Source organism: Actinomadura sp. 3N407, from assembly GCF_052245875.1.
GTDB lineage: Bacteria > Actinomycetota > Actinomycetes > Streptosporangiales > Streptosporangiaceae > Spirillospora.
The window spans coordinates 114,156-340,277 of record NZ_JBQQBP010000004.1 but is presented as its reverse complement, the minus strand read 5'-3'; the positions used below and the strand labels follow the sequence as shown (position 1 = coordinate 340,277).

212 protein-coding genes, 1 pseudogene and 1 riboswitch (2 of these 214 running past the window's edge) are annotated in these 226,122 nt (G+C 71.8%); of the genes and pseudogenes, 92 read left to right on the top strand and 121 right to left on the bottom strand.

What is annotated here, in order from left to right:
* The 5 genes from ACTWPP_RS12245 to ACTWPP_RS12225 all read left to right on the top strand — a co-directional run.
* A protein-coding gene (locus ACTWPP_RS12245; RefSeq protein WP_443104318.1) for a hypothetical protein crosses the window boundary here: on the top strand, positions 1–79 show its end. It extends 869 nt beyond the left edge of the window; the window shows 79 of its 948 coding nt (coding positions 870–948); the start codon falls outside the window, past its left edge; its stop codon occupies positions 77–79.
* Entirely contained in the window at positions 72–1,373 is a 1,302-nt protein-coding gene (locus ACTWPP_RS12240; protein WP_443104317.1) for a M20 family metallopeptidase, read from the top strand. The genes ACTWPP_RS12245 and ACTWPP_RS12240 overlap by 8 nt, the downstream gene beginning before the upstream one ends.
* The gene (locus tag ACTWPP_RS12235; RefSeq protein ID WP_443104316.1) at positions 1,370–2,239 is read left to right on the top strand and encodes an alpha/beta fold hydrolase; all 870 of its coding nucleotides are present in this window, start codon (positions 1,370–1,372) and stop codon (positions 2,237–2,239) included. The genes ACTWPP_RS12240 and ACTWPP_RS12235 overlap by 4 nt, the downstream gene beginning before the upstream one ends.
* A 138-nt stretch (positions 2,240–2,377) precedes the next feature.
* A complete protein-coding gene (locus tag ACTWPP_RS12230) occupies positions 2,378–3,229 on the top strand; it encodes an alpha/beta fold hydrolase (RefSeq protein ID WP_443104315.1) in 852 nt (283 codons plus the stop codon).
* A gap of 100 nt (positions 3,230–3,329) precedes the next feature.
* Positions 3,330–4,202 carry an IclR family transcriptional regulator gene (locus ACTWPP_RS12225; RefSeq protein WP_443104314.1) on the top strand — a complete coding sequence of 291 codons (873 nt, stop codon included), beginning with the start codon at positions 3,330–3,332 and terminating at the stop codon, positions 4,200–4,202.
* 169 nt (positions 4,203–4,371) lie between these two features.
* Here ACTWPP_RS12225 and ACTWPP_RS12220 read toward each other — a convergent pair whose 3' ends face one another.
* The 6 genes from ACTWPP_RS12220 to ACTWPP_RS12195 form a co-directional block, all read right to left on the bottom strand.
* Positions 4,372–4,869, bottom strand: coding sequence for a flavin reductase family protein (locus tag ACTWPP_RS12220; protein WP_443104313.1), 498 nt, complete (start codon positions 4,867–4,869; stop codon positions 4,372–4,374).
* Positions 4,870–4,876: 7 nt separating this feature from the next.
* Positions 4,877–6,085, bottom strand: coding sequence for an acyl-CoA dehydrogenase family protein (locus tag ACTWPP_RS12215; protein ID WP_443104312.1), 1,209 nt, complete (start codon positions 6,083–6,085; stop codon positions 4,877–4,879).
* Between the two features lie 26 nt (positions 6,086–6,111).
* Positions 6,112–7,608, bottom strand: coding sequence for an aldehyde dehydrogenase family protein (locus ACTWPP_RS12210; RefSeq protein WP_443104311.1), 1,497 nt, complete (start codon positions 7,606–7,608; stop codon positions 6,112–6,114).
* Complete coding sequence (locus ACTWPP_RS12205; RefSeq protein ID WP_443104310.1) at positions 7,605–8,003, bottom strand: YybH family protein; 399 nt, start codon at positions 8,001–8,003, stop codon at positions 7,605–7,607. The genes ACTWPP_RS12210 and ACTWPP_RS12205 overlap by 4 nt, the downstream gene beginning before the upstream one ends.
* 77 nt (positions 8,004–8,080) lie before the next feature.
* Positions 8,081–9,127: a LuxR C-terminal-related transcriptional regulator gene (locus ACTWPP_RS12200; protein ID WP_443104309.1), complete on the bottom strand. Its 1,047-nt coding sequence runs from the start codon at positions 9,125–9,127 to the stop codon at positions 8,081–8,083.
* A gap of 262 nt (positions 9,128–9,389) precedes the next feature.
* Positions 9,390–10,412: a DNA polymerase IV gene (locus tag ACTWPP_RS12195; RefSeq protein WP_443104308.1), complete on the bottom strand. Its 1,023-nt coding sequence runs from the start codon at positions 10,410–10,412 to the stop codon at positions 9,390–9,392.
* A gap of 249 nt (positions 10,413–10,661) precedes the next feature.
* Between ACTWPP_RS12195 and ACTWPP_RS12190 the strand changes: the two genes are divergently transcribed.
* Genes ACTWPP_RS12190 through ACTWPP_RS12180 form a run of 3 tightly spaced genes read left to right on the top strand, consistent with a single transcriptional unit; the run spans position 10,662 to position 12,046 of the window.
* Positions 10,662–11,057 carry an ArsR/SmtB family transcription factor gene (locus ACTWPP_RS12190; protein ID WP_443104307.1) on the top strand — a complete coding sequence of 132 codons (396 nt, stop codon included), beginning with the start codon at positions 10,662–10,664 and terminating at the stop codon, positions 11,055–11,057.
* Complete coding sequence (locus tag ACTWPP_RS12185) at positions 10,990–11,472, top strand: SRPBCC family protein (protein ID WP_443104306.1); 483 nt, start codon at positions 10,990–10,992, stop codon at positions 11,470–11,472. The genes ACTWPP_RS12190 and ACTWPP_RS12185 overlap by 68 nt, the downstream gene beginning before the upstream one ends.
* A complete protein-coding gene (locus ACTWPP_RS12180) occupies positions 11,459–12,046 on the top strand; it encodes a TIGR03086 family metal-binding protein (protein WP_443104305.1) in 588 nt (195 codons plus the stop codon). The genes ACTWPP_RS12185 and ACTWPP_RS12180 overlap by 14 nt, the downstream gene beginning before the upstream one ends.
* Here the strand turns inward: ACTWPP_RS12180 and ACTWPP_RS12175 are convergent.
* The 4 genes from ACTWPP_RS12175 to ACTWPP_RS12160 form a co-directional block, all read right to left on the bottom strand.
* Entirely contained in the window at positions 12,040–12,663 is a 624-nt protein-coding gene (locus ACTWPP_RS12175; protein WP_443104304.1) for a TetR/AcrR family transcriptional regulator, read from the bottom strand. The genes ACTWPP_RS12180 and ACTWPP_RS12175 overlap by 7 nt on opposite strands.
* A gap of 4 nt (positions 12,664–12,667) precedes the next feature.
* Positions 12,668–13,798, bottom strand: a complete 1,131-nt coding sequence (locus tag ACTWPP_RS12170) for a hypothetical protein (RefSeq protein WP_443104303.1) — start codon at positions 13,796–13,798, stop codon at positions 12,668–12,670.
* Between the two features lie 15 nt (positions 13,799–13,813).
* On the bottom strand, positions 13,814–15,337 hold the full coding sequence (locus tag ACTWPP_RS12165) for an NAD(P)/FAD-dependent oxidoreductase (protein WP_443104302.1): 1,524 nt from the start codon (positions 15,335–15,337) through the stop codon (positions 13,814–13,816).
* A 162-nt stretch (positions 15,338–15,499) separates the two neighbouring features.
* Positions 15,500–16,009: a pyridoxamine 5'-phosphate oxidase family protein gene (locus ACTWPP_RS12160; protein ID WP_443104301.1), complete on the bottom strand. Its 510-nt coding sequence runs from the start codon at positions 16,007–16,009 to the stop codon at positions 15,500–15,502.
* A 135-nt stretch (positions 16,010–16,144) separates the two neighbouring features.
* On the opposite strand from ACTWPP_RS12160, the gene ACTWPP_RS12155 reads away from it, so the two are divergent.
* A complete protein-coding gene (locus tag ACTWPP_RS12155) occupies positions 16,145–18,940 on the top strand; it encodes an ATP-binding protein (protein WP_443104300.1) in 2,796 nt (931 codons plus the stop codon).
* A gap of 123 nt (positions 18,941–19,063) precedes the next feature.
* Here the strand turns inward: ACTWPP_RS12155 and ACTWPP_RS12150 are convergent, their stop codons facing one another.
* The 4 genes from ACTWPP_RS12150 to ACTWPP_RS12135 all read right to left on the bottom strand — a co-directional run bounded on the left by ACTWPP_RS12150 (position 19,064) and on the right by ACTWPP_RS12135 (position 26,150).
* A complete protein-coding gene (locus ACTWPP_RS12150) occupies positions 19,064–22,594 on the bottom strand; it encodes a bifunctional glycosyltransferase/CDP-glycerol:glycerophosphate glycerophosphotransferase (protein WP_443104299.1) in 3,531 nt (1,176 codons plus the stop codon).
* 238 nt (positions 22,595–22,832) lie between these two features.
* Positions 22,833–23,255, bottom strand: a complete 423-nt coding sequence (locus ACTWPP_RS12145) for a GNAT family N-acetyltransferase (RefSeq protein ID WP_443104298.1) — start codon at positions 23,253–23,255, stop codon at positions 22,833–22,835.
* A gap of 109 nt (positions 23,256–23,364) precedes the next feature.
* Positions 23,365–25,749, bottom strand: coding sequence for a tetratricopeptide repeat protein (locus tag ACTWPP_RS12140; protein WP_443104297.1), 2,385 nt, complete (start codon positions 25,747–25,749; stop codon positions 23,365–23,367).
* Positions 25,746–26,150 (bottom strand): hypothetical protein, encoded by a 405-nt coding sequence (locus ACTWPP_RS12135; protein WP_443104296.1) that lies wholly within the window; start codon positions 26,148–26,150, stop codon positions 25,746–25,748. The genes ACTWPP_RS12140 and ACTWPP_RS12135 overlap by 4 nt, the downstream gene beginning before the upstream one ends.
* Before the next feature lie 139 nt (positions 26,151–26,289).
* Here ACTWPP_RS12135 and ACTWPP_RS12130 point away from each other — a divergent pair, with 139 nt between their 5' ends.
* Both ACTWPP_RS12130 and ACTWPP_RS12125 read left to right on the top strand, forming a co-directional pair.
* Positions 26,290–26,865 carry a GNAT family N-acetyltransferase gene (locus ACTWPP_RS12130; protein WP_443104295.1) on the top strand — a complete coding sequence of 192 codons (576 nt, stop codon included), beginning with the start codon at positions 26,290–26,292 and terminating at the stop codon, positions 26,863–26,865.
* A 96-nt stretch (positions 26,866–26,961) separates the two neighbouring features.
* Complete coding sequence (locus tag ACTWPP_RS12125) at positions 26,962–28,185, top strand: FxsB family cyclophane-forming radical SAM/SPASM peptide maturase (RefSeq protein ID WP_443104294.1); 1,224 nt, start codon at positions 26,962–26,964, stop codon at positions 28,183–28,185.
* Between the two features lie 21 nt (positions 28,186–28,206).
* Here ACTWPP_RS12125 and fxsT (ACTWPP_RS12120) read toward each other — a convergent pair whose 3' ends face one another.
* Positions 28,207–30,723 (bottom strand): FxSxx-COOH system tetratricopeptide repeat protein, encoded by a 2,517-nt coding sequence (fxsT, locus tag ACTWPP_RS12120; RefSeq protein ID WP_443104293.1) that lies wholly within the window; start codon positions 30,721–30,723, stop codon positions 28,207–28,209.
* Between the two features lie 363 nt (positions 30,724–31,086).
* On the opposite strand from fxsT (ACTWPP_RS12120), the gene ACTWPP_RS12115 reads away from it, so the two are divergent.
* The 11 genes from ACTWPP_RS12115 to fmdA all read left to right on the top strand — a co-directional run bounded on the left by ACTWPP_RS12115 (position 31,087) and on the right by fmdA (position 45,960).
* Positions 31,087–31,284, top strand: a complete 198-nt coding sequence (locus ACTWPP_RS12115) for a hypothetical protein (RefSeq protein WP_443104292.1) — start codon at positions 31,087–31,089, stop codon at positions 31,282–31,284.
* A 267-nt stretch (positions 31,285–31,551) separates the two neighbouring features.
* Positions 31,552–33,690, top strand: a complete 2,139-nt coding sequence (locus ACTWPP_RS12110) for an nSTAND1 domain-containing NTPase (protein WP_443104291.1) — start codon at positions 31,552–31,554, stop codon at positions 33,688–33,690.
* Positions 33,691–33,828: 138 nt separating this feature from the next.
* Positions 33,829–35,313, top strand: coding sequence for an MFS transporter (locus ACTWPP_RS12105; RefSeq protein ID WP_443104290.1), 1,485 nt, complete (start codon positions 33,829–33,831; stop codon positions 35,311–35,313).
* A 103-nt stretch (positions 35,314–35,416) separates the two neighbouring features.
* Complete coding sequence (locus ACTWPP_RS12100) at positions 35,417–36,916, top strand: VMAP-C domain-containing protein (RefSeq protein ID WP_443104289.1); 1,500 nt, start codon at positions 35,417–35,419, stop codon at positions 36,914–36,916.
* Between the two features lie 25 nt (positions 36,917–36,941).
* Positions 36,942–38,042 carry an AAA family ATPase gene (locus ACTWPP_RS12095; protein ID WP_443104288.1) on the top strand — a complete coding sequence of 367 codons (1,101 nt, stop codon included), beginning with the start codon at positions 36,942–36,944 and terminating at the stop codon, positions 38,040–38,042.
* Positions 38,039–42,139: an FxSxx-COOH system tetratricopeptide repeat protein gene (gene fxsT, locus ACTWPP_RS12090; RefSeq protein ID WP_443104287.1), complete on the top strand. Its 4,101-nt coding sequence runs from the start codon at positions 38,039–38,041 to the stop codon at positions 42,137–42,139. Before ACTWPP_RS12095 ends, fxsT (ACTWPP_RS12090) begins: the two co-directional genes overlap by 4 nt.
* 40 nt (positions 42,140–42,179) lie before the next feature.
* Positions 42,180–43,121, top strand: a complete 942-nt coding sequence (locus ACTWPP_RS12085) for an effector-associated domain 2-containing protein (RefSeq protein WP_443104286.1) — start codon at positions 42,180–42,182, stop codon at positions 43,119–43,121.
* A gap of 48 nt (positions 43,122–43,169) precedes the next feature.
* Complete coding sequence (locus ACTWPP_RS12080; protein ID WP_443104285.1) at positions 43,170–43,958, top strand: arsenate reductase/protein-tyrosine-phosphatase family protein; 789 nt, start codon at positions 43,170–43,172, stop codon at positions 43,956–43,958.
* Complete coding sequence (locus ACTWPP_RS12075) at positions 43,942–44,325, top strand: VOC family protein (RefSeq protein ID WP_443104284.1); 384 nt, start codon at positions 43,942–43,944, stop codon at positions 44,323–44,325. Before ACTWPP_RS12080 ends, ACTWPP_RS12075 begins: the two co-directional genes overlap by 17 nt.
* A 75-nt stretch (positions 44,326–44,400) precedes the next feature.
* Positions 44,401–44,685 carry an FmdB family zinc ribbon protein gene (locus tag ACTWPP_RS12070; protein WP_443104283.1) on the top strand — a complete coding sequence of 95 codons (285 nt, stop codon included), beginning with the start codon at positions 44,401–44,403 and terminating at the stop codon, positions 44,683–44,685.
* 27 nt (positions 44,686–44,712) lie between these two features.
* Positions 44,713–45,960 (top strand): formamidase, encoded by a 1,248-nt coding sequence (fmdA, locus tag ACTWPP_RS12065; RefSeq protein ID WP_443104282.1) that lies wholly within the window; start codon positions 44,713–44,715, stop codon positions 45,958–45,960.
* Between the two features lie 75 nt (positions 45,961–46,035).
* On the opposite strand, the gene ACTWPP_RS12060 is transcribed toward fmdA, so the two are convergent.
* A complete protein-coding gene (locus tag ACTWPP_RS12060) occupies positions 46,036–48,054 on the bottom strand; it encodes a CocE/NonD family hydrolase (protein WP_443104281.1) in 2,019 nt (672 codons plus the stop codon).
* A gap of 40 nt (positions 48,055–48,094) precedes the next feature.
* Positions 48,095–49,366, bottom strand: a complete 1,272-nt coding sequence (locus tag ACTWPP_RS12055) for an ATP-grasp domain-containing protein (protein ID WP_443104280.1) — start codon at positions 49,364–49,366, stop codon at positions 48,095–48,097.
* A 270-nt stretch (positions 49,367–49,636) separates the two neighbouring features.
* Here ACTWPP_RS12055 and ACTWPP_RS12050 point away from each other — a divergent pair, with 270 nt between their 5' ends.
* From ACTWPP_RS12050 to ACTWPP_RS12020, 7 genes are all read left to right on the top strand, one after another.
* The gene (locus ACTWPP_RS12050; RefSeq protein WP_443104279.1) at positions 49,637–51,193 is read left to right on the top strand and encodes a cellulose binding domain-containing protein; all 1,557 of its coding nucleotides are present in this window, start codon (positions 49,637–49,639) and stop codon (positions 51,191–51,193) included.
* Positions 51,194–51,327: 134 nt separating this feature from the next.
* On the top strand, positions 51,328–52,830 hold the full coding sequence (locus ACTWPP_RS12045; protein ID WP_443104278.1) for a hypothetical protein: 1,503 nt from the start codon (positions 51,328–51,330) through the stop codon (positions 52,828–52,830).
* Positions 52,831–53,350: 520 nt separating this feature from the next.
* A complete protein-coding gene (locus tag ACTWPP_RS12040) occupies positions 53,351–54,919 on the top strand; it encodes a chitinase (RefSeq protein WP_443104277.1) in 1,569 nt (522 codons plus the stop codon).
* A 10-nt stretch (positions 54,920–54,929) separates the two neighbouring features.
* Positions 54,930–56,693, top strand: a complete 1,764-nt coding sequence (locus ACTWPP_RS12035) for a chitinase (RefSeq protein WP_443104276.1) — start codon at positions 54,930–54,932, stop codon at positions 56,691–56,693.
* A gap of 41 nt (positions 56,694–56,734) precedes the next feature.
* Complete coding sequence (locus ACTWPP_RS12030; protein WP_443104275.1) at positions 56,735–57,598, top strand: lytic polysaccharide monooxygenase auxiliary activity family 9 protein; 864 nt, start codon at positions 56,735–56,737, stop codon at positions 57,596–57,598.
* A gap of 21 nt (positions 57,599–57,619) precedes the next feature.
* Entirely contained in the window at positions 57,620–58,267 is a 648-nt protein-coding gene (locus ACTWPP_RS12025) for a DUF305 domain-containing protein (RefSeq protein WP_443104274.1), read from the top strand.
* A gap of 9 nt (positions 58,268–58,276) precedes the next feature.
* Positions 58,277–60,838, top strand: a complete 2,562-nt coding sequence (locus tag ACTWPP_RS12020) for a glycosyl hydrolase family 18 protein (protein ID WP_443104273.1) — start codon at positions 58,277–58,279, stop codon at positions 60,836–60,838.
* 145 nt (positions 60,839–60,983) lie between these two features.
* Here ACTWPP_RS12020 and ACTWPP_RS12015 read toward each other — a convergent pair whose 3' ends face one another.
* Complete coding sequence (locus tag ACTWPP_RS12015) at positions 60,984–61,634, bottom strand: nitroreductase family protein (protein WP_443104272.1); 651 nt, start codon at positions 61,632–61,634, stop codon at positions 60,984–60,986.
* A gap of 141 nt (positions 61,635–61,775) precedes the next feature.
* On the opposite strand from ACTWPP_RS12015, the gene ACTWPP_RS12010 reads away from it, so the two are divergent.
* Positions 61,776–62,321, top strand: a complete 546-nt coding sequence (locus ACTWPP_RS12010) for a NuoB/complex I 20 kDa subunit family protein (protein WP_443104271.1) — start codon at positions 61,776–61,778, stop codon at positions 62,319–62,321.
* A 61-nt stretch (positions 62,322–62,382) separates the two neighbouring features.
* Here ACTWPP_RS12010 and ACTWPP_RS12005 read toward each other — a convergent pair whose 3' ends face one another.
* Entirely contained in the window at positions 62,383–63,000 is a 618-nt protein-coding gene (locus ACTWPP_RS12005) for a TetR/AcrR family transcriptional regulator (protein WP_443104270.1), read from the bottom strand.
* Positions 63,001–63,103: 103 nt separating this feature from the next.
* On the opposite strand from ACTWPP_RS12005, the gene ACTWPP_RS12000 reads away from it, so the two are divergent.
* Positions 63,104–64,375, top strand: coding sequence for an acyltransferase family protein (locus ACTWPP_RS12000; protein ID WP_443104269.1), 1,272 nt, complete (start codon positions 63,104–63,106; stop codon positions 64,373–64,375).
* A 54-nt stretch (positions 64,376–64,429) separates the two neighbouring features.
* Complete coding sequence (locus ACTWPP_RS11995; RefSeq protein WP_443104268.1) at positions 64,430–66,586, top strand: hypothetical protein; 2,157 nt, start codon at positions 64,430–64,432, stop codon at positions 66,584–66,586.
* A 124-nt stretch (positions 66,587–66,710) separates the two neighbouring features.
* Here ACTWPP_RS11995 and ACTWPP_RS11990 read toward each other — a convergent pair whose 3' ends face one another.
* From ACTWPP_RS11990 to ACTWPP_RS11915, 16 genes are all read right to left on the bottom strand, one after another.
* The gene (locus ACTWPP_RS11990) at positions 66,711–67,403 is read right to left on the bottom strand and encodes a vWA domain-containing protein (protein WP_443104267.1); all 693 of its coding nucleotides are present in this window, start codon (positions 67,401–67,403) and stop codon (positions 66,711–66,713) included.
* A gap of 38 nt (positions 67,404–67,441) precedes the next feature.
* Positions 67,442–68,617: a hypothetical protein gene (locus tag ACTWPP_RS11985; RefSeq protein WP_443104266.1), complete on the bottom strand. Its 1,176-nt coding sequence runs from the start codon at positions 68,615–68,617 to the stop codon at positions 67,442–67,444.
* A complete protein-coding gene (locus ACTWPP_RS11980) occupies positions 68,614–69,501 on the bottom strand; it encodes a protein phosphatase 2C domain-containing protein (protein ID WP_443104265.1) in 888 nt (295 codons plus the stop codon). Before ACTWPP_RS11980 ends, ACTWPP_RS11985 begins: the two co-directional genes overlap by 4 nt.
* Complete coding sequence (locus ACTWPP_RS11975) at positions 69,489–70,727, bottom strand: hypothetical protein (protein ID WP_443104264.1); 1,239 nt, start codon at positions 70,725–70,727, stop codon at positions 69,489–69,491. Before ACTWPP_RS11975 ends, ACTWPP_RS11980 begins: the two co-directional genes overlap by 13 nt.
* A gap of 5 nt (positions 70,728–70,732) precedes the next feature.
* Positions 70,733–72,967, bottom strand: coding sequence for a hypothetical protein (locus ACTWPP_RS11970; RefSeq protein ID WP_443104263.1), 2,235 nt, complete (start codon positions 72,965–72,967; stop codon positions 70,733–70,735).
* A complete protein-coding gene (locus ACTWPP_RS11965) occupies positions 72,964–73,710 on the bottom strand; it encodes a hypothetical protein (protein WP_443104262.1) in 747 nt (248 codons plus the stop codon). The genes ACTWPP_RS11970 and ACTWPP_RS11965 overlap by 4 nt, the downstream gene beginning before the upstream one ends.
* 33 nt (positions 73,711–73,743) lie before the next feature.
* Entirely contained in the window at positions 73,744–75,459 is a 1,716-nt protein-coding gene (locus tag ACTWPP_RS11960) for a hypothetical protein (protein WP_443104261.1), read from the bottom strand.
* Position 75,460: 1 nt separating this feature from the next.
* Positions 75,461–77,449: a hypothetical protein gene (locus ACTWPP_RS11955; RefSeq protein ID WP_443104260.1), complete on the bottom strand. Its 1,989-nt coding sequence runs from the start codon at positions 77,447–77,449 to the stop codon at positions 75,461–75,463.
* 3 nt (positions 77,450–77,452) lie between these two features.
* On the bottom strand, positions 77,453–78,490 hold the full coding sequence (locus ACTWPP_RS11950) for a protein kinase domain-containing protein (protein WP_443104259.1): 1,038 nt from the start codon (positions 78,488–78,490) through the stop codon (positions 77,453–77,455).
* Complete coding sequence (locus ACTWPP_RS11945) at positions 78,487–80,655, bottom strand: hypothetical protein (RefSeq protein WP_443104258.1); 2,169 nt, start codon at positions 80,653–80,655, stop codon at positions 78,487–78,489. Before ACTWPP_RS11945 ends, ACTWPP_RS11950 begins: the two co-directional genes overlap by 4 nt.
* Positions 80,652–83,798 (bottom strand): tubulin-like doman-containing protein, encoded by a 3,147-nt coding sequence (locus tag ACTWPP_RS11940; RefSeq protein ID WP_443104257.1) that lies wholly within the window; start codon positions 83,796–83,798, stop codon positions 80,652–80,654. Before ACTWPP_RS11940 ends, ACTWPP_RS11945 begins: the two co-directional genes overlap by 4 nt.
* A gap of 24 nt (positions 83,799–83,822) precedes the next feature.
* On the bottom strand, positions 83,823–85,169 hold the full coding sequence (locus tag ACTWPP_RS11935) for a choice-of-anchor X domain-containing protein (RefSeq protein WP_443104256.1): 1,347 nt from the start codon (positions 85,167–85,169) through the stop codon (positions 83,823–83,825).
* Positions 85,157–85,576: a hypothetical protein gene (locus tag ACTWPP_RS11930; RefSeq protein WP_443104255.1), complete on the bottom strand. Its 420-nt coding sequence runs from the start codon at positions 85,574–85,576 to the stop codon at positions 85,157–85,159. The genes ACTWPP_RS11935 and ACTWPP_RS11930 overlap by 13 nt, the downstream gene beginning before the upstream one ends.
* Positions 85,577–85,902: 326 nt before the next feature.
* Positions 85,903–87,132 (bottom strand): tetratricopeptide repeat protein, encoded by a 1,230-nt coding sequence (locus tag ACTWPP_RS11925; RefSeq protein ID WP_443104254.1) that lies wholly within the window; start codon positions 87,130–87,132, stop codon positions 85,903–85,905.
* A gap of 117 nt (positions 87,133–87,249) precedes the next feature.
* Positions 87,250–87,948 (bottom strand): Crp/Fnr family transcriptional regulator, encoded by a 699-nt coding sequence (locus tag ACTWPP_RS11920; RefSeq protein ID WP_443104253.1) that lies wholly within the window; start codon positions 87,946–87,948, stop codon positions 87,250–87,252.
* Positions 87,949–88,069: 121 nt separating this feature from the next.
* Positions 88,070–89,197: a tetratricopeptide repeat protein gene (locus ACTWPP_RS11915; protein WP_443104252.1), complete on the bottom strand. Its 1,128-nt coding sequence runs from the start codon at positions 89,195–89,197 to the stop codon at positions 88,070–88,072.
* Between the two features lie 316 nt (positions 89,198–89,513).
* On the opposite strand from ACTWPP_RS11915, the gene ACTWPP_RS11910 reads away from it, so the two are divergent.
* Entirely contained in the window at positions 89,514–90,254 is a 741-nt protein-coding gene (locus ACTWPP_RS11910; RefSeq protein WP_443104251.1) for a S1 family peptidase, read from the top strand.
* A 30-nt stretch (positions 90,255–90,284) separates the two neighbouring features.
* Positions 90,285–90,851, top strand: a complete 567-nt coding sequence (locus ACTWPP_RS11905; RefSeq protein ID WP_443104250.1) for a snapalysin family zinc-dependent metalloprotease — start codon at positions 90,285–90,287, stop codon at positions 90,849–90,851.
* A 51-nt stretch (positions 90,852–90,902) separates the two neighbouring features.
* Here ACTWPP_RS11905 and ACTWPP_RS11900 read toward each other — a convergent pair whose 3' ends face one another.
* The 8 genes from ACTWPP_RS11900 to ACTWPP_RS11865 all read right to left on the bottom strand — a co-directional run bounded on the left by ACTWPP_RS11900 (position 90,903) and on the right by ACTWPP_RS11865 (position 98,471).
* Positions 90,903–92,300, bottom strand: coding sequence for a DHA2 family efflux MFS transporter permease subunit (locus ACTWPP_RS11900; RefSeq protein WP_443104249.1), 1,398 nt, complete (start codon positions 92,298–92,300; stop codon positions 90,903–90,905).
* Positions 92,301–92,744: 444 nt separating this feature from the next.
* The gene (locus ACTWPP_RS11895; protein WP_443104248.1) at positions 92,745–93,557 is read right to left on the bottom strand and encodes an SDR family NAD(P)-dependent oxidoreductase; all 813 of its coding nucleotides are present in this window, start codon (positions 93,555–93,557) and stop codon (positions 92,745–92,747) included.
* A 174-nt stretch (positions 93,558–93,731) separates the two neighbouring features.
* Entirely contained in the window at positions 93,732–94,112 is a 381-nt protein-coding gene (locus tag ACTWPP_RS11890) for an MFS transporter (RefSeq protein ID WP_443104569.1), read from the bottom strand.
* 75 nt (positions 94,113–94,187) lie between these two features.
* Complete coding sequence (locus tag ACTWPP_RS11885) at positions 94,188–95,000, bottom strand: SRPBCC domain-containing protein (RefSeq protein WP_443104247.1); 813 nt, start codon at positions 94,998–95,000, stop codon at positions 94,188–94,190.
* Between the two features lie 258 nt (positions 95,001–95,258).
* Positions 95,259–95,705: a hypothetical protein gene (locus tag ACTWPP_RS11880; protein WP_443104246.1), complete on the bottom strand. Its 447-nt coding sequence runs from the start codon at positions 95,703–95,705 to the stop codon at positions 95,259–95,261.
* A 270-nt stretch (positions 95,706–95,975) separates the two neighbouring features.
* Positions 95,976–96,323: a VOC family protein gene (locus ACTWPP_RS11875; protein WP_443104245.1), complete on the bottom strand. Its 348-nt coding sequence runs from the start codon at positions 96,321–96,323 to the stop codon at positions 95,976–95,978.
* 246 nt (positions 96,324–96,569) lie between these two features.
* Positions 96,570–97,526 carry an ethyl tert-butyl ether degradation protein EthD gene (locus ACTWPP_RS11870; protein WP_443104244.1) on the bottom strand — a complete coding sequence of 319 codons (957 nt, stop codon included), beginning with the start codon at positions 97,524–97,526 and terminating at the stop codon, positions 96,570–96,572.
* Positions 97,527–97,667: 141 nt separating this feature from the next.
* The gene (locus tag ACTWPP_RS11865; protein WP_443104243.1) at positions 97,668–98,471 is read right to left on the bottom strand and encodes a carbohydrate-binding protein; all 804 of its coding nucleotides are present in this window, start codon (positions 98,469–98,471) and stop codon (positions 97,668–97,670) included.
* A 673-nt stretch (positions 98,472–99,144) separates the two neighbouring features.
* Between ACTWPP_RS11865 and ACTWPP_RS11860 the strand changes: the two genes are divergently transcribed.
* The 3 genes from ACTWPP_RS11860 to ACTWPP_RS11850 are packed head-to-tail and all read left to right on the top strand — an operon-like array spanning position 99,145 to position 103,272.
* The gene (locus tag ACTWPP_RS11860) at positions 99,145–101,535 is read left to right on the top strand and encodes a nitrate- and nitrite sensing domain-containing protein (RefSeq protein ID WP_443104242.1); all 2,391 of its coding nucleotides are present in this window, start codon (positions 99,145–99,147) and stop codon (positions 101,533–101,535) included.
* Positions 101,535–101,957 (top strand): DUF742 domain-containing protein, encoded by a 423-nt coding sequence (locus tag ACTWPP_RS11855; protein ID WP_443104241.1) that lies wholly within the window; start codon positions 101,535–101,537, stop codon positions 101,955–101,957. Before ACTWPP_RS11860 ends, ACTWPP_RS11855 begins: the two co-directional genes overlap by 1 nt.
* Positions 101,938–103,272 carry an ABC transporter substrate-binding protein gene (locus tag ACTWPP_RS11850; protein WP_443104240.1) on the top strand — a complete coding sequence of 445 codons (1,335 nt, stop codon included), beginning with the start codon at positions 101,938–101,940 and terminating at the stop codon, positions 103,270–103,272. Before ACTWPP_RS11855 ends, ACTWPP_RS11850 begins: the two co-directional genes overlap by 20 nt.
* Positions 103,273–103,296: 24 nt before the next feature.
* On the opposite strand, the gene ACTWPP_RS11845 is transcribed toward ACTWPP_RS11850, so the two are convergent.
* Positions 103,297–104,607 (bottom strand): HEAT repeat domain-containing protein, encoded by a 1,311-nt coding sequence (locus tag ACTWPP_RS11845; protein ID WP_443104239.1) that lies wholly within the window; start codon positions 104,605–104,607, stop codon positions 103,297–103,299.
* A 129-nt stretch (positions 104,608–104,736) separates the two neighbouring features.
* On the opposite strand from ACTWPP_RS11845, the gene ACTWPP_RS11840 reads away from it, so the two are divergent.
* On the top strand, positions 104,737–105,126 hold the full coding sequence (locus tag ACTWPP_RS11840) for an STAS domain-containing protein (protein WP_443104238.1): 390 nt from the start codon (positions 104,737–104,739) through the stop codon (positions 105,124–105,126).
* A 130-nt stretch (positions 105,127–105,256) separates the two neighbouring features.
* Here the strand turns inward: ACTWPP_RS11840 and metH are convergent, their stop codons facing one another.
* The 10 genes from metH to ACTWPP_RS11790 form a co-directional block, all read right to left on the bottom strand.
* Positions 105,257–108,859: a methionine synthase gene (metH, locus tag ACTWPP_RS11835; protein WP_443104237.1), complete on the bottom strand. Its 3,603-nt coding sequence runs from the start codon at positions 108,857–108,859 to the stop codon at positions 105,257–105,259.
* Positions 108,860–108,868: 9 nt separating this feature from the next.
* A riboswitch (S-adenosyl-L-homocysteine riboswitch) is annotated at positions 108,869–108,946 on the bottom strand.
* 36 nt (positions 108,947–108,982) lie between these two features.
* On the bottom strand, positions 108,983–109,360 hold the full coding sequence (locus ACTWPP_RS11830) for a DUF6221 family protein (RefSeq protein WP_443104236.1): 378 nt from the start codon (positions 109,358–109,360) through the stop codon (positions 108,983–108,985).
* 59 nt (positions 109,361–109,419) lie between these two features.
* Positions 109,420–110,673: a lipase family protein gene (locus ACTWPP_RS11825; RefSeq protein ID WP_443104235.1), complete on the bottom strand. Its 1,254-nt coding sequence runs from the start codon at positions 110,671–110,673 to the stop codon at positions 109,420–109,422.
* A gap of 204 nt (positions 110,674–110,877) precedes the next feature.
* Positions 110,878–112,044 (bottom strand): glycosyltransferase, encoded by a 1,167-nt coding sequence (locus ACTWPP_RS11820; protein WP_443104234.1) that lies wholly within the window; start codon positions 112,042–112,044, stop codon positions 110,878–110,880.
* 120 nt (positions 112,045–112,164) lie between these two features.
* Positions 112,165–112,467: a hypothetical protein gene (locus ACTWPP_RS11815; RefSeq protein ID WP_358457153.1), complete on the bottom strand. Its 303-nt coding sequence runs from the start codon at positions 112,465–112,467 to the stop codon at positions 112,165–112,167.
* A 54-nt stretch (positions 112,468–112,521) separates the two neighbouring features.
* Positions 112,522–113,301, bottom strand: coding sequence for a class I SAM-dependent methyltransferase (locus tag ACTWPP_RS11810; protein ID WP_443104233.1), 780 nt, complete (start codon positions 113,299–113,301; stop codon positions 112,522–112,524).
* 94 nt (positions 113,302–113,395) lie between these two features.
* On the bottom strand, positions 113,396–116,761 hold the full coding sequence (locus tag ACTWPP_RS11805; protein WP_443104232.1) for an ATP-dependent helicase: 3,366 nt from the start codon (positions 116,759–116,761) through the stop codon (positions 113,396–113,398).
* Between the two features lie 15 nt (positions 116,762–116,776).
* Positions 116,777–120,001 (bottom strand): ATP-dependent helicase, encoded by a 3,225-nt coding sequence (locus ACTWPP_RS11800; RefSeq protein ID WP_443104231.1) that lies wholly within the window; start codon positions 119,999–120,001, stop codon positions 116,777–116,779.
* Between the two features lie 101 nt (positions 120,002–120,102).
* Positions 120,103–120,438, bottom strand: a complete 336-nt coding sequence (locus tag ACTWPP_RS11795; protein WP_443104230.1) for a heme-binding protein — start codon at positions 120,436–120,438, stop codon at positions 120,103–120,105.
* Entirely contained in the window at positions 120,399–120,761 is a 363-nt protein-coding gene (locus ACTWPP_RS11790; protein WP_443104229.1) for an aldehyde dehydrogenase family protein, read from the bottom strand. Before ACTWPP_RS11790 ends, ACTWPP_RS11795 begins: the two co-directional genes overlap by 40 nt.
* A gap of 196 nt (positions 120,762–120,957) precedes the next feature.
* Between ACTWPP_RS11790 and ACTWPP_RS11785 the strand changes: the two genes are divergently transcribed.
* The gene (locus ACTWPP_RS11785) at positions 120,958–121,491 is read left to right on the top strand and encodes a hypothetical protein (protein WP_443104228.1); all 534 of its coding nucleotides are present in this window, start codon (positions 120,958–120,960) and stop codon (positions 121,489–121,491) included.
* A gap of 8 nt (positions 121,492–121,499) precedes the next feature.
* Complete coding sequence (locus tag ACTWPP_RS11780) at positions 121,500–121,664, top strand: hypothetical protein (RefSeq protein ID WP_443104227.1); 165 nt, start codon at positions 121,500–121,502, stop codon at positions 121,662–121,664.
* A gap of 12 nt (positions 121,665–121,676) precedes the next feature.
* Here the strand turns inward: ACTWPP_RS11780 and ACTWPP_RS11775 are convergent, their stop codons facing one another.
* The 3 genes from ACTWPP_RS11775 to ACTWPP_RS11765 are packed head-to-tail and all read right to left on the bottom strand — an operon-like array spanning position 121,677 to position 124,190.
* Positions 121,677–121,985, bottom strand: coding sequence for an MGMT family protein (locus ACTWPP_RS11775; RefSeq protein ID WP_443104226.1), 309 nt, complete (start codon positions 121,983–121,985; stop codon positions 121,677–121,679).
* A gap of 47 nt (positions 121,986–122,032) precedes the next feature.
* Positions 122,033–123,433, bottom strand: a complete 1,401-nt coding sequence (locus tag ACTWPP_RS11770) for a S8 family serine peptidase (protein WP_443104225.1) — start codon at positions 123,431–123,433, stop codon at positions 122,033–122,035.
* Positions 123,434–123,443: 10 nt separating this feature from the next.
* Positions 123,444–124,190: a hypothetical protein gene (locus ACTWPP_RS11765; protein ID WP_443104224.1), complete on the bottom strand. Its 747-nt coding sequence runs from the start codon at positions 124,188–124,190 to the stop codon at positions 123,444–123,446.
* 317 nt (positions 124,191–124,507) lie between these two features.
* On the opposite strand from ACTWPP_RS11765, the gene moeZ reads away from it, so the two are divergent.
* On the top strand, positions 124,508–125,689 hold the full coding sequence (gene moeZ / locus ACTWPP_RS11760; RefSeq protein WP_443104223.1) for an adenylyltransferase/sulfurtransferase MoeZ: 1,182 nt from the start codon (positions 124,508–124,510) through the stop codon (positions 125,687–125,689).
* 157 nt (positions 125,690–125,846) lie between these two features.
* On the opposite strand, the gene ACTWPP_RS11755 is transcribed toward moeZ, so the two are convergent.
* The gene (locus ACTWPP_RS11755) at positions 125,847–126,566 is read right to left on the bottom strand and encodes a TetR/AcrR family transcriptional regulator (protein ID WP_443104222.1); all 720 of its coding nucleotides are present in this window, start codon (positions 126,564–126,566) and stop codon (positions 125,847–125,849) included.
* Between the two features lie 175 nt (positions 126,567–126,741).
* On the opposite strand from ACTWPP_RS11755, the gene ACTWPP_RS11750 reads away from it, so the two are divergent.
* The 3 genes from ACTWPP_RS11750 to ACTWPP_RS11740 all read left to right on the top strand — a co-directional run bounded on the left by ACTWPP_RS11750 (position 126,742) and on the right by ACTWPP_RS11740 (position 130,270).
* The gene (locus tag ACTWPP_RS11750) at positions 126,742–128,922 is read left to right on the top strand and encodes an MMPL family transporter (RefSeq protein WP_443104221.1); all 2,181 of its coding nucleotides are present in this window, start codon (positions 126,742–126,744) and stop codon (positions 128,920–128,922) included.
* A gap of 214 nt (positions 128,923–129,136) precedes the next feature.
* On the top strand, positions 129,137–129,439 hold the full coding sequence (locus tag ACTWPP_RS11745) for a hypothetical protein (protein WP_443104220.1): 303 nt from the start codon (positions 129,137–129,139) through the stop codon (positions 129,437–129,439).
* A 312-nt stretch (positions 129,440–129,751) separates the two neighbouring features.
* Positions 129,752–130,270: a superoxide dismutase family protein gene (locus ACTWPP_RS11740; protein WP_443104219.1), complete on the top strand. Its 519-nt coding sequence runs from the start codon at positions 129,752–129,754 to the stop codon at positions 130,268–130,270.
* Between the two features lie 64 nt (positions 130,271–130,334).
* Here ACTWPP_RS11740 and ku read toward each other — a convergent pair whose 3' ends face one another.
* Positions 130,335–131,237, bottom strand: a complete 903-nt coding sequence (gene ku, locus ACTWPP_RS11735; protein WP_443104218.1) for a non-homologous end joining protein Ku — start codon at positions 131,235–131,237, stop codon at positions 130,335–130,337.
* 164 nt (positions 131,238–131,401) lie between these two features.
* On the opposite strand from ku, the gene ligD (ACTWPP_RS11730) reads away from it, so the two are divergent.
* From ligD (ACTWPP_RS11730) to ACTWPP_RS11695, 8 genes are all read left to right on the top strand, one after another.
* A complete protein-coding gene (gene ligD / locus ACTWPP_RS11730; RefSeq protein WP_443104217.1) occupies positions 131,402–132,376 on the top strand; it encodes a non-homologous end-joining DNA ligase in 975 nt (324 codons plus the stop codon).
* A 14-nt stretch (positions 132,377–132,390) separates the two neighbouring features.
* Positions 132,391–133,299, top strand: a complete 909-nt coding sequence (ligD, locus tag ACTWPP_RS11725; RefSeq protein WP_443104216.1) for a non-homologous end-joining DNA ligase — start codon at positions 132,391–132,393, stop codon at positions 133,297–133,299.
* Positions 133,300–133,497: 198 nt separating this feature from the next.
* Complete coding sequence (locus ACTWPP_RS11720) at positions 133,498–134,823, top strand: dihydrolipoyl dehydrogenase family protein (protein WP_443104215.1); 1,326 nt, start codon at positions 133,498–133,500, stop codon at positions 134,821–134,823.
* A 40-nt stretch (positions 134,824–134,863) separates the two neighbouring features.
* Positions 134,864–135,076, top strand: a complete 213-nt coding sequence (locus ACTWPP_RS11715) for a hypothetical protein (protein ID WP_443104214.1) — start codon at positions 134,864–134,866, stop codon at positions 135,074–135,076.
* A gap of 236 nt (positions 135,077–135,312) precedes the next feature.
* Positions 135,313–135,942: a TetR/AcrR family transcriptional regulator gene (locus ACTWPP_RS11710; RefSeq protein ID WP_443104213.1), complete on the top strand. Its 630-nt coding sequence runs from the start codon at positions 135,313–135,315 to the stop codon at positions 135,940–135,942.
* Positions 135,943–136,091: 149 nt separating this feature from the next.
* On the top strand, positions 136,092–136,325 hold the full coding sequence (locus ACTWPP_RS11705; protein WP_443104212.1) for a DUF3107 domain-containing protein: 234 nt from the start codon (positions 136,092–136,094) through the stop codon (positions 136,323–136,325).
* Positions 136,326–136,437: 112 nt separating this feature from the next.
* The gene (locus tag ACTWPP_RS11700) at positions 136,438–136,743 is read left to right on the top strand and encodes a GlsB/YeaQ/YmgE family stress response membrane protein (protein WP_443104211.1); all 306 of its coding nucleotides are present in this window, start codon (positions 136,438–136,440) and stop codon (positions 136,741–136,743) included.
* 552 nt (positions 136,744–137,295) lie between these two features.
* Positions 137,296–138,777 (top strand): DEAD/DEAH box helicase, encoded by a 1,482-nt coding sequence (locus tag ACTWPP_RS11695; protein ID WP_443104568.1) that lies wholly within the window; start codon positions 137,296–137,298, stop codon positions 138,775–138,777.
* Between the two features lie 57 nt (positions 138,778–138,834).
* Here ACTWPP_RS11695 and ACTWPP_RS11690 read toward each other — a convergent pair whose 3' ends face one another.
* Positions 138,835–139,521 carry a glycerophosphodiester phosphodiesterase gene (locus tag ACTWPP_RS11690; RefSeq protein ID WP_443104210.1) on the bottom strand — a complete coding sequence of 229 codons (687 nt, stop codon included), beginning with the start codon at positions 139,519–139,521 and terminating at the stop codon, positions 138,835–138,837.
* Positions 139,522–139,590: 69 nt separating this feature from the next.
* Between ACTWPP_RS11690 and ACTWPP_RS11685 the strand changes: the two genes are divergently transcribed.
* The gene (locus ACTWPP_RS11685) at positions 139,591–140,469 is read left to right on the top strand and encodes an alpha/beta fold hydrolase (RefSeq protein ID WP_443104209.1); all 879 of its coding nucleotides are present in this window, start codon (positions 139,591–139,593) and stop codon (positions 140,467–140,469) included.
* Positions 140,470–140,551: 82 nt separating this feature from the next.
* Here the strand turns inward: ACTWPP_RS11685 and ACTWPP_RS11680 are convergent, their stop codons facing one another.
* Positions 140,552–140,836, bottom strand: coding sequence for a winged helix-turn-helix transcriptional regulator (locus ACTWPP_RS11680; RefSeq protein ID WP_443104208.1), 285 nt, complete (start codon positions 140,834–140,836; stop codon positions 140,552–140,554).
* A gap of 155 nt (positions 140,837–140,991) precedes the next feature.
* On the opposite strand from ACTWPP_RS11680, the gene ACTWPP_RS11675 reads away from it, so the two are divergent.
* Positions 140,992–141,570: a carboxymuconolactone decarboxylase family protein gene (locus tag ACTWPP_RS11675; RefSeq protein WP_443104207.1), complete on the top strand. Its 579-nt coding sequence runs from the start codon at positions 140,992–140,994 to the stop codon at positions 141,568–141,570.
* A gap of 23 nt (positions 141,571–141,593) precedes the next feature.
* On the opposite strand, the gene ACTWPP_RS11670 is transcribed toward ACTWPP_RS11675, so the two are convergent.
* Positions 141,594–142,502 carry an AraC family transcriptional regulator gene (locus ACTWPP_RS11670; protein WP_443104206.1) on the bottom strand — a complete coding sequence of 303 codons (909 nt, stop codon included), beginning with the start codon at positions 142,500–142,502 and terminating at the stop codon, positions 141,594–141,596.
* A gap of 53 nt (positions 142,503–142,555) precedes the next feature.
* On the opposite strand from ACTWPP_RS11670, the gene ACTWPP_RS11665 reads away from it, so the two are divergent.
* Positions 142,556–143,338, top strand: coding sequence for an SDR family oxidoreductase (locus tag ACTWPP_RS11665; RefSeq protein ID WP_443104205.1), 783 nt, complete (start codon positions 142,556–142,558; stop codon positions 143,336–143,338).
* The gene (locus ACTWPP_RS11660) at positions 143,335–143,703 is read left to right on the top strand and encodes a DUF4440 domain-containing protein (RefSeq protein WP_443104204.1); all 369 of its coding nucleotides are present in this window, start codon (positions 143,335–143,337) and stop codon (positions 143,701–143,703) included. Before ACTWPP_RS11665 ends, ACTWPP_RS11660 begins: the two co-directional genes overlap by 4 nt.
* 100 nt (positions 143,704–143,803) lie before the next feature.
* Here ACTWPP_RS11660 and ACTWPP_RS11655 read toward each other — a convergent pair whose 3' ends face one another.
* Positions 143,804–144,550: an SDR family NAD(P)-dependent oxidoreductase gene (locus tag ACTWPP_RS11655; RefSeq protein ID WP_443104203.1), complete on the bottom strand. Its 747-nt coding sequence runs from the start codon at positions 144,548–144,550 to the stop codon at positions 143,804–143,806.
* A gap of 53 nt (positions 144,551–144,603) precedes the next feature.
* On the opposite strand from ACTWPP_RS11655, the gene ACTWPP_RS11650 reads away from it, so the two are divergent.
* The 6 genes from ACTWPP_RS11650 (at position 144,604) to ACTWPP_RS11625 (ending at position 147,505) form a co-directional block, all read left to right on the top strand.
* A complete protein-coding gene (locus ACTWPP_RS11650; RefSeq protein WP_443104202.1) occupies positions 144,604–144,957 on the top strand; it encodes an ArsR/SmtB family transcription factor in 354 nt (117 codons plus the stop codon).
* A gap of 211 nt (positions 144,958–145,168) precedes the next feature.
* Positions 145,169–145,360, top strand: coding sequence for a DUF1059 domain-containing protein (locus ACTWPP_RS11645; RefSeq protein WP_443104201.1), 192 nt, complete (start codon positions 145,169–145,171; stop codon positions 145,358–145,360).
* A 9-nt stretch (positions 145,361–145,369) separates the two neighbouring features.
* Positions 145,370–145,666: a hypothetical protein gene (locus ACTWPP_RS11640; RefSeq protein ID WP_443104200.1), complete on the top strand. Its 297-nt coding sequence runs from the start codon at positions 145,370–145,372 to the stop codon at positions 145,664–145,666.
* Between the two features lie 73 nt (positions 145,667–145,739).
* Entirely contained in the window at positions 145,740–146,108 is a 369-nt protein-coding gene (locus ACTWPP_RS11635) for an ArsR/SmtB family transcription factor (protein WP_443104199.1), read from the top strand.
* Positions 146,105–146,602, top strand: coding sequence for an SRPBCC family protein (locus tag ACTWPP_RS11630; RefSeq protein WP_443104198.1), 498 nt, complete (start codon positions 146,105–146,107; stop codon positions 146,600–146,602). The genes ACTWPP_RS11635 and ACTWPP_RS11630 overlap by 4 nt, the downstream gene beginning before the upstream one ends.
* 75 nt (positions 146,603–146,677) lie before the next feature.
* Complete coding sequence (locus tag ACTWPP_RS11625) at positions 146,678–147,505, top strand: alpha/beta fold hydrolase (RefSeq protein WP_443104197.1); 828 nt, start codon at positions 146,678–146,680, stop codon at positions 147,503–147,505.
* Between the two features lie 84 nt (positions 147,506–147,589).
* Here ACTWPP_RS11625 and ACTWPP_RS11620 read toward each other — a convergent pair whose 3' ends face one another.
* Together ACTWPP_RS11620 and ACTWPP_RS11615 are read right to left on the bottom strand one after the other, a co-directional pair.
* Positions 147,590–148,087 carry a hypothetical protein gene (locus tag ACTWPP_RS11620; protein ID WP_443104196.1) on the bottom strand — a complete coding sequence of 166 codons (498 nt, stop codon included), beginning with the start codon at positions 148,085–148,087 and terminating at the stop codon, positions 147,590–147,592.
* Positions 148,088–148,140: 53 nt separating this feature from the next.
* Positions 148,141–148,350 (bottom strand): PLDc N-terminal domain-containing protein, encoded by a 210-nt coding sequence (locus ACTWPP_RS11615; protein WP_443104195.1) that lies wholly within the window; start codon positions 148,348–148,350, stop codon positions 148,141–148,143.
* Between the two features lie 135 nt (positions 148,351–148,485).
* Between ACTWPP_RS11615 and ACTWPP_RS11610 the strand changes: the two genes are divergently transcribed.
* Entirely contained in the window at positions 148,486–149,394 is a 909-nt protein-coding gene (locus ACTWPP_RS11610) for an oxygenase MpaB family protein (protein WP_443104194.1), read from the top strand.
* A gap of 7 nt (positions 149,395–149,401) precedes the next feature.
* Here the strand turns inward: ACTWPP_RS11610 and ACTWPP_RS11605 are convergent, their stop codons facing one another.
* From ACTWPP_RS11605 to ACTWPP_RS11590, 4 genes are read right to left on the bottom strand one after another with little or no spacing between them, the layout of a single operon-like run.
* On the bottom strand, positions 149,402–150,310 hold the full coding sequence (locus tag ACTWPP_RS11605; RefSeq protein WP_443104193.1) for a RecB family exonuclease: 909 nt from the start codon (positions 150,308–150,310) through the stop codon (positions 149,402–149,404).
* 7 nt (positions 150,311–150,317) lie between these two features.
* Positions 150,318–151,022: an MBL fold metallo-hydrolase gene (locus ACTWPP_RS11600; protein ID WP_443104192.1), complete on the bottom strand. Its 705-nt coding sequence runs from the start codon at positions 151,020–151,022 to the stop codon at positions 150,318–150,320.
* A gap of 10 nt (positions 151,023–151,032) precedes the next feature.
* Positions 151,033–151,899: a PHP domain-containing protein gene (locus ACTWPP_RS11595; RefSeq protein ID WP_443104191.1), complete on the bottom strand. Its 867-nt coding sequence runs from the start codon at positions 151,897–151,899 to the stop codon at positions 151,033–151,035.
* A gap of 22 nt (positions 151,900–151,921) precedes the next feature.
* A complete protein-coding gene (locus tag ACTWPP_RS11590; protein WP_443104190.1) occupies positions 151,922–152,569 on the bottom strand; it encodes a DUF6758 family protein in 648 nt (215 codons plus the stop codon).
* 83 nt (positions 152,570–152,652) lie between these two features.
* Here ACTWPP_RS11590 and ACTWPP_RS11585 point away from each other — a divergent pair, with 83 nt between their 5' ends.
* Positions 152,653–153,042, top strand: a complete 390-nt coding sequence (locus ACTWPP_RS11585; RefSeq protein ID WP_443104189.1) for an NUDIX hydrolase — start codon at positions 152,653–152,655, stop codon at positions 153,040–153,042.
* Positions 153,043–153,071: 29 nt separating this feature from the next.
* On the opposite strand, the gene ACTWPP_RS11580 is transcribed toward ACTWPP_RS11585, so the two are convergent.
* Both ACTWPP_RS11580 and ACTWPP_RS11575 read right to left on the bottom strand, forming a co-directional pair.
* On the bottom strand, positions 153,072–154,403 hold the full coding sequence (locus ACTWPP_RS11580) for a CPBP family glutamic-type intramembrane protease (RefSeq protein WP_443104188.1): 1,332 nt from the start codon (positions 154,401–154,403) through the stop codon (positions 153,072–153,074).
* Positions 154,404–154,455: 52 nt separating this feature from the next.
* Complete coding sequence (locus ACTWPP_RS11575) at positions 154,456–155,397, bottom strand: HpcH/HpaI aldolase/citrate lyase family protein (RefSeq protein ID WP_443104187.1); 942 nt, start codon at positions 155,395–155,397, stop codon at positions 154,456–154,458.
* Between the two features lie 38 nt (positions 155,398–155,435).
* Between ACTWPP_RS11575 and ACTWPP_RS11570 the strand changes: the two genes are divergently transcribed.
* Positions 155,436–155,948 (top strand): hypothetical protein, encoded by a 513-nt coding sequence (locus tag ACTWPP_RS11570; RefSeq protein WP_443104186.1) that lies wholly within the window; start codon positions 155,436–155,438, stop codon positions 155,946–155,948.
* Between the two features lie 4 nt (positions 155,949–155,952).
* Here the strand turns inward: ACTWPP_RS11570 and ACTWPP_RS11565 are convergent, their stop codons facing one another.
* Complete coding sequence (locus ACTWPP_RS11565; RefSeq protein WP_443104185.1) at positions 155,953–156,852, bottom strand: RNA polymerase sigma-70 factor; 900 nt, start codon at positions 156,850–156,852, stop codon at positions 155,953–155,955.
* A 148-nt stretch (positions 156,853–157,000) separates the two neighbouring features.
* Between ACTWPP_RS11565 and ACTWPP_RS11560 the strand changes: the two genes are divergently transcribed.
* Positions 157,001–158,299, top strand: a complete 1,299-nt coding sequence (locus tag ACTWPP_RS11560; RefSeq protein WP_443104184.1) for a magnesium transporter MgtE N-terminal domain-containing protein — start codon at positions 157,001–157,003, stop codon at positions 158,297–158,299.
* Entirely contained in the window at positions 158,299–158,793 is a 495-nt protein-coding gene (locus ACTWPP_RS11555; protein ID WP_443104183.1) for a DUF1003 domain-containing protein, read from the top strand. The genes ACTWPP_RS11560 and ACTWPP_RS11555 overlap by 1 nt, the downstream gene beginning before the upstream one ends.
* 4 nt (positions 158,794–158,797) lie before the next feature.
* On the opposite strand, the gene ACTWPP_RS11550 is transcribed toward ACTWPP_RS11555, so the two are convergent.
* On the bottom strand, positions 158,798–159,259 hold the full coding sequence (locus ACTWPP_RS11550) for a MarR family winged helix-turn-helix transcriptional regulator (protein ID WP_443104182.1): 462 nt from the start codon (positions 159,257–159,259) through the stop codon (positions 158,798–158,800).
* A 109-nt stretch (positions 159,260–159,368) separates the two neighbouring features.
* On the opposite strand from ACTWPP_RS11550, the gene ACTWPP_RS11545 reads away from it, so the two are divergent.
* Positions 159,369–160,508 carry an Mrp/NBP35 family ATP-binding protein gene (locus tag ACTWPP_RS11545; RefSeq protein ID WP_443104181.1) on the top strand — a complete coding sequence of 380 codons (1,140 nt, stop codon included), beginning with the start codon at positions 159,369–159,371 and terminating at the stop codon, positions 160,506–160,508.
* 41 nt (positions 160,509–160,549) lie between these two features.
* Here the strand turns inward: ACTWPP_RS11545 and ACTWPP_RS11540 are convergent, their stop codons facing one another.
* From ACTWPP_RS11540 to sigE, 5 genes are all read right to left on the bottom strand, one after another.
* Positions 160,550–160,903, bottom strand: coding sequence for a sec-independent translocase (locus ACTWPP_RS11540; protein ID WP_443104180.1), 354 nt, complete (start codon positions 160,901–160,903; stop codon positions 160,550–160,552).
* Positions 160,904–161,041: 138 nt separating this feature from the next.
* Positions 161,042–162,829, bottom strand: coding sequence for a S1C family serine protease (locus ACTWPP_RS11535; protein ID WP_443104179.1), 1,788 nt, complete (start codon positions 162,827–162,829; stop codon positions 161,042–161,044).
* A gap of 186 nt (positions 162,830–163,015) precedes the next feature.
* Positions 163,016–164,134: a sigma-E factor regulatory protein RseB domain-containing protein gene (locus ACTWPP_RS11530; RefSeq protein WP_443104178.1), complete on the bottom strand. Its 1,119-nt coding sequence runs from the start codon at positions 164,132–164,134 to the stop codon at positions 163,016–163,018.
* Positions 164,131–164,745: an anti-sigma factor family protein gene (locus tag ACTWPP_RS11525; RefSeq protein ID WP_443104177.1), complete on the bottom strand. Its 615-nt coding sequence runs from the start codon at positions 164,743–164,745 to the stop codon at positions 164,131–164,133. The genes ACTWPP_RS11530 and ACTWPP_RS11525 overlap by 4 nt, the downstream gene beginning before the upstream one ends.
* A gap of 89 nt (positions 164,746–164,834) precedes the next feature.
* On the bottom strand, positions 164,835–165,566 hold the full coding sequence (gene sigE / locus ACTWPP_RS11520; RefSeq protein ID WP_443104176.1) for an RNA polymerase sigma factor SigE: 732 nt from the start codon (positions 165,564–165,566) through the stop codon (positions 164,835–164,837).
* Positions 165,567–165,818: 252 nt separating this feature from the next.
* Between sigE and ACTWPP_RS11515 the strand changes: the two genes are divergently transcribed.
* A complete protein-coding gene (locus ACTWPP_RS11515) occupies positions 165,819–166,421 on the top strand; it encodes an O-methyltransferase (protein ID WP_443104175.1) in 603 nt (200 codons plus the stop codon).
* 3 nt (positions 166,422–166,424) lie between these two features.
* Positions 166,425–167,126 carry a hypothetical protein gene (locus tag ACTWPP_RS11510; protein WP_443104174.1) on the top strand — a complete coding sequence of 234 codons (702 nt, stop codon included), beginning with the start codon at positions 166,425–166,427 and terminating at the stop codon, positions 167,124–167,126.
* Positions 167,127–167,140: 14 nt separating this feature from the next.
* Here ACTWPP_RS11510 and ACTWPP_RS11505 read toward each other — a convergent pair whose 3' ends face one another.
* Together ACTWPP_RS11505 and ACTWPP_RS11500 are read right to left on the bottom strand one after the other, a co-directional pair.
* Entirely contained in the window at positions 167,141–168,625 is a 1,485-nt protein-coding gene (locus ACTWPP_RS11505; protein WP_443104173.1) for a leucyl aminopeptidase family protein, read from the bottom strand.
* A gap of 166 nt (positions 168,626–168,791) precedes the next feature.
* A complete protein-coding gene (locus ACTWPP_RS11500; RefSeq protein ID WP_075022250.1) occupies positions 168,792–168,959 on the bottom strand; it encodes a DUF3117 domain-containing protein in 168 nt (55 codons plus the stop codon).
* 265 nt (positions 168,960–169,224) lie between these two features.
* Here ACTWPP_RS11500 and ACTWPP_RS11495 point away from each other — a divergent pair, with 265 nt between their 5' ends.
* Together ACTWPP_RS11495 and ACTWPP_RS11490 are read left to right on the top strand one after the other, a co-directional pair.
* Positions 169,225–170,010, top strand: a complete 786-nt coding sequence (locus tag ACTWPP_RS11495) for an enoyl-CoA hydratase-related protein (protein ID WP_443104172.1) — start codon at positions 169,225–169,227, stop codon at positions 170,008–170,010.
* Between the two features lie 88 nt (positions 170,011–170,098).
* Entirely contained in the window at positions 170,099–170,863 is a 765-nt protein-coding gene (locus ACTWPP_RS11490; protein WP_443104171.1) for an ABC transporter ATP-binding protein, read from the top strand.
* A gap of 266 nt (positions 170,864–171,129) precedes the next feature.
* Here the strand turns inward: ACTWPP_RS11490 and ACTWPP_RS11485 are convergent, their stop codons facing one another.
* Genes ACTWPP_RS11485 through ACTWPP_RS11475 form a run of 3 tightly spaced genes read right to left on the bottom strand, consistent with a single transcriptional unit; the run spans position 171,130 to position 172,585 of the window.
* Complete coding sequence (locus tag ACTWPP_RS11485) at positions 171,130–171,705, bottom strand: DNA-3-methyladenine glycosylase I (RefSeq protein ID WP_443104170.1); 576 nt, start codon at positions 171,703–171,705, stop codon at positions 171,130–171,132.
* A gap of 14 nt (positions 171,706–171,719) precedes the next feature.
* Positions 171,720–172,148 carry an SRPBCC family protein gene (locus tag ACTWPP_RS11480; RefSeq protein ID WP_443104169.1) on the bottom strand — a complete coding sequence of 143 codons (429 nt, stop codon included), beginning with the start codon at positions 172,146–172,148 and terminating at the stop codon, positions 171,720–171,722.
* Positions 172,145–172,585 carry a hypothetical protein gene (locus ACTWPP_RS11475; RefSeq protein WP_443104168.1) on the bottom strand — a complete coding sequence of 147 codons (441 nt, stop codon included), beginning with the start codon at positions 172,583–172,585 and terminating at the stop codon, positions 172,145–172,147. The genes ACTWPP_RS11480 and ACTWPP_RS11475 overlap by 4 nt, the downstream gene beginning before the upstream one ends.
* 73 nt (positions 172,586–172,658) lie before the next feature.
* Between ACTWPP_RS11475 and ACTWPP_RS11470 the strand changes: the two genes are divergently transcribed.
* Complete coding sequence (locus ACTWPP_RS11470; protein ID WP_443104167.1) at positions 172,659–172,976, top strand: hypothetical protein; 318 nt, start codon at positions 172,659–172,661, stop codon at positions 172,974–172,976.
* Here the strand turns inward: ACTWPP_RS11470 and ACTWPP_RS11465 are convergent.
* Complete coding sequence (locus ACTWPP_RS11465) at positions 172,973–174,340, bottom strand: alkaline phosphatase PhoX (RefSeq protein WP_443104166.1); 1,368 nt, start codon at positions 174,338–174,340, stop codon at positions 172,973–172,975. The genes ACTWPP_RS11470 and ACTWPP_RS11465 overlap by 4 nt on opposite strands.
* A 273-nt stretch (positions 174,341–174,613) precedes the next feature.
* Here ACTWPP_RS11465 and ACTWPP_RS11460 point away from each other — a divergent pair, with 273 nt between their 5' ends.
* On the top strand, positions 174,614–175,360 hold the full coding sequence (locus ACTWPP_RS11460; RefSeq protein ID WP_443104165.1) for a LacI family DNA-binding transcriptional regulator: 747 nt from the start codon (positions 174,614–174,616) through the stop codon (positions 175,358–175,360).
* 322 nt (positions 175,361–175,682) lie between these two features.
* Here the strand turns inward: ACTWPP_RS11460 and ACTWPP_RS11455 are convergent, their stop codons facing one another.
* The 3 genes from ACTWPP_RS11455 to ACTWPP_RS11445 are packed head-to-tail and all read right to left on the bottom strand — an operon-like array spanning position 175,683 to position 178,113.
* Complete coding sequence (locus ACTWPP_RS11455; protein ID WP_443104164.1) at positions 175,683–176,501, bottom strand: Cof-type HAD-IIB family hydrolase; 819 nt, start codon at positions 176,499–176,501, stop codon at positions 175,683–175,685.
* Positions 176,498–177,331 (bottom strand): inositol monophosphatase family protein, encoded by an 834-nt coding sequence (locus ACTWPP_RS11450; protein ID WP_443104567.1) that lies wholly within the window; start codon positions 177,329–177,331, stop codon positions 176,498–176,500. The genes ACTWPP_RS11455 and ACTWPP_RS11450 overlap by 4 nt, the downstream gene beginning before the upstream one ends.
* The gene (locus ACTWPP_RS11445; protein WP_443104163.1) at positions 177,331–178,113 is read right to left on the bottom strand and encodes an HAD family hydrolase; all 783 of its coding nucleotides are present in this window, start codon (positions 178,111–178,113) and stop codon (positions 177,331–177,333) included. The genes ACTWPP_RS11450 and ACTWPP_RS11445 overlap by 1 nt, the downstream gene beginning before the upstream one ends.
* A 155-nt stretch (positions 178,114–178,268) precedes the next feature.
* Here ACTWPP_RS11445 and ACTWPP_RS11440 point away from each other — a divergent pair, with 155 nt between their 5' ends.
* Positions 178,269–178,631 (top strand): hypothetical protein, encoded by a 363-nt coding sequence (locus tag ACTWPP_RS11440; protein WP_443104162.1) that lies wholly within the window; start codon positions 178,269–178,271, stop codon positions 178,629–178,631.
* A gap of 155 nt (positions 178,632–178,786) precedes the next feature.
* Here the strand turns inward: ACTWPP_RS11440 and ACTWPP_RS11435 are convergent.
* From ACTWPP_RS11435 to ACTWPP_RS11425, 3 genes and pseudogenes are all read right to left on the bottom strand, one after another.
* Positions 178,787–179,086: pseudogene (locus tag ACTWPP_RS11435) on the bottom strand (ATP-binding cassette domain-containing protein); the annotation flags it as partial.
* Entirely contained in the window at positions 179,052–179,411 is a 360-nt protein-coding gene (locus ACTWPP_RS11430; RefSeq protein WP_443104161.1) for a hypothetical protein, read from the bottom strand. The pseudogene ACTWPP_RS11435 and the gene ACTWPP_RS11430, both read right to left, overlap by 35 nt.
* A 16-nt stretch (positions 179,412–179,427) precedes the next feature.
* A complete protein-coding gene (locus ACTWPP_RS11425; protein ID WP_443104160.1) occupies positions 179,428–180,420 on the bottom strand; it encodes a Gfo/Idh/MocA family protein in 993 nt (330 codons plus the stop codon).
* Positions 180,421–180,514: 94 nt separating this feature from the next.
* On the opposite strand from ACTWPP_RS11425, the gene ACTWPP_RS11420 reads away from it, so the two are divergent.
* A complete protein-coding gene (locus ACTWPP_RS11420) occupies positions 180,515–181,528 on the top strand; it encodes an SDR family oxidoreductase (RefSeq protein ID WP_443104159.1) in 1,014 nt (337 codons plus the stop codon).
* 50 nt (positions 181,529–181,578) lie between these two features.
* Complete coding sequence (locus ACTWPP_RS11415; RefSeq protein ID WP_443104158.1) at positions 181,579–183,384, top strand: thiamine pyrophosphate-requiring protein; 1,806 nt, start codon at positions 181,579–181,581, stop codon at positions 183,382–183,384.
* 75 nt (positions 183,385–183,459) lie between these two features.
* Here ACTWPP_RS11415 and ACTWPP_RS11410 read toward each other — a convergent pair whose 3' ends face one another.
* The 7 genes from ACTWPP_RS11410 to ACTWPP_RS11380 form a co-directional block, all read right to left on the bottom strand.
* Entirely contained in the window at positions 183,460–184,062 is a 603-nt protein-coding gene (locus ACTWPP_RS11410) for a TIGR00730 family Rossman fold protein (RefSeq protein ID WP_443104157.1), read from the bottom strand.
* Between the two features lie 17 nt (positions 184,063–184,079).
* Positions 184,080–185,684 carry an ABC transporter permease gene (locus ACTWPP_RS11405; protein ID WP_443104156.1) on the bottom strand — a complete coding sequence of 535 codons (1,605 nt, stop codon included), beginning with the start codon at positions 185,682–185,684 and terminating at the stop codon, positions 184,080–184,082.
* Between the two features lie 50 nt (positions 185,685–185,734).
* Complete coding sequence (locus ACTWPP_RS11400; protein WP_443104155.1) at positions 185,735–186,646, bottom strand: ABC transporter ATP-binding protein; 912 nt, start codon at positions 186,644–186,646, stop codon at positions 185,735–185,737.
* Entirely contained in the window at positions 186,643–187,311 is a 669-nt protein-coding gene (locus tag ACTWPP_RS11395; RefSeq protein WP_443104154.1) for a TetR/AcrR family transcriptional regulator, read from the bottom strand. Before ACTWPP_RS11395 ends, ACTWPP_RS11400 begins: the two co-directional genes overlap by 4 nt.
* Positions 187,312–187,392: 81 nt before the next feature.
* Entirely contained in the window at positions 187,393–188,460 is a 1,068-nt protein-coding gene (locus ACTWPP_RS11390; RefSeq protein WP_443104153.1) for a S1C family serine protease, read from the bottom strand.
* Between the two features lie 194 nt (positions 188,461–188,654).
* On the bottom strand, positions 188,655–189,458 hold the full coding sequence (locus ACTWPP_RS11385; RefSeq protein ID WP_443104152.1) for an ABC transporter permease subunit: 804 nt from the start codon (positions 189,456–189,458) through the stop codon (positions 188,655–188,657).
* A complete protein-coding gene (locus ACTWPP_RS11380; protein WP_443104151.1) occupies positions 189,451–190,371 on the bottom strand; it encodes an ABC transporter ATP-binding protein in 921 nt (306 codons plus the stop codon). The genes ACTWPP_RS11385 and ACTWPP_RS11380 overlap by 8 nt, the downstream gene beginning before the upstream one ends.
* A 63-nt stretch (positions 190,372–190,434) precedes the next feature.
* Here ACTWPP_RS11380 and ACTWPP_RS11375 point away from each other — a divergent pair, with 63 nt between their 5' ends.
* Both ACTWPP_RS11375 and ACTWPP_RS11370 read left to right on the top strand, forming a co-directional pair.
* Entirely contained in the window at positions 190,435–190,920 is a 486-nt protein-coding gene (locus ACTWPP_RS11375; RefSeq protein ID WP_443104150.1) for a GbsR/MarR family transcriptional regulator, read from the top strand.
* Between the two features lie 130 nt (positions 190,921–191,050).
* Positions 191,051–191,593, top strand: coding sequence for a hypothetical protein (locus ACTWPP_RS11370; protein ID WP_443104149.1), 543 nt, complete (start codon positions 191,051–191,053; stop codon positions 191,591–191,593).
* A gap of 137 nt (positions 191,594–191,730) precedes the next feature.
* Here ACTWPP_RS11370 and ACTWPP_RS11365 read toward each other — a convergent pair whose 3' ends face one another.
* Both ACTWPP_RS11365 and dapE read right to left on the bottom strand, forming a co-directional pair.
* Positions 191,731–192,531, bottom strand: coding sequence for a TIGR00730 family Rossman fold protein (locus ACTWPP_RS11365; RefSeq protein ID WP_443104148.1), 801 nt, complete (start codon positions 192,529–192,531; stop codon positions 191,731–191,733).
* A complete protein-coding gene (gene dapE, locus ACTWPP_RS11360) occupies positions 192,528–193,604 on the bottom strand; it encodes a succinyl-diaminopimelate desuccinylase (RefSeq protein ID WP_443104147.1) in 1,077 nt (358 codons plus the stop codon). Before dapE ends, ACTWPP_RS11365 begins: the two co-directional genes overlap by 4 nt.
* Positions 193,605–193,632: 28 nt before the next feature.
* On the opposite strand from dapE, the gene ACTWPP_RS11355 reads away from it, so the two are divergent.
* Positions 193,633–194,310, top strand: coding sequence for a 4'-phosphopantetheinyl transferase family protein (locus tag ACTWPP_RS11355; RefSeq protein ID WP_443104566.1), 678 nt, complete (start codon positions 193,633–193,635; stop codon positions 194,308–194,310).
* Here ACTWPP_RS11355 and ACTWPP_RS11350 read toward each other — a convergent pair.
* Complete coding sequence (locus tag ACTWPP_RS11350) at positions 194,300–195,136, bottom strand: 2,3,4,5-tetrahydropyridine-2,6-dicarboxylate N-succinyltransferase (RefSeq protein ID WP_443104146.1); 837 nt, start codon at positions 195,134–195,136, stop codon at positions 194,300–194,302. The two genes, ACTWPP_RS11355 and ACTWPP_RS11350, sit on opposite strands and share 11 nt — an antisense overlap.
* A 44-nt stretch (positions 195,137–195,180) precedes the next feature.
* Here ACTWPP_RS11350 and ACTWPP_RS11345 point away from each other — a divergent pair, with 44 nt between their 5' ends.
* Positions 195,181–196,110: a hypothetical protein gene (locus tag ACTWPP_RS11345; protein WP_443104145.1), complete on the top strand. Its 930-nt coding sequence runs from the start codon at positions 195,181–195,183 to the stop codon at positions 196,108–196,110.
* A gap of 319 nt (positions 196,111–196,429) precedes the next feature.
* Here ACTWPP_RS11345 and ACTWPP_RS11340 read toward each other — a convergent pair whose 3' ends face one another.
* Positions 196,430–197,896 carry an MFS transporter gene (locus ACTWPP_RS11340; RefSeq protein ID WP_443104144.1) on the bottom strand — a complete coding sequence of 489 codons (1,467 nt, stop codon included), beginning with the start codon at positions 197,894–197,896 and terminating at the stop codon, positions 196,430–196,432.
* A 162-nt stretch (positions 197,897–198,058) separates the two neighbouring features.
* Between ACTWPP_RS11340 and sigJ the strand changes: the two genes are divergently transcribed.
* Complete coding sequence (gene sigJ, locus ACTWPP_RS11335; protein WP_443104143.1) at positions 198,059–198,961, top strand: RNA polymerase sigma factor SigJ; 903 nt, start codon at positions 198,059–198,061, stop codon at positions 198,959–198,961.
* 1 nt (position 198,962) lies between these two features.
* On the opposite strand, the gene ACTWPP_RS11330 is transcribed toward sigJ, so the two are convergent.
* Positions 198,963–199,442, bottom strand: coding sequence for a carboxymuconolactone decarboxylase family protein (locus tag ACTWPP_RS11330; protein WP_443104142.1), 480 nt, complete (start codon positions 199,440–199,442; stop codon positions 198,963–198,965).
* A complete protein-coding gene (locus tag ACTWPP_RS11325; RefSeq protein WP_443104141.1) occupies positions 199,439–200,530 on the bottom strand; it encodes an NAD(P)H-dependent amine dehydrogenase family protein in 1,092 nt (363 codons plus the stop codon). The genes ACTWPP_RS11330 and ACTWPP_RS11325 overlap by 4 nt, the downstream gene beginning before the upstream one ends.
* Positions 200,531–200,703: 173 nt before the next feature.
* On the opposite strand from ACTWPP_RS11325, the gene ACTWPP_RS11320 reads away from it, so the two are divergent.
* The 3 genes from ACTWPP_RS11320 (at position 200,704) to ACTWPP_RS11310 (ending at position 204,933) form a co-directional block, all read left to right on the top strand.
* Entirely contained in the window at positions 200,704–202,341 is a 1,638-nt protein-coding gene (locus ACTWPP_RS11320) for a GMC oxidoreductase (protein ID WP_443104140.1), read from the top strand.
* 97 nt (positions 202,342–202,438) lie between these two features.
* A complete protein-coding gene (locus ACTWPP_RS11315; protein ID WP_443104139.1) occupies positions 202,439–203,659 on the top strand; it encodes a glycosyltransferase family 4 protein in 1,221 nt (406 codons plus the stop codon).
* Positions 203,638–204,933 (top strand): MFS transporter, encoded by a 1,296-nt coding sequence (locus ACTWPP_RS11310; RefSeq protein WP_443104138.1) that lies wholly within the window; start codon positions 203,638–203,640, stop codon positions 204,931–204,933. Before ACTWPP_RS11315 ends, ACTWPP_RS11310 begins: the two co-directional genes overlap by 22 nt.
* 6 nt (positions 204,934–204,939) lie before the next feature.
* Here the strand turns inward: ACTWPP_RS11310 and ACTWPP_RS11305 are convergent, their stop codons facing one another.
* Entirely contained in the window at positions 204,940–206,292 is a 1,353-nt protein-coding gene (locus ACTWPP_RS11305; protein ID WP_443104137.1) for a hypothetical protein, read from the bottom strand.
* A 141-nt stretch (positions 206,293–206,433) separates the two neighbouring features.
* On the opposite strand from ACTWPP_RS11305, the gene ACTWPP_RS11300 reads away from it, so the two are divergent.
* A complete protein-coding gene (locus ACTWPP_RS11300) occupies positions 206,434–206,838 on the top strand; it encodes a glyoxalase superfamily protein (protein ID WP_443104136.1) in 405 nt (134 codons plus the stop codon).
* Positions 206,839–206,845: 7 nt separating this feature from the next.
* Here ACTWPP_RS11300 and ACTWPP_RS11295 read toward each other — a convergent pair whose 3' ends face one another.
* Both ACTWPP_RS11295 and ACTWPP_RS11290 read right to left on the bottom strand, forming a co-directional pair.
* Positions 206,846–208,033 carry a mandelate racemase/muconate lactonizing enzyme family protein gene (locus ACTWPP_RS11295; protein ID WP_443104135.1) on the bottom strand — a complete coding sequence of 396 codons (1,188 nt, stop codon included), beginning with the start codon at positions 208,031–208,033 and terminating at the stop codon, positions 206,846–206,848.
* Between the two features lie 12 nt (positions 208,034–208,045).
* Positions 208,046–209,227, bottom strand: coding sequence for a M24 family metallopeptidase (locus ACTWPP_RS11290; RefSeq protein WP_443104134.1), 1,182 nt, complete (start codon positions 209,225–209,227; stop codon positions 208,046–208,048).
* A gap of 72 nt (positions 209,228–209,299) precedes the next feature.
* Between ACTWPP_RS11290 and ACTWPP_RS11285 the strand changes: the two genes are divergently transcribed.
* Complete coding sequence (locus tag ACTWPP_RS11285) at positions 209,300–210,211, top strand: LysR family transcriptional regulator (protein ID WP_443104133.1); 912 nt, start codon at positions 209,300–209,302, stop codon at positions 210,209–210,211.
* Here ACTWPP_RS11285 and ACTWPP_RS11280 read toward each other — a convergent pair whose 3' ends face one another.
* The 3 genes from ACTWPP_RS11280 to ACTWPP_RS11270 form a co-directional block, all read right to left on the bottom strand.
* Positions 210,212–211,051, bottom strand: coding sequence for a hypothetical protein (locus ACTWPP_RS11280; protein WP_443104132.1), 840 nt, complete (start codon positions 211,049–211,051; stop codon positions 210,212–210,214).
* A gap of 76 nt (positions 211,052–211,127) precedes the next feature.
* Positions 211,128–212,540, bottom strand: coding sequence for a hypothetical protein (locus tag ACTWPP_RS11275; RefSeq protein WP_443104131.1), 1,413 nt, complete (start codon positions 212,538–212,540; stop codon positions 211,128–211,130).
* Between the two features lie 383 nt (positions 212,541–212,923).
* On the bottom strand, positions 212,924–213,550 hold the full coding sequence (locus ACTWPP_RS11270) for a dihydrofolate reductase family protein (RefSeq protein WP_443104130.1): 627 nt from the start codon (positions 213,548–213,550) through the stop codon (positions 212,924–212,926).
* Positions 213,551–213,916: 366 nt separating this feature from the next.
* Here ACTWPP_RS11270 and ACTWPP_RS11265 point away from each other — a divergent pair, with 366 nt between their 5' ends.
* Positions 213,917–214,291 (top strand): hypothetical protein, encoded by a 375-nt coding sequence (locus ACTWPP_RS11265; protein WP_443104129.1) that lies wholly within the window; start codon positions 213,917–213,919, stop codon positions 214,289–214,291.
* A 188-nt stretch (positions 214,292–214,479) separates the two neighbouring features.
* On the opposite strand, the gene ACTWPP_RS11260 is transcribed toward ACTWPP_RS11265, so the two are convergent.
* The 3 genes from ACTWPP_RS11260 to ACTWPP_RS11250 are packed head-to-tail and all read right to left on the bottom strand — an operon-like array spanning position 214,480 to position 215,744.
* A complete protein-coding gene (locus ACTWPP_RS11260; RefSeq protein ID WP_443104128.1) occupies positions 214,480–214,797 on the bottom strand; it encodes a hypothetical protein in 318 nt (105 codons plus the stop codon).
* Positions 214,794–215,234, bottom strand: coding sequence for a hypothetical protein (locus ACTWPP_RS11255; protein WP_443104127.1), 441 nt, complete (start codon positions 215,232–215,234; stop codon positions 214,794–214,796). The genes ACTWPP_RS11260 and ACTWPP_RS11255 overlap by 4 nt, the downstream gene beginning before the upstream one ends.
* Before the next feature lie 54 nt (positions 215,235–215,288).
* Complete coding sequence (locus tag ACTWPP_RS11250; protein WP_443104126.1) at positions 215,289–215,744, bottom strand: GNAT family N-acetyltransferase; 456 nt, start codon at positions 215,742–215,744, stop codon at positions 215,289–215,291.
* 143 nt (positions 215,745–215,887) lie between these two features.
* Between ACTWPP_RS11250 and ACTWPP_RS11245 the strand changes: the two genes are divergently transcribed.
* The 3 genes from ACTWPP_RS11245 (at position 215,888) to ACTWPP_RS11235 (ending at position 218,433) form a co-directional block, all read left to right on the top strand.
* Positions 215,888–216,262, top strand: a complete 375-nt coding sequence (locus ACTWPP_RS11245) for a VOC family protein (RefSeq protein WP_443104125.1) — start codon at positions 215,888–215,890, stop codon at positions 216,260–216,262.
* Positions 216,263–216,395: 133 nt separating this feature from the next.
* Positions 216,396–217,784: a TrkH family potassium uptake protein gene (locus tag ACTWPP_RS11240; protein ID WP_443104124.1), complete on the top strand. Its 1,389-nt coding sequence runs from the start codon at positions 216,396–216,398 to the stop codon at positions 217,782–217,784.
* On the top strand, positions 217,777–218,433 hold the full coding sequence (locus tag ACTWPP_RS11235; protein ID WP_443104123.1) for a potassium channel family protein: 657 nt from the start codon (positions 217,777–217,779) through the stop codon (positions 218,431–218,433). The genes ACTWPP_RS11240 and ACTWPP_RS11235 overlap by 8 nt, the downstream gene beginning before the upstream one ends.
* A 311-nt stretch (positions 218,434–218,744) precedes the next feature.
* Here the strand turns inward: ACTWPP_RS11235 and ACTWPP_RS11230 are convergent, their stop codons facing one another.
* Positions 218,745–219,887, bottom strand: a complete 1,143-nt coding sequence (locus tag ACTWPP_RS11230) for an acyl-CoA dehydrogenase family protein (RefSeq protein WP_443104122.1) — start codon at positions 219,885–219,887, stop codon at positions 218,745–218,747.
* Positions 219,888–219,964: 77 nt separating this feature from the next.
* Here ACTWPP_RS11230 and ACTWPP_RS11225 point away from each other — a divergent pair, with 77 nt between their 5' ends.
* Entirely contained in the window at positions 219,965–220,666 is a 702-nt protein-coding gene (locus ACTWPP_RS11225; RefSeq protein WP_443104121.1) for a MerR family transcriptional regulator, read from the top strand.
* Positions 220,667–220,670: 4 nt separating this feature from the next.
* On the opposite strand, the gene ACTWPP_RS11220 is transcribed toward ACTWPP_RS11225, so the two are convergent.
* From ACTWPP_RS11220 to dapC, 8 genes are all read right to left on the bottom strand, one after another.
* The gene (locus ACTWPP_RS11220) at positions 220,671–222,278 is read right to left on the bottom strand and encodes a polyamine aminopropyltransferase (RefSeq protein WP_443104120.1); all 1,608 of its coding nucleotides are present in this window, start codon (positions 222,276–222,278) and stop codon (positions 220,671–220,673) included.
* Positions 222,275–223,210: a hypothetical protein gene (locus ACTWPP_RS11215; protein WP_443104119.1), complete on the bottom strand. Its 936-nt coding sequence runs from the start codon at positions 223,208–223,210 to the stop codon at positions 222,275–222,277. The genes ACTWPP_RS11220 and ACTWPP_RS11215 overlap by 4 nt, the downstream gene beginning before the upstream one ends.
* Positions 223,207–223,614: a DUF4247 domain-containing protein gene (locus tag ACTWPP_RS11210; protein WP_443104118.1), complete on the bottom strand. Its 408-nt coding sequence runs from the start codon at positions 223,612–223,614 to the stop codon at positions 223,207–223,209. Before ACTWPP_RS11210 ends, ACTWPP_RS11215 begins: the two co-directional genes overlap by 4 nt.
* A gap of 137 nt (positions 223,615–223,751) precedes the next feature.
* The gene (locus ACTWPP_RS11205) at positions 223,752–224,192 is read right to left on the bottom strand and encodes a DUF350 domain-containing protein (RefSeq protein WP_443104117.1); all 441 of its coding nucleotides are present in this window, start codon (positions 224,190–224,192) and stop codon (positions 223,752–223,754) included.
* A 10-nt stretch (positions 224,193–224,202) separates the two neighbouring features.
* Entirely contained in the window at positions 224,203–224,637 is a 435-nt protein-coding gene (locus ACTWPP_RS11200; protein ID WP_443104116.1) for a DUF4247 domain-containing protein, read from the bottom strand.
* Positions 224,634–225,140 carry a DUF2617 family protein gene (locus tag ACTWPP_RS11195; RefSeq protein ID WP_443104115.1) on the bottom strand — a complete coding sequence of 169 codons (507 nt, stop codon included), beginning with the start codon at positions 225,138–225,140 and terminating at the stop codon, positions 224,634–224,636. Before ACTWPP_RS11195 ends, ACTWPP_RS11200 begins: the two co-directional genes overlap by 4 nt.
* A gap of 2 nt (positions 225,141–225,142) precedes the next feature.
* Entirely contained in the window at positions 225,143–225,757 is a 615-nt protein-coding gene (locus ACTWPP_RS11190) for a DUF4178 domain-containing protein (RefSeq protein WP_443104114.1), read from the bottom strand.
* Positions 225,758–225,932: 175 nt separating this feature from the next.
* Positions 225,933–226,122, bottom strand: the 3' end of a protein-coding gene (gene dapC / locus ACTWPP_RS11185; protein ID WP_443104113.1) for a succinyldiaminopimelate transaminase. It continues 896 nt past the right edge of the window; 190 of the gene's 1,086 nt are visible here — the last part of the coding sequence; its start codon lies off the right edge, out of view — the gene reads right to left on this strand; the stop codon is at positions 225,933–225,935.

Sequence of the window (226,122 nt, the reverse complement as noted above, 5' to 3'; positions counted from 1 at the left end):
GCTGGCGTACTCCGAGATGCCCGAATGGCTGACCGGGATGGGCGTGGCCGTGATCCCGCCGGAGGCCACCCGTGACTGAGCTACTCACCGCCGTGCTGCGGCGAATCACCCCGGAGCGGCTGCGGGCGGCGGCGCTCGGGGCCACCTCGATCCCGAGCCCCACCGGCCGTGAGGGCGCGCTGGCCGGGTGGCTGGCGGAGGAGCTGCGGGGGTCCGGGATCGACGGCCGGGTGCAGTCCATCGACGCCGAGCAGGCCAACGCGGTCGGCCGGGTCCGCGGTTCCCGCACGGGCACCGACCTGATGCTCTACGCCCCGATCGACTCCCTGACGACCGGCGACCCGGCCGAGGACGTCCCATGGATCGGTCCGCACCTGCGCCCGGACATGCTGCCGGACGGGGTCGCCGACGGCGACCTCGTGCAGGGCTTGGGCGCGGGCAACCCCAAGGGCCACGCGGCGTGCGTCCTGGTGGTAGGGCAGGCCTACGCGGAGGCGGTCGCCGAGCTCGGGATCGTGCCCGCCGGAGACCTGGTGCTGGCCTTCGGCGCCGGCGGCATGCCGACGAACGCGATCGGCGCCGGCCGGGCGAACACCGGGCACGGGGCCGGCGCGTCGTTCCTGCTCGAACGCGGCTGGTACACCGACCACGCGATCATCGCCAAGCCCGGCGACTTCGTCGCCCATGACGAGGTCGGCCTGTGCTGGTTCGAGATCGTCGTCCACGGCGTCCACACCTACGTCGGCAGCCGGCACCGGTTGCCGTACTCCAACCCGATCGTCTCCGCGGCCGAAGTGGTCACCCGGCTCGAACGGTGGCTCGCCGGGTTCCCGGCACGGCACCGGACGGCGACGGCCGCGCCGCAGGGCGTCATCGGGTCGATCGCCGGTGGATGGGAGCGCATGCCCGCCGTCACCCCGGCGGCCTGCCGGCTGCGGCTGGACATCAGGCTCGCGCCGGGGCAGCGCCCCCTCGACGTCCGCCGGGAGCTTTCGGCCTTCCTGGCCGAGGTCGGCGCCGAGACGGGCATCAGGCTCGCCTGCGAACTGGTCAACCACGTCCCCGCGTCCTTCACCGACCCCGGATCGTGGGTGATCGAGGAGGCGATCCGGGCCTGGGAGGCGGCCTCCGGCCGCCCGCACCGGGCGGTTCCGGACAACAGCGGCGCCACCGACGCCAACATCCTGCGGGCGCGCGGCATACCCACGGCCCGGGTCGGGATGCCGAAGGTCGTGCCCGAGCACGGCGCGGCCGACTTCGCCCTGGGGATGAACACGGTGGCCGTGACGGCGATGCGCCGCCTGTGCGAGGTGCTCGCCAGGGTCGCGGTGGCCAACGCGCTGCGTAGCGAGGGAGACGAGGAGACCCGATGACCCGAATGCCGGAGGGGACGTTCATCAAGGCCGGCGGCGTCCGGTATCACTGCCTGGAGATGGGATCCGGCCTGGACACCGTCCTGCTGCACGGGGGCGGTCCCGGCTGTACCGGATGGAGCGACTTCGGGCAGGTCGCGCCGCTGTTCGCCGCCGACCGCCGGGTCGTGATCCCCGACATCCTGCAGTACGGCAAATCGGAGAAGTGCCGGATCACCGGTCCGATGTGGGACTTCCACGCGGCCAAGACCGTCGCGCTTCTCGACGCGCTGGGCATCGGCCGCGCCGACTTCGTGTGCAACTCATGGGGCGGGACCATCGCGTTGAACCTCGCCGCCAGGTACCCCGAGCGGACCCGGTCGCTCGTGATCACCGGCAGCATGCCGGTCTTCTATGGCCCGCTCGCCCCGCTTCCCGAAGACGGCCGCCGCGGACGCAACGCCCGGGACCGCTATTACGGCGGTGAGGGGCCCACCAGGGAGAAGATGCGTGACCTGATCACCCGCCTGGAGTGGTACGACGGGTCGCGGCTGCCCGAGGAGACCCTGGACCTGCGCTACGAGCAGAGCCTCGACCCGCGGGAACGGGAACTCGCGGCGATGTCGGACTCCCCCCGCGGCGACTGGCAGGACCTCACGGCCGAACTCGGCCGGATCCGGGCGCCGACGCTGTTCATGTGGGGCCGGGAGGACGCCTTCCTCACCCCCGACTATCCGATGATGCTGGCCCGGATGGTGCCCCGGGGGAACCTGCACGTGATGGACCACGTGTCCCATCACCTGCAGGAGGAGCAGCCCGAGCGCTACCACGCCGTCGTCGCCGCCTTCCTCGCGGACGTGGCCCGTCAGAACGCCGAGCAGGAGTGAACGTGAAGAAGATGTCGATCGCGGTGGCCGCCGCCGGCCTGATCGCGGTTCTGGCGCGGCGGGCGGCCCGCCGAAGCAACACCCAGGTGCACCGCATCAACCAGCCCTGAACCGTCCCCGCTGAAGATTGGTCATGCCATGTCCATCTGGACAGAACTGTCGCCGATTCCGTTCGCCGTCTCCTACGTCGACGCCGCCGGCGTCCGCACCCGGGCCCTGCAGGCCGGTTCCGGGGCACCCGTGGTGTTCCTGCACGGCACCAGCGGACACCTGGAGGCGTTCGGCCGCAACATCGCCTCCCACGCCGAGCGGTACCGGGTGCACGCCATCGACATGCTCGGGCACGGCTACACCGGCAAGCCCGCCCACCCCTATGAGATCCCGCACTACGTCGAGCACCTGATCGGGTACCTCGACGCCGTCGGCGTCGAACGCGCGCACATCGTCGGAGAGTCGCTCGGCGGCTGGGTCGGTGCCCGGACGGCCGTCGACCACCCGGACCGCGTTGCCAGCCTCCAGCTCCTCTGCGCCGGCGGCACCGTCGCCAACCCCGAGGTGATGAAACGGATCGACGGCAGTACCCGGCAGGCCGTGGCCACGGACGACGTCGAACTGACCCGCGAGCGGCTGCGGCTGCTCATGGCCTCCGCCGCCGACGCCACCGAGGAACTCGTCGACGTCCGGCACCGGATCTACCATCGGCCCGACTTCGCCGCCAACATCGACAACCTGCTGTCCTTGCAGAAGATGGAGATCAGGCTGCGCAACCTGCTCACCCCCGGGCAGATGGCGCGGATCACGGCACCGACACTGATCGTGTGGGGCCGGAAGAACCCCTTCGGCGACGTCCCGGAAGCGCAGGCCATGCACGAGGCGATCCCCGGCTCGCAGCTGGAGTTGTTCGACGACACCGGCCACTGGCCCCAGCACGAGCAGGCCGCCCGCTACAACCCGCTCAGTCTGGAGTTCCTCGCCAAGGCCTCGGGCTGACGCGCGCCCCGCGGTTCGACGCCGGCCGGGCGCACCCCGCTGGTCCGCTAAATGGAACCCGTCCGTTGACATGGCTATTTTGCCAGGTCAACATCGGTCCATGGACGCCGCGAGAGATTTGATCATTCAGTCCGAGCTGCTCGGACGACACCCGGCAGGTGGCGTCCCCGAACCCGACGGCCCCGGCGGAGGTCGACCGGATTCCATGCACGGCGCACAGGAGCTGGCCGCCGAAGGCAGCAGCGTGCTGGGCAAGGTCCAGCTCATCCTCGAAGCCTTCGGCCTCGACGACGAAGCGCTCGGCCTGTCGGAGCTGACGCGCCGGACCGGCCTGGCGAAGGCGTCGGTGCACCGGCTCAGCCAGGAGCTGGTGCACTGGGGGTTCCTGGAGCGGCGCCACGGCAAGTACAGCCTGGGCATGCGGTTGTTCGAGATCGGCCAGCGGGTCCCGCGGCAGCGCATCCTGCGGGACCTCGCCCGGCCGTTCATGGAGGATCTGCTGCAGGCCACCGGCCAGACCGTCCATCTCGCCGTCGTCGATGGGCTGGAGGTCCTCTACCTGGAGAAGGTCTCCGGGCACGCGCAGGTCGGCCGGCCGTCCCGGGTCGCCGGGCGGATGCCGCTCCACTGCACCGCGACCGGCAAAGCCCTGCTGGCCTTCGGGCCGCGCCGCCTCTTCGACGAGGTCGTGGCCGCACCGCTCGCCCGGACGACCCCTCGCACGACGGTCGCTCCCGGCCTCCTGGACCAGGAGCTTCAGCGCGCCCGCGAACTCGGGTACGCGGTGGAGTACGAACAGGCCCGCATCGGATACATGAGCGTCGCCATCCCGCTGGCCGGCGCGACCGGCGCCACGGTCGCGGCCCTGTCGGTCACCGGCCCGGTCGCCCCCGCCAAGGCCGAGCGCTATGCGAGCTTGCTGAACATGGCGGGCCGCAGGGTGACCAGGCTGCTCAGCGCCCAGGACGTGTGAGCCCGGACTGCTGACATGGGAGTCCGGCCCTGGGTCGCGCGGTGTGGTGGCCAGTGAAACGAGAGCGGCACGGGCACCGGTGGAGATTCCGGTGCCCGTGCCATGCGCGTCGATGGTCGACAGGACGCGGTTCTCGGCGCGTCGCCGTCACCTCACCGCGTCTTCCTCCTCAAACCGGCGCCAGCCTGCGGAACCGGCTGGTGTGGAACACCAGCGGAGGGGTTTCCGGCCTGGCGAGCAGGCCGCGGACCTCCAGGAGAACGATCACGTGATCGCCGGCCGGGATCTCGTCATGGAGGCGGCAGTCCAGCCATGCGGTCGCGTCGAGGACGAACACTCCCCCGCCCGGACGGTGCTCCCAGTCGACCCCGTCGAAGCGGTCGCCCTCCTTGCGGGACAGGCGCATGCAGGCCTCGTTGTGGCTCTCGGCGAGCACGCTCAGCCCGAGCCGCGGCGCGTGCCGCAGCTTCGGCCACGTCGCCGAGGTGTCCTGGACGCATATCGACACCAGGGGCGGCGCCAGCGACACCGCGGTGAACGAACTCGCCGCCATGCCGGTCGGCGTTCCGTCGACCAGGGCGCACACCGCCGTCACCCCCGACGGGAAGCACCCGAAGGTCCGCCGGAGCGCGACGACGTCCTCGGTGACCTCCTGCAACTCGACCACCCGCTCGTCAGGCCGTGGCCAGTGAGGGGGCCTGCGCCGGGTCCAGCCCCATCGTGATCAGGCCGGCCATCTCGGCGCTGGCGTAGGCGTTCGGCGGCATGATCGCCGCGGTGGTCACGTCGCGCAGCATGCGCTCGTACCCTCGGGGCCGCATCAGGGCGTTCAGCCCGCCCGCGGTCGTGCCGAGCTCGATGACCCGTCCGATCGCGTCCGCGAGCATCAGCTTCGCCTGCAGATAGGCGTGGCAGGTGCCGAGACCCGGGCCGGCCGTGTCCGCCTTCCACGCGGCGCGGTACATCATCAACCGTGCGGCTTCGACGTGCGTCGACAGGCGCCCGATCGCCGAGCTGATCGTCGGGTGGTACCCCATCGGCTGGGCGTATCCCTTCGCCTTCCGCGTGCCCAGGTTCTCGACCAGCCAGGTCACCATCGCCTCGACGAGCCCGAGGTAGCAGCCCGTGTAGCCGCCCCAGCTGACGGCCGCCTGAGCGACGATCCAGTTGTTGACGAAGTCGTCGATCGGCCCCAGTACGAGCTCCGCGGGGACGTGCGCGTTGTCGATGCTCACCTGGTTGCTGCGCGTCGCCCGCATCCCGAGCGTGTCCCAGACGTCGGTGACCTCGATGTGCCCCGGCTGCGCCACCGGGAGCAGGAACGCGATGACCAGTGCCGGATCATCGATCCAGTCCGGGCGGGCGAACATGAAGGCGTAGTCGCTCGCCTCCCAGATCGAGGCGTACATCTTGGTCCCGCTGACCCGCAGGCCGCCGTCGGCGGTGCGGGTGGCCGTCATCGTCGGCAGGAACGAGCCCGGCAGGAGGCTGGACGAGGACGGCTCGGACAGCGGCGCCGAGATCAGCGCACCATCGTCGATCACCAGCGAGGCCACATGCTTCCTCGCCGCGGCGTCGAACGACGGCAGCTCCCCCACAAGGCGCGTGGCCACGTAGTGCATGTTGAACCCCAGGGCCGTCGAGGCATCGCCCTGCGCGAGCTGCTCGACCGTCGCCAGCCACGCCGCCGACCGCACGCCGAGCCCGCCCAGGTCGGCGGGAAGTCCCGCTCCGTACAGCCCCGCCGACCGCAGTGCTGCGAAGTTCTCCTCCGGGATCCGGCGCTGTTCGTCGGCGCCGGCCGCGCTCCGCGCCAGCACGCCCGCGAGCTCTTTCCCGATCTCCGCCATCCGCCGGCTTTGTTCGTCTAGCTGGAAGTCCATGGTTCCTCCACGTTCGGTGTGGCGCGTCAGTCCCACATCGGGGGACGCGCGGTGTCGAGACTGACGTTGACGACCTTCGTGGCCTGGTACTCGGAGATCGTCTCCGCGGCGCCCTCGCGGCCGAAGCCGCTGGCCTTGACACCGCCCTGCGGCTGACCGAGGGGAGTGGCGAACCAGGTGTTGACCCAGACCATCCCCGCCTGGAGGCGTCCGGCGATGCGGTGGGCCCGTGCCAGGTCGGTCGTCCACACGCCGCAGGCGAGCCCGTAGGCCACCGAGTTCGCGCGAGCGACGGCCTCGTCCTCGTCCGACCAGCGCTCGACGGTGAGGACCGGCCCGAAGAACTCCTCGCATGAGGCGCTCGTCCCGCCGTCCGGGTCGGTCAGGACCGTCGGCCGGTAGAAGGCGCCGTCGCCGAACTCACCGCCCAGATCGGGGACACGGTGCCCCGCGCGCACGGTGGCGCCCTCGGCGACGGCCTTGTCGACCGCCCGCACGACACGATCACGGTGAGCGGTGCTGATGAGCGGGCCGACCTGTGTCGACGCGTCGAGCGGGTCGCCGACACGGACGCGGTCGGCGCGTGCCGCGATGCGGTCCACCAGTTCGTCGTGCACGTCGGCGTGGGCGAGGAGGCGGGACGCGGCGAAGCACACCTCGCCGTTGGCGGCGAAGATCCCGGTCAGCACGTCGTCGGTCAGCGTGTCGAGATCGGCGTCCGGGCCCACGATGAGCGAGCCCTTGCCTCCCAGCTCCATGAGGGCGGGGGTCAGCCGGGCACCCGCCCGGCTCAGGACCGTCCGCGCGCTCGCCGTGCCGCCGGTAAAGCTGATCTTGGCGATGCGCGGGTCGGTGACCAGCGCGTCGCCCGTGGTGGCGCCCAGGCCCGTGACCACGTTGACGACCCCCGGCGGCAGCAGGTCCGCGATCGCCTCGACGAAGCGGACGGTGCTCACCGACGCCAGTTCCGACGGTTTGACCACGATCGTGTTGCCCGCCGCGAGGGCCGGCGCCAGTTTGTGGGCGATCGAGATGAGCGGCGAGTTCCACGGAACGATCGCGGCGATGACACCGAGCGGCTCCCGCCTGGTGTAGACGTGCGAGGTTTCCGGCGCCCCCTGGACCGTCTCCCCGTGGACGCCCCTCGCCATCCCCGCGAAGTACCGGAAGATCTCCGCCGCGGTCGGCACGTCGATCAGCTCCGCCTCACGGATCGCCCGCCCGTTCTCGGTGGCGAGCAGCGCCGGCCAGTCCCCCGCCGTCGCCGCCAGCCGATCGGCTATCGCCCACAGCACGGCCTGCCGGTGCGCCAGGGAGGTCGCCCGCCACGTCTCGAACGCCGCCGCCGCGGCCGTGACCGCCTCGGCCACGACCGCCGCGTCGCAGTCGGCGACGTGCGCCCACGTCCGCCCCGTCGCCGGTTCGACCGCCGGGAGGACCTCCGGCACCGGTCGCGCCTCGCCGCCGACGATCGCCGGCAGGGGCCGGTCGATGGTCAGCCGGCCCGTCCCGACCGTGGTCACGAGTCGAGTCCTATGTGGACGGAGTGGAACGGGTTGTCGATCACGATGCGCCACGTGCCGTCCGCCCGACGCCGGAAGACGTTCGAGTCGATCGCGCTCATCTCGACCGGCTCACCATCGGGTCCGGTCCCGGACAGCTCCCACCGGAGCGCGACCAGGACGATGTCGTCGGCCTCGACCCGGTGCAGCTCCTCGATCTTCAGGTGCGGCTTGAGTTCGAGGAACTCCCCCAGGGCCGCGCGAAGCTGGACCATGCCGCGAGCCGGCTCGGTACCCGGCCCGGTCTGGAAGACCGTGTTCTCGTCCCAGACCGACAGCGCGGTGTCCAGGTCTCCGGCGTTCATCGCCTCGATGAACAGATCGTTGAGCTCAGTGACACTGTTGTGTGATCCCATGCCGTGAACGATATGAATCGTTCATCCCGTGCACATCGCCCGTTTACGGGAACGCGCGGGGTCACCCGAAAGTGGGATCACCGAAGCAGCAAACCCGCCAGCTCCACCCGGGAATGCACGCCGAGCTTCAGATAGATCGATTTCAGATGGTGTTTGACGGTGTTCGGACTGATATGCAGCTGTCCGGCTATCTCGTGGTCGCGCCGCCCGACGGCGACGAGCTCCGCGATGGCGGCCTCACGGTCGGTGAGGAGACGGCGCAGCGCGGGCGCGGGCGCCGGTGCGGGAGATTCCGCCGACAGGATCGACACGATCACCGAGGGACGCTCGGGCAGGGGCGCCGACGTCACGGTGATGTCGGTCGCCGCGTCCTTCCCGGCGGGGTGCGCCGTCAGCCGCCTTGTCGCTTCGCCGCCGTCGATCGCCGCGTCGAGGAAGGGCCACGCGTCCTCGGCGGCGTCGAGCAGCGCACGCGCGGGCCGGTTCGCGTAACGCTCGGCCCGCTCCAGGTCGGTGACGACGATCGCCTGCCCGCTCGCCTCGAGCGCGCCCCACCACGCCGCCCGCTCGGCGTCGATCGCCATCACCAGATCCGTCGCGGCGACCGCGGCCTGGAACATCATCGCCGCCACGGTCGCCCTGCGCCGATCGCCGTCATCGAAGGAGGGCTCGCCGCCGTTGCGGGCGAAATTGATGGTGCCGACGACCTCCCCGCCACTGATCAAGGGCGCGCACATCACGTGCGCCATGTCGTAGTGCCGGAACAGATCCTGGACTATCGGCGCCCGCCGCCACTGGTCGGCGGGCTTCACGAGAGAATCGTCCCAAGCACGCCGCGCCGCCATCGCCCCGCGCAGCACCGGGTCGACGGCCCGGCCGAACTGCTCGTAACGATGCGCGTAGAACCGGCTGAGCCCGCGTACCGCCGACGCCCGGGGCCTGCCCGTCCGCGGATCGAACAGGTAGAGGCCGTAGGCGAACGACGGGACATGACCGGCGACCCAGTCGAAGTAGCGATCCTGCAACTCGTCCAGGCCCCTGGCGGTGACGAGCCCCGCCAGCCCGGAACTCAATCGCTCTTCGTCGGCGGCCATCGCGTCGCCGACATGGATGTCGTCGCCCATCCAGCGAGTATGCGCCGCCGATATGCCGCCGCGCTAGGCGGCACTGCCGGTGATTTGTCGGTACACCTTCTGCGTCGCCTCCACAATGGGCGGCTCGGTCCACTCAGCGGACCGAATGTGAGTGTCCGCAAATTGTCCATCGTGGACCTGATGTGCGGCTGGACGCAGCAGCACCCCGGCCGCATCGAGGCCTGGCGCCGCCGGTTCGACGGCTGAAGCACCGCCGCCGGCTCGGGACGCGGCGAGTCCGGCCGCCGTCTGGTCAGCGTGTGAACAGGGCGCGGACGCCCAGCAACCGTACCGGCCGCCGATCGGTGAATCCGTCCAGCGCGGCGAGGGCGGCCTCCTCGATCCGGGCCGCATCGGTCGCCGGCGCCTCCAGCGCCCGGCCGTGGGTGCGGGTGAAGAAGGGCGCGTAGCGGACTTTGACGATGACGCGGGTCACGTGCCTCCCGTCGGCGGTCACGTCGCCGGCGACGCGTCGTGCCAGGCGGGCGACCTCCCGGCGCACGTCCTGCCACTCGCGCAGGTCCCGCTGGAACGTGGTCTCCCGGCCGAGCGAGCGCGGGACGTACGGCGCGTCGCTCACCGGCGAGTGGTCCTCGCCCCGGGCCAGCCGCACCAGCCACGGGCCGATCGTGGGGCCGACGTCCTCGGCCAGGGCGCCCGGATCGGCCGCCGCGAGGTCGCCGACGGTGACGATGCCCAGCCCCCTCAGCCGCTTCGCGGTCTTGGCCCCGATGCCCCACAGCGCATCGGTCGGCCGGTCGCCGAGCACCTCCGGCCAGGTCTGCCGGGTGAGCCGGAAGACCCCGGCCGGCTTACCGAAACCGGTCGCCAGTTTGGCCTGCAGCTTGTTCTGCCCGATGCCCACCGTGCATTCGAGTCCGGTCGCCTCGTACACCCGGTCACGGATCTCGTGGGCCACCGCCTCGGGGTCGTCGCCGTCGACGGCCAGGAACGCCTCGTCCCAGCCGAGCACCTCGACCACGGCGTCGAAGCCGCGCAACGTCGCCATGACCTGGGTCGAGGCGGCCTCGTAGGCTTCCCGGTCCACGGGCAGGAACACCGCGTCCGGGCATCGTCGCACCGCCGTGCGCAGCGGCAGCCCGGAGTGCACGCCGTAGGCGCGGGCCTCGTACGACGCCGTGCTGACCACGCCGCGCTTGGCCGGATCACCGTCACCGCCGACGACGACCGGCCGGCCGCGGAGTTCGGGGTGGCGCAGCACCTCGACGGCGGCGATGAACTGGTCCAGATCGACATGCAGGACCCAGAGAGCCACACCTCATTCTTGCTCTACCAGCGCGAACGCGGCCAACCCGATCATCGTGACCGCACGGCGGCCCCTCGATGGGCCCGCGGGCAGCACGGGCCGGGCGCGGATGTGGCTCTGGTGGGCCTCGTGGTCACCTCCGGACGAGCTCGACCAGACGCACCGGCATGTAAGCAGCACTTTCAACCGATCGGTTGACAGGGGTGCGACCCGCGGACTACGCTTTTTTCAACCATTGAGTTGAAAACTGGAGGGGCGATGACCACGGACACGCTGTCCCGAGTCTTCGCCGCCCTCGCGGACCCGACCCGGCGCGACATGGTGGCCCGGCTCTCGGAGGGCGAGGCGACCGTGAGCCAGCTCGCCGGGCCGTACCGGATGACGCTGCAGGCCGTCTACAAGCACCTGCGGGTGCTCGAGGACGCCGGGCTCGTCAGCCGGCCACCAGGGCCGCAGCCCCGGCCGGTGCGCCTGGAGGTCCAGGCCTTCGACCTGATGGACACCTGGATCGAGCGCCACCGGGGCCGCGTCGAGCAGCGCTACCGCCGCCTTGACGCCGTCCTGGCGGAGATGAAGGGAGACGAACATGAACAAGATCACGGAGACGGTCATCGAAGCCGACCCGGGGCTGCCGGTCATCCGGACGACCCGTGACTTCACGGCGACGCCCGAGCGGCTGCTCCGCGCCCACACCGATCCCGCGTTGTTCGCCCGGTGGGCGGGTCCGGACGCCACCGCCACCCGGATCGAGCACTGGGACGCGCGCACCGGCGGCAGCTGGCGGTACGTCTCGGTGCACGAGGGCACGGAGTACTGGTTCCACGGCTGCTTCCACGAGGTACGGCCGGACCGCATCGTGCAGACCTTCACGTTCGAGGGCGATCCCGACGGAGTCGCGCTGGAGACGCTGTGGTTCGAGGACCTGGGCGAGGGCCGTACGCGGCTGCGGACGCAGTCGCTGGTCGATAGCTTCGAAGGCCGCGACGCGTGGCTGCGCAGCGGTATGGAGGTCGGTGTCGACGAGGGTTACGCCAAGCTCGAGAGGATGCTCGCCGATGGGACTGTCTGACCGCCCGGCCGAGCGGCACCGGCAGGTCGCCGGGCTGTTCACGGACCGCGTGCGCGGTACCCGGTCCTGGGACGCGCCGTCCCCGGTCGCCGACTGGACCGCGCGCGACGTCGTGCGTCACCTGACCGATTGGTTCCCCGGCTTCCTGGCCTCCGGCGCCGGCGTCGAACTCCCCCGCGGACCGTCGGTGGACGAGGACCCCGTCGCCGCGTGGCGGGTCCACTGCGACGGTGTGCAGGCGCTGCTGGACGATCCGGAGACCGCGCACCGGAAACTCACCAACCCGCACATCGGCAGCCTGCCCCTGGACACCGCGATCGACCAGTTCTACACCGCCGACGTGTTCATGCACACCTGGGATCTCTCCAGGGCCACCGGCCAGGACGACCGGCTGGACCCCGACTTCTGTGCGCAACTCCTCGGGGGAATGGAGCAGATGGAGGAGATCCTCCGCTCCTCCGGCCAGTACGGCGCCCGGGTCGAGGTACCCGGCGATGCGGACATCCAGACCAAAATGCTGGGTTTCATCGGCCGGGACCCGTTCTGGCCGGACCGCACCCCGCACGCTCAGTGATGAGCGTGCAGGGATGCCGGTGATCGGGACAGCGCGGGGGCCAGCCATCGGTTGAGGAGGGCACGGAGCTGCGCGTCTTCCTGGGGCGGGTCGCTCGGATGCTGCAGCAACGACGCCAGGAGCCGCATGATGATCTCGGCGAGGCCGTTGAGGTCGTCCTCGCCGACGCCGGCGGCTTCCCAGTCGACGGGATAGCGCCGCAGCATCTGGGCGCCGTATGCGATGGTGTCCCCGGTGGTGGCCCCGCGTCCGAACGCGCCGGAGTCCCCGACCTGCAGCAGCAGGCTCAGCCGCGGCTCGGCCGGGATGGTCCGCACGCAGAAGACCATGCCCTCGACCACCGCCTCGGCCGGATCGGTGATCCCCTGGAGGTGGGCGACCAGCTGATCGACGAACGACTCCGCGCCCTGGGCCGCCACCTCGCCGATGATGTCGCTGATCCGGTCGAAGTGGCGGTAGACGGTCTGGCGGGTGACGCCGAGCTCGTTCGCGACGTCGGACAGGGTCGTCTTCGCGACGCCGTGCCTGTCGAGGCAACGGGCGGTTGCGTCGATGATGCGCTGCCGGGCCTCGGCATTTGACGCGGGAGGTCGACCTCCCCAGCCGTGGTGCGACATGATCCTAGGATCGCACAGGCCGGGCGGCCGGCCGCGACCTCGTCGCGCGGAGTGCGACCAGGATGGATCCGGTCGCCGCGACGGCGCAGAGCGCGGCGTACCACAGGCTCCCGATCGGTGTTCCCTGCTCGGTGATGCCGCCGGTCGACGCGAGGTACGCCGGCAGCGCGATCAGCCACAGGACGACGTGGACGCCGAGGTACACCGCCGGATAGGTCCGCGCGAACAGCGGCGACGACGCCGGGGCCACCGCGTCGGCGCGCACCGCGCGCCAGGCGTCCACGAGCAGGTAGAGGCCGACGGCCCAGACCGCGACCAGCTCGGCGCCGAGGACGGCCCGCTGGATCCCGAGCTGGTCATCGCCGCGGAAGGCGCCGCTGGGTGCGCTCACGATGATCATCGCCAGCGGCGTCACCGCGCCGGCGACGACGGTGCGCCAGGCGATGTGCCGGCCGGGGAGCGTGCCGCGGCCGTCCTTCCGCCCGACCAGGCGGACCACGAGGTAGGTCATCGCGCCGAAGGAGACCGAGGCGAACAGGAGCATGCTGTTCATCGGCACCGACGCGAGCGCCGGCTGGTTGATCATCTCGTTGCCGGGGTTCCACGCCCACCACTTCAGTTGGGGACCGAGGTGGTCGAAGATCTCGTAGAAGACCTGGCAGGCGAACGCGACCGCGACCGAGCCGATCAGCGGCCCGCGCCGCGCGAAGACGCCCAGGGCCCGGACCAGCTCGTAGGCGAGCTGCGACAGCGCGGGATAGAAGGCCGCGATGTAGAGCGGCAGCCGGTCGTACATGAACTGCACGGTGAACACGTTGTGGGAGAAGATGAACCCGACGTGCTCCTCCAGGCCGAACCAGCCCGGGAAGTAGAGCGGCGGCTCGATCACGGCCAGGTAGACGACCGAGGCGAACCACAGCGAGATGTTGACCGGGTCGCCGTCGCGCCTCCACCGCCGCCACGCGTGGACGAGGGCGAACACCGCGCCGCCGATGATGAGCAGCTCCAGGACGAGCATGGTGCCGTTCTCGAGGCCGAACGGGTTGCGGACGCTCACGATCGGGTTGGCGTCGTGGCAGGAGAAGCCGAGTCCTTCGGCGACGCGCTCGGCTGCCGAGTCGCAGGTGTAGTCCATCGCTCGCTCCCCCTGTCAGGCGCCGACGCGGTCGTCGCTGCGGCCGCTTCCGGCGGACGACGCGCTCGCGGGGCCGGTGTAGCCGGTGAAGTCGGTGCCGGGCGGGTCCCGCTGGTCGTCGAATCCGCCGGGCACGACCGTGCGACCGAGCCGCTGACGGATCTTGTAGCGCGCGATGCCGAACCAGAACCGTGGATCGGCGGCCATCTGCCTGAGCGACCTGTCGAGGTTGAACACCTGCGCGAACGTCTGCTCGACGTAGGCGTCCTCGCGGCTCGCGGCGTTGATGGCGTTGAAGATCGGCCAGCTCAGGCGCGCCGCCAGCCTGCGGCGCCAGGGAGCGACGACCTCGCTCCCGGTCGCGAAGTCGTAGGCCTGGTCACGGGCCATCGCGAGCATCCAGGGCACGTCGAGGGACTTCTTCTGCCGGTCGAGGAACTCGCGGGAGAAGGCGAGGTCGACGGCGTCGCGGGTGCGCAGCATCTCGCCGAGGATGAGCGCGGACCGAGCGGCCGAGCTCATTCCCTGGGCGTAGAACGGGTTGAAGGCGCAGATCGAGTCTCCGACGCTGACCAGCCCGATCGGGGGCACGTCGACCAGGTCGAAGCGGCGCCACTTGTTGCCGGTCGCACGGGTCAGGTGCACGTCGGAGGTCGGAGTGCAGGCACGGGTCGCGCGGCCGAAGGTCCTGGCCCGCACGCGGTCGGCTCCGGCCTCGAACGCGTCGGCCTTGCGCGGCATCTCGATGCCCCACGACCCCATGCACACGATGGCGCGGTCGCCCTCGATCGGGAAGAAGTTGCTGAGGAAGTCGTGCTCTTCGGGGTGGTCGCCGGTGTCCTGGGTCGGAGTGACGACCAGATGCTTCCACCACCACGATGCCGGGCGCCGGTCGGCGGGAGGCAGGTCGTACCACCGCGAGCTGTAGGTGACCTTGGCATCGAGGGTCTTCTCCGGTGGCGCGGACCAGCCGGCCGCGCCGAGCCAGTCGACGACCGAGGAGCCACGGCCCAACGCGTCCACGACCAGGCCGGCGGCCAGGTGGTGCTCTTCGCCGTCGGCGGTGCGGTACTCGACGCCCTCGACGCGCCCGCGCGTGGTGCCGGCCTCGGTGGAGCGGAGCCCGGTGACGGCGGCGCCCTCGCGGATCTCGATGGCCGGCAGCTCGCGGATCTTGTCACGCAGGACCCGCTCGATCAGCACACGGGAGCTGTAGACCATCGTCATCGATCCGGACCTGCGCGGGGCCCAGCCGTCGTTCTCGCAATAGGCCGCGTCCATCGACGGCATCAGGTGCAGCCCGCCCGCGGCGATCAGCGCCTCCTCGAACCCGGGGAAGATCTCGTCGATCGCGCGGCGGCCGGAGTTGAGGAGGAAGTGCGGGTGCTTGCTCTGCGGCACGCCCCGGCGGTGCTCCGCGCCCGGCGGCAGCCGGTCGCGCTCCAGGACGATCACCTCGTCGAAGTGCTTCGCGAGCGCTCCCGCGGCGCACAGCCCCGCCACGCTGCCGCCGAGCACCACGGCCGTTCCTCGCCCCATCTCGTCACCTTCATTCATACAGATTGTGGATGAATGTATGACGAAGATCGCGGTGGGTCAACCGGCTCCCTCCCGGTGGCCCGTCAGGGGACGCGGCCGGGACGCCGGTCAGGGCCGGCCGGCGTCCCGTCCGGGCGGCGACCTCGGCGGCGAAATGCGTCGTCAGACCAGCCAGCGGCCGTCGCGCATCAACTCGCGGCCGGGCATCTCGTTCACCTCCCGCCAAGCCTGGACGCGGCGCGGGGTGACACGGAACCAGCGGTACGGCGTGGACGACGCACGCGGGTCGAAACCGGTGCGCGCCGCGAACCGGTCCGCCCGCCGCGCCACCGCGTCCGCCCCGAGGACCTCGACCTCGCCGTCGATCATGGACACGTCGCGGGTGAGGCCGAGCCCCAGCCGGACGACCCGGGTGGTGGCCAGGTTCCTGCCGGTCGGGCTGTCCGCCGGGGTGGCCACCAGGAGCGCCTCGCCGTCCCAGTCGAAGGACAGCGGCACCAGGTACGGCGCGCCGTCCACCGAGGCACTGGCCACCCACACGTCGACGTCGCGGGCGAGCCGGTGCTCGGTGTCGCGACGGCGCTGAGCGCGGGGGCGGGGGACCGCGTCCATCGCCGGGTCGGACTCGGGAGGCGGAACCGTCTTGATTCCCCGGGCGGGCGAACCGGTCATGGTCACTCCTGTGGTCGTGGGGCACGATCGGCCCGGTGCGTCCCGCCGGGCTTGATCGCCGTGGTCACAGCCTCCCCGGCCGGGGGCCGGTCCACCTCCGTGCCGACCACGGAGACCACCACGGATAATGAGTCGGTGTCCGATCCAGTGATCTCGCCACGGGAAGCCGACGTGCTCGCGCTGCTCGGCGAGCACCTCAGCAACGCGGAGATCGCCGCGCGGCTGTTCATCTCCGTGCGCACCGTCGAGTCGCACGTCTCCTCGCTGCTGCGCAAGCTGGAGGTGCCGGATCGGCGGGCGCTCTCCCGGCGCGCGGCCGAACTCGCCGGCGCCGAGCGGCCGCGCTCGGCCCCCGCCCTCCCGGCACCGCTGACGGCGTTCGTCGGCCGGGTGCGGGAGCGCGGGGAACTGGCCGGGGCGGTGAAGGCGCACCGGCAGGTGACCGCGGTCGGTCCGGGCGGGGTGGGCAAGACGCGGCTCGCGCTGGCGGTGGCGGCGGAGGCGGCCGGCGACTTCGCCGACGGGGTGTGGTTCGTCGACCTGGTCCCGGTCACCGACCCGGGCCGGGTGGGCGCGGCGGTCGCGGCGGCCGCGGGTGTGGGCGAGCAGCCCGGACGTGGCATCGACGAGGCGGTGCTGACCGCGCTGGCGGACCGGCAGGCGCTGCTGGTCCTGGACAACTGCGAGCAGGTGCGCGACGGGGTGGCGCCGTTCGTGGAACGGCTGCTGGCGGCGTGTCCGCGGGTGCGGGTGCTCGTGACGAGCCGGGCCCGGCTGATGGTGCCGTTCGAGCGGGTCTTCCCCGTCCCGCCGCTGTCGCGGGCCGGCGGCGGCGATTCGGATGCCGTGGCCCTGTTCATGGACCGGGTGGCGGCGGTCGGCCTGCCGCCGGATCCGGCGGTACGCGACCGGGTCGCGGCCCTCTGCGAACGGCTCGACGGCATGGCGCTGGCGATCGAACTGGCGGCGGCGCGGTTGCCCACCCTCGGGCTGGACGGCCTCGCGGCCGGCCTCTCCGATCAGCTGCGGACCCTCGCCGGCGGATCCCGCGCCGACGACCGGCACCGGTCGGTGCGGACGGTGCTGGACTGGAGCCACGACCTGCTGGAGCCGCATGATCGGGCGCTGCTGCGGCGGGTGTCGGTGTTCGTCGCGCCGTTCACCGCCGGGGCGGCCGCCGAGGTCACCGGGTTCGCCCCGTTGGACCGGGCCGCGGTCGCCGATGGGCTCGGCAGGCTCGCCGAACAGAGCCTCCTCGCCGTGACGGCCTCCGCGGCCGGGACGCGGTACCAGGCGTTGGAGACCATCCGCCAGTACGGGACGGAGCGGCTCGCCGACGCCGCTGAACTGACGGACGTCCGAGCTCGCCATGCGGGCTGGTGCTTGGCCGGTGCGACCGCCCTCCTGAAAGCCACGGGCAGGGACTGGCGTGCCCGATTCGACGCGATGGCAGAGGATCTGCGGGTCGCCCTCTCCTGGACCGCCGACCAGCCGGAGCAGCGCGCGGACGCCTACCGTCTCGCCCTGTCCATGGCCGAGCTCGCCTTCACCCGCAACCTGCTCGGCGAGGCCCAGCAGCGTTACGAGCAGGCCGCCGTGCTCGCCGCCGACGACGACGCCGGTGCCTCGGCGCTGCGGCACGCCGCCGCGGTGGCGGGGTGCCGCGCTCTCGGCGACGACATGCTCCGCCTGCACCGTGCCGCCGGGGAGGCCGCCCGCCGGGCCGGGGACACCGCCGGCGCCGGCCGCGACCTGGCGGCCGCCGCCACCATCGCGTACCGCTTCTCCAGCGCGTTCACGCTGATTCCTCCCAGGGAGGAGGTGACCGCCCTGCTCGCGGCGGCGCAGGAGCTGTCCGGCGATGCCCCGGCCGCCCGCGCGGCGGTCGCGCTGGCCGAGGCGGCGGTGGTCGCGGACGCGTTCGGCGCGGTCCAGGGAGACACGGACAACACCGCCGAGGAGACGGTCGTGCGCGCCGAACACGCCGTCGAACTCGCCCGGTGCGCAGGCGACCCGGTGGCGGAGTCGGCCGCCCTCGACGCGCTCTCCGGCGCACAGAGCTGGGCAGGCGAGCCCTTCGCCGCCGCAGCCGCCGCCCGGCGCCGGATCGACATCCTCACTTCGGCACCGAGCACCCCTGCCAGTACGCACGAGCTGGTGGACGCACTCGCCATGGCCGCCGGAACCGCCCTCGGGGCGGGGGAGCTGCCGCAAGCCCGCCGGTGGGGCGGGCAGCTCGCCGACCATCCGCTGCTGGCCGAGGTGGGCCACCACGCCACGTCCTGGCTTCTGGTCGCGGACGCGTTCGCCGGCAATGTCGACGAGGTCCTCACGGGCAGCGTGCGATTCCTCGACGCGTGGGAGCAGAGCGGCCGGCAACGGTCGTTCTCCCTCGGCCCCGCCGCCGCGTCGGTCGCGATGATCCACGGCCTGCGCGGCGACCACGAGACCCGGACGAGCTGGCTCGCGATCGTCGACCAGGCGGGCACCGCACCGGAGCACCAACGCGGCTACGGCGCGGTCTTCGACGCCATGGTCCTGCTCCATCACGGGGACGCGAACGCGGCGCTGGAGCGGGTCGCGCCAGGCCCGGACCAGGTGTGGAAGTGGGTTTCCTGGATCTGGCTGCACTGGTACGCGGCGCTCAGGGCGGAGGCGGCGGTGCTCGCCGGTCACCCGGACGCCCGGGATCGAGTCGACGCCGTCCGGGCCATGGTCGCCGGCAACGCGGTCGCCACCGCCCAGACGGACCGGGCGATGGCGCTTCTCGACGGCGACCCGCCGCGGCTGCTCGCCGCCGCCGCGGCGTTCGACGCGGCCGGCTGCCCCTACCAGTCGGCGCGCACACTCCTGCTGGCCGGAGGCGAGCACGCCGCCACCGGCGCCGCCTCACTCGCCGGCCTCGGCCTCGCACCCATGGCCGTCCCGTAGCCGGCACCGGCTCATGGTCCGTGGTGGTTTCCGTGGTCGGCACTGAGGCGGCCGTGCCTCGGCCGGGAGAGGCTGTGACCACGGCGATCGGGTCCGGTGAGAAGCACCGGCCGATCGTGGACCTCAGTCCCCCAGCATCCGGTCCGCGACGCGGCTGGCGGCCTTGCCGTCGTCGAGCTCACAGAAGCGCTCGGTGAACCGTGCGTACGGCTCGGCGTAGGCGTCGGCGACCTCGTCGATGGAGCGGAGCGCCTCGATCACCTCGTCCGAGGTTCTCAGCAGCGGCCCCGGCGCCTCGTGCTCGAAGTCGAAGTAGAAGCCTCGCAGCTCGTCCCGGTAGTGCTCCAGGTCGTAGGTGAAGAACAGCATGGGACGGCCCGTGTTGGCGTAGTCGAACATCAGCGACGAATAGTCGGTCATCAGGACGTCCGCGGCCAGGAACAGGTCCGCGATGTCGGGATAGCCGGAGACGTCGCGGACGAACCCGCCCGCGACCTCCGGGACGGTGTCGACCACGTTGGGGTGCCGGCGGATCAGCAGTACATAGTCCTCACCGAGCACCTCCGCCGCCCGTTCCAGATCCAGCCGCAGGTCGAGCCGGTACTTACCGGGGCCGTAGTAGTTGTCGTCCCGCCAGGTGGGGGCGTACAGCACCGCGCGCTTGCCCGGGGGCAGGCCCAGCCGCTCGCGCACCCGCTCGGCCAGCATGTCGCGGTCGGGTGAGGCGAGCACGTCGTTACGGGGATACCCGGTCTCGATGATCTCCCCCTCGTAGCGGAACGCCCGGCGCAGGATCGGCGTGCTGAAGGCGTTCGGGGAGATCAGGTAGCTCCAGTTGGGGACCTCCTTGGCCACCTTCTCCAGGTACCGCATGTTGGCGAACTGCACGTCCTCGATGTCGAAGCCGATGCGCTTGAGCGGGGTACCGTGCCAGGTCTGCACCACGACCTGGCCGTCCCGGCGGGCGAACCACTCGGGCAGGTGCGCGTTCGTGATGATGTAGCGGCTGCGGGCCATGGCCTCGTACCACTCGGCCCCCCACATCCGCACCGGCCGTGCCGTTTCGGGCGGCTCGACCTGCCCGTCCCGCACCACCCAGAGATGCTCGACGTCGGCGCCGCGCCGCACGAGTTCCTCGTGGAGGGCGCGCGGGCTGTCGGAGTACTGCTTGCCGGTGTAGCTGTCGTAGAGGACCGCGGGACGCAGCGGCCTCAGCCGCCGGGGCACCCGGTAGTGGCGGACGCGTGTCCGCAGCTGGCGGTACGGGCCGCGCTCGCCGGGCCGCAGGTTGGAATGGACCTCGACCACCGGCAGGTCGTAGCCCTGTTCCCGGAACACGTAGCGCCGGCCGTCCACCGCCGTCTCGACCGGCAGTCGCTCCAGCGCCGCGTGATCCAGGGTCATGGCCAGGTTCGCGGTGCCCCCGGACGGCCGGACCCGCAGGTCCCATTTCCCCGCCGCCAGCGGCAGCACGCCGCCGAGCGTGACCAGCCGGCTCAACGGGAGCTCGGCGCGGAACCGCCCATCCCGGGTGGACATCGTGAAAGCGCGCTGCTCGCTCTGGTCACGGCTGCGCAGCACCACTTCGGCCGGGCCGCCCGGGTAGTCGCCGGCCAGCACCAGCGTCCCTTCCTGTTCCCAGCTCGCCTCGGTGACCACCGGCCGCGGCGTGCGGGCCTTCAGCCACGCGTAGCCGTCCTGGGAGCGGTGGACGGCGATCTCCTTGTCCTCGAAGGGGTACAGCCCTTCGGCGACGTCCTCGTCGAGCACGAGCTGAACCGGCTCGTCATCCGCGTCGGGATCGCCCGGCAGGCTCATGTCGAGACGCCAGCCGATCCCGTCATCGGGTTCCGTGCCCTGCCCGGGTTTGGCCGGCGAGTCCGGCTCCTGGCCCGGGACGGGCATGTCGGCGACCAGATCGCGCAGCGGGACCCGGACCCGGAACCCGCCGGGGGCCGCGTCGTCGGGTGTCACCGGATGCCGGTCCAGCACCGTCCCCGCCCGCCGGCGCACCACCAGGGCGGCACCATCGGGCACGCCGCCGGGGACGGCGCCGCGGATCTCCAGGGAGCCGTCGACCGTCCGGTGGCCGGTGAGGCGCGCCCGCACCGTCTCCACCCGGATCCGCAGCGTGCCGCCGCGGGTCAGCAGCGGAACGACGCGCACGTCGTCGGCGACATAACGCCAGGGCGGGTGCGCGCCGCTGCCCGACGCGGCGGCCGCCAGCGCGCCGCGCCGCAGCACCCCGCGGCCGTACACCCCGGCCGCGATCAGCCAGGTCCCATCGACGTACCGGCCGTCGCGGCGCAGCTTCTTCGGGTCGATCGTGCACGAGAACCCCGACCACACGTGGCTCCGGCGCGGATCGCCCGACACCGCGCCGGCCTGCCGGAAGAGCCGGGTCCGCGCCGGGACCAGCCGGGTGCGGCCGCCGCCCGTCTCCCGCAGGCCGATGACCTTGAGGGACGACCACGGGAACCGCGTCCCCACGTGGGCGATGTAGGCGTGTCCGGTGATGTGCAGCTTGCCGCGCCGCCACGTCACCTCGTGCAGCCGGGAGCGGGTCGCGAGTTCTTCACCGAGCCGGAACACGCGGCGGGGGATCCGCAGGCGGCGGTCACCCCAGAACGGGTACTTCGCGTAGTGGCGCCAAAGCCGGCGGGTCACCGGGATCCGCTGCTTGAGGCGCTCGTACTCCAGCACCTGCAGCAGCTCCGGCATCAGCCCGCGGCCCACCAGGTGCCATTTCAGGCGCATCATCGCCGGCAGCGACTCCAGCGCCGTACGGTCGGCCTGCTCGAGAAACGTCCGCGCCAGCTCCGCGAACCGGGTCCGGAACTCCTCGTCGGCCTCGTTCAGCACGTTCAAGAAGATCCGCAGGTCGCTGCGCAGCGCCACCTCGTCGTACTCCTGCTTGCACGCGAGCACCCGCGGTTCCGTCCGCGCCCCCAGGAACCGGCTGACCGATTCCACCGCGGCGAACCGGTCGGTGACCGCCTTGATCTCGGTGCGCCGCTGGGTGATCGACAGTGACTCTCCGGTGCGCTGCCGCCAGTAGTAGACGGGTTCGCTGAGCACGTCGACCGTCGAAGCCAGAAAGTGCGCCGGCAGGGTCACCGGGATGTCCTCGTACAACACCCCCTCGGGAAATCGGAACGCGTGTTCGTCCCAGAACCGGCGGCGAAAAACTTTGTTCGGCACCAGCCGGTCGTACATCAGCAACCGATCACGTGTGATGTGCGTGCGCAGCCGTGTCGTGCTCATCGGACGGCGATGCATCGGGGACTGCACGAGTCCGCGCTCGTTCAGCAGTTGCACATTGCCCGAGGCGAGGTCCGAACCGGTTCGCTCCAGCGTTCCCACCAGCAATTCCAGCGCGTGGTCGGGTAGCACGTCGTCGCTGTCGACGAATGCCAAATATTCCCCGCGGGCCTCCGCCGCGCCCACGTTGCGCGCTTGGCCGAGCCCGCCGTTGGGTTGGCTGATCAGCCGGAACCGGGGATCGCCTTCGGCGAACGTCCGAGCTATCTCCGCGCTGGCATCGGTCGATCCGTCGTCCACCAGCACCACGTCGAGCTCCCGGAGCGACTGCCGGGCGATCGACGCCAGACACTCCTCCAGATACGGCTCGACGTTGTGAATGGGTACCACCACACCAACGCGCGGCTCCGGTTCGGACGCCATACGCCATGCCTCTCTACTAGCTTCGCGGCACCGTTTCCGACCGTGACCGCAGCGGACTCGCTCTTCAGTTAATATGAATCGCCCCTGGTCAACAATCCTTTAGCCAGGGGCCGAAGGGGGTCAGAGGGCCCGCGGAGTCGGACGTGGTCTCCGCAAGCGTCTCGTTCACCGGCGGTCCCTCTGAGCTTTTCCACCCTCGACCGGACGCTCATGATGGACCTCCGGTGGGCCGCACCCTGGCGCACACTCTAATCGTCAATACGGACCTTCGTGCGTCAGAACGGCCCCCGCATATTACCGGCTCGCCGCAGGTGAAATTCATTGACGGGTCGGGGGGCCAGGGCGTCCACGGCCGTCGGTCGGGCCCGACCGCCCGGACCTCCGGATCAGGCGCCCGCCCCGGGCCGCCTGTCGATCCGGTAGACGACGTGGGGACCAATCCGAACGGCCGGCCGTCCAGAAGGGCCAGCCAGTCCTCGGAGGGCTCCTCTCCCCTGGCCGCGGGCCCGAAGCCGCGCGCGACCCCCTCGACGGAGGTGTCGTGGTTCCACCACCGGGCGACGTGCGGGCGCCGCAACCAGCGCCTCAGCAACGCGAAGTCGTCCTCGGTGACCCTGCGCCATGTGATCACCGGATTCGGTGGAAGGCGGGGCACCGCTCGCGGAGCTCGTCCAGCATGGCCTGGGTGGTGCCGGCCGGGCGGGGTTCGCCGAACGGGTCGAAGTCGATCCGCGGGTGGCTCATCGGTGATCTCCGCTTTCCTCCTGCAGCGACGCCAGAGTGGCACGCGCCTTGTCCAGGCCGCGCGCATCGCCCGTCTCCTCGAACAAGGAGATCGCTTCCCGGCAGGCGGTCAGCGCGCTCTCCGCGGAATCCGCTTTCGCCAGCATCACCGCCAGAGTGCGGAACGTCATGGCCATGTTGCGCCGATCGCCTACGGCGCTGTAGATGGCGATCGCGTCTCGCTGTGCCGTGATGGCCTCTTTCAGGTGTCCCATGGCCGCCAGTGTGGAACCCAGGTTGTGGTGCGCGTCCCCTTCGCCGCGGCGGTCGCCGGTCTCGTTGAAGGCGGCGATCGCGTCCTGGTGTGCCGCGACGGCTTCTTCGAAGCGTCCAATGCGTGTCAGCGCGGTGCCCAGGTTGCCGCGTGCCCCGGCTTCACTGTGGCGGTCGCCGCTCTCCCTGCAGATGGCGATGGCGTGCTGCAGTGTGGTGATGGCTTCGCCGGAGCGCTGCCCATCTCGCAGTACGGCCCCCAGGTTGGTGAGCGCCTGGCCTTCGGCATGGCGGTTGCCGGTCTTACGGAAGACGTCCGCCGCCTTCCTCAGGGCGGTGATGGACTTCTCCAGTTCGTTCATGTCCCAGAGCGTGAGACCCAGGTTGGTGAGTGCGGGGCCTTCTCCGTGGTGATCGCCGAATTCGTCGAAGATGTCGGCTGCGTTCTGCAGTGCGGTGATGGACTCCTCAAGCCGCTGCGCCCCCCGCAGCGCGGGGCCCAGACTGTTGAGCGCGCCGGCTTCTCTGCGGCGATCGCCGATCTCCCGGTAGATGGTCGCCGAGTCCTGCAGGGCGGTGACGGCCTCGTCGAATCGATGCACCTCGTACAGCGCGATGCCCAGGCCGCGTAGTGCGTCTGCCTGCCCGGCGCGGTCGCCCAGGCTACGGGCGGCCGACAGTGCGGTGCGAGCCATGCCGATCCAGTCGTTGAAGTGACGCCGGAACAGCAGGAATTCCGTCATCACGCCCGGCAGAAGAGCGATCGGCATCAGGACCGGGTCGGTGCTCGCCAGACGGGTGACCGCGATCAGATTGGCGAAATGGGCGTCCAACCAGGCCAGCGCGTCCGCCCGGTCGGTGAACGCACCCGCGTCCCGGTCCGCCGCGTTCGGGCGGAGGTGCGAGCCGGCGGCCAAGGTGGTGCGTACGTAGTAGTCCAGAAGCCTGACCAGCGCCGGTTTGCGTTCGTCACCGGCCGCATGAGCGATGCCGAGGTCGGTGGCGTACTGGCGCACGAGGTCGTGCATCCGCCACCAGCCGGGAGCCGTGCCACGTTCGACCAGGTGTGCACGGGCCAGTTCCCTCAGGACCGTCCGTACGTTCCCGGGACTCACACCGGCCAGCGCCGCGGCGGCCTCCGTGCTGACCCCGGGGCCGGGGTTGACCGTCAGCAGCCGGAACAGTCGCTTCTGGACGTCGGTCAGGGCGCGATACGACAGGTCGAACGCACGCCGCACCCCGTCGCGTTCGAAGGCCAGCCCTTCCAGCGGTTGCTCTTCACGAAGCTCCCGCGCCAGCGCGGCCGGAGTCTGGCCGGGGTCCGAGGCCAGGAGCGCCGCCGCGATGCGCAGCGCCAGCGGCAGCCGCCCGCAGACCTCGGCGAGCTGGGCGGCCCCGGCCGGGTCGGCCCGCACGCTGCGGTCCCGGCGCCGCAGCATGCGGACCGTCCCGTCCAGCATCGCGACCGCACCGCCGGGGTCCAGCACGTCCAGATCCAGCAGCCGCGCGTTCAGCATGGCCAGGGTGTGGCGCGAGGTCACGATCGCCGCCGACACCCCGTCGGTCGGCAGCAGCAGCCGGGCCTCGTCGCCGCCGGCGACGTTGTCCACCACCACCAGCACCGGCCGTCCCTGCGCGGCGAACTCCGCGAGGACCGAGGTGAACATCCGCGACCGGTCCTCGCAGTGGGCGGGAATGTGCTCGCCTGGCACGCCGAGCGCTGACAGCATCCCTTCGAGGACGTCACCGGCGTCGCGGCGGCGGTCGTCGTCGTAGCCGAACAGGTCGGCGAACAGCACCCCGCCGGGGAACCATCCCCGGGCGCGTGCGGTGTGGGCGGCCTGCACCGCCAACTCGGTCTTGCCCACCCCGGCCAGCCCGCCCACCGCGGTCACCACCACGGCCGGTCCGTTCCCGTCGTCCGCCGCGTTGCCCGGTTCCAGCGCTTCCAGCAGTTCGTCCAGTGCGTCCTGCCGCCCGACGAAGGCCGGTGACGCCTCGGGAAGGCTCCACAGCGCGGGCTTCACCTGCGGGGGCAACACGAGGGTGATGTCACGCCCCAGTATCGTCTGGCCGATCACCACACCGGCGTTCAGCTCGTTGCTGATGCCGTCGCCGTCCTCGCTCAACCGCCCGGCTCCTCGTCAGGGTCGTCCTCGCCGGACGGTGGCGGGGTGGGTGACCTCGGGCCGAAGGTGATCGGGCCGCTGATGTCGCGGCCCATCACCACGGGTCCGTGGACCTCTCCGGCGGTCAACCTGTTGGACACCGACTCCGTCGATGTTCCGCTCGATGCGACCGCGCCGGAACCGGTCTCCTCCTCCGCCGATTCGGGGGGCGGCGGATGCGGCTGGGAGCGGGTGCGGTCGAGCAGTGTGATCGCCAATGCGGCCAGTGCGGCGAAAGAGCTCAGGACACCGGCCAGCCAGCCCGCCGGCTCCAGTCCCTCCACCAGCCAGAAGACCACCAGAACCACGGCGGTCACCACGGCTGCCCCGATTCCGGCCCACACCCCCACACGATTCCTCATACGTGCATTGTCGACTGAGTCGTGCCGCCGGTCAGGTGATCGGTACATCGGCGCACATGCCCGTGCCGCACGGAGGCGAGTGGCGAGCGTCACCGGCCGGGCTCGGAGCGCCGGGAGGATTTCGGTAGATTCCTTGCCGATGGGTGGCGTACTCGCGGTCGGCTCGCAGGTGATGGTGCGGCCGCTCTCACATGCGGATCGGGCGGAGTTCGTCGAACGGGCGGCCGCCAGTGCCGGGATGCACCGTCCCTGGTTGTGGCTGCCCGTCACCGCCGAGCAGTTCGGGCCCTATCTGGAGCGCTTCGACGAGGTGTCGGCGGTCGCGTACGCGGTGTGCCTCCTCGATGGCGGGGACGGCGGCGGAGAGATGGTCGGGCACGTCACCATCAACCACATCCTGCGCGCCGGGTACCAGCGCGGCGTGCTCGGGTACGGCGCGTTCGTCCCCCATCAGGGCCGGGGCCACATGTCCGAAGGGCTCGGCCTCGTGCTGGGCGACGCGTTCGGCCGGCTCGGCCTGCACCGGCTGGAGGCCGAGATCCAGCCCGCGAACGAGCCGTCGATCAACCTGGTCAGGCGGCTGGGGTTCCGCAAGGAGGGACTGGCGCTCGGCCTGATCCGCATCGAGGACGTCTGGCGGGACCATGAGCGGTGGGCCATCACGGCGGAGACGCACGGCGCCGCGGGGCGACCGCACGGCGCCGCACAGGTTTAATGATCTTCTTAACCCGACATATGTGACGAAAGGGAGGTGCGCGGAGCCGCGCCCAGATCCCAGCGCCCGGATCCCACCGTCAGAGGGTAGGTCAGTGTGGCCGTCGAGGCCGAGGCAGCGGGGACCTCCGGCACCGCCCCGGAGTGGCCGGAGACCCTGGACGTCCGCGCACTGCTCGAACAGGGCTGGCGCCCGACCCCGTTCCACGAGTTCGTGATCAAGGTGCACAGCCGCTGCAACCTGTCCTGCGACTACTGCTACATGTACGAGATGGCCGACCAGGGCTGGCGGTCGCAGCCCCGGCGGATGGCCCGGCCGGTCGTGGACCACGTGGCCCGCCGGATCGCCGAGCACGCGCGCCAGAACCTGCTCCCGGACGTCGACGTCATCCTCCACGGCGGCGAACCGCTCCTCGCCGGGCTCGACCACCTCCGCTACACGCTGGACGCCATCCGGACGGCGGCCGAACCGGACGTCACGGTCAGGTTCCACATGCAGACCAACGCCGTGCTGCTCGACTCGCGTTTCCTGGACCTGTTCGACGAGTTCGGCGTGATCCTGGGAATCAGCCTCGACGGCGACGAGCAAGCCCACGACCGGCACCGCCGGCACGGCGACGGACGCGGCAGCCACCATGAGGTGCTCGCCGGCCTCGACGCCGTCACGGCACCCGAATACCGGCACCTGTTCGGCGGCCTGCTCAGCACCATCGACCTCCGGAACGATCCGGCGACCACCTACGAGGCCCTGCTGCAATCGGATCCGCCGGGCATCGACTTCCTGCTGCCGGTCGGGAACTGGGACACGCCGCCGCCGGGACGGCTCCCCGACGAGTCGACGCCGTACGGGGACTGGCTGATCGAGGTCTTCGAACTCTGGTACCGAGCCCCGGAGCAGCGGACCCGCGTCCGGCTGTTCCACGAGATCATCCGGCTTCTGTGCGGCCAGCGCTCGCACAGCGAGGCCATCGGCCTCTCCCCCGTCGCCGTCGTCGTGGTCGAGACCAACGGGCGGATCGAGCAGGTGGACACGCTCAAGTCGTCCTACGACGGCGCGCCCGGCACCGCGCTGCACGTGTCACGCGACCCGTTCAACGTCGCGCTGATGCTGCCCGAGATCGCCGCCCGGCAGATCCGCCACCGCGCCCTCGCGCCGCAATGCGGGGCCTGCCACGTCCGGCAGGTCTGCGGCGGCGGGCTGTACCCGCACCGGTACCGCTCGGGGACGGGGTTCCTCAACCCGTCGGTCTACTGCATGGACCTGCTCAGGCTGATCGCCCACATCCGCTCGGCCGTCCTGAACGATCTCGCGACGCTGTGAACCCGCCCCGCGGGCCGGGGCTCACACCGGCGCCGGGTCGAAGTCGGTGTCGATGCGCCTGCGTTCGAGGAAGATCCTGGCGTCGGGATGCTCCGGCCCCAGCGTGGTGCGGTAGATCTCCTCGGTCCGCTCGTGGAGCGCGGCGGCGTCCTCGGCCCGTCCGAGCGTCTCGAGGTCGAGTGCGAGGTTGCCGGCGCAGGCCGAGGACAGCGGATGCTCTTCGCCCAGCGACGTGCGCAGCCGCCGGAGCGTCTCCTCGCCGAGGCGGGCGGCGTCCTCCGCCTTCCCGAGGGCGGCCAGATCGCTGACCAGGTTGAGGGCCACCGTCAGCGTGTAGTGGTGGTCGCGGCCGAGTTTGGACTCCAGGCCGTTGATGGCCGCCTCGTTGAGCTGCCGCGCGTTCACCGGGTCGCCCATGAGCCGGCGCAGGACCGCCAGGTTGCCGACGCAGCCGTGATGGTACGGGTGGTCCTTGCCGTAGACGGACGGGTACCGCCGCACCGTGTCCGCGGCGAGTTCGTGCGCCTCCTCAAGGTGCCCCATGCTGCGGTGGATGTTCGACAGGGCCATCGCGGAGGCCAGGGTGTCGGGGTTGTCGAGCCCGAACAGCCGCAGGCACCGTGCGTGGACGTCCGAGGCCAGCTCCAGCGCCCGGTCGAACTCCGCGGACCGCCGCGACGCGATCGAGAGGTCGCGCTGGGTGCGGAGGGTCCAGATGTGCTCGGCGCCGAGCTGCTCGACGCCGAAGGCGTAGGCGTCCTCACCGAAGTCGCACGCCTCCAGGTAGTCGCCGCAGAGCCGCACCGCGCGGGCCAGGCCGCTCCAGGCGATCAGCAGCCGGTTCGGGTTGCTCGCCTCCGGGTCCAGGACGAGCTGCGCCTGGTAGGCCTCCTCGTGGAGGCGCCGGGAGCTCACGTAGTCGCCGCTGAGCGCGTAGTCCAGCGCGAGGTTGTTGAGGGCGAGCAGCGTCCGGGAGTCGGTGTCCCCGAACTTGCCGCGGTGGAGGCGCAGGGCCTCCTCGTCGCTGGCCTTGGCGGCCTGGAAGTCGCCGCCGGCCCGCATGTCCGCGCCGTCGCCGCGCAGGAAGCGGAGCGTCAGCTCGTCGTCGGGTCCCAGCGTCCGCCGGGCGATCGTCTTGGTCCTGCGGCTCAGCTCCGCGGAGGCGCCGAACTCGCCCAGCTCACGCAGGACGATGGCGAGCTCCAGGTGGACGTTGAGGACGTCGTAGTGGTCTTCGCCGGAGTCCTTGGCCCAGCGTTCGACGAAGTCCTCGGCGAGCGCGCGGGCGGAGACGTAGTCACCGGACACGACCAGGTAGCGCACCATGTTGAGGGCGAGTGTCCGCACCTCGGGCGCCTGGCAGCCGGCCAGCTCCGTCGGCCCGATGTGCCCGAGCAGGTTGAAGTACCGGGGCCAGCCGAGGCGGTTCTCGGAGTTGGCCGGCGCGTACCCGGCCATGAGCCTGTGCACCTCGTGGCGGATCCGCTCCTTCACGTCCTGCGGCAGCTCGTCGCGCAGCAGCGCCTGGATCAGCCGGTGCACCTGGAGGGTCCGGCTCTGGTTGTCGAGCCGGGCGAGCGCGTAGCGGCCGAGTTCCGCGATCACGCGGCTCAGCTGGATCGGGTCGGCGACCAGGCTGGTGAGCCGGGGGCCGAGGCTGGCCTTCGGCTGGCTGAACAGGTCCCTGGGGATCGGCTCGGGGCCGAAGAAGGCGCAGCAGCGCAGCAGGTCGATCGCCTCGGGCAGCGTCCGGTCCAGGGCCGACACCGACAGTCCCCAGGCCGCCGTCATCGACGCGGGGTACTCGGTCGGCTTGCCCTCGGCGAGCAGCTGGCTGGTCCGCTCCCTCAGCAGCCGCAGGTACTCCTCCACCGACATCCCGGTCTCGGCCTGCAGGGCCCCGGCCTGCTCGAGCGCCAGCGGCAGGTCGCCGAGCGCGTCGGCGAGCCGTTCGGCCTCGGCCTTGTCCACCCCGCGGGGAACCCGCTTGCGGAGGAACTCCGCGCTTTCCGCGCGCGTGAACACGTCCACGGCGACCGTGTCCACGACACCGTCCCAGCGGTGGTTCCGGGAGGTGATCAGCACGTGTCCCGGGCCGTGGGGAAGGCTGTCGATCAGCTCCTCGGGCTGGTCGGCGTTGTCGAAGATCAGCAGCCAGTTGCTGTACGGGTCGCCGCGGCGCAGCGCGTCCAGGACGGCGTTCGCGGCGTCCTCGATGCCGCTCGCCGCCGCGGACGGAAGCCCGAGGTGGGCGGCCAGGCCCGCGAGCGAGGAGCGCACCAGCACCGGCTGGTCGGCCGGGATCCACCACACCAGGTCGTACTCCGGGCGGTAGCGGTAGGCGTACTCGACGGCCATCTGCGTCTTGCCGACGCCGCCGAGACCGTGCAGCGCGTGCGGCACCACGGCGGTGACGTTGCCGGTGATGCCGGCGCGCAGCCGGTTGAGCAGTTCGTCGCGGCCGGTGAAGTTCTTGTTCCGAGGAGGAATCTTTCCCCAGACGTCGGGAACCCGCCCCGGTGCGGCATCGGCTCCCATGCGTGGACTCGTCACGCCTTCCGCCTCCCACTCGGTCGCCGCGGCGCCCGCCGCACCGCGGGGTGTGCCGGCCATCGGGGCCGGACACGGGGCCGGACTCGGGCCGAACTCTCCCGAGTGAACATCGTTCCCCGTTCCGGCTCTGCAACAGGTGACACAACATCCCCGGATGCCCGAGATTCGGTCAGCGTCCATAGCAATATATGAACGACCCAATCAGAGCGATGTCCGGCTGAAATCGAGAAGACATTCTAGGTAACGGTTCCGGTTCACGCCATCTGGCCCGGCCCGTGATTTTCTGTCAGACTCGGAAATGTCGTGCGTCATGCCGCCCGCCCGCACCGAGCGGAGAAAGAGGCCGAGATGAGAAACAGTGACACCAAGATCAGCCCCATCGATCTCAGCCAGGTCTCGACATCGCAGCTGCACCGCCTGCCCAGCTCCGCACTGCGGACCGCACTCGCCGAAATGCTCGACCCGGCACGGCCGGGAGGCCACCGTCCGGCCGGATTCGGCCAGCTCTACCCGTCGTCACCGGATTCGTCGCCCGCCCGTCCGTGACCTGACCCGTTAGCCACACTTGGCCATTTCCCGGTTCGACCGGAACCGTTTCGGCCAAGGCGGGCCGACGCTGTACTACGGTTGTCAGACCGACCTCTTCGCTGGAGGCCCGTCGGCTGTCAGGTCATGACCAGCAGGCGGGTCGTGGCTTGGCGGAACCGCGAATCCAGCGTGTCGAACTGGATGGCCGCAGTGTCAAAGCAAAAGGTCCACGATCGCGGTGACCTCCCCAGGCTGCGCACGAGCACGCGGCCTGGGGAGGTCACGATGACCGCCCACGATCCGTCCGCCGCCGGCATCGCCCCGTACGTGGGAGCGCGACCTTTCCGGGTCGGCGAGCAGGGTCACTTTCACGGACGCGCAACCGAGATCCGCGACGTGGCCGACCGCTGGCAGCGGCACAGGGTCACGCTCCTGCACGGGCCCGCCGGCGTGGGCAAGACGTCCCTGCTGCACGCCGGGGTGGTCCCCCACCTGCGGGCGAGCGGGCTGCACACGGCGCCCGTCGGCCATCCCGTGCACCGGCCGGCGTGCCCCATCGGCGCCCTGCCCGACCAGAACCCGTACGTCTTCGCGCTGCTGTCCTCCTGGTACCCCGACGAGTCACCGAGCCGCGTCTGGGGGCTCTCGCTGCTCGACTACCTGCGCGGGCGCGCACAGACCGACCGCTTCGGCCTGCTGCCCCGGCAGCTGTTCGCGATCGACCAGGCCGAGCTGCTGCTGCGCGCGGCCGGGCCGTGGCTCCGGCACCGCGAGCTGCTGTTCGACGAGCTGGGGAACATGCTGGAGTGCTTTCCCGCCCACCTGCTGATCGTGGTGCGGGACGACCGGCTGGAGGAGATCCGGCCGCTCGTCGACCGGCTCGCCGCGCGCCTCCGCGACGGCACCGCCGACCCGGACGGCTACGCGCTGGCCCCCTTCGACCGGGCGGCCGCCGTCGAGGCGGTGGACGGGCCGCTGCAGCGCTCCGGGCATTCCGTCCCGGCCGGATCGGCGGCCCGGCTGGTGGACGAGCTCCGGACCGTCCGGGAGCCCTGGGCGCAGCGGTCCCGGACGACCTCCGCCGTCGACCCGGCACTGCTCCAGGTGGCCTGTGCCCGCCTGTGGGGCGAGACGCTCACCGACGCAGCCGCCCGCGCCGACGCCGGTCCCGCGTCCGGCCCCGGCTCCCCGTCCGGCCCCGGCGCCCCGCCGGGCCCCTCCGCGGGCGAGATCACCGACACCGAACGGCTCACCGACGACGTCGACCGGGGGCTGGCCGAGTTCTGCGCCCAGGCGCTGGCCACCGTGGCGGCCGACCACCGGCGGCCCGTGCGGGAGATCCTCGTCTGGTTCCGCGCCGCGTTCGCGCCCGAGCAGGGCGGCACCGGCGTCTCAGAGGACTCGGGTGCGGCGCAGGCGGTGCCCGCCGCCGTCCTGTGGGCGCTGGAGGACCGCCATGTCCTGAGGGCCCGGCTCGACTCCGGTGAGCGCCGGTACCACCTGCATCCCCGGCTGATCCAGGCCGTCCACCGGATCGGCGACAGGCCGGCCCCGGCCCAGCGGCCCGCACCGCCGGCCCGGCTGCGGTTCGCCGAGCTCGCCATCGCCGAGGGCGACTTCGACCTGGCCTCCTATCACGTGTCCGCCGCCGTGAGGGGCTGCGGCAAGGAGGACCTGAGGCTCCTGGCGGAGGCCGAGTGCCTGCGCGGCGACATCGCCTGCGTGCGGGGCGCGCCCGACGGGGCGGAGCACTACCGTGAGTCCGCCCGCCTCTACGAGGCCCTCGGGGACACGCCCGCGGTCGGCCGGCTGCTGGTCACGCTGGGCCGGCTGAAGCTCGCGGCCGACGCCACCGAGGCCGTCCGGGACCTGCGCGCCGCCGCCGGCAGGCTGCCCAACGACGCCGCCGTCCAGACCGGCCTGGGCCTGGCCCTCTGGGCGGACGGGCAGATCCGCGCCTCGCTCGCCGTCCTGGACGCGGTGCTGAGCCGCCACGGCGACACCACCGAGGCACTGCGCACCCGCGGCGAGATTCTCGCCGATCTGGGTCACGCCGAGCCGTCGCTGCGCGATCTGCGCCGCATCGACCACAACGCCCGCTTCTCCACGCGCGCCGCTTGGGCGCTGGCCCACGCCATGTGCGTCGACGCGTCCGGCGGGCCCTGGGGCGCGACCGAAGCGCATCCGGACGGCGAGCCCGCCGGGGCGCGGCTGGGGCCTCCGGACCCGGCCGACGCCGACAACGGCCCCGTGCTGCTGCGGCTGGCCCGCGTCGAGCGGCTGGACGGCGACGAGAGCGCCGCCGCCGCACTGGCCGCGCGGGCGGTGGCCGCGGAACATCCCCCGCTGCCGCCCCAACTTCGGGACCAGGCAAAGCGTCTCATTAGGCGTGAGGCACTTCATATTCCCGCCAAGCAACGATAAAAGCCCGCCCGGCCGGTCGGCAAACCGGTAGCATGCCGCTGTTTCGCGGGTATTCCACGATCGACAGTCTGACGTCATGCCGCACTACTTATCAGGACGCACCTGACATTCCTGGTTCGCCTCGAGACCTGCGGGCATGTGTTACTGCTCAAGGGAGAGTTCGGACCAGTGACCGTGACCGCGCCGGCAGCGAAGCCGAAGGCGGCCCGGCGGACGCGCCCCGTCCCCGCGGCGGACGAGAGCCCCGGGCCCGGGCGCCTCGAACGGCGGCGGCATCGCCGCAAGCCGTGGCGCCGGAGACCGCGACCGCAACGGCCACGTGACTTCACCCTGCTGTGGACGGGTTCGGCGGTTTCGCAGATCGGTGCCCTGAACATGTCCACCGCGGCTCCGCTGCTGGCGCTGACCCTCACCCGGTCGCCCGTCTTCGCGGGCTGGGTGCTGGCCGTCGGCACGATCCCGGGCCTGTTGCTGCACGTCCCGGCCGGGCTGGTCGCCGACCGCGTCGACCGCCGCAAGATCATGTCCGTCTGCCAGGCGGTCCGCATCGTGGTGGCGTCCGTGCTCGCGGCCGGGCTGCTGCTCCTCGACGACGGGAAGGAGATCCTGCTCATCACCGCGATCGCCGCCGACGGCTGCGCCGTGGCGTTCTACCACGTCGCCGAGACGGTCGCCCTCCGGCACGTGGTGCCGCGGGACACGCTGCACCCGGCGGTCGGCAAGAACGAGGCCAGACAGCACATGGCGGTGCTGCTCGGCCGGCCGCTCGGCGGCACCCTGTACGCCTTCGGCCACATGTTCCCATTCGTCTTCGGCGTACTGACCGCCTTGGTCTCGTGCCTTTCACTGCGCTGGATGCGCACCCGCGACTTCCGGGCCATTAAAAACCCGGCATCCGGTGCCATGGCGGATGACGCGCACGAGAAGCATGACAAGGCGACACCGAAGCATCCGCAGACACCACAGGACGATCCGCAACAATCGTCTGGAATACTCGCAGGGCTCAAGTTCTTGGCTAAAGACCGATTTCTGCGCGGCACTCTCGGTGCCTGCGCCCTGGCGAACTTCCTCTTCCAGACGGTGATGCTCCTGCTCGTCGTCCGTGCGCAGCAGCAGAGTCTGCCGGGCTCCGCGATCGGGCTGCTGCTGGCGACGAGCGGCCTCGGCGGCGTCCTGGGTTCCATGCTGGCCGGACGGAGGCCGCCCCGCGCGAGCCCGCGGAAGATCGTCATCATCTGCGGGGTGCTGTGGCTGGTGCTCATCCTGGTCGTCGCCGTCAGCCAGTCCGCCGTCTTCGGCCTGATGGCCTGGGGCGCGTGCGGCTTCTTGGGCGCACAGATCAACGTGACCCTGAGCTTCTACGAGCTGACCGAGGTCCCGCCGCACACGCAGGGCATCATGGCGGGCTTCAACCGGTTCCTGACGACCGGCGCGACCTCGGTGGGCGCGCTGTGCGCCGGGTACATCGTCGCGGCGATGGACGCCGACGGGGCGGCGATCCTGGCCGCCGGAGGGTTCACGGTCGTCGCCCTCGCCATCCCGCTCCTCCTGGCCTTCGATCATCTCCCGCGAATCCGGCCCTCCGCCCGCACCCTGGCGAAGGACCCTGGCACGGCGGGCTGACCGGCATCGGTCACCGTGGCAGAAAACGCGGAAAATGTGGCAGACGCCCCAATTCTTCCCACCCGGGTGATCGTATATTTGTCCGACCGTACGTACGCGCGCGATGACGCGGAGGCACCGCACTGTGAACGGGTCGCTCGATCTGGCCGATCAGGAGCGGCTCGTCAGGGCCTTCATGCGGATCGACGGCATGCGCCGGCGGCGTACCCGCGACCTCTACGTCACGCTCCTGGAGGACGAGCTGGGCCGGCACCTCCCGTTCGACCGGCACGAGGAGGAGCTGCACGACGTGTGGTCGCTGGTCCGGGCCTGCCTCACCACCACCGGGGCGGTCCACGCGCTGGCCGGGGTCCTGGAGCGGATCCACCGCGGCAGCACCCCGATGGCCGGGCTGAACGCGGTCGTCGCCGAGCTGGTCCCCGAGCCCCTGCTCACCCCGGCCGAAAGCCGCGACCTGCACCGTCTCGTCGGCGCGCTGGAGCGCGACGGCACCGCCTCCCCGTACGCCTCGGTACTGCCCTCGCTCTACCGGCGGGCCGTCGGCCCGGTGGGCCCGGTCCCCGACCACGACGTCAGGAGCCTCCGGGAGGCCGTCGCCCATCTGGAGCAGGTCCTCCAGGGCGCGGACGGTGTGCCGCCGCTGCTGGTGCTCGTCCACGGGCTCGCCGAGCACGCCGAGGGGGACACCGCCGCCGCCATCCGGGACTGGGCCCGCCGTTTCGCGGCGCGCTCGGGCGTCGACCCCACCCGGCTGGCCGGTCCGGGCCGGCCCGCCCTTCCCGGGGGCCCCGCACCGGACGGACGCGCGCGGGCCGGCACCTACCTCACCGTCGAGTGCCGCCATGACGGCGCGGGAACCGACAGGCTGATGGTCACGGCATGGCTCCAGAAGGGCACCGACCCCGGGATCACGCTGCGCAGCGACGACGAGCCGCTGCCGCGCGCGCTGCTCCCCGTCCTGCTCGGGGAACTGCTGGCCGACGACCCGGAGGTGGTGAACCGGGACGACCCCGACCTGGTCATCGAGTTCGTGCTGCCCCGGGGGCTGTTCGGGTTCGCCTTCGACCGGCTCGCCATCACCGTCGACGGCCTGGAGCGGCGGCTCGGGGTCGACTACCCGGTGGTCCTGCGCAGCCTCGACCGGCTCCGGCGCGGTGCCCTGCACCACCACTGGCGCCGCAAGTGGAGCCGGCTCCGGGAGGCGTCGCAGGACGGCGAGGTCTGCTGGGTCGGCACGCCCCGTGAGTTCGACAACCAGTGGCTCTACGCCAGGCTGCTGCAGCCGTCCGCGGCGGTCCTGGCGCTGGCCTTCCCCCCGTGGGGGGACACGCCCGAGCCGGTGGACGAGCTGTGGGTCGGCCTGCAGGCGGGAACCCCCGTCATCGCATGGTGCCGCCGGGAGGAACCGTCCGACCACCTCGTCAAGCAGGTGACGGCGCTGCTGGCCACCGACCCGATGACGCTGCCGTACAGGCTGCTCGACCTGCGGCGCCAGGCCGCGCTGAACGGCTCCGGCGAGCACCCCGGTCTGGATCTGGCCCTGCTGTTCGATGACGCCGACCGCATCCCCGAGCCGTACCAGCGGCTCAGACCCCCCACCTGAACGACCGGCCACGAGAGAGGTCCCCATGTCTGATGCAGTGTCCGGGTCGGACGGATCGCCCCCGCCGGACGGGTCCCCTTCACCGGGCGACTGGCACATCTTCACGGGCGGCAACCGGCCGCACGACCGCATCAGGAGCCTGCCGCCGCCTCCCCCCTGGCGGGACTTCAGCGCGGCCGGGACCACCGGGGACCGGCGGCCCGGCGACGTCCGGCGCGCGAGGTCGTACCGGACGGACGAGAGCGTGGTCGACAAGGTCAACGCGGCGCTGCAGCTGCGCCGGCCCCTGCTGGTCACCGGCAAGCCCGGCTCCGGGAAGTCCACGCTGGCCTACAGCATCGCGTACGAGCTGGGCCTCGGGCCGGTGCTGAACTGGCCGATCACGAGCCGGTCCACGTTGCAGCAGGGCCTCTACCACTACGACGCGATCGGCCGGGTCCACGAGGCGAGCCTGCGCGGGTCCGGGTCGGCGTGGGCGGGCCCGGCCGCCGCGCAGGCCGATGGCGATGGAGCCGGCGCCGCACCCGACGCCCGGCCGGGCGCCCCGGGCATCGGCCGGTACATCCGGCTGGGGCCGCTGGGCACCGCGCTGCTTCCGGGGGACCTGCCGCGCGTCCTGCTCATCGACGAGCTCGACAAGAGCGACATCGACCTGCCGAACGACCTGCTCAACATCTTCGAGGAGGGCTGGTTCCTGATCCCCGAGCTGGAGCGGCTCCCCGACGACCAGCCGGTCGTGGAGGTCATGACGGCCGCCGGCGCCCGCGCGTCCATCGAGCGCGGCAGGGTCGCCTGCGCGGACTTCCCCATCGTCGTCATCACCAGCAACGGGGAGCGCGAGTTCCCGCCCGCGTTCCTGCGCCGGTGCGTCCGGGTGGCGATCGAGCCGCCGAACGGCGAGCAACTCGCCGAGATCGTCGAGGCGCACCTGGGCGAGCCGGCCAGGCGGGACGCCGAGGAGCTCATCCGCGACTTCCTGGCCCGCCGCGCCCACGGCGACCTCGCCACCGACCAGCTGCTCAACGCGATCTTCCTGGCGACCTCGGGAGCCCGCCCGCCCGAGAGCGGGCTCGCCGACCTGGTCGACACCATCCTGCGTCCGCTGGGCATCCCGGGCTCGAAATGATCAGCCGGTTGGTCGAGGCGCTGTGGGCGCTCGATCCGCCGCCCACCGCGCAGGAGCTGGCGGACGCGCTGTGGCTCGCGGGGCGGATGCGGGCGGCCGAGGGGGATGCCGCCCCGCCCGCCCCGGAGGCGCCCCGGCCGCGCGTTCCCGACGCCGCTCCGGGGCCGCGGCCGGCGGGCGGCGCCGGGCATCCGCAAGGCCACCGGGCGGCCGCCGCGGGCACGGACCCGGCCCCGCAGGCCGGGCTGTACGTCACGGGCCGCGAGCCGGCCCGGTCGTTCCCGGTCCGCAGCCCGGGGGTGGCCGCGATCTCGCACAGCCTGCCGCTGGTCCGCGCGATGCGTCCGCTGCGGGTGTCCGCGCCGTCCCCCGCCCGGACGTATCTGGACGAGGCGCGCACGGCGCAGAGCGTGGCCGACACCGGTGTCTGGCTTCCGGTCATGCGTCCGTCGCCGGAACGCTGGCTGGAGATGTCGCTGGTGGTGGACACCGGCCGCTCCATGGTCATCTGGCACCGCATGATCGAGGAGCTGCGGGTGCTGCTCCAGCAGCTCGGGGCCTTCCGCGACGTCCGGGTGTGGCGGCTCGACACCGACGCCGAGCGGCTGCGGCTCCGCACCGACATCACTCCCGGGGGCGGGAGCGAGGGCCAGGGCCGCAGCCCCGACGAGCTGATCGATCCGACGCACCGCCGGGTCGTCCTGGTCGTGAGCGACTGCCTCGGCGGGGCCTGGCGGGACGGCCGGGCCGCCGGCCTGCTGGAACGGTGGGGGCGCGCGGGACCGGTCGCGATCGTCCAGCCGCTGCCGCAGCGGCTCTGGTCGCGGTGCGCGGCGGCGCTGGAACCGGTGCGGTTCAGCGCCGCGATCCGCGCGGCTCCCAACGACCGGCTCACGGTGGTGCCGACCACGGCGCCCCTCCTCGGCGAGAACGGCGTCCCGTCCGCGGCCGCCGATCCGGGCATCGCCGTACCGGTCATGGAGCTGGAACCGCGGTGGGTGCGCACCTGGGCCGGGTTCGTCGCCGCCGGCGGCCGGGACATGCGGGGCGTCGCGCTGTTCACCGGGCATGCCGTGGCGCCGCTCGCCGAGGACCCCGGCGGCGCCGACCCGTCCCCGGTGGAGCGGGTGATGCGCTTCCGTGCGGCGTCCTCCCCCGAGGCGTTCCAGCTGGCGCGGCATCTGGCGGCGGCACCGCTCAACCTGGAGGTCATGCGGCTGGTGCAGCGGGCGATGCTGCCCCGGTCCACCCCGGCGCACCTCGCCGAGGTCTACCTGGGCGACCTGATGCGGACGGCCGGGTCGCAGGGCGGGACCGTCTCCTACGACTTCCGGGAGGGGGTCCGCGACGTCCTGCTCAGCGGGCTGCTGCGCGGCGAAGCGCTGCGCGTGCTCACGGAGGTCTGGCACGTGGTCAGGCACCAGCTCGGCTCCGCCCACGACTTCCCCGCCCTGCTCGGCGCGATCCGGCGGGGCGAGGAGGCGCTCCCGCCCGACCAGCCGTTCGCCCAGGTGGCCGTCCGGGTGCTGGCCCGGCTCGGCGGCCGCTACAGGGAGGCCGCGGAACGGCTCGGCGGCACGTCCACCGAAACCGGGGCGGACGGCGGAACCCGTCCGCGGACGGGGCCGGGGCAGGGCGCCGGCCCCGCCGCGGGGTCCCCTATCTGGGGCGGGGTACCGCCGCGCGGCACCGGCTTCGTCGGACGGGACGCGCTGCTGGCCGCCACCCGGGACGCGCTGGACGACGGCCCGGTGGCGCTCGTCCCCGAGTCCGGTCACCGGCTCGGCGGCGAGGGCACGTCCCGGCTCGCCGCCGAGTACGCGCACCGGTACGCGGACGAGTACGACCTGATCTGGTGGATTCCCGCCGCCCAGGCCACGGTCGCGTGGGCCTCCCTGGCGGCGCTGGCGGGACGGCTCGCCGGGGGCGGCGCCCGGCACGGCACCGCCGCCCAGGCGCTCCGGGCGCTCGGCGCCGGCGCGGCGGCCGGGCGCCCGCTCCTCATCTATGACGACGCGGCGGATCCGCGCGAAATCGAACCGCTGATGCCGCACGCCGCGTCCGGCGCGTTCACCGGACATGTGCTGGTCACCGGCGGCGACGCCGCCGCCTGGGCCGCCGGGCACACCGTCATCCGGGTGGGCCGCCTCGACCGGGCGGACAGCGTCGCGCTGCTGCGCACGCGCGCGCCGGGGCTCACCTCCGAGCAGGCCGGCCTGCTCGCCCGCGACCTGGACGACCATCCGTCGGCGCTGACGCTCGCGGCGGCGTGGCTGGAGGCGGCACGGCGGTCGTCCGGCGAAGACGTCCAGGACTACCTGCGCCTCCTCGACCGGCGGACACGGACGCTCGGCGAGGAGGAACCGCGGATGGCGCCCAAGGTAGCCGCCGCCGCCGACCTCGCCCTCACACGGCTCGGCGCGGAACGGCCCGTCGCCGGGCGGCTCCTGGAGCTGTGGGCGTACCTCGGCTCCCATCCGGTCTCCACCCGCCTGCTGTCGTCCGGTCCGCTCGCGGACCTCGCGCCGGGGCTCGCACACGACGGTGCGCTGCGGGACGCGATGCGCGACATCGACCGCTACGCGCTCGGGCGTTTCGATCCGGACGCGGGAGTCCTCCGCGTGCATCCACAGGTGCGGGCCATGCTGCGGCTGAGAGCTGCCCCACCGGCGGACCACTCCCCCGTCCGCGCCTGTGCGGACGCGATCCTCAGCGCCGCGACCCCGGCCGAGGAGCCCGAGAACAGCGACACCTGGGAGGCACGCGCCGAGATCACCCCGCATGTCGTGCCCGCCGAGACCGCCCTCGGCAGCGCGCGGCACGTGGTGCTCGACCAGGTGCGGTACCTGCTCGCACGCGGCGACGTGGACGGCGGCAGGCGGCTCGCCGAGTCGGCGGCCGGTGCGTGGGCGGACCTGCACGGCCCCGACGACGAGCTGCTCCTGGAGGTCGGCCGGCGGCTGGCCGAGGCGCTGCGGCTGCTCGGCGACCACCGGGCCGCCGCCGGCCTCGGCGCGGACCTGCTCCCGCGGATGCGGAGCCGGTTCGGCCCCGACCACCCCGGCACCCTGTCCGCCGCGCGCGGGGCCGGGATCGGCCTGCGGTTCCACGGCAGGTTCCAGGAGGCGCACGAACTCGACGACGACACCTGGCGGCGGGCGCTCCGGCGCTTCGGCGCCGACGACGCGCACGCGCTGCTGGCCGCGGCCGACGTCGGCACGGACCTGCGGCTGCTCGGCGACGTCCACCACGCGCACGCGCTGGACTCCGACGCCCACGCCAGGCTGCGCCGCCGGCTCGGCCCGCGGCACCGCGACGTGGTCCGCGTCGCCGACTGCCTCGGCCGTGACCTGCACGAGCTCGGCCGGTACGACGAGGCCCTCGCGGTGCAGCGCGAATGCCTTCCCGGCACCCGTTCCGCACCGCCCCCGCAGCACGTCCTTCCGCTCCTCGTCGGCCACGCCGGGACGCTCCGCGCGTCCGGCGAACCGGCGGAGGCGCACGGCGTCGCGCGGGAGACGCTGGAGCACGTCCGGGAGCTGTTCGGCGCCGCCCACCCGCACACCCTCGCCGCCGAAGTGTGCCTCGCCCTCGCGGAGATCTCCGTGGGCGTCCTGCGCCAGGCGTGCGACAGGCTCCGCGAGGCCCACGCCGCCTACCGCCGCGTGATGGGCGCCGGCCACCCGTTCACGCACGTCTGCGCGGCCGGGTACGGCGCGGCGCTGCGGGCCGCCGGCGACGCCCAGACCGCTCTGGAGATCGACGAGGCGGCCCGCGACGGCCTCGGCGGTCATCCGAATCACCACCATGCCCTCTGCTGCGCGGCGGGGGTGGCCGCCGACCTCTACCTGCTAGGTGAGCTGGAGTCCGCCGCGGAGATCTCCGCCGGCACCGCGGCGGGCCTCCGGAAGCGGCTGGGCCCGGCGCACCCGCACAGCGTGGCCTCCGCCCACAACCACCTGGTGATCACGCAAAGCCCCGGGCCGCGGCCGGCCGGCGAACTGCGGGCGGCCCTGGGCGACCGGCACCCCGACGTCACCGCGGCGGAAGCGGGGGAACTCCTGGAACTCCACATCGAACCCCTGCTGCTGGAGTAGCCCCATGGCGAACCCGCTGACCCGCACTCATAATCGACCCGTGGACACGGCACGCGGCGACTGGCATCCGGCGGGCCTGTGCTCCCTGTACCTGTGCGACATCGCCTCGTTCGGCGACCCGTCCCGCACCGACCGCGTGCGCGTCCACGTGCGCGGCGTGCTCTACGAGAGCCTCGGGACGGCCTTCCGGGAGAACGGCATCGCGTTCGACGCCTGCTACTGGGAGGACCGGGGCGACGGCGTGATGATCGCCGTGCCTCCGGAGTACGACCTCACGACGCTCCTCACCACGGTGACCGACCGGCTCCGCGCCGAGATCCGCCACCACAACGCCGTCTCCGGCGATCCCGCGAAGATGCAGCTGCGGGTGGCCGTCCACATGGGGATGGCGCGCTCGGACGGCCGCGGCCTGGTGGGGACCGCGGTGAACGACGCGTTCCGCATCCTCGACGCCCCCGCGTTGAAGGAGGCCCTGCGCGTCTCGGGGACGGCCGTGGGGGTGATCGTGTCCGACCGCGTCTACGACGACGTCGTCCGGCACGGCTGGGACCTGCTCGACCCCGGTGACTACCGGCGCGTCGAAGTCCGGGTCAAAGAGCTGACGACGATCTCCTGGATGAACGTCCCGGGGCTGCCGTCGCCGGTCCCCGCGCAGTCGCCGGCGCCCGCCCCGGCCGGGACGGTCCGTCCCGCCGGTGACCCGCCGCCGCTGTTCGAACTGGTCGACCATCTCCTCGACATCCCTCTGCTGGCCCACGAGCGGGGACGCGACCAGCTCGTCGACGCCCTGCCGTTCGAGATCGGCGTGGTCATCCCGCGCAGGCCCGACGCCCGCTCCGACACCTACGCCATCGTCCGGACCTGCCTCGACTACCCCGGCGGCCTGCACCGGCTGCACCAGGCGGTCAAGGCGTTCACCGGCCCGTCGATGGCCATGGCACGTGTGGAGCGGACCCTCAACCGCTTCCTCCTGGGCCCCTGAGTCCCGCCGAACCCAATCCATCAAAGTGGCTTGATGTATAGTCGGGGCATGGAGCCCACGGTTCAAGCCGTCCCGGCGTTCGTGCGGTTGGCCGCCCACCCGCTGCGGTGGCGGCTGCTGACCGAGCTGGCCATGAGCGACCTCCGCGTCCGTGAGCTCGTCGGGCTGCTCGGCCAGCCGCAGAACCTGGTGTCCTACCATCTGCGGCTGCTACGCGAAGGCGGGCTGGTCACCGCCCACCGGAGCAGCTTCGACTCCCGCGACAGCTACTACCACCTGGATCTGGAGCGCTGCGCGGACGGACTGGCCGCCGCCGGCACCGGCCTGCACCCGGCGCTGCGCCTCGATCCCGCCCCGCCGGCTCCCGCGGCCACCGGACGCCCGGCCCGCCCCCGCGTGCTGTTCACGTGCACCGGTAACAGCGCCCGCTCACCGATCGCCGAGGCGCTGCTGCGCCACCGCACCGACGGCGACGCGGAGGTGACCAGCGCCGGGAGCCACCCCGGACCGCGTCTTCATCCCGACGCCGTGCGGATCCTGCGTGAGGACTACGGCATCGACGTCGGCGGCCGGCGGCCGCGGCATCTGGACACCGTCGCGCGCCTCGGGTTCGACTACGTGATCAGCCTGTGCGACAAGGTCCGCGAGGTCTGCCCCGAGTTCACCGACCGGCCGCGGCAGATCCACTGGAGCATTCCCGACCCGGCCGCCGGCGGCTCCGGTCGGCCGGGCCACGCCGCCTTCAGGCGCACGGCGGCGCAGATCGACACCCGTATCCGCTACCTGCTGCCCGTCCTCGCCATGAACCCGGAGGTCAACCATGACGACACCGGATGAGTTCGCCAACGTCCGCTACCTCGTCGACGACGTCGCCGCCGCCGTCCACTTCTACACGACCCACCTCGGCTTCACCCTGCGCTCCAACCCCGCGCCCGCGTTCGCCGACGTGGTCCGCGGCCCGCTGCGGCTGCTGCTGTCGGGCCCGGCGAGCTCCGGCGCCCGCGCCACACCGGATGAGTCCGCCGTGCCGGGCCGCAACCGCATCCACCTGATCGTCGGCGACCTCGACGCCGAGATCGACCGGCTGCGCGCCTCGGGACTGACCGTCCCCGGCGACGTCGTCGCCGGCCCCGGCGGACGCCAGATCCTGCTCACCGACCCGGCCGGCAACCTCGTCGAACTGTTCGAACCCGCCGCCCACTGAACGGCTGACCTGGGCGATCCGTTTACCGGTGCTTCTCGGCGGAATAGTCCGCCACGAAGCATTGGGGGGCTGCCCGTGGCCGTTTACCAGTACCGCTGCGCCGAATGCGGACCGTTCGACGTCTCCCGTCCCATCGGGACGGCCGGATCCGCGGAGACCTGCGCGGCCTGCGGCGGTGAGGCGTCCCGCGTCTTCACCGCGCCGCACCTCGCCCGCACACCCCGCCCGATCGACCGGGCGCTCCAGGCCCAGGAGGCCGGCGCCCACGAGCCGCGCGTGGTCAAGCGGGTCCCCGAGGCACCGCGCAGGCCGGCGGCAACGCCCGCGGACCCGAGGCACGCGCTGCTGCCTCGCCCGTAAGCCAGATGAGACGTACCGGAGGAAGACATGCCCGACGTCGTGTTCAGCGTCGACCAGGCGAAGTCGATGCGCGACCAGCAGGTTCCCGGCCACAACCGGTGGCATCCCGACATCCCGCCCGCGGTCACCGTGCGTCCCGGGTCGGAGATCCGCGTCGAGTCGCGGGAGTGGATGGACGGCCAGGTCGGCAACAATGACTCGGCCAACGACATCCGCGACCTCAACCTCAACGTCAACCACATGCTGAGCGGCCCGATCGCGGTGGAGGGCGCCGAGCCCGGCGACCTGCTCATCGTCGACATCCTCGACATCGGGCCCGTCCCGCAGGAGACCGGCGACGTCGCCGGCCAGGGCTGGGGCTACACCGGCATCTTCGCCAAGGGCAACGGCGGCGGGTTCCTCACCGACTGGTTCCCCGACGCGTGCAAGGCCATCTGGGACTTCCACGGCCAGATGGCCACGTCACGCCATATCCCCGGCGTCCGCTTCACCGGCATCACGCACCCCGGCCTGTTCGGCACCGCACCGTCCGCGGACATGCTGTCCCGCTGGAACGCGCGCGAGCAGACCCTCATCGACACCGACCCGGACCGGGTGCCGCCGCTCGCCCTGCCGCCGGAGCGGCAGGACGTCCTCGCGGGCTCCCTCACCGGCGCCGACCTGGAGCGGATCGGACGGGAGGGCGCCCGGACCGTCCCGCCCCGGGAGAACGGCGGCAACCAGGACATCAAGAACTTCAGCCGCGGATCCCGCGTGTTCTTCCCGGTCTACGTCCCCGGCGCCCTGCTGTCGGGCGGCGACCTGCACTTCAGCCAGGGCGACGGCGAGATCTCGTTCTGCGGCGCGATCGAGATGGGCGGGTTCATCGACCTGCACATCGACCTGATCAAGGGCGGGATGGAGAAGTACGGGGTGACGACGAACCCCCTGTTCATGCCGGGGAACGTCGAGCCCCGCCACGACGAGTTCATCTCATTCATCGGCATCTCGGTCGACCACGAAAGCGACACCAACCATTTCACCGATGCCACGCTGGCCTACCGGAACGCCTGCCTGAACGCCATCGAGTACCTGAAGAAGTTCGGCTACACGGGCGAGCAGGCGTACCTGCTGCTCGGAGCCGCGCCGATCGAGGGACGGCTCAGCGGCGTCGTCGACATTCCCAACGCCTGCTGCTCCCTGTACCTGCCCACGGCCGTCTTCGACTTCGACGTCCGTCCCACCGCCGACGGGCCTCACCGCGTCGACCGCGGCCAATGCGCCGTCGCGTCCTGACCGCGCGCTCCCTCTCCCGGACCGGCCGGCCCCCACGGGGACGGCCGGTCCCATGTCCGGCCACGTCCCGCCCGGTCAGAGCTGTTCTCGGGGGATGGTGACCGCCCAGTTGCGGGAGTCGACCCGGCGGTCGGCCTCGTAGGCGTCGAGTTCCGCCTGGAGGTGGAAGTCCGTCGCGGTGGACGTCAGCTTCGTGCGGGTGACGGTGCTGACGTCCCAGTCGCCCCGGACGAACCCCATGCGCCACTCGACATCGCCGAACACGGAGGTGAAGTCGTCGCCGGTCCAGCCGTAGGTCTCCTTGGCCAGGCGGGATATCTCCAGGCCGATGTCGTCGATGCGGACGACACCGATATCCTTGACCACCTTGAGCGCGGACGCGTACTCCACGAGATCGCGGGACACCGTCCACCCTTCCTCACCGGCCTTGAGCTGCGTGGCGGAGATGGGTGGCGCCCCCTCCGGCTCCCCGAAGGCCGTGACGTCCGGTTCGCCCGGCGCGCCGACGGGCCGGACCGGCAGGTCCACGGCACCGGTGAAGATCGACAGCCGGACCGAGCGCGGCGGCGGCCAGGCCAGCGGCCAGTACGACGTGGAGATCGACACGCGGATGCGGTGCCCGGCCGGGAAGGCGTGCGCCATCGCGTTCAGGGTGACGCCGATCCGGTACCGCTTCCCGGGTTGCAGTGCGTGCGGGGTGGCGTGCCCGTCCCGGTGCGTGAGGTTGAGGAGGCCGTAGGTGACGCGGGTGGCCCGGCCGTCCGGCGCCACGTCCGACAGCCGGACGGCCACCATCGCCTGCGGCCGGTTCGCCGCCAGCTCCAGGCGGACGATGGGCGAGCCGAGGACCTCGCACCGCTCGTCGAGGACGTCGCTGTCGAAGACGAGCGACCCGCCGTCCTCCTCTCGCTGGTCGTAGGGAAGGTCCGGGGGCGCGTTGTAGGAGCACCATTTCCCGGCGAACTGCCCGACGGAGAGCGGCGACTCCACGGTCAGTTCCTCCCGTCCGACCTTCTCGCCCTCGTGGGCGATGCGGTTGCGTTCCAGCGGGCGGCTGCAAACGTCGATGCGGGGCGACGGCCAGGAGGTCTCACCGACCCAGCGGCCCGGGCGTTCCTCGTACGCGGTGGAGGGCGGCACGCTCTCCTGCATCCAGATGCGCAGTTTCGGCTCGTCCATCACGCCGTTGTCGGCGCCCTTGAGCCAGTGGTCCCACCACCGCACCAGCTCCTGCAGGAAACCGATCGCCGGGCCGGGCACGCCGAGGTGCGGGTACTTGTGCGACCAGGGGCCGATGAGTCCCTGCGTGGGCACGTCCAGATGGGCCAGGACGCGGAACACGGCGTTGGAGTATCCGTCGGCCCAGCCGCTCACCGCGAGGACCGGGCACTGGACGTCGGAGTAGTCCTCGCAGACCGAGCCGTGCCGCCAGTAGTCGCCACGGTGCTGGTGGCGGAGCCACTCCTCCAGCCACAGCCCGCTGTGCTCCAGGCGTTCCCGCCACATGTCGCGCCATCGTTCGCCGACGACCGCCGGGTCGGGCGGGCACGAGGTGTAGGCGAACATCGTGGACGCCCAGGACAGGTTGTCGCTCAGCAGGCAGCCGCCCATGTAGTGGACGTCGTCGGCGTACCGGTCGTCGCTGAAGCACAACGGCACGATCGCGGCGAGGCTCGGCGGGCGGCGAGCCGCGACCTGCAGCGCGTTGAACCCGCCCCAGGAGATGCCCATCATCCCAGCACGCCCGCTGGACCACGACTGGTCGGCGAGCCAGGCGAGGATCTCTTCGGCGTCGAGCAGTTCGCGTTCCAGATACTCGTCGGTGAGGACGCCCTCCGAGTCGCCCGTGCCGCGCAGGTCGACCCGTACGCCCGCATAGCCGTGACCGGCCAGGTACGGGTGATGGATCGAATCGCGCCGTGCCGTCAGGTCCCGTTTCCGGTAAGGGATGAACTCCAGGATGACCGGAACGGGCTCTCCGTCGGAGGCCACCGGCCGCCAGATGCGCGCGGAGAGGCGTACACCGTCCGACATGGGGATCCAGACGTGCTCGTCCTCCCGCACCGCATAGGGCAGCGCCGTCACCGTACGCATCTCGCTCCTCCCCCGTGTGGCTCGGCAACGCCGGATCGCCCTACTCGTCGAACTCGAACTTCAGGGCCGCCAGGCACTGCTCGTACCGGGCCTCCAGCTCCGCCTGGTCCGCGGCGCCCATGAAGACGCGGGCCAGCTCGTAGCTGTAGCTGTCCTGCATGGGCAGTTCGGACAACCGGTCACCCACGTTCGCGGCGATCTTCACGATCGTGCCCGGCATATCCCGCTCGATCGCCGCGATCTCGTCGGCGGAGGGGACGCGCCGGACGACACCGTCGGTGAACCGCCGGACGAACCATTTGGCGGCCACGTCGTACTCGCCTCCGCCGGAGTCCCTGAGTTCCGGGTCGAGTCCCAGCGCGAGCCGCACCATGTACTGGTGGTTGGGGACGCCGTCCACGTACTCGAACAGCGGGGCGTGCGACTGGGAGTGCCGGGGGTTGATCTCCAGGAGGTTGATCGCGTCGTTGTCGCGGTCCCAGAAGAACTCGACGTTGAACGTCGTGGAGTCGAGCCCGATGCGTTCGATCACGCGCCTGGTGATGCCCGTCATGCGTTCGAGGACCTCGCCGGGCAGGGATGACGGGTACTGGTAGCGCAGGAAGCTCGGCCGGTCGGGGTAGTCGATGGAGTCGACGACGCCGTAGACGTGCGCCTCGCCGCCGAAGCTGCAGCCCTCGACCGTCACCTGGGCACCGGTGATCGACTCTTCGGCCATGCAGGCCGCGCCGCCGACCTCGCCGATCTCCGGCGGCAGGTCGAGGCGGGCCATGACGACCTCGAACGGCTTGCCGATGTGGTCGATGCCCTCGCGGATCTCGGCGACGGCCCGGCTGAACTCGTCGGGGTCCCTGACCAGGAACGCCAGCGCCGCCGACGTCGACTTCACCGGTTTCAGCCACATCGGGTACCGCACCCCCGGCGGCGGCCGCGGGTCGTCGTAGAGATCGACCAGCCCGAACGGGGGATGCTCGTCGATCACCGCGCGCTGCTCGATGCGGCTCCAGTACTTGTGCTCGCACTTCACGATGGATTCGAGGCTGGGGCTGCGCAGCCCGTACCGCTCGCACAGGACGGGGACCATCGTCGTGACCGGGAAGTCCCAGAACCCGATGATCGCGTCGATCCGCCCGTCGAAGGCGTCCAGCTTCGACTCCGCCTTCGCCACCAGCCGGTCGAAGTCGATCTCGCCGTGCTGCAGTTCCTCCAGCGTCATCAGCGGGTGGAAACGGTACTCCGCGAGGTGGGGAAGCTCTCGAAGCATCCGGAGGTTCAGGTCGTCCAGGCCCAGCACGAACACGTTCTGAGGCATGCCTCCTCCACTCCGGCCGCTCCCTGGTGGCGTACCCCCTGTGACACCCCTAAACGGGGTGTTCCCATGCGGCCGCCGCGTTCGGTGAGGGGGTTGCCGGGCGGCGCCGGGAATGGTTACAGTTCATCCAATTAATAGGAAGGTTTCCTATAAGATAGAGGTCGATCGCGTGGCCCGCTCACCGCCCGCACCGAAGATCCGCATCGCTCGACGACACCACTCGGGGCTCGGGGGATTCCCGCCGTCCACATCTCCGTCCCGGGAGCGACCTTGAGAAGACATCTTCCCGCCCTCCTGCTCACCGCCCTCTGTTCCCTCGTCCTCGCCCTGATCTCCCCGATCCCGGCGAACGCCGCGTCGGTGACGGCCACGTTCGCCAAGTCCGCCGACTGGGGATCGGGCTACGAGGCCAAGTACACGATCAAGAACGACACCGGCTCCCCCATCTCGTCGTGGACGGTGGAGTTCGACCTCCCGTCCGGCTCCTCGGTCGGGACCTACTGGGACGCCCTCCTCACCGAGTCAGGGCAGCACGCCACCTTCACCAACCGCTCGTACAACGCGACCGTCGCTTCAGGCGCGACGGTCTCGTTCGGGTTCATCGTCAACGGCTCCGGGTCACCCCAGAACTGCACCATCAACGGCGCGTCCTGCACCGGCGGCGGCGACGGCGAACCCGGGGCGCCCTCCGCACCGGGCGCACCCGCCGTGACCGCCCGGACGGACAACTCCCTGACGCTCTCGTGGTCCGCGTCGTCCGGTGCGGTCAACGGCTACCGCGTCTACGAAGGGTCCGCCGTCCGCGCCACCGTGTCCGGGACGAGCACCACCATCTCCGGGCTGGCCGCCTGCTCGGACCACACCTACACGGTCAAGGCGTACAACTCCGCCGGTGAGTCCGCCGCGAGCGGCCCGGTCACCGCCACCACGACCGGCTGCACCGCACCGGACGTCACCAAGCACGCCGCGCCCTACCTCTACATGGGATGGGGCAGCCCGCCGAGCCCGTCCACGGTCATGAACGCGACCGGGATCAAATGGTTCACGATGGCGTTCATCCTGTCCGGCGGCGGCTGCAGCCCGGCGTGGGACAGCAGCCGTCCCCTCCAGGGCGGCGTCGACGCGCAGGCCATCGCGCAGATCCGCGCGGCCGGCGGCGACGTCCTGCCGTCCATCGGCGGCTGGTCGGGCAACAAACTGGGCCCGAACTGCGCCACCCCCGAGGCCCTCGCCGGCGCGTACCAGCAGGTCATCGACGCCTACGATCTCAAGGCCATCGACATCGACATCGAGAACAGCGACGAGTTCGAGAACGCCGCCGTCCAGGACCGCATCCTGAACGCGCTCAAGATCGTCAAGCGGAACAACCCCGGCATCCAGACGATCCTGACGTTCGGGACCGGCACCGCCGGGCCGAACTACTGGGGCACCCGCCTCATCGACCGCGCCGCCGAACTGCAGGCCGACGTGGACATCTTCACGATCATGCCGTTCAACTTCGGCGGCGGTTCCGACATGTACGGCAGCACCGTCAGCGCGTCCGAGGGCCTGAAGAACGCGCTGAAGTCGGCGTTCGGATGGTCGGACGCGACCGCCTACTCGCACATGGGGATCTCCGGCATGAACGGCCTGTCGGACCAGCGGGAGGTCACGTCCCCGGCCACCTGGACACGGATCCGCGACTGGGCCGCCTCGCACGGCCTCTCCCGGCTGGCGTACTGGTCGGTCAACCGTGACCGCCCCTGCCCCGGCGGCGGCGTCACTTCCAACTGCAGCGGAATCGACCAGCAGCAGTGGGAGTTCACCAGAATCACCGCGGGTTTCTGACCCTCCCCCAGCGGCCCGCGTCCCACCCTCCGCCGGGGCGCGGGCCGCCCCTTCTTCGACACTTCTCCGGCCTGGGTGAACTCAGTGAAAGTGACGGGGTCAACGATGGCCCATCGACATGCGGCTGCGGGAACATGATCGGTATGTCGCGTTTTCGTCACCGTGCCAAGCTTGCCGCGCTGCCCCGCCCGTTGGTGGACGAGGTCGCCGGCGCCCTGTTGACCGCTCTGGAGGAGGTGCCCGTCACCGGCGGCCCCCTCGAAACCGGAGCGGATATCGTCGGCGACGTGCGGCTGGTCGAGGGTGAGCACCTCAGCGCCGGTGCCCTCTATCGGCTCGTGCCTCCGGATATGGAGGACGAATATCCCGACATCGAGGCGCGGGTGGTGTCCTGGGACCGGGCCGGTGAATGCCGCGTCGACGTCAGAAGCGATATCGAGGGGCATGTCGTCAACGCGCGGGTGGAACTGCGCATGGCCGGCGATCGGCTGCATACCGTTCGCATCGAAGGCGACTATCAAGGGCCGGGGCGGTGGTTTCTTCGTGTGCTTCAGCGCGCGGAGTGGAAAGGTGAGGCGCTGTTCGAGGAATGGTGGTCGGTGTTGGGCCGCCGCACATCTCCTATTTCACTGAGTGTCAGGCACCCGCTTGCCTTCGGGTCCATCGTGATCGACAGGGGTAAGGACAAGCGCACGCGTTGGACCGGCGAGAGCACCCTGCGGTTCGGTGGACGCGGGATTGCGCGCCCGCTGGCTGCGGTCGGTCTTCTCATCATGCGCGGCCGCGTCCGCCGCATGCTGCGCGATGCTTTCGGCAGAGCCGAGGCCGCGTGGAATGCCGAAGTGCCCGGAATGGTTGAGCGCGGGCTGCGGGAGCGCGTCACCCTGCGGCATCAGGTGGAGGTCGAGGCCGTCACCCGCGAATGGGCCGAGAAGTATGTGGCGTCCCTTCATCAGGGAGTTGAGGGGCTGCGCTTCAAAAAGCGCCGGCTTTCCGGTGAGGCCGTCGACATCCGCCTTCTCGAGGGCAAGCACATTGAGGTCGGCGCACGCTACCGCGTCGCCTATGCGGAGGACGAGGTCGAGCCGCTGGACGTGAACGTCGCCGCCTGGGATGTCGCCGGCCTCAGCCGTATCGAGTTCGCCAGCCCGGACGAGGTTCAGGCGGGATGGGCCGAACTCGACAGCGCGCAGAAACCCATCGTCGTCCGTGGTGCCGTTGCCGGTGAGTTCGACCATTACGAGCAGCTCAGTTGTGCGGGCGAGGGGAATCTCGAGCGCTGGTGGGCGAGCACCGGCGGCTCCGGCGGGGAGGATCCGGCCTTCACCGCGATCGCCGAGCATCCGCTGGGCGAGGGAACCCTCGCGATCTCGGTGTCCCCGGCGAAGGGCGGCCGGTGGACGGTGGACTTGACCGCGACCGTCGAGGGTCGCGCGTGGGCGCGTCCACTGGTGGCCGTCGCCGGTCTGATCAGCGCCGCCGTGCTGAACGACCCGTTCCAGTGGACGGCCGACCATGCGGCCGAGGACTGGAACCGCGTGATCCCCGCGGCCACCGCGTCCGATCCCCAGGACGCCGCCGAGGCGACTCTCCGCAGGCTCCTCGACGGGCCCGCGGACGACGCCGGAACCGACTAGGACGATCACGTCCGGCACACGAAACCCGGCGGCGCCGGCGAAACCGATGTGAAGGTGGACCGTGGACGTCGCCGCGGCCGTTGAGGGCCGCGCGTGGGCGCGTCCGCTGGTCGCCGTCGCCGGCGGGTCCACTGGGATCGGTCCGCGGGGCGCTGCCGCCGCCACCTCCGGAGAGTCCTCAACGAACCCGCGAACGATTTCTGACCGGCTCGGGTGGTGGCCGTCCATTGGGTTGGGCGGGTGCTGAGCGCAGTGTGCGCTGCTGAACGCCAATTGTCGGATACTGCCGTTCCAAGGCGGTTTCTTCGGCTATGAGTGCCGATATTCTCGGCCGTTCCCGCTGGTTCGGCGTTCAAGCTGGGGTGGTTGCCCGGCGCCACCGTCCCCGTACGGGACGAAGGGTTGCCCAGGTCACGGCCGCTGGTTACGGTGCAGTCAAACTTATAGGAAACCTTCCTAACGATTAGATCGACTCGGGGATTCGGGGGAATCTGCCGGCTTCCTATCGATGGAGTGAGACTTGCGCCCCCGCTCTCTTCTCAGCGTCCTCGCCGTCCTCCTGATCGCGCTGGTCGCGCCGCCGGGCGCCCGCGCCAACGCCGACGTCCCGTCCGCGACGTTCAGCAAGACCTCCGACTGGGGGTCCGGCTGGGAGGGACGGTTCACGCTCACCAACGGGTCCGGCTCGGCGGTCAACGGCTGGCGGGTCGAGTTCGACCTGCCGGCCGGGACGTCGATCGGCTCCTTCTGGGACGCCCTGCTGACCAAGGACGGCCAGCACCAGACCTTCGAGAACCGCGGTTACAACGGCACCATCCCGGCGGGCGGGTCGGTCACGTTCGGTTTCCTCGGGAACGGTCCCGGGAGCCCGGAGAACTGCACCTTCAACGGGGAGCCCTGCGCGGGCGGCCCGGATGAACCCGGCGGGCTGGGCAAACCCGGCACACCGGACGTCACCGCGCGGACCGACTCCTCGCTGACCCTGTCGTGGGAGGCGAGCACCGGCGCACCCACCGGATACCGCGTCTACGAAGGCGGCGACCTGCGGGCGACCGTCGGCGGCACCACCGCCACGATCTCCGGCCTCGCCGCGTGCTCGACGCACACCTACACGGTCAAGGCGTACGACGACGGCGGCGAGTCGCCCGCCAGCGCGGCCGTGACCGGAACGACCGGCGGATGCGCGACAGGGCCGCTTCCCAGGCACTTCCTGACCGGTTACTGGCACGACTTCGTGAACCCGGCGGAGGAGCTGAAGCTCTCGCAGGTACCGGACGAGTACGACCTCATCGCCGTGGCGTTCGGTGAGGCGACGGCCCGTCCGGGCGAGGTCACGTTCCGGGTCGACCCCGGACTGTCGGACGCGCTGGGCGGCTACACCGACGCGCAGTTCAAGGCGGATGTGGCCGCGCTCCAGGCCGAGGGCAAGAAGGTCATCATCTCCGTCGGGGGCGAGAAGGGCGCCATCCGGGTCTCGGACGCGAGCTCCGCTCGGCTCTTCGCCGACTCCGTGTACGGGCTGATGACCGAGTACGGGTTCGACGGGGTCGACATCGACCTGGAGAACGGCCTCAACCCGACCTACATGGAGCAGGCGCTCCGGGCCCTGCGCGCCGAGACGGGCGCGGGGCTGATCATCACGATGGCCCCGCAGACGCTGGACATGCAGTCCACCGGCGGCTCGTACTTCCAGCTCGCGCTCGGCATCAAGGACATCCTCACCGTCGTCCACATGCAGTACTACAACTCGGGCACCATGCTCGGCTGCGACCAGCAGGTGTACGGCCAGGGGACGGTCGACTTCATGACCGCGCTGGCCTGCATCCAGCTCGAGAACGGCCTGCGTCCCGACCAGGTCGCGCTGGGGCTACCGGCGGGTCCGGGCGCGGCGGGCGGCGGCGTGGTCGCGCCGTCGATGGTCAACGACGCCCTGGACTGCCTGGCCAGGGGCACCGGATGCGGGTCGTTCACCCCGGCCCGGACCTATCCCGACATCCGCGGCGCGATGACGTGGTCGATCAACTGGGACGTCACGAACGGCGGCGGCTTCGCCGGGACCGTCGGCCCGCACCTGGACACGCTTCCGTAGAGGGGACGTCATGAAGAGGATCTGGGTCCTGGCGGTCGTCGTCGCCGGGCTGCTGGTCGGGGTCACGGGCCCGGCGCACGCGGAGAACGTGCTGGCCAACCCGGGTTTCGAGAGCGGGTCGCTTTCGGGCTGGTCATGCTCGGGCGGGTCCGTGGTGACCGGCCCGGTGCGGACGGGGTCGTACGCGCTCGCAGGCGGTGCGACGGCGGGCGACACGGGACGGTGCACGCAGACCGTGAACGTCCAGCCCGGCACCGCGTACGAACTGTCCGCGTGGGTGCGCGGCAGCTACGTTTACCTGGGGGTGACCGGCGGGACGTCCACCTGGGCGCCGTCGGCCCCGGACTTCACCGAGTTGTCGGTCTCGTTCACCACCGGCGCGAACCAGACGTCCGCGCAGATCTACCTGCACGGCTGGTACGGCACCGGAACGTACTACGCGGACGACGTCGTCCTGGACGGCCCCGGCGGCGAGCCCCAGCCGGGAGTGCCCGGAGCACCGGGAACGCCCAAGGCGGGGACCGTCACCGACAGCTCCGTCACCCTGTCGTGGACCCCGGCCACCGGAACCGTCACCGGTTACCGCGTCTACGAAGGCTCCGCCGTACGAGCCACCGTGACCGGGACGAGCACCACGATCTCGAACCTGGCGGCGTGCAGTTCACACAGCTACACCGTCGCCGCCTACAACGACGTCGGCGAGTCGTCCAGGTCGGAGCCGGTCAACGCCCGGACGACCGGCTGCACCGACACCGGGCTCCCCAAGCACGCCCTCATCGGCTACCTGCACGCGAGCTTCGCCAACGGCTCCGGCTACGTGCGGATGGCCGACGTCCCGGACGCGTGGGACATCATCGATCTCGCGTTCGGCGAACCGACGTCGCCCACGTCCGGCGACATCCGGTTCACCCGCTGCCCGGTGAGCGAATGCCCGAACGTGGAGAGCGACGCCGAGTTCAGCGCGGCCATCCGCGCCAAGCAGGCGCAGGGCAAGAAGGTGCTGATCTCGATCGGCGGCGCGAACGGCCAGGTCCAGCTCACGTCGGCGGCCGCACGGGACGCGTTCGTCCGGTCGGTGTCGGACATCATCGACCGCTACGGCCTCGACGGCCTCGACATCGACTTCGAAGGCCACTCGCTCTACCTCAACGCCGGTGACACCGACTTCCGCGACCCCACCACCCCGGTGATCGTGAACCTGATCTCCGCGCTGAAGACGCTCAAGGCCGAGTACGGGGACGACTTCGTCCTGACGATGGCGCCCGAGACGTTCTTCGTGCAGGTCGGCCACCAGTTCTACGGCGGTTCGAGCGCCGGCGACAACCGGACGGGCGCCTACCTTCCCGTGATCCACGCGATGCGGGACGACCTGACCGTCCTGCACGTCCAGGACTACAACTCCGGGCCCGTGATGGGACTGGACGGCCAGTACCACACCATGGGCGGCGCCGATTTCCACATCGCGATGACCGACATGGTCAAGGCCGGTTTCCCGGTCGCCGACACCGGTCACACGTTCCCCGGCCTGCGTCCCGACCAGATCGGCGTCGGCCTTCCCGCCGCCGTCAGCGCGGGCAACGGGCACACGCCGCCGGCCCAGGTGCATCAGGCCCTGAACTGCCTGGTCAAAGGCCAGGGATGCGGTTCGTACACGCTCCGCGGCGGCACGTCGCCGGCCCTGCGCGGGCTGATGACCTGGTCGATCAACTGGGACCGCTACTACGGCTGGGAGTTCATGAACAGCCACGAGCCCTTCCTCAACGCCCTGCCCTGAGAGCTTCCCGAGGCGAACCCACCCCCACCGGAAGGAAGTCCATGAGATCCGCCCGCTCGAAGGCCGCCGCCGTGGCGGTCACCGTGCCGGCCGCGTCCGCGCTGGTCGTGCTCGGCACCGCGACCGCCGCCAGTGCGCACGGCACCATGTCCGACCCGCCGAGCCGCGTCTACGTCTGCAAGGACGAGGGGCCGGAGAGCCCCGAATCCGACGCGTGCAAGGCCGCCGTCGCCGCCGGCGGCACCCAGGCGTTCTACGACTGGAACGAGGTGTCGCTGCTGAACGCCGGCGGCCGCCACCGGGAGATCATCCCGGACGGGCAGTTGTGCAGCGCCGGACGGGCGAAGTACCGCGGCCTGGACCTGCGGCGCACCGACTGGCCCGCCGCGCCGATGTCGTCCGGCCCGCAGACGATCACGTACCACGCGACGGCGCCGCACGGAAACAGCAACTTCGAGTTCTACATCACCCGTGACGGCTGGGACCCGTCGCAGCCGTTGCGCTGGTCGGACCTGGTGCACATCCGGACGTTCACCCACCAGAACCCCACCACGTTCACCAGGTGGACGATCAACATCCCGCCGCGGACGGGCAGGCACGTCCTGTACTCGATCTGGCAGCGGGTCGTGGGCAGCGAGGAGGCGTTCTACACCTGCTCGGACGTCGACTTCGGAGGATCGACTCCACCCACCGACCCGCCCACCGACCCGCCCACGGACCCGCCGACCGACCCGCCCACCGACCCGCCGACCGACCCGCCGAGCGGCACCTGGGCCGCGGGGACGGCGTACACCGCGGGCGACCGGGTGACCTACAACGGCGAGACCTACGAGTGCCTGCAGTCGCACACCGCGCTCGCCGGCTGGGAACCCCCGGCCACCGCCGCCCTCTGGCGACACCTCTGATCCCGGGCGGGGCGTGAGGTGATGGAACGCGGCGGGGCGAAGCGCGTGGCGGTGAAGTGCGCGGTACCGGCCATCCTCGCCGCGTGCGTCCTGCTCGTGTTCGTGCAGTGCGGAGCCGCCGGCGGTTCGCCGGACGGCGGCTCCGCCGCGGCGCGGGGCGGGCGCGGGTTCAACGCCACCGACGTGATGTTCCTGCAGATGATGCTCCCGCACCAGGAGCAGGGCGTGAAGCTGGCCCGGCTGGCCGGCCGGCGTCCCGTCCGTCCCGAGGTCGGGACGCTGGCCGCGGCGATCGAGACCACGCAGGTCGCCGAGGCGAAGCGGATGCAGGAGCGGCTGCGCGCATGGCGGCGGCCGCTGCGGGCGCGGGCGCACGAGCACGCGGCGCACGGCGGCATGCCGGAGACCACCGACGCCGAGCTGGCGGCGCTGGAGCGGATGCCGCCGGACCGGTTCGAGCGCGAGTTCCTCAACCTGCTGATCGCCCACCAGGACGACGCCGTCCAGATGGCCCGCCTGGAGACCGGCAAGGGCGAGGACGCGTGGACGCGGCGGCTCGCGGAGCGCGTCGGCCGGTCCAGGTCGGCGCAGATCGAACAGATGCTGGCGATTCTCGGGCCCGATCCCCGGAAGGGCCCCAAACCCCCGGAAGACTCCCCCCGGAAGTAGGTGTTCGGCATGCGCCGACTGATCGGAATCCTGCTCACGTTCACCGTCGTCGCCGCGCTCGCCGTCGCTCCCGCGCGGGCGGCGGAGCGGCTGACGGCGACCTTCAGCCTGTCCGGGACGACCGGAAAGTACGTGGTCAGCAATCCCGGGACGTCCGCCGTCAGCGGTTGGACGCTGGCGTTCGACCTCCCCGAGGGCGTGACCGCGAGCAACCCGCAGAACGCGACGCTCTCCCAGAACGGCACGCGGGTGACGCTGACGCCCGCGTACTACATCGACACCGTTCCCGCCGGCGGGAACACCGAGCCCTACAGCCCGGCGTTCACGCTCAGCTCCGCCGCCCAGCCGGCGAACTGCACGCTGAACGGCGCGAACTGCGACGGCACGGGCGATCCGCCGCCCACAGCGGCGTCCGTCACCGCGACGTACTCCGTCAGCGGGACGCGGGCCAAGTTCGTCGTCGCCAACAACGCCTCCACGACGCTCGACGGCTGGACGATCGTGTTCGACCTGCCGGACGGCGTCACCGCGAGCAACGCCGAGAACGGCTCCGTCAGCCAGGACGGGAACACGGTCACCCTCACCCCCGCCCACTACAACGACACCGTCGCGCCCGGCCGGACCACCGAGCCCTACAGCCCGGCGTTCACGGTCGGCAGGTCGGGCGCGGAGCCGACGAGCTGCCGGATCAACGACGCCAACTGCGACGGTTCCGCCGACGTCCCGCCGGGCGCTCCCGGTGGACTGCGGTCGACGGTGAAGACGACCAGGACCGTGTCCCTCGCCTGGGACGCGGCCGAGCCGGGCAGCCTGCCGATCACCGCGTACGAGGTCTACAACGGCGGTGACCTCGCGACCACGGTGCCGGAGACGAGCGCAACGGTCACGGGTCTCACGCCCAACACCGAGTACACGTTCACGGTGAAGGCCCGCGACCGCAAGGGCAACCTCTCCCCCGCCGGCTCGCCCATCACCGTCACGACCAACGACCCGGCCGACGACACGCAGGCGCCGTCCGTTCCCGGCGGCCTGCGCAGCACGGACCAGGCGTCCGCCAGCATCGACCTCGCGTGGAACGCCTCGTCCGACAACACCGGCGTCGCCAACTACGACGTGCTGGTCGACGGGAAGGTCGCCACGACGGTGACGGGGACGACCGCGACCGTCGCGGGCCTGTCGCCGTCCACCGAGTACACCTTCACCGTCAGGGCCCGCGACCTTTACGACAACATGTCGGCGGCGAGCGCGGCCGTCAAGGTCACCACCGACGACGTGGTCGAGGACGGTTACGCCCGTGTCGGCTACTTCGTCCAGTGGGGCATCTATGGCCGCCAGTACTTCGTGAAGAACCTGGACACGACCGGTAACGCCGCGCGCCTGACCCACATCAACTACGCGTTCGGGAACATCGACCCCGTCAATCTGACATGCCTGCAAGGCGTGACGAAGGGCACCTCGTCCGACCCGCAGGACCCGAACCAGGGTGACGGCGCGGGCGACGCCGAGGCCGACTACGGACGGCCGTTCAGCGCCGCCCAGTCGGTGGACGGGGTCGCCGACACCGGCTGGGAGAAACTGCGCGGCAACTTCAACCAGCTCAAGAAGCTCAAGGCCAAGCACCCGCACCTGAAGGTGCTGATCTCGCTCGGCGGCTGGACGTACTCCAAGTACTTCTCCGACGTCGCCGAGACGGACGCGTCCAGGAAGAAGTTCGTCAAGTCCTGCATCGACATCTACATCAAAGGCAACCTGCCCGAGTACAACGGCGCCGGCGGCCCCGGCGTGGCGGCCGGGATCTTCGACGGCATCGATCTCGACTGGGAGTGGCCCGGCGCCGAGGGACACCCGGGCAACCACGTCAGCCCGGACGACAAGCGCAACAACACGCTGCTCGTCGCCGAGTTCCGCCGGCAGCTGGACGCGCTGACGGGGGAGACCGGCGAGCGCTACCAGCTCACCGCGTTCACCCCCGCCGACCCGGCGAAGATCGAGGCCGGCTGGGAGCTGGGGGAGGTCGCCAAGTACCTGGACATCTTCAACGTCCAGGGCTACGACTTCCACGGCGCGGGCAGCGACGACTCATGGGAGCCCAACCGGACCGGACACCAGGGCAACCTGTACACCGACGTCGACGACCCGTACCCGTTCCACTTCAGCGTCGAGAACGCGGTTCAGACGTATCTCGACGCCGGCGTCGACCCGCGCAAGCTCACGATCGGCCTGGCCTACTACGGCCGGGGCTGGAAGAACGTGACGGACGGCGGCAAGGGCGGCGAATGGCAGGCGGCGCAGGGCGCCGCACCGGGACAGTTCCAGGAGGAGGCCGGGACGCGCGGCTACAGCAACCTGATCTCCAGCCTGCCCGGTTGCCGGATCGCCCACGACGAACAGGCGGTCGCCACGTCCTGCTACACCGGCGACAACGGCCAGTGGTGGACGTTCGACGATCCCTGGTCGATCCGCAAGAAGGCCGAGTGGCTCCGAAGCAAGGACCTGCTGGGCGCGATGATCTGGGAGATGTCCGGTGACCCCGGCGTGCTGACCAGGACGCTGGACGAGGAACTGAGCTGACCCCCGTGCGCGGGGCCGGTGCCGCCACTCGCCCGGTACGGCACCGGCCCTGCCCCACGTCCGTGGCGCCGGGCAGGGGCGGACGGGTGCGCCATCCCGGGCTTCAATCAAGCCATTGAATGCTGGCACAATAGTCCGGCGCCGATCACCAGCGATCGAGATGCAGCACCTCGTCCAGCGGGACGCGCGAGGCGGGACGGAAGGTGTCGCCCGTGTAGTAGGCGGTCGGGATGAGCGCGCCCTGCCGCACGTTCTCGGGCAGGCCGAGCAGTTCCGCCACTTCGCTCTCGTACGTGAGGTGCAGCGACGTCCACGCGGTGCCGAGTCCGCGTGCCCGCGCAGCGAGGGCGTAGTTCCACGCGGCGGGCAGCAGCGAGCCCCACAGGCCGGCCTGGTTGCCGGCGGGGAGGTGCCCGCCGTGCAGCCACAGGCACGGGATCACCAGGACGGGCACGTCCCCCATGCGCTCGGCCAGGTAGGCGGCGCTGTCGCCGACACGGCGCTGCACTTCGGCGCGTTCGGGGTCGTTCTGGTAGAGCGTGGCGGCGGTGCCACCGGACTGGGCGTAGGAGGCGAACGCGCGCCCGTAGTACTCGCCGATCGCCGCGCGGATCTCCGGGTCGGTGACGACGATCCACTGCCAGCCCTGCCGGTTGCTCCCGCTCGGTGCCTGCAGCGCGATCTCCAGGCATTCGCGGACGAGTTCCAAGGGCACGGGCCGCTCCAGGTCGAGGCGTTTGCGCACCGTGCGGGTCGTGGTCAGCAGTTCGTCGGGGCCGAGCGGCAGTGTCGTCATGATTTCCATGGTGCCCCAGCCGCCTTCCCGTCCGCCCGGCCACCCCCCGGCGGCACCGCCGGCACAGTTTGGACCATGTGGTCCATTTCACAGGCATAAGTATTTGGACCAGGTGGTCCACTCATCGGTATCGTCGCCCTCATGGGACTTGAGGAACAGCTTCCCAGCGGCTTTCTGCTGACCACCGTGGAGAAGTTCGCGGGCTGGGCGCGCTCCAGTTCGCTGTGGCCGATGACCTTCGGCCTGGCCTGCTGCTCGATCGAGTTGATGGACGTCGGCATGCCGCGCCACGACTTCTCCCGCTGGGGCATGGAACGCGCGTCGGCCACTCCCCGGCAGGCCGACCTGATGATCGTCGCGGGCCGGGTGAGCCAGAAGATGGCGCCCGTGCTGCGGCGCCTCCACGACCAGATGACCGAACCGAAATGGGTCATCGCGATGGGCGTGTGCGCCTCGTCCGGCGGCATGTTCAACAACTACGCGGTGGTGCAGGGCGTCGACCACGTCGTGCCGGTGGACTTCTACGTCCCCGGCTGCCCGCCCCGGCCCGAAATGCTTCTGGACGCGGTCCTCAAGCTGCACGACCAGATCCAGAACGGCACTCTCGGCGCCGACCGGAAGGCCGAGATCGCCGAACTGGAGGAACGGGCCGTTTCGCACCGGCGACCGTCGAGGATCGACGCGTAGCGGCGGCCGTCGAACGCCAGCGCGTACTGGCGGCCGTCGAGGGGGCGGCGTGCGGCGGCCCTCAGGGAGCGGTGAGGAGTCCGCGGAGCAGGTCGATCTGCAGGTGCGCGAGCCGCCGCCCCTCCGCCATGTCGGTCTCCTTGAGATGCCGGAGCGCCCACGCGTTGATCGTCCACAGCGTCGCGAGGGTCAGTTCGCCCTGCAGGGACGGGGGCATGTCGTCGCGGACGGCGCCCGCCAGGCGCCCGGCGGCGAGCGCCCGGCCGAGCCACTCGTCGATCCCGCGCTTGACCCTGGCGAGGGAGCCGTCGTCGCCGGCCGGCGCGTCCGGGACGTAGAACAGCCGCCAGAAGTCGATGAGCCGGCAGTCCACCGCGGCGGCGCCCATCAGGTCGTCCGACATCCGGGCGACCTCGTCCCAGAAGCCGGGGACGGCGAGCGAGTCCGGATCGGGCACCTTCACGGCCTCGCGCAGTTCCTCCACGAGCCCGGTCACGACCGCGTCGAACAGCGCCTCTTTCGATTCGAAGTAGTGGTAGAAGGAGCTCTTGCTCATTCCGCAGGATCGAATGATGCGGTTCAGCGACGCGTGGCCGAACCCGTGGCGCACGAACTCCCGCATTGCGAGATCGAGCAGTTCGCGGCGCCGTCCGGGCGGCAGCACGGCTTTGGATCCCACCCGAAAAGCATAGCCGGGGCGCCCGGACGTCACACGGCGCCGGGGTGTGGGTGATCTTGTTGGTTCGGCCGCGCCATCGTTCTGATCCACCTAGTCTGTCGGAATGGTTGCGGCTTCGGGTGTTTCCCCCTCTGCGTCCCGTCTTGGGTGGCTTGACGCGCTTCGCGGAGGGGCGGCCCTGGCGGTCGCACTGCATCACGCGAGCTATGTGTACCTGCCCTCACTACGGACGCGATTGGCCGACTGGTTCGACCCCGGCATGTACGGGGTGTTCGTGTTCTTCCTGGTCAGCGGATACATCGTGCCGGCGTCACTGGAGCGGCGCGGAAGCGTGCGGGGCTTCTGGATCGGGCGGTTCTTCCGCATCTATCCGCTGTTGGCCGTCGCGTGCATGCTGGCCGTGCTCCCGTTCCTGCTGGGCGTGCTCGGGCTGCGCGCGGGCCTGGAGCGCTACTCCCCCGCGACCGCCGTCCTGGCGCACCTCACCATGCTGCAGGACCTCCTGGACGTCCCCAACGTGATGAACGTGCTGTGGACGCTGTCGTACGAGATGGCGTTCTACCTGCTGATCGTCGCGCTGTTCGTGGTGGGCGGGCACCGCCGGTCGGCGCCGGTCGCCGCCGTCCTCACCGTGGTCGCGCTGGTCGCCGTCGCGCTGACGGCGAGCGGGCTGCTGACGGGCGCGTACGCGCCGTCCGCCCTGCTGTCGCGGACGGCGGGGACCGGCCCGGTGGTCGCGGTGACCACGGCCGCCCTGATCGTCGCGGTCGCGGCGGCGATGTCGAAGCGTCCCGCGCCGCGCGTGGCGGGCGGGCTGCTCGGCGGGCTGCTCGCCCTCGTGCTGGTGACGCTGAACGGCCGCGTCGGCGCGTGGGAGGGCGTGCTCATGCTGGCGATCATGTTCATGGGGACGGCCGTCCACCGCGCCGAGCACGGCCAGATCACCCGGCGCGCGGCCGCCGTGACCGCGGTCGTCGTCCTGGCGGGGGCGGTCGCCGCCGGGACATGGCATGCCGCGCCCTACGGGCGGCCCGCGCAGCTCGTCTGGTGCGGGGCGCTCGTGCTGGCGGCGGTCACGTTCGCGGCGGCGTGGCGGCTCCGGGAACGGCGGTTCCCCCGCTGGGCGACCGGCCTCGGAACGATCAGCTTCTCGGTGTACCTGCTGCATCCGCTGCTGCTGATGGTGGCGGCGCAGTTCCTCGGCATCTCCGGGCGGGAGGACGTGGTGGGCCTCGCGTTCTTCCTCCTGGTGCTGCTGGCGGTGAGCTGGGCGTCGCATCGCTGGATCGAGGCGCCCGCCCAACGTCTGGGACGCCGTTTCGCGCGCCCCGCCCCGACGGGCACGAGGACGCAGCCGCAGGTGCTCACCCCGTGATCGCGCTGAATTAACCGTGTGCGCGGGTCCGGGGCGTCCTGCGACCATGGCGCGGTGAAAATCTGGCTTGCGGAACTGATCGTCCGGCACACGCACCGCATCCCCGCGCCCGAGGGGACCCCGGGGGACGGGGCGGCGGCGGCGCGGCAGTTCGACTCGGCGCTGATGTCGGCCGGGTTCAAGCTGTCACGGGACGTCATGGCGGCGCTGTCGGGCCTGTCGGAGGAGACCGTCCTCGGGGTCGCGCGGCGCACGCTCCCGGTCGTCCGGGAGATCGCGGGCGACCACGTCCGGCACAACGTGTACTTCCGGGACTTCCCCCGCAACGTGCCCGACACCATGGACTTCTGGGCGGGCCTCCTCCGCGAGACGCTCCTCGACCCGGTGGCCGCGCCCGCCGCGATCGGGCCGCTGCGGGGCGGCGTCCTGAACCTGCTCGCGCTCGTCGGCTACGGCACCTACCGGCACGGCTACGAGGAGATGCTCGAAGCGCACGACGAGCTGATCGCCGGGGCCGGCGACCGGGTGACGGTGCTGCACCTGGGCCGCGGGCTCGCGGAGGAGAGCGAGCGGCTCTACCTGCGGCTCGCCGGCAGCGCCACGCCGCTCAACGAGGACGGCCTCGGGGCGCTGGGCATGCTGGCCGAGCACTACGCGTCCGGCCCGCATCCTGAGCGCATCCCCGTCCGGGAGAACCGCGCCGTCATCAACGAGGTGCGCCTGGCGATCGGCGAGGATCTGCTCGTCGACACCATCACCGACGTGCTGCGCCTGGCGTGCGCGCTGTCGGGCGGTGACGTGACCCTTCAGGAGCCGACCCGGTTCGTGTCGATGCCGCGTCCGATGCGGCGGTCGCTGCTCGCCGCCCTCGACGGCGTGGTGAGCGCCGACCCGGGCAAGCTCGGGGACGTTGCCGCCCGGCAGGAGCCGTGGAAGCGGCTCGGCGAGCGGCTCCACCCGCACGAGTACCCGGAGTGGGCGCGGGCGGCGGACGTGTTCGCGGTCGCGCGCGGCGAGAAGAAGGCGCCGTCGTTCGCGGCACGGATCGAGGCGCGGCTCGCGTCCGGGGACGTGGCCGGCGCCGCGCACGTGGCGAAGGGCGCGCCCGGGATGCTGTTCCGGTCGCTGGACCGCCTGCTGCGCACCGCGCCGGACGCGCAGGACGCCGTCCTGGAAGCGGCGGAGTCGGTGGCTGGCCGGGTGTCCGGCCGGGTTCTGCTGTCGGTGCGGGAGCATCTGCTCAACCGCGCCGGAGCGGCCGGGCGGACGCGGCTGTTCGCCAACCGTCTCGGCCGCGGCGCGACGGCGCCCGACACGCGGGCGCCCCTCGACCCCGAGGTCGTGGCGCGGCTCTCGGCGTTCCTGGACGGGGAGATCCGCGGGCGGCTCCCGTCCGCCGGGCATCTGGTCGTCGACCCCGACGCGCTCGACATCGCGCTGCCGCTCAGCGGGAAGGCGACCGGAGACGGTCTCGGTGTCCTTCCCCGTGGATCGGTGTCGCCCATCAGCGGTGAACTGCTGCGGTTCTTCGTCCATTGGCGGCAGCGTGAGCGCAGGACCGACTTCGACCTTTCGGCGCTCATGCTCGACGAGAACTACCGCGATCCGAAATGGCTGGCGTTCACGAATCTCACCACCACCGGGGGAGAGCATTCCGGTGACATCACCGACGCCCCCGCGGGCGCCTCGGAGTTCATCAACCTGTCCCTGCGGCACGTCACCTCACGCTTCGTCATCCCGCAGGTGAACATCTATTCCGGTGAGGGATTCGAGGAGGTCGAGGAGTCGTTCTTCGGGTTCATGCTGCGCGACGGCGAGCAGAAGGGCCGTCCGTTCGAGGCGCGCACCGTCCGGATGAAGTCCGACCTGCGCGGTCCCGGGCGGGTCGCGCTGCCGATGGTGTTCATGCGCGGAGACGACGGCCGGTGGCGCGCCAAGTGGCTGCACCTGCACCTCAAGGGCGGGCTGGAGTTCAACCAGGTGGAGGGCAACCGGGTGACGACCTCGAACCTGGTGCGCGGCATCGTGGAACGCCGCTTCCTCACGGTCGGTTTCCTGACGGACCTCATCGACGCCGAGAAGACGAGCCGCTGGGACGGAAACGTCCCTGACGGCCCCGTCACCTACATCGGCCTTGAGCGTCCCGAGGGCCTCCACGAGGATTCGCGGGTCTTCACCCCGGAAAATCTCGGTGACCTGATCCCGGCCTAGCTGCTACCGTTGTTTCCGCGAGGCCATGAGGGGGCTTCCTTCTCATCCTTCATAGATACCCAGCCCTTTCGCTCTCCTCGCACTTCGCATGACGGGCGCGCCCATCCGGGTGGCGCCCGTCCTGCTATTGCTCGACATATTCCTCGGAAAGCACCCGGTATCCCGCGACCTCGTTCGGGAGCCGCAGTTCGCGGGCCTGGACCGAGGCGACCATGCTGCCCAGCATCCCGTTCATCGCTTCGGGGAGGGCGCTCGTGCCGTCGCCGAGCGCCGGGTCCGCCATGTAGGTCTGGACGGTCGACATGCGGCGCAGGATCTCCTCGACCGCCGCACCGAAGCCGAAGGAGATGATCCGCGGATGCCGCCGCCAGTCCGGGTCGACCAGCGCGCGATGCGGCTTCTGCCACGCGGTTGCCGGGCGGTCGGTCGGCGCTCCGTCGGTCAGCAGGAACACCACCGGGCGCAGGACGCTGTAGCCCTTGTCCTGCAGAAGCGGGACGTCGATGTCGATCCGGTCGCGGAGCAGCTCGAACAGCGGCCCGAAGTTCGTGCCGCCGTGGCAGCGCAGCACCGGCATCCGCCGCATCCGCGTCAGCTCCGTCATCTTGACGACGACGGTCGGCGCGGACGAGAACGTGACGATCGAAAGGTGCACGAACTCGGAGACGCGGGGATTCAGGTACAGTTCTTTCACGATCTTCGCGAGGGTCTCGTTCAGCAGGTCCTCGTGCTTCTGCATCGACTTGGAGACGTCCAGCGCGATATAGGCCGGCATGCCCTTGCCGAGGCCGGGCGCCGGTTCGCCGGGGGTGGTCATGTGTCGTGTCCTCGTTTCGTCGGAGCGGCCGTTTCTCGTCAGGGCAGCAGCGCCGACACGACGCCGCTCAGCAGGAGCAGGACCAGGACGGCCAGGCAGGCGACGATCAGCGGGACGACGAACCGTTCCGCTCCCGCCGGAACCGAGGCGGACAGGTCCCGCTCGAAGGGGTCGTCCTCGATGGACGGCGCGGCCGCGGGCCGCGTCGACCGCACCGGAGCGGCGGGCTGGGGCGGCTGCACCGGGGCGGCGGGCTGGGCGCGCTGTACCGGCCGCACCGGGGCGGCGGGCTGCGCGGGCTCCACTGGCCGCGCCGGGGCGGCGGGCCGTACTGGCCGGGCGTCCAGTTCGCTTTCCAGGAGTTCCAGCAGTTCCTGCGAGCTGGGCCGCAGGTCCGGCGGGTCGTCGAGCGAGCATCGCAGGGCGTCGCCGAACGGGCCGGCGCGCAGCCGCGTCGCCAGCGCGTCCAGGGCGGGGTGCGGGTCTTCGCCGCGGACGCCGGTCAGGACGCGCAGCACGGCCACCGCGATCTTGTAGCGTTCGGTGTGGACGGTGAGGCGCTCCCCGGGCGGCACGGCCGGGTCGTTCCAGGAGTTGCACTCCACCCAGGGCCGGGAAGAGAGGCCGCAGCCGTCCATGTCGATGAGGAAGACGCGGCCCTCCCCCCGCTCCCAGAACAGGTTCGCGTACGACCAGTCCCCGTAGACGACGTCGCGCCGTTCCAGCACGGCGGCGACACGGAGCAGGTTCCGCGCCACGCGGAGGCGTTCCGGCTGGTCCGGGACGGCGAGGTCGCGGGCCTTGTAGAACTCGGGGTCGGTCTGGACGAGCTGGTCCAGGTTGAGCGGGAGCGGCTCGGGCGGCCCGAACGGCGTCCGCACCAGGGTGAAGAACTCCGCGGGCGCCTTCGCCATGACGACCCCGACCGTCGTCCCGTCCGACACGACGCGGCTGACGGGCCAGCAGGTCGCCGCGTCCACGACGGCCAGCTCGTGCGGGGCCATCGAGGCGGGCAGCCCGATCAGGCGGTCCAGGACCTCGGGCGGCTCCTCGGGGAAACCGGGCCGGTACCGCTTGACGAGCCAGCCGGGGTGGGCGGCGCTCTCGTGGACGGCCGCGGACTGGCCGTTCTCCCCGGCGATCCGGGCCCCGGCCGCGGCGACGTCCGCCAGCCGCGTGACCGGCCCGAACGGCCGGTCCGACCAGGCCCTCACCGGTCGCACCAGATCACGACGGCGGTGCGGTCGTCGAGCCGCCCGCGGGCGTCGTAGCCGACGTCGGCCACGAACGAGGCGATGTGCGGGGGCGCGGCCCAGCGTTCGGCGAACCAGGGCGCGGCGCCGTCGGCGAGGGCGTCCCCGATCCCGTCGGTGGTGAGCGCCAGCACCGCCCCCTTCTCCAGGATCAGCTCGGCGGTCTGCGTCCGGTCGGGGTGGAAGGGCAGGAACTCGGTCAGCACGTCCCGGTCGAGGCCCTGCTTGTCGGAGCCGATGAGGCGCGTCCAGCTCGCGCCGGCGCGGACCCACGCCCCGACATCGGCGATCCAGGCGAGCCAGACCCGCCGGCGGCCGTCGGCGGCGGGCTCCACCGGGACGACCACGGCGAGCGCCGCCGCCCGCACGTCGTTCTCCGTGACCTTCTGCTGGGCGGCCATGCCCGACATCTGCCGGGCCGCGTCGAGGAAGAGCGCGGGCCCGTCCAGCGGCGCGCCGCGCCCGAGGTCGGCGCGGAGGCGCCCGATCAGCGCGGTGACGGCGACGTTCGCGCCGAGGTGGGAGCGGCTGCTGTCGGACATCCCGTCGGCGACCGCGACGAGCAGGTACCGCTTGCCCGGGTCGCGGCCGAGCCGGTAGGCGTCCTGCCGGTGCTGGGCGGGTTCGGCGCAGCGGTGCCCCGGCCCGACCAGCGACGCGGCCCGGACGGTCAGCGCCCCGACATCGACCGCGTCGGCGGCGATCCCGGAGATCGCGGGCTCGTCCGGCAGCCGCCACGGTTCCCGCGACTGCCGGGCGCCCGCGCCGAGCGGACGCGGGAAGTCCATCCCCGGGACGCCGGGCCGGGCGGGCGGCGGCGGGCGGCGGCGGCTCAGGAGTCCCACGGCACCGGCCTCCACCCGTCCACGCCGTCCTCGGAGCGTTCCCGCAGCTCCTCCGGCATGACGTCCTCGTCCTCGTCGGTGTCGTCGACGACCCGCGCCGGGATCGCGGGCGGCTCGGCGGGGGCCGCGACGGGGATGTCGCGGGTGCCGAACAGGTCGGTCCGCCCGTCCGGCTGGAACACCCCGGTGATGGGGCCGAGCAGCCGGCGGAGCATCTCGTTGACCTCGGCGGGCTGCATGATGTTCCGCTCGACGGCCCGGTTGAACAGCTCGATGACCCGCTCCTCCCGGATCTCCTCGTGCTTGCGCATGTCCATGATGAGGTCGCCGACGCGGTTGCGGTCCTGCGCCAGGTACAGCAGGAACAGGTCGGAGCTGCTGCGCACGGAGGCGCGCAGCGCACCGACCTCCTCCTCGCTGAGCTGCCGCTCGACGCGGGCGTCGTCGAGCCGTTCCTGCTTGGCGCGGCTGCGCCGGTCGGGGTCGGCGCTGACATAGCAGCGGTGGACGGTGATGCCCTCCGGATACTCGCGGTACTCGGCGCCGAGCTTGTCGGCGAGGGCGGTCTCCATCTCGGAGATCTGCTCGATCCGGTAGCCGTGCCCGACCGACCGCGCGACGGCCAGCAGCCGGGACCGGACGAGCCGGGCGCCGTCGCCGAGGCCCCGCCGCACGACCCGGACCGGGTCGGTCACCGACCACTCCGCCTCCACCGTCACCACGAACCGGGCGGTCTCCGTCCGGCTCGGGACCGAGGCGACGAACGTGTCGGAGCGCAGGGTCGTGTCGACCTCGAACCGCCACTCGTAGCGGGGGCCGCCGAATCCGCCGAACCGGCCGCGCGGCGGCGCGGTGAGATGGACGGCGCGCCCGTCGCGGTCGGAGAAGACGAGGGCGCGGCCGGGCATCGCCGCGCCGGCGGGGGCGCCACGGGCCGGTGTCCGGCTGATGATGACCGGCTCGGACCGGGGCGGCTCCTGCCCTCCCGGCTCCGGCCCTCCCGGCTCCGGCCCTCCGTGCCGCGGGTCCGCGGGCCGCGGATCTTCCGGCCACGGGCCTCCCCGCCGCGGATGTCCCGGCTGCGCACCACCCGGCTGCGGGTATCCCGGCCGCACACCGCCAGGCCGCACACCGCCAGGTGGCGCGCCTCCCGGCTGGGCGTCTCTCGGCTGGGCGTGTTCCATCTGCGCCTCTTCTGGCTGCAGGTCTTCGGCGTCGTCGGCCACCCGGGTCACCTTCCGTTGAGGGCGGTCAGTACTTCGGCGGAGCTGGCCGGGGTCGCGCGGTCGCCCTCGGCCCAGCGGCGGGCCGCGTACCGCAGGCGTCCGGCGGTCAGCCCGTCGGTCGCGATGGCCCGCGCGAGCCGCGCCAGCGAGCGCCGGACGAGCGGCACCCGGTCGGCCGCGCAGGCCCATTCGCGCAGGATGTCCTGGGCGTTCTCCTGGACGACCGCGTCGTTGAGCACCTCCCGCCACAGCGCGGCGATGTCGCGCATCCGGGCGGCGTCCATCGACGCGATGTGCAGCAGGCCGGGCCAGTCGAAGTCGTCGCCCGGCAGCCGCCGCACGAGCTGCGAGGCGGCCGTGAGGAAGGCCAGCCTCCCGGTGACACGGCGGATCTCATCGCCCCCGGACGCCCAGCTCAGCAGCCGCGCCGGCGTCCGCGCGCCGTCCCACTCGGTCTCCCACAGTTCGGTGACGGACTCGCACACCGCGGCCGTGACCATGACGTCGGCGTCGGAGGCGTGTTCCTCCAGGCGGTCCAGCGCGGCGGACGCGTCGCCGTCGCCGGAGCCATCGCCGGACCCGGACTCGTATTCCACCCGCCAGGCGCGGGCGGCGGTGGCGCGCAGCTCGACGGGATCGCGCACCGCGCTCCAGCCGCGCAGCAGTTCCCGGACGGGCTCGCGCAGCGCCGGCCGCTGCGTCACCGTGGCGTGCAGGGCCGCGGCGGCGACCGTCCGGTACCGGCGGTCCCGGTGGCGGGCCATCGGCTCGATCACGAACGCGCGGACCAGTTCGAGCCCGCGGGCGGCGAGGAACCCGGTGGCGACGGCGGTCCGGGTGCGGACGTTCTCCAGCGGATGCTCGGCGCACCAGCGCAGCCAGTCCAGCAGGCGGGGACGCTGCTCGTCGAACTCGCTCCAGAAGTACCCGAGGACCTTCCCCTGCGCGTACGGGTCGAGGTACCGGATCACCTCGGTCGGCGCGGTCGCCCCGTGCCTGAGCCTGACCGTGGACGGCGCGGTCCGTGCGCCGAGGCTGCTCAGCCATTTCCGCTTGGTCGGCTTCAGCGGATCGTCGAGGCCGCGGAGCGAGTCCGCGCGCGGGTTACCGGTCTCCAGGCCGTCCTTCAGTTTCATCGCGGCGAGGGCGACCGTCTCGTACGGCTCGCCATTGAGCACGGCGGCGGACACCGCCATGCATTGCAGGGACAGGCTGTCCAGCCCGGCGAACCAGTCGGCGCGCTGCTCGTCGTCCCGCAGCCGGAGCGCCTGGTCGGCCGTGCGGGCGAGGGGAAGCTCCTGCCGGTGGGCGTGGAGCAGCTCCACGGCGACCGTCCGCGCGTGGCGGGGCGGGCCGTCCTGGGCGAACTGCCCGTCGAGGAGTTCCGGGACGCCGGGCTCGCCGAGCAGGATGGCGGCCTTCGCCGTCCCCAGCTCCAGTGCCAGCAGCCCGCGCACGATCTCCCGGCGGTCATGGACGCGGCCGAGCCGAAGCGTCAGCTCCGCCGCCCGCGGGTCGGTGAGCGGCCGCGCGGCGTCCACCGTGATGACCAGCCGGGCCTTCGCGTCCGCCAGGAGCCCGGCGGCCTTGTCGAGGCCGAACGTGGTGAGCGCGTCCGGCCGTACCGGGTCGCGGTAGACGTATCCGGCCCCCTCGGTGAGGTCCTCGCTCGTCAGCTCGTCCAGCCCGATCGCGGGATCCACGCCGAACAGCCGCCGCTCCGAGCCGCCCCCGCCGAGGACGCACAGCAGGCGGCGCGCCGCGGCGAAACGGCCGGATTCCCGGTCGCCCTGCAGGATCACGACCCGGCGGTCTTGCGCGCGGCGGCACAGCTCGTCGAAGTCCTCGGGGTCGACGAACGCGTGCTCGACCTCCTGGACGTCGCGCGGCCGCAGCGGCGCGACCCGGCCGCGCTGCCCTCCCGGCCCGCCGTAGTAGTGGTTGTGCTGGTCGCGTCCGACGTACCGCTCCGCACGGACGTATCCCGACAGCGCGTCCCGCTCGGTGCCCATCCGCTCCTGGATCGCGCCGCGCTGCCCCCGCTCCTTGAGGACGTTCGCCCAGGACGCGGCCTCTTTCTCTTCCTTTTCCGCTTTCTCCGAGCGGTCGCCGTCCTTGGCCTCCTTGGCGTCCTTGGCGTCCTTGGCATCGTTGACGCCCTTGGCGTCCTTGGCCTCGGGGGGCGCATCGGCCGCCGCCTTGCCGTGCTCCCGCCCGGCCGCCTCGCGCGGATCGCTCATGACCGTTCTCCGTAGTGGTTGTGCACGTCACGCCCGATGACCGTGCCGCGCGGCGCGTAGACCGTCGCCCCGCGGAAGGCGCCGTACGGCGGGGCCTCGGGAGCTTCCTCCGGCGACCTGGACGGCGGCTCGGACGGCGGCGCGTCGGGCGGCTCCTCGCCGAGGTCGAGGGTGTGCGGGTCGGGGCCGCCGGGAAACCAGATCCAGGCGTCCCCGTCGTCCCCCAGGTCCGGCAGCCGCACCCGGCGCAGGGCCTCCGGGTCCAGCGACGTCATGCCCGACTCGATCGAGCCGCGGAACACGAACGCGGACACGATGACGCCCAGGCCGGTGCCCGCCTCGTCCAGTGCCCTCCGCAGCGGCTCGGCGTTGCACAGCCGCGTCACGACCACCGGGGCCGACCCGCTGTACCCGTTGGACGCCTCGGCGGCGGGCCCGTGATGGATGGCGAGCCGCATCCGCGCCCGCGCCTCCCGGCTCGCCACCCGGTTTCCGGCACGTACCTCGGCGTTGAGCTCGCGGACGAACCGGCCGACGAGCACCTCGGCGGAGACGCCGTGCGGAAGCACCATCAGCTTCCCGTCGCCGCTGCTCTGGCCGGACCAATGCCCGGAGTTCAGACCGGCGTTCCCGGCCGCTGAGCGCAGGCACTCGACCAGGTTCGCCTGCAGCACCTTCTGCACGTTCTGCGGCGTGGACCCGTATCCCTGCAGATCCACTGCCATGACAGTCCGGTAGCTCATGTGACGTCCTCGGAATCGGGGGCGACGGCGGCGTCAGACCAGGAACAGGAACGCCATGACGGCGAGCAGCACCGGCGTCAGCCAGGCGAGCGCGCCGGCGACGTCGGCGGGCAGTTCGCGGGCGGGCAGCCGCAGCACCCAGAGCAGGGGAGACTCGCGGACGGGCACGGGGTGCGGGTCTCCGCCGCCGCCGAATGTGTCGGGCGGGCCCTGCGCGAGGGCGTACACGAGGCAGCGTTCCGCCAGCCAGTCGGCGCGGTCCGGTTCCAGCCGCGCCGCCAGGATGCCCAGCGCGTCGGCCATCACCGGCGGCAGCGTCCCGGTGTTGTGCCGCCTTCTCAGCTGGTCGTTCAGCTCCTCCTCGCCGATTCCGGCGGCGAACAGCGGATGCATCAGGTCGGCCATCCGCTCCGGGGCGTCGGGCAGGCCGTCCAGCCGGTCGACGAACCAGCCGTGGTGATCCATGATCTTCAGAACGGTGCAGAAGCCGGCCTCGTCCAGCCCGGCGCCCCTCGCGGTGCGCGCGGCGACCCAGTCCATGATCCGCAGAGATCCGGGCCGCTCCCTCGCCTCCATCAGCTCCCGGTAGAGCTGGACGAGGTGCCGGTCGCCGCGACGGGGCACGGGCGGGGCCGGCGGCTGGGCCGTCACCGGAGCCGCCGCCGGCGCGGGTGCCCGCTGTGGCCGGTCCGGCCGCGTGGCGGGCTCCTGGACCGGGCGGTGCAGGAGCCGCCGGCGGATCGAGGCGGATTCGGAGTCGATGGCCGTCGTTATCTCGGTGCTGCACACGACGGCCTCGATCCTCTCCTTCAGGCCGTGGCAGTTCCGCACTGCCTGCCGGACGAGCTTCGCGCAGTCATCGCCGTACAGCCGGTAGGCGGCGTCCAGGAGATCGGCGGCGGTGGAGAGGGTCCCCTGCTCGCCGATGGGATCGTCGGGACGGACCTCGCGGGGCGCGTCGTTGAGCGGCGGCCCGTCCAGCCCCCGCTCCCGGAACACGATCGCCGGTTCGTGCCGTCCGTCGCCCCCGCCCAACGGCGCCTCACAGGTGGAGAACGACGACCGCCAGCCGTCGGTGACACGGCCCCCGGGGTCGGTGAGCATCAGCTTGAGAACGCGGCGTGACGCCCACAGCAGCGCGAGCGCGCGGCTCTCCCGCAGCGGGCCGCGGATCTCGTCCCCGGACAGCACCAGCGTCACGGGCCGGGCGGGTTCGCCCAGCACGGCGGCGATCAGCGGGGCGAGACCCGGCACGCCCTGGGCCCGCCGCCGCAGCTCGTCCCCGGAGGTCGAGCGGTTGTGCAGGGAGGAGAAGCTCAGCGGGTTCAGCGGCGTCCCCCGGCCGACCTGGCCGGGGGGCTGCGCGAAGAGGTGGAGCGGGTCGGAGGCGGCGATCCGCATGGCGACCTCGGCGGTCAGCAGGTTCCTTGGGCCGATCAGCGCGCGCGCCACGAGATCCAGGCGGTCGGCTCCCGCACTGCGGGCCGGGGCGGAGTCGATGCGCAGGGCCTTCGAGTCGAGGCTGCGCAGGATGAGCGCCGCCCGGTCGTCCCTGAAAGTGAGGTAGACGGCGCTGGACGGTGCCTCGGCGGCGGCTGTCCGGCCGCGCCCCGAGATGCCCGCGTACGGCTTCAGCAGGGCGTTCCACCGTCGGAACTCCGCGTCGGAGCCGAACGACGACGCGATCCCGCCGAGGTCGTATTCGCGGTCCCAGCGGAACTCGATCTGGTCGATGGGTGCCTCGGTCATCTCAGATCCCCATGTCCTGGGCTTCGGCGGAGGTCAGCAGTCCGGTCATCGCCATCAGCGCGACGAGGGGGCGCAGGACGCGCAGCGGGCGGACGCCGCGTTCGACCGCGTCGGTCCCGGTCGCCGAGACGACGTGCAGGGTGGCCCGCTCGCATTCCTGGTAGGGGCGCGTCCACGCCTCGGCGTCGCGCTGGTGCAGGTAGGCGAACACGTCGGCGCTCTCGTTCAGCACCTCGGCGGGGTCCAGGTCGGCGGAGTCGCGGCTCAGCCAGTGCGCGACCGGATCGTCGAACTTGAACAGGTCGGCCTTGTTGAGGACGATCGCGGCGCTCACCTTCGGCAGCCGGCCCGAGGAGCGCAGCAGGCTGAGGACCGTGTTGAACGCCGGGTCGCCGAGACTGCCCGGGGCGAAGCGCTTCGGGTCCGCCACGAAGACCAGCCCGTCCGCGATGTCGAGGAACCGTTTGGCGTCGCCGACGTTGCTCAGCTCTCCGCCCGCCACGTCGAACAGCGCCACCGCGCGCGGTGCGCCGCCGCCCGAGATGACGAAGGCGTCCGCGAAGGCGACCTCGCCCTCGCGGGTGGGCGCCAGCCAGGTGGACTCGGTGAACAGCGGGCGGACCATGTCGCGCAGGAACGCCTGGTGCCGGTCCAGGTCCACCGGCTGCGCGGTGACCCCGTAGGCGCCCAGGGCGCCCCGTTCGATGGCGGCGACCATCGCGGCGGCCAGGTGCGTCTTCCCGGACGTGGTGCCGCCGATGAATCCGTAGACGGCCGGGGACCCGTACTGCCCGTATCCGGCGGGCAGGTAATGCGCGGTCGTCGTGTCGCCGGGGTTGGGGCAGCGCACCGACGCCGTCCGCATGATGCGTGCGCGCTGGTGCTCGTTGGCGTCCTTCGGGACGGCCAGCTCGACGTATTGGCCGAGGCCATGGTCGAAGGTGTGGAGGGGGAGCCCGCCCCAGTCGAGCCGTCCCAGGCAGATCGGGCAGGAGACCTGCTCGCCGGTGCCGGGCGCCGAACGCGCGGCGTTCGCCGAGGGAGCCGGGGAAGGCATGGACGCTCCGGGTTTCGCGGACGGTTCGGTCCTGGCGTGAGGCTCATCGGACTCGGACTCGGACTCGGACTCGGACTCGGACGCGCCTGCAGCCGGCCCGGCTGCCTCGATCAGCCTGGCGACGCGCCCGGCCATGGTCTCCAGTTCCGCCAGGCCGGTGGTTCCGCGCAGGTCCCGGAGGGCGTTGGTGCCGCCCTCCAGGTACATGCGGACGAGGGCCAGGGCCGCCGGGTGGGTCTCCGGTGCGGCGGTCAGGGGAGCCGCGTCCCGGCGGAAACGCAGGAACAGACCGGGCGGCGGGTCGGCGGGCCACGGCTGTTCGGCGAAGGTCTCGAAACCGGCCGTCCAGTCGGGCCAGTCGCTCTGGCCCGAGCCGAGCACGGTGCAGATGTCGTCGATCGCCCACAGCAACGCCATGGTGTCGCCGGCGGCGGGCGCCTCGATCGGGCCCGGGCCGGCCAGGACGTGGGACAGCAGGGCGGCGAGCCGCGGCCGCAGCCCCTCCGCCCGCGCCTGCGCGGTGAGGCTCGACCGGTGCGGGATCAGCGCGTTCGGGTTGACCATCGGGGCCCGGCCGGGCAGGTCGGCGGGCGCCCAGGTCCAGTCGCGCAGTTCCAGCGCCAGCCGGGGCGTGAGGACCCCTGCGGAGCCGAACAGCAGGTGCGCGGCGGCGCTGCGGACGGCGCCGGGCCGGCTGCGCCTGATCAGCACCGCCTCGCCGCCGAACGCGGCGTAGAAGAAGCCGGACTCGGGCCTGCCGCCGTCGCCCGCGCGCAGCCACGGCTTCACCCGCTCGTGCCAGCGGCGCAGCTCGCCGGTGGACGAGGGGTCCAGCGAGCTCGCCACCGGCAGGAGGTCGGCCTCGGCCGTCTCGCCGAACCGGCCCGTCCTCCCCCAGTGGTACAGCGTCTGGTGCAGCAGCGATGTGGACATCGGTCACCGCCCCAGGACGAGGGAGACGGCAACGACGATCAGCACGGCGACCCCGGCCCAGAGCATCCAGGACTTGTCGCTCACCGCGGTGTCGTCCGGCGGCCGCTCCGCCGGACGGGTGACCGGGGCCTCGGGTTCGGGGCTCCGCGCCGTGTGCGGGTGCTTGCGCTGCCGCTGGGCGAAGAACTCGGCGCGGCCGCGGGCGAAGGACGGGTCGGTGGCGAGCGGGCGGGGCGGCGGATCGGCCTCGCCCAGCCGGCGCAGCAGCGTCTGCGCGTCCGGGCGGCGTTCCGGCCGTTCGATGACGTCGGCCAGCAGCGTCTCCAGCTCGGGCCGGTCGGCGAGCTTGGCCCGGTCGTCGAGTTCCTCGCCGGTCAGCACGTAGAAGATCAGCCGTCCGGCCGCCCAGATGTCGTCGTTCGGGCCGACGTCGCCGCGCCGCCAGCCGGGCGGCGTCTCCGGCCGCTGCTCGGGCGCCTGCCACGGCATGGTCCCGGCGACGGTGCGCGGCGCCCCGATCAGCGCGGCCTGGGAGAAGTCGGTGATCTGCACGTCGTCGCCGTCCCACCGGACGGTGCCGGGGCCGATGCCGCGGTGCGCGACACCGGCGGCGTTCAGCAGCCGCACCGCGCGCAGCAGGCCCACCTGGAAGCGGCGCCGCTGCTCGGTCGGCAGGGTCCCGGCGAGGGACTCGACCTCGATGCCCCGCAGCGGCTCCAGCAGCGCGAACGGTTCCGCGACGTCGGCGTCGTATCCGACCAGGCGCGACACCGTCCGCGGGTAGGGCCGGCCGTCGCAGAGACGGGCCAGCCGCAGGCCGGCGAGGATCTCGCCGTCGAGCTGCCGGCAGCCCGCCGCGAGCCCGCCGGGGCCCCGGCCGACCGGCCGGACGCACCGGACGGCGACCGTCCGGTCGGGCAGCTCCAGGTGCAGGCGAACGGCCTCCAGCGGCGGCCGCAGCGGCGGCTCGGCCTCGTCGGCCTCCACGGTCTTCGCGTCGATCGACGCGCCGTGGACGTCGTAGTAGCGCAGCCTGTTCACGCCATGCCTCCGTCCAGAAACGCGCCGTGCTCGCCGCTCTCGTCCTCGGTCCACGTCCACTCCACGACCTGGGCGTGCAGGGGGACGAGGCGGAGCACGCCGCAGTGCGCCGACGACGACACGAGCACGGTGCCGGGCGGGTATCCGGCGCCGTCGCCGGCGGGTCTCGGCCCGAACCGGACGGTGCGCGGCTCCGGCGCGGCGTCCAGCAGGCCGAGGTCTCCCGGCGCGCACAGCTGCCACATCTCCCCGGCCGGGTCGTAGGAGACCTGTTCGGTGAGGTGCGGGAGGTCCTCTCCGCCGATGAGGGTCGCAGGGCGGGCGTCGGTGACGAACGGCAGCGTGTCGACCGCCAGGCCCTGCTCGACCGCGCTCTCCCAGGCGTCGATGAGCCGGCCCGTCTCCTTCCGCGCGAGCCGGGCGGACTCGCCGTCGAGCGCGCCGTGCTGTGCGGGCCTCACCGCCGCGAGGACCAGGTCGCCGAGCCAGAACCGGACGGCCTCGCCGTAGAGCGCCGTGGACCGGGACGGCTGCGGCAAAACCTCCTTGTCGAGTTCCCGTGAGCGCGCCTCCAGTTCCTCCCGCACGCCCTTCAGTCCCTGCCGCAGCAGGTTCAGCTCGTCGATGGTGTCGAGCCGCCGGTTGAGACCGGACCAGCCGGTGACCGCCTGGCCGAGGAGGTGATGCATGTCCTGGAGGGCCCGCTCGGCGATGTCGAGTTCGGTGGCGTACACCCACCGCAGGGCACGCGCCCGCCAGGAGCGCGCGATGGTGATCAGCGCGGCGGCGACGGCGGTGAAGACCGCGGCGGCCCAGCCCGCGGCGGGCAGCCCGGCGTCGCCGCCGAGGCCGCCCGCGATCGCGCCGGCGAGCGCGCCGAGCGCGTTGAACGCCAGCGAGCGGGAGTGGTCATCGATCCGGCCGCCGGGGCCGCGGATCACGGTCAGCACGACCAGCGCCGTCCACAGCAGCGCCATCACCAGCCCGCCGGCGACGCCGAGCGGGGACAGGCCCGCCAGCGCGGCGCAGATCGCGCCGGGGACCGGAAGCCAGTTCTGCGGCGGCGGCATCGGCGGCGGGTTCCGCAGCCGGTGCAGCAGCGAGTTGGAGCAGACCTGGCCGAGGCGGCGGCCGTGCGCGCCGCGCCGTTCCAGGGTCCCCGCCCAGTCCCGCAGGTCCTGGTCGAGCCGGGTCAGCGACGTGCCCCGGGTGATGCCGCCGCGCAGCCTGGCGCGCAGCGTCTCGCGGAACGGCTCGGCCTCGAACGGCTCCGGTGCCGGCGGCTGGACGCCCCGGGCGGCGATCGCGGCCCGCCGCTCCTCGGTGATGCGGTCGTCGGCGGGCACCGCCTGGAACAGCTCGCCGAGTCGTCCTCGCAGTTCGGCGAGGCGTTCACCGGCGGCCTCGACGGGCGCGGCGGCGGGCAGTTCCCGGATCAGCGCCCCGATGCCGGGCAGCTCGGCGGCGTCCTCCTGGGCCTCGTCGACGGCCCGCGCGGCGTCGTCGAAGGCGTGCTGCAGGGCGCCGTCGCCCCTGAGCCGCAGCGGTGCCCGCGCGGCGGGGCGCTCGTCGTCGTGCGGCACGGCCGGCGGGGAGGCGGGGTCGAGCATCCGGCGGATCGCCGTCCGCAGCGCCTGGAGGAAGTCCTCCTGCCCGGTGCCCGCGGCCCCGGCGATGTGCAGGCCGGGCACGGCCGCGCCGAACGGCACCTCGCCGAGCAGCCGGCAGGTGCGCTCGAACACGCCGGGCTGCCGCAGCAGGTCCGACAGCCGGCCGAGGCCGTCGCCGTCCCGGCCGTCGCGGCGGCGGGCGCGGGCGGCGGCGCGCAGCGGCCAGTCCACGCCGGTCTCCTCGATCACCCACAGGGTCCGGCGCTGGAGGTTGCCGGGCAGCCGCAGCCCGCGGTTCCCGCGGGCGTTTCCGCGGTCGCCGCCGCCGTCCGGGCCGCCGGTCTGCCGGCCCAGCACCAGGCACAGCAGCTGCGTCACCTGCCGGGACCCGTCCAGCGCCTCGAACGCGGCCCGGTGCCGGACGACGGCCGCGGCGGTGTCCTCGACGAGGAGCATCCCGAGGTCCTGCGGCGTGTGCAGCAGCTCCGCCACACGGAGGACGGCCTCGTCGGCGTCGCAGCCCTTGAGGTCCAGCCGGACCACCCGGGAGCTCACCGGTCCTCCCCCATGTTCTGCAGGGCCGGTCCTTCCAGGGCGCGCAGGTTGGCGCGCACGGCGGACACGTCGGTGAACTCGGCGTCCAGGGCGGCCGGGTAGGTGCGCGCCCAGAAGTCGCGCAGCTGTTTCGCGCGGGCCCGGCTGGACGAGTGCAGCTCGCCGAGCATGCCGTCGATCCGGCGGATCTGCGCCTCGGCCATGTCCCGCAGCACCACGTACAGGTCCCCGGGCGGTTTCGGCATGCTGCCGACCCCGTCGGGGGCCTCCTGCATGAGCTGGGCGCAGAAGTCGCGGCGGATGCCCGCGTTGTCGGCGAACGTCCACAGCTCGTACGCCTGCAGGAGGCTTCCCCAGGACGACGCGTGCTCCAGCGGCGTCAGCTCCAGCGTCATCGACACGCCCCCGGCCAGCCCGACCGACACGCTGATCGGCGAGGCGGGGTCGCCGTCCACGGTGACCTTGTCGTTCCACATCGCGCACAGCAGCCGGTGCAGGATCTGCACGCGGTGCTCCTCGTTGGTGGCGAGGTAGCCGAAGTCGTAGCCGAGCCGCTGCCGCCACCGGAGGTAGTCCTGCCGCTGCGGCCGGTCGACGGCGTCGGCCCAGGTGCGCAGGACGTCGCGGACCTCGCGGACGTCGGTGATGCCCATGGACGAGCGGAACAGCACGACCGCGATCGACTCGGCGGTGGTGTGGGTGAAGTCGTAGACGAGGTCCGGCCCGGCGGGCAGGTTGATCGCCTCGCGCAGGTAGGACTCGATGCCCGGGTCGTCCGCCCCGGCCGGGTAGGACACCAGCACCTTCAGCCGTCCGGTGCCCTGGGGGCTGTAGTTCGCGGGGACCAGCCCGGCGAGCTTGCTGCGGAACTCCTCCAGCTCCGCCTCGCTGAGTTCGGCGGGCGCCTGCCCGGCGGCCTGCGCGACAAGGTCGTGCAGCGTCGGCAGCAGCGGCGTCCGGCCCTGCCCGGCCATCCGGAAGTAGGTCTTGACCTCGGCCTTCACCCGCTCGCGGAGCTCGGCCACGGCCGCCTCCGGGTTGGCCTCCCACGCCGTCCGGTACGCCTCCCGCCAGCCGTCGCCGCCGATCAGCAGGGTGAGCAGGTCCGCGCCGGTGGCGCTCGGCTGGAGCTGCCCCTTGCCGACGAGGTCGTCGGTCATCCGGCGGACGACGCGGGTGTGGAACTGCTCCAGGTCGCCGCCGGGCGGCAGCAGGTACGACACCCCCACGCGGGACTTGGACAGGTCGGCGGCCCGGTCGCGGAACCGGTCGCGGTCCTGCGCGGCGTGCTCGACCAGCGCCCGCGTCATCGCGCGCAGCACCGTCTCGACCTGGTCGAGGGGCTTGCGCCAGCGCGGCGCGAGCTGCGACCACGGCTCGGTCCACGCGACGTTGGTCCGCCACCGGTACCACTGGTCCTGGCGCTGCCGGGCCTCCACCGGCTCCGGGTCCGCCCACTTCACCTTGACCATGCCGAGGGACCGGTCCCGCAGCGTCGGCAGCGGCGGCGGGTTCGGGCCGAGGCCCTCGGGCGCGGCCGGCTCGACCTGGCGGCGCTGCATCACCCCCACCGCGCCGCCGCGCTCCACCTCGTCACCGGCGTCGGGGTTGCCGAACAGCGCCCGCGTCAGCCGGAACGGGTCGACCTTGCCGAGCATGCGGGGGACGGCGTCGCGCGGGTCGAACGCGCTGACCCGGTCGGGGACCTCGCGGTCGAGCCTGCCGCGCAGCCGGGTCAGCGCCACCCGCATCGCCTCGGCGCGGTCGTTGAGCGCCGTGGTGACGTCCTTGGCGCCGGTGGCGGGCTCGGGTTCGGCGTGGTCCTGCGCCGGCCTAGTGAAGATCTCGGAGATGTTGGCGACCGTGAAGAACTCCTGCATCAGCGACCGGTTGGACTCCACCCCCGGCAGCGGGCCGCGCAGGTCGTCCACCCCGGCGCGCAGCAGCCGCCCGGCGACCAGGTCGGCCAGCTCGTCCACCGGCACGGTCAGCGACGCCACCAGCGCGGTCGACACCCCGCGGTCGCCGATGCCGTTCTCGGCCGGGATCTGCCGGTCGACGCTGGCGTTGATGAAACTGTCGGCGAACGACTGGTGCTGCTCCCCGTCCGCCGCGGCCCGCTGGTCCAGCTCGGTGCCGAGCAGCGACAGCATCAGCGACACCACGGAGCGGCGCAGGTCACCGGGCTCGGCGCCCACCGGGCGGCAGAACAGGAAGCCGGTCTGCGCCGTGCCGGGGCGCAGCGCGATCCGCCCGTCCACCGGGTAGTGCACGGCGACCTCGTCGGGGTCGACGGCGGCGCGGGCGGTGTGCCCGCGCAGGTCCCGCAGCGCGCCGCCGCCGTTCTGCTGGTCGACGAGGCGGAACAGGTCCAGCAGCGCCCGTCCCGCGTTGAGCTGGGCGGGGCGGCCGCCGCCGAGGCCGTCGACGAACGCCGACGGCATCAGCACCAGCGGGTAGATCTTGGGCCGCAGGTCGGTGCGGGCGAACAGCTCCCCGATCAGGTGCAGGTAGTCGTAGAAGATGCCGGCGCCGGTGCCGCCCGCCACGGAGAACGCGACGAACACGTCCACCGCCTTCTTGTTGCCGGCCTTGCCGCCGAGCTTGTACAGGTCGGTGGCGGCCTGGGGGCCCGACAGGCCGCCGATCGCGGCGTTCAGGTCGGCGGTGGCGTGGCCGATGCCGCTGCGGAACGTCTCGAACAGCGCGGCCCGGCCGATGGTCGGCAGCTGGCCCGCGCCGCGCTGCAGCGGCGTCACCCGCGGCTCGCCCTGCTCGGGCGGCAGCCACGGCGCGACCTCCCGCGCGGCGGTCAGCCGCAGGTTCCGCGCCACCTCCGGGTAGGTGTCCACCTGCGGAACCAGGCCGCGGACGTAATGCGCGGTCCGCTGGACGGCGGGCCCGTGCTGCGCCCCCGGGACGACACCAGACTGCAGCCGGTCGAGGTCGGCCTGGTTGACGTCGGCGTAGACGAACTGCATGCAGTCGGGCAGCTGGTAGGGCAGCGCGTCCTCGCGGAGGCGCTGGAACGCGGTGCCGTCGGGGCCGCAGAACTCCTCGCGGAGCCGGCGCTCCAGCTCCGCCCCGATCAGGCAGCCGGTGCCGCCGAGCCCCACGAACAGGACTGGCTGGTAAAGCTTCATGGGGTCTTCTTTCTTGACCGGCCGTTACAGCCAGGGGTCGTCGTAGGTCTGCGATGCGGGGGCGGCGGAGGGCTCCGGCTGCCCGGGTCCGGGGCGGGAACCGTTCTGGCTCGCGCCTGCCGCGTCCGTGCCGGTTCGTGCCGTGGTCGCTCGTCGCGGCGTGCGGCCGGACCGGAGGGACCGGCGCACGCGTGTGTCGGTGAAGGCCAGCGTCAGGCCGGTCTCCTCGAACGGCTCGCCCTCCCCGCCGATCGCGATCTCGTGGCGCGGGCCGTCCGGAAGCTGCACGACGACCTTTCCCGGAGCGCCGCGGCGGGCGCGGACGGGCCGGTCACCGGAGCGCGGGTAGTCCAGGCCGGGGTCGCCGCCGCCCGAGGCGTCGTGGACGACGAACCTGAACTCGTCCGCCCACTTCCCGGGGGCCTTGAGGACGGCGAGTTCCGCACCGTCCCGCCGCAGGGACGCCCGCAGGCCCCGCACGTCTCTCCGGGCGCGGCGGGCGCGGCGGCGCAGGTAGAGCAGCAGGGCCAGCAGGAGGATCAGCAGCACCGCGCCCGCGATCTCGTGGCGGTGCTCCTCGAACCAGCCGGGCGGGTTCTCCACCGTGACGGTGAGCTGCCCGTTCGCGTAGACCTTCGACGGGTCGGCGGCGTCGGCGACCTTGACGGTCAGCGACGTGCCGCCGAGGCCCGCGTCGGCCGGGAACTCCACGGTGAACGGGCGGGTCGTGGTGCCCTGCCCGATCGCCAGGCCGGTGTCGCCGGTGAGGGCCGCGCGGGCCCGTCCGGACCCCTCCAGCACCAGCCGGCCCCGCACCGGGGCACCGGCGTTCTCCATCGTCACCGTGCCGCGCACCTCGGTGCCGGGGTGCACGACCGGGTCGGACGAGAACGCGACGCGGCCCTGCAGGGCGGGCGCCTGCGCGCTGATCGCCACGGTCACGGGGACCCTCTCGGCGCGGACGCCGTAGCCGCTGACGACCCCGGTGAAGGTGACGTCGCCGGGCCGCGGCGGGGCCGTGAACGTGCCGGCGTACCGGCCGTCGCCCGCCCGGTCGTCGGGGTCCTTGCCGTCGTCTCGGATGACGATGCTCTCCGGCGCCTCCAGCGGCGGCCCGGTGGCCTGGACGGTGAAGGTCAGCCCCGAGAGCGCCTTCGCGTCCGTGATCGCGCCCCGGCGGGTGACGAGGGACAGCCGCACGGTGAGGGGCCGGCCGGTCCGGGCGCTCGGCGGCTCGACCACCAGGGACGAGCTGACCGCGCCCTGCCAGATCGCGGTCGCGCTGACCAGCTGCTTCGACAGCCTGTCGGGAGCGGTGAGCCGGATCGTCCACTCGCCGTTCAGCGGGTTGACGACGCTCAGCGTCTCCACGGCCGCGTTCTCGCCGGCCCGTTTGAACTCGCTGTCGCCGGCCTTCCCTCGCCGTCGGCGCGGCGGTGCAGTTTCCGGACGCACGAGGCCAGCGCGTCCTTTTTCACGGAACTGTCCAGAACAGTGGGGGGACACGCCTCAGTTATTGCGTTCTGTCCCGGTTTGTTCTGGCTGCCGAAACCGTGGACCGAAACCCGGCTGCGGGGATTCAGGCCGCCGAGCGCGATCGTGGTGGCGGCCTCGATCTCCTCGTGGACGTCGGCGTCCGACAGGCTGCCCGACTCGTCGACCAGGATGGACACGTCCATCAGCGTCGGCTCCGGCGCACCGGCCGCGGTGCTCACGGCGGTACTCGCGGCGGCGTTCGCTGCGCTGTTCGCGGCGGCGCTCGCGGCGAGCGGCCACATTTGGACGGCCAGGATCGCCGCCCCCACGGCGATCCGGCCCCTTGGGCACGCGAAAGCGCGGCCCGCTCTTCGCATCATTCTCCAGAGCCCCTGTGCAATGGTGACTTAACCACCCCGTACGACCCAACTTTCCCGAGGATGACTGAAGCATGACATAGGAGTCGGCATCAGTTATCCGACTGTTACGAATTCCACCCTGACCGCCGTTTTGATCAAGAGATTCGATCGTGCCCGAATTGCTCCATTTGCGGGCGCGCTCGACCCGTTCGGCGGCTTTGTTTACCTCACCAATGTAGAATCTCGAACTAGAATTTGTTTTTAGAGAATTATTCGGCCACGCCGGCCCCGTCGTCCTCCCCGTCATCGATGACGGGCAGGGCGGACAGCTCGCGCAGAAGACCGTCCAGCAGCCGGTCCGCCACCGCGGGCTCGACCCCGCGCGGCTCCCCCCTGACCAGCCGCAGCCCCTCCACCAGATAGTTCTGCGCCGTCGCCGCCCGCCCGGCCCGCCGCTCCAGCCGTCCCAGCTCCAGATACGCCTCGACCGACGAGGGACGGTGCTCCAGCAGGAACGTCCACGTCTGCCGCGCCTCCTGCACCGCCCCGAGCGCGGCGTGGCAGCGGCCGAGCCGCAGCAGCGCCCGCGGCCCGGGCGGCGACACCGGATCGCCGCGCAGGCCGAGCAGCTCCTCCAGGTCGAGCGCGGCGCGCTCGTACTCGCCCAGCCGCATCAGCGCCTCCGCGCGCACGTCCAGCAGCGCCGCCCACGCCTCCCGGTCGTCCGGCGGCACCTCGTCCAGCAGGCGCATCGCCTCCTCCGCCCGCCCCTGTTCGAGCAGCGCCCACGCGTCCGGGAAGCGGCGGGGCGGTTCGGCGTCCGCCCCGCCGCGCCGACCGGTGTCCGCCCCGATGCCCCGCTCGGTGTCCGGTCCGCCGTCCGGCGCCCCCGTGGAGCCTGACGACGTTGGGACGGGACCGCCGGTGCGGTCGGAGACATAGAGCCAGGCGTCCATGGAGAACCCCTTGCCGGCGACCGTGCTGCGCACCCGCCAGAAGTCCTCCGCGCGCAGCGACCGGAACCCGTTGCGGATCACGTCCTGGAACAGGTGGTCGGAGACGATCACCGCGAGCTGCGCCCGGGGGAAGTCCTCCAGCGCGGCCTTGACCGGCGGGCTGTCCAGCAGCCGGAAACAGTCGATCACCGCGGTGCCGTTGAACCCGGCCGGGCCGGGCGTGACGAGCCCGCTGGTCAGCGCGAGCCGCAGCCGGATCCGCGCCGCCTCCGCCAGCAGCCGGTTCTCCTGGCGGAGCGCCACCTCCAGCTCCGCGACCAGCGCCGGGATGACCGCGCTCTCGTCGATGTCGCTCGGCGGCATGATGAGCACGCCGTCGCCGCTGCTCTGCACGATCCGCTCCGGCAGCCCCGCCTCCCGGCAGGCCGCCAGCGCCACGCTGACCAGCGCCTGCTGGGCGCGGATCTGCTCGGGAACGAGCCGCCTGCTCCACCCCTTGATGTCCAACCCCGCGCACAGCGAACGACGTGACCGGGCCCCCATGCCTCCCCCTTCTCAGGCTTCGGCACGAAGTCTCACGGTCCCGCGAGCGTCACAACCCGCACCAGTACGGGAAAGCCGGTAACGGCTCACAAGCCGCCGCGTTCACCGCGGGCGCGCTCAGCGGCGCAGGCCCGGGGGCGGTGGCATCTCGGCGAGCCGGGCGAGGCGCGGCACGTCCAGCAGCACGACACGGCCACGTCCGCACGCGACCAGGTCCCGCAGGGCCGGGCCCTTGAGGGCCTTCTGCACGGTGCCCTCCTGCGCGCCGATGAGCATCGCGAGCTGCTTCTGCCGGAGCCTGACGACGGGACGGCCCTCTTCCTGTTCGGGCAACCGTCCCGCCTGGTACAGCAGGGCCCGCGCCAGCCTGACGTCGACCTCGTACCCGGCCGCGTCGGCGCGGTAGGTGTTGGCCTGGGTGAGCCGGTCCCCCGTCATCCGGCTCAGCGCGAGCATCGCCTCCGGGTACCGCGTGAGGCACGTCATGAACGGCCGCGCCGCGATGGCCGAGACGACGCACCGGTCGAGGGTGGTCACCGTGGCGGTGCGCACATCGTCGTTGATCACCGCCATCTCGCCCACCAGGTCACCGGCGTGCCGGATGCCGAGCAGCGACAGGGCACCGTTCTCCACGATCCGCTCCACACCGACCCGGCCGGTCAGCAGCACGTACACCGCCGACCCCGGCTCCCCCTGCCGCATGAGCCGCCTGTCCGGCTGCACGGTCCTGGGCGTCCCGAGCCGCAGCACGGTCTCGCGGGCGGGCGGAGACAGCCGCCCCAGGAACGAATGGTCATGCCAACCGGAGCTCGTCATGGGACGTCTCCTCAGCGCACGCGCGTCTCGCCGCACCGACCCGCCCGGGGTCGGACGCCGCCTGGACGGGGACCAAGTATGGCAGGATCCCCACCTGCGAACCGGGTCACACGCCACATATCTACGTCTCCTCGGACTTCCCGAGGGGGGACGACCGCCCACGCCCCCCGCGGCTCCGCCGATCGGGAGCCCGCGCGAGCGCCGCGTCGAGCAGCCGCCGCGCACCCTCGCGGTCCCCGCGCCGGACGGCCTCGACGGCCAGCACCCGCAGCGGCGCCGCACCCGCCGGGTACACCCCGGCCGCCTCGTTCACCAGCCGGTCCCCCGCCCGCTGCCGTCCCCGCCGGTAGGCCCGGGTCGCCAGCGCGAGCAGCAGATCGTGCTCGAACCGCTCCGGCTGCGCCGCCAGGGCGGGCCGGGCCCGGACGATGCGCAGGCCGTCGGACAGGTACGCCCTTGCGACGTCGTCGAGTTCCTCCAGGTCCATCAGCGGATAGGCGGCCAGCGTCAGCGGGTACCGCCGCAGCAGGTACCGCCACGTCTCGACCGCCGCCCGCCGCTCGCCGAGCCTCAGGTGGCACTCCCCCAGCGCGAAGAGCGGTTCCGGGCCGGGCCGGACGCGCAGGATCCGCCGCAGCTCCGCCATCGCCGCGGCGTGATCGCGGGCACGCGTCAGCGGCAGGCCCCGGCGCGGCCGGACCGGTGCCCGCCCGACCCTCCGCGCCGATGCCGGCGGGGCGTCCGCCGGCCAGACCCAGCGGTCCGGGCCGAACGCTTCGCCGCGAACCCGCTGGAACCGCGGCATGGGCGACGCGTCCCGCACATGCCAATGCAGCAGATCGCTCAGCAGAAAGGTGAATGCCGCCTCGTGATCTCGACGGTTCCCTCCCCTGAGCATTCGGATCGATTCGGCGACGGCCTCGGCTCCCGACCGGGGGCCCGCCGAACCGCCCGTGACGGCGACGCGTGTTCCCCGCCGTCCCGGCTCATGGCGGCGCAGAACGTCCAGCAGCGCCACCGCCGCCTCGGCGGGGTCGGCCCGGAGCACGAACACCAGGACCTCGCCGGACGCGAAGACCAGCCCGACCGCGCCGCCGCCGAACCGCCGCATGCCCTCGACCGACTCCACCCGCGCCCGTATCCGCTGCGGCGTGCTCAGCCGCTCCCACCCGCCGATCCTGACTCCGACGCAGGTGAGCTGCGCATCCTCGTCCAACCCGACCTCCAGGTGCGGTGCCGTCCCGCTCACCTTCTCCCGCGGCGCCGCCGCACACCCCGTCCCAATGCGGGTTACACGCGAATGTGAACGAGCGAGTTGAAAAGTGGCCTTCCTTTCAGTGGGGACGGGATGGCCGTAGAAGGTTCGCAGGTGGCGCCCGCTCTCTGTATGGAAAGCCTTCTATTGCGGAGACCCATGCGGGATTCGGCATTGGAGATTTTCGCTTTTCTGGTCAATAGTCGGTGGAACCGTCCGGCGCACACCCGCTTCCGTGGCACCGGACGGAGACCGTCAGGGCCCGCGGTCGGCACGTTTCCCCCGCACTCGTGTGAAAGGACCCCCGCTCATGAAGAAGCTCAGGCTGCTCGCCGCGGTACCGGTCGCCTTCGTGGCGCTGTCCGGCACGTCGATCGCCCACGCCGACCCCACCCCGCCGCCCACCCCGAAGATCGTGGGCGGTGTGCCCGCGTCCCAGGTCTACTCGTTCATGGCGTCGCTGCAGAGCTCGTCCGGGCGGCACAGCTGCGGCGGCTCGCTCGTCGCCGCGAGCTGGGTCGTGACCGCCTCGCACTGCGGCACGCCCTACCAGGTCAGGATCGGCACCACCCGGTACAACTCCGGTGGCGAGGTCCGCCGCGTCGCGAGCCGGCAGGTGATCGGCGGCGACGTCGCCCTGCTCCGGCTGTCCAGCCCCGCGTCGTCCGCGCCCGTGCCCATCTCCACCAGCGCGCCGGTCGGCTCGGCGACGCGCCTGATCGGCTGGGGGCAGACCTGTCCCGTGCGGGGATGCGGCCCCGCGCCGGTCGGTCTCCGCCAGCTCGACACGCGGATCATCTCGGACGGGTACTGCTCCGGCATCCGCGCGTCCACCGAGCTGTGCATCGAGGGCGGCGGCGGCCGCGGCGCCTGCTACGGCGACTCCGGCGGACCCGCCGTCATCGGCGGACCCGGCTCGTGGCGGCTGGTCGGCGCGACGAGCCGCGGCACCGCCTCGCAGTGCGCCGTCTCACCCGCCATCTACGGCGACGTCACCGCCTACCGCTCCCGCATCCTGCAGATCATCGGCGGCGCGGCCGTGAACGCCTGACCTGCCCGCTCCCCCACCACGAGGAAACCCATGGTCATCAGAAACGTTCTGAGGGTCTGCGCCGCGCTGCTGCTCGGCCTGGCCTTCCTGACCGGCACCGGCGTCCCCGCCTCGGCCGCGCCCGCCACCCACGCCGCCGACGCCGTCCGCACCATCCGCTACGACGCCAGCCGCGCCGCCGAGTTCCGGGCGGCGGTCGACGAGGGCGCGCGGATCTGGAACGCACGCGTCAGCAACGTCCAGCTCGTGCCCGGGTCCCCGGCCGACGTCGTCGTCTACGCCGACAACGGCTGGCCCCGCGCCCGTGTCACGGGCCTCGGCCGCGGCACCATCTGGATGGGCCGGCAGGCCGTCTGGGAGGGCCACTACACGGTCCGGATCGCATCCCACGAATTCGGCCACATCCTCGGCCTGCCGGACCGGCGCACCGGCCGGTGCACGGACCTGATGTCCGGGGCCAGCGCCGGGACGTCATGCCGCAACCCCGACCCGAACGCCGCCGAGATCGCCGAGGTCGAGGACAACTTCCGGTACGGCCGCACCGGCGTCACGCCGGGCATCACCCTCACCGAGGCCCCCGCCCTCGCCCGCCACTGACCCCCTCACACCCCGGGCGCCCGCTCTCTCCAGCGGGCGCCCGGTCCCTTTTCAGGCCCGGCGCCGCGGCAGGAACGGGACGAGCGCCGTCCCCGCGGCGGTGATGAGCGCGGCGACGAGGAAGGCCGTCGCGTAGCCGTCCACGAGCTCCGGGCCGGACGCGGCCGCCGCCGCACCGAGGACGGTCAGGCCGATCGCGCCGCCGATGGTGCGGGACGTGTTGACGACACCCGCCACCGCGCCCGCCTCATCGTCGGGCGCGCCCCTGGTCGACGCCTCCACCAGCGGCGTCATCAGCAGCCCGAAACCGAGCGCCATGGCCGCGCCCGGCCCGAACACGGAGCCGAGGAAGGTGCCGTCGGCGTCCAGCACGACGCTCTGCCACGCGAACCCCGCCGCGGCGAGCAGCCCACCGGCGCCCGCCAGGAACCGCGCGTCCATGCGCTCCATGAGAAGGGGAGCGAGCCTCGACCCGATGATGATGCCCGCCGTGTGCGGCAGGAACGACAACCCGGTGCGGACCGCGCTGTACTCCAGGACGTTCTGCATATAAAGCGACAGGAAGTACCAGAGCGCGAAGCCGCCCATCGTGATCACCAGGGTGGCGAGGTTGCCGACCGCGACGCTGCGCAACTGGAACAGCCGGAGCCGGACGAGCGGATGAGAGGACCGCGCTTCGACGGCGACGAACGCGGCCAGCAGCGCGAGCCCGCCGGTCAGCGGAACCAGCGACGTCCACCCGTGGGTCTCGATCCGCCCGATGCCGAAGGCCAGCAGCCCCACCCCGCCGGTGACGAGCACCGCCCCCGGCAGGTCCAGACGGGCGCGCCCACCGGTGTCACGGCCGTGCCGCAGCCACCGCGCCGCGATCACCGCGACGACCAGGCCGACCGGCACGTTGATCAGGAAGACCCAGCGCCAGCTCAGATAGTCGGTCAGCAGACCGCCGACCAGTCCGCCCGTGGCGCCCCCGGCGGTACCGACGGCCGTCCACATGGCGATCGCCTTCGTCCGGGCCGGCCCGGCGGGGAAAGTGGCGGTGACCAGCGAAAGCGTGACGGGCGCGAGGATCGCCGCCCCCAGCCCCTGCACGGCCCGCGCACCGATCAGCATGCTCCCGCCCTGCGCGAACCCACCGGCGAGGCTGGCCACGGTGAACAGGCCGAGCCCCACCAGGAAGACGCGCTTGCGTCCGAAGAGATCCGCCGCCCGTCCGCCCAGCAGCAGAAACCCGGCGAACGTCAACGAGTAAGCATTGACGACCCACTGCAGGCCGGTCGCACCGAACCCGAGACTCGTGCGCATCTCGGGCAGAGCGACGTTGACGACAGAGATGTCCAGGACGACAAGGAACTGCCCGATGGACGCGGCCAGCAGAGCCGCCCAGCCGGGAGTCGACGAACGCGCCGGCGCCTTGCCGGCGGCTTCGGGCTCATAGGTCGTGGTCATGACCTTCATGCTGGCCCGCGCCCCCGCTCCCCCGCGTCGGCCACCGGTCCCGATCCCCAAGGTCCAATCGACCTAGGACCACCGGCCACCCGGCCGGCCTCGGCCACCGACAAGGACGTGGGGGACGAAGCCCGGGCCCTCACCGATGCGGCCTGCCTCAAGATCGCCGAGAAGCGGGACGACTGGACGGCCCTGGCCCACGAACGGCCCGCCTACGAGCACGCTTTCGAGCGATTGGGCACACCTCCGCACCCGGCTTCCTCTGACACTCGGGCATCCACGTGTGCAGTTGCTTCATCTTCCGCCGTTCACGGCGTTTCGGTTTGCGCGACTTGGACTGCTTCCGTGCCAGTTCGCTGGCCGGCCGAGCACGAGGCGCCTGCCCCGCAACCAGCGGGACAGGCGCCTCACCCCTTCTCAGCTACGTTCGCACCTGGTACAGACTCAGTCCACGAGTGCGCCGCCGGACAGGTTGGCGACTGTTCCGGTCATGGCTCCAGCGCGATCTGAAGCCAGGAACGCGGCCGTCTCTGCTATCTCAGAGAGGGTGGGCAACCTTTTCAGAATCGTCCCCTGCACCATTGCCCCGCCTTCGAGGAATTCCTGGACCGACTGCCCGGCCTCTGCCGCGGATGGTTCGAAGAGGTCCTTGGTGTAGGAACCCGCTGCCGGCGCATCGATGACAGCGTGGGGACGGATGCCGATGACCCGGATGTTGCCGGGTGCCAGCTCCGCGGCCAGAAGCCGCGAGAACGCCTCCTTGCCGGCCGAGCTCACGCCGTGCCCCAAGATGCCGCCTACAGCCAGTTTGGCGCCCGGCTCGGACAAAGTCAGGACGACGCCGGGACGCTCGCGACCCATGTGCCGCGCCACAGCCTTGCTTGTGATGAACAGCGTCCGCAGAAAACCGTCAATCGGCCGCATGAACTCCTCAAGCGAAAGGTCCGCCAGCAAAGTTCCCTGGTCGTGCATGACGCTCACGGCGTTGAGGGCGATGTCGATGCTGCCCGCCGTCGCCGCGATCGCATCGGCGTGCTTTTCCACCGCCTGTGGATCGAAAACGTCAACTTGCGCGGTCTCGACCGTTCCGCCCGTGGCGGCGATGTCACGCGCCACTGCGTCGAGCTTCGCCTGCGTCCGCCCGGCGATGAAGACCCTCGCGCCTTCCCGGGCGAATACCCGTGCGATGGCGCCGCCGATGGCGCCCCCACCGCCATAGATCACGGCGTTCTTGTTCTCAAGCAGCAAGCCACTCATGTGCGTCCTCCAGATCATTGATTTTCCATGATTGATCAGTCGATGATCACGCAGGCTCGGGGGTCATATCCGCCGCCCCTGCGGGCTCTGTCGCGTCCGCGATTACCGGAGGCTTCAGGAAGCCGGCGGCCCAGGCGACCGGAATGGAGATCACCGCGATGACCAGGCCGGTGATCACCGCAGACGAGGCGGTGAAGGCGCCGACCGCCACGCCACCGTGAGTGCCGAGTAGACCGCCGCGAACGCCACGACGTTCACGGCCAGTGCGGCGAGCACCCGCGGTGCGAACGCGTATCCGGCCTGGCTTCCCGCGCCGCCACCGGTGCTGGGCATGGAGGGGATCAGCATCAGCATGGCGACCAGCGCGACCACGCTGAGCACGGCGACCGCGGTGAACGAGCCGCGCCAGCCCAGCACCTGGCCGACCAGCGTGCCCAGCGGCACGCCAAGAGCGGTCGACACGAAGAGACCGGAGACGACCACGGAGATCGCCCGGCCCATGCGCTCCGGCGGGACGAGCGACATCGCCAGCACGAATCCGACGGCGACGAACAGTCATCTCGACGTGGACATGCGGCCGCCCCGTGGTCTGTCCTTCTGTGCGCCGGGGGTCGTCCGGCAGGGCGCGGCTCATGACGTCTTGGCCGCCGGGGTCTCCCAGGGCGCCGTCGGCATGACCGTGCCGGTCTCCAGTAGCGACTTGAGGTTGGCGATCACCGCCGGCCAGCCGCCCGACATGCGGTTCCGTGCCTCCACGTCGGGCAGGTTCTCGTGGGTCACGGTCAGCCGGACGATGTCGGCGTGCGGCTCGATCAGGAAGGTGACGACCGACGGCCCGTTGACCCGCTCCTCTTCCGGGGAGTCCTCGAAGGTGACGGTGAGCCGGGTCGGCGCCTCCACCTGGAGCACGGTGCCGACGACGTCGACGACGTCCGAGCCGTCGACGCGGCGGTGCTCCCAGGGCGAGCCGACCTGCCAGTCGGACACGTTGGCGTGGTGCCAGTACTGCGCGGTCAGGTCGGCGTCGGTGAGCGCCTTCCACACCTGCTCGGCGGTCGCCTGGATGTAGGTGACGTAGACGTACGTCGGAACGGTCGTGGTGGTCTCAGGCATGGCGTATTCCTCTGCTCGGTCTCGGATGGCGCTCAGGGCGGCCAGTCGTGGCGCGTCGTACGCCGCGATCCAGCGCTCCCCGATCTCGTTGATCGGGGCGGGATTGAGGTAGTGCAGACGCTCCCGCCCGCGTCGTACGACGACGACGAGGTTGGCCTGCACCAGCAGGTCGAGGTGCTGGGTCGCCGACTGGCGCGCCATCCCGAGGCTGCTGCAGAGCTCGGTGAGCGTCTGCCCGTTCTGCCGGCGGAGCCGGTCGAGGAACAGACGTCGGGTGGAGTCGGCCAATGCCTTGAACACCAGGTCGAGGGCGTCTTGCCGTGCGGTCATGAACCTCATCATGCAGGTATTTACCTGCATAAGCAAGAGCGACCTCTCAATCAGTCGTCGGCGCCACCGCCAGGCGGATCGTCCCCGACCGCCGCCGCGTCCATCCCGCGCACCACCGTCCGCCCCGCGATCGGCAGCCACCGCGGGTGCAGGTGGCGGCGGGCGCATCGGTGGTTGCGGCGGCGGCGTTGGGGACGCGAAGCCGCGTGGCCGACCCGGGCCGTCCGGCACCTAGACGGCCGGGCGATGGGGGCTTCGTCAGCGAAGTTGCTCGTAGGCGGCGTAGGCGGCGGCCCCGTAGACCAGGTGCGGCACGATGTCGGAGACCCAGCTTGTAGCGGACCATTCGCGTGGATCTGTGATGCCCAGCGCGACGAGCGGGACGTTCGACCCGAGCGTGGCGAGCGCGCTGAGTGTGAGAACGCCGACCGGCCAGGATGCCCGGCGGCGTGCCACCAACCCGTAGCAGAGCGCCGCCCCCAGGCCGGTTCCGTAGCCGAGAAGGGTGCCCAGGGCCTCCTTGCGGTTCTCCGCCTGTTCCTCTTCGCCGAGGTCGACCTGCATGCCTTCGGCCATCTTCTCGACGGCCTGCTGAGGTGTGCTGCTACCGCCGCGCGCCCGGATGGCCATGTCGAGGTATGTGGTGGCGTTGAGCGCGCTTGTGCCTGCGGCTCCGGCGATCAGCCCGTTGATGAGAGTGTGCATGTGCCCTCCGCTACCCCGATTTGAGGTCATCACGTCCCGCGGGCACGCGGACTCGGCCTTCAGGTCCGCCATGGGTCGGCGGCTACCGCGGCCTACCCGTTCGGAGCGCGGCGGGGTGCTCCGCACGGGGCCCGGGCTGTGAAGCCGTGGTGGCGTGGGCGGTGTAGACGGCGGCGTATTCGTCGCGCGGCGGAGTGGCGAGCCAGAGGGGCCGCCCGCAGGGGCAGAAGCCCATTACCGGTGTCCCGGGCCGATGCGCGGGTGCGGATGTCAGCGGTGGCCCAGCACGTTGACCACCCGGCCGTTGGGGTCGCGGACGAAGAACCGGCGCACTCCCCACTCCTCGTCCTGCAAGGGATGCACGATCTCCGCACCGCTGTCCCGCATGGCCGCATGGGCCGCGTCCACATCGTCCACCTCAACGCTCATGTCGGGGGTGACCGGTGCGGTTTTGTCGTCGGCAAAGAAGCTGACCTGCGCTGTCGGATTGGACGGGGAAGCGAGCGTCATGACCCAGCCGAGGTTCATGACCTCCTCGAAGCCCAGCAGCCCATAGAATTCCCGGCTCTCCTGCACGGCCTTCGACTGGAAGTTGGGCACGACACGGCGAACGGTCATCGATGACTCCAAGTGAATAGACGTGTCCATGAGACTCACTCCGTGTACATGCCCTAGGAACCGGGATAGGTACCGAAGCTCCAGAGGTTGCCCTCCGGGTCGCGCACGGTGAAGGTCCGGTTCCCGTAGCCCTCGTCCGTCAGCAGCGTCATACAGCCCAGGGTCGTCCCAGGGCCGCGTCCACGTCTTGTACGGATGGGAACTCCGCAGGCCAGCCGGAAGTTTCAGCAAGGCCCGGGTGCCTCGTCAGGTTCGCCGCCTGAGCTGATCCAGGCCGCGCACAGCATCGCCGAAGAGGACGTTCAGGACGGCCTCACTGCGCTGATCGTCGGCGCCTGCGGCGATGATCGTCTGCACCGCCGGATAGCCGCGCAGGCCGACCTCGGTCGGCCGTCCCGCAGAGATGATCGTGTAGATCTCGCGGACCGGGTAAGTGTGGACGGCCCTGACCTGTCCGGCGAGTTCGTCGGCGCCCGCGCCCGACAGGAGATCGCCGATCACGCCCTCGTTGCGGACAGCCAGCTCGATCCAGCCAAGATAGGTCTCGTCGTTCGGCCATTGGTGCGCCACACCAGGCGAGCTCATTGCCGACCGGTCGTACGGGGGAAGCGGCTCGACACGCAAACGCATGACGTCCGGATGCTCACTCCAGGGGCGTGCAACGTGCTGGATCAGGTGGCGATGGAACGCATCGGGCGACGCTGCGTTCGCTCTAGGGACGAAGCAGAGCACGAAGGTCGGTGCTGAGGGAGGGCCCTGCATCGCGGGATCGTTGATGCGGTCGACGAGCGTGCGGCCCCTGCATGAAGGCGACAGTTGGGCACCGATGCGGCCGATGAAGTTGTGCGCGTCGTTGGGAATGGTCTCCTTCGTGATCGGATTGGCGCCGAACGCGACCAGGTCGGCCTCGGACAGGAAGAGCCCGTGCGGCATGCCCTGAGGCTGAGCCACGTCCTGCGCATCGAACGAGATGCCCTGGACTGCCGGCCAGAGATCGGGACGGTTGGCCGCAAGGCGCAGCTGTCGGTACTGCCACAGGCCCGGAACACGGGTGAACATGATCCCGTGCACATCGCGCCAGTAGGCCTCGCATACATCCTGTGGGATATCGGCGCGCCACCAGCAGAAAGCCGTCAAGGCGAGTTCGGCGGCGTTTTCCAGGTCGGCCGTGTCCACCACATCAAGAGATTGCCCGTTCGCCATCGCAGCCTCTGCAAGCCTCGTTTCGGTTCGCCTTTCCACACTTTAGACAACGTGGAGGAACGCAGAGCGTGGAGCAGCTCTTCGCGGCTCCGTCACCCAAGGCCCCAACCGCTGAGCTCGGACGCTGGTTTGTCGATCAGCTCATCTCTTGTCGAACCTGATCCAGTTGAGGTTCACGAAATCGGCCGGGTGGTCGCTCTCGAAGGTGAGGTAGACGGTGTGGACGCCGCCGATCGAGGTGAGGTTGGCGGGAACCGTCCGCCAGGCCTGCCATCCGCCCGTCCTGTCGATGGAGAAGTCCCCGACGGGCTTGGCGGTGGGGCTGTCGAGCCGTACCCGCACCATCCCGCTGACCCCGCGGGGAGCGCCGGACGCGACACGGGCCCGCAATACGCGTTTGCTTTTCGCGCCGAAGTCGACCCGGTCGAAGCGCAGTTGGTCGCCGTCGCCGATCCGGGTCGCGTGCTGTCCGCCTCCCGTGTCGGAGGTGTACCTGAACGTGACGCCGGACTGTGCCACACCATCCTCCGCCTGAATGATCGAATGAGCGTCCACCGTGTGGCCCGGGTTCCTCCGCGGTGTGGGGCGGGTCGGCGGGACCTCGTCCTTTTGAGGGGACGGCTCCTCCGTTGAAGGGGGTGGCGCCTCCTTCGGCATTAGGGGCGGCCTCACGGGCAGCGGCAGCGTCATCCGCCCCTCCCAGGGAGAGCCCTGGATGGACGTCCAGAGCAGCAACACCACGATCCCGCTGGGCAGGGTGCCGCCCAGCCCGATGACCAGCGCGTACAGGCCGAAACTACGGCCGCGGCCGCGCCAATCGCGATTGGACAGGGCGCCGCCCACTCCGATGACCAGCGCGTACAGGCCGAAACAATGGCCGCGATCGCGCCGCTTGCGGCCTGCCCGCGGCGCGCGGTGACGACCAGGCGATTCTTTCCCCGGCATTGGCCACCTCCATGGAATAGATCCGTTGTACAGATCCCCCACAGAGGAGTGACTCTACTCTTGCGCGGACAAGATCATTCGAATTGTCACAATCTCGAAAGGTTTGACGCTCATCCCGTAGTCGCGTGCAGGTGGCGCGCTGGGCCTGTGTACACGACGTCTCGTCCGTCCACGTTCTCGACCAATGAGCGGGGCGACTCCAGGGGGAGGATGGCTTCGGTGAGGCGTGGCTCGTGGTGTCCGGGAGGGTGATCTCCAGGGCCTGGGTGGTGCGGTCGTTGATGATCGCCTGGCCGGGGAGCGGGACGACGGGCGCGCCGGGGCCGCGAGGATCCAGCGGTTGCCGTGCGGGACGCGCGGCGCCGATTCGCCGGGGGGTGGTCGTGGTGGGGTGGGGACGGTGCGTGAGGCCGTGGAGTGTTGATCAAGGTCAGAGGGCTGAATCACACATTGGTAACGATCCGCGCGGGTGAGTCATATGGCCGAAGTGTCTCACGAGGATGGAGTAGCGTTCCGGCCTGCTGAGTGAGCTGAATCACAGTAGCGCGGAGGTCGTCATGAGCGTTGACCGTCCGATGTGCCCGGGGGCGTAATGGCCCGGCGGACGGAATCGGCCGGGCGGAGGCGGCCCGCGGTTCTCAGGGGCAGGGCCAGGTCCGTCAGGTCCAGGATCGTGCTGCTGCTGGTCCCGCCGATCACGGCGCTGGTGGTGCTGTGGGGCGTCGCCGCCACCACGTCGCTGCAGGACAGCTTGCGGCAGGCCAAGGCGCGCACGTTCACGCAGAAGGTGCTGGAGCCCACCGACCGGGTCATCGCCGCGTTGCAGGACGAGCGGCGGATGTCGCTGTCGGCGCTGGGCGACGACGCGACCATCGGCCGGGCCGGGTTCGAGGCGCAGCGGGCGGTCACCGACCGGGCCCGCGCGCGGTTCCGCGCCTCCGCCGCCGACGGCGACATCGCGGGCGCGACCCGTCCCGAGACCAGGCAGCGGATGGTGCGGCTCGCGAGCATGCTCGGCGGGCTGGAGCCGCTGCGCGCCACGGTCGACGACCGCAGCCTCGGACGCGCCGAGGCGATGGCGCGCTACACCGAGTACATCGAGATGGGCGCCGAGATCTACGACGAGGTCCATTCGATCGACCCGCAGCTGGTGCGGCGGAGCCGGATCCTGCGCACGCTCGAACGCGCCAGGGAGAACCTGTCCCGGGAGGACGCGCTGGTCACCGGCGCGCTGGCGGCCGGGCGGCTGAGCGAGGACGAGCACCTGCAGCTGGTGCAGTTCGCCGGGGCGCACCGGTTCCTGTACGCCGACGCGGCGCGGAACCTGCCGGGCGACCACCGGGTCCGGTACACGCGGATCGTGTCGGGGCCGGAGTTCCGCCGCTTCGAGGACCTGCAGCAACGGCTGATGCGCGGCGGCCCGACGAGCGGGCGGCCCGACGTGGACATCGGCGCCTGGCACACCTCCACCGAGGCGGTGGACGCCGAGCTGGCGGCGCTGTCGTCCAGCATCCGCGCGGAGAACACCCGGCGGGCCGGTGACGAGGCGGGCGCCGTGCTGCTGCGGCTGGGCCTGACCGGCGGGCTCGGACTCCTCGCGGTGATCGCCGCCATCCTCATCGCGGTCCGGGCGGGCCGCCGGCTGGTCGTGGAGAGCCGCGAGATGGCCGCGACCGTCAACGCGTTCGCGCAGCACCGGCTGCCGCAGATCACCGAGCGGGCCCGGCGCGGCGAGGAGCCACCGGCCGACGACACTCCGGGCGGCGGGCCCGCGGGACGGTTCCGGGTGACCGAGGTCGAGCAGATCGACCGGGCGTTCGCGCAGACCCGGCGGGCGGTCGTGCGCGCCGCCGAGGGCGAGGCCCGCGCCCACCGGCGGCTGAACGAGGTGTTCGTGACGCTGGCCCGCCGCAACCAGTCCCTGCTGCAGCGGCTGCTGCGGATGCTGGAGACCATGGAACGCGGCACCGAGGACCCCGACGAGCTGGAGCGGCTGTTCGAGCTCGACGCGCTGGCGACCCGGATGCGGCGGCACGCCGAGGGCCTGGTGATCCTGTCCGGCCGTCCGTCCGGGCGGACCTGGCGGGACCCGGTCCGGATGGTGGACGTGGCACGCGCGGCGGCGGCGGAGGTCGAGGACTACGCCCGGGTCGAAGTCGTGCCGATGGGCCGGACGGCGCTGCTCGGACCCGCGGTCGCCGACACCATCCACCTGATGGCCGAGCTGATCGAGAACGCCGCCGCGTTCTCCCCGCCCAGCACCCCGATCCGGGTGACCGGGCAGGAGGTCGCGCACGGGTTCGCGATGGAGGTGGAGGACCGCGGGCTGGGCGTCGCGCCCGACGTGCTGATGGAGCTCAACCGGCTGCTGGCCACCGACCCCGAGCTCGACCTCGACGACAGCGCCCGGCTCGGCCTGTTCGTCGTGGCCCGCCTTTCGGCGCGGCACGGCATCAGGGTGACGCTGCGTCCGTCCCCGTACGGGGGGATCGTCGCCATCGCGCTGATCCCGCGGGAGCTGGTGGTGGAGCGGCCCTCCGAGCGTCCCGCCGCGTACGCGGTCACGGACAGCGGCGAATACGCCGTGCCGGCGGCGCCGCACGAGCGTCTCGCGCTGGTCGCTCCCCCCGGGACGCCGACGTTCGACGAGCTGGCCGGCAGGAGTCCGGGCGGCGATGCGGAACGTTCCGGGACGCCGGGCTCCGACGCGTCCGATGAGTGGTCCCGGCTGCCCGTGCGGCGCCGTCAGGCACATCTGGCGCCGCAGCTGAAGCGCTCGGCCGCGGAGGAACCGGCCGGATCGGGCCCGGAGGAGCGGTCGCCGGAGGCCGCCCGCCATCTCGTGTCGATGATGCAGCGTGGCTGGGAGCGGGGCCGCGCCGACGCGGCCGAGTCCGTTCCGTCCCGCAGCCCCGACTGGTTCGGCACCCCGATCGTCGCACCCCGGCCGGACGGCTCCGAGGCCCCGGATGCCGACACGGCGGACGCCGGGCCGGCCGGGGACGGCGGCGTCGCGGACGACCCGTCCGGTACGGGCCGTGCGCCCGGGTCCGGCGGTGCGTGATGTCCCGCGATCTGCCGGGCGGGTATCCGAATCCGGACCGGCACCGCCGGGACGACGACCTGTGGGTGGACGACGAGGCCGGTCCCGTCGTCCGTCCCTTCGCGGTCACCCGGGGCCGCACCCGGTCCCGGCGGCGCGGCGGCGATCTCGACCTGATCGCGGTCGTGGTGACCGCCGAGGTGCCGATGCCCGACCCGTACACGCTCGGCCCCGAGGACGAGCGGATCCTGGAGTTCTGCCTCAACCCGGTGTCGGTGGCCGAGGTGGCCTCCCATCTGCGGCTGCCGGTGGGCGTCATCCGGGTGCTGGTGAGCGATCTGCTGGACCGCGGGCTGATGAGCGTGCAGACCCCGGTCGTGACGGCCGGACCCCCCGACAGGCGCATTCTCAAGGAAGTGATCGATGGTCTCCGTGCGCTCTGACAGGCCCCGATCCCGTCCCGGGCACAGGCCCGGGCACAGATCCAGGGGCAGGTCCCTGGTCGCCGGGGCCGCGCTGCTGGCGGCGCTGGCGGGCTGTGCCTCCGGACCGGACGACGGCGGCGCCGCGTCCGGTCCGGGAGTCACCGGCGAGCCCTGCCCGAAGGCCGTGAACCCCGGGCACGGCTGCATCTACCTGGGCATCATCTCCGACCTGACCACGGGGCCGTTCACGGGCCTGGGCGTGCCGATGGTGACGGCGCAGAAGGCGTTCTGGGACCGGGTCAACCGGCAGGGCGGCATCGGCGGCTACGACGTCGACGTCCACACCTATGTCCGGGACAACAAGTACGACCCCGCCACGCACCGCCGCGCGTACCAGGAGATCAAGGACAGGGTGCTGGCGCTGGCGCAGAGCCTGGGGTCGCCGACCACCGAGGCGATCCTGGACGACCTGCGCTCCACCCGGATGATCGCCGTACCGGGCTCCTACCCGTCCAAATGGGAGTTCGAGGACGTCATCATGGAGTCGGGCGCCTCGTACTGCTTCGAGGCGATGAACGCGGTCGACCACGCCGTCGACGCCTTCGAGGCCGAGAGCGTGATGGCCGTCCACTATCCGGGCGACTACGGCGGCGACGGGGCGGCGGGCGCCAGGACCGCCGCGTCGGCGCGCGGCCTGCGGTTCTCGGAGCTGGAGACCCCGCAGGGCGCCGGCAAGCAGGACGAGGCCGTCCAGGCCATCCTCGAACGCAAGCCGGACATGGTCATGCTCACGGTGGGTCCGGCCGAGACCGCCGCCATCGTCGGCGGGGCCGTGGCGGCGGGCTTCCAGGGTCATTTCATGGGCAACAACCCGACCTGGGTGGGTTCCCTCCTGCAGACCCCGGCGGGCGCCTCGCTGAAGGCCCGCTACCTGGTGGTGGCGCCGTGGAAGCCGTTCGCGTCCGACTCGCCGGGGCACACCGCGATGCGGCTGGCGCTGGGCCGGGTGCAGCCGGACGACGCGTTCACCTCGGGCTGGGTCCTGTCGTACCCGTTGAAGGCGGTGCTGGAGAAGGCCGCGGCGAACGGGAACATGACCCGGGCGGGCGTGCACGAGGCGCTGGGGCAGGTCACCACCGTGGACTACGAGGGGATGCTGCCCAGGAAGGCGGGCAACTTCTCGGGCAGCCCGAACGCGGCGGCGTACCGCGAGTCGGTGATCGCCCGTCCCGACGAGCGGGAGTTCACCGGAAGCAAGGTGATCACGGACTTCATCGCGGGCCCGACCGCCACCGGCCACAGCCTCGACGCCCCCTGCTACAACCCCCGCTGACGGCGCCGTGGACGTGATCTCGGTTCAGATCCGCAGGGCGCCGCGGGGGTGGCCGTGTTCGCGGCCGTGGGGGGTCAGGGCCAGGACGGCGTGGCCGTCCACGCGGGTGTGGGGGCCGAGGGCGGACGGGTCCACCGACGCGCGGGCCGCGAACGTGGTCGCGTGGCATTCGTCGGGGATGTTCAGCTCCTTCTTGACCTGGTCGTAGCGGGCCCTGAAGGCCTCGTTGTCGGAGATGCGCACGCCGTCGAACGCGTCGTCGGGGAAGCCGTCGATGTGCGGGAGCAGGTAGCCGTCCTCGGCGGGATGGGCGGGGCCGATCTGGTCACCGGGCTCGTAGACGTCGTAGTAGCGGACGATCTCGCCTTGTTCGGCGACGCACCAGGACGTCCAGTCGTCGCCGCAGCTCGCGCCGTACCAGTGCGCGGCGCCGAAGCGGCGGCTCAGCTCGCGGCAGTGGCCCAGGACCTTTTCGGGATCGGGTTCCCCGCCCCCGTCGAAGGGGTCGCCGAACAGGAGGGTCCAGCCGTCGAGCCGCGGGGTCACGTAGACGCGGGAGCTCGCTCCGCCGCCGTGGTGGTCGCCGTTCCAGGCGGACGCTCCCATCCGCATCGTGGCGGGTTCGGGGTCGGAGAGGCCGAACGCGTCGAGGACGGCCTCCTGGTCGCCGGACGGGACGGCGTACCAGGTGCCGCACAGGTGCATGGGTTCGGGTGTCTCGGTCGCCTGCTTCACGCGGACCAGGCGGCGGATGAGGGCCTGGTCGCGGTCGTCCAGCGCGGCGAGTCCGGCGATGGCGGTGATGGCCTCCAGGGCCGGTCCGCGCAGCCGGCCGGCGGTGCGGGAGCGGCGGACGTCGCGGAGGAGGGGCACCACGTCCGGGCCGATCTCCTCGAGTGCCCAGATGGCGCGCTGGCGGACGTCGGCGTCCGGGTCGGCCAGCAGCGCGATCAGGTCGGGGGCGTGGGGAAGGGCGGCGGTGCCCTTGAGTTGCAGGACGTAGGCGGAGTTGCCGCGCACTTTGGGCGCCGGGTGCCGCAGGCCGGGGACGAACGCCGCCGGATCGTCGATCTCCAGGCCGCAGTGCGCCCAGCCGCAGCGGCGCGCCACTTCGCGGGTCGGCGCCGCCGCCATCGCCTCGATCAGGGGGTCGAGGGCCGGGCGGCCGATGCGGCGCAGGACCACGGCGCCGGTGCTCCAGTCGACCGGGGAGTCCTCGTCGCAGAGGACGGCCAGGACGGGCCCTACGGCGGGGGCGCCGATGGCCACGAGGGCGTCGCTCGCGGCCTTGTGGTCGCGTCCGGCGAGCTGTTCGAGGAGGTCGGCAATTTCCACACGGCGAATGATGTCAGAACTTTCATACAGGGTTTGACTTTCGCCCGCGCGCGGATTGATCCTGGATTCGGACCCACTTGGGGCGTTGAACAGTGGTCCAATAGCGCGGCACACAGGGTTAGACCGACCATGGGTGAGGCGACCATGGAGTTCACCACTTCAGGCGGCGCGATCGTCCAGCGCACGGCCCAGAACGCGATCCTGCTCTTTCCGGAAGAGGCCGACGTCCGCAACTGCGACGATCTGCACACGGCGTCACGGCGGCTGCTGGACGAGGGCCTCCGGTCTTTGGTCCTCGACCTCACGGACTGTCATTTCTGCGATTCCAGCGGCGTGAACGTCATCCTGCGCACCTATGTTCGAGCGAAGACGGTCGGTACCCGGATGTCGATCCGGCTGCCGGAGCAGGGCATGGTCAGGCGCACCTGCTCCATCACCGGGGTGACGCGGATGATGCCCGTGGAATTGGCGGGTCCCCCTCCGGCCGGGGACCCGCCCGCTCGCAGGCTCGGCCCGTGACCTCCAGGGTTGCGTGGGCGCCGGATTCGCCGTGCCGCATGTCGTGGTCGGCGAACGGATGGCGGTCAGGCGTTTCCCATGTCGCGACGGCCGTACCGGCTCACCGGCCGCGCGACCACGTGAACCGTGATCAGTACGCGAGGTTGGGGGCGAGCCAGCGCTCGACCTCGGCCAAGGGAAGGTCGCGGCGGCGGGCGTAGTCCTCGACCTGGTCCTTGCCGACGCGTCCGACCGTGAAGTAGCGGGACGCGGGGTGCGCGAAGATGAGGCCGCTGACGCTGGCGGCCGGGGTCATCGCGTACGACTCGGTGAGCTTCATGCCGAGGCGTCCCGCGTCCAGCAGGTCGAACAGCTTCTGCTTCAGGCTGTGGTCGGGGCTCGCCGGGTAGCCGAGCGCGGGGCGGATGCCGCGGAACCGCTCGGCGTGCAGGTCGGCCATGACGGGGTCGGCGTCCGGCTCGAACCAGGCGCGGCGGGCCTCCAGGTGGATGTACTCGGCGAACGCCTCCGCGAGCCGGTCCGCGAGCGCCTTCGCCATGATCGACCTGTAGTCGTCCTGCTGCTCCTCGTACTTGGCGGCGAGGTCCTCGGCGCCGAGGATCGTCACGGCGAAGCCGCCCAGGTGGTCGCCGGACGGGGCGACGTAGTCGGCGAGGCACCGGTTCGGGCGGCCCTGCGGCTTGGACGTCTGCTGCCGCAGCATCGGGAACCGCGCCTCGGGCAGGACGATGTCGTCGCCGTCGGAGTGCGCGGGCCAGAACCCGTAGGCGCCCTGGGCCTCGAACGAGCCGTCCGCGATGATCTGGTCGAGCAGCTCGTTGCCCTCGTCGAACAGCTCCCGCGCGACGGGCTGGTCGAGGATCGCCGGGTACTTGCCCTTCAGCTCCCACGCCAGGAAGAAGAACTGCCAGTCGATCATCTCGCGGAGCGCGGTGAGGTCGGGCTGGACGACCCGGACACCCGTGAACGCCGGGTCCGGCAGGTCACCGAAGTCGACCCGCTCGCGGTTCTCCCTCGCCTTCTCGTAGGTGAGGAGGGGGCGGCGCTGCTTGGTCTCGTGCTGCTCGCGGAGCCTGGCCTGCTCCTCGCGGTTCGCGACGTCCAGTGCCCCGGCGCGGCCCTCGTCCAGGAGGTCGGAGACGACGCCGACGACCCGGGACGCGTCCAGGACGTGCACGGTGGTCGAGTCGTACGCGGGCGCGATCTTCACGGCGGTGTGCTGCCGGGACGTGGTGGCGCCGCCGATCAGCAGCGGCAGCTTCATCCCGCGGCGCTCCATCTCGGCGGCGACGGAGACCATCTCGTCCAGCGACGGGGTGATGAGCCCGGACAGGCCGACGGCGTCGGCGTTCTCGGCGACCGCGGTGTCGAGGATCCTGGCGGTGGGGACCATCACGCCGAGGTCCACGACGTCGTAGTTGTTGCAGCCGAGGACGACGCCGACGATGTTCTTGCCGATGTCGTGCACGTCGCCCTTCACGGTCGCGAGGACGATCTTGCCCTGGCCGCGGTCCTCCTGGACGCGCCCGGCGCGCAGCGCCTCCGCCTTCTCCTCCTCCATGAACGGTTCCAGGTAGGCGACCGACCGCTTCATCGCGCGGGCGCTCTTGACCACCTGCGGCAGGAACATCTTGCCGGACCCGAACAGGTCGCCGACGATCTTCATGCCGTCCATCAGCGGGCCCTCGATGACGTCGAGGGGACGCTCGGCCTGCTGCCGGGCCTCCTCGGTGTCCTCCTCGATGAAGTCGACGATGCCGTGCACGAGGGCGTGCGACAGGCGCTCGGCGACCGGCGCGTCCCGCCACGACAGGTCGACCTCCCGCTTGGTGCCCTCGCCCTTGACGTTCTCGGCGAACGACACGAGCCGGTCGGTGGCGTCCGGGCGGCGGTCGAACAGGACGTCCTCGACCAGTTCGAGGAGGTCGGCGGGGATGTCCTCGTAGACGGCGAGCTGACCGGCGTTGACGATGCCCATGTCGAGCCCGGCGCGGACGGCGTGGAACAGGAACGCCGAGTGCATCGCCTCACGGACGACCTCGTTGCCGCGGAACGAGAACGACAGGTTGGAGATGCCGCCGCTGGTGCGGACACCGGGGCAGCGCTCCTTGATGCGGGGCAGGGCGTCGATGAACGCCTTCGCGTACCCGTTGTGCTCGGAGATGCCGGTCGCGACGGCGAGGACGTTCGGGTCGAACACGATGTCCTCGGCGGGGAACCCGGCCTTCTGCGTGAGCAGGTCGTAGGCGCGCCCGCAGATCTCCACCTTGCGGTCGGCGGTGTCGGCCTGGCCCCGCTCGTCGAACGCCATCACGACGACGCCGGCGCCGAAGTCGCGGACGCGGCGGGCCTGCTCCAGGAACTGCTCCTCGCCCTCCTTCAGGCTGATGGAGTTGACGACGCCCTTGCCCTGGACGGTCTTCAGCCCCGCCTCCAGCACGCTCCACCGCGAGCTGTCCACCATGATCGGGATGCGGGCCACCTCCGGCTCGGTCGCGATCAGGTTCAGGAACGTCGTCATCTCCCGCTCGCTTTCGAGCAGGTCGGCGTCCATGTTGACGTCGAGGAGGTTCGCGCCGCCGCGCACCTGCTCCAGCGCCACGTCCACCGCGCCCTGGTGGTCGCCCGCCTCGATGAGCTTGCGGAACCGCTTGGAGCCCGTGACGTTCGTCCGCTCGCCGATCATGACGAAGCCGGTGTCGCGGCCGATCTCGAACGGTTCCAGGCCGCTGAAGCGGGGAGCCTTGGCGGGCTTCACGACTTCGCGGGGGGCCGCGTTCCGGACGGCCTCGGCGATGCGGGCGATGTGGTCGGGGCCCGTCCCGCAGCAGCCGCCGACAGCGTTGACCATGCCGGCCGCGGCGAAGTCGCCGAGGTAGGCGCCCGTCTCGTCCGGCGTCTGGTCGTAGCCGCCGAACGCGTTCGGCAGGCCGGCGTTGGGGTGGCAGGCGGTGTAGGTGGCGGCGACCCGGGCCAGGTCCTCCACGTGCGGGCGCATCTCCTCGGCGCCCAGCGAGCAGTTCACGCCAACGACCAGGGGTTCGGCGTGCTCGATGGACCGCCAGAACGCCTCGACGGTCTGGCCGGACAGCGTCCGCCCGCTCAGGTCGACGATCGTCACCGAGATCCACAGCGGCAGGTCGGGGGCGACCTCGCGGGCGGCGGCGATCGCGGCCTTCGCGTTCAGCGTGTCGAAGATCGTCTCAATGAGGAGGAGGTCGACGCCGCCCTCGGCCAGCCCGGCGATCTGCCCGGCGTAGGAGGCCTTGACCTGGTCGAACGTGAAAGCGCGGTAGGCCGGGTCCTCCACGCGCGGCGACAGCGACAGCGTGACGTTCAGGGGGCCGACGGAACCGGCGACGAACCGCCCGCCGAACTCGTCGGCGGCCCGGCGGGCCACCCGGGCGCCCTCGACGTTCATCTCGTGGACCAGGTCCTCAAGGCCGTAGTCGGCTTGGCCGATGCTGGTCGCCGTGAACGTGTTGGTGGTCGTGATGTCGGCGCCGGCTTCGAGGTACTGCCGGTGGACGTCCAGGATGACGTCCGGGCGGGTCAGGTTCAGCAGGTCCGGGTCGCCGGTGACGTCCTTCGGATGGTCGCCGCCGATGCGGTCGCCGCGGTAGTCCTCGGGGGCCAGGCCCGCGCCCTGGAGCATCGTGCCCCAGGCTCCGTCGAGGACGGCGATGCGCTGGTCCAGAAGCTCGCGAAGTTCGTTGTCGTTGATTTCGAGCACCTCCCGTTGTACTGGGAGGCGCCCTTGTTACACGAAGTCCGGGCCGAGCGTGGCGGGCTCTCGCCCGTTGCAGCGCCTCTCGGCCTCACATCGAGATTACATAACTGGGCGCGGCATGTCCTGTCAGGGCCGCCAATCATCTCGATATGCGGGATGGGACGCGTATGTGAGCGCGAGGCAGCGCAGGACGGTCTCGCGAACCGCCTGCGCCGCTTCGAGCTCCGGGGTCCGGTGGCCCTGATCGAGGATCCAGGCCTGTTTCTCGTAGTCATCGATGATCTGGCGTGTGGCCGCCACCTCGTCGAGCGTCCTGGACGGGTCGTGGCGGGCGATGTGCTCGGAGTACGCCTCGTTCTCCGCCGACGCGACATACGCCGGATCGTCCTGGGTGTCGGTGTGGATGGTCCCGGAGGGCGTCGCCTTCCAGGGGATGCCGGAACAGGCTCGGGCGATCTGCTCGTCCCTCGCCAGCCGCGCTCGGAGGAACTCCACCAAATCCATGGAGCCATCCTGCCCCTTGCGTGGGACAGGATGGCCCTGCGGATTGCGGCGGCGCTCGTTCACGCCGCGCAGTTGCCCTCGGTGGGCTCGCCGGCGAAGCGGTCGGTGAGGAACGCCATCGCGTCCGGCCAGCTCCAGATCATGCCGGTGGCGTGCTCAGCGAGCGTGTAGGTCTTCCACGTCACGTTCGCGCCCTTCGCACACCACGCCTTGTGGAGCGTGTCGGCCTGCTCGAACGGGATGATCTGGTCGTAGACGGCCTGCGTCTGGAGGACCGGGACGCCCGGGGCCGTCCCGCCGAGCTTGTTGGCGTCCAGCGCCTCCCGCCACTGCGGCGTGGCCAGCGGGTCGCTGGTCGTGTAGTCGCTGATCTTCTTGAACGCGGTGTCGATCAGCGTGGAGGCGCCGTCGACGCTGGCGAGGCAGATGTCCTGGGCCTTGCGCAGCAGCTCGCGGCCCTTGTCGTTGAGGTACTTCCCCAGGTCCAGCCCGGGGTAGGCGGCGTCGTAGCCGACCGCCGACATGAACATCAGCGCGACGAACATCGACCCGTCGAGGTTCGCGGCGACCGCGCGCAGATCGGACGGGACTCCCCCGGCGAAGACGCCCTTGAGGTCGAGTTCCGGCGCGTAGGACTGTGCCAGCTGCGCCGCCCAGGCCGCCGACGTCCCGCCCTGCGAGTAGCCCCAGAAGCCGACCGGTGCGCCGCCGAGACCGGCCTCGGGGAGCCGCTGCGCGGCCCGCACCATGTTCAGGACGGCCTTGCCCTGGGAGCGGCCGACCTCATAGGTGTGCTGGCCGGGCGTGCCGAGGCCCTCCATGTCGGTGACGGCGACGGCCCAGCCGCGGCTGAGCGCGTCAGTGATCATGATCGCCTCGTAGTCCAGGCCCTGGGTGAGGGTGTAGGACGGGGCGCACGAGTCGCCGAGGCCGCGCGTCCCGACGGCGTAGGACACGAGGGGCCGCTCGCCCTCGCCCGTCCACGCCTTGGTCGGGACGAGCACGATGCCCGACACGGCGGTGGGCGTGCCGTGCACCGTCTCCGACCGGTACAGGACCTGCCACGACTTGACGCCCTCGTAGGGCGCCTTGCCGAACGGGTCGACCGTGAACACCGCCGGCCGCGACCTGATGACGTCGCCGGGCCGCCCCTCCGGAAGCGGCGAGGGCGGCCTGTAGAACGGATCTTCGGCGGGAGGCTTGCTCTCCTGGGGAGCCGCGGCGGCCGGGCCCTGAAGGGCGGTCGCCGTCAGGGCGACCCCGATACAGGACACCAGCACAGTGCGCAGGACATGGCGGACTTTGATGGACATGGCCCGTAACCCTTCGTCGTCCCACTGACCGTCCGAGTGACGGCGGGCCGACGCTAACGCAATTGGACACTTCCTCCAATGAAGCCGGGGACGAGACCGGCTGCACCGGATGTGTGGCCGTGTGACAAGATCACCGCCGCGTGCCCGGCCAGCGCGGCTCACCACCTGTTCGCGGTTCGATCGGCGGCCCGTCGTCCGGCTCTCCTAGGGCCGCCCTCGGGCGGCGGTGCGGCCCTTCCAGGTGCCGCCCTGGCCTGCGCGGTGCCGGCGGGCCGAATCGATGGTCATGGCCGCGTACATCAGGGCCACCAGGGGCAGGGCCGGGGCGCGCAGCGGTGACAGGCGGTAGAAGCGGAGCATGGGCGTGTAGGTGGCGGCCATGACCGTCCAGGCGAGGAGGCCCGCCGCGGCGGGGAGGGCGGCGTTCCCCGTGCCGGTCGCGAGGCCGGTCAGCCCCGCCAGGGAAGCGGCGGGCGGTACCGCGTACATCAACAGCAGCGCCGCGATCGTGCCGGTGAGAAGTGCCGGTGAATACCGAAGCTGGTCGTAGGCGCTTCGGGCGATCATCGTCCACAGGTCGGTGAGGCCGGGGTAGGGACGGCGGCTGGTCACGTCGCGGCTCAGGTCCAGGCGGCAGCGCCCGCCGGCGCGTTTGACCAGCCGTCCGAACGCCACGTCGTCGATCAGCGCGCCCTTGATCGCATCGAGGCCGCCGGCGTGCGCGAGGGCTTCGCGGCGGACGAGCATGCAGCCGCCCGCCGCGGCGGCGGTGCGGGTGCCGTCGCGGGCGACGCGGCGGAACGGGTAGAGCTGGGCGAAGAAGTACACGAAGGCGGGGACGATCAGGCGTTCCCAGCGGGTGCCGGTGTTGAGCGTGGCCATCTGTGACACGAGGTCGCGCTCGCCGGCGATGGCGGCGCGCACGAGACCGGTCACCGTTCCGGGCGCGTAGGCGATGTCGGCGTCGGTGAACAGGAGGATCTCCGGCGCTCCTGCGGCCTGGACGCCTTCCGACATCGCCCACACCTTGCCCGCCCACCCCGGGGGACGCTCTGTCGCTTCGACCACGCGAAGCCTGTTCGTCTCGTCACCGAGGCGGGTCGCCACGTCCGCGGTGCCGTCGCCGCTTCCGTCGTCCACGACGATGACGCTGAAGGTGCCCGGGTACTCCTGCGCCAGCAGGGTCGGCAGAGTCTCCGGAAGCACGGCCGCCTCGTCGCGGGCCGGGACCACGGCCACTACTTCGGGCCAGTAGGACGGGTCGGCGCCCGGTGGGAGCCCTGGGCCGGTCTTCCAGAAACCGCCGTGGCCCAGTGCGAGGTACAGCCACCCTGCCAGGGCTGCCAGCGCCAGAACGCCCACGACCAACACGTCCGGCAGCCTTGCAGTGCCTCGTACCGCCCGTCCAGCAGGCGCGGCAGCGCGGCGAGGCGGCGATCAGCGGGGGGGCGGCGCCCGGGGCCAAGGCCGCGCGGTCCCGGACGCGCCCGGTCAGGCGACGCGGTTCTTGGCGGCCATGCAGATGCGGGCGAGGTCGTTGAGGGCGTCGGCGCGGCGCTCGTCCAGGGACCGGCGGTCGCCCGGGCCCGCCTCGGCGAGGGTGTCGATCACCAGGGAGAAGACGGGCCATTCGGCGGGGCCGATGGCGCCCTGGAAGTCGACGCCGTCCTCAAGGTCGTCCAGGTCGAGGTTGCGGGCGAAGGTGGCGAGGGCGGCCTCGGCCGCGACGACGCCGATGCGCATCGCCAGCGCGGCCGGCTCGCGATCGAGGGAGCGCACATTGCTAGAACCCATGTTCGACAACCTAGAACATGCGAGCGACATGCGTCGAACATTTGGTCGAAAACGTTATCCGACGATCGCCTGCTGGAAGAAGTACGTGTGCGTGAAGTGCAGGACGCCGTCGGGCCTGCTCGGACGCATACCGGTCGCCGGGCCGCCGGCGAGCTCGTCCTCCAGTTCTCGCCTGATCTGCGCCGCGACGTCGTCTGGGGTCTGGGAGAAGTCGAGCCACGGGTCGAGCGGGCGGGTGTAGTCGAACCGCTCGGCGCGTTTCACCTCCGCGCCGGAGGCCGTGACGATTTCCGCGATCCGCGACTCGGTGAGGGCGGTGCCGTGCGAGGGGTCGCGGAGCCGTTCGATGCGGTCCGCGTCGCCTTTCAGGTCGTCCGGGCGGATCAGGTCGGCGATGATCAGCGCGGCGCCGGGGCGGCTGACCCGGGCCATCTCCCTCACGACGGCCTCCGGGTCGGCGACCTGGTGCAGCGAGAAGCGGGTGACGACGAGCGTGAACGACCGGTCGAGGTAGGGCAGGGCGGTGGCGTCGCCGTGCGTGAAGGTGACGTTCACGAGACCGGCGTGGTCGGCGTCGCGCTTGCCTTCGGCGAGCATCGGCGGCGTGAGGTCGAGGGCCGTCACGTGGCGGACGCGCCCGGCGATCGCGCGGGACACGAGCGCGGTGCCGGCCGCGACCTCGAGGACGATGTCCTCAAGGTCGAGTTCCGGCTCCATGAAACGGACGAGCCGGTCCAGATGACGGGTGAACGCGGCGTTCCGCGCCGGGTCGGCGAACCCGGCGGCCTGCTTGGAGAACTCCCGTACGACCTTCTCGTCATGGGTCACCGTCACGCCGCCTCCCTCGCATTGTTGCCCGGATCATCCCCGAAAGCACGCACGGTGAACAGGGGGCAGTGAGACTCATCACTCGACATTCTCGGACAAATCAGGCAGCGGGTACGCCGTCCAGCAGCGCGGCGAGGCCGTCCGCGTCGAGCAGGTCCGCCGGACGGACCGTGACGTTGGCGCTGACGTAGTGGAACGCCGCACTGACCTGCTCGACGTCCACCCCCGCCAGCTCCGCCCACGCCAGCCGGTACGCGGCGAGCTGCACCGACACGAACCGGGCCTCCTCCCCGGACGGCGGCGAACCCGTCTTCCAGTCGACGACCTCGTACACGCCGTCCCGGGACCGGAAAACGGCGTCCATGCGGCCCCGGACCAGCCGGTCGCCGATGATGGTCTCGAACGGGACCTCGATGTCGAGCGGCTCCCGCGACGCCCACTCCGACTCCTCGAAACGGGAGCGCAGCCGCGCGAGCTGCGCGTCGTCGGCGGCCCCCTCGTCGGCGGCGCCGGGCAGCTCGTCGGGGTCGAGGAGGCGCTGCTGCCCCCAGCGGCTCTCCAGCCAGGCGTGGAACGCGGTGCCGCGCCGCGCGTACGGGGCGGGCGGACGCGGCATCGGACGGCGGATCTGCCGGGCGAGGGCCGCCGGGTCGCGGGCGAGCGACACCAGCGACGACACCGACAGGTGCGCGGGAAGCTCGACGATCAGGCCGTCCCCGCCGCGCCCCCGGTCGCGCTCGGCGAGCAGCAGCTCGACGTCGCGCGCCCACGCGGACATGCGGGCGCGGTCGGCGTCGGACAGGCCGCTGTCGCCCGCCCAGTGCCGCGTCCGCCCGGCCATCTCGTCCTCGACCATGCGGGCGGCCTCGACGACCGCCTCGTACCTTTCACGGGCCGACACGTCGGAGTGGCCGCGGTCGCCGGGCGCCGCGGGCCACTGCGCCTCGTCGGGGTCGGCGAGCAGCGGGTTGGCGGCGCCCTCCTCCGGCGCGTCGGCCCACACGGCCACGGACCCGGCCCCGGCGACGCAGACCGCCCGTACCTCTTCGAGGAACGGCGAGGGGCCGAGCGGCCGGCCCGACGACCCCCACCAGTAGCCGGTGGTGATGAGCAGGCCGGACGCGCGCGTGACCGCCACGTAGGCCAGCCGTCTCTCCTCCCGCAGGTCGCGCTCGGAGCACGCCTGGTCGAACGCGGCGAGGTCGTCCTTGTCCAGGCCGTTCAGCGGGGGCAGGTCGGCGCGGTCGCCGCGCAGCATGAACGGCAGGACGCGCGGGTTCGCGGTCCAGCGGGTGGCGTTCTGCGGCGGCGACGGGAAGATCGAGCCCTTGGCGGGGGCGCCGTTCTTCTGCGGGACGTACGACAGGCCGGGGACGACGACCACCGGCCATTCGAGGCCCTTGGACGCGTGGACGGTGAGGAGCTTGACGCTGTCGGTCTCCCCGACCCTCCCCGCCTCCAGCCCGAACTCCTCCGTCTCGGCGGCCTTCAGGTAGGCGAGGAACGCGCCGAGCGTCGGGTCCTCCGCGTCGCCGGCGAACGTGGCGGCGGCGTCGATGAAGGCGTCGAGGTCCGCGCGGGCGGTGACGGGGTCGAGCCCGGAACGCGCGGCGACCTCGATGTCGAGGCCGAGGGCGCGCTCCACCTCGTTGACGAGGTCGGGCAGCGGCAGCCCGACCTGCCCGCGCAGCATGCGCAGCTCGTCGCGGAGCCGCCGCAGCCGCCCGTACCCCTCCGGCGAGTACCCCTCCGCCGGGCCGAGGTCGTCGAGCGCGTCGACGAGGCTGCCGGTCTCCTGGTTCAGCTCGCTGACGAGCTGACGCAGCGGGTCCTCCCGGCCTTCTCCCGGGGGTGCGTCGTCCGGCTCCTCCGGCGGCGGCTCCGCGCCTTCCGGCGGCGTGACGTCGCGCGCCGCCTCCTGGGCGAGGGTGCGGGCGCGCCGCCCGAGGGCGACGAGGTCGCGCGGGCCGAGGCGCCAGCGCGGGCCGGTGAGGAGCCGGGCCAGGGACGCGCCGGCCGTCGGGTCGTGCATGGCCCGCAGCGTGGCGACCACGTCCTGCACTTCGGGGACGGTGAGGAGCCCGCCGAGGCCGACGACCTCGACCGGGATGCCGCGCGCCTCCAAGGCCCGCCGGATGAGCGGGAACTGCGACCGTTTCCGCGCGAGGACGGCGACGTCGGAGTACTGGAGCGGCTCCGCCTGCGGGCCGCCGTCCGGTGCCGTCTCGGGGTCGGCGGCCATGAGCCGCGCGATCCGCGCGGCGATGCGGTCGGCCTCGTCCTCGACCGTGTGGAACAGCGCGCACTCGACGCGCCCGCGGTTCTCGCGCCCCGCGCCGGGGATGAGCCGGGGCACCGACCGCGTCTCCGCCCGCAGCTCCTCCTGAACCCTGGCCGCCGCCTCCAGGATCTGCTCGCCGTTGCGGAACGACCGGCTCAGCTGGACGACGGGCGCCGGAACCGGGCGCCCCCCGGCGACGCCCGGCCGCAACGGGAAGTCGTAGGCGAACCGCAGCAGGTTCCCGGCGCTGGCGCCTCGCCAGCCGTAGATCGACTGGCACGGGTCGCCCACCGCCGTCACCGGATGCCCGCCCGCGAACAGCGACGTGAGCAGGACGAGCTGCGCCTGGCTCGTGTCCTGGTACTCGTCCAGCAGGACGACGGAGAACCGTGACCGTTCGATCATCCCGACCTCGGGATGCTTGTGGGCGATCCGCGCGGCCAGGGCCATCTGGTCGCCGTGGTCGATGACCTCCCGGTCGGCCTTGGCCCGCCCGTACGCCTCGATCAGCGGCATCATCTGCTCGCGGACGGCGTGCTTGGCGAGGATGTCGCGCTGCGCCTTGAGCGGCTTCTTCACCGCGGCGAAGCGTTCGTCCAGCCACGTCCCGACCTTGCGGACGTCCTCGGCCGTCCGCAGATGCTCGGAGAGATCTCCGGCCAGCTCCATGACGGCCTTGGTGACGGTGTCGGGCTGCCACTCGATGCGGTCCATCGGGCCGTTGTAGGCGTCCACGACCCGCGAGCAGATCTGCCAGGCCACCGCCGGCGAGATCAGCCGCATCGTGGGTTCGAGGGCCTCGCGCAGCGCATGGTCGCCGAACAGCCGCGCCGCGTACGAGTGGTACGTCGACACCATCGGCTCGCCGTCGAACAGTGCCTCGCCGCCGAGCCGCTCCAGCTCGTCGCCCGGCAGGACTTCGCGCAGCTTGTCGAGCCGTTTGCGCACGCGGACGCCCAGCTCGGCCGCGGCCTTCCGGGTGAAGGTGAGGCCGAGGACGCGTTCCGGCCGGACGAAGCCGTTCGCGACCAGCCACACCACCCGCGCGGCCATCGTCTCGCTCTTGCCGGACCCGGCGCCGGCGATCACCGCCATCGGCGCCATCGGCGCCTCGATCACCCGGGCCTGCTCATCGGTCGGCTCCGGGATCTCCAGCAGCCGGGCCAGCTCTCCCGGCGTGATCACCCCACTCCCCCCGAGCTAGTCCCCGACCTGGCCGCCCTCGTCGTGAACAGGGCAGCAAGAGCGTACGGGACAGGTGCGACACTTGTCGTTGGCCCGCGCTCGAAACACATCGCCGGCCATGCCCGTCGCGACGACCTCGATGAGCTTCTTGGGCCAGTCGGGGTCCTCGTCGTCGGAGGGCGGCGGCTGCTCCTGCTCGCGTGCCCTGGCGGCGAACGCGGCCTTGCCGACCTGGACGAGCTTGGCGCCGCCGGGCTCGATCAGGCCGTGCCGCTCGAACGCGCCCAGCATCACCGCGTACTGGTAGACGCCGAGCTGCGGGTGGCGGGCCAGGTCGTCCTTGGGGACGGCGGTGGAGGACGTCTTGACGTCGATGATGACCGCGCGGCCCTGCTCGTCGCGTTCGGCGCGGTCGATGCGGCCCTTGATGACGACGCGGCCGAGGTCGACCTTGAACGACTCCTCCAGCGCGACGACCTCGTTGGGATTGTCGCGGTGCCAGGTGAGGAACCTGTCGACCATCCGGGCGGCCTGCTCACGCTGCTTCTCGGAGTACCACGAGCTGCGGAACTCCAGGTCGTTCCAGATCTCGTCGAGCCGCTCTGCGACATGGACCTCGCTGATGCCGTCGTCGGCGCCGGCCATCTCGGCGACCGCGTGGATGACCTTGCCCATCGTGCTGTACTCGTTGGGCCCGCCCTCCTGCGCGCCGACCGCGGAGGCGAGCAGCCACCGCAGCCCGCACGTGGTGAACGCCTCGACCTGGGACGGCGAGATGGTGATCTGCTCGTCCTCGGTGAAAGCGGGCCCCGAGTCGGACAACGCGGTGATGGCATACCAGTTCTCCGGCCTCGCTCCCCGCACGCCCGCGCGCGCGAGCCGCGCCAGGTGCCCGGCGGCGGCGCGTCTCAGCGGCTCCGGGCGGGACGGGTCGGCGACGGCGGAACGCAGGTCGGCGACCAGCGCGGACAGCGAAAGCCACCGGGTCTTCTCGTCCAGCTGCGATTGTTCGATCGCGCCGGGGAGCAGTTCGTTGAGGAACCGGGACGGGCGTTCCTCGGTGTCGTCGCCGCCGACGGCCGTGACGACGAGCCGTTTCCGGGCGCGTGTGACGGCCACGTAGAACAGGCGGCGTTCCTCGTCGAGCATCTTCGCCGCCATGGACGCACCGGCCGCGGCGTCGCCTTCCGGCTCGGACCCGGCGGCGTGCTCGACCATCTCCTCGACGCCCAGCAGCGACCCGCGCAGCCGCACGTCCGGCCAGACGCCCTCCTGGACGCCGGCGACGACGACCACGTCCCACTCCAGTCCCTTCGAGCGGTGCGCGGTGAGGATCCGGACGGCCTCGCCCTGCGGCGCCTGCTCGGCGAGCGTGTCACCGGCGATCTCCTGGGACGCGATGTTGTCGACGAACAGTTCGGGCCCGGCCTGGGGAAGCCGGTCGACGAACCGTGCGGCATGGTCGAACAGCGCCACGACGGCGTCGAGGTCACGGTCGGCCGCCGCACCGCGCGTGCCCCCTTTGATGCTCTGCCCCAGCAGTACGTCGGCCTGGCCGCTCTCCTGCCACACGGCCCACAGCACGTCCTCGGCGGTCCCGCCGTCGTGGACGCTGCGGCGCGCCACATCGATGAGGTGCGCGATCCGTTCGGCGGGAGCGCGGACCTTCTCGTGGACGAGTATGAGCTCACGCGGGTCGTCGACCGCCGCGATCAGAAGCTCACCGAGGGGACGCTGTCCGCCGGACAGCTCCTCCAGGTCGCGCAGTGCCCGTTTCAGGCGGCGCATGGCCAGCGCGTCGGCTCCGCCTAGCGGGCCCGTCAGCAGGTCTTCTGCGACGACCTCGTCCAGGTATCCCTTCTTCAGCGCGGCGCGCAGCAGGATCAGGAACGGGCGGACGGCGGGCTCGCCGATCAGGGGAACCTCGTCGCCCGCGACGACCACCGGCACACCGGCCTGGGCGAGCGCGCGCCGCAGCACCGGAACCTGCCGCACGGCGCTTCGCACAAGGACCGCCATCCGCGACCACGGAACACCGTCGAGGAGGTGTGCGCGGCGCAACTCGTCGGCGACGAGCGCCGACTCCTGGCTTTCGGAGTCGGCGATTACTGCGCGCACTTCATCGGGGGGTCCAGAGGGGCCGCCCCCCCTGGAAGACACAGCTCGTACTTCGCCGTCGTCCAGTTCCTCCACGGGATGCAGCGCGCGGTGTTCGGCGGCGCCGGCCGTCCCCGCGGGAAGGCGGCGCGCGATGCGCCGGGACGCGGTGAGGATCTCGGGGCCCATCCGGCGGCACGTCCGCAACGCGACGACGGGCGCGGGGGCGCCGTCCAGTGTGAGGAAGCGGTTGGGGAACTCCTGGATGCCGCGTACGTCGGCGCCCCGGAACCCGTAGATGGACTGGTCGGGGTCGCCGACGACGACGAGGTCGCGGCCGTCCCCGGCGAGGTAGTGCAGTAGCGCTTCCTGCGCAGGGTCGGTGTCCTGGTACTCGTCGACGAACACGATGTCGTAGGCGTCCTGCTCCCGGATCCGCACCTCCTCGTCCGCGAGCATGCCGGCGGCCATGTGGATCAGCTCGCCGTAGTCGTAGGTGGGGACGGGGTCCAGCGCGAACCGGTCGACGTACCGGTCCATGAACGCACCGATGGCGGGCCAGTCGTCGCGTCCGCGCATGCGCCCGAGCGCGACGAGGTCGTCCGCGATGTACTGCCGCTCGACCGCACGCAGGGTGAAGTCGCGCAGTTCTTCGGCGAACCCGCGCGTCGCCAGGGCGGCCCTCAACCGTTCCGGCCAGTCCCGCGCCCCGTCCGCCAGCTCGCCCTCCAGCAGGCGCCGAACTTCGAGGAGCTGCTCCGGCCCGGACAGCAGCCGCGGGGCCGGCTCCTCGTTCAACACGGCGTCGCGCCTGAGCAGCGCGTAGGCGTAGCTGTGGAAAGTGAGCGCCAGCGGCGTCCGCGTCGTCCGGTGCAGCCGCCCCGTGATCCGCTCCCGCAGCTCCCCCGCCGCCTTGCGGCTGAACGTCAGGACGAGCACGCGTTCCGGGTCGGCGCCACGGTTCTCGATGCGGTCGACGACCGCCTCGACGATCGTCGTCGTCTTCCCGGTGCCGGGACCGGCCAGCACCAGCATCGGCCCGCCGGCATGCTCCACCACCCGCCGCTGCTGCTCGTCGAGCACGGGCGGGACGGCCCGCGCGGGGCCCGCGCGGCGCACGAGACGGTAGGAAGCAGACGGCACAACAGTTCATTGGAACAGATCACCGTGACTGTTCTGACCACAACACACGCATGTCGCCAAGGTGGCCCCGCGTCAGACGGCGGTCACGCGTCGGACGGCGGTCACGCGTCGGACGGCGGCCACGCCGTGGCGACCTTCTCCCTGAACGCGCGCAGCGCGGCGGCGCCGACGGCCTTGTCCTGGTCGCCGTTCCCGCCGCTGACTCCGACGGCGCCGACGACCTCGCCGTCGTGGACGACGGGGAATCCGCCCACGAAGATCGCGAATTTTCCGGGGTGCATCTGGTCGATGCCGAACGCCTCGTTGCCCGATGGCGTTCTCCAGCTCGGCGCGGAACGCGTCCCTGGACAGCAGCTCTGCCATTTCCCTTCTCCTTCCCTGCCCTTTATCGGGCCGATTACCTGGGCGATATGTAGACGCTTTTCTCTTGCGTGCAAAAGAGCATCATCGAGGGCCCGGCCTGCTCCTTGAACGTCTGCGTGCCCGACTCCTTGAGCCCGCCGAACGGCACGGTCATCGCCATTCCGGACGTGGGCTGGTTGACCTTCACGAGACCGCTCTCGGACCGGCGCGCGAACTCCAGCGCCCGGTCGAGGTCCCCGGTGACGATCCCGGCGGACAGCCCGTAGCCGGTCCCGTTCGCCAGCTCGGCGGCCTCGTCGAACCCGGACGCGCGCTGGAACGCCAGCACCGGCCCGAAGATCTCCTCCCGGGGACCCTGATCAGCACCGATACGGGCCGATGGCCGAAGATCCCGCACTTTCCTTGGGCACCGTGCACACTGGCCCGGTGCGCTGCGGGTTCCTTGGCGGAAACCCCGACATGGTGCACAAAATGACTAGCCGGGCAGTGTGCACGTTCCTCATTGTTCACCCCGGACCGATCGAGCACATTCTCTGCAACCGTTGCGCCCGTCGGACTCGAATGGGGGCGCGCGTACAGGGAGGGGGCGCGCTTTGGGAGCCGCTCACTGGATCTATCTGTCCGGAATCATCCTCATCATCGCCGTCATGATCGCCCGCAAGAACGTCGTCATCCCCGCGGTGGCGGCGACGTTCCTGACCGCCTGGGTGTTCACCGGCGACTTCGCCACGGGACTGGAGTCGATCTTCAACGCCAGCCTGACCGCGGCGTCCGAGCTGTTCGGCATCTTCCTGATCATCGCGCTGGTGACCGCGCTGCTCGGCTTCGGCGTGCTGATCATCGGAATGATCACCGGGCTGGACGGGTCGGGGTTCTCCGGCCTGCCGCTCACCGGCTCGCTGGCCGGCACGCTCGGCCCGGCGTCCGGCGTCGACCCGGCGCTGCTCGCCGCGATCGGGCAGATGGGCAGCATCTGGTCCGGCGGCGGCGTCCTGGTCGCCTGGTCGTCGCTGATCGCGGTGGCGGGGTTCACGCGGGTCCCCGTCCTCGAACTCGTCCGCCGCTCGTTCCTGCCCGTCATCGCCGGCCTGGCCGTGTCCACGATGATCGGGCTGATCATCTACTAGGGGGTGCCTTGACCGCCTCGTCAGATCTGTCCCCCGCCGCCGCGCCCGCCGCGGCGGCGGGGGATCGTCCGGCCGGCGCGCTCCGGCTGCGCGCCGTGCTGCTGGTGCTGCTCACGTTCGGCGCCGGGACGACCGACGTCGTCGGGTTCCTCGCCTTCCGCCTTCACCGCTGACGGGACGGCCCGTCAGGACGGCCCCGGCCAGCGGGCCCGGGTCATGTCGACGCGGCGGCCGTCGGGGCGCAGGGGCGTTCCCTCGGCGCGGTAGTGCTCGTGGGCGCGTCCCTCATGGCATTTCGGCGGGCTCCCGTCCGCCCGGATGACCCGCCACCAGGGGACCCCGCCCCCGTACAGGGACATCACCCGGCCGACCTGCCGGGGCCCGCCCCGTCCGACCAGCTCGGCGACGTCGCCGTAGGACAGGACGCGTCCCGGCGGGATCAGCTCGACCGCGTCCAGGACGGCTTCGGCGTACTCGTCAGGGTCTGCATGCACGCGCCAATTCTGACTCCTCGCGCTCCGCCGCGCCGGTTCCGGGCCGATCAGGCGGGCGGTGGCGGGCCGCCCGCCGGGCCGGGTGGTCTGTGGGGCGGCGGCGTCGGCGGGTGGTACTGCGGACGGGCCTGGGGCTGCTGCCCCGGAGGCGGGCCGTAGGGGCCACCGCGCGGCGGGAAAGGCCGCGGGCCGCCTGCCGGGACGGGCAGCGGGCCCCCCGGCGGGCCCCCCGGCGTCCGGGGGTGGCGGCGCCGGAACGTCACCGAGATCGCCCCCGCTGTGATCGTCCCGCCGATCCCGGCCACCACGATCGCGATGATCAGCGGGTTGACCCAGGCGGGGCGCTCGATGACCTCGACGGCCCCGGGGACGTCCTTCCCGAACCGCTGCCGGGCGGGCTTGCCCTTGGACCCGCCGGAACCGGCGGAGGCCAGCGCCCCGGCCGCCGCCAGGGCGCGTGACGCGTGCACCTCGCCGAACCCGACGTCCGCGTTGTAGCCTCCCGAGGGGCCGTGCCTCGTGCTCTCGATCAGCGCCTGGGCGATCAGCGCCGGCGTCAGCTTGGGGTACTTGGCGCGGATGAGCGCGACGATCCCGGAGACGACCGCGCTGGAGTCGCTGGTGCCGCTGCTCAGGAAGTACTGGCCGCCGGACCCCGCGACGGGCAGGTCCTTCCCCGGAGCGGACAGCAGCACCGAGAAGTTCCGGTTGGAGAACGGCGCGCGTGAGTGGTCCTCCTCGGTCGCGGCGACCGCGATGACGCCCGGGTAGGACGCCGGGTAGGAGTACGGCGCGAACCCGTCGCCGTCGAGGGCGCGCTCCTCGTCGCCTTCGTTGCCGACCGCGGAGACCACCGTGATGCCCTTGCCGATGGCGTAGCCGATCGCGGCGCGCTCGCCGCTGACCTCGTTGTCCTTGCCGAGCGAGAGGTTGATGACGTCGGCGCCGTGGTCGGCGGCGTAGCGGATGCCGCGCGCCACCGCGCCGTCGGCCTCCTCCAACGTCCGGTAGCGGACGTAGTTCGGGTCCTCCGGCTCGCTGATCACCCGGACGGACAGGATGCGGGCCTCCGGCGCGATCCCGATGACCCCGTCGCGGCGGCCGGGCCCGTGGCCGTGCCCGGCGATCAGCGACGCCATCGCGGTGCCGTGCGCCCGCGTCGGGGTGGACCCGCCGTCGATCTCTTCGAGCATGTTGGGGCCGGTCGTGACCGATCCGGCCAGGTCGGCCTGGCGGGCGTTGACGCCGGAGTCGACGACGGCGACGGTCACGCCCTTGCCCCGGGTGACCTTCCAGGCGGCGTCCATGCCGAGGGTCCTGAGAATGGGCCGCTGCCGGTCGCGCACCACGTCGGCGTGCGCGGGGACGGGCATGAGCCACGTCCCGGCCAGCGCCACCGCGAAGACGGCGGCCACGGCACGCCGGGGCATCGGCACTCGGGTCAGCATCGCCCTCCCGTCAGCATTGCCACTCCGGCTTGGAGCAGTCGGGCAGGGCCCTGGCGGACAGCGACCGCGCGACCGCGTGGGCGATCTGCGGCGCCAGGGCGAACGGCTCACCCGGCCGTTCCTTCTTGACCGCGGCCGCGGGGCGGCCGTCGGCCTGGCCCGACGTCGTCAGCACGACGTACGGGCCGCCGCGGTCGATGGTCCGGTCCTGCCGGGCCTCGTCGGTGAACCGGGCGGACGCCGTCCCCGGGAACGGTGCCGCGTGCAGCGCGGGACGCACCGATCCCGTCCCGTCCGGGCCCTTCGAACCGGGCAGCTCCTTGTACGCCTTGTCGGCCTTCCAAGCGTCGGGGAACGCCACCACGCCGATCGTGACGACGACGCCCAGGAGCTGGTCGACGTAGGTGGCGCGCAGGACGGCCTTGCAGCCGTGCCTTTGGATCGTCTTCGCGATCTGGGCGTCCACGGCCTGCGCGCAGCCGGTGTCCGGGACGATGCCCATCCGGGACGCGTACTCGCTCTGCCCCGACTGCGGGCTGTACGGAAGCCGCTCGGGGAAGATGCGCTGCGCGGGCCACGCCTGCCAGCGGCGCGCCACCTCTTTGTTCGCGGCGTGCTGCAACTCGGCGTTGGTGGGCTCGCGGTTGAGGGCCGCCCAGGCGCCGGTGAAGGAGATCCCGGTGGTGACCAGGTAGCAGCATCCGACGACGAGCGCGACGACCATCCACTGCCGTCCGCGCAGGCCGAGCACCGTCACGGGCCGGGCGGGAGCGGGCCCCGGGGGCCCCGGAGGGCCCGCGTACGGGCCCGCGCGCTGACCGTACGGAGGGCCACCGGGCATGCCCGGTGGGTACGGGGGCCGCGGCGGGGGCGGCTGCTGGGAGGGGGGCAGGAATGCCACAACAGTCAAGATTAACTGTGCTTCGCGACATTCCGCCCTGACATTCGGGTGAGGGCCCCGTCCGGGGCGCCCGGCGCCCGGGAATGCCGCAGCACATGGCAAGGTTGTGCGAGGGTGAGGACGATGACGTCCCGCCCACAACACAGCCGAGCGTCAGCACAGGAGCACCCACCGTGTCGTTGCCACCTCTGGTCGAGCCCGCAGCGGAGCTCACCCGCGACGAGGTCAACCGCTACTCGCGACACCTGATCATCCCCGACGTGGGCATGTCCGGGCAGAAGCGACTGAAGAACTCCAAGGTCCTGGTCGTGGGTGCCGGCGGTCTCGGCTCCCCCGCCCTGCTCTATCTCGCCGCCGCCGGGGTGGGCACCCTCGGCGTCATCGACTTCGACGTCGTGGACGAGTCCAACCTGCAGCGGCAGATCATCCACAAGCAGTCGTCCCTCGGCAGGCCGAAGGTCGAGTCCGCCGCCGAGGCCGTCCGTGAGATCAACCCGCTGATCGACGTGGTCGTGCACAACACCGCGCTCGACCGCGACAACATCATGGACATCTTCTCCGGGTACGACCTGATCCTCGACGGCACCGACAACTTCGCGACCCGCTACATGGTGAACGACGCGGCCGTCCTCCTCGGCAAGCCGTACGTGTGGGGGTCGATCTACCGCTTCGACGGCCAGGCGTCCGTCTTCTGGGCCGAGCACGGCCCCTGCTACCGCTGCCTCTACCCCGAGCCCCCGCCGCCCGGCATGGTCCCGTCCTGCGCCGAGGGCGGCGTCCTCGGCGTGCTGTGCTCGTCGATCGGCTCCATCCAGGTGAACGAGGGCATCAAGCTCCTCACCGGCATCGGCGAGCCCCTCGTCGGCCGCCTGATGATCTACGACGCGCTGGAGATGACGTACCGGTCGGTCAAGGTCCGCAAGGACCCCGAGTGCCCGCTGTGCGGCAAGAACCCGACGCAGACCGAGCTCCTCGAGGACTACGAGGCGTTCTGCGGCGCCGTCTCCGAGGAGGCCACCGAGGCCGCGAAGGACTCCACGATCACCGTCACCGACCTCAAGGCCATGCAGGACGGCGGCGACGACATCTTCCTGGTGGACGTCCGCGAGCCCAACGAGTACGAGATCGTCTCGATCCCGGGCGCCACGCTGATCCCGAAGGGCGAGTTCCTCAACGGCTCCGCCCTGGAGCGCCTCCCCCAGGACAAGAAGATCGTCCTGCACTGCAAGTCGGGCGCCCGCTCCGCCGAGGCCCTCGCCGTGGTCAAGAACGCCGGCTTCGCCGACGCCGTCCACGTAGGCGGCGGCGTCCTGGCCTGGGTCAACCAGATCGACCCGAGCCAGCCGTCCTACTGACCGCTCCTTCAGCAGAGACAGGGCCCCGGACCACGGTCTGGGGCTCTTCTCTTCGCGGCGGCCGAGCCGGCCGTCCGCGGCGACGGCTTCGGCCCGCCCGGCGCGGAGCGGGGGCGGTGTTCACCGTCCGCCTTCCCGCCGCCCCGCGGTCCCGCGCTCAGCCGCGGGCCGGTGGGGTGTAGGTGAGGCCTATCGAGGGGCCTATCTCGGCGAGCATCAGCTCGAACATCGGCTCGGCGTCGTCGAGGGCGAACTCCAGATGGCCGAAGACGTCGAGGCTGACGCCGCCCTGCAGGCGGATCCAGCACTTGAGGAACTGCTGGATCACCCCGAGCGGCAGGTCGACGCCGACGACCTCGTCGCGGTAGCGGGCCAGCTGCGGGCGCAGGGCGGGGTCGATCTCGTCGTCGGGCGGGATGGGGAACGGCTTCTTGTTCCACAGCTCCAGGAACAGGGCCATGAACGTCCAGCCGAACCTGCGGGCGCAGTCCTCGGCGAAGTCGACCTGTTCCTGGTTGCCGGCGCCGCGGACGGGGGCGCCGAACAGCAGCGCGTACTCGCGGGGGTGCGCCAGCGCCCAGTGGCGGAACCGGCGCGCCACCGCCAGGAACTTGCCGCTCATGTCGCCCGGCGGGACGGCCTCCATCGAGGCGTGCAGCTCGCCCGTCAGCTCGGTGAAGACGTCGCCGACCAGGTGCCGCAGCAGCTCGTGGTGGCTGCCGAAGTAGCGGTAGAGCGCCGGCGCGGTCATCCCCATCTCCCGGGCGATCGCCCGGAGCGTCACCGCCTCGGGGCCCTCCTCGACGAGGATCCGCCGGGCGGTCTCGGAGATCTCCTTGACCGTCGCCGCGCGCAGCCGATCACGCCGTGTTCCCACTACGCCGCCCTCTTTCCTGGTCCCTGCCGGCCGTGCGGGGCCGCGTCCGGCCGTCCCCGCATGATTCCCCAAAAACGCCCTTGACTAAAGCGAACGCCGTATGCAATGTTAACACCGTTCGCAGTTTACGGCATTCACTGTAGCTTACGGATGTCACTGGACAGGGGAGAGGACGATGTTCGATCGATGGGGCAGATGGGTCCACAGGCGGCGGCGCTGGGTCCTCGCCGTCGCGGGCGCCGCGCTGGTCTTCGCCGGCGTGTGGGGGACGGGCGTCTTCGGCGCACTGACCTCGTCCGGCGGGTTCGACACGCCGGGCAGTGAAAGCGCGAAGGCGGCACAGATCGCCGAACGCGACCTCGGACGGGACGCGGCGGACGTCGTGATCCTCTACCAGGGCCGGACGACTGTGGACGACCCGGCGTACCGGGCGGCGGTCGAGCGGGCCCTGTCCGGCCTCCCGTCGGACAAGGTCGCCGGCACCGCCACGTACTGGACGACCCGGTCTCCGCAGTTCGTCAGCCATGACCGCACCGCCACCTACGCCGTCCTGGAACTCGCCGGTGCCGACCAGGAGGCGAGGGACGACGCCTACGAGTCGATCCGGGACGGCGTGACCGAGGTCGGCGGCGGCCTCACCGCCAAGGCCGGCGGGAACGTCGCCACCGAGACCGCGATCAACGAGCGCGTCTCGTCCGACATCGGACGCGCCGAGGCCATGGCCATCCCCGTGCTGCTGGTGCTGCTCGTGCTGATCTTCGGCGGGCTGGTGTCGGCGAGCCTGCCGATGCTGGTCGGCGGCATGGCCATCCTCGGATCGTTCACCGCGCTGCACGCGCTCACCTACGTGACCGACGTGTCGATCTTCGCGGTGAACATCACCACGTTCCTCGGGCTCGGCCTCGCCATCGACTACGGGCTGTTCATGGTGAGCCGGTTCCGGGAGGAGATCCGGCGCGACGGCCGCTCGGCCGAGGACGCCCTCGCCGCGACGATGGCCACCGCCGGACGCACCGTCGCGGTCTCCGGCGTGACCGTCGCGGTGTCGCTGTCCGGGCTGCTGCTGTTCGACCAGAAGTTCCTCGTCTCGATGGGCTACGGCGGGATCGCGACCGTGGTCGTCTGCATGGTCGGGGCACTGACCGTGCTGCCCGCGCTGCTGGCCGTCCTCGGTCCGAAGGTGGACGCGCTGTCGGTCCGGCGGCGCGGCAAGAACGGCGATAACGGGGCGTCCCACAGCCGCGTCGACGGCTGGTGGGGCCGGGTGGCGCACAGCGTCATGCGCCGGCCGCTGATCTACGTCGTCGCCACCGTGGCGCTGCTCCTCGCGCTCGGCGGCCCGTTCCTGCGCATCGACTGGGGCGGTGTGGACGCCAGGGTCATGCCGGACGGAGCCGACGCCCGCGTCGTCGCCGAGACGCTGGAGACGCAGTTCCCGCGCAACGCCACGAACCCGATCGAGGCCGTGGTGACGGGGACGTCCGACCGGGCCGCGGTCCAGGCGTACGGGGACCGCCTGGCCGCGGTCCCCGGGGTCACGGACGCGGCGGTGACCGGCGCCGAGGGCACGACGACGCGGATCGCGCTGCGCTACGACGCCGACCCCAACTCCGGTGCCGCCCGCGACCTCGTCCAGGACGTCAGGGACGTCCCGGCGCCGCCCGGCGCGCAGTCGTACGTCGGCGGCGCCACCGCCGACGTCGTCGACCAGCTCGACAGCATCGGCTCGACCCTGCCCTGGCTCGGCGTGCTCGTCGGCGGCGCGACGTTCGCCCTGCTGTTCCTCGCGTTCGGGTCGGTCCTGCTGCCGCTGAAGGCGATCGTGATGAACATGCTGTCGCTGTCGGCCACGTTCGGCGCCGTCGTGCTGATCTTCCAGGACGGGCACCTGTCCGGGCTCCTGAACTTCACCGCGACCGGCACGATCTCGCCGGCGATGCCGATCCTGATGCTGGCCATGCTGTTCGGCATCTCGATGGACTACGAGGTGTTCCTGCTGTCGCGGGTCCGCGAGCAGTACGACCTGACCGGCGACAACACCGCCGCGGTCGCCGCCGGCGTCCAGCGGACCGGCGCCATCATCACCAGCGCCGCGCTGCTGTTCATCGTCGTGATCGGCGCGTTCGCGACCTCGGGCATCACGTTCATCAAGATGACCGGCGTCGGGATGGCCATCGCGATCCTGCTGGACGCGACGGTCGTCCGGGCGCTGCTGGTGCCCGCGACGATGCGGCTGCTGGGCCGCGCGAACTGGTGGGCGCCCGCCCCGCTCGCCAAGCTCTACCGCCGCTACGGCATCCGCGAGGGCGACGCGGAGGCACCGCCGTCGCGGTCGGAGCTGGAACCCGTGGGCTGACCCTCGACCGAGCCCTCCGGCGGCCGGCGCGTGCGACGCGCCGGCCGCCAATGCGTGCAAACCGCTTGTGATCTCCCTCACCCGCCGGAAGACTGAACGTCATTCGACCGGAGGCACAGCGTCGTCCCACCGGCGGCACCTCGCGTGACGCGCCCCACGGCACAGGCCCCGGCGGCTCCCCACGGTATTCACGGGATGTTCCTTTGGAGGCACCATGTCCACGCAGGTGATCAGCGATGCCGAGACGGCGCTCGGGCACCTGGAGCGCCTGACCGACGAACTGCGCTCCCGCGGCTGGGCCGTCGAGGTCGCCGCCCCCGCCGACCGGTGGCCCTCCGCGCTCGTCGCCGACCCGCGGACGCGGGCGATGAACGAGAACGTCATCGCGGCCCGGGAACGGTCGGACGACAGCTGGTCGTACTTCTACGGCTGGGGCGAGCGCATCGCGCCGTGCGCCGACCCGTCCGCCGCCGCCACCGCGCTCGGCCGCGTCCTCACCGCCCGCCGCGACAACTAGGGCGCGCGGCGACACCGGGGATCGGCTTCAGTCGTAGACGTACTGGCCCAGGCCGAGGAGGTTCCCTCGCTGTCGCGGAACCACGTCGCCGCGGCCGGCAGCGCTGGGAGACCGGGATCGCCGCCGCCGGACCCGACCCGCGCGACACGATCCTGGCCATGTTCGACGCCCGCCCGGGGAGGCGCCCGGTAGGGCGATGCCCGGTGGACATGATCGGCTTTTGACCCGATGCAGACGGGTCGCGTGAACTGAGGCTCGCTCTCCGCGGGAATGATCTTGTGGTCATCCGAGATCGATATGGAGAGGAAGATCATGCGACCGTCCGTCCGGGCCGCCGTCACGCTGGCGGCGGCTGGAGCCGCGCTGGTACCGCTCTCGGCCCCCGCCCTGGCCTGTCCCGATCCGCACAAGGTCGTCGCCGAGGGGCCGGCCAAGGTCTACGACCAGAAGTACCGGCACACCAAGACGAAGGTCGCCGTCGTCCGCAAGAAGGACGAGACGGTCGTCCGGCTGCACGTGTCGGGTTTCCCGGACAAGGCCGCCGGGCGGACGTTCGGCGTCCACGTCCACGTGAACAAGTGCGGGCCCGGACCCGAAGACGCCGGGCCGCACTACCAGAACCCGGACGCCCCGGAAGGTACGCCGCTCTCCGAGAAGGAGATCTGGCTGGACGTCGAGATCGCGCCCGGCGGTGAAGGCCGCTCAAAGGCCGTCGTGCCGTGGAGGGTCGCCGAGAAGGCGGCCGGGTCGGTCATCGTCCACGCCAGGCCGACCGACCGGGAGACGGGCGACGCCGGTGCTCGGCTGACCTGCACCGACGTTCCGTTCTGACCCGGACGACGCCGCCCGCCGCCGGGCGCCCGGCGGCGGGCCGCCCGGTTCCCCGGCGGGGCGGTCAGGCCGACTTGCGGCTCCGGCCCTTCGCCGGCTCCTTCTTCTGGCCCGACTTCGACGACGACTTGCGCGCGGCGGGCTTCTTCTCCGACCCTCCCTTGCCGGACGCGGACTTGCCGTCCTTCTCGCCGCGGCTCTTCTTGGCCGCCTCGACGCTCGCGCGCAGCGCGCTGAGCAGGTCGGCGGCGGGCTCCTCCTCGGGCCCCTCGGCGGGCCGCGCGACCTCCCGGCCCTCGATCTTGGCGTCGATCACCGACTGGAGGGCCTCCCGGTAGGCGTCCTTGTACTCCGACGGGTCGAACTCCCCCTCCATCGACTCGATCAGAGAGGTCGCCATCGACAGCTCCTGCTTGCGGATCTCGATGTCCTCGTCCAGGAACGCGAAGTCGGGCCTGCGGACCTCGTCCGGCCAGAGCATCGTCTCCAGCACGAACACGCCCTGCCGGACCCGCAGCGTCGCCAGCGACTCCCGCTGCCGGATCGCGATCTTGACGATGGCGACCTGGCCCGAGTTCTCCAGCGCGTCCCGCAGCAGCACGTACGGCTTGGCGCCCTGCGCGTCGGGCTCCAGGTAGTACGACTTCGCGAAGTAGATCGGGTCGACCTCCTCCGACTCCACGAACCGCAGGACGTCGATCCGGCGGCTGGACGTCAGCGGCAGGTCGGCGAAGTCCTCGTCGGTGAGGATCACCATCTCACCGCTCGGCAGCTCGTACCCCTTGGCGATGTCGGAGTACGGCACCTCCTCGCCGTCGGCGGTGCACACCCGCTTGTACTTGATGCGCGCCCCGTCCTCCCGGTGAACCTGGTGGAAGCTGACGTCCCTCTGCTCGGTCGCCGAATACAGCTTCACCGGTATCGTCACCAGCCCGAACGAGATGGCGCCCTTCCAGATACTGCGCATGACCAGTCCCTACCCACCACGTCCCGACAACCCACCACGTCCCGACAACCCACCACGTCCCGAACCAGCACGTTCTCCGCCCTTAGCGTCGCAACCTCGTTCGATTTGCACCAGAACGGACCCTTGATCCTTTTCTGCGGGGCCGGACCGGGTAAGACGGCGGTATGACCATGCCGTGGCCCGTTGAGCCGATGATGGCCGCCATCGGGAACCTTCCCTCCGACGGCGAGCAGTGGGGCCTGGAGCTGAAATGGGACGGCGTCCGCGTCGTGTCGCACGTCTCCGCCGACGGCGTCCGGGCCACCGGGCGGCGCGGCGGCGACGTCACGAGCCGCTACCCGGAACTGTCCGCCCTGGCCGACCTCCTCCCCCACCATGACGTCGTCCTCGACGGCGAGGTCGTCGCCTTCGAGGAAGGAAGGCCCAGCTTCGAACGCCTCCAGCGCCGCATGCACGTGGCCCACCCCGACCCCAGGCTGATCCGGGAGGTGCCGGTCAGGTACGTGGTCTTCGACGTCCTGTTCCTGGACGGGCACGTCTTGTACGACATGCCGTACGCCGACCGCCGCACACTGCTGGACGAACTGGACCTGGCCGGAACCGGCCCCGTGGAGGTGCCCCCGTACCTGCACGGCGGCGACACCGCCCAGGTCGAGGAGTTGCTCGCCTTCACCCGGGAGCAGCATCTCGAGGGCGTGCTCGCCAAACGCCTCGACTCCCCGTACCGTCCCGGCCGGCGCGTCGACTTCTGGCGCAAGGTCAAGAACTTCATGACGCGCGAGGTCATCGTCTGCGGCTGGAAGCCCGGCAAGGGACGGCGCGAAGGCGGCGTGGGCTCGCTGCTCCTGGGCGAGTACGACGTCAAAGGGCTGCTGGGCTTCGTCGGGCATGTCGGCACCGGCTTCACCGACCGCGCCCTGGACGAGCTGTACGAGACGCTGTGGCCCCTGCGGCGCCCCACCAGCCCCTACGACGAGCCTGTCCCGCGTGAGTTCGCCCGTGACGCCCAATGGGTTGAGCCACAACTCGTCGGGGAGGTCGCCTACAGTGCGCGCACCAGGGACGGCCGCCTGCGCTTCCCGTCCTGGCGCGGCCTCCGCGACGACAAGGACCCCCTGGAGGTCACCAGTGAGCAGTAACCCCCGGAGGACCTGTGGCCGGTAAGCGGACGACCGTGGAGGTGGAAGGCCAGCAGCTTTCGCTGTCCAACCTCGACAAGAACCTCTACCCGGAGTTCACCAAGGGCGAGGTCATCGACTACTACGCCCGCATAGCCCCGGTGATGCTTCCGCACCTGAAGGACCGTGCCGCGACCCGGATCCGGTGGCCGGACGGAGTGGACGGCGGGAAGTTCTTCGAGAAGAACGCCCCCTCGCACACCCCGGACTGGGTGCGGACGGCGACGATCCCCACGCCCGGCAGCTCCACGGGACGCGACACGCTCGACTTCGTCGTCGTCGACGACCTGCCCACGCTCGTGTGGTGCGCCAACCTCGCCGCGCTGGAACTGCACGTCCCGCAGTGGAAGGTCGGGCCGCGCGGCAAGGTGCACACACCCGACCTGGTCGTCTTCGACCTGGACCCGGGCGCGCCCGCCACGATCGTTGAGGCGTGCGAGGTGGCGGCGCTGCTCCGCGACGTGCTCGCCGAAGACGGCCTGGAGTCCTACCCGAAGACGAGCGGGAAGAAGGGACTGCACCTGTACGTCCCGGTCAAGGAGCCCAAGGACGCGGAGCGGACGTCGGAGTACGCCAAGGCCGCCGCGCAGCGGCTCGCCGAGGAACATCCCCGGCTGGTCGTCGCGAAGATGGAGAAGCGGCTGCGCAAGGGCAAGATCTTCGTCGACTGGAGCCAGAACAACCCCGCGAAGACGACCGTCGCCCCCTACTCGCTGCGCGCCGCGAGCCGCCCGTCCGTATCGACGCCCATCACGTGGGACGAGCTGGAGTCCTGCGAGGACGCCGCCGACCTGATGTTCACCCCGGGTGACGTCCTCGGCCGCGTCGACGAGCACGGCGACCTCCTGGAGTCGCTGCTGAAGGAGCACCGGCCGCTCCCCTAGGTTCCCCGCCCGACCGGCCGCCCGCCCCGACCCCTTTCGCCTGCCCTATGTGTTCGAAGCGGCACTCTCCGGCGCCGGATTCCGCCACCATGGTCGCTGAACCTTTTTCATCGGCCCGGCGCAAGAGCCTGCACCGGCGCAGGCCACCGAGGATGAAGATTGTTCACCGGGGACACCACGGGCCGGAAGGAAGAACAGTTGGCGGACAACCACCACTACGACGCCGTGGTGCTGGGCGGGGGAACGGCCGGGGAACTGGTGGCGTCGGGCCTCGCCCGCGCGGGCCGGGACGTCGCGCTCGTCGAGAAACGCCTGGTCGGCGGGGAGTCGCCGTACTTCGCGTGCGTGCCGTCCAAGTCGCTGCTGCTGTCGGCGCGGCGCGGCGAGACGTGGGAGATGGCCCTCGCCCGGCGCGACGTGCTGGCAGGGCACCGCGGCGACGATCCCGCCGTCGCGCGGATGGCCGAGGCCGGCGTGACCGTCCTGCGCGGCCGGGGCCACGTCGCCGAACCGGGCCTGATCGAGGTGGACGGCGCCGGGCACGGTTTCGACGACCTCGTCGTCTGCACCGGCAGCGAGCCGGTGATCCCGCCCGTCGACGGCCTCGCCGACGTCCCGCTGTGGACCAGTGACGAGGCGCTGTCGGTGCCCGATCTGCCGCGCCGGCTGGTGATCCTCGGCGGCGGCCCGGTCGGCTGCGAGATGGCGCAGGTGTACGCGTCGTTCGGGTCGCAGGTGTCGATCGTCGAGGCGTCCGGGCGGCTGCTGACCGCCGAGGCGCCGTTCGCCGGGGAGGTGCTCGCCGACGCGCTGCGCCGGATGGGCGTCGACCTGCGGCTCGGCGCCGGCCCCGGCCATGCGGGGCGCAAGGACACCGGGCTGCGGCTGTGGCTGTCGGACGGCGGGGCGCTCGACGCCGATCGCGTCCTCGTCGCCGCGGGCCGCCGTCCCCGCGTGGAGGGCATCGGGCTGGAGAACCTCGGCGTCCCCGTCTCGCCGGGGCACGGGGTACCGGTGGACGACACGTGCCGGGTGGCGTCCGGCACGGGCCGGGTCTGGGCGGCGGGGGACGTCACCGGCATCGCCCGCACCACCCACGCCGCGCGCTACCAGGCGCAGGTGGCGCTGTCCAACCTCCTGGGGCGGCGCCGCGAGGCCGACTACCGCGCGGTCCCCCGCGTCGTCTACACCACGCCCACCGTCTACTCGGTGGGGATCTCGCCCAGGCAGGCCGCCGAACTCGGCATAGACCTCCACACGGCCGGGTACGACCTCGCCGCGACGGCCCGGGCGGCGGTCGAGGCCGACGAACGCGGCCGGGTGGAACTGTACGCCGACCGGTCCCGCGGACTGCTGGTCGGCGCCGCCGCGGCCGGACTCTACGCCGAGGAGTGGATGAGCGAGATCGCGCTGGCCATCCGCGCGGAGACGCCGCTGAGCCTGCTCACCGACGTCGTCCACGCGTTCCCGACCTACGGCGAGTCCGTCGAGGCGCCGCTTCGGGAACTGGCCGCGAACCTGTGAGGCAGCCGTTCCCGGAAGGGACGTACGAGGAGGACCCGTGATGAGCGAGACCGACGATCTGGAACCGCCCGCACCCGACGACCCGGGCGAGGCCGGTGAGGCCAACGAGGCCGACGCCGCCGAGCAGCGGGCCGCGCTCGACGAGGACGAGCGGTCCCGCGAGTGGTTCGCGCAGGTGCCGGACGACGTCAACGAGGCGGACGTGGTCGAGCAGCGGTTCGAGGTGCCTCTCGACGAGGACGACTACCGGTGACCCCGCGGGCCCCCCGCACGTGCGCGGCCTCGCTGGTCTCCGGCACAGTCAACAACCTTTCCGGAAGGTCGCGCCGTGGATGCCGGAGGCCCTGGCCCGAAATAGACTGACCTGCGTGAAGGAACGTCGACGTGCTTCGGCCGTGACCGGCGGAGTTACTCGCACGTAGGATGATGAGATTGTTCCCGCGCGGCGGACACTCCATCCGCCGCATCGATCGTTGATCGGAGAGTGTGGTGACCGCGACCCCGGACGCACGCCCCCGCGGCACGAGGCTGCCGCGACTGGCGCGCCGCAGGCAACTGCTCGGCGCGGCTCAGGAGGTGTTCGTCGCGCAGGGGTACCACGCGGCGGCGATGGATGAGATCGCCGAACGCGCAGGCGTCAGCAAACCCGTGCTCTACCAGCACTTCCCGGGCAAGCTGGAGCTGTACCTGGCCCTGCTGGACGAGCATGCCGAAGCCCTGGTGAAGACCGTCCGCGACGCCCTTGGGTCCACCACGGACAACAAACTGCGCGTCCAGGCGAGCATGCAGGCCTTCTACGATTTCGTGGCCGGCGACGGCGAGGCGTACCGCCTCGTCTTCGAGTCCGACCTGCGCAACGTCGCGCCCGTGCGGGCGCGCGTCGACCGCGCCAACCAGCAGTGCGCCGAGATGATCGCCCAGGTCATCGCCGAGGACACCAACGCCCCGGCCGAGGAGGCTCACCTGCTCGGGATGGGCCTGGTCGGCATGGCGGAGGTCAGCGCCCGCTTCTGGCTGTCGCAGCACCGGGCGATCCCGAAGGACACCGCCGAGAAGATCATCGCCCGGCTGGCCTGGCGCGGCATCTCCGGCTTCCCCCTCTCCACCGAGTCCACCTGACGGGGCCTCGACGGCGTGGGGGCCGTCCCCGCCGGGGTTTCACCCTCGGCCGAACGCCGGTGACGGCGCGGCGGACGATCTCCGTGCGAACATCGGGGGAAGAACCCGCCGGTGGTCGGCGGGTCATGAACGGACGACGGGAGCATCGCGTGCAGGTTCGCATCGGTGTGCAGAACGTTCCGAGGGAACTCGTGGTAGACACCGTGCAGTCGGCCGACGAGGTCCAGGAGGCGCTGGCGGACGCGCTGTCCGAGCCGCGCGGGGTGTTCGCGCTCCAGGACCGCCGCGCCGGCCGGGTCGTCGTCCCGGCCGAACGGGTGGGCTACCTGGAGATCTCCGAGGACGAGCAGCGCAACGTGGGATTCGGCTCCCAGTACGCGTGAGCATGGGTTTACCGCGTTCCACCGGGCCTTGACCAGCCCTTTGTTTCATTCCGGCACAGCGGGCATATCGATCTCCGACCACGGGCCCACGGGCCCCACGGAAAAGGAATGGATGATCGACATGCTCACGACGATCCTCTGGTTCATCGTCGTCGGTGCCGTCATCGGAGCCCTGGCACGGCTGCTCGTCCCCGGACGCAACCCGATCGGTGTCCTGCTCACGATCCTCGTCGGGATCGCCGGCGCCGTCGTCGGCGGAGTCGTCGCCGACGCGCTCGGCGCGGGCACGCCGATCGCCGTCGTGTTCGCCGTGGTGATCGCCGCGCTCGGGGTGGCCGCGCTCACCTCGCTGAACGCCCGGGGCGACGGCCGCCGGGGCCGGCGCCACGGCTGGCGCCCAGGCCGCCGCACCTTCTGACCGCGACGAAGTCGTGCAGCCGGGCGCGGGGGGCGCCCCTCGGAAAAGCACTGACCGCGACGAAGCGCGGCCCCCACCGGCCGGAAGCCTCCGCCACCTGCAGGCGGGGGCTTCCCCCGTTTCCGGGCACCGATGTCCGGAAGTGGCCGTTCTGACAGGCCTCTCAACCGGCCGTGCGCCGGGTTCGGCGGGTTCCGGCGGCCGCGGATACTCCCTGGCGGGCAGGGCATGGAATACATGAAACCGTGGAAACGTTGAGTCCTGTGATCGGCTATTGGTGTATGTAATCAACGGTCGGTACACTGCGTCGCGGAGTGTGACCGCACGCAGCCACAGCGAGTGACTGCTCTCAACCCCTGACTGCGGTCGCCGACGGATTTTGATCAACGGCAGGTCCCTCTCGCGCGAGCGCGCGGCCAAAGGAAACGAACGGCGGGCGTGCCCACACGGCCGCGCCCTCCGGCGAACCGCGCCGCACCCGGGAGCGGAGACCCCGCATATTGGAGGCTGAAAGCCCTGACTACCTTTCGTGAACTCGGGGTCGTCCCCGAGATAGCAGATGCCCTTGAAGCAGAGGGCATCGTTCAAGCGTTCCCCATCCAGGAACTCGCCCTGCCGATCGCGCTGGGCGGGCACGACATCATCGGCCAGGCCCGCACGGGCACCGGCAAGACCCTCGCCTTCGGCGCCGCGCTGCTCCAGCGCATCGAGCACGGCGGCCGCGCGCCGCGTGCGCTCGTCGTGGCGCCGACCCGTGAGCTGGCCCTCCAGGTCACCGACGACCTCCTGGTCGCCGGCGGCAAACTCGGCAGCCGCGTCCTGTCGGTCTACGGCGGGCGTGCCTACGAGCCGCAGATCGACGCGCTCCGCGAGGGCGTCGACGTCGTCGTCGGCACCCCGGGACGGCTTCTCGACCTCGTCAAGCAGAAGCACCTCGACCTGTCCCAGGTCGAGATTCTGGTGCTGGACGAGGCCGACCGGATGCTCGACCTCGGCTTCCTGCCGGACATCGAGCGGATCATCGACCGGATCCCGGCGCAGCGGCAGACGATGATGTTCTCGGCGACCATGCCGGGCGAGATCGTTTCGCTGTCGCGCCGCTACCTGACCCGGCCCACCAACGTGCGGGCCGAGTCGCACACCGAGTCGGACGCCACACCGCAGGTCGTCCAGCACGTCTTCCAGGCCCACCAGATGGACAAGCCGGAGATGCTCGCGCGTCTCCTGCAGGCCGACGGACGCGGGCTGACCATGATCTTCTGCCAGACCAAGCGGGCCTGTGACCGGGTCGCCGCCGATCTGGTGCAGCGGGGTTTCGACGCCGCCGCCGTGCACGGCGATCTCGGTCAGAGCCAGCGTGAGCGGGCGCTCCGCGCGTTCCGCAACGGCAAGATCGGCGTGCTGGTCGCCACCGACGTGGCGGCCCGCGGACTCGACGTCGACGACGTCACCCATGTCGTCAACTACGAGTGCCCCGACAGCGCCGACACCTACGTGCACCGCATCGGCCGGACCGGCCGCGCGGGCAAGGAGGGCGTCGCCGTCACGTTCGTCGACTGGTCCGACCTCACCCGGTGGAAGCTGATCAACGGCACGCTCGACCTGCCGTTCCCCACGCCGGAGGAGACCTACTCCACGTCCACGCACTTCTTTTCGGTGCTCGGCATCCCCGAGGGCACGAAGGGCAAGCTGCCGAAGGACCAGCGGCACGGCCGCGCCGGGCTGGACGCCGAGGAGCTGGAGGACATCGGCGAGACGGGCAAGACCCGCAGCCATGGCCGCGACCAGGATCGCGACCGTGACCGTGACCGTGACCGCGACCGGGAGCGACCGCGGCCGCGGCGCCGCAAGGGCAACCGGACCCGCACCCGCGCCGGCAAGCCGCTGGAGGCCACCGCGGGGGAGGCCGAGACCGCCGCGGACGACAACATCGTCGACGCGGTGGCCACCGAGCGCAAACGCAGCCGGTCCCGCCGCCGCACCCGCGCCGGCAAGCCGACGACCGGCACGACCGAGGCGTCCCAGAGCGCCTGATTCCGCCAGCATCAACCGCGAGACCACCCGCTCGGTCTCGCGGTTGAGACCGCGGTGTCAGAGCTGCGCGTCCCGCAGTTTCAAAGCGGTGTCGGGATGGTCGGTGACGAGGACGGCGACGCGCGGGTCGCCGAGGAACCGCCGCATCACCGGTTCGGCGTTGACCGTCCAGACCATCGCGGGGATCCCCGCGCGGCCGCACTGGCGCAGCACCCCGACGCGGGCCAGCCGGTAGTTCACGGCGATCATGTCGGCGCCCGCCTTGCGGATCAGCCGCAGCGGCGCGAAATCGTGCGCGACGCCCCGCTCCCACAGGTTGCGTCCCACCGACAGGGCCGTGCGCACCCCCGGGAAGGCCCTCTTGATCTGCACGAGGGACAGGACCTCGCGAGTGGTGACGACGAAGCCGTCCCGCCCGAACGCCTCGATCGCCAGCGCCACGGTCTCGTGCTCGCAGCCGCGTTCCTTGAGGTCCAGATGCCCCCGCGCCCGGCCGGCGATGATCTCGATGGCCTCGGTGACCAGCGGGACGGGCCGCGGCGACAGCTCCTGAACCCGTTCGTAGGTGAGCCGCTTCAGCGGCAGCCCGGCGAGTTCGGGGTCATGGTGGACGACGAGCCGCCCGTCCCCCGTCCGCCGGATGTCGATCTCCACGTACTCGGCCCCGGACTCGGCGGCCGCGCTGAGGCCGGTCAGGCCCGCTTCGTCGCGGCGATGCGCGGAGATGGCAGGCTTCGGACGCACGCAGCCGACGCTACCACCGAAACTTTTTCACCGGTGTCCGTTGTCGCCCATTGACTAGGGTGGTTCCCCGTGAGTACGCCCCGGTTCCTGACCCTGCCCCCCGGCGTCCGCCGGACGAACATCGAGACCTCCCGCGGTCCGTTCGCCGCCCTGGAGGCCCTTCCGGGATCCGGTGTGCCCGAACGCCGCCCCGCCCTCCTCGTCCCCGGCCTCACCGGCAGCAAGGAGGACTTCCTCGGCGTCCTGCAGACCCTCGCCGCGTCCGGCCGCCGGGTCGTGTCGATCGACATGCGCGGCCAGTACGAGTCGATCGGGCCGGACGACGCGTCCACCTACACCCGGGCCGCGCTCGGCGAGGACATCAGCGCCCTGCTGGAGGCCCTCGGCCCCGACCCGGTGCACCTCGTCGCCCACTCGTTCGGCGGGCTGGTCTGCCGCGAGGCCGTGCTCACCGACCGGGTCCGTCCCGCGTCGTTCACCCTGATGAGCTCGGGTCCCGCGGCCGTCACGGGGCCGGCCGCCGACAAGGCCAGGGCCCTGCGCGACGCCATCCCCGAACTCGGCATGGAAACGATCTGGTCGATCGCCCTCGAACCCGACTACACCGGACGCGGCCTCCAGCAGGAGATCGTCGCCTTCATCAAGGCCCGCACGCTCGGCAACTCCGAGACGGGCCTGATCTGCATGTCGAACGAGATCCTCACCGCGCCCGACCGCGTCGACGAACTCGCCAAGCACTGCGCCGGCACAGGCCTGCGCACCCTCGTCCTCTACGGGGAGGACGACGACGCCTGGGAGCCCTCCGCCCAGGCCATGATGGCCGAACGCCTCAACGCGTCCAAGGTCGTCATCCCCGGCGCCACCCACTCCCCCGCCTGGGACGCCCCCGAGACCACGGCCGCCGCCCTCCTCGCCTTCTGGAACCAGTCCGAACAGAACCTCCGTTAGGCCGGGGAACCCGGACACGCTGGCCACCCCCGCGGCGCACATCCCCTCCAGAACGGTGCGCGTGCGCCGGCACGGGGCTCGGTCATCCTGCCGTGGACGTCCCCTTCACCGCCCACCGGGTGGCCCACCGCTCAAGCCGCATGAGGTCCGTGCACAGGTCGCGGCCGTCGGCGGTCAGGGTGTAGCCGCGGTCTGCGCGCTCGACGATGCCGGCCTCGTCCAGCTCCGCGAGCCGCTGGGCCAGCACGCTGGAGGAGGCGCCGTCACAGTGCCGTTGCAGTTCGCGGAACGTGGAGGCCGGGGCCTGGGCGAGTTCCCAGATGACGCGCAGGGCCCAGCGTCGGCCGAGCAGATCGAAAAGCGCCATGATCGGCCTTCCGCCGGCCGATCCCCGGACCGGCCGGCCCGGCAGCGGTGTGGGTGAGGCGGCCGGCCGGTCTGAGCCGAGTGCCATGGGTCGGTGTCCTCCCCGATGAAACCGAGCGCTTCTGTTTTCGAAGCGCTCTGTGCTAGCGTCCCCGCATGCCTCGATTTTCAAAGCAGACGGTACCGCCACGGCTCCATCCCGTCGAACCCCCCTACGACGCGGAGACGGCCGCGGCCCTGGAAGCACTGGGCCCGCCCATCGCCCTGTTCAGGGTCTTCGCCCGCCGGCCGGAACGGGCACGCGGTGTTCACGGCTGGGGACGGTACTACCTGTCGCGCGAGTCGCCCCTGACACTGCGGCACCGCGAGCTGGTGATCGACCGCACCACCGCGCGATGCGGAGCCGAGTACGAGTGGGGAATCCACACCGCGGTCTTCACCGCGAAGGCCGGACTCGACGCCGGCCAGATCCGCTCCATCGTCGCCGGAGGCCCAGACGACGCCTGCTGGACCGATCCGGCCGACCGCGCAGTGCTTCACGCCGTGGACGGCCTGTGCGACACCAACGACTTGTCCGACGACCAGTGGCAGGCACTGACCCTCGCCATCGGCGACGAAGCGGCCCTGGACCTCCTCCTGCTGTGCGGGTGGTACCACGCGATCTCTTTCGTCGCGCGCGTTCTACGCCTTCAGCCCGAACCCGACACTCCAGCCTTCGCCGACTATCGCCCCTGAGCCACCGGCTCGGCTGTGCCGGGCTACGCCGCGCGGCGGTACTCGCCGGGCGGGACGCCGAAGTGGCGGCGGAACGCCAGGTGGAAGCCCACCGACGAGCGGTACCCGACGCGTTCCGGGATCGCCGCCAACGGCGTCGCCGTCTCGGTGAGCAGCCGGGCCGCCTCCCGCATCCGCCGGCCGGCCAGATGGCGGGCGGGCGCCTCGCCGACCAGCCGGGTGAACGCCGCCGCGAACGCCGACCGCGACATCCGCGCCTCCCGGGCGAGCGACTCCAGCGTCCACGGCTCGGCGTACCGCGTCTGGATCACCAGCAGCGCCCGCCCGATCGCCGGGTCGCGCAGCGCCGGCGGCATCCCGCCGAGACGGTCCAGCGCCACCCGCAGCGCCAGCACGAACACCAGCTCGAACGCGCGCAGCCCGGCCAGTCCCCCGTACCGCGCGGTCAGCCCCTCCAGCGTCCCGGACAGCAGCGGCTCGGCGGCCAGTGCCGCGTGGTCGAGCACGATGATCTCCGGCAGCGACCGGTACAGCGGCGACATCCCGGCCTCGTCGTAGTGGAGGCCGCCGCAGAGCAGATCGGTCACGGGGCCGGGCCCGTCCACCCGCACCTCGGTCGTGCTCCCCGCCGGGCGCCCGGGAAGCACCAGGTCCAGCGGGGTCGTGACACGTCCCGGCCGGTCGGCCAGCTCGTGCGCCGCTCCGTACGGGAAGACCGCCAGCTCGCCCGGGCCCAGCATGACCGGCTCGGACGCCCCGGGCATCGTGATCGCGCACTCGCCGGACCGCACATAGTGCAGGATCGCGTTGCGCTCCTGGTCGCCCCGGAACCCCCACGGCGCCCGCGCCTCCCAGCGGCTGGCGAACACGCCCTCCAGCCGCAGCGGAGCGAGCAGCTCATCGAGAAGATCTGCTGGACGATCGTTAATCAAACCAGGATCCACACTTATGGAAGATACTCCACACCTCCGGCACGCTGGGCACCATGACCGAGACATACCTGGTGATCGGCGCCACCGGCGCACAGGGCGGTGCCGTAGCGAAACGCCTCGAACAGGACGGGCACGGCGTCCGCGGCTTCAGCCGGAAGCACGGCGACCTCGCCGACCCGGCCGCCGTGCGGGACGCCTTCGGGGGCGTGTCCCGCGCGTCGGTGACGCTGCCCATGGTGTTCGACCCGGACCTCGTCGCGCGGTACGTGGACAACATCATCGCCGCGGCCCGCCACTGCGAACGGCTCGTCCTGAACATCAGCAACCGCCTGCCGGCGACCCGCACGTCCGTCGCCGCTTTCGAGACCAGGCGCGACGCGGCCGGCACCCTGCTCGACTCCGGCATCCCCACCGTCGTGCTGCGCCCGCCCGTCTACCTGGAGAACCTCCACCCGGCCGACGGTGTCCTGCCCTACCCGCTCCCGCCCGGCCACCGGGTGGCCTGGCTCGCCCACGACGACCTCGGCGCCCTCACCGCCGCCGCGTTCCACCGCGACGACCTGGTCGGAACCTCGATCGACATCGGCGGCAAGGACATCGTCACCGGCCCGGAACTCGCGTCCGCCTTCGACGCGGACTACGTCCCGCTGGAGCCCGACGCGTTCCAGACGTTCATGACACCGATGATCGGCGAGGCCGCCGCGACGGGAGTCGCGGACACCTACCGCTGGCTGTCCGCCCCCGAGAACGCGAACTTCTACGACGGCGACCCGGACAAGGTGGAGGCCCTCTTCGGCGTCGAACTCACGCCGCTCCGCACGTGGGCCGCCCGATGAAGGCCATCGAGGAGGTCATCGAGCACCACCGCTTCATCGAGTCCTGGCTGAACGGAACGGCGACCGGCCTGGGCGGCTTCTTCGACATGCACACGCCGGACTTCACCTGGTACGACCCGGACGGCGCCCTGCTCACGCTCCCGGATCTGCGCACCGCGATGGAGAAGGCCCACGGCACCGTCCCCGGCCTGCGCATCCGGATCCTCGAACCACGCGTGCTCCTGGACCGCGACGACCTGGCCGTCGTCACGTACGAAGAACACCATCCCGACAGCGCCCGCCGAGCCCTAGCGGTAATGGTTCCCGCCCCGGACGCCCGCAACGGCCTCCTTTGGCGCAGCCTCCACGAGACCTGGACACAGTGACCGGAGAGCGACCCACCGCAGCCACCACCGTTCTACCCTGGCCACGGTGCGATACCGATCGCGGAACTACGGCACAGCTGCGTGGCATCCGCACGTCGCGTCAGGCGAGTTCGAGGCCGCCGTCGAGGGTCAGGGTCTGACCGGTCAGCCAGGTGGTCCGCGGGTCGGCCAGGCGGAGGATCCAGGTCGCGACTTCTTCGGGGTCTCCTCGTCGGCCCAGGGGGATGCGGGCCGCCTCGTCCTGCTTGATCTGTTCCACGACGGGCTGCGGGAGGCCGGCGGCGGTCAGGGCTTCGCTTTCGGTCGGGCCGGGGGCCAGGGCGTTCACGCGGATGCCGTCGGCGGCCAGTTCGAGGGCCCAGCTCCGGGTGAGGTGTTCGAGCGCCGCCTTGGACGCGGCGTAGTGGGCGGCGCCGGGCAGTGGACGGTGGCCGTAGGTGCTGGAGACGTTGACGATCGTGCCCTTGGCCTGGCGTAGATGTGGCAGGGCGGCGCTCGCGAGAAGGCTCGGCGCCGTGACGTTCAGGTCGAAGAGGCCCGCGATGCCTTCGGCCGAGGTCTCCGCCAGCGGCATCATCTTGGTGGCTCCGGCGTTGTTGACCAGGACGTCCAGACGTCCCATACGGTGGAACGCTTCGCCGATCACTTCCCGCGCGGTCGCCGGGGTGCGCAGGTCGGCGGGGTGCACGGCGATTCGGGGGTGGTCGGCGGCGGTCGCCTTGAGGGCGTCCTCGCGCCGTCCGACGCCCAGTACGCGGGCGCCGGCGTCGGCGAAGAGGCGGGCGGCGGCGCGTCCGATGCCCGATCCGGCACCGGTGACGATGACGGCCCTGCCGGTGAAGTCCACGAATCCTCCCTCGTTCGATGATCGACGAACATCGAACAAGTTAGCATGGGCGCATGAAGCAGGCGCACCATCCCGATCTGGACGAGATCGGACTCGTGGGGGTGATGGGTGCGCTGAGTGACCCCATCCGGATGGGGCTCGTGCGGGTGCTCGCCGATGGGCGTGAGCGCGGGTGGGGTGAACTGCGGGCGCCGGTGGCCAAGTCGACGCTGAGCCACCACCTGCGCGTCCTGCGCGATGCCGGGGTGACGCGGACGCGCCAGGAGGGCACGCGCTGTTTCGTGGAGTTGCGGCGCCATGATCTGGAGACCCGTTTCCCGGGTCTGCTGGACGCCGTGCTCCAGGCGGCCTGTGACGATGACGTGGGGGCTCACGTCGGGGTGGCGGCCGATCGAGACGTCGGCTGAGGCCGGCCTTCCGGCACGGCAGGCAATGCGTTCGTGACCGAGACTTGGCGGGGCCGCACCCCGACCGAACTTCCCAACGAACTGAGCATATGCCACGCTCGGTAACGAAAGTGACTATTTCGGCGGGTGTGACGTCGCGCCGCGGAGGTCTCAACGTTCGTTCCGACCGCCTACGCGGCCGGTCACGGCCGCCCACTCGGGGGGAGGAACGATGCGGAAGGTAGCCGACTGCCGGGACATGCCGAGCGAGTCCGGGTGCACGCTCACCATCACCGGCGAGGAGGACGAGGTCGTCCGCGCCGCCGCCGAGCACGCGGCCTCGGTGCACGGGCACACCGACAGCCCTGAACTGCGGGCCGAGATCCGCGGCTCGCTCAAGGACGAGCAGCTGAGCGTCCGGTAGGAGGCGGATATGACTTTCGTGCAGATCATCGAGTACGAGACCAACCGCCCGGACGAGCTGGACGCGCTGTTCGACGAGTGGGCGACCGCGACCGAGGGCAAGCGGACGGTGTCGCACGAGACCCATGCGCGGGACCGGGAGAACCCGGATCACTTCGTGGACATCATCGAGTTCCCGTCGTACGAGGCGGCGATGCGCAACAACGAACTGGCCGAGACGCGGCATATCGCCGCGGAGATCCAGGCCCGGTGCACCAATGGTCCACGGTTCCTGAACCTGGACGTCATGCGCGACGAATCCATGTGAGGCCGGCAGGCACGGGCGGGGGTCCACGCCCCCGCCCGTGCGGCACTGGACAAACGCGTAACACAATGGTTACATGTTTGCCGTGGACGTCTTCGACGCCGTGGCCGATCCGGTACGCCGGCGCATCGTGGCCCTGCTCGGGACCGGGCCGCGGACCGCTGGGGCACTGGCGGCCGCGTTCCCGGAGATCAGCCGTCCCGCCGTGAGCCGTCACCTGCGGGTGCTGCGCGAGGCGGGGCTGATCACAGCCGAGCAGGCCGGCCGTGAGCGGCACTACCAGGTCGACCATCGACCCCTGCAGGAGATCGAACGGTGGCTGTCCACCGTCCGCGGGCAGGTGTGGGAGCAGCGCCTCGACGCGCTGGAGACGGAAGTCCACCGGACGCGGCGCGCACATGCGGCCGAGGAGGAACCACCCATGGATTCGAGGAGCGCGGGATGACACCCACCCCCACCGGCCGCCTGATCGCCACGGCCACCGGCAGCGATCTGCAGATGACGCGCGAGTTCAAGGCCCCGATCGAGGACGTCTGGGCGAGCATCACCGAACCGGAGCGGACGGCCCGCTGGTTCGCGCACTGGAGCGGGGACGGCCGACCGGGCGCCACGGTGCGGCTCACGATGACGCACGAGGAAGGCCGGCCGGAGAGCGACATGACGATCATCGCCTGTGAGCCGCCGCGGCGGCTGGAGGTCGAGGCCGTCGACGAGTACGGCCGGTGGCATCTGGAGGCGCGTCTCGAGGAGGCCGGTGGCGTGACGACGCTGACCTTCCTGCACCATCTCGACCCCGAGACCGAGCTGGCCACGACCGGGCCGGGGTGGGAGTACTACCTCGACATGCTCTCCGCATCGATCACGGGCGCCCCGCACCCGGCCTTCGACGACTACTACCCCGGGCAGCACGCGTACTACGAGGGCCTGTCCACCGGCTGAATCACCGTCCGGGTGATGAGTTTTCGCCGGTTCGGAGGTCTACCCCTCCGACGACGACTCCCACCTGGAGGATTCATGACGACTGCCTCAGCCACCACCGGAACCCTTCGGGTGCCCGACGCGCGGCTCCACTACGAGGTGCGCGGGAGCGGGCCGCTGGTGGCGTTCGTCGGTGCGCCCATGGACGCCCAGGCGTTCGAGCCGCTGGCCGACCTGCTCGCGACGGACCACACCGTCCTCACCACCGACCCCCGGGGCATCCACCGGAGCCCGGTCGACGACCCGGAGCAGGACTCGACGCCGCCGCTGCGCGCCGGCGACCTCGCCCGGCTCATCGAGCACGTGGACGCGGGGCCGGCCGTGGCGCTGGGCTCCAGCGGCGGGGCGTGCACCGTCCTGGCACTCGCGCAGGCCCATCCCGGGCAAGCCCGCGCGGTCATCGCCCACGAGCCCCCGCTCGCCGAGCTGCTGGACGACCGCGAGGAACTCCGCAAGGGGACGGACGACATGATCGCCACCTACCTCGCCGGCGACGTCATGGGCGCGTGGAAGAAGTTCATGGCCCAGGCCGACATCTCCCTGCCCGAGGGCGCGCTGGACCAGATGTTCGGCGGCGAACGCGACCCGCAGCAGGTCGCCGACGAACGGCGCTGGTTCGAGCACGAAATGTTCGAGACCTCGTTCTGGCGGCCGGACATCGCCGCCCTGCGCGCCGGCGGGACCCGCGTCGTCGCCGCCGTCGGTGAAGACTCGGCCGGGGAACTCTGCGACCGCGCGACCCGGGCGCTCGCCGGCGCCCTCGGCATCGAGCCGACGCTGTTCCCCGGCGGCCACATCGCCTTCACGGAGGACCCCGACGGATTCGCCGTCCGCCTCCGGGAGGTCCTGGCCGACATTCCCTGAGAACGGCCGCCGGAGGTCGTTTCCTCCGGGTGACCCGGCTGCTCGGCCGGTACCCGGGGGCGGGTGCCCGCCTGACCGCCGGGCTCAGAGTTCGCGATGCCGGGTCAGGCGGGTGCCGACCAGCGCCGCGGCGCAGGTCATCGCGAGAGTGAGCAGGGCGCCGGGGACGAAACGCGCCGGGTCACCGGTTCGGAGCAGGTCGCCGGTGGTGCCGATGAGGGTCGTCGGGACCCACGCGCGGGCGGACGCCGGTATCCCGATGGCGCCGAGGACGATGAGGGCGGCGATCGGCATGATGATCGCGCCGACCGTCCCGCGCATCAGGCGGGTGGACAGCACGGCGATGATCAAGATGGTCAGCACGCCGAGCTGGCCCACGTTGGACGTGAACATGTCGATGGCGTCGGCCGCGGCGGGCGGCGGCAGGTCCAACTGGACGCCGCCGCCGAACCGTTCGAAGATCTCCTTCTGGTACCGGGCCATGAACGGGGTCGTCAGGCCGAAGAACGCGTAGACGCCGAGGAGGGCGACCAGCCGCCTGGTGCGCACCAGCCGGAGGAGTTCGAGGCGCCACAGGCTCATGCGGTCAGCTCCAGGAAGATCCGCCGCCGGTCTGAACGATCACGGTCGCCGGCCTAGGACGGCCTGCGGCCGAGGAGCAGGTAGAGCACCCCGCCGAGTGGGATGGAGGCACAGCAGATGACGGCCCAGGCCCACTTCGGCAGCCCCCGGGTCCGGTCGACGTGCACGATGTCGATGAGGCAGTAGCCGACGAACGCCACCAGCAGGACGATGACGGGCGTGAGCGCGGCGATGGGCGGAGCGTCCGCCGCGAGATTCACCACGTGCCGCACCTTCCGTCGTCCGACCTCGCTGGACACCATATGAGGATCAAATGGGATGACGGAGCCCGGGGCGATGTCATGCCGCGAAAGGGGTAATGACACACTTACTAGAGTTTGTCTCATGGAGGTGTGTCAATGCCCGCGACCGTCCAGCCCCCCGAGAGCGTCACCTGGCGCGTCCATCTCGACCGGTCCATGTGGGTCGGCGGAGTGCGCAGCCTGATGCTCCAGGCACTGCACCCGATGGCCATGTGGGGCGTCTGGCAGAACTCCAACTTCCGCGAGGACCCCTTCGGGCGGCTCCAGCGGACCTCCGACTTCGTCGGCCTCGGCACGTTCGGCAGCCCCGAAGAGGTCGAGGAGGCCGCCTACCGGGTCCGGGAGATCCACCGCAGCCTGCGCATCCTCAACCACGACACCGGAAAGAAGGAACGGCTCGACCAGCCCGAACTGCTGCTTTGGGTGCACTGCGCCGAGGTCTACTCGTATCTGGAGGTGGCCCGCCGGGGCGGGCTGCTGCTGACCGACGCCATGGCCGACCGGTACCTGGACGAGCAGCGCAAGTCTGCCACCCTCGTCGGGCTGCACGCGGAGGACGTCCCCGGCAGCGTCGCCGAGATGGAAGCGTTCTTCGCCGGGATGCTGCCGCGGCTGCGGGTCACCGAGGAGGCGGCGGAGACCGTCCGGTTCCTGATGTGGCCGGCGATGCCGGAGAACCTGAAGTTCCTCGCGCCCGGCAAGCCCGGCTACTTCCCGTTCGGCGCGCTCTGCTACTACTCGCTGCCCGGCTGGGCCCGGCGCATGTACGGGGCACTGCCCGAGGTGCCCCAGCCGGCGGTGACGGCGGCGCTCAAGTCGTTCCGCCTGGCGATGAACTCGGTACCGGAGCGGCTCCACGACTACGCGTTCGCCAAGCCCACCCGCGACATGCTCGAACGCACCCGGCAGCGGCTGGCCGCCGAGGGCTACGACGTGAGCAGGGGCCTGTTCGGCCTCCGGGACCCGAGACGCTGGCCCGTCCACAAGACCCTCACCCCGGCCTAGCCGACGCTCAAGGGGTTTCCACCGGGAGTGCCGCCCACGGGTCCTTGCGTGGGGCGGCCTCCTGGCCTTCCGGGCAATGGCGGGCGAAGTCGCACCACGAGCACAGGTTGCCCGGACGCGGTGGGAACAGCTCATCGTGCGGGGCGTGGTCGGCGGCGGCCGGGCGGGCGTCGGCCGGGCGGGCGTCCCCGCGTCGGGGTTTCGGAACCCGGGCGCGGTAGGCCTCGTCCGCGGCGGCGGCCTCGGCCGCTATCTGCTCGGCGCGGCGGATGTGCCGCGCCAGCGACTCGTCGGTGTGCTCCCACGACGCGACCTCACCGGACGGCAGGTGGTGCAGCTCGACGCGGCGGCAGGGGCGGCGCAGCACACGGGACGCGGCGACGGCGTAGATCGCCAGGGCGAGGGAGCCCCGCGCGTCGTCGGACGTGAGGGGACGGCGTCCCGTCTTGTAGTCGACGACGACGAGCTCGGGGCCGCGGGCGTCCAGGCGGTCGATGCGGCCGGACACGGCGATGCGGTCGGTGCGGGTCGCGACCGTGCGCTCGACGCCGACCGGCTCGTCGGACGGGTCGAGGCCCGCCGCGTAGCGTTCGGTCATCTCGCGGGCCCGGCCACGCCACTCGGCGGACTGGGCCTCGTCGCGGAAACCGTCCGTCAGCCAGCCCCGGGTCAGGAGGGTCCCGGCGGCCTCGGGGGTGCGTTCGCGGACGGGCAGCCGCCACCAGCCGGCCAGCGCGTTGTGGACGCTCGCGCCGACGCTGTTGTGCGCCCACGGCGGACCCTTCGGCGGCATCGGACGATCGAGGTACGTCATCCGGTAGCGGCGGGGGCAGTCGAGCCACGTGTTCAGCCTCGACGGCGTGCACGTGTACAGGCGCCGGGGCATCCCCTCGAAGCCCAGCTGCTCGGCGTTCAACGCCGGGTCAGTCGTCTTCCTGCGCCAGCGCGCCCCACGTCTCCCAGCGGGAGTCCTCCTCGCCGACCGTGGTCTCCTCGCCCTGCGCGGGCAGGACCTTGAGTTCCTTCGGCAGCGGGGTCAGCAGCGCGCCGATCGAGTTCAGCTGCTGGCGCAGGTCCTCGTAGACGCCGCCGATGGAGCCGGGGCGGCCGCGGTGCAGGGTGTCGCCGGAGAACAGGGTGCCGAGCTGCTCGCTGATCACGCAGACGCTGCCGGGGGTGTGGCCCGGGGTGTGCATGATCTCCAGCTGGGCGTCGCCGATCTCGAAGACGCCGCCGTCCTCCAGCCAGATGTCGGGTTCGAGGGACCGCAGCGCCTTGGCGTCGTCCTCGTCCTCCTCCTCTTTGGCGAGGCGGCCGAAGAACTCGCGCCACAGCAGCCGGTCGGCGCGGTGCAACGCGATCGGGGCCCAGTTCTCCTCGTCCTCCTCGCCCGCGGCGGCGACCTCGAGGACCACGTTGAGGTGGTGCTCGTTGCCGTCGGTGAGCAGGACGGCCATGACCTCGCGGTCACCGACCTCCTTGAGGATGGCCTCGGCGTCGTACGCCGGGTCGATCACGATGACCTCGTCGTCGTCACCGATGAGGTAGGTGTTGTTCTCGACGTCGTAGTCGGTGTCGTCCAGGGTCAGCTGCCCCGACGTCACCACCTGTTCGATGCGCGCGTCCACGCTTGGCACCCTACCGTGGTTCGGGCCCCCGGTCGGGCAGACGGAGATCATCGCCCGAGGCGCCAGCGAGCAGTTTCTCGTAGGCGTCCGGCGCGGTGGTCTCGGCGCCGAGGCGGTCGCCGGTCGGCGCGCCGTGATCGTCGCTGGCGCCCGTGACGGCCAGCCCCAGGCCGGCGGCCAGATCGCGCAGGTGGGCGCGGTCCTCCGGGACGTGGTCGGGATGATCCACCTCGATCCCGGCGAGCCCGGCGGCGGCGAGCCTCTCGATCACCTCGTCCGCGAAGACGTATCCGCGGCGCCGCGCCCTCGGGTGCGCGAGGACGCACACTCCCCCGGCCGCGCGGACGAGCCCGATCGCCCGCACCGGGTCGAGCGCGTACCGTTCGACGTGGGCGCGGCCGCCCTGCGCGATCCACCGCGCGGTGAACGCCTCGTCGACCGTGTCCACCGCGCCCGCCTCGACCATGGCCCGCGCGATGTGCGGACGTCCGACCGCCTCGCCCTTGGCCAGCGCGCGGACCATGCCCCAGGTGACGTCCACGCCGAGATCCCGGAGCCGGTCCACCATGCCCTGCGCCCTGATCACCCGGTCGTCGCAGATCCGGGCGAGTTCGGCGGCCAGCGCCGGCTCCTCCGGGTCGAACAGGTAGCCCAGCATGTGCAGGCTGCGGCCGTCGTGCTTGCACGACAGCTCGGCGCCGGGGACGAGGGTCAGGCCCGCGGGGAGCGAATCGGCGGCCTCGTCCCACCCGGCGACGGTGTCGTGGTCGGTGAGCGCCAGGACGTCCAGTCCCCTCTCCCGCGCCAGCCGGACGACCTCCGCGGGCGGCCGGGTGCCGTCGGACACGTCGCTGTGGCTGTGCAGGTCGATCCGCATGCCCCCGTTCATATCAGGGGCGTCAGTCGTCGAGCCTGGGGCTGTACGCGCCGTAGGGAAGGTGGAGGTCCATCCCCGGCTCGCGCAGATCGAGAAGGGTCTGGCGCTCCAGCATGAGGAGGCCGGCGTCGGCGGGCCACAGCACCGTCCACAGCCAGTCGCCCATCGCCTCGCCCACGTAGGCGGCCCGGTCGGGTTCGCCGTCGACCGCCCACATCGGCACCGAATGGCCGCAGGTCGCGGCGGGGCCGCTCACGTCGAGCTTCACGTGCGGCGGGCTGCCGTCGAACACCTCGCCGGGGTCGGCGCCGTCCAGTCCCGCGTAGTGGGCGCCGAGGCCGACGCCCGGCTCCTCGGCGATCAGCACCATGTCGGCGGGGCCGCTGAGCAGCCCCGGCCCGGACACGGCGACGGCCGTCGCCCGCGCGCCGCTGCGATCGTCCCCGACCGTGGCGAACCCCGTGACGAGCCAGCCCAGCGGAAGGGGCCAGGGCGTCCAGACGGGGACTCTCGCGTCGCGCAGTACGGCGGCCAGCCCGTCCGGGCCGGGTCGTTTGGACGGCTGCCTCGGCAGTACGGCACCGTGCACGCCGCAGGTCCAGTCGCTCGACCAGAGGTTCGGCGCGTGAACGGGACCCGCGCAGCGCGGGCATGTGGGCTCCGCCCTCATGATTACCCACCCTGCGGGCCGACGTCCCGGCTCGTCAAGGTCGCGGAGGTCGCCACCTGGGAAAGGGGGAACAAAATGGGGTCATGCGCATACGTTGCGTCGGCGGGATCGTGCGGGACGGGCAAGGGCGGCTGCTCATGGTGCGGCGGGGGCGCCCGCCGGGCGAGGGACTGTGGTCCATTCCGGGTGGGCGGGTCGAACCCGGCGAGGACGACCCGGACGCGGTCGCGCGGGAACTGAAGGAGGAGACCGGCCTGGACGTCATCGTCGGCGCGTCGGCCGGGACGGTGGAGCGCCCGGGGCCCGGCGGCGTCACCTACGACATCCACGACTACGTGGCGACGGTCACGGGGGGGACGTTGCGCGCCGGGGACGACGCGTCCGAGGTGCGCTGGGTCTCGCCGGACGGGCTGCGCGAACTCCCCGTCACGCCCGGCCTCCTCGACGCCCTGGTGCTGTGGGGGCTGCTATGACCGCGCGGACTGCTATGACCGGGGGACTGCTATGAGACGTGCGCCGGCCGGATGTCCGCCGTCACCGGGACGTCGTCGGCGCCGGGGTCGGAGGTGACGGTCTGGACCCGCATCCGCCGCGCCAGCCAGGCGGCGGCCGCCGCGAACAGCACCATCGGGACGACGTCGGCGACGACGACCTGCCACGGCACCCCGCCCTGCTCGATGTCCAGCTGTCCGATCGCGGCCGATCCGAGGAAGGCCAGCAGGTTGTTGAACACGTGCAGGGCGATGCTGGCCTCCAGCCCGCCTGTGCGCACCGCCAGCCAGGCCGCGATGGCGCCGAAGATGAAGATGTCGAGGATGCCCCAGCCGGTGTAGCCGTGCCCGGCCGTGAACAGCGCCGACCCGACCACGATGCCGGGCCACGGCGTCCGGAACACGACGCTGAACGCCTGTCCGACGCGTCCCCTGGCGTTCTCAAGCGTGCAGGCGCCCACGGCCTGCAGCACCCAGCCGCGGAAGACGTACTCCTCCGCCGCCGCCTGGAACGGCACCAGGAGGATGATGACGACGGCCGGAACGAGGAACTTGTCCCACCCGACCCAATGCTCGTCCCCGGCGGACTGGTCGTCCATGCCGAAGGCCGCCAGGAGCGACGTCCCGTACGCCACGATGCAGAACAGGATCGCCAGGCCACAGCAGACCAGCATCCACTTCCAGCGCAGCCGTCCCGCCACCGACGACAGCGTGCCGGGCCTCCGCCGCTGAATCCCCCACGCCGCGAACAGCGCCACCGGCAGGAACACCGCGAGCGCGGCCAGGTTGAACGCCAGGTCGGCCGTGTCGTCACCGAAGATCGTGTTCGGGTCCGTGCCGGACGTCTCGGGCAGCTCCCCGGTGGCCACCACCTGGATGATCATCCCGATGAGCATGAGCCCGATCGCCAGGCTCATGCCGATGCCCAGGATCGTCAGGCTCCCCACCAGCGGGCGCCACCACCGGTGCGCACCGGTACGCGCCAGCCTGTGGAACGGGCTCCCCGCCGGCGCCGCGATCGTCCAGGACGTCTTGACGGGCGGCGCCCCGTACCCCGGGTACGCCTGCCCGTAAGGGGCGGCCCCGTACTCCCGGTCCCAGCCGGGCGGCTGCGCCGGTGAGCCCGGCCAGTACGGCATCCCCGCCGTGTAGGGCTGCTGCGCCTGCTCGGGCGGCGTGCCGTAGGGCTGCGCACCGTAAGGCTGCGTGCCGTAGGGCTGCGGGCCCTGCTGAGGGTGCGGCTCCTGAGTATGCGGCTCCCGGGGTTGCGGCTCCGCGGGCCGGTCGCCGGAAAGGTCGGGGTCCAGCGGGGCCCAGCCGTCGGCATCCCCTGGTTCTGACACGTTGGACCCTCCCGAAAGCCTTCGCGTACGTAGGGACGAATCGTACGGGGCCTCAGTTCCCCGGTGGGTCGAACCGCTCCCTGCGGGTCATGCCCGCCGCCCGGCCCTTGGCGGCGACGACGAGCGCCATCTTCCGGGACGCCTCGTCGATCATCTCGTCGCCGAGGACGGCGGCGCCGCGCCCCTCGACACCGACGAAATGGTCGTAGGCGTCGAGGATCAGCTCGGCGCGGTCGTAGTCGTCCTGGGACGGGGAGAACACCGCGTTGCCGGCCTCGATCTGGGACGGGTGCAGGACCCACTTGCCGTCGAACCCCAGCGCGGCGGAGCGCCGCGCGACCCGCGTGAACGCCTCCACGTCCCGGACGTTGAAGTAGGGGCCGTCGATGGCCTGGAGGTCGTTGGCGCGTGCGGCCATCAGGATCCGCATCAGGATGTAGTGGTAGGCGTCGCCCTCCGTGTAACCGGGCGGCTGCTCGCCGACGACGAGGGTCTTCATGTTGATCGACGCCATGAGGTCGCCGGGGCCGAGGACGAGCGACTCCAGCCGCGGCGAGGACGCGGCGATCGCGTCGATGCCGACCATTCCCCGCGCGTCCTCGATCTGGGCCTCGATGCCGATGCCGCCGACGGGCAGGCCCATGCCCCGCTCGATCTGGGTGAGCAGCCGGTCGAGCCACTGGACGTGGGCGGCGTCCCGCACCTTGGGCAGCATGACGGCGTCGAGGTTCGCGCCGGCGCCCTCCACGACCTCGATCACGTCCCGGTAGGCCCAGTGGGTGTCCAGGTCGTTGACGCGCACCACCCGGGTCTTCCCGGCCCAGTCCCCCTCGTTCAGCGCGGTGACGACGGTCCCGCGGGCCTCCTCCTTCGCGGACGGCGCGACGGCGTCCTCCAGGTCGAGGAAGATCTCGTCCGCGGGGAGCCCCTGCGCCTTCTCGATGAAGCGGGCGTTGCTGCCGGGGACCGCGAGGGTGGTACGTCGAGAGCGCATGGCCCGGATGCTATCCAGCGATGTGAGACCCTCAGAGCATGGGTGAGCTGAACCGGGCGCTGGTGGAGGAGGCGGCCAAGAAGTCGGGGCTGCTGTGGCTGGACCTGCCCGGCCTGCCGCAGCCGAGGGCCGCCTGGCACGTGTGGCACGACGGCTCCGCCTACGTCCTGACCGGCGGGGAGGGCGAGCAGCCGCTGCCGGGCCTGCCGGAGTCCGCGCAGGTGACGGTGATCCTGCGCAGCAAGGACAAGGGCGGCCGGCTCATCTCGTTCACCGCCGACGCCGAGCCGGTCGAGCCGGGCTCCGAGCTGTGGGACGCCGTGACGCCGCTGCTGGCCAAGGACCGCCTGAACGCCGCTTCCCACGAGGGGCAGGTGGAGCGCTGGGCCACCGACTCCTGGATCGTCCGGCTCACCCCCGTCTCCGAGGTCACCGAGACCGCCGAGGCGTCCGGCGGCTACGCCACCGTCCGGCCCGTCCCGACCCCCGCGACGACCGCGGGCGCACCGCCCCGCATGTACGGCGGCAAACGCCGCCGCGTCGACCGGTAGCGCGTCACATCGGCAGCCGGCGGCCGGTCGCGATGGAGTTGAGCTTGTCGGGGTTGGCGACCAGGTGGACGGCCTGGATCCGGCCGTCGTCGTCGATGTCCACGGTGACGGTGCTGATCGGGCCGTCGGGGCCGTCCACGACGAGGGCGGGCTCGCCGTTGAGGTGGACGCGCCGGATCCGCATGTCGGCGGGTTCGATGCCCGCGTAGGGCCGGCCGGTGATCGCCGAGAGCCAGCGGCCCACCTTGTCGGCGCCGTGGATGATGCGCAGCGCCGCCCTGACCTTGCCGCCGCCGTCGGTCCACAGGGCGACGTCCGGCGCGAGGACCTCCATGAGCCGGTTGATGTCGCCGCCGACGACCGCGTCGAAGAACCGCGACGTGGCCTCCCGCCGCTCCGCGCCGCCCGCCTCGAAGCGGGGACGCCGCGCCTCCACGTGCTTGCGGGCGCGGGTGCCGAGCTGCCGCACCGACGTCTCCGCCCGGTCCAGCGCCTTGGCGATCTCGGCGTACGGGTAGCCGAAGACCTCCTTGAGGACGAACACGGCGCGTTCGAGCGGGCTCAGCGTTTCCAGGACGATGAGCATCGCCATCGATACCGACTCCGACATCTCCGCGTCCTCGGCGACGTCCGGGGAGGTCAGCATCGGCTCGGGCAGCCACGGCCCGACGTAGGTCTCGCGCCGGGCCCGCGCCGACCGCAGCCGGTCGAGCGCGACGTTGGTGGTGATCCGGACGAGGTAGGCCTTGGGTTCGACGACGCCCGAGCGGTCCGCCGCGAACCAGCGGAGCCACGCGTCCTGCACGGCGTCCTCCGCGTCGGCGGCCGTGCCCAGCATCCGGTACGCCACGGCGAAGAGCAGGTTCCGGTGCTCCTCGAACGCCTCCTCGAACGCCTCGCTCATGATCGTCAGCCTCTCATACGGTCCCTCTCAGGTCTTCACCACCGGGGACGGGACGGCGGCGCGAGATGTGACACGTCCTGCCCGCCGGCGTCCGGCATCACCCGCCGGCCCCCGGATCAGGCGGGAGATCATGGGTAGTGTCCTGGCCATGAGCGGATCTCCGACACGGGTGTTCATCGCCCGGCTCGCGGGGATCGCCGTGTTCGACCCCGCCGGCGACCAGGTCGGCAGGGTCCGCGATGTCGTGGTGGCGCTGCGGCTGGCGCCGCGTCCGCCGCGGGCGCTGGGGCTGGTGGTCGAGGTCACGTCCCGCCATGCCGTGTTCCTGCCCATCACGCGGGTGACGGTGATCGAGGCGGACGCGATCGTCTTCGACGGGCGGCTGAACATGCGGCGGTTCCGCAAACGCGAGTCCGAGACGCTGGTCATCGCCGAGATGCTGGACCGGACGATCCGGTTGCGCGACAGCGGGGAACCCGTCTCGGTCGTCGACGTGGCGATGGAACCGACCCGCACCCGGGACTGGCTGGTCGGCAAGGTCGCGGTGCGCCGCAGGAGGGGACGGGGGCTGCGCAAACGCGGCGAGAGCTTCGTCGTGGACTGGGACGCCGTCGAGGGGTTCTCCGCCGTCGAGCACGGGCAGGGCGCGGCCGGGCTGATCGCCGCGTTCGAGCAGATGAAGCCCGCCGACCTCGCCGGCATCGTGCACGAGCTGCCGGCGAAGCGGCGCGCGGAGGTCGCCGCCGCGCTCGACGACGAGCGGCTCGCGGACATCCTGGAGGAACTGCCCGAGGACGACCAGATCGAGATCCTCGGCAAGCTCGGCGTGGACCGGGCCGCGCACGTCCTGGAGGCCATGGGCCCCGACGACGCCGCCGACCTGCTCGGTGACCTGCCCACCGAGCAGCGGGAGCAGCTGCTGACGCTGATGGAGCCGCAGGAGGCGGCGCCGGTGCGCAGGCTCCTGGTCTACGAGGACTACTCGGCCGGCGGCCTGATGACGACCGACCCGGTGATCGTCGCGCCGGACGCGACGGTCGCCGAGGCGCTCGCGCTGATCAGGCGGCCCGACCTGAACCCGGCCCTGGCCGCGCAGGTGTACGTGTGCCGCCCGCCGACCGCGACGCCGACCGGCCGGTACCTCGGGACGGTCCATTTCCAGAAGCTGCTGCGGGAGCCGCCGCCGACGCTCGTCGCCGGGATCGTGGACGCCGAGCTGGACCCGCTGCGGCCCACCATGTCGCTGGAGGCCGTCGCGATGTTCCTGGCCACCTACAACCTCGTCGCGGGCGCCGTCGTGGACGACGACGGCCACCTGCTGGGGTCGGTGACGATCGACGACGTCCTCGACCATCTGCTGCCCGTGGACTGGCGGGAGGCCCTGATGGAGGCCGGCGCGGAGGAGACCGCGGATCCCGAGGAAGAGGCTCTCCGGGGGAACATGTGATGACGACACGCCAGATGACCGCACGCCTGGACCAGCCGAGGGAGATCCGCCGGACGTTCGTGCCGCGGCCCCACTACGATCCCGAGTCGTTCGGGCGGCTGTCCGAACGGATCGCGCGGTTCCTGGGGACGGCCCGTTTCCTCGTCTACCTGACCGTGTTCATCACCGTGTGGGTGGCGTGGAATCTGCTCGCGCCGTCCGCCCTGAAGTTCGACCCTTACCCGTTCATCTTCCTGACGCTGATCCTGTCGGTCCAGGCGTCCTACGCGGCGCCGCTGATCCTGCTGGCCCAGAACCGGCAGGACGACCGGGACCGCGTCCAGTACGAGCAGGACCGGGCGAGGAACGACCGCACCATCGCCGACACCGAATACCTGACCCGGGAGATCGCCGGGCTGCGGGTGGCGGTGAGCGAGGTCGTGACCCGCGACTTCCTGCGCTCGGAGCTTCAGCAGATCATGCGGGAGCTGGAGGCCAAGGACTCCGCGGCCTAGCCCCTCAGGCCCGGACGGGGACCTGCTCGGCGGTGAGCTTGTCCAGGATGTGCTGGAAGGTGCGCAGGTCCGACTCGTCCAGCCTGCTGAGCATGTGCTCCCGGACGCCCTGCCGGTAGGTGGGGGCGGCCTCCGCGAGCCGGGCCCGCCCGGCGGACGTCAGGACGGCGTACAGGCCGCGGGCGTCGCTCGTACAGGACTGCCGGGCGACCAGCCCCTCGCGCTCCAGCCGGTCGACGAGCCGGGTAAGTCCGCTGCGCGACAGCAGGACACGGTCGGCGAGATCGTTCATCCGGAGCCGGCCGCCCGGGGCCTCGCCCAGGTGCATGAGGACGTCGTAGGAGGCCAGCGCCAGGTCATGGTGCGCCAGCAGGTCGGCCTGGAGCCGGCGGGAGATCTGCGCCTGGGCGCGGAGCATGCCGCGCCAGACGATCAGCTCGGCGACCGAGATCGTGCTGCTTGTCACGCACCGATGTTACGGCGGCGCCGCCTCCCGCGCGACGCGGACGCACACGCGGCGTGAGGACCGGCACCCTGATTGGCGGGTTCTTGCATCGGGTTCATACCATGGGCGTATGGCCTCCCAGTTGACGACCGAGCAGGTGACCGCGGCGCTCGCCACCGTGAACGATCCTGAGATCCGCAAGCCCATCACCGAGCTCGACATGGTCAAGAGCGTCGACATCGACGCGGACGGCACCGTCCGCGTCGGCATCTTCCTGACCGTGGCGGGATGTCCGATGAAGGACACCATCACCAGGAACGTCACGGAGGCCGTCTCCGAACTCGGCGGCGTGACCTCGGTGCGCGTCGAACTCGACGTCATGAGCGAGGAGCAGCGCAAGGACCTGCAGACCAAGCTGCGCGGCGGCGAACCGGCCAAGGAGATCCCGTTCGCCAGGCCCGGCTCGCTGACCAAGGTGTACGCGGTCGCGAGCGGCAAGGGCGGCGTCGGCAAGTCGTCGGTGACCGTCAACCTGGCCGCCGCGCTCGCCGCACAGGGCCGCAAGGTCGGGGTCGTCGACGCCGACATCTACGGCCACTCGGTGCCGCGCATGCTCGGGGTGGACAGCTCGCCCACCAAGGTCCAGGACATGATCATGCCGCCGACGGCGCATGACGTGAAGGTCATCTCGGTCGGCATGTTCACCGCCGGGAACCAGCCGGTCGTGTGGCGCGGGCCGATGCTGCACCGGGCGCTGCAGCAGTTCCTCGCCGACGTCTACTGGGGCGACCTCGACATCCTCCTGATGGACCTGCCGCCCGGCACCGGCGACATCGCGATCTCCGTCGCGCAGCTGCTGCCGTCCGCGGAGATCCTGGTGGTCACCACGCCGCAGCAGGCGGCCGCCGAGGTCGCCGAGCGGGCCGGCGCGATCGCCGCGCAGACGCACCAGCAGGTCGTCGGCGTGATCGAGAACATGTCGTACCTGACGTGCCCGCACTGCGGCGAGCAGCAGTACATCTTCGGTGAGGGCGGCGGCCAGACGGTCGCGGACGCGCTGACCAAGACGCTCGGGACCCGCGTCCCCATGCTCGGCCAGGTGCAGATCGACCCGCGGCTGCGCGAGGGCGGCGATGAGGGCCGGCCGCTGGTGCTGTCCGACCCGGACGCCGGCGCCGCCAAGGAACTGCGGACCATCGCCGACGAACTCGCCGGCCGCAGCCGCGGCCTGGCCGGAATGTCCCTGGGCATCTCCCCCAAGAAGCGTTGACTCCGCCGAGCCCGGCCACATAGCCCAGGGGTCCCCCGGGGCTATGTGGCTTCGGTGTCGAAGGGGGGGCGCTCGCCGTAGTCGAGTTGGCCGTTCCCGGCCGCGGTCGCGTACGACGGCTCGTCGTCGAAGACACCGCTCTTGTTCAGGGAGGTGTCGTCCTCCTCGAAGAGGTGCTTGCGGACGAACGTCTTCGGGTTGAGGTCGTTGATGTCGAAGTCTTTGAACTCGGGGCCGAGGCCCTCCTGCAGGTCCGCCCTGGCGGAGTTGGCCATCTGGCGGAACTGCCGCAGCATCCGGCCCGCCTGCCCGGCGACCTGGGGCAGCTTGTCTCCGAAAATGACCAGCGCGAGAACGACGAGCACCGCCATCTCACCGAGTCCGACGTCGAACAACCTGTCCTCCACATACGGCAGGGACCGGCCCTGCGGCGGACCGGTCCCCCCAGCGTATCCCGAGCCCGGATGAACCGGACCTGAACGTTTCCCCGCCATCCTCCGGGGACGACCTCAGGCCCCCGGATAGGACGCCGATCAGTCAGACCCGAGAGTCACCTCGACGGTGCTCTCCCGGCCGTCGCGCTGGTAGGTGATCGTGATCCGGTCGCCGGGGGCGCGGCTGCGGATCTGCGCGATCAGGTCGGTCGCGTCCTCGATCGGCTTGTCGTCGACGCGGGTGATGACGTCGCCGGGCTTCAGGCCGGCCTTGTCCGCCGGGCCGCCCTTGGTCACCGGGTCCTGCCCGTTGACCGGCTGCGGCATGATCCGCGCGCCGCCGTCCTGGTAGCGGGGGTCGGGCAGCACGCCCAGCTTGGCCTGCCGGGACGAGCCGGTCCGGATGATCTCCTCGGCGATCCGCTTGGCCTGGTTGATCGGGATCGCGAAGCCGAGGCCGATGCTGCCGCCCGTCTCGCTGCCGAGGCCCTGGCCGCCGAGCGTCGCGATCGCGGTGTTGATGCCGATGACGCGGCCCTTGGCGTCCACCAGCGGCCCGCCCGAGTTGCCCGGGTTGATCGCCGCGTCGGTCTGGATCGCGTTGAGGAAGGACGCGTCGCCGCCCTCGCCCCGCGTGGGCACCGCGCGGTTCAGCGAGCTGACGATGCCGGTGGTGACCGAGCCCTGCAGGCCCAGCGGGGACCCGATCGCGATCACCGGGTCACCGACGGCGATCTTGCTGGAGTCGCCGACGGTGAGCGCGGGCAGCGAATGCTGGCCCTCGGGCTTCAGGACGGCGACGTCCGAGCTCGGGTCGGCGCCCTTGACGGTGGCGGGCAGCGTCTTCTTGTCGTTGAAAACGATCTGGATGGCGCCGCCGTCGCCACCGGCGACGACATGGTTGTTGGTGATGACGTAGCCGCCGTTGACGATGAAGCCGGTGCCGCCGACCTCGCCCTGCGCGGCCTGCACGCGGATCATCACGACGCTCGGCAGCACGCGCTGCGCCACGCCCGCGACCGAGTCCGGCGGGCGGGCCTGCACCTCCGAGCCGCTGCCGCCGCCACCACCGAGGCTGACCGGGCCGTTGTCGTTGCCGTCCGTCGCGACGACGCCGACCCCGGCGCCGACCGCGCCGGCCACCAGCGCGACGATCACCGTGATGACGGCGAGGAGCCCGAGGCCCGGGCCGCCGCGCCCCGACGACGGCGGAGCCGGAACCGGCGCCCAGTTCGGGCCGCCCCCGGGCGGCATCCCGAACCCGGCCATCGGGCGGGGGCCGCCGGACGGCGGGCCCATCGGCGCGGGCGGCGGGCCCATCGGCGGCGGACCGCCGACGGGCGGAGGTCCCTGGTGGGGGTGCTGCGCCCAGCCGCCGTAGGGCCGGCCGTGCGCGGCACGCGGGTCATGGTTGTGCGGGACGAACCCGGGACGCGAGCGGTCCTCGGGGCCCTCCGCGAGGGGCTTGTCGAGCGGTACCGGCGGCGGGGGCTGCGGCATGTCGTTCGGGGACGCGTCCTGCAGCGGCACCTCCCGCGGCCCCATGTCGGCCGGCGTGGACCGGAACAGCACGTCCTCGCTGGTGTCCGGCGGCTCCCCGAACGACGAGTCCGGTGGCGCGAATCCCCCCGCCACGAGCCTGTCGCCGCCCGGCCCCGAATCCGGCTCCGGCTCGGGCTCGGGCTCGGGGTCGTCGGCCTCGAACGGGGCCTCCCCGTCGGACCGTGCCCCGGGCTCGGGATCGTCCACCGGCTGCTCCAGCGGAATCTCCTGGTCGGTCACCGTCTCGGGAGGAGCCGCCGCCTCCTGCCGTTCGGGCTCCCGGCCGGAGGCGACGTCGTCGTCCTCCGACGGTGCCCCGGCCGGCCCGCGGTTGTCTTCCGTCATCCCCATCTCTCCTACCGAGCATGGTCCTCGTCATCCGTGCTCATCGTGCCCGTAAAGGCATGTGGCGAGCATAAGACCTTCTGTCGATACGCTCGCACCGGACGATCATCATCGTCGGCGAACATTTCTCTTCCTCGATGGCTCGAATTCGTTGACGGCTCCGGCGACAGGCCGGACGAAAGGTGTTCAGTCGAAAGGGTTCGCGGTCGAGGCCAGGCGCCGGGCGCCGCGCGACACCCGCGAAAAGAAGGGGTCGGCGTCCCTCGGCAGGTGCGCCGCCACCGACTCGGCCGTGCTCTGCGGTGCGTCGGTCAGCACCGTGAACACGTAGCCGTCGCCCGCGGAGACGGCCCAGTGCCGCAGGGACTCGCGGCGGAACACCGTCCGGCCGTGCTTGACGGTCTTCTGCCAGTCGTCCAGGGCGCGCTCGTCCAGCGTGCCGCGCTGCACGAACACCGAGACGGCGGCGAGCCCGTCGGAGTAGCTGAGGTGGACGGTGCCGCCGCCCGGCTCGCGGCGGGCGTCGTGGAGGGCGAGCCGCCCCGGCAGGTCCGCCGGGAGGGGCCAGCCCCGGTCGCGCAGCCCTTCGAGATCGGTACGGTCCAGTTCGTCGTTCCACAGGGCCGTGGCGCCCCGGCCGGCGACGCCGTCCGGGGACTCGCCCGCGGCGGTGCCGGGGAACCGGGCGAGGCCGCCCCGGGCGCCGCCGAGCGTCACCGCCTCCGCGGGCGGCGCGGTGAAGCTGATCTCGCTGAAGCCGGTGACGACGACCGGGCGGCCGGTGGCGTCGATGAGCTCGCGGTGCAGCATCAGCCCGGTCTCGGAGTCGATCCAGAAGCGCCCGGCGGGGCTCCCGTCGGCCCTGCGGGCCTCCACGACGCGGGCGTGCCTGCCGCACACCGACGAGTCCGCTGCGCGGACCACCGAATAGTTTCTGGTCAGCAGGGACAGCGTCTCCGGGGTGAAGCCGGTCGTCTCCCCGGCGGCGGACTCGGGCCGGTAGCCCCTCCCGGACGTTCCGGACCGGTAGCGGATGCCCTCGCCGGGCCTGTGGGCGACCGTCACGCGGAACGTGGTGGAACTGTTGCGGCCCGCCGTCGTGAGGAACCGCCGGCCCTGGTACGGGACGCGGCCGGCGGCGTCGGCGGCGGCGCGCAGCAGGGCCACCGCGCCGGGATCGCTGCGGACGCGGCGGACCGAAGCCGGGTCGCCGGCCAGCGCGGCGGCCAGGGCGAGGGCGCCCGCGAGCCCGCAGGCGAGGACGGAGCGGCGCCGTCCCCGGCCGGTCAAGATCCTGGCGGTCACGGCCCCGGAGAGACCGAGACCCGGTTGAGCGGGTCGGTGAGCGGGTCGTTCATCGGCGCGTCACCGGCGGTCAGCGCGTGCTCGACGGCGAAGCGGTCGAAGGCGGGCATGACGTCCGGCGCCTCCTGGCGCCCGCCCGCGGCGTAGGACGCGGTCCCGAGGCCGAGGAACAGGGTGGCGGCGCCCACGACCAGGTAGCGGCGCCGCGGCTGGATCTGCAGGACGCCGGCGTGCCCGGCGGGACGGTTGTCGCGCGGGCGCACGGCCGCGGGCGTCCGGGCGGCGCGGGTCGATGATCGCAGCGGCCGGCGGGGATGCCGCGCCGGGGTCCCGGCGGGCGGGCCGGGCGGGACGCCGCCGGCGGCGGGCGGCCCGGCGGACGCGGGCAGCGAGCGCAGCCGGGTCAGGAAGTCGTCGGACGGGAGGTCGTCCGCGGCGTCCGCGGACGGACTGTCCGACAGGCCGCGCAGCCGGCCCTTGATCACGCGCAGCGAGGCGACCTCGTCCCTGCACTGGGCGCATCCCGCGAGATGGGCGAGAGCGCGGTCGCGCTCCTCATGCCCCAGCTCACCGTCGACCAGAGCGGTCAGACGCTCCCCCAGACAACTCACGCCGCCTCCGTCGTTCCGTTCGATCCGCCGCGCGGTCCCGCCCGCGCGCGGTAAGCACAGCTTTACATTTTCACGTGGACCCAGGTCTACTACACGCCCTCCGGCTGCGGCCGAACACCGCTCGCCACGTGCAGCCCCTTGGCCTCGTCGTCCTCCACCGCGCCCATGGCGCGGAGGGTCTGGTACTCGTTCCTGGTCCCCGGCCGGCGGCGGGTCGGCGCGCGGTGCTCCAGCGCGGAGCGCAACTGCGCACGCCCCCGGTGGATGCGGCTGCGCACGGTCCCCAGCTTGACGCCGAGCGTCGCGGAGATCTCCTCGTAGGACAGTCCCTCGATGTCGCACAGCACGACGGCCGCGCGGTACTCGGGCGCGAGCGCGTCGAGCGCGTCCTGCACGTCGGCGTCGAAGTTGCTGTCGTCGAACGCCTGCGCCGGGGTCGGCTCGCGGCCCTGGAGGCGTTCGGCGGCGTCGTCGGCGAGGCCTTCGAAGCGGATGCGCTGACGGCGCCGCGCCATGTCGAGGAACAGGTTCGTGGTGATCCGGTGCAGCCAGCCCTCGAACGTGCCCGGCGTGTAGTTCGACAGTGAACGGAACACGCGGACGAAGACCTCCTGCGTGAGGTCCTCCGCGTCGTGCTGGTTGCCGGTCAGCCTGTACGCGAGCCGGTAGACGCGGGCGGAATGCTCGCGGACGACCTCGTCCCAGGACGGCGGTGCCCATTCGGCCTCGGGGGCGTTCTCGCGAGTTCGCGTGCCGCTGCCAACCCCTTGCCTGGGGCCGACCCCCACAGCGCTTCTGAAACTAAGTGCTGCCACTCCCATGGTGCCGGGCTGTTCCTCTCTCGTGAGCCAAGGTCTCGCCTTGGAACGGCACGGTCTCGCCTGGGCTGGGGCGGTTTTGGACCGACTCGGTTCTCGTGGATTTCATCCGCTCGTGAGCGGACTCCTTCCGTGGTTACAACGCGCTGAAACTCCAGTTGGTTCCCTGTCAGCGATATGGTCTTTCCAGCATGAGCCAGGCGGGGGTCCCGCGAGGAGGCAGCCATCGACGCCGTTCAGGCCACCCGGGCCTATGTGGAGGACTTCCTCCCCGAAGACGAGCCGCTCCTGAACGCCAGGCGCCGCGGTGAGGAGATCGGCGCGTCTCCGATCGGGGCGGCCGGCGGGGCGGCACTGCGTTTCCTCGCGACGCTGATCGGCGCGCGGACCGTCGTGGAGGTCGGCTCCGGCTGCGGCGTGTCCGGAATCTGGCTGATGCGCGGCATGCCCAAGGACGCGGTGCTGACGAGCGTGGACATCGACCCCGAGCATCAGCGCATGGCGAAGCAGGCGTACGTGGAGGCGGGCCTCGGTTCGTTCCGCACCCGGATGATCAGCGGACCGGCGCTGGAGGTGCTGCCGCGGCTCACCGACGGCGCCTACGACATGGTGTTCTGCGACGCGCAGAAACGCGAGTACCCCGAGTACCTGACGGACGCGCTGCGGCTGCTGCGGCCCGGCGGCGTGGTCGCGTTCGACAACGCGCTGTGGCACGACCGGGTCGCCGACCCCGGCCGCCGCGACCCCGACACCGAGGCGATCCGCGAGGTGCACCGGATGATCCTCGACGACGAGCGGCTCGTCCCGCTGCTGGTCCCGGTGGGCGACGGCCTGCTGTGCGCCGTCAAGTGCGACTGACCGATGCCTGAAACGGAACGTACCGAAAGCGGCCCCGAGACCGGCCCTGAGACCGGCTCGGAGACCGGCCCTGAGACCGGCTCGGGCGCCGAGGCCGGTGGCGGCGACGTGGCGGCGGGCGAGGTGTTCGCGGTGCGCGTCCGGGCGACGTGGCGCGCGATCTGGCAGTTGCTCGCGACCCTGATCCTCTTCCTGGCGTCGGCGGGGTTCGTCGCGGGCGGCGTGACGGGCGGCGCCAGCGTGGGCGGCGTCATGTTCACGGTCCTCGGCTTCGCCGGGCTCGCGCTGTTCGGGACGGGGCTGTTCATGTCGGCCGGCGGGATGCTGGCACGCCGTCCGGTCCTGGAACTGAACGGGGACGGGGTGCGGCGGCCGCCGCGCTGGCCGCTGCCGCGCGGCGCCGGGCGGACGCTGCCCTGGGCGGACGTCGCGGCGATCACGGCGCTGCGGCGCGGCGTCGGCGGCACCCGCAGGGGCGAGCAGGACTACATCGTCTTCCTGCCGACGGCGGAGCTGGCCGAACTCGCCCGCACGTCGGGGCGGCCGCGGCTCGTGGCGCTGACGATGCGGGACGTGCCGGCGACGGCGGAGGCCGTCCGGTGGTGCTTCGCGGTGGAGCAGGGCTGGGACGCGACGCTCCCGCAGATCGTCAAGGAGGCGAGGCGCCGCCGCCGCGTCCCGGTGATCGACCGCCGGACCAAGTGACCGGGCGGACCCGGTCAGGCGGCCAGCCAGCCGAGCAGGAGGCGGGTGCCGAAGCCGGTCGCGCCGCGGGTGATCTCGGCGTCCTCGGCCGTGGCGCGGCCGGGACCGGCGATGTCGAGGTGCGCCCAGGCGCGGTCGCCGGCGAATTCGCGCAGGAACAGCGCCGCGGTGATCGAGCCGCCGCCGTAGCCGCCGCGGCCGATGTTGTTGATGTCGGCGACGTCGGAGTCGATCGCGGAGCGGTAGTCGTCGACCAGCGGGAGCCGCCACACCGGGTCTCCCGAGGCCGTCCCCGCCCGGGTGAGGGCCGCGGCGAGGTCGTCGTCGCTGGAGAACAGCGCCCCGTACCGCAGGCCCAGCGCGACCTTGGCCGCGCCGGTCAGCGTCGCCACGTCCACGACCACGTCGGGGTCGAGTGCCGCGTCGGCGTAGGCGAGGGCGTCGGCCAGCACGAGGCGTCCCTCGGCGTCGGTGTTCAGCACCTCCGACGTCTTCCCGCCGTAGTGGGTGATCACGTCGCCGGGGCGCATGGACGATCCGGACGGCATGTTCTCCGCGGCGGCGACGAGCCCGGTGACGCGGGCGCGGACGCCGAGACCGCGCAGCGCGCCCATCACGGCGATGACCGCCGCGCCGCCCGCCATGTCGGTCTTCATCGTCTTCATACCCTCGTTGGGCTTCAGTGACAGACCGCCGCTGTCGAAGGTGATGCCCTTGCCGACGAGGACCACGTGCCGGTCGGGGTCGCCGTCGGGGAGGTAGGAGAGCTCGATCAGCCTGGGCGGACGCGACGACCCGGCGCCGACGGCCACCAGTCCCCCGAAGCCCTCGTCCACAAGCTCCTTCTCACCGCGCACGCGGACGGTGAGGCCGGCTTCGCCGGCGACCTGCCCGGCCTGCCCCGCGAGCCACGACGGGTCCTTCTCGCGGGCCGGGGTGTTGGCGAGGTCGCGGGCCAGCGCGGTGGCCCGGGCGCGGGCGGTGCCCAGCTCGATCGCGGGGGCGTCCGCCTCGGGCCCGGCCTCGGTCAGCACGGCCAGCGTGCCGAGCGCCTTCTTCGCCGGCGGCGCGCCGATCTTGAACTCGTAGGAGGCGAGCAGCGCGCCCTCGGCGAACGCGGCGAGGTCGCCGGCGGGCACGCCGGCGACCAGCGCCGTCCGGCCCTTGCCGCGGCGGGCCAGTGCGGCGCCGGCCTTGCGCAGGTCGGCCGGGGCCGCGTCGCCCACCCCGTACAGCAGCAGTTCCCGCACCCGGTCGCCGACGCGGACCTGGGCGGACACGATCTCGCCCGGCTCGCCCTTCGCCTTGTGGAGGGCCAGCAGCTCCTCCAGCGTGAACGGCAGCGACGCGGCCACCTCGGCCATGTGCGTTCCGCCGCCCGAACCCGCCTCCGCGACCGGCCCCTGCCGGACGGGCACCGCCACGACCTCGGCCCCGAGGTCGACCGCCGTCTGCGACACGGTGCCCCCGGCGCCGTGGATGCGGGTCTCGATGGGCATGGTGGCGGTTCCCCCCTGTGGTGCTGGCGCTGGAGTGCTGGCTTTGTGCTGCTAACGCTGTGGTGCTGCTGCCGGTCAAGCCTCGGGTCATGCGGTGTGCGGGAATGGCAAGGGCCCCGGCGGTGCCGCCGGGACCGTCACCAGCAAGCCGGGATCGGTGGAGCCGTCAGCCCACGACTTCCTTGAGGGCCTCGCCGAGTTCCTTGGCCTCGTCGGCGGAGAGCTCGACCACGAGACGGCCGCCGCCTTCGAGAGGGACCCGCATGACGATTCCGCGCCCCTCCTTGGTCACTTCGAGCGGACCGTCTCCCGTCCGCGGCTTCATCGCCGCCATGCGTGAATCCCCTTCCTGCGTAGGGCCGCGGCCTCGCACACCCTTGGCCGCGTGGCCGCGTGTCGCATCCGCGTCATCAGTAGTGGTCCATTATCTCGTCTTCCGGGCGCGAAGTGGTAACGATCAGCCTCCAGATCGGAAGTCCGAAACGACGCGGACGGGCGGCGCGGCCTTTCGGCGCGGGGGCGGGGCGGCTCTTGCCCCCGCTTTCCGGTTCGTCGAAAGTGGCCTGGGAAGATCTGCTGAGGACCCCGGGAGGACGACGATGTCTGAGACCGTGCTGTACGACGTGACCGACGGTGTGGGAACAATCACACTCAACCGGCCGGACGGGATGAACTCCCTGACGGCCGAGATGAAGGAGCTGCTCCGTGCGGCCGTGGAGCGCGCCGCCGCCGACCCGGCCGCCCGCGCGGTGATCCTCACCGGCGCGGGGCGGGCCTTCTGCGCCGGTCAGGACCTGCGCGAGCACGGTGACAACCTCGCCGCGGGCAAGGGGCTGGACGACACCGTCCGCAAGCACTACAACCCGATCGTGCTGGCGATCGCGGGGATGCGCAAGCCGGTGGTGGCGGCGGTGAACGGCGTGGCCGCGGGAGCGGGGGCGTCGCTTGCGTTCGCGTGCGACCTGATCGTCGCGTCCGACAAGGCCCGTTTCGCGACGGCTTTCACCGGGATCGGCCTCGCCCCCGACAGCGGAATGTCGTGGACGCTGCAGCGCCTCGTCGGCCGCGCCAAGGCCGCCGAGCTGCTGCTGCTGGGCACGCCGGTCAAGGCACAGGAGGCGCTGGAGATCGGCTTGGTGAACGAGGTCGTCCCGGCGGACGAGCTTGCGCCGGCGTCGGTGGACCTGGCCCGCCGCCTCGCCGCCGGCCCGACGGTCTCCTACGGCGCGGTGAAGGCGGCGCTCGACCACGCGGCGACGCACGATCTGGCGTCCGCGCTGGAACGGGAGGCCGAGCTTCAGGACGAGTGCGAGAAGACCAGCGACCACCACAACGCGGCCGAGGCGTTCCTGAAGAAGCAGCAGCCGGAGTTCGAGGGCAGGTAGCCCGTACCGGGCCGGTGGGGCTGTCCCCACCGACCGGTGGGGAGCGGGCGTCAGTGTGGCCCGGGCTCCGCGCCGGTTTGCTTGACGCATGACGCAGAAGACCGCCGCACACCCCACCGGGCAGGCTCACGACCATGTCGCCGCAGCCCGCGACGTGGTCAAGTCGTACGGGACGGGCGACGGCGCGGTGACCGCGCTGCGCGGCGTCTCGGCGACGTTCGCCCGGGGCCAGTTCACCGCGATCATGGGGCCGTCCGGCTCCGGCAAGTCGACGTTCCTGCACTGCATGGCCGGGCTCGACACGGTGTCGTCCGGCTCGGTGCTGATCGGCGACGTGGAGATCACCGGGCTGTCGCGGACCCGGCTGACGAAGCTGCGCCGCGACCGGCTCGGGTTCGTGTTCCAGTCGTTCAACCTGCTGCCGATGCTGACGGCGGAGGAGAACATCCGGCTCACCGGGCGGCTCGGGAACCGGCGCGCCGACCGGCGGTGGTTCGACACGATCGTGGACGCGCTGGGCCTGCGGGAGCGGCTGGCGCACCGGCCGGGCGAGCTGTCGGGCGGGCAGCAGCAGCGGGTCGCGGTGGCGCGGGCGCTGCTGACGCGGCCCGAGGTGCTGTTCGCGGACGAGCCGACCGGCAACCTCGACTCGACGTCGGGCGCGGAGGTGCTGGGGTTCCTGCGCGCCGCGGTGGACGCCTACCGGCAGACGGTCATCATGGTGACGCACGATCCGGTGGCCGCCGCGCATGCCGACCGGGTGCTGTTCCTCGCCGACGGGATGATCGTCCAGGAGCTGGCGTCGCCGTCGATCGACCGGGTGCACGCCGCCATGCGCCGGATGGAGGGCTGAGCGGCCCCGAAGAGCCCCTACGGTGGCGGGCGCGTACCACGACCCGTCCCACCTGTTCGCCGACCAGGCGCTCGTGTCGTCGGCCACCATGGACCGGCTCGACCCGGACGCGGCCACGCAGGCGATCCTCGTCCGCGGCGGAACCGGGGACGGCCGCGGTCATCGCCGGCGCGGCCGCCGTGACGCTGGTGACGTCCGCCCTCCCGGTCCGGCGGGCCGCGGGCGTCCCCGTCCTCGAAGCCGCCAGGGCCGAGTGACCCGGGACGTCAGCGGTAGGCGCGGCGGCGGTGACATCCCGTCAGGTGGTCGTCGACCAGGCCGCAGGCCTGCATGAGGGCGTAGGCGGTGGTCGGGCCGACGAAGCGGAAACCATGCCTCTTCAGCTCCTTGGCCAGGGCCTTCGAACCGTCGGTGTACGCGGGCACGTCCGCCATGTCCGTGTACGCCGGGGCGTCGGGGTCGGCGTGGCGCCAAGCGGTCGCGGCGAGGCCGCCGGGCAGGTCGAGGGCCGCGCGCGCGTTCGCGACGGCCGCCTCGATCTTCGCCCGGTTGCGGACGATCGCGGCGTCGCCCATCAGCCGCTCGACGTCGTCCGGGCCGAACGCGGCGACCTTCTCCAGGTCGAATCCGCAGAACGCGGCGCGGAAGCCCTCGCGCTTGCGCAGGATCGTCAGCCACGACAGCCCGGACTGGAACGCCTCCAGGCAGAGCCGCTCGTAAAGGCCCTGGTCGTCGCGGACCGGGCGGCCCCACTCCTCGTCGTGGTAGGCGACGTAGTCGGGCGCCGACAGCCCCCACGGGCAGCGGGCCAGCCCGTCCTCGCCCCGAATCGCTGTGCTCACCCGCCCGTTCTACCTCACGCCTGCGACAGAACGGCGAGACGCCGCAGCCCGAGGCCCATGAACGCCTTCACGACCGGTCCCGCGACGAGCCAGCCGGCGCGGCCGAGCGGCCCGAGCGGCAGGTCGACGCGCTCGGCCCACACGATGCGGCTGCCCGAGCCCTCGGGGACGACCTCGAACCACGCTTCGCCGCGCACCACGCGCCCGGTGTGCAGGACCGCGACGCGGCGGCCCTCCCGCCAGTCGGTGATGACCATCGTGTCGAGGAACCCCACCGGCCCGATGCCCGTCCACGCCCGGAGCTCGTCGCCGGCCTTGCGGCCGCCTTCCGCGCGGGTGAACGGCATCCACTCGGCGTGCCTCGGCCAGTCGGTCAGGACCTCGAAGACGCGTTCGGCGGGGGCGTCCGAGGCCGCTTCCGCGTGGACGGCGACCTGGCTCATTGCCAGTCCTCCTTCGCGAGGCCGTCGTCGACCGGCTCATCGATGACGGTGTCCTTGCGGAGCAGAGGCGGGGCCCCGTTCACCGGCGGCTCTTCCAAGCCGTGCAGAGCGCCCACCGGGCCCGCACCGGCGTCGCCCGCGCGGCGGTGAAGGTCGTGAAGCTGCTGCTCGAGCGCCGCGACGTGGGCGTCGCGCTCGGCCAGCGCGTCCGCGAGGCGGTGCAGGGCCTCGTCCGTCACCTGCGGCTGGTAGCCCCAGAAGGTACGGGGCAGCCGCAGGTGGGCGGCGTCCTGCCCGGTGATGGGACGGCCGTCGGCGCCGAGCGGGAGCGGCGGATAGTCGGGATGGGTCTCGGCCAGCTCGCCGCCCCTGCCCATGGCGAGGACGACGACGGCGCCCAGCACGGCCACGCCGGCCAGGACGAGGACCACGACCACGATCAGGCTCCGTTCTGCTCACACCCATCTGGAGAGACGTTCCCCAGTCCCCGATCGTGCCACGCTTGGCGTCATGGGGTTGCAAGAGCGGAAGGTCCTTTCACCGGACGCGCCGGTTCCGGCCGGTGTCGTGGACGCGGGCACGGCGCCACCGGTGAGCCGGGTCGAGCGGCTCACCGCCGGTGACGCCGTGGTGCTCGTCACGCTGGAGACGGACGCGCGGGACCCCGATCCCGGGCTGCTCGCCGCAGCGTCCGCCTACGCGTGGCTGGGTGTGACGGTGTTCCGGGTGCCGGAGTCGCAGGCGGACGCACTCCACCAGGTGCTGGACATGGTGGCGTCCATCCGGGGCACCCGCCCCCCGGCGGTCGCCCGCCGGGGACTCGCCTAGCCCCGGAGGCGGTGCCAGGGGCCGGTGACGGCGAACGTCTCGCCGGGGCCGGACTGGCGGCTGAAGAACAGCGTGCGCCCGTCCGGTGAGAACGTGACGCCGGTGAACTCGCTGCCGTTGAGGGCGTTGCGGGCCATCGCGAACGGCTCGTTCCTGCGCGTGGTGCCGACGAGATACTGCTCGCCGTCGCCGTCCTCGGCCAGGATCACACCGCCGCCGTACGGGGACACGGTGATGTTGTCCGGTCCGTCGAAACGGCCGCCCGGCTTGAAGATGAGCTGGAGCTCCACCTCGTTGCGGCGCGGGTCGTAGGTCCAGACCTGGCCAGCGTGGTCGCCGGCGGCGCCGGACGACTTCCTGGAGAAGCTGGCGACGAAGTACGCCTTGCCGTGGCCCCACCAGGCGCCTTCGAGCTTCTGGCTCCGCGTGATGTCGTCGAACTGCCTGCGGACGGACGTCTGCTTGGCGAGCGGGTCCGGGACGTCCGCCCACTCGGCGCGCAGCCGGGTCCCGGGCTCGGTGACGAGAGACAGGTCCGGGACGCCGGGGACGTTCAGCGCCTCGAGCTTCCCGCCCCCCATGTAGGCGTGGTAGCCGCCGCGCCGGGCGCGGGGACGGAACCGGTAGAACAGGCCGAACGGCCCGGACGCGTCCTCGGTCAGGTAGGCGGTGAGCGTGTGCGGGTCGACGGCTACGGCCTCGTGGGCGAAGCGGCCGAGGCCGGTCAGCGGGACCGGCTCGGTGTCCCTGCCGTACGGGTCGACCTCGAAGACCCAGCCGTGGCTCTTGCTCTCGCCGCGAATGCCCTCGGTCTCCTCGCACGTCAGCCAGGTGCCCCAGGGGGTGCGGCCGCCGGCGCAGTTCACGGCCGTCCCGGCGAGGCTGACGTACTGGGAGAGGAGGTTTCCGCCGCGGTCGACCTCAAGGGTCGTCGTGCCGCCGTTGGCGACCGGGTCGTAGGTCAGCTCGGGGGTCCCGACGGCACGGGTGCCGTTGGTGCCCTGCTCGTGGTTGAGCACCAGCAGGCTGTTGCCGGGCCGGCCGCGGCCGCCCCTGCCGTGGCCGCGGTCGCCGTGACCGCGGCCGTCGCCGCGGGCGCGGAACGAGGCCATCCCGTCCTGGTGGCCGGGGACGACGACGCCGTCGGAGATGGGGTCGCCCTCCTTCGACAGCGACTTGTACGAGAAGCCCTTGGGCAGGTCCAGGACGCCCTTGGGGTCGGGGACGAGCGGGCCGTAGCCGTACGCCTCCCCCGTATCGGCACCGGCGGACGTCTGGAAGATTCCGTCCAGGCTTCCGGCGAGGGCGATGGACAGCGCGCCGGCCGCGCCGCCCTTGACGACTCCGCGACGAGTCACGGACATGGGCACTCCTTCACGTAAGGGGATCACGCGGGAGCCTGGTCGCCGCCCCTGAACCACCGATGAACGATCACCGGCCGGACGGCAAACCCCCAGGACAATCTTGTTTCAGCGGGCCGTGGGGAAGGCCATCCCGGGCGCCTCGGACGGACGGGACGGCTCCGGCCACCGGCTCGTGACCGCCTTGGCGCGCGGTCCTCGAAGCGGCCCGCGAACTCGGTTACCGGCCCAACGTCATGGCGCGGCCTCGCGGCGGGCCGGACGGGCATCGTCGGGGTGCTGCTGGGCGACCTGCACGAACCGGTGAACGCCGCGATCCACGACGGCCTCGCCGGGGAGGCCGCCCGGCGCGACGTCCGGCTGCTGCTGACCACGGGACGCGGCCGCCGCGCCCTGGAGCGGACCGCCCTGGAGGATCTCCTCGACCTGCGCCTGGACGGTGTCGTCCTCACCGGCCCCCGCATCACCGCCACCGAGATCGGCCGGGCGGCGGCGGGCTCGGCGGTCACCGTCGTCGGACGCGCGCTGCGGTCGGCCGGCGCCGACTGCGTCACCGGCGACGACTCCGCGGCGGTGGACCAGGCGATCGGGCACCTGACCTCGCTCGGGCACCGCCGCATCGCCTGCCTCGACCTCGGCTCCCGCCCGTCCCCGCTGCGCCGCGCCTGCGAGGCCGCGCTCGGCGGCACCGCCGTCCTGACCGATCCGGACGAGCCGTGGCGCGCACCCGACCCGCCGACCGCCGTGCTCGCGCTCGGCGACACGACCGGCACCGCCGCGCTCACCGCCCTGCTGCGCGCCGGGCGGAACGTTCCCGGGGACGTGTCCCTGATCGTCCACGGCGATCCGCCGGGGGCCCGGTCCGCGGGGGTGACCACGACCGCCCCGCCGCCCCAAGAGCTGGGCCGCCTGGCGATGGCCGCCCTCCTGGACCGGATCCACGACGCCCCGGCGAAGGCACGGCGCCTCACCGTCCCGCCGCGGCTGACCGAACGCGGCACCACCGGCCCGGTCAGGCGATGACGCGCAGGCCCGGGGTCGCCGGCGAGATCGGGCCCGCGTAGACGTCCCGCGCCGCGCGCAGACCTCGCCCGGGTCCGCCCACGGGCGCAGGTGCGTGAGGACGAGATGCCCGGCGCCGGCCTCCCTCGCCAGGCCGGCCGCCTGCGCCGGCGTCAGATGCGCCTGATCGGTGGTCGCGATGCGGATGGCTGATGACCACGTTGTCGATCGCGCACGGATCGGCGAAGCGCTGCAGCGGGCCGGCGCCCCGGTACCGGCGTCCAGCAGGAGCAGGCGGCCTCCGGCCCCGGGACGGTGCCCGCGCAGCCGACGACGGTCAGGATCACGGCAGGACGCGCGCCACGAGGTCGGCGACGGCGCCGTCCGCGCACGGGCCGACCACGAGATCGGCGGCGGCGCGGACGGATTCGGCGCCGTCGCCGACCGCCGCGCCGAGGCCGGCGACCTGGATCATGTCGAGGTCGTTCGGGTTGTCGCCGATCGCCGCGACCTCGGTCAGCGCCACGCCCCGGGCGGCGGCCAGTTCGCGCAGAGCCGTGCCCTTGGTGGCGCCAGTGGGCAGCACCTCCAGGTAAGTGTCCTCGGAGCGGACAAGGGTGGCGCCGGGGATCGTCTCGGACACGGTCCGTTCGGCCGGGTCCATCAGCTCGGGACGGTCGCAGATCAGCATGACCTTGATGATGTCGTCGAACGGCAGCTCGCCCCATGAGCCGATCTCGGTGAGCCCGATCCCGTCCCGCCGGGCGTACTCCGCCAGCGCCGGCGGCGTTGCCCGGACGTGGGCGCGGCCGTCGCTGAACGCGACCGGCCAGACCCCGTCGGGCAGCTCGCCGAACAGCGCCGTCAGCTTCGCCCACACCACCACGCTCAGGCAGCGCCGGTGCAGGACGGCGCCGGTGCTCAGGTCGACCACGCGCGCGCCGTTGTAGAGGATCGCCGGGGTCGTGAGGCCGAGCGCCCGGTAGTACGGGAGCGCGGCCGTCTCGCTGCGTCCGGTGGCGATGACGACGGTGCCGCCCGCGTCCATGAAGCGGCGCAGCGCCGCCAGGCTCGACCCCACGATCTCCTTGTCGCGGCGGACGAGCGTCCCGTCCAGGTCGGTGACGATCCAGTCGACGGTGCGGACGCCGGTGGTGCTCACGTCCCGCTCCCGGCGATCGTGAGGTCGGCGACCTCGGTCATCACGGACCCGGCGAGGTCGAACCCGCCGACGCACGCGAGGTAGCCGGGGGCGTGCCAGTCGTGGCCGCCCGGCTTCCCGCCGAGCGGCAGGTACGTCCCGCCGGCCTGCCTGACCAGCAGGAGGCCCGCCGCGACGTCCCAGGCGTTGATGGACGAGTCGTAGGCGATGTCGGTCCAGCCCGCGGCGACGTGCGCCAGGGTGAGCGCGGCGCTGCCCGGCCTGCGGACGGTGGCGAACGCGTCCACCACCCGCCCGTAGCGCCGCAGGGTCTCCTCCCGGTCGCCGTGCAGGTCCCGCGGGCTGGGGTAGGAGGTGGCGATCACCGCGGTCCTGTCCTCGGCGGCGCCCCGGCTCTCGATGGGCTCGCCGTTGCAGGTCGCGCCGTTGAGGGACGCGGTGAACATGTCGTCCCGCACCGGGTCGTACACCACGCCCGCCACCAGCTCGTCGCCCGCGACGGCGGCGATCGAGACGCAGAAGAACGGGAGGCCGACCGCGAAGTTGGCCGTCCCGTCGATGGGGTCGACGAACCAGCGGAGATCCCCCGAGTCGCCTCGCGTCCCGCCTTCTTCCCCGACGACGACGCTGCCGGGCGTCTGCTCGCCGAGCACCTCCCGGATCATCTCCTCCGCCGCGCGGTCGTGCTCGGTGACCGGGTCGTGCATGTCGCGCTTGGTGTCGACCTCGGGACGCGAGCGGAACGCCGTCCGCAGCCGGTCGCCGGTCGTGCGGGCGGCGAGTTCGGCGATCCCGGCCAGCTCCCGCGAAGCGGGCACATCGACGTTCATCAGTCTCCTTCGATCGCGTTGGTGAGCAGTTCGAGCAGCCCGTGCCCGTCGTCGACGACGGCGTCTGGACGGTACCTGACCTCGTACGGGACGTCGTAGTTTCCGTTGGCGACCATCAGCACGTTGCCGCCGACACCGGCGCGGTGCCCGCACACCACGTCCCGGTCGAAGTTGTCGCCGGCGTACCAGGCGTCCCCGGGTTCGACGCCGAGCGCACGGGTCGCGATCCAGATCAGCTCCGGATTGGGTTTCCGGACGCCGGCCTCGTCGCTGTAGACCTCCAGGGCCAGTTTCTCCGCCAGACCCGTCGCCGCCGTGTAGTCGCGGTGAACGGCGCCCGACAGGGAGTTGCTGACCACCGCGCAGGGGATGCCGAGGCCGGCGGCGGCGTCCAGCAGTTCGGGGATGCCGGGGCGGGTGCGGCGGTCCTGGCGCAGCTCCCCCATCCGCTTGCACAGCGGCGTCGCCTGCGCGAGGACGAGCTGGCGGGCGGACGCGGGCCAGTCGGCGGCGACATAGTCGCCCCAGAACGCGGTGTGGGTCATCTCCGGCGGCGCGTACGGGCGGGACATCGCGTCCTTCCAGTACTTGTCCGCCGCGGCGCCCGCCTTGATGTCGGCCTCGACGGCGGCGGCGTCGAGGGCATGGCATCCGGCCCGGGTGAGGGCCGCGTGCACCTCCTTGGCCAGCGCCGCCGACCATCCGGGACGCCTGGACGTCTCGACCAGCACGCCGCCGAAGTCCAGCAGCAGCGCCCGCGGCCTGGGAAGGGAAGGGTTCACGAGGCAGCCTTCTGGACGGGGGCGGCCATGTCGTCCCACGCGTCCATCCGGGAACCGTCCCGGCCGAAGAGGTGGAGGCGGTCGGGCCGCGTCCAGCAGTGGAGCCGGTCGCCCGGCTCGGTTTCGGGCTCTCGTGGGTGACGGCGAATATCTCGGTGTCGAGGACGCGCAGCTGGACGGTCCAGCTCGACCCGGTCGGCAGGACCGTCTCGTCCGACCAGGCCGACTCGGGCACGTCATCCCGCGACCGCGCCAGCTTGAGCGCCTCGGGCCTGATGCCCGCGCCCCCCGGCCTCCCCACGCCGGCGTGTTCCTCCACGTACCGCAGCAGGGACCCGGCCACACCGTCCGGCTCGGCTTCGCCGACGCCGACGATGTTCATCGGCGGGCTCCCCACGAACTCGGCGACGAACCGGTTGCCGGGACGCTCGTACATCTCCATCGGTGGTGCCACCTGCTGCAGTTCCCCCTCGGACATGACCGCGATGTGCGTGGCCATCGTCATGGCCTCCATCTGATCATGCGTGACGAACACGACGGTCGCGCCCGTCTCCTCGTGGATGCGCTTCAGCTCCGTCCGCATCTCCAGGCGAAGCCGCGCGTCCAGGTTGGACAGCGGCTCGTCCAGCAGCAGGACGTCCGGGTCGACGGCGAGCATGCGGGCCAGGGCGACGCGCTGCTGCTGACCGCCGGACAACTGGGACGGATAGCGATCCATGCACTCGGCGACGTGCACCTTCTCCAGGGCCTCCTTGGCGCGGGCCTTGCGGCGCTCGGCCGGCACCTTGCGCATCCGCAGCCCGAACTCGGTGTTGCCGAGGACGGTGAGGTGCGGCCAGAGCGCGTAGTTCTGGAACCCGAGGCCCATGTCCCGTTTCTCCGGCGAAACGTAGATCCCGCGTTCCACCGAGTCCAGTACCCGGTCTCCGACGGTGATCTCACCCCGGGTGGGCTGCTCCAGTCCGGCGATCATGCGCAGGGTGGTCGTCTTGCCGCAGCCGGACGGCGAACAGCGACAGGGAGGCAGCGGCGAACGCGATGCCGGGCACCAGGTAGTGCAGGAACGACACCTGCCGCAGGAACGACGAGACCCGGCTCCCGGCGCCGCGCACCACCACGTACCCGATCAGCAGCCCGAAGAAGCCGCAGATGAGGGCGGCGAGGCCGACGATCCGCAGGCTGTTCCAGGCCGCGTCCCACAACTGGGTGCCGCGCAGCACGCCGTGGGGGAACCCGCCGGCGCCCTCGATCTTGGCGCCTAGGGCGATGCCGCGTCCGGTGCGTTGAGCCTCGGCCACCACCGTCTTGGCGATCTTATGGTTGATGTGATCGACCCTGATGGTTGGCTCCGTCGCTAGTAGTAGCGAGGTTGACGATGCCCCGGTCCATCCCAATCCAGTCAACCGGCTCGTAGGAGTCGGCTTCCGGCACCTCGCAGGTGGCCAGCAGGAACCACATTCCATCCCTGTGCACCAAGTCGCTCTCGCCCCTGCGACACTCGGCCAGTGTCACGGTCCCCTTGGCCATTTCTAGGGACGTTCCAATCTCGCTCGCGTAGGCCGGCTGGAAACGCTCCCAGAAGTCCGTCCACGCGTCGCCGGACGGCCAGTCGACACCGGGCTCGGCCGACCGGATCGCCGCGCGCTCGTCCAGCCCGACGACCCACGTTCCCGCGGTGCCCGACAGTTCCATCCTGACGTCGTGGCCGGCGCCGTTGTACCGCGAGCCCTGCAGCGTCGCGATCGTCCCGTCGTCCAGGACCATGACGGCGGCGCTGGTGTCCACGTCGCCCGCCGCCGCGAAGTAGGCGTCCCCGCGGTTGGCGCCGACGGCGGTGACCGACTCGATCTCCCGCCCGGTGACCCAGCGCAGGATGTCGAAGTCGTGGATGTGGCAGTCGCGGAAGATCCCGCCGGACGAACGGACGTAGTCGGCGCCCGGCGGCCCGGGGTCGGCGGTGACGAGGTGGACGCGGTGCAGGCTGCCGAGCCGCCGGTCCAGCACGGCGCGCCGTGCCGCCGCGTAGCCGGCGTCGAACGGGCGCTGGAACCCGATGTGCACGGGGATGCCCGTCTTGGCGGCGCGGTCGCGGACCTCCAGCGTCGCCCGCAGGTCGGGCGCGACGGGCTTCTCGCAGAAGGCCGGGACGCCCGCGTCGCAGGCGCGGACGAGCAGCTCGGCGTGGGTGGAGGTGGGGGTGGCGATCACCACCGCGTCCAGGCCGGTGCGGAACACGGCGTCCGGGACGTCGGCTCGCGCTCCGAGCGGGCCCGCGAGCGCCTCGGCGCCGCGTCCGGCGGGACGCATGCCCGGTGACGGCGCCCCGGGGCGGGCGCGTTACAGATGCCTCGGCTCGGGCAGTGGGTCTCTGTGCCGGATCCAGCGCTGCCGTGAGGACGAGATGAGATACAAGATCGACAAGGGCACCGTCGTCGTGGTGACGGGCGCCAGCGGCGGAATCGGCCGGGCCGCCGCCGCGGCGTTCGCCCGGCGGGGGGCCTGGGTCGCCCTGCTCGCGCGTGGCGCGGAGGGCCTCGAAGGCGCCGCCGCCGACGTCGAGTCGGCCGGGGGGCGGGCGCTCCCGATCGGCGTGGACGTGGCCGACACCGGCCGGGTGGAGGAGGCGGCGCAGACCGTCGAGGAGGAGTTCGGGCCGATCGACGTGTGGGTGAACGTGGCCTTCTCCTCCGTCTTCGCGCCGTTCTGGGAGATCGAGCCGGACGAGTTCAAGCGCACCACCGAGGTCACCTACCTCGGCTACGCCAACGGGACCAGGGCGGCGCTGAAGCGGATGATGCCGCGCGACCGCGGCGTCATCGTCCAGTGCGGATCGGCGCTGGCCTACCGCGGGATCCCGTTGCAGAGCGCCTACTGCGGCGCCAAGCACGCCGTCCAGGGGCTCCAGGACTCGCTGCGCGCGGAGCTGATGCACGAGGGCAGCGGCGTGAAGGTGACGATGGTGCAGATGCCCGGGGTCAACACCCCGCAGTTCGACTGGGTGCTGGCGCGGCTGCCGCGCCGTCCGCAGCCGGTGCCGCCGATCTACCAGCCGGAGATCGCCGCGGACGCGCTCGTCTACGCCGCCGAGCATCCGCGGCGCCGCGAGTACTGGGTCGGGGGCAGCACGGTCGGCACGATCATCGCGAACAAGTTCGCGGCCGGGCTGCTGGACCGCTATCTGGCGCGGTCGGCGTTCGAGTCGCAGCAGACGGAGAAGCCCACGCGCCCGGAACAGCCGGCGAACCTGTGGGAGCCCGCCGACGACGCGCCCGGCCACGACCACGGAAGCCACGGCCGGTTCGACGAGCAGTCGCACGCCAGAAGCCCGCAGATGTGGGCGGGGCGGCACAAGTACCTGGTGGGCGCCGCGACGGCCGGTGCCGCGGCGGGCGCGGCGAAGCTGCTGCGGCGCTGAGGGGCCACGGCGGCGAGGGGCATGACGACATCACTGACGAGGAGAGATCAATGGCTCAGCAAGTGGCCGACTACGTCCTCCAGCGGCTGACCGAATGGGACATCGAGCGGGTCTTCGGATATCCGGGTGACGGCATCAACGGCATGCTCGGCGCCTTCGACCGGGCCGAAGGGAAACCCGAGTTCATCCAGACGCGGCACGAGGAGATGGCCGCGTTCATGGCCTGCGGGCACGCCAAGTTCACCGGCGAGGTCGGCTGCTGCGTGGCGACGTCCGGGCCGGGCGCGATCCACCTGCTGAACGGCCTGTACGACGCGAAGCTGGACCACCAGCCCGTCGTCGCGATCATCGGGCAGCAGAAGCGCCTCGCCCAGGGCACCCACTACCAGCAGGAAGTGGCGCTGGAGACCCTTTTCGCCGACGTCTCCGAGTACTGCCAGATCTGCATGCATCCCGGGCAGGTCCGGCACGTCATCGACCGCGCGTTCAAGACGGCGCTCACCACCCGCAGCGTCGCGACCATCATCATTCCCGAGGACGTCCAGGAGTCGGAGGCGATGCCCTCGCCGCCGAAGGAGCACGGGTCGGTGTACTCCAGCGTGGGGTGGAGCCAGCCGCGCGTCCTGCCCGACACCGAGGAGCTGCGCAAGGCCGCCGACATCCTCAACGAGGGCGAGAAGGTGGCCATCCTCATCGGCCAGGGCGCCGCGAACGCGCGGGACGAGGTCGTGGAGGCGGCCGAGCTGCTCGGCGCGGGCATCGCCAAGGCGCTGCTCGGACGCGAGGTCGTCCCGGACGACCTGCCGTTCGTCACCGGCCCGATCGGCCTGCTCGGCTCCAAGGCCAGCGACGAGATGATCATGAACTGCGACACCCTGTTCATGATCGGCAGCAGCTTCCCCTACGCCGAGTGGCTGCCGGACGAGGGCAGCTGCCGCGGCGTCGAGATCGACATCGACGGCCGCATGATCGGCATCCGCTACCCGATGGACGCCCACGTCGTCGGCGACGCCAAGGAGACCCTCAGGGAGCTGATCCCGCTCCTGTGGCGCAAGGAGGACCGGTCCTGGCGCGAGGAGATCGAGGAGAACGTCCGCAGCTGGAACACCGTCATGGCGAAGCGGGCCGGGCAGAGCTTCGAAGGCAAGATCAACCCGCAGGCCGTCGCGCACGAGCTGTCCCCGCTGCTCCAGGACGGGACGATCCTCACCGCCGACTCCGGCTCGGCCACCAACTGGTGGGCGCGCCACATCAAGCTCCGCGACGGCATGAAGGCGTCGCTGTCGGGGACGCTCGCCACGATGGGGCCGGGCGTCCCCTACGCGATCGCCGCCCGGTTCGCCTTCCCTGACCGCCCGGTGATCTGCTTCGTCGGCGACGGCGCGTTCCAGATGAACGGCATGAACGAGATGCTCACGGTCAAGCGGTACGCCGACCGGATGGCCGGTTCCCCGCCGCTGATCTTCTGCGTCTTCAACAACCAGGACCTCAACCAGGTCACCTGGGAGCAGCGAGCGATGGGCGGCGACCCCAAGTACGAGGGCTCGCAGTCCATCCCGGACTTCCCGTACGCCCAGTACGCCGAGATGTGCGGGCTGAAGGGCATCTACTGCGACAAGCCCAAGAAGGTCACCGACGCCTGGCAGGAGGCCCTGGCGAGCGACGGTCCCGTGGTGCTGGAGTTCGTCGTCGACAACGAGATCGCCCCGATCCCGCCGCACATCATGAAGGAGCAGGCGAAGAAGGCGGTCAAGGCCGGCGTCCGGGACCCGCAGAAGGCCGGCATCGCCGCCCGCGGATTCCGGCAGAAGCTCACCGAGATGTACGAGAACATGCCGGGCCGCAAGCACGACTGACCAGCGTCCCCGCAGGACCGGGCCCGGGGGGGCGTGGACGGCCAGGACCGCTGGGCCTGGCCGTCCGCGGGCCCGTCAGAGCTGGGTCTCCGCGTAGTCCCCGGGGGAGAACTCGATGCGGGGCTGGGAACGCTCCAGGAGGTCGAAAGCCTCGGGGACCGTGGTCGTCCAGCCGATCGCGTCCCAGATCCGGTGGCGGGTGAAGCCCTGCTCGGTGAGGCCCTCCATCAGCTCGCGGAGCGGGTCGTACACGCCGGTCGGGTCGAGGATGACGACGGGTTTGTCGTGCATGGCGAGGACCCGGGCCGTCCACACCTCGAACAGCTCCTCCAGCGTTCCGATGCCGCCGGGCAGGATGAGGAACGCGTCGCTGCGGCGGTCCATCTCGCCCTTGCGGGACCGCATGTCTCCGGTGACGATCAGCTCGTCGTTGTCCTCGTCGGAGATCTCGACGCTGACCAGGCCCTCGGGGATCACCCCGACGGTGCGGGCGCCGCCGGCCCGCGCCGCGCGGGCGACGGCGCCCATGCACGACACCCGGGCGCCGCCGCTGACGAGGCTGTGGCCCCGCCCGGCCAGCTCGGTGCCGACCTGCGCGGCGAGGTCGACGTATCGGCGGTCGATCCTCCCGCTGGACGAGCAGAACACACAGACGGCCAGAGGCTTCGCGGATTTCACCGGGCCAATCTAACCGGTCAGTGGGCGGACACGTCCCTGCGCCGGAAACCGGCGAGGCCGAGGACGGACAGGGCGGCGGTCAGCGCCACGAGCCAGCCGAAGGGCGCGGCGGTGAGCGCGTGGCCGGGGAGCTTCGGGATGTGGGTGAACGGCGACACGTTCATGATCCACTGGTTCAGGTCGAGCGCCGCCCCGAACATGGAGATCACCGCGAAGACCGCGACGGCCGCCCAGACCGCGCCGGTGAACCGGGGCGCCAGGCCGAACAGGGCGAGCGCGATCGCCGCGACCAGCCACACGGCGGGCAGCTGCGCCAGCGCCGCGCCGAGGACGCGGGGCAGTTCGCGGCCGACGTCGCCGACGTTCAGGCCGTGCGCCAGCCCCGCGGCGGTGCCGGCGACGGTCAGCGCGGCGGCGGGCCCCAGCAGCGAGAACATCAGGTGGCTCGCCGCCCACCGCAGCCGGGCGGTCGCCGTGGCGAGCAGCGGCTCGGCGCGCCGGCCCGCCTCCTCCGTGCGCAGCCGCAGCGTCGCCGACACCGCGTACGCCGCCGCGATCAGGCCGAGGATGCTCATCGCCGAGGCGAAGAAGGCGTCGATGATGCCGGGCTGCCCGCCGATGCTCGTGAAGAACTTCTTCAGCTCGGGGTTGTCCGCCACCATGTCCTTCACGCCGCCCGCGACGCCGCCGTACACCACGCCGAGCGCGGCGAACCCGGCGAGCCAGCCGTACAGGGGACGGCTCTGCAGCCGCCAGCCGAGCCCGAACGGGCCCGACAGCCGGGGCGCGGCGCCGGCGGGCCCGAGCTTCGGCGGCAGGATCCCCGCGCCCACGTCCCGGCGCGCCGACAGCGCCCCGGCCGCCGCCACCAGGACCGCGACGAGGGCGGCGATCAGCGCCAGAGTCCACCAGCGTTCCCCGCCGTAGGGACGCATCCGCTGCGCCCAGCCGAGCGGGGACAGCCAGCCGAGCCACGACAGCGCGTTGCCCTCGCCGCCGACGTCGGCGGCCATCCGGACCACGAACGCGCCGCCGAGCGCGCCGATCGCCGCTCCCCTGGCCGCGCCGGCGCCCTCGCTGAGCTGCGCGGTGACGCCCGCGACCGCCGCGAACACGCAGCCGCCGGCGGCGAGCTGCAGGCCGAAGGCCAGCGACCCGGCGAGCGGCAGGCCCTGCGCCGTCATTCCGGCGGCGAGCAGCACGGCGATCACGAGGTTCGCCGCCATGGTGACGGCGAGCGCGGCGGCCAGGGCCGCGCCGCGCCCGGTCACCGTGGCGCCGAGCAGCTCGCGGCGTCCCGCCTCCTCCTCGGCGCGGGTGTGCCGGATGACCGTGAGCACGCTGATCAGGCCGATCACCACGGGGAGGAACCCGGCGCGCTGGACGATGACGCCGCCGAGATCGTTGCTGTACAGCGGCCCGTACAGCGCCAGGAACGTCGGGTTCGTCCCGGTGGTCCCCGCGTACTGGAGCCGGTCGGTGACCGTCGGGAGAAGCTCCTCGGTGGCGGCCGCGAAGTTGACCGGGATGAGAGCGGCCACCAGGACCCAGGCCGGGAGGAGGAACCGGTCGCGCCGCAGGATCAGCCGGACCAGGCCCCCGGTTCCGGCAAGCGCTTTCATCCCCGCCTTCTGTGGGGGTACGGCCTCCTGCGACCCTCGTTTCGCCTCGCTCATCGCGCGGCCCCCTCGACCAGCTCCTCCTTGTAGTGCCGCAGGAACAGCTCCTCCAGCGTCGGCGGCCGGCTGGTCAGGCTCCGGACGCCGATCTCGGTGAGCTGCCGCAGCGCGTCGTCGAGCCGCGGGGTGTCCACCTCGAACCTGATGGTGGTGCCGTCGATCCGGACGTCATGGGCGCCGGGCAGCGGGAGGCCGTCCGGCGGCGCCGCGAGCTCGGCGTGGATCGATGTGCGGGTCAGATGCCGCAGCTCGTCCAGGGTGCCGGACTCCACCGCGGCGCCCTTGCGGATGATCGTCACCCGGTCGCACAGCGCCTCGACCTCGGACAGGATGTGGCTGGACAGCAGGACGGTCCGTCCTTCGTCGCGCGCCTCGCGGACGCATTCCTGGAACACCTCCTCCATCAGGGGGTCCAGGCCGGACGTGGGCTCGTCCAGGAGCAGCAGCTCGGCGTCGGAGGCGAGCGCGGCGACGAGGCCGACCTTCTGCCGGTTGCCCTTGGAGTAGGCACGGCCCTTCTTGCGCGGGTCCAGCTCGAACCGCTCCAGCAGCTCGGCCTTGCGGCCCGCGTTCGTCCCGCCGCGCATCCGGCCGAGGAGGTCGATCACCTCGCCGCCGGACAGGTTGGGCCACAGCGTCACGTCCCCGGGCACGTAGGCGAGGCGGCGGTGCAGTTCGGTCGCGTCGTGCCAGGGGTCGCCGCCGAGCAGCCGGGCCGTGCCCGCGTCCGCGCGCAGCAGGCCGAGCAGGATCCTGATGGTGGTCGACTTCCCGGAGCCGTTCGGGCCGAGGAAGCCGTGCACCTGTCCGGGCTGGACGGTCAGGTCGAGACCGTCCAGGGCGCGTGTCCGGCCGAAGTTCTTGACCAGGCCGGAGACTACGACGGGGGGCGTGTGCGTGGTCACCGGTTCTCCTCCCGGGAGGGCTGTGCGCCCTCGGTGAGCATGGACTTCAGGGCGGTGCGCGCCTGCTCGGACAGTTCCGGCGTCAGGGGCCTGTCGTCGTAGATGTCCAGCATCGCGAGGGCCATCCGGGGGTACCCCTCGCCCATCAGGACGTCGCCGCCCAGGGCGCGTGACAGGTGTTCGTGAAGGACGATCAGCCCGATGTTCATCGCGGTCATGACGGTCGCGTAGGCGTGCAGATCGTCGGTCTGCGGTTCGGATATCCCAGGCGATCCGCGGCTCAGGATCTCCTCGCTGAACTCGACGGCGTCGTCGAACAGCGTGCGTGCGGCCTCGGAGTCGTCGGTCATGGCGCGGGCCATGTAACGCTGGATGGGCAGGGCCGTCCGCATGGCGATCGCCATGAAACCGGGGTTGGCCATTCCCCCGCTGAGCGCCTCCTGCTTGACCTCGCGGATGACCTCGATCACATGCTCGTCGCACTCCCGGCGCAGCGCCTCCTTGGTCCCGTAGTGGTGCTGGACCAGGGCGGGCGAGACGCCGGCGGCCTTCGCGATGCCCCGGATCGTCGCGCCCCGCACGCCCAGCTCGGCGAACTGCAGCAGCGCCGCGTCCCTGATCCGGGCGCGACCCGTCAGATCCTCGGGTCGCTCACTTCCTGACATCCTCAACCGCCTGTACGCATGTTCAGTAGCCTGTACGTTCGTACACTGTACTCCCGTACAGGCGGGGGTGTCCAGGAGAGGTCAGGCGTTTCCGGGGAGCTCGCCGAGCGTCACCTTGACCTGCTTCTTCGAGCCGTCCTGCTTCTGGATCTCGACCGTCACGACGTCGCCGGGCTTCATGTTCGCGAGCACCGACGACAGGGCCGTCTGCGTAGGCGTCGCCGTGCCGTTCACCGACAGGATCAGGTCGCCCGCCTCGATGCCCGCCTTGGCGGCACCGCTGTTCTCCACGACCTCCACGACGGCGACCGCGGACCGCCTCCCGCTCTCCGGGTCGACGAGCGTGCGCACCACCACGCCGAGCGCCGCGCGGCCGGAGTCGGACACCTCCCCGGTCCGGATGAGCTGCGGGACGATCCGCTTGACCGTGTTGCTCGGCGTCGCGAACCCGATGCCGGCCGCCGCGCCGCCGATCGACGGGTCGGAGGCCGCGGCGGTCGGGACGCCGATCACCTTCCCGCTCAGCGTGACCAGGGCGCCGCCGCTGTTGCCCGGGTTGATCGGCGCGCTGGTCTGGATCGCCTCGGCGATCGTCGAGCCCGGGAAGTCGCCCTCGCCCTGGGTCGACACCGTCCGGTGCAGCGCGGACACGATGCCGCTGGTCACACTTCCGGCCAGGCCCAGCGGGTTGCCCATGGCCATGACGATCTGCCCGACCTCGGCCTTGCTGGAGTCGCCCCACGCCGCCGGCTTCAGCGACACGCCGTCCACCTTGACCACGGCCAGGTCGTCGGGCGGGAAGGCGCCCACGAGGTTCGCCTCGTGCGGCGAGCCGCCGCTGGACGCGGTGACCCGGATCTGCCGCGCCCCGGCGACCACGTGCGCGTTGGTGACGACGTGCCCCTGGTCGTCGAACACGACCCCCGACCCCTCGCCCTTGCCCGTCTCGATCTTCACCACCGACGGCAGCACGGCATCGACGACCTGCTCGTACTGCTGCTCCAGCTGCGCGGCCGCCCCCGTCGCCGGCAACGGAACCCGTGCCCCCGCCCCCGCCGACTCCGCGTCGTCGCCGCCACCGCTGCATCCGGCGACCAGCACCAGTCCCATCGCCGCCGCACACGCCTTGATCTTCGCGTTCCTGTTCACGCTCCACCTCCAGGCAGACTTGTTCCCGTCTCCTGGAGAACAGGCATCGAACCGCACCCCGACTTCGCCGCGCCGCCCACCCGGCGACGATCATCGAGAGGGCGCCGCCGGGGGCGCGCTGGAGGACCGGCTCGCCGCCCACCGCCGGTCTCGACGGTGGGCGCGAGTCTTCACGCGCCCCCTGGGCCCGCCCCTCAGACGGCGATGTCGCGGCGGTTGAGGCGCCAGGTGCCCACGGTGATCAGCGCGGCGGACACGGCGAGGAGGACGAGCGCGTGGCCGGGCTGGAAGCCGTTCCTGAGGGGCTCGCCGCCGATGTAGTAGTGGAAGGGCGAGAGGTACCGCAGCCGGTCCGCGCCGAGCTGGGACGCGAACCCGTTGAGGGCGTAGGCGAGGATCCCCGCGCCGGCGGTGACTCCGAACACCACCGCCCGGCGTCCCAGGGCCGCGCCGAGAGCCATGGCGAGCGCGCCGAACGTGATGGACAGCAGCGCGACGCCGAGGCATTGGGCCGCGAACTCCCCCACGCCGATGCCGCCGAGTTCGGCGGGCGAGCGGATGGCGAGCATGGCGCCGAGCAGCACCGCCGCGATTGCGGCCGCGCCCGCGGCGAGGGCGGCGAAGCGCTGCAGGACGAGCCGCGTGCGGCGTAGGGGATGGGCCAGCAGCAGGTCCAGATGACCGGACTCCTCATCGGTTCCGATCATCCGGGAGCCGGTGGCCGCGCCGTGGAACATCGCAAGCATCGGGACCAGCAGCCCGAACACGCTCCCGCCGAGGTAGCCCGCCGCGGAGGTCATGTCGTCCAGGTTGAGGCCCTGCCGCATCGCCTCCGGCATGCTCTCGGCCGCGTCGGCTCCGGCGCCGTCGGCCATCTGCGGGTAGAAGCTCGCGTACATCATCGCGACGGCGCTGACGGCGACGATCCAGGCGGCCAGGACGCGCCGGTCGTCCCAGAGGGTCTTGGTGAAGACGTTGCGCAGGGCGATGTCAGACATGGCTGGGCTCCGTGCCGGTGTAGTAGCGGAAGAAGAGGTCCTCGAGGTCCGCCGAGTCGGCGTGCAGTCCGATGACGGTGTGGTGCGCGGCGGCCTTGACCAGGGCATCGATGCCCTGAGGGGTCGTGATCCGGCAGGTGAGCACCGTGCCGTCCTCGGTGTCGCCGGCCCGCACGTCCGAGACGCCGGGCAGTGCGGCGAACTCCTCGGCGGCGACGGCCCCGGCGAAGTTGACGCGCACCTGGAGGAACGATCGGGCGCGCAGGCCGGCCATGGTGTCCAGGGCGACCAGCGCGCCCTCCCGGATGATGGCGACGCGGTCGGCGACGGCCTCGACCTCGGCCATGATGTGGGAGGACATGAACACCGTCCGCCCCGCGGCCTTCGCCTCGCGGACCAGGTCGAGGAACGTCTGCTGGACCAGCGGGTCGAGCCCGGACGTGGGCTCGTCCAAGATCAGCAGCTCGGGTTCGTGCATGAACGCCTGCACCAGGCCGACCTTCTGCCGGTTGCCCTTGGACAGCTTCTTGATCCGCGCACCCTGGTCCAGATCGAGGCGTCCGGCCAGTTCGCCGATGCGGGACGCGGCGACCCCTCCGCGCAGGTTGCCGAGGAACGTCAGGCACTCGCGGACGGTCTGGCGCCCGTCGACGACGAAGTCGCCGGGGAGGTAGCCGACCCGGCGGCGCACCTCGATCGCCTGTGCCCGGGGGTCCAGGCCGAGCACCCGGGCGGTCCCGGAGGTCGGCCGGATCAGGTCCAGCAGCAGCCGGATCGTGGTCGACTTGCCCGCGCCGTTGGGGCCGAGGTAGCCGAACACCTCGCCCTCCTCCACCCGGACGGACAGCCCGTCCAGGCCGCGGCGGGTCCCGTAGGTCTTCGTGAGCCCGTGAAGCTCGATCGCTGGACTCATGCCATCGACATTAACATTCTCTTCAGAGATTTTTGAAGACTCTGAGATGATAGGATCTCGGCGATGATCCAGAGATGGGGGACGACCTTGACGGACGGCGGCGTCGCGGCGGAGCGGCTGGCCCTCGCCCTGACCCAGGGCGGCATGCAGAAGGCGACCGCGCGGGTCCTGGCGGCCTTCCTGTTCAGCGAACGGGACAGCGTCACCGCGGGCGACCTGGGCGGGGAACTGGGGATCAGCTCCGGATCGGTGTCGGGCGCGATCAAGATGCTGAGCACGGTCGGCCTCATCGAACGGGCACCGGCACCGGGCAGCCGCCGTGAGCACTACCGCCTGCGCGAGGGGGCCTGGGCCACGCTGATGTCCGCGCAGAACGCCATGCTCCAGACGATGATGGACAGCGCCGAGGAGGGAATCGCCGCCACCGCCGAGGACAGCCCCGCCCGGCGTCGCCTGACCGAGATGCGCGACTTCTACGCCTACCTGTTCCGCGAACTCCCCGCCGTCATCGAACGCTGGGAGACCGGACGCGGCGCCCCCGGCGGCTGACGCGGCCCGGACCAGCCCGGACGGGCGGCGCACTCCGGCCCGGTAGGTGAACGCACCCGGCCTCCACAGGTCTGTGGGACGCGGCGCATGTTCTCCCGGCAGAAGGGCAGACGACCCGGGGGAGGTCGTCATGGGTCCGCAGATGCCGGAGAGAAGTGCGAGCACGGTCGTCCGGGCGGGGGCGCGCGGGCTCGTCGCCGCGATGGCGATGACCGGTGTGCGGACCGTGACCGCGGCCATAGGGCCGCACGAGCAGACCCCGCCCGAGGCGATCGTGGAGAGACATGTGCCGATGCTCCGGAAGCTGCCCGAACGGCACCAGCAGGCCCTCACCGAGCTCCTCCACTGGACGTACGGCGCGGCCGGCGGCACGGTGTACGGGCTGCTGCCCCGCCGGGTCCGCGGCAATCCCGCCAGCGGCCCCGTCTACGGCCTGGCGATCTGGCTCGGCTTCGAGGTCGGCATCGCCCCGCTGCTCGGCGTCAGGCACGTACACGAGCACGGTTTCGAGTGGCGGGCCGTGGTCGCCCTGGACCATCTCCTGTACGGCATCGTCGTCGGCGGGCGGCTCGCCCCCGAACCCGCGTCCAACCGCCCGCGCACCCGCCGCGCGGTCAAGGCTCTTCGACGCAGGAGTCCAGGTAAGGGGCGAGTTCTCGTGCCACGGTTGTGAGCGGGCGGACGTTCTGCTCGGCCCTCGCCATCAGGATCGCCCCCCGCGCTGGGACACGGCCGGTCGGACATGGCGGCGGTGCTCCACGCGATCGCGTCCCGGACGGCGTCCGGCCGCGACACCGGCTGAGGGCCGGGTCACTCGCCCGCGTTGTCCTTCGCGTCCGCCTGGGCGCGGGCCTCGATGATCTCCTGCTCGGCGCGGGTGTGCCCCTCGACGATGATGCGGACGACCTCGTCCGGGTCGTCGGTGAGGTGGATCAGATCGAGGTCGTGGGGGGAGATCTTGGCGGAGGTGAGCATGGTCGAGCGGATCCACTCGATCAGGCCGCCCCAGAACTCGGTGCCGACGAGCACGATCGGGAACCGGGTGATCTTCTTGGTCTGGACGAGGGTGATCGCCTCGAACAGCTCGTCCAGCGTCCCGAAACCGCCGGGCAGCACCACGAACGCCTGCGAGTACTTCACGAACATCGTCTTGCGGACGAAGAAGTAGCGGAACTCCAGCCCGATGTCGATGTAGTCGTTCAGCTTCTGCTCGAAGGGCAGCTCGATGCCGAGGCCGACCGACAGGCCGCCGCTCTCGTCGCAGCCCTTGTTGGCCGCCTCCATGATCCCCGGGCCGCCGCCGGTGACCACGGCGTAGCCGGCCTCGTGCAGCCGGGCGCCGATCTCCACGCCGACCTTGTACTCGTCGGAGTCCGGCTTCGTGCGGGCGCTGCCGAACACGCTGACCGCCTTGGGCAGCTCCGCCAGCAGGCCGAACCCCTCGACGAACTCCGCCTGGATCCGCAGCACGCGCCACGGGTCGGCGTGCACCCAGTCGACCGGGCCGCGGCCCTCCAGCAGCCGCTGGTCGGTGGTGGTCTTCGGGACGGCCTTCCCCCGCAGCATCGCGGGCCCCTGCCGTCGCGAGGGGGAGTGAGGAGTCGAAGTCATGGGGCCACGTTAGTAGGCCCCTCCAGCCACGTGCGCATACGTCGCTCGCACTCCGCTATCAGGGGAATTTCGACGTACTCGTCCCTGGTGTGGGCGAGGGTGGGTTCGCCGGGGCCGTAGTTGACGGCCGGGACGCCGAGTTCGGCGAAGCGGGCGACGTCCGTCCAGCCGAGCTTGGCGCGGACGCCGGCGCCGCTCGACGCGACGAACGCGGCGGCGGCCGGATGCGTCAGCCCGGGACGCGCGGCCGACGCGCTGTCGGTGACCTTCACCTCGAAGCCGCCGAAGATTTCCCGGAGGTACGCCTCGGCGTCGGCTGCGGACTTGTCGGGCGCGAACCGGTAGTTCACCGTGACGACGCATTCGTCGGGGATGACGTTGCCCGCCACGCCACCGCCGATGAACACGGCGTTCAAGCCCTCGTGGTACTCCAGGCCGTCCACGACCGGACGGGCCGGCTCGTACGCGCGGAGCACGTCCAGGATCCGTCCTGCGGCATGGATCGCGTTGGAGCCCATCCACGCCCGCGCGCTGTGCGCCCGCTCCCCCGCCGCCTTCACCTCGACGCGCACCGTGCCCTGGCAGCCGCCCTCGATCTGCGCGCCGGTCGGCTCCATCAGCACGGCGAAGTCGCCCGCGAGCAGGTCCGGGCGGGTCTTCGCGAGGCGCCGCAGCCCGTTGCGCTCGGCCTCGATCTCCTCGCACTCGTAGAAGACGTAGGTGACGTCGCGCGTCGGCGCGGTGACGGTCGCGGCGAGACGCAGCGCGACCGCGACGCCGCTCTTCATGTCCGTCGTGCCGCAGCCGTAGAGCCGGTCGCCCACCACCCGGGACGGAAGGTTGCCGTTCAGCGGCACGGTGTCGAGATGCCCGGCCAGGACGACCCGTTCGGCGCGTCCGAGATCGGTGCGGGCGACGACGCTGTCGCCGTCGCGTTCCACCGCCAGATGCGGGAGCGTCCGCAACGCCTCCTCGACGGCGTCGGCGAGGGGTTCTTCCGCACCGCTCACCGACTCGATGTCGACGATCGCCGCCGTCAGGTCCGCGACGTCCGAGAAGAGATCCAGGCCCATGTTCAAGTCTTATCATCGCGTCGTGGACATGACTGTGCTGGAGTGCGCCGTCCACTGGGCGGTCCCCGCAGACGAGCCCGGGATGCGCGCCCTCCTGGACGACGGGGAACGCGACCGCTACGAGCGTTTCCGCCGCGCGGAGGACAAGGCCCGCTTCGTCACCGGGCGGTTCCTCGCGCGGACGACTCTGGCCGAGGTCACGGGCCTGGATCCGCGGGACGTCCGGTTCAGCACCGACTGCCGGCACTGCGGCGGCGCCCACGGCAAGCCGCGCCTCCCGGGGACCGGTGTGGACTTCTCGCTCTCCCACTCCGGCGACCGCGTCGTCCTCGTCGTCGCCGAGGGCGCCGAGGTCGGCGTGGACGTGGAGCGGGAGAGCGACCGCGACATCGACCGGCTCGCCGAGATGGTCCTCGCCGCCCCCGAGCGGGAGGCGCTCGCGGCCATGCCCGACCGCAGGCGCGGCTTCCACTCGTACTGGAGCCGCAAGGAGGCGCTGCTGAAGGCGACGGGCCACGGACTGGCCGCCCCGATGACGGCGATCCGCGTCTCCGCGCCCGACGAGCCCGCCGCGGTCCTGTCGTGGGACGGCGAGGCGGCGGTCTCCCCCGTCCGCCTGGCCGACCTCACCCCAGGTCCCGGCTACGCCGCCGCGGCCGCCGTCCTCACCGGCCGTCCCCTCAAGATCACCGAGGTCACGTGTTGACGCCGTGGTCGCGGAGGATGTCGTTGAGGGACGCCTTGTCGTGCCGCTGCCCCTCTTCGAGACGCTTCAGGATGAGCACCGCCGGGAGCCCGAACGTCCCGCCCTTGAACTCCTTGGAGCGGGTGCCGCCGACGGCGACGCACCAGTCCGGGATGCGGCCGCGGCTGATCTCCTCGCCGGTCTCCACGTCGATGACCGGCATGGACGCCGACAGGTTCGTCCCCGAGCCGACGACGGCGCCCTTCCCGACCCGCGCCCCCTCGACGATCATCGAGCGGCTGCCGATCATCGCCTCGTCCTCGATGATCACCGGCTTGGCGTTCGGGGGCTCCAGGACTCCGCCGATGCCGACGCCGCCGGACAGGTGGACGTTCCTGCCGACCTGGGCGCAGGACCCCACGGTCGCCCACGTGTCGACCATCGTGCCGGAGTCGACGTAGGCGCCGATGTTGGTGAACGACGGCATCAGCACCACGCCGGGCGCCAGGTAGGAGCCCCAGCGGGCGATCGCGCCGGGGACGACGCGGACGCCGTCCAGGCGGCTCTTCAGCGGGATGCGGTCGTGGTACCGGAAGTCGCCGACCTGGGAGCGCACCATGCCGAGGACCTTGAAGCTCAGCAGGATCGCCCGCTTGGCCCGCTCGTCGACGATCACCTCGTCGGACGCGGGGTCGATGTGGGCGACGCGGGCCTCGCCGGCGTCGATCTGGTCGACGGCGGCCACGATGGCGGCCCGCGCGTCGGCGTCCTCGGGAGTGAGGTCGGCGCGCCGCTCCCACAGCTCGTCGATGCCGCCGGAGATCGGGCTGGTGAACGATTCGGTCATGCCTCCTGAGCTTAGTGGTGGCCATCTCCCGGTACCGTCTTCGCGTGGCTGTTTGGGCGAGGTTGAGGACACGCCCCGATGGGAGGGCGAACGGCGGCGGCGGCAAGCGGCGCCGTCGCGGCGGCCTGGGCTGGGCGGCGGGCCTGTCGGTCATCGTGGTGCTACTGGCGGTGGGCGGTTACGCGCTGTTCCAGCGCGCCCGGCCCTACCTGCACGGGTCCGGCTGCGAGGTGACGTCGAGCGCCGGGAAGATGCCGCTCGACCTGGAGCAGGGCGCGAACGCCGCCACGATCGCCGCCGTCGCGTTCCGCAAACGGCTGCCGGAGCGGGCCGTGGTGATCGCCTACGCGACCGCGATCCAGGAGTCGCACATGCGCAACCTCCCGGGCGGCGACCGCGACTCGGTGGGCATGTTCCAGCAGCGCCCGTCGCAGGGCTGGGGCACCCCCGACAAGCTCCGCGACCCCGTCCAGTCCACCAGCAAGTTCTTCGACGCCCTGGTCAAGGTGAAGGGCTACCTGGACCAGGAGCTCCACGTCGCGGCGCAGGAGGTGCAGCGCAGCGCCGACGGCCGCGCCTACGCCCAGCACGAGGACGAGGGCGAGGTCCTCGCGCTGGCGTTCACGGGACGCGAGCCGGGCACCGCGCGCTGCTGGTACCCGCCCGACAAGGTGACCGAGTCCCGCCGCCCGGAGGCGATCCGGGAGATGCGCCGCGCGTTCGGCGGACGGCTCCGGGTGAGCGGCCCGAGCCCCCTCACGGCGGGCGCGCCATCACGTCCGGACTCCTGGAACGCGGTGAAGGTGACCAACGCGCGGGCGGGCTGGGCGGTCGCGGCGTGGGCGGTGACGCACGCGCAGGTGTACGGCCTCAGCGAGGTCCGCTACGCGGGCAAGCACTGGGAGGCCGACGCGGGCCACGACGGCTGGACGCCGGACGAGTCGGCCCCCGACGACAACGTCATCGTCAAGTGACCGGGTCATCGTCAAGTGACCGGCGGCCGGGCGTAGAACGGCCGAGCCCCGCTCCGATCCGGAGCGGGACTCGGTCAAAGCGGGCTCCGCGCAATACGCGGTCACCTTCGCCTTGATCGCCTCTCGGTTGCGCACTTCGCGTGGCGCGCCGAGGTCTCAGACCTGCTCATCGCTCCTTCGCGAATGCGACGGCCGCTTCGGTCACGGCCACGACCTCTTAGAGCGCGCGGACGTGCTCGGCCTGCTCCCCCTTGGGGCCCTGGGCGGAGGTGTACTCCACCCGCTGCTCCTCGCGCAGGGCGGTCGGGGGCCGTGGTCTCTATTTGGCCGGGACAGGCTCGGGGGCGGGGTCCGAAGGGACCTCCTGGGCTTCGCCGTTGGTGTTGGCGGCGCGTAGGGCGACGATGGCGGCGGCGACCAGGAAGATGGCGCCGACCAGGAGTGCGCGGGAGAAGCCCGAGGTCAGCGCCTCGGGGATCGGGGTCCCGTCGGCGAGCAGGCCGTCGGTGCGGGACGCCGCGACCGCGGAGAAGATCGCGAGGCCGAGTGCGCCGCCGAGTTGCTGCGAGGCGTTGAGCAGCGCGGCGGCGAGACCGGCCTTGTCCGGTGGGACATTGGCGTTGGCGGCCGTGGTGACGGACACGAACGCGAAGCCGAGCCCGAACGAGGTGACCATCAGGCCGGGCAGCAGGTCGGTGAGGTAGTGGCCGTCCACCGGGATGCGCGACAGGAGGTAGAGGCCGGCCGCCGCCAGCAGCAGGCCCGTGATCATCACCGGCCGCGTCCCGGCGCGGGGGATCAGCTTGGTCGAGATGCCGGCGGCGATGCCGACGCCCACGCAGAGCGGCAGGTAGGCCGATCCGGTCTCGAGCGGCGAGTAGCCGAGGACGTTGACCATGTAGAGGCTGAGGAAGAAGAACATCGACAGGAATCCCGCCACGGCGACGAGCTGGGTGACGTCCGCCGCGGCGAGGCCCCTGATCCGGAAGATCGACAGTGGGAGGAGAGGATTGCGGCCGCGCTGCTCGTTGAGGAGGAAGGCGAGGAGGAGGGCCAGGGAACCGGCGAGGCCGCCGACGGTGCGCGCCGTGTCCCAGCCGGCGTCCGGGGCCTTGACCAGGGTGTAGACGAGCAGGAGCATCCCGCCGGTGACCAGGACCGTGCCGAGGATGTCGAAGTTCGCCAGGCGGGCGCTGCGGCGGTCGCCCTCGACGAGGAGGAACAGGCCGGCGATCACGATCGCGCAGACCGGGACGTTGACCAGCATCACCCAGCGCCAGCCCGGTCCCTCGGTCAGCAGGCCGCCGAGCAGCACCCCGGCGGCGGAGGCGCCGCCGGCGACGCCGCCCCAGACGCCGAGCGCCTTGGCGCGGTCGCCGCCCTCCTTGAACATCGTCGTCAGGATCGACAGGGTGCCCGGCAGCATGAGCGCGGCGCCGACGCCCTGGGCGAGCCGTGCGCCGATCAGTGCTCCGGGGGCGGTCGCGAGGCCGCCGACGACCGAGGACAGCGAGAACAGCACCGTCCCGGCGACGACGACGCGGCGGCGGCCGAGCAGGTCGGCGAGGCGACCGCCGAGCAGCATGAACCCGCCGTAGGTGAGCAGGTAGCCGGACGGCACCCAGGCGAGGTCCCGGACGGAGAAGTCCAGGTCGTCGCGGATGGCGGGCAGCGCCACATTGACGATCGAGGCGTCGATGAAGTCCAGGAACGCGATCGCGCACAGCAGCGTCAAGGTGATCTTGCCGCGTCCGGTCGCGAGGAAGGACGGCTGAGAATCCGTCATGGTGACCCCCTTCTGCGAACTTTTCGCGACCAATGAGCGGTCCGGGGGCGGAGAGTGTGACACCGGGGGCCGGGGATGAGGGCCACATCACATTTCGGGCCGGGATGTCACACTCGGGGTGGCGGTTCGTCTCTCAGGGGGGAGCGCACAGGAGGTCGAGACATGCTCGAAGGCACCGCCGAGGACACCGCGACACGGGTGTTCGCCGATCACCGGGAGCTGCTGTTCTCGGTCGTCTACAACCTGCTCGGAAGCGTCGCCGACACCGAGGACGTCCTGCAGGACACGTGGCTGGCCTGGGCGTCCAGGAACGGCGCCGAGGACGCGGAGGAGATCGAGAACCCGCGCGCCTACCTGGTGCGGATCGCGGTCAACACCGCGCTCGCCCGGCAGGCGCTGATCAGCCGGCGCCGCGAGACGTACGTGGGGCCGTGGCTGCCCGAGCCGCTCGTGAGCCACGCGGACGCCGGTGAGTCGGTGGAGCGGACGGAGGCGGTGTCGATGGCGCTGCTCGTCGTCCTGGAGACGCTGACGCCGCTGGAACGGGCGGTGTTCGTCCTGCACGAGGTGTTCGGCTACCCGCACACCGAGATCGCGCCGATCCTGGACCGGAGCCCGTCGGCGGTGCGGCAGCTCGCGCACCGGGCGCGGGAGCACGTCCACGCCCGGCGGCCCCGCTACCAGGCCGACCCGAAGGTGCAGCGGCAGGTGACCGAGCGTTTCCTCCAGGCGGCGCTCGGCGGCGACCTGGAGTCGCTGCTGGAGATGCTGGCGCCGGACGTGACGATGTGGAGGGACGGCGGTGGCCTGCCCGGGACGATGCTGCGGCCCGTGCACGGCCGCGACCGGGTGGCGCGTGTCATCGTGGGGACCACGAAGCGCCACCGGCCCGAGAACCTCGGCATCCGCTACCGGACCGTCAACGGCGACCCGTCGGCCGTGCTGTTCGACGACGACGCGCCGTTCGCCGTCATGGTCCTGGACCTCGCGCCGGAGGGCGACCGGATCCGGGGCGTCTACGCCGTCGCCAACCCCGACAAGCTGGCCCGCATCGAGGACGAGTGAGTCAGGGCTTGGGGAGCATGCACATGGTGTCGAGGCCGAGGACGTGGTTGAGGCGGCCGAACGCCAGCCACGAGCCGATGCACATGCTCAGCTCCACGATTTCGAGCTGGGTGTAATGCGCGGTCATGCGGTCCCAGAACTCGTCGTCGAGGCCGTGGTGGTCGAGGGCGTACCGTTCGGCGTATTCGGCGGCGAGGCGGGTGCGGTCGTCGAAGGCGCCGGTGGTGCGCCACTCGGTCACCGCGTCGGCGAACTCGTCCTCGACCTTCTGGCCGTCGCGTTCGGTGCGCCAGTCGAGGCAGAACACGCATCCGTTGATCTGCGCGATGCGCAGCCGCGCGGCCTCGAACTCGCGGAGGCCGAGGGTGGTGTGCGCGTACACCGCGAGGGACAGGTGCGCGGCGGCTGGGCCGATGCCGGGCACCATCTCGCCCCACACGTACTCGATCGCGTCCTTGCCCTCGGGGACGTCGATGTTCACGGCGCGGTCCCTCCCGTCGTCTTTCCGAGTTTGCCGACGGCGGGACGCAGGGGGACGTCGAGCGCGTCGTAGAGTCCGGGTTCGGCGTCCACGAGCCAGTCGACGGCGCCGACGAGACGTCCGACCGCGGTGGCGTTGCCGCCGGCGGCGCGGTTTCCCTCTTCGTCGGTGGCCTCGACCGTGACCTCGATGCGCGGGTCGCCCTCGATGACGACGCGGTGCGCGCCGTCGCCGTCCGGCGGCGAGGGCCAGTCGGGGGCACAGGACGGGTGGATGCGGGTGACGTGCTCGATGACGATGCGGGGTTCGCCCTCGACGATGCCCTGTACCTCGAACCGCACCGCGCCCTGGGTGCCCTTCTCGAAGTCGCCCATGGACGTCGTGGTCACGGTGGCGTCGAGGGGGAGGCGGTCCACGGTCTCGCGGATCTCGTCGAGGTCGACGCCGAGGGCGCGGGCCATCAGGCGGATCTGCCCGCCCCACACCATGGTCGGGACGGTCGCCGCGAGCATGGGCGGCTCGTAGTCCATCGGCTGCCCCATGCCGACGAGGTACCGGACGGAGTCGGGCTGGTCGTAGGTGGAGTAGTCGAAGATCTCCTGGCAGCGGATCACGTCGATGGTGCCGCCGAGCCCGCTGATCAGCAGCGGCAGGACGTCGTTGCCCCAGCCGGGGTCGACGCCGGAGACGAACAGGGAGCCGCCGCCCTCGGCGACGGCGTCCAGGACCGCCTCCCGCATCTCGGGCGGGGCGTTGCGCTGGTCGTAGAGCGCGTACAGGGCGGGGGTGACGACGACGGCGCCGGCGCGGATCGCGCGGAGGATGTCGGCGAGGGCGTCGTCCGGGCGGATGTCGCCGGACGCCGCGTATACGACGGCCTGCGGGCCGGTGGCCAGGACGGCGTCGATTTCGGTGGTCGCCGCGACGCCGAGGCGGCGGCCGAGGCCGCCGAGATCGCCGGCGTCCCGTCCGTCCTTGCCGGGGTCGTGGACGATCACGCCGGTGAGTTTCAGCGCGGGGTGGGCCTCCACCGCGCGGATGGACAGCCTGCCGACATTGCCCGTGCCCCAGACGACCGCGGAGATCATGGCCAGAGGCTAACAAGGCGCCGCCCGCTTGCCAAGCAAGCATTTGGTTGACAGCCCGTAACCTGTTGCTACGGGTGCGTGATCGAACAAAAGTTACCTTCAGGTATGTAGTGACTTCCCTCACGTAGCGATATAGAACCTGTTCCAATCTCGTCCAGAGTGAGGGAGGTCACATGGCTGACTCCATGCCAGCCGGTCCATCCACCGCTATCTCGCGCCGCACGCTCCTCGCTGGAACCGGTTCTATCGTCGGGCTGGGCCTGCTGGGCCGCACCGGTCACGCCCGCGCCACGACCACCGCCGCCGCCGGACCGATCGGCAACGGGGCGCACGTCCCGGCACTGATCGTCGGCACCGGCTACGGCGGCTCCGTCGCCGCCCTGCGGCTCGCCCAGGCGGGCGTCCCGGTGCACATGATCGAGATGGGAATGGCCTGGGACACCCCCGGCTCGGACGGAAAGATCTTCGCCAACACCAGGACGCCGGACTACCGGTCGTACTGGCTCCGGACCCGCACCAAGCAGCCCCTCAGCAACTTCCTGGGCTTCCCGCTCGACAAGAACGTCCCCCGCTACACCGGGATCCTGGACGCCGAGGACTTCAGCGGCATCACCGTCTACCAGGGCCGCGGCGTCGGCGGCGGTTCGCTGGTCAACGGCGGGATGGCCGTCACCCCGCAGCGCGACCGGTTCGGCTACGTCCTCCCGTCCGTGGACGCCAACGAGATGTACAACGTCTACTACCCGCGCGCCAACGCCGGGCTCGGGGTCAACCAGATCGACCGGGCCTGGTTCGACAGCACCGACTGCTACCAGTACGCCCGGGTCGGACGTAAGCACGCCCAGCGCTCGGGCTTCGACTTCGTCTACGTGCCCAACGTCTACGACTTCGGCTACATGGAGCAGGAGGCGGCCGGGAACGTTCCCAGATCGGCGCTGGACGCGGAGATCCTCTACGGCAACAACCACGGCAAGAAGTCCCTCCAGCAGACCTACCTCGCCCAGGCCAAGGCCACCGGCAGGATCACCATCTCACCGCTGCACAGGGTGACCTCGGTGTCCCCGGCGTCCGGCGGCGGCTACACGGTCGTCATGGAGCAGCTCAACACCGGCGGCGACGTCACGGGCACCAAGACCGTGACCGCGGACAGGGTGTTCTTCGCGGCCGGCAGCGTCGGCACCAGCAAACTGCTGGTCAAGCTGAAGGCCACGGGCGCGCTGCCCAACCTGAACAACGAGGTCGGCAAGGGCTGGGGCGACAACGGCAACGTCATGTGCGGCCGCGCCAACCACATGTGGGACGCGACCGGCAGGCTCCAGTCGTCCATCCCCACGGCCGGCATCGACAACTGGGACGCCGGCGGGGCGTTCGCCGAGGTCGCGCCGCTGCCCACCGGCATCGAGACCTACGCCTCGTTCTACCTGTCGATCACCAAGAACCCGCACCGCGCCGCCTTCTCCTGGAACGCCGGGGCGGGCAGGGTCGACCTGAACTGGCAGACGGCGTGGAAGCAGCAGGGCATCGACATGGCAAAGTCGATCTTCGACAAGATCAACCGGAAGGAAGGGACGATCTACCGGACCGACCTGTTCGGCACCTACAAGATCTGGGGCGACCACCTCACCTACCACCCGCTCGGTGGAGCGGTCCTCAACAAGGCCACCGACAACTACGGCCGCCTGCACGGCTACTCCGGCCTGTACGCCATCGACGGCTCGCTCATCCCCGGCAACACCAGCGTCAACCCGTTCGTCACCATCACCGCCCTCGCCGAGCGGAACATCGAAAAGATCATCACGACCGATCTGTGACCGTTCCTTTGCCGACGCGTTGACGACGGTCCGGCCACGGGCGCGTGTGGCCGGACGTCCGGTGAATGGCCCGCCGCTGCCGGGGAAGCGGGTCCACATGGACATTCCCCGGACCCTCGTGCTCACCGGGCACTTCCCACCGGAGCCGGGCGGGGTGCAGACCTTTACCTGGGAACTGGTGCGCAGGCTTCCCGCCGACCGGCTGCTGGTGGTCGCGCCCGCCTGGCCCGGAGCCGCCGAGTTCGACGTACGGCTGGACTTCCCCGTCGTGCGGCGGCACGGCTACCTGCTGTTCCGCGGGCTCCGCCGGCTCGTCGCCGAGCACGGGACGGACGTGGGCTGGATCCCCGCCGCCGCGCCGTTCGCCATGTACGCGCCGCTGGTGAAGGCGGCGGGGGTGAAACGGCTGATCGGCTCCACACACGGCCAGGAACTCGGCTGGTTCCGGGCCGCCCCCACCCGCGGCGCGTTCCGGGCCGTGGCCCGCGCCTTCGACGCCCTCACCTTCCTCACCGCGCTGAGCCGCGACGAGATGGCCGGCATCCTCGGCGACCGGACACGGCTGGTGCAGCTCGCCGGCGCCGTCGACCCGGTCCGGTTCCGTCCCGGGCTGGACGGCGCGGCCGTGCGCCACCGGCACGGGCTCGGGGACGGGCCCGTGGTCGTCAGCGTCTCCCGCCTCGTCCGCCGCAAAGGCCACGACCGGCTGCTGGAAGCCTGGCCCGAGGTCGTCCGGCGGCACCCGGACGCCCGGCTGGTCATCGTCGGCGAGGGGCCGATGCGGCGGAGGCTCACCGACCAGGCGACGCGGCTGGCCCCCGGCACCGTCACGCTGACCGGGCCCGTCTCCGCCGCCGACCTGCCGCGCTACTACGCCGCCGCGGACGCCTTCGTCCTGCCGTGCCGGGACGAGCGCCGCGGGCTGCAGGTCGAGGGCCTCGGCCTGTCGGTCCTGGAGGCGTCGGCGGCCGGGCTGCCGGTCGTGGTGGGCCGGTCGGGCGGCAGCCCCGAGTCCGTCCTCGACGGGCGGACCGGGACCGTGATCGACGCGGCGAGCCGCCACGCGCTCGCGCGCACCCTGAACGGGCTGCTGGACGACCCGGGCGGCGCCCGCCGCATGGGCGAGGCGGGCCGCCGGTGGGTGTGCGACGAGTGGAACTGGGACCGCGCGGCCGCCCGGCTCGCCGACCTCCTCCGCGGCGCCCCCGCCGAACCCGCAGGACCCGCCGGACCCGCCGGACCGGCGGCCCGGCCGGAGACGCGGCTTCAGGACGCGGCACGGAGGGTGAGCCCCACATGGGACTCAAGGAGCAGCTGAACCGCCGTGACTTCCGGCGCCTCATGGTGGGGCAGACGGTCTCCTCCTTAGGCGACTGGATGGGCACGCTCGCCCTGATGTACTTCGTGCTGGAGCTGAGCGGGTCCACGACGGCGGTCGGCGGCGTGCTGGTGCTGCGCCTGCTGCCCTCGGCGTTGGGCGCGCCGGTGGCGGCGCGGATCGTCACCCGGTGGCGGCGGCGCAGCGTCATGATGAACTCGGATCTGGTGCGCATCGGCATGGCGCTGGCGCTGCCCGTCCTGCCGTGGCTGTGGTGGGTGTACTTCTGGGCGTTCGCCATCGAGGTCGTCGGGCTGGTGTTCCTCCCCGCCCGGGACGCCGCCATCCCCTACCTCATCGACGACCGCGACGAGAGCCGGCGCAAGGACGGCGAGGAGCACGACACCGGCACGCTGGAGGTCGCCAACGGCATCACGATGGCCACGTCCTACGGCATGATCCCGGTGGGCGCGGGGCTGTTCGGGCTGCTGCTGTGGCTGTCGAACAACGCGGGCTGGGAGGGCCACTGGCGCTATGTCGTGGTGTTCTGGCTGAACGCGCTGACCTACCTCGTGTCCTACTTCGTGATCCGGTCCATCCCGGACCTCGGCCCCGCGTCCGGGGAGCGGCGGACCGAGCAGCAGGAGGCGAAGCAGGGACGGTTCATCGACGCGCTGCGGCTCCCCGTGGTGCGCGGGGTGCTGCCCGGCGTCGCGGTCGTCGCGCTCGGGCTGGGCGCGCTGTTCTCGCTCGGCGTCGTGTTCGTCCGGAACGTCCTGGACGCGAGCGCGGTCGGGTTCGGGGGGCTGGTGGCGCTGTTCGGCATCGGCGCGATCATGGGCCTGGTGATCGTCCGGCGGGGGACGTGGAACCTGATGACGCAGATCCGGACGGCGACCGCGCTCCAGGGCGCGGTGATCGCCACGATGGGCCTGCTCGCCTCGACGACCTGGTCGTTCCTCGGCGCCGTGCTGTTCGGCGGCGCCGCCACCGCCGCGCTCGTCGGGGCCATCACCTACCTGCAGGAGAGCCTGGACGGCTACCGCCGCAACCTGGCCCTCACCGCGTTCCACGCCGTCCTGCGGTTCGGGCTGGCGCTCGCCGCGCTGCTGTCCGGCGCCGCGGCCGACCTGCTCGGACACTGGGACCCGACCCCGCTCGGCGTTGCACCGGCGCGGCTCGTGCTGGCCTTTTCCGGCCTGATCGTGATCGCCGGCACGCTCCTCATCCGAAGGTCCGGCGCGGGCTCCGGCCGGGAGCCGGAACCCGCGTGACCGGCGTCAGGGGCAGGCGGGGTACAGCCGCCGGGTGCCCGCACCGGCGTCGTAGGCGGCGCGGTCGCTGAAGCGGCACCCGTAGCCGGGATCGGCCACCACCCGCGGCTTCGTCGTCACGTCACCGGCCGGGCGCCTGCCGGTGCCGACCCAGCGGACCAGGTCGTCCCAGGCCGTCCCCACCTCGGTGGCGGAGAACTCGCAGTGCTGGGTCGTGCGGATGGCACGCTGCACGAGCAGCCGCGAACGGTGGTGCCGCGCCACCTCGGAGGCGTAGATCTGCTCCATGGAGAACGGGACGAACATGTCCCCCAGACCGTGCAGGCTCAGCACCGGAACCCCCGGCCGTCCGTTGATGCGCGGGATCTGGGAGAGCCGGTTCGACAACCGCGCCGGCAGGTTCTCGGGCCGCACCCTCTGCACGCTCGCGTTGACGTCGACCGGCTCGTTCGGCTCGTACCGGGTGAACAGGTTGGTCGATAGCTGGTCCGGGTTCTCGGCCAGGGTGGCGTCAGGGGCGGACGGGGCCGCCAGCGTGAACGGGAAGGCCTTCCAGAACGCGAACGACTGCTCGTCGCCGGGACGCGGCCCGCCCGTCCGGTTGACGGCGATCGAGCGGAACTGCTTCCCGCGCTCGTTCGTGGTGTCCGGGCCGCCCGGCGTCAGCCCGGTCAGCCCGAGGGCCTCCATGATCTTCGGGACGGTCACGGTCGCGTACTCGTCCGTCACCGGGTACTCGCGGACACCGGCCAGATCCTGGGCGACGAGGTTGTAGTCCAGGAAGAAGTCGAACAGTTCATGGTCGCCGAGCACCCCGCACATGGGCAGCGCGCCGTCGTAGTAGCGGGGGAACTGCTCGATCGAGCGCCCGATGACGTGGCCGCCCATCGAAACACCGACGATGAGGCGCTGCTTCGGCCGTCCCACCTTGTCGGTGAAGAGTTCGGCGACGTCCCGTGTGCTCAGCACACCGGCCCGGACGTCGTACCCGTTGCGGTAGTAGGACGACGCCGCCCACGCGTACCCCTGGTCGAGGAGCCGCTGCCGAAGCCCGAACGGCGGCGGCCCGACCCTCAGCACGTACCCCTGACCGGCGTACCCGTGCGCGTAGAGCGCCAGCTTGCCGTTCCAGTCCGGCGGCACCTCGATGATGTAGGCGGAATGGCGGTGCACACCCTGCGACACCCGCGTCGGCTCTCCGTCCACCTGGGCGGGCGGGAGCGGCGGATTCTCGATCGTGTACCCGGGAAGCGGCTGGTCGCCCGGCGTCCGGTCGGCATGGGCGGTCCCCGCCACGCCCAGCGGGACGACCAGGGCGAGGACGGTGGCGGTGAGTGCGATGAGGGCTCTGATGCGCATGATGCTCCTCTGGCAGAGATCCAACGCATTACATACCGTCCGGTCGGTTTGTGGAATGGAAAAGACCACATCCGGCCTCGCCACCCGGCCTCCGGCCGGCCCGGGAGGCGCGGCCGAGGTGGCGCGGCCGCGATGAGATGCTTGATCAAGACGAAGTACGAGATCAGCGAGGGAGATCACGCCATGGACTTCAAGCTGGAACTGGTGACGGTGCCCGTCTCGGACGTGGACCGCGCGAAGGCCTTCTACACGGAGAAGGTCGGCTTCAACGCCGACCACGACCACCAGGTGAACGAGGACATCCGCTTCGTCCAGCTGACACCGCCGGGTTCGGCGTGCTCGATCTCCATCGGCACCGGGCTCGGAGCCGACATGACCCCGGGCTCCGTCCAGGGCCTGCAACTGGTCGTCGAGGACGCCCACGCCGCCCGCGCCGAACTGGCCGGACGGGGAGTCGAGGTCAGCGACGTGCAGGAGTTCCCGTGGGGCCGATTCGTCTTCTTCAAGGACCCGGACGGCAACGGCTGGAACATCCAGCAGCCGTGATCCCGCCTCACCTCTTCGGGAGGGCGGGCGCCGCGAGGAGCGCGCGCGGGTCGTGGAAGGTGAAGTCCGCCGCGGAGGTGCGGTAGAGGTCGGCGTAGCGGGCGACCTTCTCCGGATCGAGTTCGACGCCGAGGCCGGGACCGTCCGGCACGGGAAGGCGCCCATCGCGGTAGTTGTCCAGCGGGCCGCCGAACGCGCCGCGCACCACGTCATCGGTCAGCAGCGCCCCGTAGCCCTGGTTGGGGTAGCGGAAATTGGGCGTCGCCGCCACGACGTGGACGGCGGCGGCCACCGCGACGCCGAGTTCGCCGAGGCTGTGCTTCACCACGGGGAGGCCGGCGGCGGCGCAGATGCCCGCCGAGCGCTTGAGATTGAGCAGGCCGCCGTCCATCTGCTGGTCCACCGAGAGCGCGTCGGCGGCGCCGTGCCGAAGGACGGCGAGCTGGTCCGAACGCGTCCATGAGGACTCGTTGGCGAGCAGCGGGGTGTCCAGGCGGCCGCGGACATAGGCCAACTCGGGCAGGTTCCGCCCGGACACCGGCTGCTCGACCATCTCCAGGCCGTACTCCTCCAGCTCCCGCACCGCGCGTATCGCCGCGCCCGGCGACCACGCCTCGTTGGCGTCCACCCGGATGCCCATGGCCGGGCCGGCGCCGTCCCTCAGCGCGGCGACGCGCTCGACGTCGGTGTCGAGAGAGTCGGCGCCGACCTTGAGGTAGCAGACCCGGGCACCGGCCTTCGCCGCGCGCCGCCCCTCGTCCCGCACGTCCGCCGCGTCGCCCGCGGCCACGTAGTGGAAGAACTCGACCTCGTCGCGGAAGCGGCCGCCGAAGAAGTCCACCACCGGACGGCCGCACGACTTGCCCAGCAGATCCCAGCACGCCGTTTCCACCGCCGCGGCGGCCGGGCTGCTCGCACCGATGTGATGCCAGGTGCCGACGACGTCGATGCGCTGGATCAGCTGCTCGATGCGCAGCGGGTCCGAGCCCACGACGAGCGGCTCCACGCTGCGCAGCGCGCCCAGCACGATGTCGGCGGACGGGTACGCGGCGGCCTCGCCGAGACCGGTCAGCCCCTCGTCGGTGTCGACCTCGACGAGGACGGACACGAGCCCGGAGCGCCGGCCGAAGGCCCACACCTCGTCGGAGCGGTACGGGACGGCCACCGGGGTGGCGCGAACTGCGGTGATGCGCATGGCCTGCTCCGTTCAGGGCTGGACGACGAGGCTCCGGGGAGCGTCGGTGACAAGCTCGGCGCCGCCGGGCAGCACCAGCGCCGTATCGGAGATCACGTACCCGGCCGGCCGGTCGACCCACGACATGAGGTGGAAGACCATGCCGGCCCGCACCCGCGTACGCCCGCCCGCGCGGATGCCGGGCACCGGCCCGCCGCCCACCCAGCTCGGCGGGAAACCGATGCCGGTGAGGTAGCCGCAGTGGTGACGGCGCGGCCGCCGCCCGGTGACGGCGGCGACCGCCCCGGCCCACGCCGCGTAGACGGCGCCGGTGACGGTGCCGGGCACGAGCGCCGCGCGGGCGGCCCGCAGCCCCGCGAGTGCGGCCTCGGCCGCGTGCTCCGCGTCCGGCGGGACCTCTCCGCAGTACACGGTGCGGCTCATCGGCGCGTGATAGCGGTGCACGCAGCCCGACAGCTCCACGAACAGCCCCTCACCGTGTCCGAGACGGTGCTCGCTCCAGGTGACGTGCTCCTGCGCGAGCCGCTCGGTCGAGCGGACCAGTGGCACGAAACCCGGCTGGTGCCCGCCCGCGTCCGTCATCGCCCACTGTGCCCTCGCCGCGACGGTGCGTTCGCTGACGCCCGTCCCGGCCGCGTCCACCGCCGCGCGCATCGCGGCCCCCGAGATGACGGCCGCCTGCCGCACCAGGGCGGCCTCGGACGGCGACTTCACCGTCCGCAGCCGGGCGGGAAGCGCCGTGCAGTCCGACCACCTCCGGTCCGGGAGCGCCGCCCGGACCCGGGACAGCACCGCCGGCGGCAGCGTCATCGAACCTTCCTCGACCCCGATCACGGAACCGGGCGGCGTGACGCCGGCCAGCACCCGGGCCGCCGCCCGCGCCGGGTCCTGCCCCTCCCCGTACAGCGCCTGCCGCGCCCCCGGGACCTGCGCCGACAGCGTGTGCCGCTCCATCCGCCGGGCGACGAGCACCGGCGGCCCGTGCGGCGGCACGACGACCATGGTGAACGCGAAGTACCCCAGGTGATCCAGGCCCAGCAGGTAGTACAGGTTCTCCGGGCTGGTCAGCGCCACGGCGGACAGGCCCCGCCGGCGCATGGCCCGCCGGAGCCGCGCGGCGCGCACCCGGTACTCCTGCTCGGGCACGGCGAGAAGCGGCGGCGGCTCCGTGGCGATGGACGGTTCGGCTGTCATGGCGCCAGTGTGCGGCGCGCGTTCGGCCCACGACCAGCGATCTTTTCCGATGTCCGCCGTTAGCGTTGCTACATGGTCTACGAGGTGCGGCGGCTACGGCTGCTGCGGGATCTCGCGGCGCACGGCACCATCGCCGCGACCGCCCACGCCTGCCATCTCACCCCCTCGGCCGTCTCCCAGCAGCTCGCCCTGCTGGAACGCGAGGTCGGGACGCCGCTCCTGCTCCGGGACGGCCGCCGCCTGGTCCTGACCGAGGCGGCCCGGGTGCTCGTCGCGCACACCGAACGCGTCCTGGCCGAACTGGAACGGGCACAGGCGGAGATCGCCGGCCTGACCGGGGAGATCCGCGGCACCGTCCGGCTCAGCGCGTTCCCCAGCGCCGCCGTCGCCCTGGCCGCCCCCGCCGTCGCCGCCTGCCGGGCGTCACACCCCGACCTCCGCGTCCTCCTGGACGAGTCGGAACCGGACGAGTCGGTGACCGCACTGCGCCACCACGCCTGCGACGTGGCCCTGGTCTACGAGTACAACCTGCTTCCGAGAATCCGGGACGAGGGCGTGGAGCTGAAACCCCTCCTCCGCGAACCCGTCCTGGCGGCGCTCCCGCCGGGCGACGCGCCCGACGACCGCACCGAACTCGCCGACCTGAGCGCCCAGCCCTGGATCGCCCCACGCAGCGACGCCGCCCTGCGCACCGTCCTGGAGCGGGCGTGCCAGGCCGCCGGTTTCGAACCCCGGGTCGACTACACCAGCGACGACTACACGGTGATCATGTCGCTGGTGGAGGCCGGGATCGGCGTGTCCCTCCTGCCCCGCCTGGTCACCGAACCTCTCGCCTCCCACGTTCGGCTGTCGCAGGTCAGCGGCCTGGAACTGACCCGCACCGTCTCGGTGGCCGTCCGCACCGGCGGCGCCCGCGACCCCCGCGTGACCGCCGTGACGACCGCCCTGGAACAGGCCGCCCGCTCCCTGGCCCCATCGGACTGATCACCACTGCCCGGAAGGGCGTCCCGGCACCCGTGGGCGGCCGGGGACGACGGCGGCGACCAGTGTGCCGGCGGCACCGCCGACGCAGAGATAGATCCACTCCCGCTCGGGAACGGCCGTCCAGACCGTCGTGCCCGCCCAGATCGCCCCCAGGCCGGCACCGGCGGCCCTCAGCAGCAGCGGGGACACCGCCACCAGAAGCAGACCGGTCAGCGAACCTGGGCCGCGCGGCATCAGGCGCGCCCCGAGCACGCCCGCCGCACCCGCCGAGCAGCCGACCGCCACGAGCGACCAGCGCTCCAGATCGCCGAGCGCGTCCATCGCACCGGTGGTCACTTCGCCGGAGGGACCGATCAGCATGTCCGGGGCGAGCGTCCGGGCCAGCACGAACCGGGCGGCGAGAGCGAGCAGCAACCCCGCGGTGGCGGACAGGACGACCGGTTCGAGGGACGGCCGCGGCACCGCCACCCGGCCGGCGCCGGTCCCGGCGAGCGACGCCGCCGCGATGGCGATCATGGCGAGGAGGGCGCTGCCCGCCGACCAGTCCCCCGCCGTCACGAAGGAGACCAGCAGGCCCGCCATCACGACCGCGAGCGCGACCAGCACGGCCGAGATGCTCGTCGAGAGTTCGGCGCCCTCACCGCGGCTGGTCCGGACCGTCCCGAACCAGGTACCGAACGCCGCAGCCGCGAGCCATGCGCCCGCCAGGAGCGAGGCAGTCCAAGCGGACGGCCCCCCGCCCGCGTCCGAGAGCGCGCCGAAGCCGGTTCTGCCGGTGGGCGTGGTCATCAGCACCACCGCGAGAAGCAGGACGACCGCGGCGGCCGGGCCGCCCTTCATTCGGTGATCCTGAACGAGCCGGCCGCGACGACCAGCAGGACGGCGACCGCAGCCGTGATCAGTCGCGGCATGGGCCTCAGTCCCCGCTCTGCTCGCATGAGTACCATCGCCGCCACTCGCCGGTGGCCGGGTCGCGGTAGTGCGCCTCGTCCAGGCTCATGTTCCGCTCGCTGTGGGTGGAGCCGAAGTCGAACCATTCGATCACCAGGTCCAGTTCGGCGCCGCCCTCCGCGGTCTGGCCCGTCGCGTTGTAATGCTGCCGCGTGGTCGTGGCGTTCGGACCGTCCGCGAGTTCGGCGATGGTGAGGCGTCCCTGCAGGCGGTCGTCCAAACCGCCGTCGAAGATGGCGCGCAGATCATCGGCGACCTCGCCGCGCTGATCCGGCGGGATCTCGATGGTCGTGGTGTTGACGGTGACGTCGCCGTTCTCGACCAGCACGCCGCCGCCCGCCCCGCCGCTTCCCCGGTCCGACTCGAACCCCAGCTCCAGCGAGCCGCCCACCCCGAGGCGCCATTCGCTGGTGTTGACCGCGGTGACCTGCTTCGGGTCGCCGTTGTCGTCGTACTCGACATGGATCACGTTGCCGCTGACCCGTTCGTAGGAGACCTCCCGGCCCGCGCCCACCACGGGACTGGGCCTCACCTCCACGCCGAGCCGCGCGGTGTCGGTGTCGGTGGCCGCGTAGTACTCGCCGCGGACGCGGTCCCCGCCGGGTTCGATCGCCTCCGAGGTGCCGAGCAGCCGGCTCTCCTCATGCCGGAGCGAGCCGCTCAGTCCCGCGTCGCCGGCGTCGCTGCCCACCGACCCGTCGACCTCGACGAACGCGTTGGTGCCGTCCGCATTGATGATCGTCGCGGGGAGGTCCATCTCGTCGGCGACCTGGAGCGGCAGGTCCCCGAGTTCGGCCATGGCGTCCTCGTCGTCCATCATTTCCCAGAGCCCGCCGTGATCGTCGATCAAATCGGCCGCCCTGCTGTGGAGCCGTCCCCGGTACTCCTCCAGCTCGTCCTCGTTCTGGACGGTGACCTGCTGCTGGTTCTCTCCCGTCCACAGCACGCCCCCGCCGACGCTGACCCCCCAGCCGCTCCCGCCGATCCGGCCGCCCAGCCCGGCCTCGATGTCGATGCCCGAGCCCGACGAGTCGCTGGTGGTGACCACGATCGACCCGTCCGCGTTGTTGTCCACCTGCGCGGTATGTGATTCCTGGTCACCGAAGAGGATGACCTTCCGTCCCGTGGTCGACTGGTCGATGCCCTGATGGACGGTGCAGGCGCTCAGCGCCGGAGGCCCGGAAGGCGTGCCGGACTCGCACTCTCCGCCGAACAGCCTGCAGAGCGCGTCACTCGTTTCGCTCGCCACCGTACCCATGACCGGCGAACTGGCCAGAACCCCGACGACCACGGCCGCCACCAACAGCACGGCACCGTACTCCGCGGCGCTCGCCCCACGATCGGCGACGCGGCGAAAACCCTTGGTGCGCTGCAGCATGAGGGAAGCGTGGCCGTGCTCCTACGGCAACACGAGGGCCCCCGGACCCAAAGTGGCGACTTGAGAAAGCGGGCCCCTTTCTGGCCCCTTTCCTGAGCCCCGAACATGCCGGACGAAACACCCCGCAATTGGGATCTCACACAATTCGATCTTGAAAATTGTGACCTCGGCAAGAAAGGGCCGTCCCGCGGAATGAGGCCGATCACCCCGATCAGCCGTCGAGGAGGCGGGCCGGGCGCGTGGGGTAGGCGTCGAGTTCGGCGAGCTCTCCGCCGCATCGTCCGGCCGGTGCCGCCGCACGGCTTCCCGCGTCCGCGCCGCCGGTCACCAGTGCCGGCCGTCCACACCGCAACCCGCACCCGTCCACTCGCGGGCCGCGGCACCTAGGTCGTGGTGGCGGGTGCGTACTGCGGACGCCCGCTGGGCCGGTAGACCTGGATCGTCACGCCGTTCGAGGTGGCTCGCGAGTCGACCAGGTCAAGTGCCGTGTCCGGGCCGGCCTCGGGGAACAGCCGCGTGCCCTGGCCGACGACCACGGGATAGGTGAGCAAGGTGATCTCGTCGACGAGCCGGTTGTCGAGCAGCCAGCGGACCAGGGTGCCGCTGCCGTGCACCTGAAGTTCGCCGCCCGGCTCGGCCTTCAGCTCGCGGATGGCGGCCGCGACGTCACCGGAGAGGATGGTCGTGTCCGCCCATCGCGGGTCGGTGAGCGTCGTCGATGCCACGTACTTGGGCCGCGTGTTCAACGCCACTGAGATCGGGTTCCTGCCCTGATCTGCTCCCCAGGAGCCGGTCCCCCAGGAGTCGGCGAAGATCTCGTAGGTCCGCCGGCCGAACATGAACGCGTCGGCGCGCTGGTAGACCCGGCTGAGGAAAGTCTCGGCCTCGTTGTCGAACAGCGGCAAGGCCCATCCGCCGCGCTCGAATCCGCCCCTGCGGTCCTCGTTCGGCCCGCCGAGTCCCTGCATCACTCCGTCGACGGAGATGTGCGTGATGGTCGTCAGTTTCATGGTCGCGGTTCCGTTCTCGCTGGCTATGGCCGGTGTCCGACCCGACCGGACCGGCACCGATCTCATCGGTCGCAGCAGAGTCCGTCCGGCCGAATCCCCTGTGGTCGGGGCCGCCCCTCGTGGGTGGCGTCTCACCCCTGCTACGAACGACTCAGCCCGGATTCGACACCGCCCCGGGATTTCTTCCGAGATTTGTTGGGACGCCGGTTGTGGGCGATCCGACAGCTGGAGGGTTCCCGGGGTGGCTGCGCCGGATTCCTGTCCCTCAGACGACGACCCCGACCATGAAACTTTCACGGCGTTCTGGACCGCATCGGCGTTCTGAGTCAGCCTGTGGGGCCATAACGCCTACGGAGGAGTGCACCCATGTGGCGAACCTTGGCTCGCGCCCCGCTGGTCGCGTCGGTGACGGCGGCGGCGGCGGTGTTGCCGGTGTCGCCGGCGTCCGCGTCGATCACGCCGGGACCCTCGGATTGCCCGGACGCGTCGCTGTGCGGATGGTCGGAGGCCGGGTTCATGGGCAAGGTCACGACGTTCCGGCCGGGCGGCGGATGCATCGACTCGCCGTTCCCACTGCGGTCCGTCGCCAACACCTATAGAGGCGGCGGTGCGGGCATCCCGGTCGTCCTGCTGGTGTATTCGGGCAAGGACTGCACCGGCAAGGCGCTTGGCTCGGTGACGCGCGGACAGTCGCTCCCGTCCCTGCCCGCCGACGGCCTCAGCGTCATGTCCGCGTGGTGACGCCGACGACGAGCTAACCATGGCTGACGGGCCCCACAGGTGACGGACCGTCAGAGCTCCCAGCGCATTCGTGAACCCGGCTGTGGGAAGAGGGCTCTTCCTGCGGCTTGGCGGCCGGCGAAGGTCGTCCTGTCCATGAGGGTCAACCGCCAGACGACTAGGTCGTCGACGCGGCGGGTCCAGCCGCCTTACTGCGGGCTGGTCAGGCGGATGTGGCCGTAGGGGTTGAAGAACAGGTCGTCCTCGTCGTAGCGGGTGCAGGGGCCGGTGCGGAGGACGTGGCGGGGGGCGTCCTCGGTCATGCGGAAGCCGGCGCCGTCCTCGATCTCCTGCGCGCGGGGATCGGTCAGCAGGTAGATCGCCAGCGCGTCCAGGTGCGCGACCAGATCGGGAACGCCGTCCTCCGTCAGCTGCTCCTCGTCGACTTCGATCTCCACCTCGGGCGCGCCCAGCAGGTGCATGCCGCAGCTGTAGAGGACCTCGCCGTCGTAGATCGGACGCTTCACCCAGGCGGTGACGAGCGCGCCGGCGAGGTCTTCGTCCTTGGAGTCGGCCGCCTGGGCGTCCAGCGCCAGCCAGCGGTCCCGGCGTGCGTGATGCCGCTGCTCTCGTTCTTCACCGCGGCGGCACCGGAGCGGAGCAGGGCGGCCGTCGCCGCCAGCAGACGCCGGGACGTGTCCGCCGCCAGATCCTTCATCATCGGCGCGGACAGCAGGTAGCCGACGGAGTCGTGGGACTCCACCGCGGCCCAGTCCTCCTCGTCGAACGACGCCGCCGCCATGCTGGCCTCGAACGCGCCCGGCATCCGGGGGTCGGGTTCGGTCTCCGAGTACTCGCGGTCGAGGACGAAACCGCCGAAGCCGGCGGCGATCCGTTCCATCTCCGCGAGGCGGAGACCGGAGCCGAGCACGCACAGGACATGGCGGGGGGTCGCTTCGCTCATCCCGGCACGTTATCGATCACGATCGGCGCTTCGTACCGACTTTCCCGATCTGCCCTACAGTTCCCTCGTCATGAAGACGCTGTGGGGGTCGGGCTTGTAGTCGCCGAACGGCTCGCAGTACTCGAATCCGAACTTCTGGTAGAGCTTCCGGGCCGGCGAGAAGAACTCCGCCGACCCGGTTTCCAGGCTCAGCCGGGTGAAGCCCATCCGGGTCGCCTCCGCCAGGATGTGCTCCATGAGGAGCGACGCGATACCGCTCCGCTTGCGCGCCGTGGCCGTGCGCATGGACTTCAGCTCGGCGTGGGTCGCGTCCAGCCGCTGGATCGCGCCACAGCCCACCACGGCCTCGCCGTCCATGACGGTCCAGAACGTGACCTCTGGCCTGCGGAGAGCGTCGAGGTCGAGGGCGTGCTTGCTCTCCGGCGGCGTGATGGCGCGCATCTGCCGGACGTGCTCGTCCAGGAACTCGGCGATCCGGGGACCGGAGAGATCATCGACCACGACTTCCATACCCGGCACCTCCGACGTCCTCATGCGAGTTCCCGGCCAAATTACCGGTCGCTCCCGGCGCACGTCGCGGTTGACCTCGACCGAGGTTGAGGACGCAGGCTGGATGTGAGGGGCCTGGATCGGCCGGGCCCGAAGGAGGGGGCATGTCCGTTCAGCTCGATCACATCATCGTCCCGGCGAAGGACAAGCGGGCCTCCGCCGAGTTCCTCGCACGCGTCCTCGGGCTGGAGACGGGCGCCCCGGCCGGTCCGTTCATCCCGGTGACGACCGGCAACGGCGTCACGCTCGACTTCATGGACGCCGACGGGTTCCGCCCGCACCACTGCGCCTTCCTGGTGCCGGACGAGGAGTTCGACGGCATCTTCGCCAGGATCAAGGAGTCCGGGGCCCGCTACTACGCCAACCCCGACGGCTCCGGCGCGGGGCAGATCAACACCCGTGACGGCGGACGCGGCGTCTACTTCACCGATCCCGGCGGGCATGCCATGGAGGTCCTCACCGTCCCGTACGGCGGCTGAACGCCCGCTGGGCGGCGCCGCCTCCGAAAGGTTACAGGGACAGACCACCGCGCGAACGCCATAACATCCCATTCGGGCATTACGGATCGCTGGTGTGTGGTGGTATGTCCCAGGGTGGCTTATCGAGGCGGGGGTGTGTGCGCTGTTTCGGCGTGAGCTGGGGCGGTGGTCGAAGCCGTGGGGGACGGCGCTGCTGGAGCGCTTCCACCATCCGGCGCAGGTCGTGGTCACCGGGTTCCTGGTCACGATCCTCACAGGCACGCTGCTGCTGTCGCTGCCCGTGGCCACGTCGGACGCCGGTTCGGCCTCCCTCACGGAGGCGCTGTTCGCGGCCACGTCGGCGGTGTGCGTGACCGGGCTGGTCATCGACGACGTGGGTGCGCACTGGTCGACGTTCGGCGAACTCGTCATTCTGGGACTGGCCCAGGTGGGCGGGCTGGGGCTGATGACGCTGGCGACCCTGTTCGCGATCCTGCTGTCGGGACGGCTGGGGCTCCGGGCACGGCTGGCGGCCCAAGTGGAGACCAAGACCCTGCGGATGGCCGATGTGCGACGTGTCGTCCGGCGGGTGGTCGTCTTCAGCCTGGTGTGCGAGGCAGTGGTGGCGGTGGTGCTCACCACGCGGCTGCTCGTCGGCTATGGCGAGTCGCCCGGCCGCGCCGCCTATCTGGGCGTGTTCCACGCGGTCTCGGCGTTCAACAACGCCGGGTTCACGCTGTGGCCCGACAGCCTCGCCGGGTTCGCGCATGATCCGTGGATCATCCTGACGGTCTGCGTGGCGGTCATCGTCGGCGGGCTCGGCTTCCCGGTGGTGTTCGAGCTGGCCCGGCTGTGGCGGCGGCCGCGGCACTGGTCGATACTCACGCGCGTCACGCTGGCCACCACGGTGGTGCTGCTGGCGGCCGGAACGCTGGTGCTGTCGGCGGCCGAATGGAACAATCCCGGCACCCTGGGCGCACTACCCGAATCCGACCGGATGCCGGGGGGCTTCATGATGGCGGTGATGCCGCGCAGCGGCGGACTCAGCAGCGTCGACACCTCCCAGATGCGCCCCGAGAGCTGGCTGGTCACCGACGTGCTGATGTTCATCGGCGGCGGCAGCGCCGGAACGGCCGGGGGCATCAAGGTCACCACGTTCGGGCTGCTGGGATTCGTGCTGTGGGCCGAGATGCGCGGCGAGGTGCGCGTGAACGTGGGCCACCGCAGGCTCCCGGACGGCACCCAGCGTCAGGCGATCTCGATCGTGCTGCTGGGCATCGGCATGGTCACCGCCGGGACGTTCGTCCTGCTCACGATGACCTCCCATTCGCTGGACCGCGTGCTTTTCGAGGTCGTGTCGGCATTCGGTACCGTGGGCCTGTCCACGGGGATCACCGCCGAACTGCCGCCCGCCGGGCACCTGCTCCTGGTCGCGCTCATGTTCGTCGGCCGCATCGGCCCCCTCACCTTCGCCACCGCGCTCGCGCTCCGCGAACGCACCCGCCGCTACGAATTGCCCGAGGAGAGACCCATCGTTGGCTGAGAAGCTCCCCGTCGTGGTGATCGGCATGGGGCGGTTCGGCTCCGCGCTCGCCCTGGAACTGGCCCGGCGCGGCACCGAGGTGCTCGCCATCGACAACCGCCCGAAGATCGTCCAGGCACTGTCCGGGCGGCTGACCCACGTCATCACCGCCGACGCCACCGACATCGACACGCTCCGTGAACTCGGGGTGGACGAGTTCTACCGGGCCGTGGTCGCCATCGGCGGCGACCTGGAGGCCAGCATCCTGACGACCTCGCTTCTAGCGGAGCTGGAGATCGACGATATCTGGGCCAAGGCCGTCACCCACCAGCACAAACGCATCCTGGAGCGGATCGGCGCCCATCACATCGTGCTCCCGGAGCACGACATGGGCGAACGCGTCGCCCACCTGGTCAGCGGCCGCATGCTCGACTACATCGAGGTGGACCGGGACTTCGCCCTGGTCAAGGCCCACCCGCCGAAGGAGCTCGTCGGCACTCCCCTGGGGGAGACACGCCTGCGCGCCAAGCACGGCGTGACGGTCGTGTGCGTGAAGTCGGTCGGCGAGCAGTTCACCTACGCCACGCCCGACACCATCCTGCAGTACGGCGATGTCATCCTGATCGCCGGCCCCATCGACAAGGTCGAACGCCTCGCCGAACGCGTCTGAGCGCGCCCCCCACACCCCTGGAGAAGGCCGCCGCGCTTCTGCCTTAGCTCACCACGTCCCACCCGTTCACCGACGGCAACAATCGGGTCGCCTTCGCTGCAACCGATGTCTTCCTCAACTCAACGGCGCGCGATTCGATCCCGCGGCCGAGGACGAACTGTTCGCGACCGTCTTGGACACCGCAACGCACGTCCTCGACGACGTCCCTGCCATCGCCAAGCGAATCGAGCCGCTCATCAAGGCCGCCGTTTGAGGCTGACGACCGGGCCGCCCATGCGGGCGGCCCCCGGACCGCTCCGGCGACGCGGGGGTCAGACGCCGAGGGAGCGGCCGATGATCTCCTTCATGATCTCGGTGGTGCCGCCGAAGATGGTCTGGATGCGGACGTCCTGGTAGGCCTTGGCGATGGGGTACTCGGTCATGTAGCCGTAGCCGCCGTGGAGCTGGACGCAGCGGTCCACGACCCGCTTGAGGAGCTCGGTGTTCCAGTACTTGAGCATCGCGGCCTCTTCGGCGGACAGCTCGTCCCTGCCCTCCTTGACGATGCAGTCGTCGGTGAAGGCACGGGTGACCGTCAGCTCCGTCTTCATCTCGGCGAGGGTGAAGCGGTTGTGCTGGAACTTGCCGATCGGGCGGCCGAACGCCTCGCGGGTCTTGCAGTATTCGAGGGTCTGCTCGAACGCGACCTCGGCGGCGGCCTGGGCGGTGGCGCCGATGGACAGGCGCTCGCGGGCGAGGTTCTGCATCAGGTAGATGAAACCCATGCCCTCCTCGCCGAGGAGGTTCTCCTTGGGGACGCGGACGTTGTCGAAGAACAGCTCGGCGGTGTCCTGGGCGTGCATGCCGACCTTGTCGAGGTTGCGGCCGCGTGCGAAGCCGTCCATGCCGCGCTCGACGGCGAGGAGGCTGACGCCCTTCGCGCCGGCGGACGGGTCGGTCTTGGCGACGACGATGACCAGGTCGGCGAGGATGCCGTTGGAGATGAAGGTCTTCGAGCCGTTCAGGACGTAGTCGTCGCCGTCCTTGATCGCGGTGGCCTTGATGCCCTGCAGGTCGGAGCCGGCGGCGGGCTCGGTCATCGCGATACCGGTGATGATCTCGCCGGAGCAGTAGCCGGGGAACCAGCGGGCCTTCTGCTCGTCATTGCAGAGCTGGCGCAGGTAGCCGCCGTTGATGTCGTTGTGGACGGCGAAGCCGGGGCCGTGCACGCCGGCCTTCGCCAGCTCCTCATTGAAGATCACGTAATAGCGGTAGTCGGAGTTGCCGCCGCCGCCGTACTCCTCGGGCATGTCGATGCCGAGCAGGCCCGCGCGTCCGGCCGCCAGCCACACCTCGCGCGAGACGACCCCGTCCTTCTCCCACTGCTCGTGGTACGGGGCCGCCTCCTTCTCGATGAAGGAGCGCACCATGTCGCGGAACGCCTCGTGCTCGTCGGTGTAGATATCCCGTCCCATCCGGCGGTCTCCCTCGGTAAGTGCTTGCTGATACAGGATTAATGTAACACTGGCACTGTCACATAGAGGGAGGCGGGATGGAACTCACCGTCGACGAGCTGGCCTCACGCGCCGGGGTCACCGTCCGGACCGTGCGGTTCTACGCCGGGCGCGGCCTGCTTCCGCCCCCGAAGCTGCGCGGCAGGACCGGCCTGTACGGCGAGGACCACCTGGCGCGGCTGGAACTCGTCCGGGAACTTCAGTCGCTCGGGCTGACGCTCGCCTCGATCGAGAAGCATCTGCAGAAGATCCCGCTGGACGCGCCGGCCGAAGACCTCGCGCTGCAGCGTGCGCTGCTGTCCCCGTGGGCACCGGAACGTCCCGAGGACATCGGCCGGCACGAACTGGACCGGCGGGCCGGACGGCACCTCGACGACGACGTCCTCAAACGGCTGGAGGCCCTGGGCGTCGTCGAACTCGTCTCGGACGAGGTCGTGCGGGTCGTCAGCCCGGCGCTGCTCGGCATCAGCGCCGAACTGGCCGCGCTGCCGATGCCGCTGGACACCCTGATCGCCTCGCACGAGGCCGTCGACCGCCACACGACCGCGCTGGCCGCCGAGCTTCAGCACGTCTTCCAGGACACCGTCGTCCGGCCGTACCGGGAAGGCGGGCGCGCGCCGGACGAGCGGGAACGGCTGACGGAGCTGGCCGGGAGATTGAAACCCCTGATGATCCAGTCGCTGGTCACGTCGTTCCAGCGGGCGGTCGACAAGGCCATCCGGCAGTCGGTTCCGGACTGAACGCTCAGGCGTCCTTCCACTCCTGCTTCTGGTACTCGACCAGGCGCGGGTGGACGAGAGAGTTGACCTCCACGTCGCGGCTCCGGCGGTCCTTGGGGAAGACGGCCGACGCCTGGAGGAGCGCCTCGTCGAGGAAGCGGAGGTTCGGGACGTCCGGCGCCAGCTTCAGCGCCGGCGGCTTGTCCGTCGGGGACGCCATGACGTAGCCCCAGTCACCGAAGCTCGGCACGTCCACGTGGTAGGGAACCGTCGCGAGACCCGCCGCGGCGATGGACTTCTCGATGCTCCAGAACGACTTCGGCGCGAAGTACGGCGAACCCGACTGGACGACCATCCGGCCGCCCGGCGCGAGTATCCGTTTCACCATGCCGTAGAACTCGACCGAGTACAGCTTGGCGGTGGCGACGTCGTCGGGATCGGGCATGTCCACGATGATCGTGTCGAACCGCTCGTTCAGGCCGCGCAGCCACGAGAACGCGTCGGCCGCGACGGTCTTGACGCGCGGATCCTCGAACGAGTGCTCGTTGAGGGACGCGAGAGGCGCGTAGGTGCGGGCGAGGTTCAGCACTTCCGGGTCCAGTTCGACGAGGGTCGCGCTCCGGACGCTCTTGTAGCGCAGCACCTCGCGCAGCGCGAGCCCGTCACCGCCGCCGAGGATGAGGACCCGGCCGTGCGGCCCGGACATGATCGGGTGGACGAGCGACTCGTGGTACCGGTACTCATCCACGGAGGAGAACTGGAGGTCGCCGTTCAGGAACAGCCGCACGTCGGGACGGCCCGACAGCGAGACCTGCCTCGTGATGACGATCTCCTGGTACGGGGTCCGCTCGGACAGCACGATCGGGTCCCGGTACAGCACCTGGCGTGCGGAGACCTCGAACTCGTCGGCCAGGGCGTAGGTGCCGCCGAGCACCACCAGCACGACCGCCATGCCCGTCCAGAGCGCGGCCTTCATACCGCGGCCGACCTCCCGGCGGAACAGCCACAGCACCACCGCCATCCCCGCCACCACGTTGACCGCGCCGACCAGCAGCGCGCCCCTGATGTGCCCGAAGAGCGGCAGCAGGAAGAACGGGAACGCGAGCCCGCCGATCAGCGCGCCCACGTAGTCGGCGGCGAACAGGTCGGCGACCGCGGCCCCCGCCTCCTGCCGCCGGATCCGCTGCAGCAGCGTCATCAGCAGCGGCAGCTCAGCGCCGATCAGCGCCCCGACCAGGAACGCCACCACGATCAGCGCCGGGTTGTACAGGCTCAGCCACGCGAACGCCGCGTACAGCGCCAGCACCGAAAGCCCGCCGATCAGCGCCAGCGCGCCCTCCACGATCGCGAACGCCGCCACCGGCCAGCGCCGCAGCGGCTTGGCGAGCAGCGACCCGACGCCCATCGCGAAGACCATGACCGACAGCACGATCGACGCCTGGGTGACCGAGTTGCCCATCAGGTAGCTGCCGAGGGCCACCAGCGCCAGCTCGTACACCAGACCGCAGGCGGCGCAGGTGAACACGGCCGCGAGCACCAGGGAGCGCGCGATGCGCGCCGGGATGCTCAGCGGAGCCGGGATCGCCTCGGTGGCGTGCCCCGGCTCCGCCTTCACGGCCGTGTCCTCCGTCATGAACCGCTTCTCCGGAGGCTGCGCACGGCGCCGACCACGAGCACCACGAACGCGACGGCGATCAGCCCGATCCCGATCACCGCCCAGACGTTGCGCGTGGTGACGGAGGATTCCGACAGCTTGTCGTTCGGGGGTGCCTGCGCCGCCTGCCGGGCCTGCGCGGGGACCGGCGGGGCCAGGCCCTCCGCCGCGACCAGCATCGGCAGCGCGCCGATGGCGTCCCGCAGCCTGGCGGTCCCGTACTCGCCGTCGATGTCGTCCTCACCGACCTGCCCGAGCCGGCGCTCGAACGTGGTCTCCCGGAACGGCTCGTCGAAACTGCTCTTGATCTCGAACCTGCCGAACGAATACTCGTTGTACGACGACGAGTAGCTGTAGCGGGCTTCGAGGACCACCCACTTCGCGCACTGGCCGGGCACCTGGCGCGGGTCCTTGCCCGGGCCGAGGTTGGACCCGAACTCGACGCCCCGGTCGTCCAGTTTCCTCAGGTCGTAGTCGATCTCCTCCTCCGCGGAGAAGTGCCCGCCCCGCGTGGGGGTGGGCATGGGTGTGGTCGCGGAGGCGGGAGGCGGGTGGGGACGGAACGTTCCGGGATAGGACGGCGTCACCTGCTTGATCTCGTAGTTCCGATCGGAGTCGATCACCCACCCGTAGCAGATGCCCTGCGCGTCGGCCGCCGTGGAGAGCTGCTCGACGAGCCGTCCCGTCTGCTGCGGCCCGAAGATCGGCGCGTCCTTCGCCGCCTTCTTGTCGAAGACGCCCTCGTCGTACAGGCCCCACAGGATCCCGCCGACGACGAGGAGGGCGATCAGGGTGACACAGCCCCACCCCTGTACCTTCGCCTGGCGCTGGGCGGCGGGATCCGGCTTGGGGCCCGGACCGTTCCCGGCGGGCCTCTGCGCCGGACCTCCCTTGCCGTCACCCTCGGTCATTTGCCTCCTCCTCCGGGGCCGCCGCCGCGGAAGGACGACACCTTGCCGCCGGGCCCGCCCCACGTCCCGCCGACGGCGGAGTGGTAGCGGGCGTAGCCGCGTGCGGGGGTGTCCAGGGTGATCCGGGAGCCGCCGGCGGCGGGCAGGATCCCGACGACCGCGTTGTGGTAGCGCAGGTAGATGCCGTTGGGAGTGTAAACGCGTTCGTCCGTCTTGTGCTTCTCGGTGATCTCCTGGGCCACTGCCAGGGGCGTCTTCGACGACGAGTACGTGCCGTCCGATACTTTCCGATAGTCGTCGGCGATGTCGCCGCGGGGGGAGGTCCTCCCCGCGAACATCGCGATCAGCAGGATCATCACACCGAACGAGGCCAGCAGCCCCGCACCGATCAGAGATCCCTTCATGCTGCGGCGTTTTGTTGTCATCGCTTTCTCACCAGTGGGCCCGCATCATGCGGGGGCCCGCGTCGCGGCGGGACCCCGCATCATGTGGGGGGTGTGGGCGGCCTGGTCCTTGGGGGCGGGTCAGAAGACCCGACGGGTCAGGAGACCGCTCCGGCGACGATCGCGGCGACACCGAGGTCGGCGGCGGCGACCACCCAGCCGGCCGGGTGGATCTGCTTGCCCGTGCCGTCCACGTCCACGAGCGTCGCGCCGAGCTTGCCGGGCGTCATCACGTCCAGCAGCAGGAACGCGATGACCATCAGCACGATGCCGATGCCGCCGAAGACCGCGGTGTCGACCAGGCCGTCGCTCAGGTCGCTGTCACTGGTGACGATCGCGGTGGTGACGATCACGCCGACGCTGAACAGCTTGACCGCCAGCAGCAGCGCGGCGCCCTTGTTCGCCTCGGTCCAGATCTGCTTGCCGAGCCGGCCGGGGGTGGTCACCTCCACCACCAGGTAGCCGAGCGCCATCAGGGCGATGCCGACGGCGCCGTAGGCGAAGGTGGCGCCGATCTCGTGCAGGATGTCGTCGTTCATCTATCGCTCCTCATTTACCCGACCCTGGTCCGCCGCCGCGGAACGAGGCGACGCCGCTGCTGGTCCATCCGTTGCTGCCCGGGCTCCGCCAGACTCCGCCGACATGCGAGTGGTAGCGGCTGTAGCCGCGGCGGGGAGTGTCGACGGTGATGCGGCTGCCCGACCCGGTGGGCAGGACGCCGACGACCAGCTTCGGATACTGCAGGAATATGCCGCCCGTCGAGCCCCTGGTCGCCAGGTTGTCCACCCGGTCGATCGGCTTGAACTTGCGGCTGATCTCCGAGGCCACCGCCTGCGGAGCCTTCGAGGACCGGTAGGTGTCCGGCCCGGTTCTGTTGTACTTGTCGCCGATCCACTCCCGGTTCGAGGTGCCGCAGCCCCCGAGCGCCGGGACGGTCAGGACGACGGCGAGCACGCCGCCGATCATCCGGTGTCTGCTGTTCACGATGGTCTCACCAGCCGGCTCCGCGTCATCACGATCTCCCGGGTCTGCGGGTAGGCATGCCACGTCCGCCAGCCGATCCCGCTGTCCTCCAATGCGTGGTTCTCCAATGCGAGGGCGGTCACGGCGTGGCGCGAGCCGGGAAAGGCCCCGGTCAGCGCGTCACCGCGGTCCGCAAGCCGTGCGCAGACCGCCTCGACGGCACGGGCGAACGCCGTGTCGTCGCTGTGGGCGGCCGTCGTCGCGGCGAACTCGTAGGTCCAGCCGGGCACGCTGGTGCTGGCGCGTCCGGGCAGCGGCTCGGCGTCGCCGGGCAGGCACGCCACCGTCTCGCTGAGCGGCCCGGCGATGACCTGGTGGGACGCGCCGAGCAGCCGCAACTCCACGGTCATGTCCGCGCGCTCGACGGGCAGGACGGCGAGGGCGTCCAGGGGTGGGAGACCGAGCGCGAACGAGAGCGCGTCGGCGCGCGCGTCCGCGTAGGGGGTGTCGAGGGAGGCCCGCAACGTCAGGCACCGCCGCCCGGGTAGATCGTCATGGACCCGGTCGGGACGCGTTCGCCGAGGCCCGCCTCCCACTGCCCGCCGCCGTACTGCTCGAACGACAGGTACTTCCCGCGCGGGCCCTCGTAGTCGACGTACTCGACCCGCCCCTGGACGCCGACGCCGGTCGTGCCCTCGCTGGTGTAGTCGGCCGTCCCGTGCTCGTCGCGGCGGTACTCCACGCCGTCCACGACGATGGTCCGTTCACTGGGCGTCATGTCGCCGATGTCGTGCTCGGTCCACCAGACGACCTCCAGGTCGGGGTCCTCCTCTACGGAGATCCACACCTTGGTGCCCTCGATGGTGTCGGCGTCCAGCAGATGCTCGCTCCAGGTGAAGCCGCCCTCGCGCAGCCGCACCGAACCGCGCACGAAGTAGCGGACGCCGAGATACTCGACCATGTCCCCCGCCTTCAGCGTCCGCGGGTCGCCGGCCACCTGGTCCTCGGCGGCGAACGGGTCACGCGGGGCGGGCGGCGCGGCGGGGGCCGGGGCCTGACGGCGCCGCAGCAGGACGAAGATCAGCACGATCAGGGCGACCAGGATCAGGACGAGCAGGATCACTATCGCCGTTCCGCTCACGGACACCTCCATCGTTTCGTGCACGCCCCGGTCAGAGACCTGCGGATCCTACCGACTGTGGTCCTCCAAGCCCACACCGCGTTCAGACGTATCAAAAGAACAGTCGGTTGCATGCGAAAAATAATGAACCGGCACACAACCGACGCCGACTCGTACCGGCGGCGCGTCCCGGGCGTCAGAGACGGCCGACGGCGGCGGCGACACGCTCGTCGGTGGCGGTGAACGCGACCCTGATGTGCCGGGCCCCGGCCGGGCCGTAGAACTCGCCGGGCCCGACGAGGACGCCGAGGGACGCCAGATGCGCGACGGTGTCCCAGCACGGCTCGTCCCGCGTGGCCCACAGGTACAGGGACGCCTCGGAGTGG

What these genes read in the sequence shown, in the direction of transcription:
- ACTWPP_RS11415 (WP_443104158.1), top strand. Translation starts at nt 181,579, where the DNA reads ATGGCTCAGCAAGTGGCCGACTACGTCCTCCAGCGGCTGACCGAATGG.
- ACTWPP_RS11640 (WP_443104200.1), top strand. Translation starts at nt 145,370, where the DNA reads ATGACTTTCGTGCAGATCATCGAGTACGAGACCAACCGCCCGGACGAG.
- ACTWPP_RS11920 (WP_443104253.1), bottom strand. Translation starts at nt 87,948, where the DNA reads ATGACGAGCTCCGGTTGGCATGACCATTCGTTCCTGGGGCGGCTGTCT.
- ACTWPP_RS12180 (WP_443104305.1), top strand. Translation starts at nt 11,459, where the DNA reads ATGGGACTGTCTGACCGCCCGGCCGAGCGGCACCGGCAGGTCGCCGGG.
- ACTWPP_RS12185 (WP_443104306.1), top strand. Translation starts at nt 10,990, where the DNA reads ATGAACAAGATCACGGAGACGGTCATCGAAGCCGACCCGGGGCTGCCG.
- ACTWPP_RS11865 (WP_443104243.1), bottom strand. Translation starts at nt 98,471, where the DNA reads ATGCCGGGGAAAGAATCGCCTGGTCGTCACCGCGCGCCGCGGGCAGGC.
- ACTWPP_RS11565 (WP_443104185.1), bottom strand. Translation starts at nt 156,852, where the DNA reads ATGAGCGAGGCGTTCGAGGAGGCGTTCGAGGAGCACCGGAACCTGCTC.
- ACTWPP_RS11940 (WP_443104257.1), bottom strand. Translation starts at nt 83,798, where the DNA reads ATGAAGCTTTACCAGCCAGTCCTGTTCGTGGGGCTCGGCGGCACCGGC.
- ACTWPP_RS12035 (WP_443104276.1), top strand. Translation starts at nt 54,930, where the DNA reads ATGAAGAGGATCTGGGTCCTGGCGGTCGTCGTCGCCGGGCTGCTGGTC.
- ACTWPP_RS11275 (WP_443104131.1), bottom strand. Translation starts at nt 212,540, where the DNA reads ATGCTGCAGCGCACCAAGGGTTTTCGCCGCGTCGCCGATCGTGGGGCG.
- ACTWPP_RS11700 (WP_443104211.1), top strand. Translation starts at nt 136,438, where the DNA reads ATGATCGACATGCTCACGACGATCCTCTGGTTCATCGTCGTCGGTGCC.
- ACTWPP_RS11395 (WP_443104154.1), bottom strand. Translation starts at nt 187,311, where the DNA reads ATGTCAGGAAGTGAGCGACCCGAGGATCTGACGGGTCGCGCCCGGATC.
- ACTWPP_RS11595 (WP_443104191.1), bottom strand. Translation starts at nt 151,899, where the DNA reads ATGCGGATCGACCTGCACAGCCACAGCGACGTGTCCGACGGCACCCGG.
- ACTWPP_RS11370 (WP_443104149.1), top strand. Translation starts at nt 191,051, where the DNA reads ATGGGTCCGCAGATGCCGGAGAGAAGTGCGAGCACGGTCGTCCGGGCG.
- ACTWPP_RS11500 (WP_075022250.1), bottom strand. Translation starts at nt 168,959, where the DNA reads ATGGCGGCGATGAAGCCGCGGACGGGAGACGGTCCGCTCGAAGTGACC.
- ACTWPP_RS11885 (WP_443104247.1), bottom strand. Translation starts at nt 95,000, where the DNA reads ATGACCGCACGGCAAGACGCCCTCGACCTGGTGTTCAAGGCATTGGCC.
- ACTWPP_RS11510 (WP_443104174.1), top strand. Translation starts at nt 166,425, where the DNA reads ATGCCTGAAACGGAACGTACCGAAAGCGGCCCCGAGACCGGCCCTGAG.
- ACTWPP_RS11855 (WP_443104241.1), top strand. Translation starts at nt 101,535, where the DNA reads ATGTCCCGCGATCTGCCGGGCGGGTATCCGAATCCGGACCGGCACCGC.
- ACTWPP_RS12135 (WP_443104296.1), bottom strand. Translation starts at nt 26,150, where the DNA reads ATGAGGAATCGTGTGGGGGTGTGGGCCGGAATCGGGGCAGCCGTGGTG.
- ACTWPP_RS11545 (WP_443104181.1), top strand. Translation starts at nt 159,369, where the DNA reads ATGGCCTCCCAGTTGACGACCGAGCAGGTGACCGCGGCGCTCGCCACC.
- dapE (WP_443104147.1), bottom strand. Translation starts at nt 193,604, where the DNA reads ATGGGCCTGGATCTCTTCTCGGACGTCGCGGACCTGACGGCGGCGATC.
- ACTWPP_RS11830 (WP_443104236.1), bottom strand. Translation starts at nt 109,360, where the DNA reads ATGGATTTGGTGGAGTTCCTCCGAGCGCGGCTGGCGAGGGACGAGCAG.
- ACTWPP_RS12235 (WP_443104316.1), top strand. Translation starts at nt 1,370, where the DNA reads ATGACCCGAATGCCGGAGGGGACGTTCATCAAGGCCGGCGGCGTCCGG.
- ACTWPP_RS11650 (WP_443104202.1), top strand. Translation starts at nt 144,604, where the DNA reads ATGAAGCAGGCGCACCATCCCGATCTGGACGAGATCGGACTCGTGGGG.
- ACTWPP_RS12095 (WP_443104288.1), top strand. Translation starts at nt 36,942, where the DNA reads ATGTCTGATGCAGTGTCCGGGTCGGACGGATCGCCCCCGCCGGACGGG.
- ACTWPP_RS11740 (WP_443104219.1), top strand. Translation starts at nt 129,752, where the DNA reads ATGCGACCGTCCGTCCGGGCCGCCGTCACGCTGGCGGCGGCTGGAGCC.
- ACTWPP_RS11465 (WP_443104166.1), bottom strand. Translation starts at nt 174,340, where the DNA reads ATGTCCGTGACTCGTCGCGGAGTCGTCAAGGGCGGCGCGGCCGGCGCG.
- ACTWPP_RS11480 (WP_443104169.1), bottom strand. Translation starts at nt 172,148, where the DNA reads ATGAGCCAGGTCGCCGTCCACGCGGAAGCGGCCTCGGACGCCCCCGCC.
- ACTWPP_RS11320 (WP_443104140.1), top strand. Translation starts at nt 200,704, where the DNA reads ATGGCTGACTCCATGCCAGCCGGTCCATCCACCGCTATCTCGCGCCGC.
- ACTWPP_RS11355 (WP_443104566.1), top strand. Translation starts at nt 193,633, where the DNA reads ATGACTGTGCTGGAGTGCGCCGTCCACTGGGCGGTCCCCGCAGACGAG.
- ACTWPP_RS12080 (WP_443104285.1), top strand. Translation starts at nt 43,170, where the DNA reads ATGGAGCCCACGGTTCAAGCCGTCCCGGCGTTCGTGCGGTTGGCCGCC.
- ACTWPP_RS12200 (WP_443104309.1), bottom strand. Translation starts at nt 9,127, where the DNA reads ATGGGCGACGACATCCATGTCGGCGACGCGATGGCCGCCGACGAAGAG.
- ACTWPP_RS11620 (WP_443104196.1), bottom strand. Translation starts at nt 148,087, where the DNA reads ATGAGCCTGTGGCGCCTCGAACTCCTCCGGCTGGTGCGCACCAGGCGG.
- ACTWPP_RS11385 (WP_443104152.1), bottom strand. Translation starts at nt 189,458, where the DNA reads ATGTCTGACATCGCCCTGCGCAACGTCTTCACCAAGACCCTCTGGGAC.
- sigJ (WP_443104143.1), top strand. Translation starts at nt 198,059, where the DNA reads ATGCTCGAAGGCACCGCCGAGGACACCGCGACACGGGTGTTCGCCGAT.
- ACTWPP_RS12015 (WP_443104272.1), bottom strand. Translation starts at nt 61,634, where the DNA reads ATGACGACACTGCCGCTCGGCCCCGACGAACTGCTGACCACGACCCGC.
- ACTWPP_RS11875 (WP_443104245.1), bottom strand. Translation starts at nt 96,323, where the DNA reads ATGACCGTTCGCCGTGTCGTGCCCAACTTCCAGTCGAAGGCCGTGCAG.
- ACTWPP_RS12000 (WP_443104269.1), top strand. Translation starts at nt 63,104, where the DNA reads ATGGTTGCGGCTTCGGGTGTTTCCCCCTCTGCGTCCCGTCTTGGGTGG.
- ACTWPP_RS11560 (WP_443104184.1), top strand. Translation starts at nt 157,001, where the DNA reads ATGAGCGGATCTCCGACACGGGTGTTCATCGCCCGGCTCGCGGGGATC.
- ACTWPP_RS11585 (WP_443104189.1), top strand. Translation starts at nt 152,653, where the DNA reads ATGCGCATACGTTGCGTCGGCGGGATCGTGCGGGACGGGCAAGGGCGG.
- ACTWPP_RS11625 (WP_443104197.1), top strand. Translation starts at nt 146,678, where the DNA reads ATGACGACTGCCTCAGCCACCACCGGAACCCTTCGGGTGCCCGACGCG.
- ACTWPP_RS11900 (WP_443104249.1), bottom strand. Translation starts at nt 92,300, where the DNA reads ATGACCACGACCTATGAGCCCGAAGCCGCCGGCAAGGCGCCGGCGCGT.
- ACTWPP_RS11295 (WP_443104135.1), bottom strand. Translation starts at nt 208,033, where the DNA reads ATGCGCATCACCGCAGTTCGCGCCACCCCGGTGGCCGTCCCGTACCGC.
- ACTWPP_RS11960 (WP_443104261.1), bottom strand. Translation starts at nt 75,459, where the DNA reads ATGACCGAGGCACCCATCGACCAGATCGAGTTCCGCTGGGACCGCGAA.
- ACTWPP_RS11965 (WP_443104262.1), bottom strand. Translation starts at nt 73,710, where the DNA reads ATGAGCTACCGGACTGTCATGGCAGTGGATCTGCAGGGATACGGGTCC.
- ACTWPP_RS11925 (WP_443104254.1), bottom strand. Translation starts at nt 87,132, where the DNA reads ATGGGGGCCCGGTCACGTCGTTCGCTGTGCGCGGGGTTGGACATCAAG.
- ACTWPP_RS11930 (WP_443104255.1), bottom strand. Translation starts at nt 85,576, where the DNA reads ATGTGGCCGCTCGCCGCGAGCGCCGCCGCGAACAGCGCAGCGAACGCC.
- ACTWPP_RS11665 (WP_443104205.1), top strand. Translation starts at nt 142,556, where the DNA reads ATGACCGAGACATACCTGGTGATCGGCGCCACCGGCGCACAGGGCGGT.
- ACTWPP_RS11675 (WP_443104207.1), top strand. Translation starts at nt 140,992, where the DNA reads ATGCCTCGATTTTCAAAGCAGACGGTACCGCCACGGCTCCATCCCGTC.
- ACTWPP_RS12165 (WP_443104302.1), bottom strand. Translation starts at nt 15,337, where the DNA reads ATGGGGCGAGGAACGGCCGTGGTGCTCGGCGGCAGCGTGGCGGGGCTG.
- ACTWPP_RS12100 (WP_443104289.1), top strand. Translation starts at nt 35,417, where the DNA reads ATGACGCGGAGGCACCGCACTGTGAACGGGTCGCTCGATCTGGCCGAT.
- ACTWPP_RS11420 (WP_443104159.1), top strand. Translation starts at nt 180,515, where the DNA reads ATGAGATACAAGATCGACAAGGGCACCGTCGTCGTGGTGACGGGCGCC.
- ACTWPP_RS11230 (WP_443104122.1), bottom strand. Translation starts at nt 219,887, where the DNA reads ATGGGACGGGATATCTACACCGACGAGCACGAGGCGTTCCGCGACATG.
- ACTWPP_RS11350 (WP_443104146.1), bottom strand. Translation starts at nt 195,136, where the DNA reads ATGACCGAATCGTTCACCAGCCCGATCTCCGGCGGCATCGACGAGCTG.
- ACTWPP_RS11225 (WP_443104121.1), top strand. Translation starts at nt 219,965, where the DNA reads ATGGAACTCACCGTCGACGAGCTGGCCTCACGCGCCGGGGTCACCGTC.
- ACTWPP_RS12110 (WP_443104291.1), top strand. Translation starts at nt 31,552, where the DNA reads ATGACCGCCCACGATCCGTCCGCCGCCGGCATCGCCCCGTACGTGGGA.
- ACTWPP_RS11555 (WP_443104183.1), top strand. Translation starts at nt 158,299, where the DNA reads ATGACGACACGCCAGATGACCGCACGCCTGGACCAGCCGAGGGAGATC.
- ACTWPP_RS12045 (WP_443104278.1), top strand. Translation starts at nt 51,328, where the DNA reads ATGATCGGTATGTCGCGTTTTCGTCACCGTGCCAAGCTTGCCGCGCTG.
- ACTWPP_RS11870 (WP_443104244.1), bottom strand. Translation starts at nt 97,526, where the DNA reads ATGGCGAACGGGCAATCTCTTGATGTGGTGGACACGGCCGACCTGGAA.
- ACTWPP_RS11570 (WP_443104186.1), top strand. Translation starts at nt 155,436, where the DNA reads ATGGGTGAGCTGAACCGGGCGCTGGTGGAGGAGGCGGCCAAGAAGTCG.
- ACTWPP_RS11210 (WP_443104118.1), bottom strand. Translation starts at nt 223,614, where the DNA reads ATGAAGGGATCTCTGATCGGTGCGGGGCTGCTGGCCTCGTTCGGTGTG.
- ACTWPP_RS11310 (WP_443104138.1), top strand. Translation starts at nt 203,638, where the DNA reads ATGGGACTCAAGGAGCAGCTGAACCGCCGTGACTTCCGGCGCCTCATG.
- ACTWPP_RS12020 (WP_443104273.1), top strand. Translation starts at nt 58,277, where the DNA reads ATGCGCCGACTGATCGGAATCCTGCTCACGTTCACCGTCGTCGCCGCG.
- ACTWPP_RS11265 (WP_443104129.1), top strand. Translation starts at nt 213,917, where the DNA reads ATGTGGCGAACCTTGGCTCGCGCCCCGCTGGTCGCGTCGGTGACGGCG.
- ACTWPP_RS11750 (WP_443104221.1), top strand. Translation starts at nt 126,742, where the DNA reads ATGTTCGATCGATGGGGCAGATGGGTCCACAGGCGGCGGCGCTGGGTC.
- ACTWPP_RS12215 (WP_443104312.1), bottom strand. Translation starts at nt 6,085, where the DNA reads ATGGACTTCCAGCTAGACGAACAAAGCCGGCGGATGGCGGAGATCGGG.
- ACTWPP_RS11255 (WP_443104127.1), bottom strand. Translation starts at nt 215,234, where the DNA reads ATGAGCGAAGCGACCCCCCGCCATGTCCTGTGCGTGCTCGGCTCCGGT.
- ku (WP_443104218.1), bottom strand. Translation starts at nt 131,237, where the DNA reads ATGCGCAGTATCTGGAAGGGCGCCATCTCGTTCGGGCTGGTGACGATA.
- ACTWPP_RS11850 (WP_443104240.1), top strand. Translation starts at nt 101,938, where the DNA reads ATGGTCTCCGTGCGCTCTGACAGGCCCCGATCCCGTCCCGGGCACAGG.
- ACTWPP_RS12205 (WP_443104310.1), bottom strand. Translation starts at nt 8,003, where the DNA reads ATGGGATCACACAACAGTGTCACTGAGCTCAACGATCTGTTCATCGAG.
- ACTWPP_RS11270 (WP_443104130.1), bottom strand. Translation starts at nt 213,550, where the DNA reads ATGAAACTGACGACCATCACGCACATCTCCGTCGACGGAGTGATGCAG.
- ACTWPP_RS11220 (WP_443104120.1), bottom strand. Translation starts at nt 222,278, where the DNA reads ATGACGGAGGACACGGCCGTGAAGGCGGAGCCGGGGCACGCCACCGAG.
- ACTWPP_RS11280 (WP_443104132.1), bottom strand. Translation starts at nt 211,051, where the DNA reads ATGAAGGGCGGCCCGGCCGCCGCGGTCGTCCTGCTTCTCGCGGTGGTG.
- ACTWPP_RS11375 (WP_443104150.1), top strand. Translation starts at nt 190,435, where the DNA reads ATGATCCAGAGATGGGGGACGACCTTGACGGACGGCGGCGTCGCGGCG.
- ACTWPP_RS11645 (WP_443104201.1), top strand. Translation starts at nt 145,169, where the DNA reads ATGCGGAAGGTAGCCGACTGCCGGGACATGCCGAGCGAGTCCGGGTGC.
- fxsT (WP_443104287.1), top strand. Translation starts at nt 38,039, where the DNA reads ATGATCAGCCGGTTGGTCGAGGCGCTGTGGGCGCTCGATCCGCCGCCC.
- ACTWPP_RS11215 (WP_443104119.1), bottom strand. Translation starts at nt 223,210, where the DNA reads ATGACCGAGGGTGACGGCAAGGGAGGTCCGGCGCAGAGGCCCGCCGGG.
- ACTWPP_RS11745 (WP_443104220.1), top strand. Translation starts at nt 129,137, where the DNA reads ATGTCCACGCAGGTGATCAGCGATGCCGAGACGGCGCTCGGGCACCTG.
- ACTWPP_RS11715 (WP_443104214.1), top strand. Translation starts at nt 134,864, where the DNA reads ATGAGCGAGACCGACGATCTGGAACCGCCCGCACCCGACGACCCGGGC.
- ACTWPP_RS12225 (WP_443104314.1), top strand. Translation starts at nt 3,330, where the DNA reads ATGGACGCCGCGAGAGATTTGATCATTCAGTCCGAGCTGCTCGGACGA.
- ACTWPP_RS11590 (WP_443104190.1), bottom strand. Translation starts at nt 152,569, where the DNA reads ATGAGGGCGGAGCCCACATGCCCGCGCTGCGCGGGTCCCGTTCACGCG.
- ACTWPP_RS11470 (WP_443104167.1), top strand. Translation starts at nt 172,659, where the DNA reads ATGGGGTTGCAAGAGCGGAAGGTCCTTTCACCGGACGCGCCGGTTCCG.
- ACTWPP_RS11405 (WP_443104156.1), bottom strand. Translation starts at nt 185,684, where the DNA reads ATGAAAGCGCTTGCCGGAACCGGGGGCCTGGTCCGGCTGATCCTGCGG.
- ACTWPP_RS11365 (WP_443104148.1), bottom strand. Translation starts at nt 192,531, where the DNA reads ATGACTTCGACTCCTCACTCCCCCTCGCGACGGCAGGGGCCCGCGATG.
- ACTWPP_RS11660 (WP_443104204.1), top strand. Translation starts at nt 143,335, where the DNA reads ATGAAGGCCATCGAGGAGGTCATCGAGCACCACCGCTTCATCGAGTCC.
- ACTWPP_RS11505 (WP_443104173.1), bottom strand. Translation starts at nt 168,625, where the DNA reads ATGCCCATCGAGACCCGCATCCACGGCGCCGGGGGCACCGTGTCGCAG.
- ACTWPP_RS11630 (WP_443104198.1), top strand. Translation starts at nt 146,105, where the DNA reads ATGACACCCACCCCCACCGGCCGCCTGATCGCCACGGCCACCGGCAGC.
- ACTWPP_RS11825 (WP_443104235.1), bottom strand. Translation starts at nt 110,673, where the DNA reads ATGTCCATCAAAGTCCGCCATGTCCTGCGCACTGTGCTGGTGTCCTGT.
- ACTWPP_RS11325 (WP_443104141.1), bottom strand. Translation starts at nt 200,530, where the DNA reads ATGATCTCCGCGGTCGTCTGGGGCACGGGCAATGTCGGCAGGCTGTCC.
- ACTWPP_RS11635 (WP_443104199.1), top strand. Translation starts at nt 145,740, where the DNA reads ATGTTTGCCGTGGACGTCTTCGACGCCGTGGCCGATCCGGTACGCCGG.
- ACTWPP_RS11910 (WP_443104251.1), top strand. Translation starts at nt 89,514, where the DNA reads ATGAAGAAGCTCAGGCTGCTCGCCGCGGTACCGGTCGCCTTCGTGGCG.
- ACTWPP_RS11895 (WP_443104248.1), bottom strand. Translation starts at nt 93,557, where the DNA reads ATGAGTGGCTTGCTGCTTGAGAACAAGAACGCCGTGATCTATGGCGGT.
- ACTWPP_RS12190 (WP_443104307.1), top strand. Translation starts at nt 10,662, where the DNA reads ATGACCACGGACACGCTGTCCCGAGTCTTCGCCGCCCTCGCGGACCCG.
- ACTWPP_RS11205 (WP_443104117.1), bottom strand. Translation starts at nt 224,192, where the DNA reads ATGAACGACGACATCCTGCACGAGATCGGCGCCACCTTCGCCTACGGC.
- ACTWPP_RS12025 (WP_443104274.1), top strand. Translation starts at nt 57,620, where the DNA reads ATGGAACGCGGCGGGGCGAAGCGCGTGGCGGTGAAGTGCGCGGTACCG.
- ACTWPP_RS11680 (WP_443104208.1), bottom strand. Translation starts at nt 140,836, where the DNA reads ATGGCGCTTTTCGATCTGCTCGGCCGACGCTGGGCCCTGCGCGTCATC.
- ACTWPP_RS12055 (WP_443104280.1), bottom strand. Translation starts at nt 49,366, where the DNA reads ATGCCTCAGAACGTGTTCGTGCTGGGCCTGGACGACCTGAACCTCCGG.
- ACTWPP_RS11250 (WP_443104126.1), bottom strand. Translation starts at nt 215,744, where the DNA reads ATGGAAGTCGTGGTCGATGATCTCTCCGGTCCCCGGATCGCCGAGTTC.
- ACTWPP_RS11495 (WP_443104172.1), top strand. Translation starts at nt 169,225, where the DNA reads ATGTCTGAGACCGTGCTGTACGACGTGACCGACGGTGTGGGAACAATC.
- fmdA (WP_443104282.1), top strand. Translation starts at nt 44,713, where the DNA reads ATGCCCGACGTCGTGTTCAGCGTCGACCAGGCGAAGTCGATGCGCGAC.
- ACTWPP_RS11880 (WP_443104246.1), bottom strand. Translation starts at nt 95,705, where the DNA reads ATGCACACTCTCATCAACGGGCTGATCGCCGGAGCCGCAGGCACAAGC.
- ACTWPP_RS11535 (WP_443104179.1), bottom strand. Translation starts at nt 162,829, where the DNA reads ATGACGGAAGACAACCGCGGGCCGGCCGGGGCACCGTCGGAGGACGAC.
- ACTWPP_RS11905 (WP_443104250.1), top strand. Translation starts at nt 90,285, where the DNA reads ATGGTCATCAGAAACGTTCTGAGGGTCTGCGCCGCGCTGCTGCTCGGC.
- ACTWPP_RS11955 (WP_443104260.1), bottom strand. Translation starts at nt 77,449, where the DNA reads ATGTCCACATCGCTGCTGCACCAGACGCTGTACCACTGGGGGAGGACG.
- ACTWPP_RS12075 (WP_443104284.1), top strand. Translation starts at nt 43,942, where the DNA reads ATGACGACACCGGATGAGTTCGCCAACGTCCGCTACCTCGTCGACGAC.
- ACTWPP_RS11970 (WP_443104263.1), bottom strand. Translation starts at nt 72,967, where the DNA reads ATGAGCGATCCGCGCGAGGCGGCCGGGCGGGAGCACGGCAAGGCGGCG.
- ligD (WP_443104217.1), top strand. Translation starts at nt 131,402, where the DNA reads ATGACCATGCCGTGGCCCGTTGAGCCGATGATGGCCGCCATCGGGAAC.
- ACTWPP_RS11770 (WP_443104225.1), bottom strand. Translation starts at nt 123,433, where the DNA reads ATGCTGACCCGAGTGCCGATGCCCCGGCGTGCCGTGGCCGCCGTCTTC.
- ACTWPP_RS11450 (WP_443104567.1), bottom strand. Translation starts at nt 177,331, where the DNA reads ATGAACGTCGATGTGCCCGCTTCGCGGGAGCTGGCCGGGATCGCCGAA.
- ACTWPP_RS12170 (WP_443104303.1), bottom strand. Translation starts at nt 13,798, where the DNA reads ATGGACTACACCTGCGACTCGGCAGCCGAGCGCGTCGCCGAAGGACTC.
- ACTWPP_RS12130 (WP_443104295.1), top strand. Translation starts at nt 26,290, where the DNA reads ATGGGTGGCGTACTCGCGGTCGGCTCGCAGGTGATGGTGCGGCCGCTC.
- ACTWPP_RS11340 (WP_443104144.1), bottom strand. Translation starts at nt 197,896, where the DNA reads ATGACGGATTCTCAGCCGTCCTTCCTCGCGACCGGACGCGGCAAGATC.
- ACTWPP_RS11990 (WP_443104267.1), bottom strand. Translation starts at nt 67,403, where the DNA reads ATGACCACCCCCGGCGAACCGGCGCCCGGCCTCGGCAAGGGCATGCCG.
- ACTWPP_RS11380 (WP_443104151.1), bottom strand. Translation starts at nt 190,371, where the DNA reads ATGAGTCCAGCGATCGAGCTTCACGGGCTCACGAAGACCTACGGGACC.
- ACTWPP_RS12230 (WP_443104315.1), top strand. Translation starts at nt 2,378, where the DNA reads ATGTCCATCTGGACAGAACTGTCGCCGATTCCGTTCGCCGTCTCCTAC.
- ACTWPP_RS12115 (WP_443104292.1), top strand. Translation starts at nt 31,087, where the DNA reads ATGAGAAACAGTGACACCAAGATCAGCCCCATCGATCTCAGCCAGGTC.
- ACTWPP_RS11815 (WP_358457153.1), bottom strand. Translation starts at nt 112,467, where the DNA reads ATGGGTTCTAGCAATGTGCGCTCCCTCGATCGCGAGCCGGCCGCGCTG.
- ACTWPP_RS11610 (WP_443104194.1), top strand. Translation starts at nt 148,486, where the DNA reads ATGCCCGCGACCGTCCAGCCCCCCGAGAGCGTCACCTGGCGCGTCCAT.
- ACTWPP_RS11490 (WP_443104171.1), top strand. Translation starts at nt 170,099, where the DNA reads ATGACGCAGAAGACCGCCGCACACCCCACCGGGCAGGCTCACGACCAT.
- ACTWPP_RS11575 (WP_443104187.1), bottom strand. Translation starts at nt 155,397, where the DNA reads ATGCGCTCTCGACGTACCACCCTCGCGGTCCCCGGCAGCAACGCCCGC.
- ACTWPP_RS12175 (WP_443104304.1), bottom strand. Translation starts at nt 12,663, where the DNA reads ATGTCGCACCACGGCTGGGGAGGTCGACCTCCCGCGTCAAATGCCGAG.
- ACTWPP_RS11285 (WP_443104133.1), top strand. Translation starts at nt 209,300, where the DNA reads ATGGTCTACGAGGTGCGGCGGCTACGGCTGCTGCGGGATCTCGCGGCG.
- ACTWPP_RS11290 (WP_443104134.1), bottom strand. Translation starts at nt 209,227, where the DNA reads ATGACAGCCGAACCGTCCATCGCCACGGAGCCGCCGCCGCTTCTCGCC.
- ACTWPP_RS11305 (WP_443104137.1), bottom strand. Translation starts at nt 206,292, where the DNA reads ATGCGCATCAGAGCCCTCATCGCACTCACCGCCACCGTCCTCGCCCTG.
- ACTWPP_RS12060 (WP_443104281.1), bottom strand. Translation starts at nt 48,054, where the DNA reads ATGCGTACGGTGACGGCGCTGCCCTATGCGGTGCGGGAGGACGAGCAC.
- ACTWPP_RS11245 (WP_443104125.1), top strand. Translation starts at nt 215,888, where the DNA reads ATGTCCGTTCAGCTCGATCACATCATCGTCCCGGCGAAGGACAAGCGG.
- ACTWPP_RS11840 (WP_443104238.1), top strand. Translation starts at nt 104,737, where the DNA reads ATGGGTGAGGCGACCATGGAGTTCACCACTTCAGGCGGCGCGATCGTC.
- ACTWPP_RS12010 (WP_443104271.1), top strand. Translation starts at nt 61,776, where the DNA reads ATGGGACTTGAGGAACAGCTTCCCAGCGGCTTTCTGCTGACCACCGTG.
- fxsT (WP_443104293.1), bottom strand. Translation starts at nt 30,723, where the DNA reads ATGGGAGCCGATGCCGCACCGGGGCGGGTTCCCGACGTCTGGGGAAAG.
- ACTWPP_RS12030 (WP_443104275.1), top strand. Translation starts at nt 56,735, where the DNA reads ATGAGATCCGCCCGCTCGAAGGCCGCCGCCGTGGCGGTCACCGTGCCG.
- ACTWPP_RS11315 (WP_443104139.1), top strand. Translation starts at nt 202,439, where the DNA reads ATGGACATTCCCCGGACCCTCGTGCTCACCGGGCACTTCCCACCGGAG.
- sigE (WP_443104176.1), bottom strand. Translation starts at nt 165,566, where the DNA reads ATGGGAGTGGCAGCACTTAGTTTCAGAAGCGCTGTGGGGGTCGGCCCC.
- ACTWPP_RS12160 (WP_443104301.1), bottom strand. Translation starts at nt 16,009, where the DNA reads ATGACCGGTTCGCCCGCCCGGGGAATCAAGACGGTTCCGCCTCCCGAG.
- ACTWPP_RS11425 (WP_443104160.1), bottom strand. Translation starts at nt 180,420, where the DNA reads ATGCGTCCCGCCGGACGCGGCGCCGAGGCGCTCGCGGGCCCGCTCGGA.